This is a genomic window from Bradyrhizobium sp. IC3195 (genome assembly GCF_020193585.1).
Classification (GTDB): Bacteria; Pseudomonadota; Alphaproteobacteria; order Rhizobiales; family Xanthobacteraceae; genus Bradyrhizobium; species Bradyrhizobium yuanmingense.
Window position 1 is genome coordinate 171,608 of the sequence record NZ_JADYVG010000001.1, and the last position, 223,291, is coordinate 394,898.

The 223,291-nt window shown below is 64.5% G+C and carries 220 protein-coding genes, 2 tRNA genes and 2 pseudogenes (2 of these 224 cut by a window edge); 139 read left to right on the forward strand and 85 right to left on the reverse strand.

Annotated elements, in window-relative coordinates; genetic code table 11:
- Positions 1 to 1,370, forward strand: partial view of a glutathione-disulfide reductase gene (gene gor, locus I6F09_RS00670; RefSeq protein WP_225187266.1) — the 3' portion only. The gene continues 19 nt to the left of window position 1, outside the view; only the last 1,370 of its 1,389 coding nucleotides appear in the window; its start codon lies off the left edge, out of view; the stop codon is at positions 1,368 to 1,370.
- 2 nt (positions 1,371 to 1,372) lie between these two features.
- Here the strand turns inward: gor and I6F09_RS00675 are convergent, their stop codons facing one another.
- The 4 genes from I6F09_RS00675 to I6F09_RS00690 all read right to left on the reverse strand — a co-directional run bounded on the left by I6F09_RS00675 (position 1,373) and on the right by I6F09_RS00690 (position 5,164).
- Positions 1,373 to 2,512 (reverse strand): glucuronate isomerase, encoded by a 1,140-nt coding sequence (locus tag I6F09_RS00675; protein WP_225187267.1) that lies wholly within the window; start codon positions 2,510 to 2,512, stop codon positions 1,373 to 1,375.
- Between the two features lie 325 nt (positions 2,513 to 2,837).
- On the reverse strand, positions 2,838 to 3,023 hold the full coding sequence (locus tag I6F09_RS00680) for a hypothetical protein (protein ID WP_225187268.1): 186 nt from the start codon (positions 3,021 to 3,023) through the stop codon (positions 2,838 to 2,840).
- Between the two features lie 65 nt (positions 3,024 to 3,088).
- The gene (locus I6F09_RS00685) at positions 3,089 to 4,318 is read right to left on the reverse strand and encodes a carboxylate-amine ligase (protein ID WP_225187269.1); all 1,230 of its coding nucleotides are present in this window, start codon (positions 4,316 to 4,318) and stop codon (positions 3,089 to 3,091) included.
- 18 nt (positions 4,319 to 4,336) lie between these two features.
- Complete coding sequence (locus I6F09_RS00690) at positions 4,337 to 5,164, reverse strand: class II glutamine amidotransferase (RefSeq protein ID WP_036001537.1); 828 nt, start codon at positions 5,162 to 5,164, stop codon at positions 4,337 to 4,339.
- A gap of 358 nt (positions 5,165 to 5,522) precedes the next feature.
- Here I6F09_RS00690 and I6F09_RS00695 point away from each other — a divergent pair, with 358 nt between their 5' ends.
- The 5 genes from I6F09_RS00695 to I6F09_RS00715 all read left to right on the forward strand — a co-directional run bounded on the left by I6F09_RS00695 (position 5,523) and on the right by I6F09_RS00715 (position 8,081).
- Positions 5,523 to 5,990, forward strand: a complete 468-nt coding sequence (locus tag I6F09_RS00695) for a tellurite resistance TerB family protein (RefSeq protein WP_225187270.1) — start codon at positions 5,523 to 5,525, stop codon at positions 5,988 to 5,990.
- A gap of 2 nt (positions 5,991 to 5,992) precedes the next feature.
- A complete protein-coding gene (locus I6F09_RS00700) occupies positions 5,993 to 6,355 on the forward strand; it encodes a hypothetical protein (RefSeq protein WP_036001531.1) in 363 nt (120 codons plus the stop codon).
- The gene (locus I6F09_RS00705; RefSeq protein WP_225132829.1) at positions 6,352 to 6,999 is read left to right on the forward strand and encodes a TerC family protein; all 648 of its coding nucleotides are present in this window, start codon (positions 6,352 to 6,354) and stop codon (positions 6,997 to 6,999) included. Before I6F09_RS00700 ends, I6F09_RS00705 begins: the two co-directional genes overlap by 4 nt.
- Before the next feature lie 31 nt (positions 7,000 to 7,030).
- Complete coding sequence (locus I6F09_RS00710) at positions 7,031 to 7,615, forward strand: TIGR00645 family protein (RefSeq protein WP_036022249.1); 585 nt, start codon at positions 7,031 to 7,033, stop codon at positions 7,613 to 7,615.
- 202 nt (positions 7,616 to 7,817) lie between these two features.
- A complete protein-coding gene (locus I6F09_RS00715) occupies positions 7,818 to 8,081 on the forward strand; it encodes a hypothetical protein (protein WP_225187271.1) in 264 nt (87 codons plus the stop codon).
- 198 nt (positions 8,082 to 8,279) lie between these two features.
- Here I6F09_RS00715 and I6F09_RS00720 read toward each other — a convergent pair whose 3' ends face one another.
- Positions 8,280 to 9,176 carry an alpha/beta fold hydrolase gene (locus I6F09_RS00720; protein WP_225125862.1) on the reverse strand — a complete coding sequence of 299 codons (897 nt, stop codon included), beginning with the start codon at positions 9,174 to 9,176 and terminating at the stop codon, positions 8,280 to 8,282.
- A gap of 181 nt (positions 9,177 to 9,357) precedes the next feature.
- Here I6F09_RS00720 and I6F09_RS00725 point away from each other — a divergent pair, with 181 nt between their 5' ends.
- The 3 genes from I6F09_RS00725 to I6F09_RS00735 all read left to right on the forward strand — a co-directional run bounded on the left by I6F09_RS00725 (position 9,358) and on the right by I6F09_RS00735 (position 13,076).
- Positions 9,358 to 10,746, forward strand: a complete 1,389-nt coding sequence (locus I6F09_RS00725) for a 3-deoxy-7-phosphoheptulonate synthase class II (RefSeq protein WP_225187272.1) — start codon at positions 9,358 to 9,360, stop codon at positions 10,744 to 10,746.
- A gap of 4 nt (positions 10,747 to 10,750) precedes the next feature.
- Positions 10,751 to 11,104: a diacylglycerol kinase gene (locus I6F09_RS00730; protein WP_036001513.1), complete on the forward strand. Its 354-nt coding sequence runs from the start codon at positions 10,751 to 10,753 to the stop codon at positions 11,102 to 11,104.
- 214 nt (positions 11,105 to 11,318) lie between these two features.
- The gene (locus tag I6F09_RS00735; protein ID WP_225187273.1) at positions 11,319 to 13,076 is read left to right on the forward strand and encodes an NAD+ synthase; all 1,758 of its coding nucleotides are present in this window, start codon (positions 11,319 to 11,321) and stop codon (positions 13,074 to 13,076) included.
- A gap of 25 nt (positions 13,077 to 13,101) precedes the next feature.
- Here the strand turns inward: I6F09_RS00735 and I6F09_RS00740 are convergent, their stop codons facing one another.
- The 5 genes from I6F09_RS00740 to I6F09_RS00760 form a co-directional block, all read right to left on the reverse strand.
- Entirely contained in the window at positions 13,102 to 13,473 is a 372-nt protein-coding gene (locus tag I6F09_RS00740) for a cytochrome C oxidase subunit IV family protein (RefSeq protein ID WP_085972013.1), read from the reverse strand.
- Positions 13,474 to 13,503: 30 nt separating this feature from the next.
- Positions 13,504 to 14,226: a heme-copper oxidase subunit III family protein gene (locus I6F09_RS00745; protein WP_036001504.1), complete on the reverse strand. Its 723-nt coding sequence runs from the start codon at positions 14,224 to 14,226 to the stop codon at positions 13,504 to 13,506.
- 14 nt (positions 14,227 to 14,240) lie between these two features.
- Positions 14,241 to 14,945, reverse strand: a complete 705-nt coding sequence (locus I6F09_RS00750; protein WP_036022264.1) for a cytochrome c oxidase subunit 3 — start codon at positions 14,943 to 14,945, stop codon at positions 14,241 to 14,243.
- The gene (locus I6F09_RS00755) at positions 14,942 to 16,720 is read right to left on the reverse strand and encodes a cbb3-type cytochrome c oxidase subunit I (RefSeq protein WP_225187274.1); all 1,779 of its coding nucleotides are present in this window, start codon (positions 16,718 to 16,720) and stop codon (positions 14,942 to 14,944) included. Before I6F09_RS00755 ends, I6F09_RS00750 begins: the two co-directional genes overlap by 4 nt.
- 73 nt (positions 16,721 to 16,793) lie before the next feature.
- Positions 16,794 to 17,627, reverse strand: coding sequence for a cytochrome c oxidase subunit II (locus tag I6F09_RS00760; protein ID WP_036001495.1), 834 nt, complete (start codon positions 17,625 to 17,627; stop codon positions 16,794 to 16,796).
- Positions 17,628 to 18,153: 526 nt separating this feature from the next.
- Here I6F09_RS00760 and I6F09_RS00765 point away from each other — a divergent pair.
- Entirely contained in the window at positions 18,154 to 19,059 is a 906-nt protein-coding gene (locus I6F09_RS00765; RefSeq protein WP_036001493.1) for a DUF2189 domain-containing protein, read from the forward strand.
- Positions 19,060 to 19,111: 52 nt separating this feature from the next.
- Here I6F09_RS00765 and I6F09_RS00770 read toward each other — a convergent pair whose 3' ends face one another.
- Both I6F09_RS00770 and I6F09_RS00775 read right to left on the reverse strand, forming a co-directional pair.
- Positions 19,112 to 20,281: a DUF2865 domain-containing protein gene (locus I6F09_RS00770; protein ID WP_128262289.1), complete on the reverse strand. Its 1,170-nt coding sequence runs from the start codon at positions 20,279 to 20,281 to the stop codon at positions 19,112 to 19,114.
- Positions 20,282 to 20,421: 140 nt separating this feature from the next.
- Positions 20,422 to 20,715 (reverse strand): hypothetical protein, encoded by a 294-nt coding sequence (locus I6F09_RS00775; protein ID WP_225187275.1) that lies wholly within the window; start codon positions 20,713 to 20,715, stop codon positions 20,422 to 20,424.
- A 288-nt stretch (positions 20,716 to 21,003) separates the two neighbouring features.
- Here I6F09_RS00775 and cysS point away from each other — a divergent pair, with 288 nt between their 5' ends.
- The 4 genes from cysS to I6F09_RS00795 all read left to right on the forward strand — a co-directional run bounded on the left by cysS (position 21,004) and on the right by I6F09_RS00795 (position 25,107).
- Entirely contained in the window at positions 21,004 to 22,386 is a 1,383-nt protein-coding gene (gene cysS, locus I6F09_RS00780) for a cysteine--tRNA ligase (RefSeq protein WP_225187276.1), read from the forward strand.
- Positions 22,387 to 22,501: 115 nt separating this feature from the next.
- Positions 22,502 to 22,993, forward strand: coding sequence for a GNAT family N-acetyltransferase (locus tag I6F09_RS00785; RefSeq protein ID WP_036001471.1), 492 nt, complete (start codon positions 22,502 to 22,504; stop codon positions 22,991 to 22,993).
- A complete protein-coding gene (cimA, locus tag I6F09_RS00790; RefSeq protein WP_057028835.1) occupies positions 22,990 to 24,588 on the forward strand; it encodes a citramalate synthase in 1,599 nt (532 codons plus the stop codon). The genes I6F09_RS00785 and cimA overlap by 4 nt, the downstream gene beginning before the upstream one ends.
- Positions 24,589 to 24,729: 141 nt before the next feature.
- Positions 24,730 to 25,107, forward strand: coding sequence for a VOC family protein (locus I6F09_RS00795; protein ID WP_036001466.1), 378 nt, complete (start codon positions 24,730 to 24,732; stop codon positions 25,105 to 25,107).
- Positions 25,108 to 25,215: 108 nt separating this feature from the next.
- Here the strand turns inward: I6F09_RS00795 and I6F09_RS00800 are convergent, their stop codons facing one another.
- A complete protein-coding gene (locus tag I6F09_RS00800) occupies positions 25,216 to 25,821 on the reverse strand; it encodes a TIGR00730 family Rossman fold protein (protein ID WP_025035586.1) in 606 nt (201 codons plus the stop codon).
- 200 nt (positions 25,822 to 26,021) lie between these two features.
- Between I6F09_RS00800 and I6F09_RS00805 the strand changes: the two genes are divergently transcribed.
- From I6F09_RS00805 to I6F09_RS00820, 4 genes are all read left to right on the forward strand, one after another.
- Entirely contained in the window at positions 26,022 to 27,980 is a 1,959-nt protein-coding gene (locus I6F09_RS00805) for an ABC transporter ATP-binding protein/permease (protein WP_225187277.1), read from the forward strand.
- A gap of 88 nt (positions 27,981 to 28,068) precedes the next feature.
- Positions 28,069 to 28,791 carry a phosphatidylserine decarboxylase gene (locus tag I6F09_RS00810; protein ID WP_225112817.1) on the forward strand — a complete coding sequence of 241 codons (723 nt, stop codon included), beginning with the start codon at positions 28,069 to 28,071 and terminating at the stop codon, positions 28,789 to 28,791.
- An 86-nt stretch (positions 28,792 to 28,877) separates the two neighbouring features.
- Positions 28,878 to 29,759, forward strand: coding sequence for a phosphatidylcholine/phosphatidylserine synthase (locus I6F09_RS00815; RefSeq protein ID WP_036001453.1), 882 nt, complete (start codon positions 28,878 to 28,880; stop codon positions 29,757 to 29,759).
- Between the two features lie 124 nt (positions 29,760 to 29,883).
- Positions 29,884 to 30,603 carry an RraA family protein gene (locus tag I6F09_RS00820; RefSeq protein WP_225187278.1) on the forward strand — a complete coding sequence of 240 codons (720 nt, stop codon included), beginning with the start codon at positions 29,884 to 29,886 and terminating at the stop codon, positions 30,601 to 30,603.
- Positions 30,604 to 30,720: 117 nt separating this feature from the next.
- Here I6F09_RS00820 and I6F09_RS00825 read toward each other — a convergent pair whose 3' ends face one another.
- Positions 30,721 to 31,014, reverse strand: a complete 294-nt coding sequence (locus tag I6F09_RS00825) for a hypothetical protein (protein ID WP_036001448.1) — start codon at positions 31,012 to 31,014, stop codon at positions 30,721 to 30,723.
- A 301-nt stretch (positions 31,015 to 31,315) separates the two neighbouring features.
- Between I6F09_RS00825 and I6F09_RS00830 the strand changes: the two genes are divergently transcribed.
- The 7 genes from I6F09_RS00830 to I6F09_RS00860 all read left to right on the forward strand — a co-directional run bounded on the left by I6F09_RS00830 (position 31,316) and on the right by I6F09_RS00860 (position 39,892).
- Positions 31,316 to 32,089: a MotA/TolQ/ExbB proton channel family protein gene (locus I6F09_RS00830; protein WP_036001447.1), complete on the forward strand. Its 774-nt coding sequence runs from the start codon at positions 31,316 to 31,318 to the stop codon at positions 32,087 to 32,089.
- Between the two features lie 23 nt (positions 32,090 to 32,112).
- On the forward strand, positions 32,113 to 32,943 hold the full coding sequence (locus tag I6F09_RS00835) for a flagellar motor protein MotB (protein WP_036001445.1): 831 nt from the start codon (positions 32,113 to 32,115) through the stop codon (positions 32,941 to 32,943).
- Between the two features lie 173 nt (positions 32,944 to 33,116).
- The gene (locus I6F09_RS00840) at positions 33,117 to 35,015 is read left to right on the forward strand and encodes a potassium transporter Kup (RefSeq protein WP_036001442.1); all 1,899 of its coding nucleotides are present in this window, start codon (positions 33,117 to 33,119) and stop codon (positions 35,013 to 35,015) included.
- Positions 35,016 to 35,155: 140 nt separating this feature from the next.
- The gene (locus tag I6F09_RS00845; RefSeq protein WP_225187279.1) at positions 35,156 to 37,090 is read left to right on the forward strand and encodes a potassium transporter Kup; all 1,935 of its coding nucleotides are present in this window, start codon (positions 35,156 to 35,158) and stop codon (positions 37,088 to 37,090) included.
- A 173-nt stretch (positions 37,091 to 37,263) separates the two neighbouring features.
- On the forward strand, positions 37,264 to 37,590 hold the full coding sequence (locus tag I6F09_RS00850) for a rhodanese-like domain-containing protein (RefSeq protein WP_025035596.1): 327 nt from the start codon (positions 37,264 to 37,266) through the stop codon (positions 37,588 to 37,590).
- A 7-nt stretch (positions 37,591 to 37,597) separates the two neighbouring features.
- Positions 37,598 to 38,779, forward strand: coding sequence for an aminotransferase (locus tag I6F09_RS00855; protein WP_225187280.1), 1,182 nt, complete (start codon positions 37,598 to 37,600; stop codon positions 38,777 to 38,779).
- Positions 38,780 to 38,785: 6 nt separating this feature from the next.
- The gene (locus tag I6F09_RS00860; protein WP_225187281.1) at positions 38,786 to 39,892 is read left to right on the forward strand and encodes a polyamine ABC transporter substrate-binding protein; all 1,107 of its coding nucleotides are present in this window, start codon (positions 38,786 to 38,788) and stop codon (positions 39,890 to 39,892) included.
- A 99-nt stretch (positions 39,893 to 39,991) separates the two neighbouring features.
- On the opposite strand, the gene I6F09_RS00865 is transcribed toward I6F09_RS00860, so the two are convergent.
- The 6 genes from I6F09_RS00865 to I6F09_RS00890 form a co-directional block, all read right to left on the reverse strand.
- A complete protein-coding gene (locus tag I6F09_RS00865; protein ID WP_225187282.1) occupies positions 39,992 to 40,924 on the reverse strand; it encodes a lipid A biosynthesis lauroyl acyltransferase in 933 nt (310 codons plus the stop codon).
- Between the two features lie 8 nt (positions 40,925 to 40,932).
- Complete coding sequence (locus tag I6F09_RS00870) at positions 40,933 to 42,210, reverse strand: beta-ketoacyl-ACP synthase (RefSeq protein ID WP_036001392.1); 1,278 nt, start codon at positions 42,208 to 42,210, stop codon at positions 40,933 to 40,935.
- 21 nt (positions 42,211 to 42,231) lie between these two features.
- A complete protein-coding gene (locus I6F09_RS00875) occupies positions 42,232 to 43,437 on the reverse strand; it encodes a beta-ketoacyl-ACP synthase (protein ID WP_225187283.1) in 1,206 nt (401 codons plus the stop codon).
- On the reverse strand, positions 43,434 to 43,904 hold the full coding sequence (locus I6F09_RS00880) for a 3-hydroxyacyl-ACP dehydratase FabZ family protein (RefSeq protein ID WP_036001387.1): 471 nt from the start codon (positions 43,902 to 43,904) through the stop codon (positions 43,434 to 43,436). The genes I6F09_RS00875 and I6F09_RS00880 overlap by 4 nt, the downstream gene beginning before the upstream one ends.
- A 10-nt stretch (positions 43,905 to 43,914) precedes the next feature.
- Positions 43,915 to 44,202, reverse strand: coding sequence for an acyl carrier protein (locus tag I6F09_RS00885; protein ID WP_007592476.1), 288 nt, complete (start codon positions 44,200 to 44,202; stop codon positions 43,915 to 43,917).
- A 234-nt stretch (positions 44,203 to 44,436) separates the two neighbouring features.
- Positions 44,437 to 44,778 carry a hypothetical protein gene (locus I6F09_RS00890; RefSeq protein WP_036001385.1) on the reverse strand — a complete coding sequence of 114 codons (342 nt, stop codon included), beginning with the start codon at positions 44,776 to 44,778 and terminating at the stop codon, positions 44,437 to 44,439.
- A 325-nt stretch (positions 44,779 to 45,103) separates the two neighbouring features.
- Here I6F09_RS00890 and I6F09_RS00895 point away from each other — a divergent pair, with 325 nt between their 5' ends.
- Complete coding sequence (locus tag I6F09_RS00895; protein ID WP_057028844.1) at positions 45,104 to 45,733, forward strand: ParB-like protein; 630 nt, start codon at positions 45,104 to 45,106, stop codon at positions 45,731 to 45,733.
- A gap of 11 nt (positions 45,734 to 45,744) precedes the next feature.
- Here the strand turns inward: I6F09_RS00895 and I6F09_RS00900 are convergent, their stop codons facing one another.
- Positions 45,745 to 45,900 carry a hypothetical protein gene (locus tag I6F09_RS00900; protein WP_225187284.1) on the reverse strand — a complete coding sequence of 52 codons (156 nt, stop codon included), beginning with the start codon at positions 45,898 to 45,900 and terminating at the stop codon, positions 45,745 to 45,747.
- 262 nt (positions 45,901 to 46,162) lie between these two features.
- Here I6F09_RS00900 and I6F09_RS00905 point away from each other — a divergent pair, with 262 nt between their 5' ends.
- From I6F09_RS00905 to I6F09_RS00915, 3 genes are all read left to right on the forward strand, one after another.
- Positions 46,163 to 46,306, forward strand: coding sequence for a hypothetical protein (locus I6F09_RS00905; RefSeq protein ID WP_167361652.1), 144 nt, complete (start codon positions 46,163 to 46,165; stop codon positions 46,304 to 46,306).
- A gap of 234 nt (positions 46,307 to 46,540) precedes the next feature.
- On the forward strand, positions 46,541 to 46,708 hold the full coding sequence (locus I6F09_RS00910) for a hypothetical protein (RefSeq protein WP_167361653.1): 168 nt from the start codon (positions 46,541 to 46,543) through the stop codon (positions 46,706 to 46,708).
- Positions 46,705 to 49,257, forward strand: a complete 2,553-nt coding sequence (locus I6F09_RS00915; RefSeq protein ID WP_225187285.1) for a cation-translocating P-type ATPase — start codon at positions 46,705 to 46,707, stop codon at positions 49,255 to 49,257. Before I6F09_RS00910 ends, I6F09_RS00915 begins: the two co-directional genes overlap by 4 nt.
- Before the next feature lie 84 nt (positions 49,258 to 49,341).
- Here the strand turns inward: I6F09_RS00915 and I6F09_RS00920 are convergent, their stop codons facing one another.
- On the reverse strand, positions 49,342 to 49,923 hold the full coding sequence (locus tag I6F09_RS00920) for a peroxidase-related enzyme (RefSeq protein WP_036001422.1): 582 nt from the start codon (positions 49,921 to 49,923) through the stop codon (positions 49,342 to 49,344).
- A gap of 214 nt (positions 49,924 to 50,137) precedes the next feature.
- Positions 50,138 to 51,877 carry a DUF87 domain-containing protein gene (locus tag I6F09_RS00925; RefSeq protein ID WP_225146559.1) on the reverse strand — a complete coding sequence of 580 codons (1,740 nt, stop codon included), beginning with the start codon at positions 51,875 to 51,877 and terminating at the stop codon, positions 50,138 to 50,140.
- 369 nt (positions 51,878 to 52,246) lie between these two features.
- Here I6F09_RS00925 and I6F09_RS00930 point away from each other — a divergent pair, with 369 nt between their 5' ends.
- Positions 52,247 to 53,212, forward strand: coding sequence for a catechol 2,3-dioxygenase (locus I6F09_RS00930; RefSeq protein WP_225141443.1), 966 nt, complete (start codon positions 52,247 to 52,249; stop codon positions 53,210 to 53,212).
- A 116-nt stretch (positions 53,213 to 53,328) separates the two neighbouring features.
- On the opposite strand, the gene I6F09_RS00935 is transcribed toward I6F09_RS00930, so the two are convergent.
- Positions 53,329 to 56,853, reverse strand: coding sequence for a molybdopterin cofactor-binding domain-containing protein (locus I6F09_RS00935; RefSeq protein WP_225187286.1), 3,525 nt, complete (start codon positions 56,851 to 56,853; stop codon positions 53,329 to 53,331).
- Positions 56,853 to 57,335, reverse strand: coding sequence for a (2Fe-2S)-binding protein (locus tag I6F09_RS00940; RefSeq protein WP_225140159.1), 483 nt, complete (start codon positions 57,333 to 57,335; stop codon positions 56,853 to 56,855). Before I6F09_RS00940 ends, I6F09_RS00935 begins: the two co-directional genes overlap by 1 nt.
- A gap of 265 nt (positions 57,336 to 57,600) precedes the next feature.
- Here I6F09_RS00940 and I6F09_RS00945 point away from each other — a divergent pair, with 265 nt between their 5' ends.
- The 9 genes from I6F09_RS00945 to I6F09_RS00985 all read left to right on the forward strand — a co-directional run bounded on the left by I6F09_RS00945 (position 57,601) and on the right by I6F09_RS00985 (position 66,365).
- Positions 57,601 to 59,058, forward strand: coding sequence for a 6-hydroxynicotinate reductase (locus I6F09_RS00945; RefSeq protein ID WP_225171383.1), 1,458 nt, complete (start codon positions 57,601 to 57,603; stop codon positions 59,056 to 59,058).
- On the forward strand, positions 59,055 to 59,951 hold the full coding sequence (locus tag I6F09_RS00950) for a UPF0280 family protein (protein ID WP_225187287.1): 897 nt from the start codon (positions 59,055 to 59,057) through the stop codon (positions 59,949 to 59,951). Before I6F09_RS00945 ends, I6F09_RS00950 begins: the two co-directional genes overlap by 4 nt.
- Positions 59,952 to 59,966: 15 nt before the next feature.
- On the forward strand, positions 59,967 to 60,551 hold the full coding sequence (locus tag I6F09_RS00955) for an amino acid synthesis family protein (protein ID WP_025035619.1): 585 nt from the start codon (positions 59,967 to 59,969) through the stop codon (positions 60,549 to 60,551).
- A gap of 36 nt (positions 60,552 to 60,587) precedes the next feature.
- Complete coding sequence (locus tag I6F09_RS00960; protein WP_225124295.1) at positions 60,588 to 61,790, forward strand: ABC transporter substrate-binding protein; 1,203 nt, start codon at positions 60,588 to 60,590, stop codon at positions 61,788 to 61,790.
- A gap of 164 nt (positions 61,791 to 61,954) precedes the next feature.
- Positions 61,955 to 63,844, forward strand: a complete 1,890-nt coding sequence (locus I6F09_RS00965) for an ABC transporter permease (protein ID WP_057028848.1) — start codon at positions 61,955 to 61,957, stop codon at positions 63,842 to 63,844.
- On the forward strand, positions 63,841 to 64,632 hold the full coding sequence (locus I6F09_RS00970) for an ABC transporter ATP-binding protein (RefSeq protein ID WP_057028849.1): 792 nt from the start codon (positions 63,841 to 63,843) through the stop codon (positions 64,630 to 64,632). The genes I6F09_RS00965 and I6F09_RS00970 overlap by 4 nt, the downstream gene beginning before the upstream one ends.
- Positions 64,629 to 65,333 (forward strand): ABC transporter ATP-binding protein, encoded by a 705-nt coding sequence (locus I6F09_RS00975; protein WP_172786252.1) that lies wholly within the window; start codon positions 64,629 to 64,631, stop codon positions 65,331 to 65,333. Before I6F09_RS00970 ends, I6F09_RS00975 begins: the two co-directional genes overlap by 4 nt.
- 24 nt (positions 65,334 to 65,357) lie before the next feature.
- Entirely contained in the window at positions 65,358 to 65,813 is a 456-nt protein-coding gene (locus tag I6F09_RS00980; RefSeq protein ID WP_057028851.1) for a MarR family transcriptional regulator, read from the forward strand.
- 162 nt (positions 65,814 to 65,975) lie between these two features.
- Positions 65,976 to 66,365: a hypothetical protein gene (locus tag I6F09_RS00985; protein WP_225146564.1), complete on the forward strand. Its 390-nt coding sequence runs from the start codon at positions 65,976 to 65,978 to the stop codon at positions 66,363 to 66,365.
- A gap of 4 nt (positions 66,366 to 66,369) precedes the next feature.
- On the opposite strand, the gene I6F09_RS00990 is transcribed toward I6F09_RS00985, so the two are convergent.
- Both I6F09_RS00990 and I6F09_RS00995 read right to left on the reverse strand, forming a co-directional pair.
- Positions 66,370 to 67,071 (reverse strand): hypothetical protein, encoded by a 702-nt coding sequence (locus tag I6F09_RS00990; protein ID WP_109144116.1) that lies wholly within the window; start codon positions 67,069 to 67,071, stop codon positions 66,370 to 66,372.
- Between the two features lie 125 nt (positions 67,072 to 67,196).
- On the reverse strand, positions 67,197 to 68,393 hold the full coding sequence (locus tag I6F09_RS00995; protein WP_128262259.1) for an amidohydrolase family protein: 1,197 nt from the start codon (positions 68,391 to 68,393) through the stop codon (positions 67,197 to 67,199).
- A gap of 157 nt (positions 68,394 to 68,550) precedes the next feature.
- On the opposite strand from I6F09_RS00995, the gene I6F09_RS01000 reads away from it, so the two are divergent.
- From I6F09_RS01000 to I6F09_RS01035, 8 genes are all read left to right on the forward strand, one after another.
- Entirely contained in the window at positions 68,551 to 69,324 is a 774-nt protein-coding gene (locus I6F09_RS01000) for a ferredoxin--NADP reductase (RefSeq protein WP_225187288.1), read from the forward strand.
- Positions 69,325 to 69,514: 190 nt separating this feature from the next.
- On the forward strand, positions 69,515 to 69,838 hold the full coding sequence (locus tag I6F09_RS01005) for a hypothetical protein (RefSeq protein ID WP_225187289.1): 324 nt from the start codon (positions 69,515 to 69,517) through the stop codon (positions 69,836 to 69,838).
- A gap of 101 nt (positions 69,839 to 69,939) precedes the next feature.
- The gene (locus I6F09_RS01010) at positions 69,940 to 71,211 is read left to right on the forward strand and encodes a cytochrome P450 (protein ID WP_225187290.1); all 1,272 of its coding nucleotides are present in this window, start codon (positions 69,940 to 69,942) and stop codon (positions 71,209 to 71,211) included.
- A gap of 148 nt (positions 71,212 to 71,359) precedes the next feature.
- On the forward strand, positions 71,360 to 71,545 hold the full coding sequence (locus tag I6F09_RS01015; protein WP_036001413.1) for a hypothetical protein: 186 nt from the start codon (positions 71,360 to 71,362) through the stop codon (positions 71,543 to 71,545).
- 14 nt (positions 71,546 to 71,559) lie between these two features.
- Positions 71,560 to 71,760, forward strand: a complete 201-nt coding sequence (locus I6F09_RS01020) for a hypothetical protein (protein ID WP_036001325.1) — start codon at positions 71,560 to 71,562, stop codon at positions 71,758 to 71,760.
- 1 nt (position 71,761) lies between these two features.
- Positions 71,762 to 71,989 carry a hypothetical protein gene (locus I6F09_RS01025; protein WP_036034382.1) on the forward strand — a complete coding sequence of 76 codons (228 nt, stop codon included), beginning with the start codon at positions 71,762 to 71,764 and terminating at the stop codon, positions 71,987 to 71,989.
- Between the two features lie 15 nt (positions 71,990 to 72,004).
- Positions 72,005 to 72,268: a hypothetical protein gene (locus I6F09_RS01030; protein ID WP_036001319.1), complete on the forward strand. Its 264-nt coding sequence runs from the start codon at positions 72,005 to 72,007 to the stop codon at positions 72,266 to 72,268.
- Positions 72,269 to 72,292: 24 nt separating this feature from the next.
- Positions 72,293 to 72,535 carry a hypothetical protein gene (locus I6F09_RS01035; protein WP_036001316.1) on the forward strand — a complete coding sequence of 81 codons (243 nt, stop codon included), beginning with the start codon at positions 72,293 to 72,295 and terminating at the stop codon, positions 72,533 to 72,535.
- A gap of 35 nt (positions 72,536 to 72,570) precedes the next feature.
- Here the strand turns inward: I6F09_RS01035 and I6F09_RS01040 are convergent, their stop codons facing one another.
- On the reverse strand, positions 72,571 to 73,821 hold the full coding sequence (locus I6F09_RS01040; RefSeq protein WP_225187291.1) for a DUF763 domain-containing protein: 1,251 nt from the start codon (positions 73,819 to 73,821) through the stop codon (positions 72,571 to 72,573).
- Positions 73,822 to 73,947: 126 nt separating this feature from the next.
- Between I6F09_RS01040 and I6F09_RS01045 the strand changes: the two genes are divergently transcribed.
- From I6F09_RS01045 to I6F09_RS01070, 6 genes are all read left to right on the forward strand, one after another.
- Positions 73,948 to 75,090, forward strand: coding sequence for a mechanosensitive ion channel family protein (locus I6F09_RS01045; protein WP_036022360.1), 1,143 nt, complete (start codon positions 73,948 to 73,950; stop codon positions 75,088 to 75,090).
- 84 nt (positions 75,091 to 75,174) lie between these two features.
- Positions 75,175 to 75,885: a TetR family transcriptional regulator gene (locus tag I6F09_RS01050; RefSeq protein ID WP_036001304.1), complete on the forward strand. Its 711-nt coding sequence runs from the start codon at positions 75,175 to 75,177 to the stop codon at positions 75,883 to 75,885.
- Between the two features lie 31 nt (positions 75,886 to 75,916).
- Positions 75,917 to 76,801, forward strand: a complete 885-nt coding sequence (locus I6F09_RS01055; RefSeq protein ID WP_225187292.1) for an amidohydrolase family protein — start codon at positions 75,917 to 75,919, stop codon at positions 76,799 to 76,801.
- 75 nt (positions 76,802 to 76,876) lie between these two features.
- Positions 76,877 to 77,590 carry a PIG-L deacetylase family protein gene (locus I6F09_RS01060; protein WP_225187293.1) on the forward strand — a complete coding sequence of 238 codons (714 nt, stop codon included), beginning with the start codon at positions 76,877 to 76,879 and terminating at the stop codon, positions 77,588 to 77,590.
- Positions 77,587 to 78,465: a hypothetical protein gene (locus I6F09_RS01065; RefSeq protein ID WP_225187294.1), complete on the forward strand. Its 879-nt coding sequence runs from the start codon at positions 77,587 to 77,589 to the stop codon at positions 78,463 to 78,465. Before I6F09_RS01060 ends, I6F09_RS01065 begins: the two co-directional genes overlap by 4 nt.
- On the forward strand, positions 78,465 to 79,388 hold the full coding sequence (locus I6F09_RS01070; RefSeq protein WP_225187295.1) for an NAD(P)-dependent oxidoreductase: 924 nt from the start codon (positions 78,465 to 78,467) through the stop codon (positions 79,386 to 79,388). The genes I6F09_RS01065 and I6F09_RS01070 overlap by 1 nt, the downstream gene beginning before the upstream one ends.
- On the opposite strand, the gene I6F09_RS01075 is transcribed toward I6F09_RS01070, so the two are convergent.
- Together I6F09_RS01075 and I6F09_RS01080 are read right to left on the reverse strand one after the other, a co-directional pair.
- Positions 79,389 to 79,712, reverse strand: coding sequence for a hypothetical protein (locus tag I6F09_RS01075; RefSeq protein WP_128262247.1), 324 nt, complete (start codon positions 79,710 to 79,712; stop codon positions 79,389 to 79,391).
- A 196-nt stretch (positions 79,713 to 79,908) separates the two neighbouring features.
- On the reverse strand, positions 79,909 to 81,144 hold the full coding sequence (locus I6F09_RS01080) for an amidohydrolase family protein (RefSeq protein ID WP_225187296.1): 1,236 nt from the start codon (positions 81,142 to 81,144) through the stop codon (positions 79,909 to 79,911).
- Between the two features lie 152 nt (positions 81,145 to 81,296).
- Between I6F09_RS01080 and I6F09_RS01085 the strand changes: the two genes are divergently transcribed.
- Positions 81,297 to 81,713 carry a nuclear transport factor 2 family protein gene (locus I6F09_RS01085; RefSeq protein WP_225187297.1) on the forward strand — a complete coding sequence of 139 codons (417 nt, stop codon included), beginning with the start codon at positions 81,297 to 81,299 and terminating at the stop codon, positions 81,711 to 81,713.
- Here I6F09_RS01085 and I6F09_RS01090 read toward each other — a convergent pair.
- The gene (locus tag I6F09_RS01090; RefSeq protein ID WP_025035646.1) at positions 81,710 to 82,468 is read right to left on the reverse strand and encodes a GntR family transcriptional regulator; all 759 of its coding nucleotides are present in this window, start codon (positions 82,466 to 82,468) and stop codon (positions 81,710 to 81,712) included. The genes I6F09_RS01085 and I6F09_RS01090 overlap by 4 nt on opposite strands.
- Positions 82,469 to 82,661: 193 nt before the next feature.
- Here I6F09_RS01090 and I6F09_RS01095 point away from each other — a divergent pair, with 193 nt between their 5' ends.
- From I6F09_RS01095 to I6F09_RS01115, 5 genes are all read left to right on the forward strand, one after another.
- Positions 82,662 to 83,519, forward strand: coding sequence for an ABC transporter ATP-binding protein (locus I6F09_RS01095; RefSeq protein ID WP_036001404.1), 858 nt, complete (start codon positions 82,662 to 82,664; stop codon positions 83,517 to 83,519).
- Positions 83,519 to 84,295 (forward strand): ABC transporter permease, encoded by a 777-nt coding sequence (locus I6F09_RS01100; RefSeq protein ID WP_036001283.1) that lies wholly within the window; start codon positions 83,519 to 83,521, stop codon positions 84,293 to 84,295. The genes I6F09_RS01095 and I6F09_RS01100 overlap by 1 nt, the downstream gene beginning before the upstream one ends.
- Positions 84,296 to 84,334: 39 nt before the next feature.
- Positions 84,335 to 85,360 carry an ABC transporter substrate-binding protein gene (locus I6F09_RS01105; RefSeq protein ID WP_036034362.1) on the forward strand — a complete coding sequence of 342 codons (1,026 nt, stop codon included), beginning with the start codon at positions 84,335 to 84,337 and terminating at the stop codon, positions 85,358 to 85,360.
- Positions 85,361 to 85,376: 16 nt separating this feature from the next.
- Positions 85,377 to 86,810, forward strand: a complete 1,434-nt coding sequence (locus I6F09_RS01110) for an amidohydrolase family protein (RefSeq protein WP_225187298.1) — start codon at positions 85,377 to 85,379, stop codon at positions 86,808 to 86,810.
- A 136-nt stretch (positions 86,811 to 86,946) separates the two neighbouring features.
- Positions 86,947 to 87,855 (forward strand): amino acid ABC transporter substrate-binding protein, encoded by a 909-nt coding sequence (locus I6F09_RS01115; protein WP_225187299.1) that lies wholly within the window; start codon positions 86,947 to 86,949, stop codon positions 87,853 to 87,855.
- Between the two features lie 21 nt (positions 87,856 to 87,876).
- On the opposite strand, the gene I6F09_RS01120 is transcribed toward I6F09_RS01115, so the two are convergent.
- Both I6F09_RS01120 and I6F09_RS01125 read right to left on the reverse strand, forming a co-directional pair.
- Positions 87,877 to 89,088: an acyl-CoA dehydrogenase family protein gene (locus I6F09_RS01120; protein ID WP_225151046.1), complete on the reverse strand. Its 1,212-nt coding sequence runs from the start codon at positions 89,086 to 89,088 to the stop codon at positions 87,877 to 87,879.
- A gap of 31 nt (positions 89,089 to 89,119) precedes the next feature.
- Entirely contained in the window at positions 89,120 to 90,745 is a 1,626-nt protein-coding gene (locus I6F09_RS01125) for a long-chain fatty acid--CoA ligase (RefSeq protein WP_225187300.1), read from the reverse strand.
- Positions 90,746 to 90,922: 177 nt separating this feature from the next.
- On the opposite strand from I6F09_RS01125, the gene I6F09_RS01130 reads away from it, so the two are divergent.
- The 6 genes from I6F09_RS01130 to I6F09_RS01155 all read left to right on the forward strand — a co-directional run bounded on the left by I6F09_RS01130 (position 90,923) and on the right by I6F09_RS01155 (position 95,935).
- Positions 90,923 to 92,776: an NAD(P)/FAD-dependent oxidoreductase gene (locus I6F09_RS01130; protein ID WP_225187301.1), complete on the forward strand. Its 1,854-nt coding sequence runs from the start codon at positions 90,923 to 90,925 to the stop codon at positions 92,774 to 92,776.
- 40 nt (positions 92,777 to 92,816) lie between these two features.
- Entirely contained in the window at positions 92,817 to 93,635 is an 819-nt protein-coding gene (locus I6F09_RS01135) for a lytic murein transglycosylase (RefSeq protein WP_036001257.1), read from the forward strand.
- A 113-nt stretch (positions 93,636 to 93,748) separates the two neighbouring features.
- Positions 93,749 to 93,970, forward strand: coding sequence for a hypothetical protein (locus tag I6F09_RS01140; RefSeq protein ID WP_007592399.1), 222 nt, complete (start codon positions 93,749 to 93,751; stop codon positions 93,968 to 93,970).
- A gap of 12 nt (positions 93,971 to 93,982) precedes the next feature.
- On the forward strand, positions 93,983 to 94,405 hold the full coding sequence (locus I6F09_RS01145; RefSeq protein ID WP_036001255.1) for a hypothetical protein: 423 nt from the start codon (positions 93,983 to 93,985) through the stop codon (positions 94,403 to 94,405).
- 484 nt (positions 94,406 to 94,889) lie between these two features.
- Positions 94,890 to 95,336 (forward strand): MaoC family dehydratase, encoded by a 447-nt coding sequence (locus I6F09_RS01150; protein WP_036001252.1) that lies wholly within the window; start codon positions 94,890 to 94,892, stop codon positions 95,334 to 95,336.
- Positions 95,337 to 95,422: 86 nt separating this feature from the next.
- Complete coding sequence (locus I6F09_RS01155) at positions 95,423 to 95,935, forward strand: hypothetical protein (protein ID WP_036001249.1); 513 nt, start codon at positions 95,423 to 95,425, stop codon at positions 95,933 to 95,935.
- Between the two features lie 36 nt (positions 95,936 to 95,971).
- Here the strand turns inward: I6F09_RS01155 and I6F09_RS01160 are convergent, their stop codons facing one another.
- Together I6F09_RS01160 and I6F09_RS01165 are read right to left on the reverse strand one after the other, a co-directional pair.
- Positions 95,972 to 99,160, reverse strand: coding sequence for a multidrug efflux RND transporter permease subunit (locus tag I6F09_RS01160; protein WP_225187302.1), 3,189 nt, complete (start codon positions 99,158 to 99,160; stop codon positions 95,972 to 95,974).
- A gap of 182 nt (positions 99,161 to 99,342) precedes the next feature.
- Positions 99,343 to 100,587, reverse strand: coding sequence for an efflux RND transporter periplasmic adaptor subunit (locus tag I6F09_RS01165; RefSeq protein WP_225187303.1), 1,245 nt, complete (start codon positions 100,585 to 100,587; stop codon positions 99,343 to 99,345).
- A gap of 199 nt (positions 100,588 to 100,786) precedes the next feature.
- Here I6F09_RS01165 and I6F09_RS01170 point away from each other — a divergent pair, with 199 nt between their 5' ends.
- Positions 100,787 to 101,389, forward strand: coding sequence for a TetR/AcrR family transcriptional regulator (locus tag I6F09_RS01170; RefSeq protein WP_036001244.1), 603 nt, complete (start codon positions 100,787 to 100,789; stop codon positions 101,387 to 101,389).
- 64 nt (positions 101,390 to 101,453) lie between these two features.
- Here the strand turns inward: I6F09_RS01170 and I6F09_RS01175 are convergent, their stop codons facing one another.
- Positions 101,454 to 102,038: a DUF1349 domain-containing protein gene (locus tag I6F09_RS01175; RefSeq protein WP_225187304.1), complete on the reverse strand. Its 585-nt coding sequence runs from the start codon at positions 102,036 to 102,038 to the stop codon at positions 101,454 to 101,456.
- Positions 102,039 to 102,547: 509 nt separating this feature from the next.
- Between I6F09_RS01175 and I6F09_RS01180 the strand changes: the two genes are divergently transcribed.
- The 6 genes from I6F09_RS01180 (at position 102,548) to I6F09_RS01205 (ending at position 107,818) form a co-directional block, all read left to right on the forward strand.
- Positions 102,548 to 103,765: a multidrug effflux MFS transporter gene (locus tag I6F09_RS01180; protein WP_225187305.1), complete on the forward strand. Its 1,218-nt coding sequence runs from the start codon at positions 102,548 to 102,550 to the stop codon at positions 103,763 to 103,765.
- A gap of 15 nt (positions 103,766 to 103,780) precedes the next feature.
- Positions 103,781 to 105,178: a guanine deaminase gene (guaD, locus tag I6F09_RS01185; RefSeq protein ID WP_225187306.1), complete on the forward strand. Its 1,398-nt coding sequence runs from the start codon at positions 103,781 to 103,783 to the stop codon at positions 105,176 to 105,178.
- Between the two features lie 15 nt (positions 105,179 to 105,193).
- Positions 105,194 to 106,177, forward strand: a complete 984-nt coding sequence (locus tag I6F09_RS01190) for an antibiotic biosynthesis monooxygenase (protein ID WP_225187307.1) — start codon at positions 105,194 to 105,196, stop codon at positions 106,175 to 106,177.
- Positions 106,178 to 106,229: 52 nt separating this feature from the next.
- On the forward strand, positions 106,230 to 107,132 hold the full coding sequence (gene rnz, locus I6F09_RS01195; RefSeq protein WP_225187308.1) for a ribonuclease Z: 903 nt from the start codon (positions 106,230 to 106,232) through the stop codon (positions 107,130 to 107,132).
- A 160-nt stretch (positions 107,133 to 107,292) separates the two neighbouring features.
- Positions 107,293 to 107,366 (forward strand) — tRNA-Gln (locus I6F09_RS01200).
- Between the two features lie 212 nt (positions 107,367 to 107,578).
- Entirely contained in the window at positions 107,579 to 107,818 is a 240-nt protein-coding gene (locus tag I6F09_RS01205; protein ID WP_225112186.1) for a hypothetical protein, read from the forward strand.
- A 168-nt stretch (positions 107,819 to 107,986) separates the two neighbouring features.
- On the opposite strand, the gene I6F09_RS01210 is transcribed toward I6F09_RS01205, so the two are convergent.
- The 4 genes from I6F09_RS01210 to I6F09_RS01225 form a co-directional block, all read right to left on the reverse strand.
- The gene (locus tag I6F09_RS01210) at positions 107,987 to 108,502 is read right to left on the reverse strand and encodes a nuclear transport factor 2 family protein (RefSeq protein WP_225112187.1); all 516 of its coding nucleotides are present in this window, start codon (positions 108,500 to 108,502) and stop codon (positions 107,987 to 107,989) included.
- Positions 108,503 to 108,566: 64 nt separating this feature from the next.
- A complete protein-coding gene (locus tag I6F09_RS01215; RefSeq protein ID WP_225112188.1) occupies positions 108,567 to 109,307 on the reverse strand; it encodes an SDR family oxidoreductase in 741 nt (246 codons plus the stop codon).
- Between the two features lie 165 nt (positions 109,308 to 109,472).
- A complete protein-coding gene (locus I6F09_RS01220; protein WP_225112189.1) occupies positions 109,473 to 110,111 on the reverse strand; it encodes a hydrolase in 639 nt (212 codons plus the stop codon).
- A 131-nt stretch (positions 110,112 to 110,242) separates the two neighbouring features.
- Positions 110,243 to 111,112, reverse strand: coding sequence for a pirin family protein (locus I6F09_RS01225; RefSeq protein WP_225112190.1), 870 nt, complete (start codon positions 111,110 to 111,112; stop codon positions 110,243 to 110,245).
- A gap of 111 nt (positions 111,113 to 111,223) precedes the next feature.
- Between I6F09_RS01225 and I6F09_RS01230 the strand changes: the two genes are divergently transcribed.
- Entirely contained in the window at positions 111,224 to 112,165 is a 942-nt protein-coding gene (locus I6F09_RS01230; protein ID WP_225112276.1) for a LysR substrate-binding domain-containing protein, read from the forward strand.
- A 195-nt stretch (positions 112,166 to 112,360) separates the two neighbouring features.
- A complete protein-coding gene (locus I6F09_RS01235; protein ID WP_225187309.1) occupies positions 112,361 to 112,723 on the forward strand; it encodes a DUF1428 family protein in 363 nt (120 codons plus the stop codon).
- A gap of 9 nt (positions 112,724 to 112,732) precedes the next feature.
- On the opposite strand, the gene I6F09_RS01240 is transcribed toward I6F09_RS01235, so the two are convergent.
- The 3 genes from I6F09_RS01240 to I6F09_RS01250 are packed head-to-tail and all read right to left on the reverse strand — an operon-like array spanning position 112,733 to position 117,672.
- Positions 112,733 to 113,299 carry an invasion associated locus B family protein gene (locus I6F09_RS01240; RefSeq protein ID WP_225187310.1) on the reverse strand — a complete coding sequence of 189 codons (567 nt, stop codon included), beginning with the start codon at positions 113,297 to 113,299 and terminating at the stop codon, positions 112,733 to 112,735.
- A gap of 60 nt (positions 113,300 to 113,359) precedes the next feature.
- Complete coding sequence (locus I6F09_RS01245) at positions 113,360 to 116,503, reverse strand: multidrug efflux RND transporter permease subunit (RefSeq protein WP_225187311.1); 3,144 nt, start codon at positions 116,501 to 116,503, stop codon at positions 113,360 to 113,362.
- Positions 116,500 to 117,672: an efflux RND transporter periplasmic adaptor subunit gene (locus I6F09_RS01250; protein WP_225187312.1), complete on the reverse strand. Its 1,173-nt coding sequence runs from the start codon at positions 117,670 to 117,672 to the stop codon at positions 116,500 to 116,502. The genes I6F09_RS01245 and I6F09_RS01250 overlap by 4 nt, the downstream gene beginning before the upstream one ends.
- Before the next feature lie 374 nt (positions 117,673 to 118,046).
- On the opposite strand from I6F09_RS01250, the pseudogene I6F09_RS01255 reads away from it, so the two are divergent.
- The 5 genes and pseudogenes from I6F09_RS01255 to I6F09_RS01275 all read left to right on the forward strand — a co-directional run bounded on the left by I6F09_RS01255 (position 118,047) and on the right by I6F09_RS01275 (position 120,920).
- Positions 118,047 to 118,341, forward strand: a pseudogene (locus tag I6F09_RS01255) (hypothetical protein).
- A gap of 126 nt (positions 118,342 to 118,467) precedes the next feature.
- Positions 118,468 to 118,695: pseudogene (locus I6F09_RS01260) on the forward strand (PKHD-type hydroxylase); the annotation flags it as partial.
- On the forward strand, positions 118,692 to 119,624 hold the full coding sequence (gene exbB / locus I6F09_RS01265; protein ID WP_225112193.1) for a tonB-system energizer ExbB: 933 nt from the start codon (positions 118,692 to 118,694) through the stop codon (positions 119,622 to 119,624). The pseudogene I6F09_RS01260 and the gene exbB, both read left to right, overlap by 4 nt.
- Before the next feature lie 3 nt (positions 119,625 to 119,627).
- Entirely contained in the window at positions 119,628 to 120,083 is a 456-nt protein-coding gene (gene exbD / locus I6F09_RS01270; protein WP_036001202.1) for a TonB system transport protein ExbD, read from the forward strand.
- 12 nt (positions 120,084 to 120,095) lie between these two features.
- Entirely contained in the window at positions 120,096 to 120,920 is an 825-nt protein-coding gene (locus I6F09_RS01275; RefSeq protein ID WP_036001198.1) for a TonB family protein, read from the forward strand.
- Here the strand turns inward: I6F09_RS01275 and I6F09_RS01280 are convergent.
- The 7 genes from I6F09_RS01280 to I6F09_RS01310 form a co-directional block, all read right to left on the reverse strand.
- Positions 120,908 to 121,330 carry a hypothetical protein gene (locus tag I6F09_RS01280; protein WP_036001196.1) on the reverse strand — a complete coding sequence of 141 codons (423 nt, stop codon included), beginning with the start codon at positions 121,328 to 121,330 and terminating at the stop codon, positions 120,908 to 120,910. The two genes, I6F09_RS01275 and I6F09_RS01280, sit on opposite strands and share 13 nt — an antisense overlap.
- Before the next feature lie 63 nt (positions 121,331 to 121,393).
- Positions 121,394 to 122,074, reverse strand: coding sequence for a site-2 protease family protein (locus I6F09_RS01285; protein WP_036022448.1), 681 nt, complete (start codon positions 122,072 to 122,074; stop codon positions 121,394 to 121,396).
- A gap of 147 nt (positions 122,075 to 122,221) precedes the next feature.
- On the reverse strand, positions 122,222 to 122,614 hold the full coding sequence (locus tag I6F09_RS01290; protein WP_036001190.1) for a GFA family protein: 393 nt from the start codon (positions 122,612 to 122,614) through the stop codon (positions 122,222 to 122,224).
- Between the two features lie 7 nt (positions 122,615 to 122,621).
- Positions 122,622 to 123,368, reverse strand: coding sequence for an SDR family NAD(P)-dependent oxidoreductase (locus I6F09_RS01295; RefSeq protein ID WP_225187313.1), 747 nt, complete (start codon positions 123,366 to 123,368; stop codon positions 122,622 to 122,624).
- Between the two features lie 18 nt (positions 123,369 to 123,386).
- Positions 123,387 to 124,121, reverse strand: coding sequence for an SDR family oxidoreductase (locus I6F09_RS01300; protein ID WP_225187314.1), 735 nt, complete (start codon positions 124,119 to 124,121; stop codon positions 123,387 to 123,389).
- 136 nt (positions 124,122 to 124,257) lie between these two features.
- Positions 124,258 to 126,087: an IlvD/Edd family dehydratase gene (locus I6F09_RS01305; protein ID WP_036001184.1), complete on the reverse strand. Its 1,830-nt coding sequence runs from the start codon at positions 126,085 to 126,087 to the stop codon at positions 124,258 to 124,260.
- A gap of 123 nt (positions 126,088 to 126,210) precedes the next feature.
- On the reverse strand, positions 126,211 to 127,311 hold the full coding sequence (locus I6F09_RS01310; protein ID WP_036001181.1) for a LacI family DNA-binding transcriptional regulator: 1,101 nt from the start codon (positions 127,309 to 127,311) through the stop codon (positions 126,211 to 126,213).
- A 201-nt stretch (positions 127,312 to 127,512) separates the two neighbouring features.
- On the opposite strand from I6F09_RS01310, the gene ugpC reads away from it, so the two are divergent.
- The 14 genes from ugpC to I6F09_RS01380 all read left to right on the forward strand — a co-directional run bounded on the left by ugpC (position 127,513) and on the right by I6F09_RS01380 (position 140,678).
- Positions 127,513 to 128,580 carry a sn-glycerol-3-phosphate ABC transporter ATP-binding protein UgpC gene (ugpC, locus tag I6F09_RS01315; protein WP_036001178.1) on the forward strand — a complete coding sequence of 356 codons (1,068 nt, stop codon included), beginning with the start codon at positions 127,513 to 127,515 and terminating at the stop codon, positions 128,578 to 128,580.
- Positions 128,581 to 128,632: 52 nt separating this feature from the next.
- Positions 128,633 to 129,952 carry an ABC transporter substrate-binding protein gene (locus tag I6F09_RS01320; RefSeq protein ID WP_225187315.1) on the forward strand — a complete coding sequence of 440 codons (1,320 nt, stop codon included), beginning with the start codon at positions 128,633 to 128,635 and terminating at the stop codon, positions 129,950 to 129,952.
- A 65-nt stretch (positions 129,953 to 130,017) separates the two neighbouring features.
- Positions 130,018 to 130,971 carry a sugar ABC transporter permease gene (locus I6F09_RS01325; protein WP_156447097.1) on the forward strand — a complete coding sequence of 318 codons (954 nt, stop codon included), beginning with the start codon at positions 130,018 to 130,020 and terminating at the stop codon, positions 130,969 to 130,971.
- Positions 130,964 to 131,899: a carbohydrate ABC transporter permease gene (locus tag I6F09_RS01330; protein ID WP_225187316.1), complete on the forward strand. Its 936-nt coding sequence runs from the start codon at positions 130,964 to 130,966 to the stop codon at positions 131,897 to 131,899. Before I6F09_RS01325 ends, I6F09_RS01330 begins: the two co-directional genes overlap by 8 nt.
- Positions 131,900 to 131,986: 87 nt before the next feature.
- On the forward strand, positions 131,987 to 132,973 hold the full coding sequence (gene denD / locus I6F09_RS01335; RefSeq protein WP_036022474.1) for a D-erythronate dehydrogenase: 987 nt from the start codon (positions 131,987 to 131,989) through the stop codon (positions 132,971 to 132,973).
- A gap of 24 nt (positions 132,974 to 132,997) precedes the next feature.
- Positions 132,998 to 133,972, forward strand: coding sequence for a sugar kinase (locus I6F09_RS01340; RefSeq protein ID WP_225146777.1), 975 nt, complete (start codon positions 132,998 to 133,000; stop codon positions 133,970 to 133,972).
- A 25-nt stretch (positions 133,973 to 133,997) separates the two neighbouring features.
- On the forward strand, positions 133,998 to 134,648 hold the full coding sequence (eda, locus tag I6F09_RS01345) for a bifunctional 4-hydroxy-2-oxoglutarate aldolase/2-dehydro-3-deoxy-phosphogluconate aldolase (RefSeq protein ID WP_036022476.1): 651 nt from the start codon (positions 133,998 to 134,000) through the stop codon (positions 134,646 to 134,648).
- A gap of 60 nt (positions 134,649 to 134,708) precedes the next feature.
- Positions 134,709 to 135,878, forward strand: a complete 1,170-nt coding sequence (locus I6F09_RS01350; protein WP_027571779.1) for an acetyl-CoA acetyltransferase — start codon at positions 134,709 to 134,711, stop codon at positions 135,876 to 135,878.
- 122 nt (positions 135,879 to 136,000) lie between these two features.
- Positions 136,001 to 136,207 carry a hypothetical protein gene (locus I6F09_RS01355; RefSeq protein WP_036001140.1) on the forward strand — a complete coding sequence of 69 codons (207 nt, stop codon included), beginning with the start codon at positions 136,001 to 136,003 and terminating at the stop codon, positions 136,205 to 136,207.
- 124 nt (positions 136,208 to 136,331) lie between these two features.
- Complete coding sequence (locus I6F09_RS01360) at positions 136,332 to 137,531, forward strand: CoA transferase (RefSeq protein ID WP_225187317.1); 1,200 nt, start codon at positions 136,332 to 136,334, stop codon at positions 137,529 to 137,531.
- 157 nt (positions 137,532 to 137,688) lie between these two features.
- Positions 137,689 to 138,825, forward strand: a complete 1,137-nt coding sequence (locus tag I6F09_RS01365) for a thiolase family protein (protein WP_225125787.1) — start codon at positions 137,689 to 137,691, stop codon at positions 138,823 to 138,825.
- Complete coding sequence (locus I6F09_RS01370) at positions 138,822 to 139,181, forward strand: OB-fold domain-containing protein (protein ID WP_225125785.1); 360 nt, start codon at positions 138,822 to 138,824, stop codon at positions 139,179 to 139,181. The genes I6F09_RS01365 and I6F09_RS01370 overlap by 4 nt, the downstream gene beginning before the upstream one ends.
- Before the next feature lie 638 nt (positions 139,182 to 139,819).
- Positions 139,820 to 140,347 (forward strand): carboxymuconolactone decarboxylase family protein, encoded by a 528-nt coding sequence (locus tag I6F09_RS01375; RefSeq protein ID WP_036001128.1) that lies wholly within the window; start codon positions 139,820 to 139,822, stop codon positions 140,345 to 140,347.
- A 28-nt stretch (positions 140,348 to 140,375) separates the two neighbouring features.
- On the forward strand, positions 140,376 to 140,678 hold the full coding sequence (locus tag I6F09_RS01380) for a nucleoside triphosphate pyrophosphohydrolase family protein (protein WP_036022497.1): 303 nt from the start codon (positions 140,376 to 140,378) through the stop codon (positions 140,676 to 140,678).
- A gap of 131 nt (positions 140,679 to 140,809) precedes the next feature.
- Here the strand turns inward: I6F09_RS01380 and glsA are convergent, their stop codons facing one another.
- From glsA to I6F09_RS01400, 4 genes are all read right to left on the reverse strand, one after another.
- A complete protein-coding gene (gene glsA, locus I6F09_RS01385) occupies positions 140,810 to 142,657 on the reverse strand; it encodes a glutaminase A (protein WP_225187318.1) in 1,848 nt (615 codons plus the stop codon).
- A gap of 21 nt (positions 142,658 to 142,678) precedes the next feature.
- Positions 142,679 to 144,754, reverse strand: coding sequence for a TRAP transporter permease (locus tag I6F09_RS01390; RefSeq protein WP_109144076.1), 2,076 nt, complete (start codon positions 144,752 to 144,754; stop codon positions 142,679 to 142,681).
- Positions 144,755 to 144,990: 236 nt separating this feature from the next.
- Positions 144,991 to 146,157, reverse strand: coding sequence for a TAXI family TRAP transporter solute-binding subunit (locus I6F09_RS01395; RefSeq protein ID WP_036001123.1), 1,167 nt, complete (start codon positions 146,155 to 146,157; stop codon positions 144,991 to 144,993).
- A 167-nt stretch (positions 146,158 to 146,324) separates the two neighbouring features.
- Positions 146,325 to 146,546, reverse strand: a complete 222-nt coding sequence (locus tag I6F09_RS01400; protein ID WP_197947040.1) for a biotin/lipoyl-containing protein — start codon at positions 146,544 to 146,546, stop codon at positions 146,325 to 146,327.
- Between the two features lie 95 nt (positions 146,547 to 146,641).
- Here I6F09_RS01400 and I6F09_RS01405 point away from each other — a divergent pair, with 95 nt between their 5' ends.
- The 4 genes from I6F09_RS01405 (at position 146,642) to I6F09_RS01420 (ending at position 151,952) form a co-directional block, all read left to right on the forward strand.
- A complete protein-coding gene (locus tag I6F09_RS01405; protein WP_036034277.1) occupies positions 146,642 to 147,616 on the forward strand; it encodes a helix-turn-helix domain-containing protein in 975 nt (324 codons plus the stop codon).
- Positions 147,546 to 149,105: a carboxyl transferase domain-containing protein gene (locus I6F09_RS01410; protein ID WP_036001111.1), complete on the forward strand. Its 1,560-nt coding sequence runs from the start codon at positions 147,546 to 147,548 to the stop codon at positions 149,103 to 149,105. Before I6F09_RS01405 ends, I6F09_RS01410 begins: the two co-directional genes overlap by 71 nt.
- A gap of 276 nt (positions 149,106 to 149,381) precedes the next feature.
- Positions 149,382 to 151,079, forward strand: a complete 1,698-nt coding sequence (locus tag I6F09_RS01415) for a GMC oxidoreductase (protein WP_225185884.1) — start codon at positions 149,382 to 149,384, stop codon at positions 151,077 to 151,079.
- Between the two features lie 279 nt (positions 151,080 to 151,358).
- Entirely contained in the window at positions 151,359 to 151,952 is a 594-nt protein-coding gene (locus I6F09_RS01420; RefSeq protein WP_225187319.1) for a hypothetical protein, read from the forward strand.
- Positions 151,953 to 152,030: 78 nt separating this feature from the next.
- Here I6F09_RS01420 and I6F09_RS01425 read toward each other — a convergent pair whose 3' ends face one another.
- Positions 152,031 to 153,500 (reverse strand): FAD-binding oxidoreductase, encoded by a 1,470-nt coding sequence (locus I6F09_RS01425; RefSeq protein ID WP_225187320.1) that lies wholly within the window; start codon positions 153,498 to 153,500, stop codon positions 152,031 to 152,033.
- Between the two features lie 182 nt (positions 153,501 to 153,682).
- On the opposite strand from I6F09_RS01425, the gene I6F09_RS01430 reads away from it, so the two are divergent.
- Positions 153,683 to 153,850, forward strand: coding sequence for a DUF2934 domain-containing protein (locus tag I6F09_RS01430; protein WP_081494475.1), 168 nt, complete (start codon positions 153,683 to 153,685; stop codon positions 153,848 to 153,850).
- Positions 153,851 to 153,872: 22 nt separating this feature from the next.
- Here I6F09_RS01430 and I6F09_RS01435 read toward each other — a convergent pair whose 3' ends face one another.
- The 4 genes from I6F09_RS01435 to I6F09_RS01450 form a co-directional block, all read right to left on the reverse strand.
- Positions 153,873 to 154,616: a DUF72 domain-containing protein gene (locus tag I6F09_RS01435; RefSeq protein ID WP_225187321.1), complete on the reverse strand. Its 744-nt coding sequence runs from the start codon at positions 154,614 to 154,616 to the stop codon at positions 153,873 to 153,875.
- A 121-nt stretch (positions 154,617 to 154,737) separates the two neighbouring features.
- Positions 154,738 to 156,027: an MFS transporter gene (locus I6F09_RS01440; RefSeq protein WP_109144071.1), complete on the reverse strand. Its 1,290-nt coding sequence runs from the start codon at positions 156,025 to 156,027 to the stop codon at positions 154,738 to 154,740.
- Between the two features lie 110 nt (positions 156,028 to 156,137).
- A complete protein-coding gene (locus tag I6F09_RS01445) occupies positions 156,138 to 157,328 on the reverse strand; it encodes an acetyl-CoA C-acyltransferase (protein WP_225187322.1) in 1,191 nt (396 codons plus the stop codon).
- A gap of 303 nt (positions 157,329 to 157,631) precedes the next feature.
- Entirely contained in the window at positions 157,632 to 158,402 is a 771-nt protein-coding gene (locus tag I6F09_RS01450) for an enoyl-CoA hydratase (RefSeq protein ID WP_109144069.1), read from the reverse strand.
- Positions 158,403 to 158,557: 155 nt separating this feature from the next.
- Here I6F09_RS01450 and I6F09_RS01455 point away from each other — a divergent pair, with 155 nt between their 5' ends.
- Both I6F09_RS01455 and I6F09_RS01460 read left to right on the forward strand, forming a co-directional pair.
- Positions 158,558 to 159,091: a PaaI family thioesterase gene (locus I6F09_RS01455; protein WP_192893237.1), complete on the forward strand. Its 534-nt coding sequence runs from the start codon at positions 158,558 to 158,560 to the stop codon at positions 159,089 to 159,091.
- Positions 159,092 to 159,155: 64 nt separating this feature from the next.
- On the forward strand, positions 159,156 to 159,776 hold the full coding sequence (locus I6F09_RS01460; protein ID WP_036001077.1) for a TetR/AcrR family transcriptional regulator: 621 nt from the start codon (positions 159,156 to 159,158) through the stop codon (positions 159,774 to 159,776).
- Positions 159,777 to 159,925: 149 nt separating this feature from the next.
- Here I6F09_RS01460 and I6F09_RS01465 read toward each other — a convergent pair whose 3' ends face one another.
- Positions 159,926 to 160,834 (reverse strand): LysR family transcriptional regulator, encoded by a 909-nt coding sequence (locus I6F09_RS01465; RefSeq protein ID WP_036001074.1) that lies wholly within the window; start codon positions 160,832 to 160,834, stop codon positions 159,926 to 159,928.
- Positions 160,835 to 160,936: 102 nt separating this feature from the next.
- On the opposite strand from I6F09_RS01465, the gene I6F09_RS01470 reads away from it, so the two are divergent.
- The 8 genes from I6F09_RS01470 to I6F09_RS01505 all read left to right on the forward strand — a co-directional run bounded on the left by I6F09_RS01470 (position 160,937) and on the right by I6F09_RS01505 (position 170,124).
- Positions 160,937 to 162,433: a CoA-acylating methylmalonate-semialdehyde dehydrogenase gene (locus tag I6F09_RS01470; protein ID WP_036001072.1), complete on the forward strand. Its 1,497-nt coding sequence runs from the start codon at positions 160,937 to 160,939 to the stop codon at positions 162,431 to 162,433.
- Between the two features lie 120 nt (positions 162,434 to 162,553).
- Positions 162,554 to 163,699, forward strand: a complete 1,146-nt coding sequence (locus I6F09_RS01475; RefSeq protein WP_109144067.1) for an isobutyryl-CoA dehydrogenase — start codon at positions 162,554 to 162,556, stop codon at positions 163,697 to 163,699.
- Positions 163,696 to 164,760 (forward strand): enoyl-CoA hydratase/isomerase family protein, encoded by a 1,065-nt coding sequence (locus tag I6F09_RS01480; protein ID WP_225125775.1) that lies wholly within the window; start codon positions 163,696 to 163,698, stop codon positions 164,758 to 164,760. The genes I6F09_RS01475 and I6F09_RS01480 overlap by 4 nt, the downstream gene beginning before the upstream one ends.
- Entirely contained in the window at positions 164,756 to 165,676 is a 921-nt protein-coding gene (gene mmsB / locus I6F09_RS01485; RefSeq protein WP_345944086.1) for a 3-hydroxyisobutyrate dehydrogenase, read from the forward strand. Before I6F09_RS01480 ends, mmsB begins: the two co-directional genes overlap by 5 nt.
- Positions 165,676 to 167,394 carry an AMP-binding protein gene (locus I6F09_RS01490; protein ID WP_225187323.1) on the forward strand — a complete coding sequence of 573 codons (1,719 nt, stop codon included), beginning with the start codon at positions 165,676 to 165,678 and terminating at the stop codon, positions 167,392 to 167,394. The genes mmsB and I6F09_RS01490 overlap by 1 nt, the downstream gene beginning before the upstream one ends.
- The gene (locus I6F09_RS01495; RefSeq protein WP_225146605.1) at positions 167,395 to 167,874 is read left to right on the forward strand and encodes a MaoC family dehydratase; all 480 of its coding nucleotides are present in this window, start codon (positions 167,395 to 167,397) and stop codon (positions 167,872 to 167,874) included.
- A 118-nt stretch (positions 167,875 to 167,992) separates the two neighbouring features.
- Complete coding sequence (locus I6F09_RS01500) at positions 167,993 to 168,910, forward strand: SDR family NAD(P)-dependent oxidoreductase (RefSeq protein WP_225187324.1); 918 nt, start codon at positions 167,993 to 167,995, stop codon at positions 168,908 to 168,910.
- The gene (locus tag I6F09_RS01505; RefSeq protein WP_225187470.1) at positions 168,907 to 170,124 is read left to right on the forward strand and encodes a TIGR03862 family flavoprotein; all 1,218 of its coding nucleotides are present in this window, start codon (positions 168,907 to 168,909) and stop codon (positions 170,122 to 170,124) included. Before I6F09_RS01500 ends, I6F09_RS01505 begins: the two co-directional genes overlap by 4 nt.
- Before the next feature lie 115 nt (positions 170,125 to 170,239).
- Here the strand turns inward: I6F09_RS01505 and I6F09_RS01510 are convergent, their stop codons facing one another.
- The 3 genes from I6F09_RS01510 to I6F09_RS01520 are packed head-to-tail and all read right to left on the reverse strand — an operon-like array spanning position 170,240 to position 173,628.
- Positions 170,240 to 171,319: a D-TA family PLP-dependent enzyme gene (locus I6F09_RS01510; RefSeq protein WP_036001049.1), complete on the reverse strand. Its 1,080-nt coding sequence runs from the start codon at positions 171,317 to 171,319 to the stop codon at positions 170,240 to 170,242.
- Between the two features lie 3 nt (positions 171,320 to 171,322).
- A complete protein-coding gene (locus I6F09_RS01515) occupies positions 171,323 to 173,134 on the reverse strand; it encodes an ATP-binding cassette domain-containing protein (protein ID WP_225125770.1) in 1,812 nt (603 codons plus the stop codon).
- A 2-nt stretch (positions 173,135 to 173,136) separates the two neighbouring features.
- Entirely contained in the window at positions 173,137 to 173,628 is a 492-nt protein-coding gene (locus tag I6F09_RS01520; protein ID WP_225187325.1) for a YaiI/YqxD family protein, read from the reverse strand.
- 106 nt (positions 173,629 to 173,734) lie between these two features.
- Here I6F09_RS01520 and I6F09_RS01525 point away from each other — a divergent pair, with 106 nt between their 5' ends.
- Positions 173,735 to 174,535 carry a hypothetical protein gene (locus tag I6F09_RS01525; RefSeq protein WP_225112215.1) on the forward strand — a complete coding sequence of 267 codons (801 nt, stop codon included), beginning with the start codon at positions 173,735 to 173,737 and terminating at the stop codon, positions 174,533 to 174,535.
- 170 nt (positions 174,536 to 174,705) lie between these two features.
- Here the strand turns inward: I6F09_RS01525 and I6F09_RS01530 are convergent, their stop codons facing one another.
- The gene (locus tag I6F09_RS01530; protein ID WP_225112216.1) at positions 174,706 to 177,078 is read right to left on the reverse strand and encodes a xanthine dehydrogenase family protein molybdopterin-binding subunit; all 2,373 of its coding nucleotides are present in this window, start codon (positions 177,076 to 177,078) and stop codon (positions 174,706 to 174,708) included.
- Between the two features lie 210 nt (positions 177,079 to 177,288).
- On the opposite strand from I6F09_RS01530, the gene I6F09_RS01535 reads away from it, so the two are divergent.
- A complete protein-coding gene (locus I6F09_RS01535) occupies positions 177,289 to 178,362 on the forward strand; it encodes a Ppx/GppA phosphatase family protein (protein ID WP_036001035.1) in 1,074 nt (357 codons plus the stop codon).
- A 2-nt stretch (positions 178,363 to 178,364) separates the two neighbouring features.
- A complete protein-coding gene (locus I6F09_RS01540; protein WP_036022539.1) occupies positions 178,365 to 179,051 on the forward strand; it encodes an RlmE family RNA methyltransferase in 687 nt (228 codons plus the stop codon).
- Between the two features lie 105 nt (positions 179,052 to 179,156).
- Here I6F09_RS01540 and I6F09_RS01545 read toward each other — a convergent pair whose 3' ends face one another.
- Positions 179,157 to 180,647 carry an MDR family MFS transporter gene (locus I6F09_RS01545; RefSeq protein ID WP_225187326.1) on the reverse strand — a complete coding sequence of 497 codons (1,491 nt, stop codon included), beginning with the start codon at positions 180,645 to 180,647 and terminating at the stop codon, positions 179,157 to 179,159.
- A 452-nt stretch (positions 180,648 to 181,099) separates the two neighbouring features.
- Between I6F09_RS01545 and guaB the strand changes: the two genes are divergently transcribed.
- Entirely contained in the window at positions 181,100 to 182,593 is a 1,494-nt protein-coding gene (gene guaB, locus I6F09_RS01550) for an IMP dehydrogenase (RefSeq protein WP_109144053.1), read from the forward strand.
- A gap of 129 nt (positions 182,594 to 182,722) precedes the next feature.
- Here the strand turns inward: guaB and I6F09_RS01555 are convergent, their stop codons facing one another.
- Genes I6F09_RS01555 through I6F09_RS01565 form a run of 3 tightly spaced genes read right to left on the reverse strand, consistent with a single transcriptional unit; the run spans position 182,723 to position 185,004 of the window.
- Complete coding sequence (locus I6F09_RS01555) at positions 182,723 to 183,370, reverse strand: hypothetical protein (protein ID WP_225187327.1); 648 nt, start codon at positions 183,368 to 183,370, stop codon at positions 182,723 to 182,725.
- Between the two features lie 45 nt (positions 183,371 to 183,415).
- Positions 183,416 to 184,237: an alpha/beta hydrolase gene (locus I6F09_RS01560; protein WP_225187328.1), complete on the reverse strand. Its 822-nt coding sequence runs from the start codon at positions 184,235 to 184,237 to the stop codon at positions 183,416 to 183,418.
- The gene (locus tag I6F09_RS01565) at positions 184,234 to 185,004 is read right to left on the reverse strand and encodes an SDR family oxidoreductase (RefSeq protein WP_109144050.1); all 771 of its coding nucleotides are present in this window, start codon (positions 185,002 to 185,004) and stop codon (positions 184,234 to 184,236) included. Before I6F09_RS01565 ends, I6F09_RS01560 begins: the two co-directional genes overlap by 4 nt.
- A 195-nt stretch (positions 185,005 to 185,199) precedes the next feature.
- Between I6F09_RS01565 and I6F09_RS01570 the strand changes: the two genes are divergently transcribed.
- The 3 genes from I6F09_RS01570 to I6F09_RS01580 all read left to right on the forward strand — a co-directional run bounded on the left by I6F09_RS01570 (position 185,200) and on the right by I6F09_RS01580 (position 188,526).
- The gene (locus tag I6F09_RS01570; protein ID WP_109145835.1) at positions 185,200 to 186,765 is read left to right on the forward strand and encodes a winged helix-turn-helix domain-containing tetratricopeptide repeat protein; all 1,566 of its coding nucleotides are present in this window, start codon (positions 185,200 to 185,202) and stop codon (positions 186,763 to 186,765) included.
- 187 nt (positions 186,766 to 186,952) lie between these two features.
- Positions 186,953 to 187,975, forward strand: a complete 1,023-nt coding sequence (locus I6F09_RS01575; protein WP_225187329.1) for an NADP-dependent oxidoreductase — start codon at positions 186,953 to 186,955, stop codon at positions 187,973 to 187,975.
- 257 nt (positions 187,976 to 188,232) lie between these two features.
- Positions 188,233 to 188,526 carry a hypothetical protein gene (locus tag I6F09_RS01580; RefSeq protein WP_225187330.1) on the forward strand — a complete coding sequence of 98 codons (294 nt, stop codon included), beginning with the start codon at positions 188,233 to 188,235 and terminating at the stop codon, positions 188,524 to 188,526.
- 174 nt (positions 188,527 to 188,700) lie between these two features.
- Here the strand turns inward: I6F09_RS01580 and I6F09_RS01585 are convergent, their stop codons facing one another.
- Entirely contained in the window at positions 188,701 to 189,297 is a 597-nt protein-coding gene (locus tag I6F09_RS01585) for a phasin family protein (protein WP_036001015.1), read from the reverse strand.
- A 230-nt stretch (positions 189,298 to 189,527) separates the two neighbouring features.
- Between I6F09_RS01585 and I6F09_RS01590 the strand changes: the two genes are divergently transcribed.
- The gene (locus I6F09_RS01590; protein ID WP_036022562.1) at positions 189,528 to 190,469 is read left to right on the forward strand and encodes an alpha/beta hydrolase; all 942 of its coding nucleotides are present in this window, start codon (positions 189,528 to 189,530) and stop codon (positions 190,467 to 190,469) included.
- A gap of 18 nt (positions 190,470 to 190,487) precedes the next feature.
- On the opposite strand, the gene I6F09_RS01595 is transcribed toward I6F09_RS01590, so the two are convergent.
- From I6F09_RS01595 to I6F09_RS01605, 3 genes are all read right to left on the reverse strand, one after another.
- Positions 190,488 to 191,018, reverse strand: a complete 531-nt coding sequence (locus tag I6F09_RS01595) for a DUF992 domain-containing protein (protein ID WP_050995857.1) — start codon at positions 191,016 to 191,018, stop codon at positions 190,488 to 190,490.
- Positions 191,019 to 191,220: 202 nt separating this feature from the next.
- A complete protein-coding gene (locus tag I6F09_RS01600; RefSeq protein ID WP_225140211.1) occupies positions 191,221 to 192,063 on the reverse strand; it encodes a metallophosphoesterase in 843 nt (280 codons plus the stop codon).
- A gap of 69 nt (positions 192,064 to 192,132) precedes the next feature.
- A complete protein-coding gene (locus tag I6F09_RS01605) occupies positions 192,133 to 192,747 on the reverse strand; it encodes an acriflavin resistance protein (RefSeq protein WP_225187331.1) in 615 nt (204 codons plus the stop codon).
- 153 nt (positions 192,748 to 192,900) lie between these two features.
- Here I6F09_RS01605 and I6F09_RS01610 point away from each other — a divergent pair, with 153 nt between their 5' ends.
- Together I6F09_RS01610 and I6F09_RS01615 are read left to right on the forward strand one after the other, a co-directional pair.
- The gene (locus I6F09_RS01610) at positions 192,901 to 193,323 is read left to right on the forward strand and encodes an MAPEG family protein (protein WP_036000992.1); all 423 of its coding nucleotides are present in this window, start codon (positions 192,901 to 192,903) and stop codon (positions 193,321 to 193,323) included.
- A 28-nt stretch (positions 193,324 to 193,351) separates the two neighbouring features.
- Complete coding sequence (locus tag I6F09_RS01615) at positions 193,352 to 194,653, forward strand: RsmB/NOP family class I SAM-dependent RNA methyltransferase (protein WP_225187332.1); 1,302 nt, start codon at positions 193,352 to 193,354, stop codon at positions 194,651 to 194,653.
- 205 nt (positions 194,654 to 194,858) lie between these two features.
- On the opposite strand, the gene I6F09_RS01620 is transcribed toward I6F09_RS01615, so the two are convergent.
- Both I6F09_RS01620 and I6F09_RS01625 read right to left on the reverse strand, forming a co-directional pair.
- Positions 194,859 to 195,068 (reverse strand): cold-shock protein, encoded by a 210-nt coding sequence (locus tag I6F09_RS01620; RefSeq protein WP_008141931.1) that lies wholly within the window; start codon positions 195,066 to 195,068, stop codon positions 194,859 to 194,861.
- 263 nt (positions 195,069 to 195,331) lie between these two features.
- Positions 195,332 to 195,664: a DHCW motif cupin fold protein gene (locus I6F09_RS01625; RefSeq protein WP_036000985.1), complete on the reverse strand. Its 333-nt coding sequence runs from the start codon at positions 195,662 to 195,664 to the stop codon at positions 195,332 to 195,334.
- A gap of 259 nt (positions 195,665 to 195,923) precedes the next feature.
- Between I6F09_RS01625 and guaA the strand changes: the two genes are divergently transcribed.
- The 5 genes from guaA to I6F09_RS01650 all read left to right on the forward strand — a co-directional run bounded on the left by guaA (position 195,924) and on the right by I6F09_RS01650 (position 202,485).
- Complete coding sequence (gene guaA / locus I6F09_RS01630) at positions 195,924 to 197,522, forward strand: glutamine-hydrolyzing GMP synthase (RefSeq protein ID WP_109144046.1); 1,599 nt, start codon at positions 195,924 to 195,926, stop codon at positions 197,520 to 197,522.
- A gap of 213 nt (positions 197,523 to 197,735) precedes the next feature.
- The gene (locus I6F09_RS01635; RefSeq protein ID WP_225155898.1) at positions 197,736 to 198,173 is read left to right on the forward strand and encodes a nuclear transport factor 2 family protein; all 438 of its coding nucleotides are present in this window, start codon (positions 197,736 to 197,738) and stop codon (positions 198,171 to 198,173) included.
- 297 nt (positions 198,174 to 198,470) lie between these two features.
- A complete protein-coding gene (locus tag I6F09_RS01640; RefSeq protein ID WP_225112227.1) occupies positions 198,471 to 199,916 on the forward strand; it encodes a cytochrome ubiquinol oxidase subunit I in 1,446 nt (481 codons plus the stop codon).
- Positions 199,913 to 200,923, forward strand: coding sequence for a cytochrome d ubiquinol oxidase subunit II (cydB, locus tag I6F09_RS01645; RefSeq protein WP_225125741.1), 1,011 nt, complete (start codon positions 199,913 to 199,915; stop codon positions 200,921 to 200,923). Before I6F09_RS01640 ends, cydB begins: the two co-directional genes overlap by 4 nt.
- A 305-nt stretch (positions 200,924 to 201,228) precedes the next feature.
- Positions 201,229 to 202,485, forward strand: coding sequence for a serine hydrolase (locus I6F09_RS01650; protein ID WP_225187333.1), 1,257 nt, complete (start codon positions 201,229 to 201,231; stop codon positions 202,483 to 202,485).
- 161 nt (positions 202,486 to 202,646) lie between these two features.
- On the opposite strand, the gene I6F09_RS01655 is transcribed toward I6F09_RS01650, so the two are convergent.
- Positions 202,647 to 202,997 carry a cupin domain-containing protein gene (locus I6F09_RS01655; protein ID WP_036000964.1) on the reverse strand — a complete coding sequence of 117 codons (351 nt, stop codon included), beginning with the start codon at positions 202,995 to 202,997 and terminating at the stop codon, positions 202,647 to 202,649.
- A 173-nt stretch (positions 202,998 to 203,170) separates the two neighbouring features.
- Between I6F09_RS01655 and I6F09_RS01660 the strand changes: the two genes are divergently transcribed.
- Both I6F09_RS01660 and I6F09_RS01665 read left to right on the forward strand, forming a co-directional pair.
- Entirely contained in the window at positions 203,171 to 203,833 is a 663-nt protein-coding gene (locus I6F09_RS01660; RefSeq protein WP_036000961.1) for an SRPBCC family protein, read from the forward strand.
- The gene (locus I6F09_RS01665) at positions 203,833 to 204,195 is read left to right on the forward strand and encodes a metalloregulator ArsR/SmtB family transcription factor (protein ID WP_057028929.1); all 363 of its coding nucleotides are present in this window, start codon (positions 203,833 to 203,835) and stop codon (positions 204,193 to 204,195) included. The genes I6F09_RS01660 and I6F09_RS01665 overlap by 1 nt, the downstream gene beginning before the upstream one ends.
- Before the next feature lie 163 nt (positions 204,196 to 204,358).
- On the opposite strand, the gene I6F09_RS01670 is transcribed toward I6F09_RS01665, so the two are convergent.
- Positions 204,359 to 204,859 carry a peptide deformylase gene (locus I6F09_RS01670; RefSeq protein ID WP_036034193.1) on the reverse strand — a complete coding sequence of 167 codons (501 nt, stop codon included), beginning with the start codon at positions 204,857 to 204,859 and terminating at the stop codon, positions 204,359 to 204,361.
- A gap of 80 nt (positions 204,860 to 204,939) precedes the next feature.
- Between I6F09_RS01670 and I6F09_RS01675 the strand changes: the two genes are divergently transcribed.
- On the forward strand, positions 204,940 to 205,524 hold the full coding sequence (locus I6F09_RS01675) for a TetR/AcrR family transcriptional regulator (protein ID WP_036000944.1): 585 nt from the start codon (positions 204,940 to 204,942) through the stop codon (positions 205,522 to 205,524).
- A 77-nt stretch (positions 205,525 to 205,601) separates the two neighbouring features.
- Positions 205,602 to 206,177: a DUF308 domain-containing protein gene (locus I6F09_RS01680; RefSeq protein ID WP_074447870.1), complete on the forward strand. Its 576-nt coding sequence runs from the start codon at positions 205,602 to 205,604 to the stop codon at positions 206,175 to 206,177.
- A 13-nt stretch (positions 206,178 to 206,190) separates the two neighbouring features.
- Here the strand turns inward: I6F09_RS01680 and I6F09_RS01685 are convergent, their stop codons facing one another.
- A complete protein-coding gene (locus I6F09_RS01685; protein WP_225187334.1) occupies positions 206,191 to 206,646 on the reverse strand; it encodes a cupin domain-containing protein in 456 nt (151 codons plus the stop codon).
- 342 nt (positions 206,647 to 206,988) lie between these two features.
- Between I6F09_RS01685 and I6F09_RS01690 the strand changes: the two genes are divergently transcribed.
- A complete protein-coding gene (locus I6F09_RS01690) occupies positions 206,989 to 208,209 on the forward strand; it encodes an MFS transporter (RefSeq protein ID WP_225187335.1) in 1,221 nt (406 codons plus the stop codon).
- 21 nt (positions 208,210 to 208,230) lie between these two features.
- On the opposite strand, the gene I6F09_RS01695 is transcribed toward I6F09_RS01690, so the two are convergent.
- Both I6F09_RS01695 and I6F09_RS01700 read right to left on the reverse strand, forming a co-directional pair.
- Complete coding sequence (locus tag I6F09_RS01695) at positions 208,231 to 208,617, reverse strand: ester cyclase (protein ID WP_109144036.1); 387 nt, start codon at positions 208,615 to 208,617, stop codon at positions 208,231 to 208,233.
- 55 nt (positions 208,618 to 208,672) lie between these two features.
- On the reverse strand, positions 208,673 to 209,545 hold the full coding sequence (locus I6F09_RS01700) for a bifunctional helix-turn-helix transcriptional regulator/GNAT family N-acetyltransferase (protein ID WP_109144035.1): 873 nt from the start codon (positions 209,543 to 209,545) through the stop codon (positions 208,673 to 208,675).
- Positions 209,546 to 209,707: 162 nt separating this feature from the next.
- Here I6F09_RS01700 and I6F09_RS01705 point away from each other — a divergent pair, with 162 nt between their 5' ends.
- The 6 genes from I6F09_RS01705 to I6F09_RS01730 all read left to right on the forward strand — a co-directional run bounded on the left by I6F09_RS01705 (position 209,708) and on the right by I6F09_RS01730 (position 214,700).
- Positions 209,708 to 211,363 (forward strand): acetolactate synthase large subunit, encoded by a 1,656-nt coding sequence (locus tag I6F09_RS01705; RefSeq protein WP_225187336.1) that lies wholly within the window; start codon positions 209,708 to 209,710, stop codon positions 211,361 to 211,363.
- Between the two features lie 213 nt (positions 211,364 to 211,576).
- The gene (locus tag I6F09_RS01710) at positions 211,577 to 211,924 is read left to right on the forward strand and encodes a Lin0512 family protein (RefSeq protein ID WP_036000921.1); all 348 of its coding nucleotides are present in this window, start codon (positions 211,577 to 211,579) and stop codon (positions 211,922 to 211,924) included.
- A gap of 4 nt (positions 211,925 to 211,928) precedes the next feature.
- The gene (locus I6F09_RS01715) at positions 211,929 to 212,621 is read left to right on the forward strand and encodes a GNAT family N-acetyltransferase (protein WP_225187337.1); all 693 of its coding nucleotides are present in this window, start codon (positions 211,929 to 211,931) and stop codon (positions 212,619 to 212,621) included.
- Between the two features lie 71 nt (positions 212,622 to 212,692).
- A complete protein-coding gene (locus tag I6F09_RS01720) occupies positions 212,693 to 213,877 on the forward strand; it encodes a serine hydrolase domain-containing protein (protein ID WP_225187338.1) in 1,185 nt (394 codons plus the stop codon).
- 95 nt (positions 213,878 to 213,972) lie between these two features.
- On the forward strand, positions 213,973 to 214,182 hold the full coding sequence (locus I6F09_RS01725; protein WP_036022623.1) for a DUF2892 domain-containing protein: 210 nt from the start codon (positions 213,973 to 213,975) through the stop codon (positions 214,180 to 214,182).
- Positions 214,179 to 214,700 carry a sigma-70 family RNA polymerase sigma factor gene (locus I6F09_RS01730; RefSeq protein WP_225187339.1) on the forward strand — a complete coding sequence of 174 codons (522 nt, stop codon included), beginning with the start codon at positions 214,179 to 214,181 and terminating at the stop codon, positions 214,698 to 214,700. The genes I6F09_RS01725 and I6F09_RS01730 overlap by 4 nt, the downstream gene beginning before the upstream one ends.
- A gap of 74 nt (positions 214,701 to 214,774) precedes the next feature.
- Here the strand turns inward: I6F09_RS01730 and I6F09_RS01735 are convergent, their stop codons facing one another.
- From I6F09_RS01735 to I6F09_RS01745, 3 genes are all read right to left on the reverse strand, one after another.
- A complete protein-coding gene (locus tag I6F09_RS01735) occupies positions 214,775 to 216,115 on the reverse strand; it encodes an RtcB family protein (RefSeq protein ID WP_036022627.1) in 1,341 nt (446 codons plus the stop codon).
- A gap of 111 nt (positions 216,116 to 216,226) precedes the next feature.
- A complete protein-coding gene (locus I6F09_RS01740; protein ID WP_225187340.1) occupies positions 216,227 to 217,552 on the reverse strand; it encodes a TROVE domain-containing protein in 1,326 nt (441 codons plus the stop codon).
- 106 nt (positions 217,553 to 217,658) lie between these two features.
- Positions 217,659 to 217,814: transfer RNA gene (locus tag I6F09_RS01745), tRNA-Arg, on the reverse strand.
- Between the two features lie 941 nt (positions 217,815 to 218,755).
- On the opposite strand from I6F09_RS01745, the gene I6F09_RS01750 reads away from it, so the two are divergent.
- Positions 218,756 to 219,427, forward strand: coding sequence for a DUF429 domain-containing protein (locus tag I6F09_RS01750; RefSeq protein WP_225140231.1), 672 nt, complete (start codon positions 218,756 to 218,758; stop codon positions 219,425 to 219,427).
- A 6-nt stretch (positions 219,428 to 219,433) separates the two neighbouring features.
- On the opposite strand, the gene I6F09_RS01755 is transcribed toward I6F09_RS01750, so the two are convergent.
- Positions 219,434 to 219,646 (reverse strand): hypothetical protein, encoded by a 213-nt coding sequence (locus tag I6F09_RS01755; RefSeq protein WP_128262035.1) that lies wholly within the window; start codon positions 219,644 to 219,646, stop codon positions 219,434 to 219,436.
- Between the two features lie 166 nt (positions 219,647 to 219,812).
- On the opposite strand from I6F09_RS01755, the gene I6F09_RS01760 reads away from it, so the two are divergent.
- Positions 219,813 to 219,959 (forward strand): hypothetical protein, encoded by a 147-nt coding sequence (locus I6F09_RS01760; RefSeq protein ID WP_192893234.1) that lies wholly within the window; start codon positions 219,813 to 219,815, stop codon positions 219,957 to 219,959.
- An 86-nt stretch (positions 219,960 to 220,045) separates the two neighbouring features.
- On the forward strand, positions 220,046 to 220,777 hold the full coding sequence (locus I6F09_RS01765; RefSeq protein WP_036022638.1) for a glutathione S-transferase N-terminal domain-containing protein: 732 nt from the start codon (positions 220,046 to 220,048) through the stop codon (positions 220,775 to 220,777).
- Positions 220,778 to 220,790: 13 nt separating this feature from the next.
- Here I6F09_RS01765 and I6F09_RS01770 read toward each other — a convergent pair whose 3' ends face one another.
- Positions 220,791 to 221,162, reverse strand: a complete 372-nt coding sequence (locus I6F09_RS01770) for a tRNA-binding protein (RefSeq protein ID WP_225187341.1) — start codon at positions 221,160 to 221,162, stop codon at positions 220,791 to 220,793.
- 105 nt (positions 221,163 to 221,267) lie between these two features.
- Here I6F09_RS01770 and I6F09_RS01775 point away from each other — a divergent pair, with 105 nt between their 5' ends.
- The gene (locus I6F09_RS01775) at positions 221,268 to 221,627 is read left to right on the forward strand and encodes an ArsC family reductase (protein ID WP_225187342.1); all 360 of its coding nucleotides are present in this window, start codon (positions 221,268 to 221,270) and stop codon (positions 221,625 to 221,627) included.
- Between the two features lie 3 nt (positions 221,628 to 221,630).
- Here I6F09_RS01775 and I6F09_RS01780 read toward each other — a convergent pair whose 3' ends face one another.
- The gene (locus I6F09_RS01780) at positions 221,631 to 222,278 is read right to left on the reverse strand and encodes a hypothetical protein (protein WP_167361655.1); all 648 of its coding nucleotides are present in this window, start codon (positions 222,276 to 222,278) and stop codon (positions 221,631 to 221,633) included.
- A 340-nt stretch (positions 222,279 to 222,618) separates the two neighbouring features.
- Here I6F09_RS01780 and I6F09_RS01785 point away from each other — a divergent pair, with 340 nt between their 5' ends.
- Positions 222,619 to 223,291, forward strand: the 5' portion of a protein-coding gene (locus I6F09_RS01785; RefSeq protein ID WP_018317619.1) for an ABC transporter ATP-binding protein. Its footprint extends 83 nt past the window's final position; 673 of the gene's 756 nt are visible here — the first part of the coding sequence; it begins with the start codon at positions 222,619 to 222,621; its stop codon lies beyond the right edge, outside the window.

Here is a 223,291-nt window from a genome sequence, read left to right on the forward strand (position 1 = left end):
ACCTCTTCGTCATTGGTGGCGGCTCGGGCGGCGTCCGTGCCGCCCGCATCGCGGCCGGCTACGGCGCCCGCGTCATGATCGCGGAAGAGTACCGCATGGGCGGCACCTGCGTGATCCGCGGCTGTGTGCCGAAGAAGCTGTTCGTGATCGGCTCGCACGTCCGTCACGAGCTCGAGGACGCCGCCGGCTTCGGCTGGACCGTGCCGCCCGCCAGCTTCGACTGGCCGACGCTGATCGCCAACAAGGACAAGGAGATCGCGCGGCTGGAGGCGGCCTACACCGCCAACGTCGAGAAATCAGGCGCGCAGATCGTCAAGAGCCGCGCGGTGATCGAGGACAAGCACACCGTCCGCCTGCTCGAGAACGACAAGAAGGTCACGGCGAAGTACATCCTGATCGCCACCGGCGGCGCGCCCAACCATGGCGCGGCGATCCCCGGCATCGAGCACGTGATCTCCTCCAACGAGGCGTTTCATCTTGCGAGGCTGCCGAAGCGGATCGTGATCCAGGGCGGCGGCTATATCGCGCTGGAATTCGCCGGCATCTTCGCCGGCTTCGGCTCCGATGTGACGGTAATCTATCGCGGCGAAAACATTCTTCGCGGCTTCGACGAGGATGTCCGGACCCATGTCCGCGCCGAGATGGAGAAGCAGGGCATCACCATTCTCACCGGCTGCACCGTGACCAAGGTCGACCGCCACGGCGAGGACTTCACCACGCATCTGTCGAACGGCTCGAGCCTCGCCTCCGACCAGGTGATGTTCGCGATCGGCCGCCATCCGAACGTCGCCAATCTCGGCCTGGAGAATGCCGGCGTCGCCATCAATCCCGCCAACGGCGGCATCGCGGTCGACCATTTCTCCAAGAGCTCGGTCGACAGCATCTATGCCATCGGCGACGTCACCCACCGCTTCAACCTGACGCCGGTCGCGATCCGGGAGGGCCATGCCTTCGCCGACACGGTGTTCGGCAAGCGCGAGGTGCAGGTCGACCACGCCAATATCCCGACGGCCGTGTTCTCGCAGCCGGAGGTCGGCACTGTCGGCCTGACGGAAACCGAGGCGCGCGCGCAATTCAGCCACGTCGACATCTACAAGACGACGTTCCGGCCCATCAAGGCGACGATGTCCGGCCGCGACACCCGCGTGCTGATGAAGCTCGTGGTCGACGGCGCGACCGACCGCGTGCTCGGCTGTCACATCGTCGGCGATGCCGCCGCCGAGATCACGCAGGCCGTCGCGATCGCGGTGAAGATGAAGGCGACCAAGGCCGATTTCGACGCGACCATCGCGCTGCATCCGACCGCGGCCGAAGAGCTCGTCACCATGCGCACCCCGACCGCACGGCACGTGCGGCAGGCGGCGGAGTAGCCTCAGCCGTACAGATATCCGACCGGTTTGCCCTCGGTGCGCAGGGGACGCACGTCCTTTTGCGTGATGATCTGACCGGCGAGGCCGTCGATCTCGTCGCGCTGTGTCGCCGTCCAGCTGCGCAGCTCGTTCATGCCCTTGAGCAGGCCGAGGCGGAGGACCTGCGTGTTTTCGCCGACGCCGATCAGGTTGATGGAATCCTTGCCCGCCGTCACCACGTCGCCGGCAGAGAGTTCAAAGCTCTCGCCGGACTTCTTCTTGAACTCGGCCGTGCCGCGAATGACGCGATAGATCACGACCTCGCCCTTGGCAAAACAGGTCGCGTCCGCCGCGGCAGACGTGCTCTTCGGCAAGAGCGCGTGGCCACGCGGGTCGGTCGCGATGATGTGGCCGGTGACGAGATGCCCGCTCGGAATCTCGATGCCGATGTCGCGAATGTAAACCGGCATCGCCGATCTGACAGAACCATCGGTGAGCGGCTTGAACAGTGCGTCGAGCGCCAGGGGATCCTGAAGCCAGAAGCCGGCATCGGCCGGGCGGTCATGCAGCGGATGGCTCCAGGCCACGCGCGGCGTTTCGTCCTCATTGATCTGATCCGGACCGACAATGGTCGGGTTCGGAAAGGTGGTGGGATCGGTGATGAAGGCTTCGAGAAACTTGCCGGAATAGCCCATCGAGATCGGATCGGGCACCACCGTCTGCGGCGTCTTCAAATTCTCTTCGGTCGACAGGCCCGACCACGTGTAGAACAGCTGGCGATGCACGATCGCGCTTTGAAGCATCACCGCGCCCGGGCCGACATTGTACCAGCGGCCGTCATAGTCGAAGGTGAACGCGCCCGAGGTGACCAGCACGAGCTGAAAGCCGCCCGGCGGCAGATGCAAATGGAAGTCGGTGGGGCCGGTGTCGGGCCGATAGATCGGCAGATTGGTGGCGACCTCGTGCAGCAGGAAGGTTTCGTTGTTGGCGTGGAAGCCTTCGTTGGCGCGGTTGTAGAGCGCCTGCGGCCGGTAGGTCGGCTCGAAATTCGCATTCTTGTCGCGATCGATCGCCACGAAGTCCTGATCGTTGAGGCGCAGCCGGGCGCCGTTCGGATGGGTGAGACCGGTGAATTTGATGTTTCCGGCAGCATGCACGTTCATGGCATTCTCCGATCTGAGGCCATTCATCCCGGAAGCCGAGCGCCGTGACTGACCGCTCCTCATCGTGGCCGGGCAGGGACTTGGCCTGATGCTGTCTTGCGAATTTCAGGCCAGCCGGAGCGCAATGCGGCGCGCTGGTCCGCCGGCTGCACGCGACGCGCAAATAATCGAGATTGCACCTGAGGTTAGGCAATGGGTGGCGCCGAACTCGCCCGACCTGTCCTGGCAAGCCGTCAGTGGGCGCAGCGGCTTGTCTTGTCTAATTTGTCGGCATGCCCTGCAAAAGCGCATGCAGCCGGCCCCCGCGACGGGCGCCTGGCACGGTTCAGTCGAATGATCGCGGGAGCTCCGGCTCGGGCTTGCCGGACGGGCTGCCTGCCCATTTCGCCATGTCCATGGCGCGCGCGTCGAAGCCTTCGCACCAGAGGCAGCTCGGCTCCGTGTGGCCGTGGGCCGTCAGCATCGGGACAAGCGCATGGCCGCAGCCGGTGCAGGGTGTGGTGCGATTCATGCGCTTCTCCAACGATCTCCGTAACTCAGGAATGGCATTTTCGTCGCACAAGCTTGCGCGGGGCGCTATGACGGCGCAGAAGCGCTGCGTTGGATAAGCGCGCTCGTTCCCGACAGCGTAGATGTAGCGATCCATTGTGACACGGCTGCGATGTCGTCGCCGCTTTCGCGATAGGCGCGAAGCTGGAATTCCGCCGAGCTGCCGCGCGCGACGATGGTGCGGCAGTGTTCGATCTCGGCGGAGCAGTGCAGTGCGGCTGCGTCCTCCGCAATGTCGTCGATCACCCCGGTGAGCAGCTCCGAGATCGTCACCGGCCCGTCCTTGGAGGCGAAGATGCAGTCGGTGCCGTAGCGCTGGGCGCGCCATTTGTTCTCGACCGCGATCGCGCGCTCGACCGCAGTGACCTCCCGGGACAGCTGAGGGCGCAGATAGAGATGCCGCGTCAGGCAGCGGTAGAGCGAGGCGATGGCAACCGCGTCGTCGACGAAGGTGCAGGTGTCGGGCGCGCGAAGCTCCAGCGTCGGATGGTTCATGGAGGGGCGCATTGCCCACCAGATGTGGCTTTCGTCCGGGATCACGCCGGAGCGCTGCAACGCGCCGACATAAGCGTCGAAATCCTGCTTGCCTTCGAACAATTCGGGCAGGCCGGTGCGCGGCAGCTCGGAATAAGCCGCGAGGCGGTAGCCCTTCAATCCGGTCTTGTGCGAATTCCAGAAGGGCGAGGACGCCGACAGCGCGATGAACAACGGCAGGTGCGGCAGCATCGCCCGCATCACCGCCATGCGTTTCTCGGGATCCGGCAACTGCACATGCACGTGCATGCCGCACATCATGTTGCGGTGACCGATGCTGCGCAGATCCTCGATCATCTCCTCGTAGCGCGGTTTCGGGCTGGGCTGCGACATGCGCCAGACTGCGCTCGGGTGCGTGCCGCAGGCCATGATCACAAAGCCGTATTGCGCAGCGACGTTCGCGACCTCGCGTCGCAGGAAGCGCAGCTCCTCCCGCGCGTCGTTCACGTCGACATGAACGTTGGTTGCGACCTCGAGCTGCGATTGCAGCATCTCGCGCATGGCTTGGCCGCCGGTCGACCAGTTTGCCGATTCGAACAGCTCGTTGGGCGTGCGGATCGCGACCTCGAAGCTGCGGCGGTCAGCGAGGAAGTATTCCTCCTCGATGCCGAAGGAATATTCCGCCGGATTACCGCCGCCGCCGGCAGAACGGATGACGACATGCTGCTTGTCCTCGGAGGGGGCAAGACGCAGCAGCTTTGAAACGTCTGAAGCAAATGTCATTGGCCACCGGCGCGGTCATTACCTGCGGGCGATAATCCGTCTGATTGTGGCCGGTTCCGCACCCGATGTACTGGAAATTGCAAGGTCGAACGGAACAATTTTGACGGCTTCGGACGCTCGCGCGATCAGGGCGTGGTTCGGCGGGACTTCCGCCCAGTCCGATTCCTTATCGAACGGCTCGGAGACGACGATGACTTGCCCGCCGTCCTCGCGGAAGTAGAGCGTGTTCGCGGCATCGTTCACCGAGACCCGAAATGCGTAGAGGTCGCGGCCGTTGGCAATCGCGCTGGTAAAGCGCAGCCGTTCGCGAAGCCCGCCTTCATTGACGAATCCGAGGAGGGATTGCAGCACGGACTGTGTCGCGCCGAGCGGATCGTGCTCGAGACCGGCCCCCATCATGGCCAGGAACACGGCTTCCGAATCCGTCGTGCCCAGCCGCGACGGATAGTAGGCATCGGGAATCAGCGCCTCGACTTTGCGCCGCAGCCGATTCCAGCTCCCGACGAACCCGTTGTGCATGAACATCCAGTGCCCGCAGGCAAAGGGGTGACAATTCTGCCGCGTCACGGCCGTGCCGGTTGCGGCACGCACATGAGCGAAGAACAGATGCGAGTGCAGATGCCGGCAGAGGTAGCGCAGGTTTTCGTCCGACCACGCCGGGCGCGTCTCGCGATAAAGGCCCGGCTCGGGGTGCTCGCCATACCAGCCGAGACCAAAGCCGTCTCCGTTCGAGCCGGCCGTGGACTGAAGCGAGCGGATGCTCTGCGCAATCAGCGAATGCTCGGGTTCGGTGACATAAGGCTCGAACGAGGTGGTTTCGCCCCGGTATGCGATCCAGCGGCACATGCGGGTTCCTGCCAAGCGGTTTGATGCGTTGCGAGGTGCATCAACAATTGTCACGGACGCATAGTTCCAGCTGCGAAAAGGTTGCATGACCGATCCCGCAACGCCGAACGGATGCGGCGGCTGGTCGCAGCCGGTCCGCCTTGATTCCCACAGGCGTACCTATAATTCTGAAACGAACAAGAATCCGGGCCCCTCTGGCGAGGACGTCGGCGTTTGTCGGCAAACCTCGTGATGTCGGATGACCAGTCCCGCGCGAATGCGATGGATCGGCAGATTGTCGGGCCCCTGTTCCGTTTTCTCCGACCATTCGTCCCCATCGCAGCTCCGTGCGGCCTTTTCGCAAGTTAAGGGAGCTACGATGTCCGGAACCAAGTCCTCAGGTCCCATCGAGATCACGGAACCGTCCAGCCTGAATGAGCAGGCCGCGGCAGCGCTGGTGATCGTGGGCGCGCTGGTTGCGGTTGCCGACCGGCGGGTTTCGGCGGTCGAGCGCGACGAGGTGATCTGTTTCATCAGGGATCGCAAGCTGGCGCCGCATCTTTCGGAGGAACGGCTTCGTGCGATGTTCGACGAACTCGCCGAGCGGCTCGAGGAGCCGGATTTTGCCAATGTCGTGATCGACACGCTGCGGCCGGTTTCGAATCTGCCGCTCTCGTCCCACCTGATGGAGCTGTCGGAGCGCGTTGCTGCCGCAGATCAGGACGTTGATCCCCACGAAGTCCAGGCGATCAAGTTGCTGCGCTTGCTGACGCTGGTGCTGCCGCGCGCGAAGCCGGTTGGGGCGAGTGAGCCGGGCCCCAGGCTGCAGGCCGCCTCGAAGGGGTAAGCATGAGCACGATTTCGAACGAGCGCACCAGGCAAACCGAGGGGACCACCGACCAGATCGCCGGTGGAGACCCGCGCCTGGCCAAGCTCGTCGACCGCCTGCCGCCGCGCATGAGCGACACCCTGACCTATCTGCTCAAGCCGTCCAGCCGCTGGGTCAGGATTCCCTCGGGCACGCTGCTGGTCGTCGGCGGTGTGCTCTCCATCCTCCCGGTGCTCGGCGTCTGGATGCTGCCGCTCGGCCTTGCTCTGCTCGCCGAGGACGTGCCTGCGCTGCGCTCCTCCCGTTCAAAAGTCTTCGACTGGATCGAGCGGCGCAAGCCGCATTGGCTCGATCCGTCTGCCTCTAGGAATGATCAATCATGACTGAACTCATCACCGCCGAAGCGCTGTCCGCGCTGTTTCAAGTCATCCTGATCGATCTCGTGCTCGCCGGCGACAATGCCGTCGTCATCGGCCTTGCGGCTGCCGGCCTGCCGGCCGAGCAGCGCCGCCGCGCCATCATCGTCGGTATCGCCGCTGCCACCGCACTGCGTATCGCCTTCGCCGGCGTTGCGACCCAGCTTCTGCAAGTGATCGGCCTTCTGCTCGCCGGCGGCGTGTTGCTGCTCTGGGTCTGCTGGAAGATGTGGCGCGAGCTGCGCGAGCAGGCCGCGCATGCGAAAGAACTCGCATTCGATAGTGGCGGCGCAGGTGCTGCGCCGGTACAGCAGCCGGTACAGCGGAAGACTTTCGGCCAGGCGGCGGTGCAGATCGTCGCCGCCGACGTGTCGATGTCGCTCGACAACGTGCTCGCGGTCGCCGGCGCCGCGCGGGAGCATCCCTACATCCTGGCCTTCGGCCTGCTCTTGTCGGTTGGGATGATGGGCGTTGCCGCGGATCTGCTTGGCCGTTTGCTCCAGAAGCAGCGCTGGGTGGCCTATGTCGGCCTCGCCATCATCCTTTACGTCGCGTTTGAGATGATCTATCGCGGGACGCTGGAACTTGCACCGGTGATTGCGAGTCTCTGAGGCGACAATCTACCGCAGTCCGGAGTGATCAATGACGTCTGAACCCAAAGCACCTTCGGCGCGGGCCGCGCCGTTGCCGCCGGTCGGCCTGCTTCCGAAGCTGATCTTCGGCTCGCGCTGGCTGCAGCTGCCGCTCTATGTTGGCCTCATTGTCGCCCAGTCCGTCTATGTGCTGTTGTTCCTGAAGGAGCTCTGGCACCTCGTCTTGCATTCGTTCGACGCCAGCGAGCAGCAGATCATGCTGGTCGTGCTCGGGCTGATTGACGTCGTCATGATCTCGAACCTTCTGATCATGGTAATCGTGGGTGGATACGAGACCTTCGTTTCCCGGCTGAACCTCAGCGGCCATCCGGACGAGCCGGAATGGCTCGGTCACGTCAATGCCAGCGTGCTCAAGATCAAGCTCGCAATGGCGATCATCGGCATCTCCTCGATCTCGCTGCTCAGGACCTTCATCGAGGCCGGCAATCTCGGCACGACCCGCAGCAATTTCACCGAGAGCGGGGTAATGTGGCAGGTGCTGATTCATATGACCTTCATCGTCTCGGCGGTCGGCATCGCCTGGGTCGACCGCCTCAGCGAGAGCGGCCATCGCAAGGCGGCCGAGCACGGCTGATAAGCTGGCCGCCCAATACCTCCCGAGCGGCCAATCCTGGAGCCCGCCTGATCGTCCGGTTGGGCGGGCTCTCTTTCGAGATCGATAAAATTGTCTGCAATCGGTTCAGCGCCGGCAAACGCTGCCGACAAGAAGCCGGGCGCCTTAAACCAGGCCTTTGGAACCGATCTGCATCCTGCCCGCAAAGGGCAGGGCATCGGGCATGACAATTCTCAGGGAGATCGTCGCAGCGGTCGCGGGAGTCTACGCGCTCCTGCTGGTCTGTGACGCATTGTTCGGCGTCGGCGAGGCGCGCTTCGACGACGCATATTACCGCGCCAGCTTCTACGCACCGCGGCCGAAGGAGTTTCGGTTCGCGAGCGACACGCCGCCGGCGGTGCGCGTCAGCGACGCCTTCGCGCAGTTCGCACCTGGCGACGCCAAGCCGAACCGGCGCTACTCGTCGCTGATGACGGTCATCCGCTAGTGGATGATGAGGCGGGGGGGGCGGGTAGCTCCGCTATACCTCTCCCCAGCGGGGAGAGGTCGGATTGCTATGGCGCGCAATTGCGCGCCTGAGCAATCCGGGTGAGGGGCTGCGGTAATTCGGTGAGACTGTAACCCCTCACCCCGGCTCGCATCTTCGATGCGATCCGACCTCTCCCTTCGGGAGAGGTGAAGAGCCTCATTCCCCCTGAATCCATTCCGCGACGCCGCGCCACAGCGTGTCGCGGTGCTCGGGGCGGAAGAAGCCGAAATGGCCTATTCCCTTGGCGCCGACGTCGGACGGTTTGACCATCAGCACCTCCGGCTTGATCGCAGTGAATCCGCTCGCGAGCAGCTCGACCGCGGGCCGCGTCGCCCAGGGATCGTCGGAGAAACATAGCGAGCGCAGCTCGCCCTTGAACCTGGCGAAGTTCTCGAGTGCCGGCAGCTTTGAATCGAACAGATAGCGCGGGCTCGAGACCCATTCGGTCCATTGCAGGAAGACGCCCTTGGGCAAATCCTCGCCGATACCGGCCCAGCCCGGTGCGTAACCGAGTGCTTTGACCAGCGGCACACCGACAAAATTCATGAAGGCGTAGACCCGGTATTTTTCCGGCGAGGTCATCAACCGCCATGTCGCGGCCTGCGAGGCCACCAAGGCCGCGCGCGAGATATCGCTGTTATTCGCGATCAGCCCGAGCGCCTGGCCGCCGAAGGAATGGCCGATATAGGCGAGCGGCAGGGCATGATAGCGCTCGCGCATCCAGCTGACCGCGGCGGTGACGTCGAGCGCCGCCCAGTCCGACATCGAGGCCTTGAAGCCGACCAGCGATTTCGGCTGGTTGTAGCCGACCATCGCCGGCAGGCGGGAATCGCCGATGCCGCGATAATCGTAGGTCAGCACCGCGCAGCCGCGATGGGCGAGGTAGGAGGCAAAGCCCCGATAGATCTTTCGCGGCACGGCGGTCGCCGAATTGATCAGGACGGCATGGCGCTTGGCGCCGCGCGGCAGGAACAGGGTGCCGGTCAGGGCATAGCCGTCGGCTGCCGGGAAGCTGATCTCGTCGATGAAAACGTCATCCAGTGCCGCGCCCATGGCGGTCGGTGTCCTGTCGGATTCCTCAAGCCTGCGCAAGCAAATGCGAATTCGGCTTTGGCCGCAAGGGTTTGCGCTGCGAAATGGATTTACAACTGGCGGGGCGTGGCCGGCCTGTGTATAAGGCGGCCCTCGCAACCCCTAGATCAGGTTGTGGTTTTTGCTTCACGGAGAGATTGCGATGTCCGAGCGGTGGACGCCCGAGTCCTGGCGCAGCAAGCCGGTGCTACAGGTGCCCGAATATCCCGACGCCAAGGCTCTGGCCGACGTCGAGGCGCAGCTTGCGACCTTTCCGCCGCTGGTGTTCGCAGGCGAGGCGCGCAATCTGAAGAAGGCCTTGGGCCGCGTTGCGGCCGGCGAGGCCTTCCTGCTGCAGGGCGGCGACTGCGCCGAGAGCTTCGCCGAGCACGGCGCCAACAACATCCGCGACTTCTTCCGCGTGCTGCTGCAGATGGCGGTGGTGCTGACCTATGCCGGCGCGGTGCCGGTGGTGAAGGTCGGCCGCATCGCCGGCCAGTTCGCCAAACCGCGCTCGTCGGGGACGGAGAAGGTGAATGGCGTCGAGCTGCCGAGCTATCGCGGCGACATCGTCAACGACATCGCCTTCACCAGCGAAGCGCGCATTCCCGATCCGCAGCGCCAGCTGATGGCCTATCGCCAGTCCGCCGCGACGCTGAACCTGCTCCGCGCGTTCGCCACCGGCGGCTTCGCCAATCTCGGCAGCGTGCATCAATGGATGCTGGGTTTCCTCAAGGATAGCCCGCAGTCACGCCGCTACAAGGAGCTGGCCGACCGCATCTCGGACGCGCTCAACTTCATGCGCGCCTGCGGCCTCGACCTCGAGAGCCATCCGGAGCTGCGTGCCACCGATTTCTACACCAGCCATGAGGCGCTGCTGCTCGGCTACGAGCAGGCCATGACCCGCATCGATTCCACCACCGGCGACTGGTACGCGACCTCGGGCCACATGATCTGGATCGGCGACCGCACCCGCCAGCTCGATCACGGCCATGTCGAATATTTCCGCGGCATCAAGAATCCGATCGGGCTGAAGTGCGGCCCCTCGCTCAAGGTAGACGAGCTGCTGAAGCTGATCGACGTGCTCAATCCCGACAACGAGCCGGGCCGGCTGACGCTGATCGGCCGCTTCGGCTCCGACAAGATCGGCGAGCATCTGCCGAACATGGTCCGCGCCGTGAAGCGCGAGGGCCGGGTGGTGGTCTGGTCCTGCGATCCCATGCACGGCAACACCATCACCTCGACGTCCGGCTACAAGACTCGTCCGTTCGACCGCATCCTGTCCGAGGTCAAGTCGTTCTTCGCGGTCCACGCCGCCGAGGGCACCCATGCCGGCGGCGTGCATCTGGAGATGACCGGCCAGGACGTCACCGAATGTCTCGGCGGCGCCCGCGCGATCACGGACGAGGATCTCAACGACCGCTACCACACGGTCTGCGATCCCCGCCTCAACGCCGAGCAATCCATCGATATGGCGTTCCTGGTCGCGGAGCTGCTCAAGCAGGAGCGCGCCGGCAAGGCTCAGCCGATTCCGGCCGCAGCGGGGCTGTAAGACCTTGCTGCGGATCTGGAAGGCCACGATCAATTCCCGCAACGGGCTGGCCTTTGCGTTCCGGTCGGAGCAGGCGGTCCGCGAGGAGATTTTTGCGCTGCTGCTGTCGGTGCCGCTCGCCTGGTTCATCGGCGCCACGGCGATGCGCGCGGTCGAATTGGTGTGCTCTGTCGCTTTCGTGCTGACGGTCGAGTTGCTCAATACCGCGATCGAGAAGCTCGCCGACCGGCTGACCTTGGATCACGACAAGCAGATCGGCCGAGTCAAGGACATGGGCTCGGCCGCGGTTGGCGTTGCGCTCTTGATGACCGGCGCGTTCTGGATCATTGCCATCATCGAGCGATTGGGGTTCCTCTAGAGCGCGGAGACAATCCATTGCGCGTGGGTGTCCGAGGTCTCTTCACCTCTCCCCAACGGGGAGAGGTCGATTTGTGTCTCGCGATGCGGAGCATCGTCGAGCTCAAATCGGGTGAGGGGGCTCAGCTCCCACGAGACACCGTAACCCCTCACCCGAATTGCATCTCCGATGCAATTCGACCTCTCCCTTCGGGAGAGGTGAAAGCGAGCGCGCGATGACCGAACGTCTCGACACATTCGCGGTCACGCTCGCCCAGCTCAATCCGACCATGGGCGACGTGGAGGGCAATGCGGCCAAGGCGCGCGCGGCGCGGGCGCAGGCCAAGTCCGGCGGCGCCGATCTCGTGTTGTTTCCAGAACTGTTCATCGCCGGCTATCCGCCGGAAGACCTGGTGCAGAAGCCCGCCTTCCAGGCCGCCTGCCGCGCCGCGATCGAAAGCCTCGCGCGCGAGACCGCCGATGGCGGGCCTGCGATGCTGGTCGGCACGCCCTGGGTCGAGGAGGGCATGCTCTACAATGCCTGTGCGCTGCTCGACGGCGGGCGCATCGCGAGCCTGCGTTTCAAGTGCAACCTGCCGAATTACGGCGTGTTCGACGAGAAGCGGCTGTTTTCGCGCGGCCCTGCCGCCGGTCCCGTGACTGTGCGCGGCGTGCGCATCGGTGTGCCGATCTGCGAGGACATCTGGCTGGAAGAGTCCGAGGATTACGAGAACGTGGTCGAGACGCTGGCCGAGACCGGCGCCGAGATCATCCTGGTGCCGAACGGCTCGCCTTACGCCCGCGACAAGAACGACGTGCGCCTGTCGGTCGCGGTGGCGCGCGTCACGGAGAGCGGGCTGCCGCTGGTCTATCTCAACCAGGTCGGCGGCCAGGACGAGCTCGTGTTCGACGGCGCATCCTTCGCGCTCAATGGCGATCTCTCGCTCGCGGCGCAGCTGCCGGCCTTCGAAGAGGGCATCGTCACGCTGCGCTTCAGCAGAAACGGCGACGACTGGCGCTGCAGCGGGCCGATCGCCGAGCTGCCCGAGGGCGACAAGGCCGACTACGCCGCCTGCGTGCTGGGCTTACGCGATTACGTCACCAAGAACGGCTTTCCAGGCGTGCTGCTCGGCATCTCCGGCGGCATCGATTCGGCGCTCTGCGCGGCGATCGCGGTCGACGCGCTCGGCGTCGACCAGGTGCATGGCGTGATGCTGCCTTACCGCTACACCGCGCCGCATTCGATCGCGGATGCCGGCGAGCTCGCCGGCCATCTCGGCATCCGCTACGAGGTGCTGCCGATCGCCGAAGCCGTGACCGGGTTCGAGACGATCCTGTCCGGCATCTTCAAGAACCTGCCGCCCGATATCACCGAGGAGAACCTCCAGGCCCGCACCCGCGGCACGCTGCTGATGGCGATCTCCAACAAGACCGGGCTGATGGTGGTGACGACCGGCAACAAGTCGGAGATGTCGGTCGGCTACGCCACGCTTTATGGCGACATGAACGGCGGCTTCAACCCGATCAAGGACATCTACAAGACGCAGGTGTTCCGCCTGGCAAGCCTGCGCAATTCCTGGAAGCCGGAGGGCGCGCTCGGCCCTGCCGGCGAGGTGATCCCGCCCGACATCATCACGCGCCCGCCGACCGCGGAGCTGCGCGAGAACCAGACCGATCAGGACTCGTTGCCGCCTTACGACGTGCTCGATGCCATCCTGGAGCGCCTGGTCGAGCGCGAGGAGCCGCTCGACCAGATCATCGCCGCCGGCTTCGACCGCGAGACGGTGATCCGGATCGATCATCTGCTCAACGTCGCCGAATACAAGCGCCGCCAGGCCGCGCCTGGGGTGAAGGTGACACCGAAGAATTTCGGCCGCGACCGCCGTTATCCCATCACCAACCGTTTTCGCGACAAGGGCCAGCCGTTGCCGGCGACGGATGAGGCGCTGGTGTCACGTGGAAGCACGGCGTCAATCGACGCATTCGAGGGGTGAAGCCTAGCCTGAGCGACGGCAGGGGCTATGACGGGGTTGCGAAAAACAGCACCCTCAGGAAGCGCGTGTATTCGGATTCGAGCGCCATGATCGCCACAAATACGAATACCACGACCGGCGGCAGCAGGATGGCATAGGTCAAGGCCAGCCGCTCCCAGGCCATGTGCATGAAGACGGCGACGATCAGGCCGGCCTTCAACATCATGAACAGCAGGATCAGCGACCACCTCAGATAGCCATGCAGGCCAAAGTAGTCGACGAGGTAGGAGAACGTGCTGAGGACGAACAACCAGCCCCAGACCACGAGGTAGAGCTTGATCGGGTGCTGTTGCCCCTCAGCGTGAACGGCTTCCGTTCCGACTGCGCCGTGCGCCGGAGCGTGGAGCCGCTCTTCCATGTGTACCGCCGCGTTTGTCATGCGCCGACCTCACCAAAGATAGAAGAATGCAAAGATGAACACCCACACGAGATCGACGAAGTGCCAGTACAGGCCCGTGATCTCGACGATCTCGTAATTCCCCCTTCGGCTCGTGAAGAAGCCGCGCCTCTCGACGTCGAAGTCGCCACGAAAGACCTTTCGCGCGATGGCGATCAGGAAGATCACACCGAACGTCACATGGGTGCCGTGGAAGCCGGTGATCATGAAGAAGCTCGCACCAAACTGCGGGGCACCCCATGGATTGCCCCAGGGCCGGACGCCCTCCATGATCAGCTTGGTCCATTCGAAGGCCTGCATTCCGACGAAGGTCGCGCCGAAGGCTGCAGTGACCAGCATCAGGATTGCGGTTCTCACGCGATCGCGGCGGTAGCCGAAATTGACGGCCATCGCCATCGTACCGCTGCTGCTGATCAGCACGAAGGTCATGATGGCGATCAGGATCAGGGGCATGTGGTTGCCCCCGATATCGAGGGCGAAGACTTCGCTGGGATTGGGCCACGGCACGGTCGTCGACATGCGCGCCGTCATGTAGGAGAGCAGGAAGCAACTGAAGATGAAGGTGTCGCTGAGGAGAAAGATCCACATCATGGCCTTGCCCCAGGACACGTTCTTGAAGGCGCGCTGATCGGACGCCCAGTCGGCGGCGATGCCGCGCCAGCCTTCAAGCCGCGCAGGCGATTGGCCCGGATTTGTCAGCACGGTCTCAGCCATCTGGTCTCGCCTCCCTAGCTCAGCAATTGGCGGCAGATGTCGATGAAATCGTCAGTCCAGCCGGTGAGAAGACCGAGCAGGACAAGCCAGACCAACAGCAGGAAGTGCCAGTAGATGGCGCACAGCTCCACGCTCAAGCGCATGTCGGCGATCTCGGCGCCGCGCCACATCTTGGCCGAGGTTCGGCCCAAGGCCACCAGACCGCCCGTCAGGTGCAGCCCGTGCACTGCGGTCAACAGGTAGAAGAAGGAATTCGATGGATTGGACGCCACGAAATATCCCGCAGCCCCGAGCCGTTGCCAGGCCAGGAGCTGCCCGGCGAGGAAGATCACGGCAGATGCTCCGCCCGCGAGCAGACCGATCATGACGCCTTCGGTATCGTGTCGGCGCGCGGCCACGTACGACCATTGCAGCGCGACACTGCTCAGGACCAGGACGCCCGTGTTGACCCACAGCAGCCGCGGCACCGGCAGCGGCCGCCAGTCCACCACGCTCATGCGCATCGAGTAGGCGCTGATGAAGAGGATGAACAAGGCGCTCGCGACCGCGAGAAACACGCCAAGTCCGATCTTCGCTGCCGGCCAGGTTATGGCATCGCCGCCGGGGAAGTCACCGGCCGGGCCTTCCTCCAGCCAGGGCTTGGCCGTCAGGCGCTGTTGCGACAGCCACCATCCGGCGATCACCGCAAGCACAGCCAGGAACAGGATGATGGCGCTCACGAAGCAGCTCCCTGAACGAGCTGAGTCGCACGCGGCGGCTGGTTCTGCGGAATGAAGTCCTCCGCGGCACCGGGCACACTGTAATCATAGGCCCAGCGGTACACGACAGGGAGCTCCTTGCCCCAGTTGCCGTGCGCCGGGGGCGTCTCCGGCGTCTGCCACTCCAGCGTCGTCGCCCGCCACGGATTGCCGCCTGAGGCCTCACCTTTGAACAGGCTCCAGACAAGGTTGAACAGGAACACCATCTGGCTAAAGCCGACGATCAAGGCCACCACGGAGATGAAGGCGTTGAGTGAATGGGCCGAGGACGGGATGAACGTCGTATCCAGGAGTTCGAAATACCGGCGCGGGACCCCGAGCAGTCCAAGATAGTGCATGGGGAAGAAGATCAGGTAGGCGCCGAGGAAGGTGACCCAGAAGTGAAACTTGCCCATGGCCTCGTTCAGCATCCGCCCCGTGACCTTTGGGTACCAATGATAGATCGCGCCGAGCACGACCATGATCGGCGCCACGCCCATCACCATGTGGAAATGGGCGACCACGAACATGGTATCCGAGAGGGGCACGTCCACGACGACGTTGCCGAGGAAGAGGCCGGTGAGCCCGCCGTTCACGAAGGTGACGATGAAGCCGAGGGCGAACAGCATCGGCACCGTGAGATGAATGTCGCCGCGCCACAGGGTCAGCACCCAGTTGTAGACCTTGATCGCGGTGGGGATTGCGATGATGAGCGTCGTGGTGGCGAAGAAGTACCCGAATTGCGGGAACATGCCGCTCACATACATGTGGTGCGCCCATACGATGAAGCTGAGCGCGCCGATGGCTACGATCGCCCAGACCATCATGCGATAACCAAAGATGTTCTTGCGCGCATGCGTGCTGATCAGATCGGAGACGATGCCGAAGGCGGGCAGGGCAACGATGTAGACTTCGGGATGACCGAAGAACCAGAACAGGTGCTGGAAGAGCAACGGGCTGCCGCCGCCATGTTTCGATAGCGTGCCCATCTCGAGGAGGGCGGGCATGAAGAAGCTGGTTCCCAAGAGACGGTCGAATAGCAGCATGACCGAGGCAACGAACAATGCAGGGAACGCGAGGAGCGCCATAACGGTCGCCGTGAAAATGCCCCACACCGTCAGGGGCAGGCGCATCAAGGTCATGCCGCGCGTGCGCGCCTGCAACACAGTGACCACATAGTTCAGCCCGCCCATGGTGAAGCCGATGATGAACAGGATCAGGGACGCGAGCATGAGAAGGATGCCCCAATCCTGCCCGGGCGTTCCTGAAAAGATTGCTTGCGGCGGGTACAGCGTCCAACCGGCGCCGGTGGGGCCACCGGGCACGAAGAATGTCGAGGCAAGCACCAGGACTGCGAGCAGGTAAATCCAGTAGCTCAGCATGTTCACATAGGGGAAGACCATGTCCCTGGCGCCGACCATCAGCGGGATCAGGTAGTTGCCGAAGCCGCCCAGGAACAATGCAGTGAGCAGGTAAATCACCATGATCATGCCATGCATGGTGATGAACTGGAGGTACTGGTTGGCATCGATGAAAGAGAATGTGCCGGGGAATCCCAGTTGCAGCCGCATCAGCCACGACAGCACCAGGGCCACCAGCCCGATGGCCGTGGCCGTCAGCGAATACTGAATGGCGATCACCTTGGCGTCCTGCGAGAACACATATCGTGTCCACCAGCTCCGCGGATGATAGAGCTCGACGTCAGGTACTTCGGCAGGCGGGATGCCGGGGATTCCTTCATATGGAACATCGACCATAGAACCTCCTCGGTCGTTCCATCGGGGGGAGGCGCTGGCCTCTTGCGCCCGATCTATCTTCGGCGGCAGCTTGCTACTTGCTGCCGGATTGGTACGTCGTCTTCACGACGGCTTTTGCCGGCGATAATTCTGCGAACGTTTTTTGTTGCTCCAGCCAAGCGTGATATTCACGCTCTTCGTCGACGATGACCTTGGCCCGCATTTGATAGTGAGCAGTGCCACAAAGCTCCGCACAGAGGACATCGAAGGTTCCGGTTCGGATCGGCGTGATCCAGAAATAGGTCACCATGCCTGGAACCATGTCCATCTTGGCCCGGAATTCGGGCACGTAGAAATCGTGCAGGACATCAACCGAGCGGAGGAGAACCTTGACCGGCTTTCCGACTTGAAGGTGCAGGTCGCCGCTCTCGATCACGACATCGTCCTGCGCGTGCCGGTCGTCACGATTGAGCCCCATCGGATTGTCGGAAGCGATGTTGCGGACATCCGATGTGCCCAACTGCCCATCCTTGCCCGGAAGGCGGAAGCTCCACTGCCATTGCTGGCCCATGACCTCGATCTCGGTGGCATCCGCAGGCACCGTCACGAACTGGTGCCAGACCACGAGGCCAGGCGCCAGCATGGCCGCGACGCCGACGCCGGTCCCGACGCTCAGCCACCATTCGAGCCTTTTGTTTTCCGGATTGTAGTCAGCCCTTCTTCCCTCTCTATGGCGAAAGCGGAAGACGCAGTAAGCCATGAAGGCGATCACGGCGACGAAAACAAAGCCCGTGATCCAGAACGTGATGTTGATCGTGTGGTCGATATAGGCCCAGTTCGTGGCGATCGGCGTCCACCACCACGGGCTGTAGATGTGAAACAGCACCGAGCCGATCGCGACCAGAAGCAGTATCAGTGCGACAGCCATCCTGATCCATCCTTGCCATCGAAGGCTACGGATACGAATCCCGGGCGGAGCTCATGTCTGTCGCGATGGCTGGCCTTTCTTGGCATATGCCATCGCCGGCCTCTTGCTTCGCCCAGTCCACCGATCGCGAAATCAAGAGAACGCTCGCGACCTTCAACTCTAAGGGCGTCTGCGTCTAAAATGATCCCAGCCTAATCCGGCGTCAATAGAGCAATAGAGGTGCCCGAATTGGTGTGATTGCCGGTGCTGGCAAACCGACAAGCATCCGGTGCCCATTGTTCGGTTTGGGTGATGCAACGCACAAATCCGTGCTGGTGCGCAATTCACCCAACCGTGAGTGCAGTCGTGCTCCGCGCGCGCTAAGCTTGCCGGGCAGGTCGCGACGGGTTCCGTCCGGCCAGGCTCGGTTACTGAACCTGGGTTGCCGTACCAGACCCATCGCGTTTCCTGCTCGTCAGGCGGACACGCGTGGCTGAAGAGCGCGTGTTGTCGAAAACCGCGATTTTCAGCACGGGAGGGTCCGTACATGGCCACTCTGTACTCCCACGACATCAGGCGGCGCGCATTCGGCGAAGCGACCTCCTATCCCATTCGCAAGATAAGCTTGTCCGACCTGACCGAGGTCCTGCGCCTGGGTTGGGGTGATTTCCAGGCGATGCCGAGTCACGCGATCGTCGTGTGCCTGATTTATCCCGTTCTCGGTCTCGTCCTGTTCAGGATGGTGCTCGGCTATTCGGTGCTGCCGCTACTGTTTCCGCTGGCCGCCGGCTTTGCCTTGATCGGTCCTTTTGCCGCGATCGGTCTCTACGAACTCAGCCGTCGTCGCGAGCGCGGCGAAGAGGTCGAAGCATGGGATGCGATCAAGGTGCTGCGCGCACCGTCGTTCGGCGCCATGGTCGAACTCGGCGTGCTCCTGCTGGTCCTGTTCGGGGCCTGGATCGGTGCCGCGAACGCAATCTATGTCGCGATCTTCGGTCACGCTGCGGCCGCAAGCATACCCGACTTCGCAACGCGCGTGCTGACGACACCCGAAGGCTGGTCGCTCATCATCATCGGTTGCGGTGTCGGCTTCCTGTTTGCGGTTGTGGCATTGTGCGTCAGCGTCGTGTCATTTCCGTTGATGCTGGACCGTCATGCGACGGCGATCGACGCGATCCGCACGTCGCTCCGAGCGGTGGCGGCGAATCCGGTTGCGATGGCCGGATGGGGCCTCATCGTGGCGGCGCTGCTCGTGATCGGCTCGCTGCCGCTCTTCGTCGGTCTCGCCGTCGTTCTGCCGGTGCTCGGTCATGCCACCTGGCACCTCTATCGGCGGGTGGTCGAGCCCAATCCGAACCCACCGGACGCACCGCTTCCGCCCCGGAAGGGCAGGCGCTACGCAGCAGACTTTCCGGCCAATCTCTTCCCGTGGAGCCGCGAGGGCGAGCCGTAACAGCGGAACGGCCGCGCTGGGACGCCTGCGCGGAGCATGACAGAGCGACGGCCTACTTCTGCTGCTGCGGCAGGAAGGTGGGGCCGACCGAGCGGATCGGCTTGTTCTCCGACGCGGGGCTCGCGTCCGCGGGCGGCGTGGCGACCGGTGCGGCAGCAGTTGCTGGCGCAGGAGCCGCGCCTTTCTTGGCATTGGCAGGCTGCGGCGCGCCCTTGTTGAGCCGTTGCTGCTGCATCTTCCTGGCGCTTTCCTCGGTGACGATGATGTCGCCCTGCTGCTCGGCCGCGGCCTTGTCGTCGGCCGATTTCAGCGCATCCGCCCAGGTCTGTCCCGCCGCCTTGCAGGAGCAGGACGGGTTGAACTCGCTGCGGAATTTGAATGCGGTCGGCAGCGCCGTGTAGGGCTGGCCGCCGATCGAGACCGCAGCGTTCATATCCTCGCCGGGATTGCGATGGCTGTAGAGCACGGCTTCCGCCGCCGGGCACAGCGCCTTGCAGGTCTTCTCATCGTCAGGGAAGCGCGCCGGCACGGTGGCAAAGGAGATCGGGAAATAAGCGCCGTCGCAGGTGCGCACGCAGACGGTGCGGAAGGTGCCGGATTGCGGGCCGAGATCGGAGGGCGGCATGGCCTGCGGATTGTTCGGGTTGTTGCCGCCGAACAGATTGCTGAGGAAGTTGCCGCCGCCCTGCTGCTGCACGGCATTGGCATATTGCGGGCCGCAATTGTTCTGCGCCAGCGCCATCAGCACCGAGCGGCGCTGGTTGTCGCGCTCCGGGTTGGCGCCGGGGCCGCCGCGCAGCCGCTCGAGGCTGCCGGTAATCTGGTCCAGATTGGCGCGCATCTGCTGGATCTGGGTGTTGACCGGGCCGCACTGCGCCGACTGGCCGTTGAACAGCGAGAAGAAGCCGGAGGAATCGCAGCCCATGCGCTTGGCCTGCATGGTGACACGGTCGAGCTCGGCCTGCTGCTTGGCCTGGGAATCCTGGTAGCGGCGGATCTGCTCTTCGCGCGCGGCATCACCTCCGCCGCGATCGAGCGCGGCGAGCTGGGCTTCCAGCCGCACGCACATCGGGTTCGGTCCGAGCCCGTTCTGGCCGGGCTGGGGCGGCGGGCCGGCCTGCGCCAAAGCGCCATCGGCGAGCACGAGTGTGCCGAGGAGCACGGTGCAGGCAAGGAGGGAGCGGGCACGGAGGAGAGAGAGGAATTCAGGCATATCCGCCATTCTAGCGAGGTCACGGCCCAGCGTGATCATCCAAGTGAGGTGGGGGCCGAAGCGCGCCCTCCCAATAGCCGCTTCCCGCGGCATCGTCACGTCGTTTCAGGGGCCGAACTGGTCCTAAGGTCTGCCAGCTCCGAGGGAATTCAGCGCTGGCAGGTGATTGCGACATATTCGTCGCAATGGCCATGGGAGCAGTTTGTGCCGGTTTTGGGGACGGAGCCGGTAATTTCGTCGGGATCGACCCGGCGATAGCCTGATGCCTTTGCAAAATCTCGTGACTGGCAATAGGTGCGCGCGGCGGAGGCGCCGCATGTGTCGCCCTTGGTGTCGTTCTTGGCCAGGCACTGGTCGGCGATGATGAAGACGCGGGTCTCGGCGCGCGCGGAAGGTGCTGCAAGGAGCGAGGCGCCGAAAATGAGCGCGAGCAGGGATCGCATGAAAATACCGGAGCAAAAAATCAGGGAACTGCAGTTCCAGAATGGCCTCAAATGGTTAGGGGATCATGAAGCCTTAAGGCAGGCCGCGCCCCGTGCGGAGGCAAAAACGGCATTTTCGCGGCCCTTGACGCCGGGGCCCGTGGTGGCCCATATGTGCCCGCATGAACGGTCTCCTCGCCATTTGCGCCATTTGCCGCGAGATTACGAGCTAGCGATTCGCTGGCTGGAGCCGTCTTTTCTCAAACACATTGAGAGCCTTGGACGCCCGGCCGAGAGGGATGGGTTGTCATGGAATTGCGTCTTTACGATACGCTGAGCCGGGAAAAGCGCACCTTCGTGCCGCTCGATCCGAACAACGTCCGCATGTATGTCTGCGGACCGACGGTCTATGACTTCGCCCATATCGGCAATGCGCGGCCGGTGATCGTGTTCGACGTGCTGTTTCGGCTGCTGCGCCACATCTACGGCGAGGCGCACGTCAAATATGTCCGCAACATCACCGACGTCGACGACAAGATCAACGACCGCGCCGCGCGCGACTTTCCCGGCCTGCCGCTGAACGAGGCCATTCGCAAGATCACCGAGCAGACCGGCAAGCAGTTCCATGCCGACGTCGATGCGCTCGGCGCGCTTCGGCCGAGCGTCGAGCCGCGCGCCACCGAGCATATCGGCGAGATGCGCGAGATCATCGAGAAGCTGGTCGCCGGCGGCTTTGCCTATGTCGCCGAGGACCACGTGCTGTTCTCGCCGCAGGCGATGAACGCGGCCAATTCCGCGCTGCCGCGCTATGGCGCGCTGTCGAAGCGCTCGCTCGACGAGATGATCGCCGGCGCGCGGGTCGATGTTGCGCCCTACAAGCGCGATGCGACCGACTTCGTGCTGTGGAAGCCGTCGAAGCCGGGCGAGCCGTCCTGGCCGTCGCCATCCGGCATCAAGGCGGAGGGGCGTCCGGGCTGGCACATCGAGTGCTCAGCGATGGCCTGGAAGCATCTCGGCGAGCATTTCGACATCCATGGCGGCGGCATCGATCTCGTGTTTCCGCACCACGAGAACGAGGTCGCGCAGACCTGCTGCGCCTTCCATCGCGAGCGCATGGCGAATTATTGGATGCACAACGGCTTCTTGCAGGTCGAGAGCGAGAAGATGTCGAAGAGCCTCGGCAACTTCATCACGATCCACGAGCTGCTCAGGGATTGGCCGGGTGAGGTGCTGCGCCTCAACATGCTCAAGACGCATTACCGCTCGCCGATCGACTGGACCATGAAGTCGCTGGAGGAGAGCGCCAAGACGCTCGACGACTGGTATCGCGTCGCGGCCGATGTCGTGTCCGGCGAGCCGGCTCCGTCGGTGGTCGAACCGCTGCTCGACGACCTCAACACGCCGCAGGCGATCGCGGCGCTGCACGGCCTCCGCGGCAACGATATCGCAGGTCTTGCGGGCTCGTTGCGGCTGCTCGGATTCCTCTCCGAGAGCGCGGCGCAGTGGGAAGGGCGCAAGCAGCAGGCGAGCGGGATCGACGCCAAGGAGGTCGAGCGCCTGCTCGCGGAGCGAACAGCTGCGCGTAGCCGCAAGGACTTTGGCGAGTCCGACCGCATTCGCGATCTGCTCGCTGCGATGGGCGTCGCGATCAAGGACTCCAAGGAAGGCACCACCTGGGAGATCGCCCGATGAAGCGCCCCGAGACGCCGTTTCCGCGGCACTGGCTCTATTACATCGCGCTGAAAATCGCGCTGCTCGCCGGCGCGGTGGCGATCGTGCTCAAGCTTTATGGGATGTGGTAAGGACGATGGGACAGACTTTGCCAAAGCCCGCACTGAGGCCCTTCCTGCCGGCGGATGTGCCGATGCTCGCCGCGATCTTCGCCGCCAGCATCGAGGAGTTGACCGGCGACGATTATAGCGAGGCGCAGCAGGAAGCCTGGATGGCGGCGGCCGAGGACGAGGAGTTCGGCAAGCGGCTTGCGTCCGACCTGACGCTGATCGCGACGCTGGAAGGCTCGCCGGTTGGTTTTGCTTCGCTGCGCGGCAACGATCACATCCGCATGCTCTATGTGCATCCGGCCGTGGCCGGGCAGGGCATCGCGACCATGCTGGTCGACGCGCTGGAGAAGCTCGCCGGCGGCCGCGGCGCCAAGAGCCTCTCGGTCGACGCCAGCGATACCGCGGAGGGCTTCTTCGCCAAGCGCGGCTACACCGCCCAGCAGCGCAACAGCGTCACCATCAACGACGAGTGGCTCGCCAACACCACCATGAAGAAGACGCTCGGAGCGGGGCAATGAGCAAGCAGCGTCTCTATCTGTTCGACACCACGCTGCGCGATGGGGCGCAGACCAATGGCGTCGACTTCACGCTGGCCGACAAGCAGGTCATCGCGGCGATGCTCGATGATCTCGGCATCGACTATGTCGAGGGCGGCTATCCCGGCGCCAATCCGCTCGATACGGAGTTCTTTGGCTCCAAGCCCAAGCTCAATCATGCGCGCTTCACCGCCTTCGGCATGACGCGGCGGGCGGGCCGCTCGGTGTCCAACGATCCGGGCGTCGCGGGCCTTTTGGAAGCGAAGGCGGACGCGATCTGCTTCGTGGCGAAGGCGTCGGCCTATCAGGTCCGCGTCGCGCTGGAGACCACGAAGGAAGAAAACCTCGCCTCGATCCGCGACAGCGTCGCGGCGGCGAAGGCGGCCGGCCGCGAGGTGATGCTCGATTGCGAGCATTTCTTCGACGGCTACAAGGAAGACGCCGCCTTCGCGCTCGCCTGCGCCAAGGCCGCCTTCGATGCCGGTGCGCGTTGGGTGGTGCTGTGCGACACCAACGGCGGCACCATGCCCGATGAGGTCGAGGCCATCGTCAGAGACGTGACCAGGCACATCCCCGGCGATCACGTCGGCATCCACGCCCATAACGACACCGAGCAGGCGGTGGCCAATTCGCTCGCCGCGGTGCGTGCCGGCGCGCGGCAGATCCAGGGCACGCTGAACGGCCTCGGCGAGCGCTGCGGCAATGCCAATCTCTGCTCGCTGATCCCGACGCTGAAGCTGAAGACGGGGTTTGCCGACGCTTTCGAGATCGGCGTCACCACCGAGAAGCTGGCGACGCTCGTCAAGGTGTCGCGCACGCTCGACGACATGCTCAACCGCGTGCCGAACCGGCATGCTCCTTACGTCGGCGAGAGCGCCTTCGTCACCAAGACCGGCATCCATGCCTCCGCCGTGCTGAAGGATCCGCAGACCTACGAGCATGTGTTGCCGGAGCTGGTCGGCAATCACCGCAAGGTGCTGGTGTCCGACCAGGCCGGGCGCTCCAACGTCATCGCCGAGCTCGACCGCGCCGGTATCCCCTACGAGAAGAGCGATTCGAAGCTGACGCGTCTCGTCGAGGAATTGAAGGAGCGCGAGGCGGCCGGCTATGCCTATGAATCCGCCAACGCCTCGTTCGAGCTCCTGGCGCGCCGCACGCTCGGCAAGGTGCCGCATTATTTCGAGGTCGAGCAGTTCGACGTCAACGTCGAGCAGCGCTACAACGCGCTCGGCGAACGCGTCACGGTGGCGCTCGCGGTGGTCAAGGTCGACGTCGCCGGCGAGCATCTGATCTCGGCGGCCGAAGGCAACGGTCCCGTCAACGCGCTCGACGTCGCCCTGCGCAAGGACCTCGGCAAGTACCAGAAGTTCATCGAGGGCCTGACACTGATCGACTATCGCGTCCGTATCCTCAATGGCGGCACCGGCGCGGTCACGCGCGTGCTGATCGAGAGCGAGGACGAGAACGGCGATCGTTGGACCACCGTCGGCGTGTCCCCGAACATCATCGATGCCTCGTTCCAGGCGCTGATGGATTCGGTAATCTACAAGCTCGTGAAGTCGGACGCGCCGGCGTAACCCCCACGACGACTGTCATTCCCCGCGAAGGCGGGGAATCCAGTACGCTGCGGCCCATCGATTTATCTACTGCTGTCACGGAGTACTGGATCGCCCGGTCAAGCCGGGCGATGACACCGAGGATGGGGAAAGGGCACGGCCATGATCGACCACATCTCCGTCGGCGTCAGCGATCTCGATCGCGCCGCAAAGTTCTACGAGGCGACGCTCGCCGCACTCGGCCTCGCGCGCCTCGTCACGCGGCCGCGGACGATCGGGTTTGGCAAGGCCTATCCGGAGTTCTGGATCAATCTGCGCGAGGGCATGCCGCGTGTCGCGCCGGAGAGCGGCGTGCACATCTGCCTGCGAGCGAAAACCGCGGCCGAGGTCGATGCGTTTCACGCAGCTGCGCTGTCCGCTGGCGGCGCCTCTGACGGCGCACCGGGCCTCCGCCCGCACGATCGCGTGCGCTACTACGCCGCCTTCGTCACCGATCCCGACGGCAACCGGATCGAGGCGGTGACGTTTCCGCAGGAATAGGGTCGGTCTAAAGCGCGATGCGATTAGGATCGATCGTCATCGCGCTTTAGGTTGTTGTTTGAGCATGATCTTTTCGGAAAACCGCTTCACACTTTTCCGGATCATGCTTTAGAGCCGCCGGGCCACGTCGGGCGCGAGATCGCGCTGGTCGTCAGGGATCTGCGCCGCCGCGGCGCGCAGCCGTGGGATGATCTCCTCGACCTTGTCCGCCTTCAGGATATCGACGGTGAGGCCGGCACGGATGAACTGGGTCTGCCGCATGTGGGCCACCAGGGAGAACAGCGGCTCCCAGAAGCCGTCGACATTGGCCAGCAGCACCGGCTTGGCGTGCCGGCCGAGTTGCTGCCAGGTCAGCTGCTCCACCAGCTCCTCAAGCGTGCCGAGCCCGCCGGGCAGGGCCACGAACGCGTCGGAGCGCTCGAACATCAGCCGCTTGCGCTCGTGCATGTCGGGCGTGACGACCATCTCCTGCACGCGCGTCAGCGCATTCTCGCGCATCCGAAGGAAGTCGGGGATGATGCCGGTGACCATGCCGCCGTGATCCAGCACGGAGGTCGCAACCGCGCCCATCAGGCCGAGCGAGCCGCCGCCATAGACGAGGCGGATCTTGCTTTCCGCCAGCGCTTTGCCGAGCGCCTTCGCCGCTTCAATAAAGTTGGGATTTGTTCCAGGGCCGGAGCCGCAATAGACACAGACGGTTTTGATCGTGCTCATTGGTGCCATGATGCATTGCAGCGAAGTGGCGTCAAGCCCAAACGGTGATTCGATACGTCCGGGAATTTACCGGTAAATCGCGACAAACAATCGAAGATTCGCCATCTGGCGGGGTGCGCGGGCATCGGGAAGGCTCTATATGACGGGCGAAAATCGTTAATCGCAGTTGCGCCCGCACCCGGCGGGCTTCGGGTTTGTTGATGGACCAACCTCAATCGTTCGACGGCGCCGACGTTCCTGATCCTTCCGTGGCAGGACCGCAGGCCGGGGCCACGCTGATGGGCACGCTGGCACATCTGTGGCCCTACATCTGGCCCGGCGACCGTTCCGACCTGAAGATGAGGGTGGTCTGGTCGCTGGTGCTGCTGCTCGCCGCCAAGCTGATCACGCTCACCGTGCCGTTCAGCTTCAAATGGGCGACGGATGCGCTGACCGGCGCCAACACCGCGCCGGTAGCGGCCGACAATTGGCATCTCTGGGTGATCGCCTCGCCCTTGCTGCTGACCGCGAGCTACGGCGTGATGCGCATCCTGATGGCGGTGCTGACGCAATGGCGCGACGGCATCTTCGCCCGCGTCGCCATGCATGCGGTGCGCAAGCTCGCGACCCTCACCTTCATCCACATGCACGAGCTGTCGCTGCGCTTTCACCTGGAGCGCAAGACCGGCGGCCTCACGCGCGTGCTCGAGCGCAGCCGCGAGGGCATCGAGGTTATCGTGCGCATGGTGATCCTGCAGCTGATCCCGACCATCGTCGAGGTCTCGCTGCTGCTGGCGGTGCTGCTCTGGCAATTCGACTGGCGTTACGTCGTCGCGACCCTGATCACGGTCACGCTCTACATGTACTACACCTACGTCGCGACCGAGTGGCGGATCGGCATCCGCCGCAAGATGAACGATTCCGACACCGAGGCGAACACCAAGGCGATCGACTCGCTGCTCAACTACGAGACGGTGAAGTATTTCAGTGCCGAGGCACGCGAGGCGCAGCGCTACGACAGGTCGGTCGAGCGCTACGAGGAGGCGAGCGTCCGCACCTACACCTCGCTCGCGGTGCTCAACACAGGCCAGGCGGTGATCTTCACGCTGGGCCTGACCGCGACCATGCTGATGTGCGCGATCGGCGTGCGCAACGGCACCAACACGGTCGGCGATTTCGTGCTGGTCAACGCCATGATGATCCAGCTCTACCAGCCGCTGAACTTCATGGGCATGGTCTATCGCGAGATCAAGCAGGCGATCATCGACATCGAGAAGATGTTCGGCGTGCTCAGCCGCGAGGCCGAGATCAAGGACGCGCCTGGCGCGAAGCCGCTGGCCATCTCCGCCGGCACGGTGCGCTTCGAGGACGTGCGCTTTGCCTATGAGCCGGCGCGCCCCATCCTCAAGGGCATCAGCTTCGAAGTGCCGGCCGGAAAGACGGTTGCCATCGTCGGCCCCTCCGGCGCCGGCAAATCGACCATCTCGCGGCTCCTGTTTCGCCTCTATGATGTCTCCGGCGGCAGGATCCTGATCGACGGCCAGGACATCCGCGAGGTCACGCAGGCCAGCCTGCGCGCATCGATCGGCATGGTGCCGCAGGACACCGTGCTGTTCAACGACACCATCCGCTACAACATCCGCTACGGCCGCTGGGATGCGACCGATGCCGAGGTCGAGGAGGCCGCGCGGCTGGCGCAGATCGACCACTTCATCCGCATGGCGCCGAAGGGCTACGAGACCCAGGTCGGCGAGCGCGGCCTGAAGCTGTCGGGCGGCGAGAAGCAACGTGTGGCGATCGCGCGCACGGTGCTCAAGGCGCCGCCGATCCTGGTGCTCGACGAGGCGACCTCGGCGCTCGACACCCATACGGAGCACGAGATCCAGGGGGCGCTCGACCGCGTGGCGAAGAACCGCACCTCCCTGGTGATCGCGCATCGGCTTTCCACCATCGTCGGTGCCGACGAGATCATCGTGCTGGACCAGGGCCGCATCGCCGAGCGCGGCACTCACGCGAGCCTGCTCGCGCAGGGCGGGCTCTATGCCAGCATGTGGAACAGGCAGCGCGAGGCCGAGGAGGCCCGCGAGAAGCTGGCCAAGATGGCCGACACCAATGCCGCGCCCAACCGGGAGCCGCCGCCGGTCGATGATAGCCTGACGACGCCCGCGGCGGCGGAGTGACCTTGTCTCCGGTCCCAAGTCTGGCCTAAACAAAGTCTGGCCTAAACAAAAGTCTGACCTAAACAAGCCCGCGCGACGACCCCGTGGCATCAACCCCGACCGGCAAAAAGCAATGTCCATTCTCGATTCGATCCAGCGTCAGATCCCGCCGATCCACAAGGAGGGTTATCCCTTCATCGGCGCCTTTGCGCTGGCGAGCCTGCTCCTGTTCTGGCTGTGGTCGCCGCTGGGGTGGATCGGCACGATCCTGACCGTTTGGTGCGCGCTGTTCTTCCGCGATCCCGTCCGTGTGACGCCGGCGCGCGAGGGTCTCGTGGTGTCGCCGGCCGACGGGCGTGTCTCCATGATCACCATGGCGCTGCCGCCGGCCGAGCTCGGGCTCGGCGACCGGCCGCTGCCGCGCGTCTCGATCTTCATGAGCGTGTTCAATTGCCACGTGAACCGCGCGCCCGTGGCGGGCAGGGTGGATCGTATCGCCTACCGGCCCGGCCTCTTCATCAACGCCGAGCTCGACAAGGCGAGCGAGGACAACGAGCGCAACTCGCTGGTGATCACGACGCCGACGGCGCGGATCGGCGTGGTCCAGATCGCCGGCCTGGTCGCCAAGCGCATCGTCTGCTTCGTCAAGGAGGGGCAGGCGATCGGCGCCGGCGAGCGTTTCGGCCTGATCCGCTTCGGCTCGCGCCTCGATGTCTACCTGCCCGTGGGTACCAAGGCGCTGGTCTCGGAAGGGCAGACCGCGATCGCCGGAGAGACGATCCTGGCCGACCTTGCCGGCGACGACCCGGGCCGCGCGTTCCGCGCCAATTAACCAATAGTCGGTGCTCGCAGGCGTTCCGCCGCAATGGCGGAGGGCGGCGCGGCTTGCTATATCTCGCCTCGAGATAAGGACGAGCCATGACGCCTTACGATTTCAAGGATCCCGACGTCCGCCGCCGGCGGTTCCGACCGATCCCGGTGCGGATGCTGGTGCCCAACGTCATCACGCTGCTGGCGATCTGCGCCGGCCTGACCTCGATCCGCCTGTCGATCGAAGGACGGATGACGCTCGCGGTCTATGCCATCGTGTTCGCCGCCGCGCTCGACGGCATCGATGGCCGCATCGCGCGCATGATCAAGGGGCAGTCGAAGTTCGGCGCCGAGCTCGACAGTCTCGCCGACTTCGTCAATTTCGGCGTGGCGCCCGGCCTGATGCTGTATTTCTGGCAGCTGCATGAGCTCGGCAATGCCGGCTGGATCGCCGCCATGGTGTTCGCGATCTCCGGCGGCCTGCGGCTTGCGCGCTTCAATGCCACCATGGACGATCCGAACAAGCCGGCTTTCGCCGCCAATTTCTTCACCGGCGTGCCGGCGCCCGCCGGTGCGATCACAGTGCTGCTGCCGATCTATGTCGCGTTCCTCGACGTCGGGCGCACACCTGCGGCGGTGACCGCGGCCTACACGCTTCTGATCGCGTTTCTGATGGTGTCGCGCCTGCCCGTGTTCTCCGGCAAGACCAAGCGGATGCGCGTGCCGCCCGAGCTGGTGCTGCCGGCCTTCGTCGCCGTGATCGTCTTCATCGCGCTCCTGATCGCCTATCCCTGGCACGTGCTGTCGATCGGCACGGTGCTGTACCTTCTCGCGCTGCCGCTCGGCTACAAATCCTATCGCGACCAGGCGCGCGCGATGGAAGCCACCGCGCCGGCGGGAGGCGAGGTCCCGTCACCGCCCTCGGCGCCGACGCTGGCGAATTTGTCGGAGCCGCCGCAAGACGACGATCGGCCCGGACGACTGCACTAAAGCGCTCCTCGCGGATATCTGCCATGAAGCCCGCCTGAGTTGGGTCGAGGTCCGATCTCGGCTATATCGCCCTTGTGCCGGCGGCATCGCGCAATCAATCGCCGCCAACCTGGGAGAGAACGCCGTGACCAATTCCGCGACCGGGCCGCTGCCCGCTTCCGTCCTCGAAGCGCTGGGCCGTTACGATACGCCGACAATCTGCAACGCCATGGAGATCGTGGCGCCCGAGCGGCGGCTGATCGGCTACACCACCAAGCAGCTGGTCTGTCCGTTTCCCGACCTGCCGCCGATCGTCGGCTATGCCCGCACGGTGACGATCCGCTCGGTTCTGAAATCATCGCTTCCGGCCGAGGAGCAGTCCAAGCGCCGAATCGCATATTACGAATATGTCGGCACCGGCCATGGCCCGCGCATCACGGTGATCCAGGACATCGACGGCCCCGATGTCGGCTATGGCGCGTTCTGGGGCGAGGTACAGAGCAACGTGCACAAGGCGCTCGGCTGCCTCGGCGTCATCACCGACGGCTCGATCCGCGACATCCCGCAATGGGCGCCAGGGTTCCAGGCGCTGGCCGGCTCGATCGGCCCGTCGCACGCCTGGGTGCACGCGGAAAGCTTTGGCGGCGAGGTGCGCGTCGCCGGCATGACCGTGAAGTCGGACGACCTCATTCACGCCGACCGGCATGGCGCCATCGTGATCCCGCTCGACCTTGCCGCAAAGCTGCCGGAGGCGGCCGAACTGTGCGGCCGCCGCGAGACGCCGATCCTGGAGATCGCCCGCAGTCCCGACTTCTCGCTCGAGAAGCTCAAGGCCGCGCTGAAGCGCTCTGCGGAGATCCATTGACGGCTGCTGGAGCGTGATCCGGAAAAGTGTGTAGCGGTTTTCCGAAAAGATCATGCTCAAACAATAACCTAAAGCGCGATGACGATCGATCCTAATCGCATCGCGCTTTAGGGCAATCTACGGCCCGGACGACGGCCGAATGCCGCCTTGCTCGGTCAGAAGCAGGGCGACTTGATCCGGTTCTCCGAGCACGGCGGCGGCGCATCCGATCAGGGTGAAGCCGCCGGCAAGGTCCCAGAGGGTGATATCGTCTGCGCTGTTGGCGCTGCGCATCAACCGCGCCGCGAGCACGGCGAAGGCGGCCTCGATAAAGAGCAGCACGCTGAACGCCGGAAGCACGAGTTCCGGCTCGAGCAGGTGGAACGCCAGCGCCGCGGGCAGCGCCGTGAGTAGACCGAATAGCATCAACATCGCGCTGGCTCCGCGATTGGCCCTGTCGCAACGCTAGCAGACACCAGCTGATCCCCGTCCACGATGTGGCGGAGGGCCGCAGCCGACGTGACGTGGTGGGCGCCTGCTTATGGTTAGCGAAAGGTTGAAATTCCTATCGCTGGACGGCAACCGGGACAAATTGCGGCGGCAGGCGGCACATCGTCGAGACTTAACCTTTACGCGCCTTTAAGGGCGGCGCTCTAGGGTCTGCGATGCGGTTCGGGGTTGAGCCGCGCCAGCGGCCAGGACGGCCGTTGTTGCGTAGGCGTTGGAGTCGATCATGGATATCGCAACACTTGTCGGCCTCGTCGCAGGCGCCATTGTTGTGTCGTCGCTGATCCTGATGGGCGGTACGTTCGGGATGTTCTACGACATCCACGCCGTCATCGTCATCTTCGGTGGCTCGTTCGCAGCGACGATGATCCGCTTTCCTTTGTCCGCGATGATCCACGGCGTGCCGCTGGGCGCGAAGTTTGCTTTCACCCTGAGCCGCCTGTCGGCTCACGACCTTGTCGACGAGCTCGCCCGCATCGCGGAAATCGCCCGCAAGCAGGGCCCGGTCGGACTCGAAAAGGTCGAGACCGACGAGCCCTTCCTCGCCAAGGGCATTCGCTATGTTGCCGACGGCTACGACCTCGATTTCATTCGCGACAATCTGGAGCGCGACCGGGACAACTTCCTGATGCACCTCGACGAAGGCAGCAAGATCTACCGCGCCGTCGGCGACTGCGCCCCGGCGTTCGGCATGATCGGCACGCTGCTTGGCATGGTGCAGATGTTCTCCAACATGTCGGATCCCTCCAAGCTCGGCCCGTTCATGGCCACCGCGCTGCTGGCGACCCTGTACGGCGCCGTTGTCGCCAACCTGATCTGCTTGCCGATCGCGGACAAGCTGCACGGCAAGCTGCTGGACGAAGAGACCAACCGCACCTTGATCATCGACGGCATCCTGATGATCCGCGACTCCAAGAGCCCGACCCTGGTGCGCGAAATGCTGCTGGCCTATCTGCCGGAGAAGCATCGTCACACCGAAGGCGAGCCGGTGCCGGCTTGAGGCCGCCGCCTGGATTTTGAGAGATGGCCAAGAAGAAGCGCGGCAATGCTCACGGTGGCGGCCACGGCTGGTTCGTGACCTTCGCCGACCTGATGGCGCTGCTGCTGGCGTTTTTCGTGATGCTGGTCGCGTTCTCCACGCAAGACGCCAACAAGCTGAAGATCGTCGCGGGCTCGATGCGCGAGGCGTTCGGCGTGCAGACCGAGGCGCGCTACTCCGGCATCGTCGAATCCGACGGCCTGCCGACGCGCCCGCGGCTCAAGAACGTCGACCACATCCAGCCGGAAGATGCCTCCAACACGCCGACGCCAGATCAGGAAGACCGCGAAAAGACCTCCGGCGCGAAGATCAAGGTCGACCGCAATTTCGCGCTGGCCGCAGCCTCGCTGCGCCAGGCGTTGCAGGACATGCCGGAACTGACCGAGATGTCCAAGCACATCATGTTCGAGGAGACCAAGCAGGGCCTGAACCTCGAGATCGTCGACCAGGACGGCCGCTCGATGTTCGCCGACGGCTCCAAGGTGCCCTATGACCGCACCCGCCGCCTGGTCGAGAAGCTCGCGATCCCGCTCAAGGCGACGCCGCTCCGCGTCTCCATCGCCGGCCACACCGCGGCGGGGTTCGTGCCGACCCGCAGCGACTATGGCGCCTTCGATCTGTCGGCCGATCGCGCCAACGCCGTGCGCCAGATCCTCGAGCGCCAGGGCCTGCCGCCGTCGCACATCTTCGCCGTCTCCGGCAAGGCCGATACCCAGCCGCTGTTTCCGGACGATCCCTCGCTGGCAGCCAACCGGCGGGTGACCATCACCTTGATGCGCGAAGATCCGCCGCTGCCGCCGAATCTGAGGCCGTAACCCCCTTGCGCTACCATCTTACCTGAGGCATGTCGTCGCGCGGGCGATGAGCGTGGCTGTGGCGTCACAGCATCCGGCTCGGCGCCTGCTATGATGGTGCGCCGATTGACAGGTGCACCGGAAGCGTCAAAAGGCGCCGGATCAATTTCAGGAACGAAGCGTTCTCCACCTTCATGACGGCGAGCATCACACAGGCCGAGACCCAGGACGGCCGGCCCACCGCAAGTTTTTGGGCCCTTACGCTCGGGAGTGTCGGCGTCGTCTTTGGCGATATCGGCACTTCGCCGCTCTATGCATTCCACGAGGCGGTCAAGGCCGCCGCCCATGGCGAGCCCGTCTCGCGCGTCATCGTGCTCGGCGTGCTCTCGCTGATCCTGTGGGCGCTCCTGATCGTCGTCACCGCCAAATATGTCCTCTTGCTGCTGCGCGCCGACAATAACGGGGAGGGCGGCACGCTCTCGCTGATGGCGCTCGGCCAGCGCGCGCTCGGGCGGCGAAGCTGGGTCCTGCTCGCGCTCGGCGTGATCGGCGCTTCGATGTTCATCGGCGATTCCATGATCACGCCGGCGATCTCGGTGCTATCGGCGGTGCAGGGCCTCAAGCTCGCGACCCCCGCGCTCGAGCACTATGTCGTGCCGCTCACCGTGCTCATTCTGGTGCTGCTGTTCGCCGTGCAGAGCAAGGGAACCGCATTGGTCGCCTCGGCCTTCGGGCCGGTGATGGTGGTCTGGTTCACCGTCATCGCCGTGATGGGGGCTGTCCACATCGCCGACGATCCCACGGTGCTGGCGGCGATCAATCCGTACTATGCGGTGCAGTTCGTGCTGTCGCACGGTGTGATCGGCCTCGTGACGCTCGGCGCGGTGTTCCTGGCGGTGACGGGCGGAGAGGCGCTTTATGCCGATCTCGGCCATTTCGGCCGCAAGCCGATCCAGTCGGCCTGGATGTTTTTCGTGCTGCCGGCGCTTCTAGTCAACTATTTCGGGCAGGGTGCGCTGGTGCTGTCCGATCCCAGCGCGATCGAGCATTCGTTTTATCGCATGGTGCCCGAGAGCCTGGTCCTGCCGCTGGTCGGACTCGCGACGGCCGCAACCGTGATCGCGAGCCAGGCGGTGATCACCGGCGCCTATTCGCTGGTCCACCAGGCCGTGCAACTCGGGCTCCTGCCGCGTTTTGAGGTGCGTTACACCTCCGAATCCCATGCCGGCCAGATCTATCTGCCGCGCGTCAACCGCCTGCTGCTGATCGGCGTGATGCTGCTGGTGCTGCTGTTCCACACCCCCAGCAATCTGGCTTCCGCCTACGGTATTGCCGTCTCCACCACCATGGTCGCCGACGGCATCATGGGCTTCGTCGTGATCTGGAAGTTGTGGAACTGGCGCGCCGCGACGGCCGCAGCCGTGATCGTCCCCTTCGTCATCGTCGATTTGAGCTTCCTCAGCGCCAATTTGCTCAAGTTGCTCGAAGGCGCCTGGGTGCCGCTGCTGTTCGGCATCGTCATGGCAGGGACGATCTGGACCTGGCGCAAGGGCTCCGCAATCCTGATCCAGAAGACCCGCCGGATCGAGGTGCCATTGGACGATCTGATCCGCAGTTTGGAGAAGCGGCCACCGCACATCGTCAAGGGCACCGCGGTGTTCCTGACCAGCGATCCCGCGTTCGTGCCGACCGCGCTCCTGCACAATCTCAAGCACAACAAGGTGCTGCATGAGCACAACGTGATTCTGACCATCGAGACCGCGCAGACGCCTCGGGTCGATCTGTCGGAGCGGTTCAGGATGGAGAAGATCAGCGAAAAGTTCTCCAAGGTCCGCTTGCGCTTCGGTTTCATGGAGCAGCCGAACGTGCCGAAGGCGCTCGCCATCGCGCGCAAGCAGGGTTGGCAGTTCGACATCATGTCGACGTCGTTCTTCGTGTCGCGCAGGTCACTGAAGGCCTCGGCACAGTCGGGCATGCCGCTCTGGCAGGATCATGTGTTCATCGCGCTGAGCCGGTCGGCCAACGATGCCACCGACTACTTCCAGATCCCCACCGGCCGCGTGGTCGAAGTCGGAACTCAGGTCACCATCTAGAATGCAACTGGCGAAGCCATGCAGATTTGCATGGCTATGGCCCGGAATCGGGCTAGGCCATGCCGGTGGCGCAGGACTATAAGCCGCGCGCTCTTCCGCCGTTGTGCAGTGAAGCATTTTAGAGGCCATCGGGCTCTCCCATGACAAGCGACGTAGCAGTTCCCGCCCCGGAAACGGTGGCGGCAAATGGGCATGGCGATGCCCATACCACCGCCGGTTTCGGCGCGCTGACGCTCGGCAGCATCGGCGTCGTTTACGGCGACATCGGCACCAGCCCGCTCTACGCGTTCCGCGAGGCGGTGATGGCGGCCTCGGGCGCGGACGGGTTGCCGACGCCGGCAGCGGTCCTCGGCGTGCTCTCCCTGATCCTGTGGGCGCTCATCGTGGCGGTGACGCTCAAATACGTCGTGATCCTGCTCCGCGCCGACAACAACGGCGAGGGCGGCACGCTTGCACTGATGGCGCTGGCCCAGCGGGCGGTTGGCACCGGCCGCGGCGGGGCCACCATCGTCCTGCTCGGCATCATTTCCGGAGCTTTGTTCTACGGCGATGCCGTGATCACGCCGGCGCTCTCCGTGCTGTCGGCGATCGAGGGCATGAAGGACGTCACGCTAAGGTTCGAGCCCTACATCGTTCCGCTGACGGTTGTGATCCTGGTCGGCCTGTTCGCCGTGCAGTCCCGCGGCACGGCGCGCGTTGCCGCCTTGTTCGGCCCGATCATGTGCGTCTGGTTCACGGTTCTGGCGGTGGCGGCGATCCCTCAGATCGCCCAGCAGCCGCAGGTGCTGCTTGCGCTCAACCCGCTCTACGCCGTGAACTTCATGCTGCACCATAGCATCGTCGGCTTCGTGACGCTGGGCGCGGTGTTCCTGGCGGTGACCGGCGCCGAGGCGCTCTATGCCGATCTCGGCCATTTCGGCAAGCGGCCGATCCAGACCGCCTGGCTTACCATCGTGCTGCCCTCGCTGGCGCTGAACTATCTGGGGCAGGGCGCGCTGGTGCTCGGCGACCCCGGCGCGATCGTGAGCCCGTTCTTTCAGCTGTTCCCGCAAGGCTTCGTCCGAGGCTGCATGGTCGTGCTCGCCACCATGGCGACCGTCATCGCGAGCCAGGCCGTCATCACCGGCGCCTATTCGCTGACGCGTCAGGCGATCCAGCTCGGGCTGCTGCCGCGCTTTGAAATTCGCCATACGTCGGAAGCCCATTCCGGCCAGATCTTCATTCCGCGCATCAACCAGCTGCTGCTGGTCGCGGTGGTGCTGCTGGTGCTGCTGTTCCGCTCGTCGAGCGCGCTCGCATCCGCCTACGGCATCTCCGTCACCGGTACCATGGTGGTCACGGCGATGATGGGCTTCGTCGTGGTCTGGAAGGGCTGGCGCTGGTCAGCGCTTGCTGCCGGCGCGCTGATTGCGCCGTTCCTGTTCCTCGATCTGACCTTCCTGAGCGCGAACCTGTTGAAGGTGTTCGAGGGCGGCTGGGTGCCACTGGCGCTCGGCGCGCTCATGATCATCCTGATGTACACGTGGCGGCGCGGCAGCCGGCTGCTGTTTGAAAAGTCGCGCAAGCTCGAGTTTCCGCTCGCCGATCTCGTGGCGATGCTGGAGAAGCGGCCGCCGCAGCGGGTGCCTGGCACTGCGGTGTTCCTGACCTCGGACCCGCTCAGCGCGCCGACCGCGCTGATGCATAGTCTGAAACACTACAAGGTGCTGCACGAGAAGAACGTCATTCTCACCATTGAGACCGCGCAAACCCCGCGGATCGATCCGGCCGAACGGGTGAAGCTGGAGCAGATTTCACCGACCTTCTCCAAGGTGACGCTGAAGTTCGGCTTCATGGAATCGCCCAACGTGCCGAAGGCGCTCGCGATCGCCCGCAAGCTGGGCTGGCAGTTCGACATCATGTCGACCTCGTTCTTCCTGTCGCGCAGGGCGCTCAAGCCCGCCGCCCATTCCGGCATGCCGCGCTGGCAGGACCGGCTGTTCATCTCGCTCAGCCGCTCCGCCAACGACGCCACCGACTATTTCCAGATCCCGTCCGGCCGTGTGGTCGAGGTCGGCACGCAGGTGACGATCTAGGGCAGACGATCTAGGCCTTGGGATTCAAAGCGGACTTCAAGTCGCTGCGATTTAGCTTTAACTTGCGCCGCGCGGCTCAAGCCTTTGTGGCGCTTGATTTTCGTCTCCCGAGAGGCGAGGTTGCCGCCGGCCGGGATCGCCCCGGTACGCGGCCCGCGACGTTGGAGGATGATGTGGCAAATCAAGTGCAGGATCTGACCCCGGACGAGGTCGCCAAGGGTGTCGCGGAAGGGCGTTATCTGCTCGTCGACGTCCGTGAGCCAAACGAGGTCGAGGCCGAGGCTTACCCTTACGGCGTCGTGGTTCCGCTCTCGACCTTCGATCCGAAGGCGATCCCCGATCCCGCCGGCAAGGAGGTCGTGTTCGCCTGCCGCTCGGGCAAGCGCTCGGTGACGGCCTCGCTGGCGGCGCAGGCGGCAGGCCTGCCTTACGACAAGCATCTGGCCGGCGGCATGCTGGGCTGGAAGGCGGCCGGGCTTCCCAGCAAGGTCGGTGGCTAACCGCGCAATGACGACCAAGAGCTCTTCGCTGAACAAGGTCTTCGCCGACCTTCCCGTCACCATCTTCGAGGCGATGTCGCAGGCCGCGCGCGACAACAATGCGATTAATCTCGGCCAGGGCTTTCCCGACGATCCCGGCCCCGAGGACATCCGCCGCGCCGCGGCCGAGGCCTCGCTGAACGGCTACAACCAGTACCCCTCGATGATGGGCCTGCCGGAGCTGCGCCAGGCGATTGCGACCCATTACGGCCATTGGCACGGCCTCAAGCTCGATCCGATGAGCGAGGTGATGGTCACCTCCGGCGGGACCGAGGCGCTGACCTCGGCGATCCTCGCGGTGGTCCAGCCCGGCGACGAGGTGGTCTGTTTCCAGCCGGTGTACGATTCCTATCTGCCGATCATCCGCCAGGCCGGCGGCATTCCGCGCTTGGTGCGTCTCGAGCCGCCGCACTGGCGGCTGAATGAAGACATGCTGAAAAGCGTGTTCAATTCAAAGACCAAGGCGGTGCTGTTTAACAACCCCTTAAATCCCAGCGCGGTGGTCTATCCGCGCGAGGATCTCGAGCTCTTGGCGCGCTATTGCCAGGCGTTCGACGTCATCGCGATCTGCGACGAGGTCTGGGAGCACGTCACTTTCGACGAGCACAAGCATATCCCGCTGATCACCATTCCCGGCATGCGCGAGCGCACCATCAAGGTCGGCTCGGCCGGCAAGATCTTCTCCCTGACGGGCTGGAAGATCGGCTTCGTCTGCGCCGCGCCACCTCTTTTGAGAGTCGCCGCCAAGGTGCACCAGTTCCTGACCTTCACCACCGCGCCGAACCTGCAGGCCGCGGTCGCCTATGGGCTCGGCAAGTCCGACGACTACTTCCTGTCGATGCGCAAGGATTTGACGCGAAGCAGGGACCGCCTGACCAAGGGGCTGGAGGGCCTCGGCTTCCCCGTGCTGAAGTCGCAAGGCACCTACTTCCTTACCGTCGACCTGTCGCCGCTCGGGCTCAACGAGAGCGATACCGAGTTCTGCTGGCGGATCGTGAAAGACTACAAGGTCGCGGCGATCCCGGTCTCGGCGTTCTACGAGCAGGACCCCGTGACCTCGGTGGTGCGCTTCTGCTTTGCCAAGAAGGACCAAACGCTCGACACCGCGCTGGAGCGGCTGTCGGATGCGGTGCGTGGACGCAAGAGGTAGATCGAGATGACGAACGTCGGCCGCCTCAGGCTTGGTTTCGCGATCGCTGCGGCACTGACGTTGCTCTCCGCCCCCGCCGGGGCCGAGGAGCGGGTCGTCAACTTCTACAACTGGTCCAACTACATGGCGCCTGACGTCCTGGAGGCCTTCACCAAGGAGACCGGTATCAAGGTCGTCTACGACACCTTCGACGCCAACGAGACGCTGGAGACGCGCCTGATGGCCGGCAAGTCCGGCTATGACGTCGTGGTGCCCACCGCTTATTTCCTGCAGCGCCAGATCAAGGCCAATATCTTCCAGAAGCTCGACAAGTCGAAGCTCCCGAACCTCGCCAATGCCTGGCCGGTGGTGACGCAGCGCCTCGCCACCTACGACCCCGGCAATGTCTACGCCGCCAACTACATGTGGGGCACGACGGGCATCGGCTACAACATCGCCAAGGTGAAGCAGATCCTTGGGGCTGATGCGAAGATCGACAGCTGGGACATCGTCTTCAAGCCGGAGAACCTCGCCAAGTTCAAGGACTGCGGCGTCCACATGCTCGACTCCGCCGACGACATCTTCCCGGCGGCGCTGAGCTATATCGGGCTCGATCCGAACTCGACCAAGCAGGCGGACCTGGAAAAGGCCGCCGATGCCGTGGCGAAAGTCCGCCCCTCCGTACGCAAGTTTCACTCGTCCGAATATCTAAGCGCGCTCGCCACCGGCGAGATCTGCTTCGTGGTCGGCTGGTCCGGTGACATCATGCAGGCCCGCGCCCGCGCCGCGGAAGCCAAAAGCGGCGTCGAGATCGGCTACACCATTCCGAAGGAGGGCGCGCAGATGTTCTTCGACAATCTCGCGATCCCCGCGGATGCCAAGAATGTTAGGGAAGCCTACGAGCTGATCAACTATCTCTATCGCCCGGACGTTGCCGCCAAGAACTCGGACTTCCTGTCCTACGCCAGCGGCAACCTCGCCAGCCAGAAGCTGGTGGATCCAAAAATCCTGAACGACAAGAACATCTATCCGGACGAGGCGACGCTCGCAAAACTGTTCGTGATCACGGCGCGCGAGCCGGCCACGCAACGGATCATCAACCGGCTCTGGACGAAGGTGAAGACGGGGCGGTAGTAGCGCCTGTCATTGCGAGGAGCGAAGCGACGAAGCAATCCAGACTGCTTCCGTGGAACGATTCTGGATTGCTTCGCTGCGCTCGCAATGACGGAGTATTTACCGCCACCTTCTGTGCAGCCATAGCCACTGCTCGGGATGCTCGCGGACCCAGCTTTCCACGACGCTCGTGATCGCCTGCGTCGTGCCCTGGATGTCGATCTTGCCATCGGCCTCGCGCACCGGCTGGATCTCTTCGGTGAGCTCGCCGCGGAAGCGGCCGTCGGGCAGGCGGATGATGCGCACGCCGTGGATCGGGCACTCGACCTGGCGCAGGAGGCGCGCCAGCATCGGATTGGCGCGGGTCTTGCGGCCGAAGAACGTGACCTCGACGCCGGCCGTCAGATACTGGTCGATCAGCATGGCGACGTGCTTGCCGTCCTTCAGCGCTTGCGCGAGCCGCAGCGGCGCGTCGCGGCCGGCCGGGATCAGCGTGCCCATGTTGACCTGGCGCATCTCCTGGATGATGCGATCGGCCGAGGCGATGTTCGGGCGGCGATAGAGAATCGCGGTGTCCAGGCCATGCGCGACCGCGGCGAGCGCCGGCAATTCCCAGTTCGCAAGATGTGCGGCGAAGATCAGCGCCGGCTTGCCGTCGTCGCGGATCTGGTCGAACAGCTCGATGCTGCGCGGGGAAATCTCGATGCGACTCTTCTCGGGGACATCGCGGGCGTAGTCCCAGACCTGGTCGATATGGGCGAACTCGGCGCCGACGCGGCCGAGATTGTCCCAGACGCCCATCAGGATCCGTTCGATCTCCTCCGGTGACTTCTCGGGGAAGGCGGCGGTGAGGTTGGCGCGGCCGATGCGGTGCTCGCGCAGGCGCGGCCCGATCAGCTTGACGGCACGCGCGAAGAAGTCCGAGGTCTTGGCCGGATCGAAATAGCGCGTGGTGCGCAGCATCGCGACAGTCGCGGCGCCGATCAGGCTGCCGCCGAGCGATTTGGCAGCCTCCCGCGCGCGGGCCTTCGTGCTCGCAGGAAGCAGCGCCATGCGTCCGGTCAGGCCGGTTCGCGGGTCAGGATCAGCGAAGCGTTCTGGCCGCCGAAGCCGAACGAGTTCGACATCACCGCGGTCACGCGAGCATCGCGCGCCTTGTTGCCGACGACGTCGAACAGGATCGTGGGATCCGGATTGTCGTAGTTGATGGTCGGCGGAATGCGCTGATGCTCGAGCGTGAGCAGCGAGAAGATCGCCTCGACTGCGCCGGCGGCAGAGATGGTGTGGCCGACCATCGACTTGTTGGAGGTGACCGGAATCTTCTGCGCGAGCTCGCCGAAAACGGCCGACGTCGTGTTGAACTCCATCTTGTCGTTCTCGGGCGTCGCGGTGCCGTGCGCGTTGATGTGGTCGATCTGATCCGGCGTCATGCCGGCATCGGCCAGCGTCTTGTTCATGCAGCCGATGATCGGCTTGCCGTCGGGCGAGGAGCGGGTGCGGTGGAAGGAATCGGTGAGCTCGCCGCAGCCGGCGATCACGCCGAGAATTTTTGCGCCGCGCGCGGTGGCGGCTTCATAGCTCTCCAACACCAGCGCGCCGGCGCCTTCCGCCATGACAAAACCGTCGCGGTTCTTGGAGAAGGGACGGGAGGCCGCCTGCGGCGGATCGTTCTGGGTCGACAGCGCCGAGAGCAGCGAGAAGCGCACCAGCGCTTCCGGGTTCACGGTGCCGTCGGTCGCGACGCAGAGCGCTGCGTCCGTCTCGCCGCGGCGGATCGCCTCGACGCCGAGCTGGATCGAGGTGGCTCCGGACGCGCACGCCGTCGACAGCGAGATCGGCGAGCCCTTGGTGCCGAAGGTCTCGGCAAGATAGGCGGCAACCGAGCCGAACATGAAGCGATGATGATAGGCGCTAAACTTGCCGCCGCCGGAGATGCGGAGCAGATCGTCATAGGTGATGTCTTGCTGGCCGACGGCGCGACCGAGCTCGCGACGCTGCGGCCATTCAACCTCGACCGGCGCCACCGCGAGGAAAAGCGGACCCGGGAAATCGGCCTTGGCGCCGATGCCGGCTTGCTCCAGCGCTTCCTGCGTCACCAGCTCGGCCATCCGCTCGGACAGAGCGGTGGAAGAGAACGGATCGGCGCTGACGAAATCGACCGTTCCGGCCATCGTGGTCTTGAGACCGTCGATCGGAAAACGCGTGATCGTGCGGATACCGGATTCGCCGGCGACGAGCTTTGCCCAATTGTCGGATTTGCCGGCGCCGAGCGAGGTCATGATGCCCATGCCGGTGACGACGACAACGGGACGCCCGAGTTTGTCGCGTGGTGCAGTCATGTCGATCCCCGCTTGAGCTGATTAAACCGCCTCGACCAGCGCCATGCCTTCGCCGCGCCAGTGTCCGGCTCCCACCACCACGATCTGGGTGGGCGCGCCCTGCATTTCAATCTCGGTCCCCGTGGAATCATTCGGCGGGAACAGCGCTCCGCGCGAGATCGACAATGCAGCGAGGGCAATGCCGAGCGGAAATTGCGTTTCCATGGCGTGGCCGAACACCGTGCCGGTCGAGCGCACCGGAAAGTCGGCATGGTTCTTCAGGAAGTCGCGCTCGTCCGAGGTCGCAGGCTCCGCCCCAGTCGCCCCGGTGATGATCGCGCCCTTGCCCTCGCGCCTGGGCAGCTTGTCCCACAGCTTCTCGAGCGTCGCGGTCATGTCGCCGGGCTGCTTGCGTTTGGCGAGGTCGGCGACGACGCTCGACAGCTTTGCGAACGGCTTGGCGCCGCGCGCTTCCGCATGCGCCTTCGATTCCAGCACCAGGAAGGCGCCGGCCGAGCCGAGCGCGAAGCCGGGATGGTCCTTGCGCGCCCACACGGGCGCGAACTTGTCCTTCAGGTTGAAATCGCCGAATTCGTAGAGGACGAGCAAGTCCTTGCGCTCGCCGTTGTGCGATCCGCCGACCAGCGCGATGTCGCTCTCGCCCGAGGCGATGCGCGCGAGCGCGATGCGGGCGGCATCGGCGCCGGCGACCTCTTCGCCCATGAAGGTGCGCGAGGTGCCGCCGAGACCGTGCACGATGGCGATGTTGCCGGCAAGCAGGTTGGAGAGCTGGGCCAGGAACAGCGTCGGCCGGAGATCGCTCATCAGCCGTTCGTTGAGGAAGCCCGGCGCGTTGGCGCCCTTGGCCTCGGCGGTGAGAATGCCGCTGTCGACGTTGATGTCGCGCTCTCCGCCGCCGGCGGCGACGACCATGTCGATCTTCGACAGGATGTCCTTGTTGCCTTTGATGCCGGCAGAATCGAGCGCAAGACCGGCGGCATAGGTGCCGATGCGCTGCCAGGCTTCCATCTGGCGCTGGTCGCCCTTCTTCGGGATCTGGCTGTCGAAGGATACCGGCATCAAGGGATGCACGATGTAGGGCGCAAAGCCCTTCTCGTCGACATTGATGCGCTTCTCGGAAAGCGCGGCCCAGTTGGCGTCGAGGCCCTCGCCGAGCGAGGTGGCGAGCCCAATGCCGGTGATCCAGACCTCGGTCTGGCCCGGCTTCAAAGCGGGAGTGTCAGTCATGACGATACGGCCTGTTGCGGAAAGCCGACGCGCTCGGCGACCTTCGCCATGTATCCGCGCATATCCGCATTGGGGAAGGGAATCAGCGTGAAGGTCAGCGCCGAATTGGCGCGCAGCTTGCCGCCGACCCGGATCTTGGCCTCGGTCATGGCATAGCCGGAGCCTTCATGGGTGAGGCTCGCCTCGATGCTCATGAGGTCGCCGGGGAAGACCGAGCCGCGGACCTTGGCCTCCTTCACGGCGGCCAGGATCGGCATGCGTTCGAATCGGAACACGCCGAGTTGAAGCCAGCCCGAGGCCTGCGCCATCGATTCGATCAGGAGCACGCCGGGCATCAAGGGATAACCCGGGAAGTGCCCCTCGAAGATGGTGCTTTCCTGCGGGACCTGCGCTTCGACGACGATCGTCTTCTCGTCGACCTTGAGGTCGACGATGCGATCGATCATGTGGAAGTATTCGAGTTGCATGACTGCGCCCTTAGGCGCTCGCGCCCTTGGCCGCAACCAGTTCGTCGATGCGGGCGCACAGGTTCTTCAGCACGAAATATTGCTCGGTGGTCGCCTTGCCGTCGTTGACCTCCTGAGTCCACTTCTCCAGCGGCAGCTTGATGCCGAACTGCTTGTCGATCGCGAAGGCGATGTCGAGAAAATCGAGGCTGTCGATGCCGAGATCATCGATGGCATGGCTATCCGGCGTGATCGTGTCGCGCGGGATGTCGCAGGTTTCAGCGATGATCGTGGCGACCTGATCGAATGTGGATGACATCACTAAGCCTTTGATATATTGTAGGTATTTGTCAGATTGTCCAGAGTGGCACGGTGGCTGGGCATCGCGCCCCTGATGACGCCCTCAAACCCCCCTCTGGCCGGGTCGAAAGCCCGTATATCGGAGCGCCGCCTTGAGTTCAATGGAGCCGGGCAGGCCTCCGGGGGCAGCATCGGACGTGGCTGGGGATGCCGGCTGGGTCCGTCCGCCGCGAGGTCCGTGCCGGGCCGGTCCCTAAATATGCGGCGTTGTGATCTTGACGCAGTCGCGGCGGCCCATCAGCACGCAATCCTGGGTCCGGCGCAGGTCGGCGATGCTGACCGCGAGCCAGATCCCGATCGCCGTCAGCGCGATGGTGAAGGCGAGCGCTGCGATGTTGGCAAGCATGCGCTGCCGGTAATTGTCGGGCTCGGCACGCGGCTGCTCGTAGCGTGACAGGTCCAGCCGTTCGGGCGTGCCGCGGAGCGGTTGCACGGAGCCATTGCCGCGCTGGACCCTTGGAGAAGGCGGGGTGCGCGGCCTGAACTGGAGCACCCGGTGCTCCTCATCAGAGCTTATGGGCCGCTGATTGTTCATGGGGCGGGGATCACTCCGAAGCAGCGATCTAGATAGCATAGGTGAGGCACGCGTTGCAGAAAATCTTTGCAATGCCAGGATGCATTTGTGCGTTCGTACTATTTTGCGCATGGACCGGTGTGCCGCGATCCAGCAACGGGCCATCGTGTCCGTCGCGAGCGTTGCGCTGCAACGCGGGCATAGCGACAGCCATTGAGGACGTCTTTTTTACCGGCTGGTATCGACTTGTGATCTGCGCGTCTTCCGAACGGATTTTGCCACCGCGGGACCCGTGGCATAGTCGCGGGAACCCGAACCCGTTAGTTGCATGCCAGGGGCCTCGATCATGACCACGACCAACGCGCGCGAGCCGAGAGTGCATCCGGTTCCGATCCTGTCGCTCCGGCCGACGCAGATGACGGTCGGCATGCGCGAGGTCAAGGAGAAGCGCAGGCGCTGGCGCGAGCACGGCAAGAAGAAGCAGGCGGATCTGCTCGGCAAGCACATGATCCCCGTCGTTTACGGTCCCGACGCGCGCTACTACGTGATCGATCATCATCACCTCGGCCGCGCACTGCACGATGAAGGCGTCAAGGAAGTGCTGGTGACCGTCGTCGGCGATCTCAGGATGGTGGAGCGCGAGGCGTTCTGGGGCGTCATGGACAACAAGCGCTGGGTCTATCCTTACGACGCCAAGGGTGAGCGGCGCTCGTTCCGCGACCTGCCGAAATCGGTGGCCGACCTCAAGGACGATCCGTTCCGCAGTCTTGCCGGCGAATTGCGCCGCATGGGCGGCTTCGCCAAGGACACCACACCGTTCTCCGAATTCCTGTGGGCCGACTTCCTGCGCCGGCAGGTCTCGCGCAAGGCGGTGGAGGCCGATTTCGATAATGCGCTCGAGAAGGCGATGGCCGCGGCCAGAAGCAAGAATGCGATCTATCTGCCCGGCTGGTGCGGCCCGGCGGACGACGACTGAGGGTATTCACGTCAGTCGCGCTGGAAGATCCTGGCGCCGGGATAGGCGCGGCGGGCGTAAGTTACCACCAGCGCGCGGTCCTGGGTATCCAGGAAGGGCGTTCGGATCTGGCTCGATCCGACGATGCGGTGCCACAGGCCATTGAGCTTCTGGATCACGATCTTCATTTGCGTAGTCCTCGATGACTCCCATTTCACGAATGTTGCTCGTCACCGCAGTGCCTAGGATAGCGCTCGCGGGTATCAAATTCCCAATACGGCCGGCGCTGCAAAACACGTCTACCCTTGTTAGTTGGTTACGGATTGCGCCCAGATAAGCCGGATCTCATCACAGCCGCTTGAGCGAAATCAATTTCCGCGCCCACGAAACCGTCCTGAAACAGAGCCGTCCCATCTCTATGGGGTAGTCGAGCTCACACAGGAGGCGAACATGCGCCGTCTGGCTTTCGTAGTTGGCTTGCTCGCGGTCGCTTCGGCGGGAATCTCTGCATCCTTCGCCGCAGTCCACCACGCCAAGACGTTGACGTTCGCGGAGCGCTTTGCTCCGGCGCTCGAGTTGATGGCGAAGCGCTAGCCGCATACGCCTCGCAGCCGTGAGCGATGCAGCGGCGGTTCGCTGCTGGGCGGACATCACGTCGCAGTCGCCGACCGATGATGGCCGGGTCAGGTTTGACTTGTCGCAAACTTGCCTCGCCCTGAGCGGCTAAGGTCTGCCTGCATGGTTGCAGAGACAGCGTTGTGCCCCGATGGGAGGGCCCCGGGCTCCAAGTCATGCAGATCTTGTCATGCAGATCTTGGAGGCACGACCATGAGCGTCATCTTTCGCATCCTCTTTGTCCTCGCCGGCGCGATCACGGCGCTGTTCGTTGCGCGTGACGCGCTGAACTTCACCATCATCCAGACTTTCGTCGCCGTCCTGCTCGCCACCGCAATCGTCGGTGCCGGCAGCTTCTGGAGCCTGCGGCGGAAACCGTGAGCGAGGTGCAACGCGGAGGTGCGGCCGGTCTGAGTGAGACCGAGGCGCGGGCGAGGCTCGCGGCAGACGGCCCCAACGAACTGCCTCGGCCGGAAAGACGCAGTCCTCTGCGTATCGTGGTGGAAGTGCTGCGCGAGCCGATGCTGCTGCTGCTGCTCTGCGGCGGGCTGATCTACCTCGTGCTCGGCGATCTCAAGGAGGCGGTGATCCTGCTGGCGTTCGGGGCGATGTCCATCGTGATCACGGTGGTGCAGGAAACCCGGACCGAGCGCGTGCTGGAAGCCTTGCGCGACCTGACCAGCCCGCGGGCGCTGGTGGTGCGTGACGGTGCGCGCCGGCGAATTGCCGGCCGCGAGGTCGTGCAGGGCGACCTTCTCGTCCTCGGTGAAGGCGATCGCGTTCCCGCCGACGCCGCGCTCGTCGAAGCGCGGGACCTGCAGATCGACGAGTCCCTGCTGACCGGCGAGTCGGTGCCCGTCCGCAAGAAGACCGCCGACAAGATCAAAGTAGCCGCTCACCGGCCCGGCGGCGAGGATCAGCCATTCGTGTATTCCGGCTCGCTCGTCGTGCGCGGCGAGGGGTTGGCGCTGGTCGAGGCCACCGGGCCGCGCAGCGAGATCGGGAAGATCGGGCTGTCGCTTCGCGGCTTGCAGGCCGAGCCGCCGCGGCTTCAGCAACAGACCGCAAGGCTGGTGCGGCTCTGCTTCCTCGGCGGCACCATCATCAGCCTGGCCGCGATTGTGCTCTACGGCGTCTCGCGCGGCGACTGGCTGCAGGCGCTGCTGGCAGGCGTCGCCATCGGTATGTCGATGCTTCCGGAAGAATTCGGCGTCGTGCTCACGGTGTTCATGGCAATGGGTGCGTGGCGGATTTCGCAGGCCCGCGTCCTGACGCGGCGCGCCGCCGCCATCGAGGTCCTCGGCTCAGCAACAGTCCTGTGCACCGACAAGACCGGAACGCTGACGCAGAATCAGATGTCGGTCGCCGAGCTGCGCCTGCTGGACGGCGCGCGCCTGCGCGCGGAGGCGTCCGGACCGGATCAGGTCGGGCGCGAATTCGCAGAGCTGGCGCGCTGCGGGGCACTGGCAAGCTCTCCGGAGCCGTTCGATCCGATGGAGAAGGCGCTGCATTCGTTCGCGCGTGGTGTCCTGCGGGACGGCGACGCGATGGATGGCGAGCGGACGCTGGTGCGCACCTATGGTCTGCGCCCCGAGCTGCTCGCCATGACCCAGGTTTGGCGGACAGCCGGAGCGGCGGACCTCATCGCATGCGCCAAGGGCGCGCCGGAGGCGATTGCGCGCCTGTGCAGGCTGAACGAAGCCGATCGGGAGGCCGTGCAAGCTGCCGTCGGGGCAATGGCGAAGGACGGGCTTCGGGTGCTGGGGATGGCGGTTGCCGTTTGCGACGAGGCTTCCCCGCCGGCATCCCAGGAGGCTTTCGTATTCCGCTTCGTCGGCCTGGTCGGGCTTGCCGATCCGTTGCGGCCTCATGTTCCGGAGGCGGTTCGCGAATGCCGTTCGGCCGGCATCCGCGTCATCATGATCACGGGCGACTATCCGGCGACCGCCATGGCGATCGCCGCGCAAGCCGGGCTCGACGTCGATGAGGTCGCGACCGGGGAGCAGGTCAAGCTCGCTGACGACCGCGAGCTCGAGGCACTCGTCAGGAAGGTGAACGTCTTCGCGCGGGTTCTGCCGGAGCAGAAGCTGCGGATCGTGCAGGCGCTGAAGCGCAGCGGCGAGATCGTCGCGATGACGGGCGACGGCGTCAACGACGCGCCGTCGCTGAAGGCCGCCCATATCGGAATCGCGATGGGTGGCCGCGGCACCGACGTCGCTCGCGAGGCGTCCTCGATCGTCCTGCTCGACGACGACTTCAGCTCCATCGTCGCATCCATCCGCCTCGGTCGCCGGATCTACGACAATCTGCGCAAGGCCATGGCCTTTATCTTTGCCGTCCACGTGCCGATCGCGGGTCTTGCGCTGCTTCCCCTGGTGTTCGGGCTGCCGCTGGTGCTCGGCCCGGTGCACATCGCCTTTCTGGAGCTGATCATCGATCCCGTCTGCTCGCTGGTGTTCGAGGCCGAGCGGGAGGAGCGCGACGTCATGAAGCGTCCGCCGCGGCGTGCCGATGCGGAGCTGTTCTCGTGGCCCCTGATCGCCTGGAGCGTTCTGCAAGGCACGATGGCCTTCGCCTTGATCGCCGTGATCTTCGTCGCAGCGCTTCGTTCCGGCCTTCCGCCCGAGGAGGCTCGCACCCTCGCATTCATCGCGCTCGTCGTCTGCGTCCTCGCGCTGGTGCTGGTCAATCGATCCTTCAGCGCATCCTTCTTGTCTGCCTTCTTCCCTCCGAACGCGGCATTGCTCTGGATCTTCCTCTTGATTGCGCTCGTTCTCGCCACAGCCTTGTTCTGGCCGCCGGCCTCCGGCCTGTTTCGCTTCGGTCCCCTGCATCTTGACGATTTGATGATCACGCTCGGCGCGGGAGTGCTGGTGCTCACGGCGCTCGAACTGCTGAAGCCGATTTGGGCGCGGCGGCTTCGGTTCTAGCTCTCGCGAGGACTCCTGTGAAGCCAGGCGTCCGTCGGTTGCGGACAGGAGTTCCGACCATCGAGCCCGGTCCTCGCGCCTCGACTACGTCTTCGGCAGGCGGCCCATCAGATAGAACTCCTCGTTCGGCCGCATGCCCGTGAAATTCGCCAGCCGGTTCGACAGCGCGAAGAAGGCGGAGATCGCGGCGATGTCCCAGATGTCGTCGTCGCTGAAGCCGTGCGGCGCGAGCGCTACGAAATCATCCTCGGAAATCCGCTGCGCGTCTGCCGAGACCTTCATGGCGAAATCGAGCATCGCCTTCTGCCGCGGCGTGATATCGGCCTTGCGGTAGTTGATCGCGACCTGGTCGGCGATCACAGGGTTCTTGGCGCGGATGCGCAGGATCGCGCCATGGGCGATCACGCAATATTGGCACTGGTTGGCCGCCGACGTTGCCACCACGATCATCTCGCGCTCGGCCTTGGTGAGGCCGCCGTCCTTCTCCATCAGCGCGTCGTGATAGGCGAAGAAGGCGCGGAACTCGTCGGGGCGATAGGCCAGCGTCAGGAACACGTTCGGGACGAAGCCGCTCTTCTCCTGCACGGCAAGGAGGCGCTTACGGATGTCGTCGGGCAGGGTGTCGAGGGCGGGGGCGGGAAAGCGTTGCGCGGCGGTCTTTGTCATGGGCATGGATTCCGGCTTGGGGCGGGAACCATAGTCGATGCGGAAGGCGGGCTCAATCTGCCGGTCCGAAGTGGCCGCGACGAAGGTGTCAGGTGGGAACGACGTTCCATCCTCAGTCATTGCGAGCGCAGCGAAGCAATCCCGAGTCCCCCCGGCGGAAAGACTCTGGATTGCTTCGCTGCGCTCGCAATGACGATGTGGATGGAGCGAAGCCTTACCGCAGCGGCTTCTTCAGCAGCGAGAAGCGGTCCGGATCGAGGCCCATCGAGGGCTGCAGCATCGGGGCTTCGACGCTGGACATCGTCTTCGCGGGCGGTGCCGAGAACACGGGGTCGTTCGGCACGTCGCGCTGCGAGGTGGCGCCGCGCCAGCGTTCGAGCACGGCGCTGACGAAATGCATGTCGTGGCCGGAGGTGACGGAGGGCACGCTCGAGATGGTGGCCTCGCCGCGCGGCAATTGGTGCGGCGGCACCTCCTTGAAGCGCAAGCGGGTCGGCAGCGCCACGCCTTCGCCGAACGCCAGCACCTCGCGGGTGCCGAGCGACGGCACGAAGGAGAGCAGGTTCGCGGCGGCGTCCGACACGGCGGCGCGCAGCAGCGCCTGGTCGCGGTCGTTGGCGAGGCGCATCGTGAACAGCGTGTTGCACTGGGAGATGATGGTGGCGTCGAGCTCGGCGGGGCGCTGGGTGATGAGGCCAAGATAGACGCCGTATTTGCGGCCTTCCTTGGCGATGCGCGATACCGCCTTGCGGGTCGGGCCGAAGCCGATGTTGCGGTCGGCGGAGGCGTAGCGGTGCGCCTCTTCGCAGACGAACAGCAGCGGCGAGACGCCGTCGCTCCACAGCCCGAAGTCGAAGGCCATGCGGCAGAGCACGGAGACGACGGAATCGATCACCTCGGCCGGGAAGCCGGCGAGCTGCATCACCGTCATCGGCTTGCCGTTGGCGGGCAGGCGGAACAGATGGCTGATCACCTCGGCCATGGTGTCGCCGCCGACATTGGCGTTGTCGAACATGAAGGCGTAGCGCGGGTCGTTGCGCACGGCCTCGATGCGCGAGATCAGCTTGTGATAGATGATGCGCGAGGAGCGGTTCTCGAGCTTGCCCATCCGCTCGTCGATCAGCGACAACAGGTCGACCAGGCGATAGGGCACAGGCGTATCGACGGTATAGCCGATCTGCTTGGGATCGATGCGCTTGAGGCCGATGCGGTCGGCGTTCTGGTACTGGGTGTAGACGCCTTTGGCGAGCGGGATCACCTCGGCGAGGATGTCGAGCTCTTCCGGCACGCCGGCGCGGCCGCCGAACAGCACGTCGACGATTTCCTCGAAGTTGAACAGCCAGAACGGCAGCTTCAGGTTTCGCGGGTTGAGCACCAGCGCGCGGTCGCCGAAGCAGCGGCCATATTCGTTGTGCACGTCGAGCAGGAAGATGCGCAGGTTCGGCCGCGCCTTCAGGATCTCGTTGAGCAGCAGCGAGACGCCGGTCGATTTACCGACGCCGGTCGATCCCAGCACGGCAAAATGCTTGGACAGCATTTCCTCGACGTCGACATAGGCGATGACCGAGCGGTCCTGCTGCAGGAAGCCGACATTGATCTGGTCCGAGCCGGTCGGCGCGTAGATCGTGCGCAGCTCCTGGCTCGTGATCAGGTCGACGGCATCGCCGATGGTCGGATAGTTGGTGACGCCGCGCTGAAATTTGGCCTTGTCCGCGGCATTGAGGATCTCGCCGAGCAGGTCGACCGAGGCGATGGCAATGTAATTGTCCGAGCCCGACAGATTTTCGCAGGAGACCTCCGTGATCATCGCAACGATGACCGAGCTGGCGCAGCGAATGCTGACGAACCGGCCGACGGTGGCCCGCACCTCCGAGATCGGCATCCGGCTTTCCGCCAGAAGCCCAACCCGGGCGAGCGATCCGCGAACCGAAATCACGCGTCCAAAGGATGTCACGATGAATGAACCTGGCAAGAGCGAACGGATTTGCCCGGACTATGCGCGGCCGTCGCTGCACAAACGGTTAAACGCCGGACGCGCCGGCTCCGTTAAATCCGCGGTAATTCGGTCGGGAGCCTCGCCGCCAACGCCTGCTTATTGGCAAAATCGCCGGGAAAATGCTGCATTTTCCGGACCTTTCAGGTGAGATGGTCCTTAAGGAAGAGTTTACCATTCGGGCAGGCTGCCCGTCTCGTCCGGAGGCCGGCGGTCAGGCGCCGATCGCAGCAGAATACCGGCTGCTTTGTTGACTGGACCTAATGATTTGTACATTAGTACAAATGAGGTGCCGCGCCGAAAGCCCCGCGTCCGCTCCAGGAGGAAGCCATGCAGCCCGAACCGATCCTCGACCTTGCCCACCTCGGCCACATGGAGCTGCTGACGCCGAAGCCCGACGAGAGCCTGAAGTTCTTCGTCGATGTCATGGGCATGACCGTCAGCGGACAGAAGGGCGAGTCGGTCTATTTGCGCGGCTGGGACGATTACGAGCGCTATTCGCTCAAGCTCACGGCGTCGAAGACCTCGGGCATGGGCCACATGGCGCTCCGTGCGCGCAGCCAGCAGGCGCTGGAGCGGCGCGTCGCCGCGCTGAAGGGATCCGGCTTCGACATCGGCTGGATCGACGGCGACATGGGGCAGGGGCCGACCTTCCGCTGCCGCGACCCCGATGGCCACATCGTCGAGCTCTATTACGAGACCGAATGGTATCAGGCGCCGCCGGAGCTCAAGCCCGCACTAAAGAACCAGGCGCAGCGCTTTCCGGCGCGCGGCGCCAACGTCCGTCGGCTCGATCATCTCAATTGCCTCGCCGTCGACATCAAGGCCAACCGCGAGTTCTTCGAGAATTACCTCGGCTGCCGCCTCACCGAGCAGATCGTGCTCAACGACGGCCGTGAGGCGGCGATGTGGCTGACGATGTCGAACAAGAGCTACGACTTTGCCTATTCGCTCGATCATTCGGGCGTGCCGGGCCGCTTCCACCACGTCACCTACGCGCTCGACAGCCGCGAGGAGATTCTGCGCGCCGCGGACATTTTTCTAGAGAACGGCGTGCACATCGAGACCGGCCCGCACAAGCACGCGATCCAGCAGACCTTCTTCCTCTATGTCTACGAGCCCGGCGGCAACCGCGTCGAAGTCGCCAATGCCGGCGCGCGCCTCATTCTCGCGCCCGACTGGAAGCCGATCGTGTGGACCGAGGAGGAGCGCAAGAAGGGCCAGGCCTGGGGATTGAAGACGATCGAGTCCTTCCACACCCACGGCACGCCGCCGGTGGAGGTGAAGCACGACTAGCGTATTCACGCAGTGTCATTCCGGGGCGACGCGAAGCGGCGAGCCCGGAATCCATAACCCCGGCTGGTGGTTATGGATTCCGGGCTCCCTCGCTATGCTCGGGCCCCGGAATGACGTTAGTGGGTCGAACTTCGCACCCGCGAGATCGTCTCGCGCACGCCCGTCCAGGCCGGCTTGTCCGGCGCGAACTGCTTGCGCAAAAACGTCACGAGCTCCTCGACCTGTGCATCGCTCATGCTATTCCTGAACGCGGGCATGTAGCCGAGATCGCTGGAGACTGGGTCTGCAATGCCGTGCAGGATCACCTGCACGAGATTATCCGCCTTCGTGCTGTGAACGTTGCTGTTGAGCGCGAGCGAGGGCCGCGTGCCGAACAGCGGCAGGCCGCCGACCTCGTGGCACACGGCGCAGGCGCCTTGATAGAGGCGGGCGCCCGCGGAGGAGGCGACGGTCATTTGCGTTGCGCTCTCGAGCTTGGCGGCGAGCGCATCCGGCGCTGGTGTATCGGCCGTGTCGTTGAAGGAGTTCAGATAGACCGCCATCGCGCGGATGTCCTGGTCGGGCAGAGCCTTGAGGTCGCGGATAACAGGCGCCATCGGGCCGGCCGCGACACCGTGGTAACGCGAATGGCCGGTGCGCAAATAGGCGTAGAGCTCCTCCTCGCTCCACGGAATCGGCGCGTGCGAGAGCGAGGTCAGCGCCGGCGCTTCCCAGCCCTCGGCAAAGCCGCCGGCGAGATAAGCGTTGCGTTGCTCGGCGCCGAGCGCGTTGCGCGGCGAATGACAGCCGCTGCAATGGCCGAGACCTTCGACCAGATAGGCGCCGCGATTCCATTGATCGGACTTGGCGGGATCAGGCTTGAACTCCTTCGTGTCGTGGAACAGCGCATTCCAGCCCGCGAGCAACGAGCGGAGATTGTAAGGGAAGGCGAGTTCGTTCGGCGGTGCCGTCGCACGCACTGAAGGCTGCGCCATCAGATACGCATAGAGCGCCTGCATGTCCGCGTCGCTGGTCTTTGCAAAATGCGTGTAGGGAAAAGCGGGATAGAGCTGCCGTCCGTCGCGATGCAAGCCATCGCGCATGGCGCGCTCGAAGGCCGGATAGGACCAGGCACCGATCCCGGTCTCGACGTCGGGCGTGATGTTGGTCGAATAGATCGTGCCGAATGGCGTCTCCAATGCGCGGCCGCCGGCGTTGAGCGCGCCGCCAATGCTGGTATGGCACTCCGCGCAATTGCCAAGCGCTGCAAGCTGCTCGCCGCGGGCGATGGTCGCCGCGGAATAGACCGACGCGTCGGGCCGTGCGATCGGCGCAATTGCGCGACCTGGAAGGAGCGCCGCACCGATGCCGATGGCAGCGGTGCAGACGGCTGCGATCGCTGCAGCGATACCGGCGCGCCTGGCGAACGGATTCGCCCAGACCCGGGACGGCCGCGATGCCGCCGGTGCGGGCAGAGCCTGCGGCGTCACCGCCGCATCGCCACGCAGACCCTTGAGGATTCGCTCGGGCGTGAACGGCGGCTCGCGGAAGCGCACGCCGGTGGCATCGAAGATGGCGTTCGCGATCGCCGCTGCGCTCGGCACCGAAGCAGACTCGCCGACGCCGAGCGGCGGCTGGTCCTGCCGCGGCAGCATCAAGACGTCGATCTTGGGTACGTCGGGGAAGGGGATGATGGGATAGGCGCCCCATTCGCGCGCGGCCACCGTGCCGCGTTCGAACGACACCTCTTCCATCAGCGCGCGGCTGGTGGATTGGATGACGTTGCCCTGGATCTGGTGGCGCACGCCGTCCGGGTTAATCATCAACCCGGAATCCTGCCCCGCGACGACGCGCGTCACGCTTACGTCGCCGGTCGTCTTGTTCACCGCGACGTCGGCAACCCAGGCCGACCACGCCGCGCCGTAACCCGGAAACTTGCTGTGGACGTAGAGCGCATATGCAAAGCCGCGCCCGTGCACGACCTCGCCGTCCTTCTCCTCTCGGACCGGCCGCGGCGTCCAGCCCGCGCGCTCGGCCACCGCATTGACCAGATCGATCGCGCGCGGGTCTTTCAGATAGCGCAGGCGATATTCGATCGGATCGACGGCGGCTTCGGCCGCAGCCTCGTCGATATAGGATTCATGCGCAAAGGTGTTCGGCAATGCCGAGACGCCGCGGAACCAGGAGGCCCGCACGATCGGCGGCGTGTCGTGGGCGACGACGCGCATGTGCTCGTAATCATAGGGCGGGATCGCGGTGCGGTCGCCCATCTGGAGCACGGTGGGCTCGGGGGAGATGCGACCGGTCAGCAGCAGCGCCAGCGTCGGAGCGGCGTTCGAGGGGTAGCGCGTGGCGAGGTCGTAAGCAGCAATGCCGCCGTCAGCGTCGAGGCCGCCATTGACGTCGATGAGTTGTGCGGTGCCCTTGGGCTCCCAGGCGTGCTCCTGCTCGCGCGTCAATTGCACGCGGACGGGACGGCCGACGGCGCGCGACAGCAGGAGCGCATCGGCGGAGACGTCGTCGGCGCAGTTGCGACCGTAGCAGCCGGCGGCCTCCAGCCGGATCACCTCGATCTCGCTCTCGGGGCGCTCGATCAGCAGCGCCAGGTCGCCCCGCAGCACGTGCGGGTTCTGCGTGCCCGACCAGACGCGGATGTTGCCGTCCTGGAAGTCGGCGACGGCGCAGGAAGGGCCGATCGAGGCGTGCATCTGATACGGCCAGACGTAAGTGCGCTGCATCGGCTTGGCCGCGCCCGATATCGCCTTTTCGACCTCGCCCTTGTCGATCAGCGTGCGCGGCGTCGAGGGATTGGCGCGCAGGGCGGTCTCGACATCGCCAAGATCGGTCAGCGTCGGCGTCGGCTTCCAGCTCACCTTGAGCTGCTCTGCCGCGCGGATCGCATTCTCCTCGCGCTCGGCGACGACGCCGACGAAATCGCCGATCCGCACCACGGCGACAAGGCCGGGAATGTCGCGCACGGAGGATTCGTCGACCGCAATGAGGCTGGTGCCGACGAACGGTCCGGCATCGACGCCAGCATAGGGCGGCCGCACCACGCGGCCATGCACCATCCCGGGCACGCGGATGTCGTGCACGAAAGTCAGCTCGCCCGTGGCTTTAGCAGGTAGATCGACGCGCGGCACCGACTGGCCGACTATCGCGTAATCGCCGACAGGCTTGAGCTCGACGTCATCGGCGAGCTCGAGGCGGATCGCTTCGTCGCCGATGAGCTCGCCATAGCTGACGCTGCGATTGTCGTGGCCGCGAACGAGTCCGTCCTCGATCTTGAGCTCGGCTTCGGGCAAGTCCAGGCGTTCCGCCGCGCGCGCGATCAGAAAGTGCCGCGCTTGCGCCGCGGCCTTCCGCAGCGGCACGGCCGTGATCTGGATGGTCTCGCTCGCAATCGTCGCGCCCTGGTTCGGCACCAATGCCGTGTCGCCGAGCACGACGACGACGCGCGCAAAGGAGACGTCGAGCTCTTCGGCGACGATCTGGCCCAGCGCAGTGCGGATGCCGGTGCCGAGATCGACATGGCCGTTATAGGCCGTGACCGAACCGTCCGCGGTGATGCGGACGAAGGTTTCCGACGTGACCTCGTCCACGCTGCGCGCGACGACGAGCGAACCCGCACGCTCAGCTCCGTTCGTAACAAAGGACGCCATCAATCTGCGGCCTCGGTGAGCTGGCCCGATGCGCGCATCACTGCGCGAAGGATCTCGACATGCGTGCCGCAGCGGCAGAGATTGTAGCGCAGCGCCGCCAAGGCCTCCCGTTCGGTCGGCCGCGGGTTGATCGCGAGCAACGCCTTGGTGGTCATGATCATGCCGTTGAGACAATAGCCGCATTGTGCGGCCTGCTCGTCGATGAAGGCCTGCTGCACGACGTCGGGCTTGTCGCTTGTGCCGAGGCCTTCGAGCGTCACGATGTCGCGCCCGGCGCAGCCGCTCACCGGAATCACGCAGGAGCGTGCCGCCAGTCCGTCGATCAGGACAGTACAGGTGCCGCATTCCCCCAAGCCGCAGCCGTATTTCGGGCCGTTCAGCGCGAGATCATTGCGCAGCACGTAGAGCAGCGGCGTGTCGCGCGCTGCCGTGACCTCGTGGATCCTGCCGTTCACGGTGAGGCGGATCGGTGTCTGCGTCATCCTCGTTCCCAAGCCCAAGACGATATCCAAGATCATGCAATCGCGAAAATTCGGCGCTGCGACGATACCGTTTGTACACAAACGTGCAAGCCATGCATGCCGCACTGCAGCGCGGTTGCCTTCTTTGTGGACAGGGCGGATAGGCAAATGAGGTTTTATGCGGCAGTGGCATCTTTTGCGCTGCACCGCCGCTTGACAGCCCCGGGGCAGCGCGCGCAACATCGTTCGTATACGAATGATAACAGCGGTGTCCGCCGGCTCCGACATGGTGACAGAAACGACGAGCGCCGTCATCGACAAGATCCGCTGCGATGCTTGTCCGGTGATGTGCTACATCAAGCCCGGCGCGGCGGGGGCCTGCGATCGCTATGCCAATCACGACGGCAAGCTGGTCCGCGTCGATCCGCATGTCATCCTGGAGCGCACCGTCTCTCACGGCGGCAAGCTCGTCCCGTTCAGCCGCACCGAGGACTGGGACGGCAAGATCGTCCACGAGCCCTCGACTTTCGTGACGGCGATCGGGGCAGGCACGACCTATCCCGACTACAAGCCGGCGCCGTTCATCGTCTCTGCGGAGGTCGACGGCGTCGACATGGTGACGGTCGTCACCGAGGGCATCTTCTCCTATTGCGGCATCAAGGTGAAGATCGACACCGATCGCTATCTCGGCCCGGAGACCGCGACCGTGCGCGCGCAGGGCGAGGCGGTCGGCCATGTCACCACCAGCGAATACGGCTCGCAGATGCTCTCGCTAGGCGGCGTGCATCATCTCACCGGCGGCTCCAAGAAGGAGGGCCGCGTCACCTGCGACACGCTGATGGACCTCGCCAATTGCAAGGCGGTCGAGCTCACCATCGATGGCGGCGCCACCGTGGTGGTGCAGGCCGGGCAGCCGCCGATCGTCAACGGCGTGAAGGAAGAGCGCATGCGCGTCGGCTGCGGCTCGGCGACGATCGGCATGTTCGCCAAGCAATGGCACGGCAAGGTGGACGAAGTCGTCGTGGTCGATGACCACATCACCGGCGTGCTCAGCGAGCATCAAGCGGGCAAGCTGCTCGACATCGCCGACACCGGCATCAAGATGAAGGGCCGTCGCTCGACGCCCGGCCGCTATTTCCAGGTGGCCGATCCAGGCACGGGCTGGGGCGGCACCAACATCTCAGATCCCCTGTCGATCCTTGGCCCGTTCGATGCCAAGGAAGCAAAGCCCGGTCTGACCATGCTGATGGTCTCCACCACCGGAGAGCATTCGTCCTATTACGTGCTCGACCAGGCCTTGAAGCCGGTCGAGACCGAGATGCCTGACGACTTGAAGTTCTCGGTCGAGCGCATCCAGGAAAATTGCGAGCCCGCGTTGTGCACGGTGTTGTTCATGGCGGGCGCGGGCGGCTCCTTGCGCGCTGGCGTCACCGACAACCCGGTGCGGCTGACGCGCTCGGTGAAGGATGCGCTGACGCGCGTCACCAGCGGCGGCGCGCCGGTCTATGTCTGGCCCGGCGGCGGCATCACCTACATGGTCGACGTGACGCAGATGCCGTCAGGCGCGTTCGGCTATGTGCCGACACCGGCCCTGGTCGCGCCGATCGAATTCACCATGAAGCTGTCCGACTATGCCGCGCTCGGTGGCCACATGGATTATGTGAAGCCGCTCTCCGAGGTGCAGAGCGGCGACGATGTCCGCCAATTGCCCTGGCGGAACCCGATTCCGGGGCCTCGCACATGACCAGGCGCCCGCAAATCGCATTGCTGTCTGATGGCCGGCGGCTGCATTTGCAGGATGGACCGATCGATCTGATCGTGGAGGCGAGGGGACGTACGGATGCGGTGCGGGTCGCCTATGAGGCTGCGGCGCTGCGGTTCACTGGATTGCTCGACGAGCTTTGCGCGGAATTGCCAGGACTGCGTACGGCGGTCGAGGAGAAGACCTCGCTGAAGGGCGTTGTCGCCCGCCGCATGCACGCTGCCGTCGCGCCTTATACCGCCGATTGCTTCATCACGCCGATGGCGGCCGTTGCCGGCAGCGTCGCGGAGGAGATTCTGGCCGCGATGCTGCGCGCTGCACCGCTCGATCGGATTTACGTCAACAATGGGGGCGACATCGCGCTGCATCTCGGTGTGGGCGAGCATTTTTCGGTCGGCCTGATGGATCGTCCCGACCACGACGGCGTGATGCGGAGGATGCGGATCGATGCGAACGATCCGGTGCGGGGCGTCGCGACCAGCGGTCGGCACGGCCGCAGCTTTTCGCTCGGGATCGCCGATGCCGTGACTGTGCTGGCCGCAACCGCTTCGCAGGCCGATGCGGCCGCGACCGTGATCGCCAATGCCGTCGATCTGCCCGGGCATCCCGCAATCATCCGACAGCCTGCGAACGAGCTTCAGCCCGACAGCGATCTGGGCGCGCGCCTCGTGACGCGCGGTGTCGGCGAGCTGTCTCACGATGAGATCGCCGCCGCGCTTGAATCTGGCGCGGAATGTGCACGGCAATTGTTCGATCGCGGACTGATCGAAGGTGCCGTGCTGCGGCTTCGTGGTGATATGCTTGTCATCGGAACAAAGGATATAGAAGAGCAACGATCGCGCCCGCGTGTGCTGGAGAACGCGGTCCATGCCTGAACAGGGAAGCGAAACATGAGCGCGATCATCCGCAAGATCGTCACCGTCGTCGAAGAGACGCAGATGGAGATGGGACGCCAGGTGTCGCCGCCGACCCGGCGTGCCGCCGCGATCGCCGTGATCGAAAATCCTTTCGCCGGAAAATATGTCGAGGATCTTTCGCCGCTGATCGCGATCGGCGAGGAGCTGGGCGAGCTCTTATCGAAGCGCGCCGTGGCGGCGCTCGGCATCGATGGCGCCAAGGCGCACAGCTACGGCAAGGCCGCGGCCGTCGGCGAGAACGGCGAGCTGGAGCACGCCGCCGCCATCCTCCACCCCAAGATGGGCGCGCCGGTGCGTAAAGTTCTGGGCAAGGGCGCGGCGCTGATCCCGTCCTCGAAGAAGCGCAGCGGCCCCGGCACGACCCTGGACATTCCGCTGGGGCACAAGGACGCAGCCTTCGTCCGCAGCCATTTCGACGGGATGGAGGTACAGATCAACGATGCGCCGCGCGCCAACGAGATCATGGTCGCTGTCGCCGTCACCGACAGCGGCCGTCCGCTGCCGCGCGTCGGCGGGCTGACGGTCGCGGAGATCAAGGGCGAAGACGGTCTGAGATAGATAGAAGTCGTAGGCGAGTTCAAATTGGAGGTTGGGATGCGAGCAAGAAATACTATCGTCGGCGCGGCCTTCGCGCTTCTGGCAGGCGGCATGGCCCATTCGGCCCTGGCGCAGGATATCAAGATCGGCGAGATCAACAGCTATTCGCTGCTGCCGGCATTCACCGAGCCCTATCGCAAGGGCTGGCAGCTTGCGGTCGAGGAAGTCAACGCGGCCGGCGGCATCAACGGCAAGAAGCTCGTCGTCATCTCCAAGGACGACGGCGGCAAGCCGGCGGATGCGCAGACCGCGGCCAACGAGCTCGTCTCGAGCGAGGGCGTCGCGATGCTCGCCGGCACGTTCCTGTCGAACATCGGTCTTGCGGTCTCTGACTTCGCCAACCAGAAGAAGGTCTTCTTCCTCGCGGCCGAGCCGCTCACGGACGCCATCACCTGGTCCAAGGGCAACAAGTACACCTTCCGCCTGCGTCCCTCCAACTACATGCAGGCCGCGATGCTGGTGGAAGCCGCCAGCAAGCTGCCCGCCAAACGCTGGGCGACGATCGCGCCGAACTACGAATACGGCCAGTCGGCGGTCGCGGTGTTCAAGAAGCTGATGTCGGAGAAGCGGCCCGACATCCAGTGGGTCGACGAGCAATGGCCGCCGCAGGGCAAGATCGACGCCGGCCCGGTGGTGCAGGCGGTTGCCGCCGCCAACCCGGAAGCGATCCTCAACGTCACGTTCGGCGCCGATCTCGTCAAGCTCGTGCGCGAAGGCAACACCCGCGGTCTGTTCAAGGGGCGTGAGGTCGTCTCCTTCCTCACCGGTGAGCCCGAATATCTCGACCCGCTCAAGGACGAGACGCCGGAGGGCTGGATCGTCACCGGTTATCCCTGGTACTCGATCAAGACGCCCGAGCATGACGCGTTCCTGAAGGCGTACCAGGCCAAGTACAACGACTATCCGCGTCTCGGCTCGATCGTCGGCTACCAGACCATCAAGTCGGCCGCCGCGATCCTGACGAAGGCTGGCTCGACCGATCCGGAGAAGCTGATTGCCGCGGCGGAGGGGCTGTCGATGCCATCGCCGTTCGGCGAGATCACCTTCCGCAAGATCGACCACCAGTCGACGCTCGGGGCGTTCGTCGGCAAGACCGCGCTGAAGGACGGCAAGGGCGTGATGGTGGATTCGTCCTACAAGAAGGGCGCGGACTATCTGCCCAGCGACGCCGAAGTCGCGAAGCTGCGTCCGAAGGATTGAGTTCTTTCTCCCTCGCCCCGCTCTTCGCGGGGAGAGGGTTGGGGTGAGGGGCTCTCTCCACGCCCCGCGCTGGTGGAGAGAGCCCCTCACCCGAATTGCTCCGCAATTCGACCTCTCCCCGCAAGAGCGGGGAGAGGTGACTTCAAACCTAACCCGGACCGCAGATGGCCTTTTACGTCGTACAGTTTCTGACCGGTCTCGCCAGCGCAGCGTCGCTGTTTCTGGTGGCCTCGGGCCTGTCGATCATCTTCGGCGTGACCCGGATCGTGAATTTCGCGCATGGCGCCTTCTACATGATCGGCGCATACATCGCCTTCACGCTGACCGAGCGCCTGTCCGGCGCGTTCGGCTTCTGGGGCGGCATCGTGCTGGCCGCGTTCGCGGTGGCGCTGATCGGCGTCATCGTCGAGATGGTGCTGCTCCGGCGCATCTATCATGCGCCCGAGCTGTTCCAGCTGCTCGCGACCTTCGGCCTGACCTTGATGGTCGAGGATCTCGTCGTGCTGATCTGGGGGCCGGACGATCTCGTCGGCCGCCGCGCGCCGGGCTTCAGGGGCGCGATCGATTTCTTCGGCCAGAACATTCCGAGCTACGACCTGTTCCTGATCGTGCTCGGACCGGTCGTGCTCGGCATTCTCTGGCTGCTGTTCCAGCGCACGCGCTGGGGCGTCTTGGTGCGCGCGGCGACGCAGGATCGCGACATGGTGGCCGCGCTCGGCGTCAACCAAAAGTGGCTGTTCACGTCGGTGTTCGCCGTCGGCGTCTTCCTCGCAGCGCTCGGCGGCGCGCTCCAGATCCCGCGCGATGCCGTGCATCACGCCATGGACCTGCGGATCATCGTCGAGGTCTTCGTCGTGGTCGTGATCGGCGGCCTCGGCAGCATCGTCGGCGCCTTCGTCGCGGCGGTGCTGGTCTCCGAGCTGAATGCCTTCGGCATCCTGATCTTCCCGAAGATCTCGATCATCCTGGTCTTCCTGGTCATGGCGGTGGTGCTGATCGTTCGCCCCTGGGGCCTGTTCGGCAAGCCGGAGGCGGCCGCGCGCAAGACGCCGGGTCTCACCGTCAATCCCTGGCGGCCGCTGACCTCGAACGAGCGGCTGATGGCGCTTGCGGCGCTGATCGTCGCGGCCATGCTGCCGCTGTTCGCCGGCAACTATCTGCTGACCGTGGGCTCGGAGATCGCGATCTTCGTGATCTTCGCCGTCAGCCTGCACTTCCTGATGTCGGTCGGCGGCCTGGCATCGTTCGGTCACGCCGCCTATTTCGGCCTCGGCGCCTATGGCATCGCCTTCCTCGCCAAGATGGCGGGACTGCCGATGATCGTCTGCCTGCTGCTCGGGCCGCTGCTCGGCTGCATGGGCGCGGCCGTGTTCGGCTTCTTCGCGGTGCAGCTCTCCGGCGTCTATTTCGCAATGCTGACGCTTGCCTTCGCGCAGATCGTCTGGTCGATCGCGTTCCAGTGGGTGGACGTGACCGGCGGCGACAACGGCATTCTCGGCCTCTGGCCATCGAGCTGGGCGGCAAGTCCGTCGCGCTTCTACTGGCTTTCGCTCGGCGTCGCGGCGCTGGTGACCGTCGCGCTGCGGGCCATGGTGTTCTCGCCGTTCGGCTACGCGCTTCGTGCCACGCGCGACTCGGTTCTGCGCAGCGAAGCCATCGGCATCGATGCCAAGCGCATCCAGTGGACCGCCTTCGTGATCGCCGGCACGACCGCCGGCATCGGCGGCGCCTTGTTCGCCTACCTCAAGGGTAGCGTGTTCCCCGACAATCTCGGCATTTCGCTCTCGGTCGACGCGCTCGTCATGGTGCTGCTCGGCGGCGTCGAGACGGTCTCGGGCGCGGTGATCGGCGCCATCGTCTACAAGGCTTTGAACATCTGGCTGGTGAGCCAGACCGATCTGTCGAAGCTCGTGCTCGGCGGCTTCATCATGCTGATCGTCGTCGTCTTCCCCAAGGGCATCGTCGGCACGCTGGAGATGCTGGCGCAGCGCCGCAAGAAAGCATCGCCGCCGGGATCACCTTTGCTCGCCAAGCCGATCGAGTCTGCCGAATGAGCGTCGCACCTCCACTTCTCGCGGTCGAAGGCCTGACCAAATCCTATGGTGGCATCCATGCCGTGCGCGGCGTCTCGTTCTCGCTGCGGGCCGGCGAGATCCTGGCGCTGATCGGACCGAACGGCGCGGGAAAGAGCACCTGCTTCGACATGCTCAACGGCCAGAACATGCCTGATAGCGGCCACGTCCGCCTGCTCGGCGAGGAGATCACCGGCCGGAAGCCGCGTGAGGTCTGGCGGCTCGGCGTCGGCCGCACATTCCAGATCACCGCGACCTTCGCCACGATGACCGTGCGCGAGAACGTGCAGGTCGCGCTGATCTCGCACGGCAAGCAGCTGTTCAATCTGTTCGGCTCGGCGCCGAAGTTCGATCGCGACGAGGCCGGCCGCCTGCTCGAGCTGGTCGGCATGGGCGGCTATGCGGACCGGCCCTGCGGCGAGCTTGCCTATGGCGATCTCAAGCGGCTCGAGCTTGCAGTCGCGCTCGCCAACCAGCCCAAACTGCTGCTGATGGATGAGCCGACGGCCGGAATGGCACCGCGCGAGCGCGTCGAATTGATGCGGCTGACCGCGCGCATTGCCCGGGAAAAATCCATCGGCGTGCTCTTCACCGAGCACGACATGGACGTGGTGTTCGAGCATGCCGATCGCATCCTCGTGCTCAACCGCGGGACGTTGATCGCGGAGGGCTCGCCGGCGGAAGTGCGCGGCAATCCCCAGGTGCAGGCGGTCTATCTCGGCGAGGGCCTGGTCTACGATTCCCGCCACCGCGAGGGAGCCGCCACATGAAGCTCACGGTGCAGGACCTCAACAGCCATTATGGTCCGGCGCATATCCTCTTCGACATCGGCTTCGAGGTCGGCGAGGGCGAGGTGGTGGCACTGCTGGGACGCAACGGCGCCGGCAAGTCGACGACGTTCCGGTCGATCGTCGGCCTCGTCGCGCAGCGCTCCGGCCGCATCACGTTCGAGGGCAAGGACGTCTCGTCGAAGCCGACACACGAGATCGTGCGCGAGGGCCTTGGCTACGTGCCGGAGGAGCGGCGCATCTTCACGGACCTGACCGTCGAGGAAAACCTCGAAGTCGGCCGCCAGCCGAAGCGTCCGAATGCGCCGCACTGGACGCGCGAAAAGCTGTTCGCGCTGTTTCCTAACCTCGGCGAGATGAAGAACCGCCCGGGCGGACGAATGAGCGGCGGCGAGCAGCAGATGCTCACCATTGCGCGCACGCTGATGGGCAATCCCTCGCTGGTGCTGCTGGACGAGCCGTCGGAGGGCCTGTCGCCGAAGATCGTGGAGCAGATGGTTGATGCCATCCTGACCATGAAGAAGGAAGGCGTCAGCATCGTCGTCTCCGAGCAAAATCTGCATTTCGCGCGGCTGATTTCGGATCGCGCCTACATCATCGAGCGCGGCCGCATCTGCTTCGGCGGCACCATGGCCGAGCTCGACGCGCGCCCGGATATCCGCGACGCGCATCTGTCGTTGTGAGGCAAGGGGAAGGGCTGCGAACGGATGGCGAGAAGCGTTGCGGCAAAGAAAAGTGTCAAACCGGCGAAACCGCCTTACGTGCTCGACGAACAGGTCGGCTTCATCTTGCGCCAGGTCTGGCAGCGCCACAGCTCGATCTTCGCCCGCGACATCGGCACCAATCTGACGCCGACGCAATGGGCGGCGCTGTCGAAACTGGCCGAGACCGGGCCGTGCTCGCAGAACCAGCTCGGGCGCCTGACGGCGATGGACGTCGCGACCATCAAGGGCGTGATCGATCGTCTCACCGCGCGCGGCCTCACCGAGACGAGCCAGGATCCCGAGGACGGCCGCCGCCTGCTGGTGAGCCTGACCCGCGCCGGACAGCAGCTTGCCGAAAAGCTGGCGCCGAACGCGCTGGCGATCACCCGCGAGACGCTGGCGCCGCTCGAGGCGAAAGAGCGCGAGACGCTGATGCTGCTGCTGAACAAGCTCAGGTGAAGGTTTCGTAGGGCGGGCAAAGCGAAGCGTGCCCGCCATCCTTTCTCGAGTCGCAAAAATCGTAGGCACGGCACTTCGCGCCGTTTGACTACCCTACGGCAGTTGAACAAGGTGCCGGAACTGGCGACTAACCTTGATGAAGGGTTTATCGAGGTTTTGGTCATGAGAGTTGCGACGCGCTTTGCGGTTGTCTTGAGTTTTGCTGCCGTGCTCGTCGGCGAAAGCGCTCCCGCCTTGGCGGCGCAGCCTTACGAAGGCTTCTGGGCCTCGACCAAAAAGGACTGTCGCGACGACGACAGTCCCAACCGCATGAGCATCGAGGGCGGCAATCGCCTGTACTGGTATGAGACGCGGTGCCGCGCCAGCCAGATCACGGCCGACGGAAGGCTCGGCTGGAAAATGAAGCTGGCCTGCGAAGGCGAGGGCGAAAAATTTCGCTCCAATCCTCGCGTCTCTGTCGCTGCGGATGGCAGGCTGGTGATGGACAACGGTCCGGTTGGGCGGGCCAAGCGCCAGACCTATGTGCGCTGTGAGATTGCGAAGAAGCGCTGATCTCTTACGTCTTTCCCGGCCATTTGGCGCGGTAGCGGATTTCGCTGCCGTCACCAAGCCGCCGCCACGTTCCGAATTCCGGCGTATGCGGCGCCCGGGCCGTCAAATCGATCGGATAGATCCGGCTCGGCTGGCCCTGGATGGTGATGGCGAGCTGCCGGTGCGAGGTTCGAAACGCCAGCTCGACTTCGCCGGCGATAACCGCCTGGTCACCATCGCGATAGAACGCGGCCGGACTGACTTCGCCCGGCATGGTGTTGATGTCGGTTTGCAGTTCGATGGTGATGTCCTGCGCCGATGTCGGCACCGTTACTCCCGCCGGAAAGCGGACCTCGAACACGAGCAGGGGATTGGCGCCGTTGCGGTTGAGCCAGGGCGTTGCGGTCGCGTATGCGTACGCAATGTAGGCGCCGATGCCGGCGGTGCAGAGCAGGGCGACGATGCCGAGCGACTTCAAGCTGTTCCGCGCGACGCCGCCGACGCCTGCGTCCTGCCCTGCATTTTTGCCTGAACGCGTCACGAGCCAATTGGCGAGGACCGCGCCGGCGATTGCACCGGTGGGCGAGTAGACGAACAGTCCCAGCAGACCCGATGTGATCGGGTCCGCACGGTTGCCGACATCGAGCAGAGAAAACAGCACAAAGATCGCGATATAGCCCGCCACCGCGCCAGCGACGCCCACGGCTATCCGTGATGGGTCCTTCATGTCTGCCTCGATGGTCGAACAATGAACTGCCGCCGCCGAGGGCTGCCTGCGTTAGACGCAACAGGCTTGCGACTTGTTCAACGCCTTCGAGGGACAATGCGGAGCGGCGGGCCGCTCCGGCTGCATCACTTCGCCACCACCTCCGGCACCTTGCCGGCCGGCGGCGTGTTGCGGCTGCGCTGGGTGCGGACGATGCCGTCGATGATGGTCATCCCGATGCCGGGGAGGTCACCGAGCTGGACGCTCTCCAGGATGCTCTTGCCAGGCGAGTGCTGGGCCTTGTCCATGATGACGAAGTCGGCGGAGCGGCCGACCTCGATCAGGCCGCAATCGAGCTGACGCATCCGCGCGGTGTTGCCGGTGGCAAGGCAGAATGCGATCTCGGCCGGGAGGTCGCCGAGCGAGGACAGCATCGAGACCATGCGCAGAATGCCGAGCGGCTGCACGCCGGAGCCGGCGGGTGCGTCGGTGCCGAGGATGACGCGGTGCAGGTCGCCCATCTCGCGCGCGGTGCGCAGCGTGAACAGGGCCGAGCGCTCATTGCCGTTGTGCACGAGCTCGAGGCCGCGCTTGCAGCCCTCGCAGATGCAGCGGATCTGGTCGTCGGGCAGGGCGGTGTGGCCGCCGTTGATGTGACCGACCACGTCGGTGTCGGCCTCCAGCACCACGTCCTTGTCGATCAGGCCGGAGCCAGGAATCGACGGGCCGCCGGTGTGGATGGTGCTCTGGATGCCGTATTTGCGCGCCCAGCCGACCATCTTCCGCGCGGTCGGGCCGTCCTTGACGCCGCCGAGGCCGACCTCGCCGAGCAGCTTGACGCCGTTCGCCGCCATCTCCTTGAAGTCCTCTTCCACCATCTCGCATTCGATCACCGGCGCGCCGGCGTGAACCTTCACGCCACCGGGACGCAAGGTCCAGAATGCGCGCTGGGCGAACACGGCCATGGCCTTGAGGCCGACGACGTCGCGGGGGCGGCCGGGCATGTGCACCTCGCCGGCGGAGATCATGGTGGTGACGCCGCCGTGCAGATAGCTGTCGATCCAGTTGATCTGGTTCTGCCGCGGCGTCCAGTCGCCGGCGACAGGGTGGACGTGGCTGTCGATCAGGCCCGGCGCCACTGTGGTGCCGTTGGCGTCGACGATGGTGGTGGCGCCTTCGGTATTGACGTCCTTGAAGCGGCCGATCGCGCTGATCTTGCCGTTCTCGGCGACGATGGTGTCGCCGTCCAGGATCGGCTTTTCCAAAGCGCCGGACAGGATCAGGCCGATATTGCGGATCACCAGCTTCGAGGGTCCGGTGGCCTGGGGTGCGTCATGCGCCATGGAAGGGGCTCCTTATTCCTAACTGCAACGCTTCCGATCTTGGGCAGCCTTGACCGCGGGATCAAGCCGGATTATTCATTAGTATACGAATGATCGTGTACAAACGACGCATAGCTGCCGGCCTCGGAACCGCAATCGACGCGACAGGGAAGGTGAGATGAGCAATTTCAATCAAGAAAGCGTTTTGAGCGTCCACCACTGGACCGATACGCTCTTCTCCTTCAAGACCACCCGCAACCCGACCTTCCGCTTCCGTAACGGCGAATTCACCATGATCGGGCTCAGGGTGGGCGAGAAGCCGCTGCTGCGGGCCTACAGCGTCGCCAGCGCCAATTACGAGGACACGCTGGAGTTCTTCTCGATCAAGGTGCCGGACGGACCGCTGACTTCGCGCCTCCAACATCTGAAGGAAGGCGACGAGATCATCGTCAGCCGCAAGGCCACCGGCACGCTGGTGATCGACAACCTGGAAGAGGGCCGCAACCTCTACCTGATCGGCACGGGCACGGGGCTTGCGCCGTTCCTGAGCGTGATCAAGGATCCCGTGACCTATGATCGGTTCGAGAAGGTGGTGCTGCTGCACGGCTGTCGGCACGTCAAGGAGCTCGCCTATGGCGAGATGATCACCGAGCATTTGCCGAAGGACGAACTGCTCGGCGAGTACATCCAGAACCAGCTGATCTACTATCCGACCGTGACCCGCGATCCCTTCCGCAACCGCGGCCGCATCACCGACCTCATCACCTCGGGCAAGCTGTTCGCCGATATCGGCCTGCCGGTGCTGGACGCCGCCCATGACCGCGTCATGATCTGCGGCAGCCCGGCCCTGGTGGCGGACACCCGCGTCCTCTTGGGGGAGCGCGGCTTCGTCGAGGGCAATCACGGCGAGCCTGCCCAGTTCGTGGTCGAGAAGGCCTTCGCCGAGCGCTGAAGCGTTTTCGAGCGAAGTGGATACCGGTTCGCGTCGAGAAGACGCGCCAAAATAAGAATCTAGGGCCCCGTTGCGGGGCTCCAGATCCGGAATTTCTGCGCGAGAAGATCGCATTTTCGCCACCGCCGGGGCGTTGCGGCGCCGATTCGGCGCACGATACTATGTGGGACCGAATCAGCGGAGTTCCCACATGGTTGCGGACAGCGACAGCAACATCGCCTGGCACCGGGTTCAGTTGAAGAAGAACCGCGCCGAGCTGAAGGCGCTGGAGACCGCGCGCTTCACGATGGGCGAGATCGCCACCTCGAAGCGCAACGGCCAGACGCAGAAGACGATCGCGGAACTCAAGCGCAAGATCGCGCAGTCGGAGCGCGCGATCGCCGATCACGACAAGCGGACGCGCCGCCCACTCGCAACCGACCTGCAGAGCCTCAGCAACGGCAGCTGGAGCCATTGGGACGCCTACACCCAACAGCAGCGCAAGAGCAGCCAGCGCTCCTCCGGGCGCGGATAGCCGCGGCTCGCCACGCCCGCGGCCTACGAGCAGACGCGCCCTTGCGCCAGCCGCGCCGCGCACCATCTCGGTGATACGCCACCAATCGTTCCGGTGATCCCATGACAGTGCGCCTCGATTTCACCAGCGAGGCCTTCTTTCGCGATCCGCCCAAGGCGATCGCGAAATTGCGCATGTCCGCACCCGTGGTCGCGACGCGGTTTCCCATCGTCGGCAATGTCTGGATCACCACGACTCATGACGTCACCGCGCAGGTCCTGAAGGACGGCGCGACCTTCACCTTGCGCAAGGAGGATGGCGATATCGCGGGCTTGCGCTGGTGGATGCCGAGATTCGTCAGGACCATCGCCAACAACATGCTGACGATGGACGAGCCGGATCACACGCGGCTGCGCAGCATCGTCGACGAAGCGTTTCGCCGCCGCGCGATCGTTGCGATGGAGCCGCGCATCCGGGCCATCGCTGACGGTCTGGCCGACGAGCTGTTCGCGCAAGGATCCCCGGCCGATCTGGTCCAGCGCTATGCGCGCATCCTGCCGCTCGCGGTGATCTCGGAGCTGCTCGGTCTGCCGCTCGCAGATCGTCCAAAGTTCATCGCCTGGGCCAACGCGATGACCTCGCTGACGAATGTCGTCAGCTTCTTCCGCCTGCTGTTCGCGGTGCGCAAGATGCGCGCCTACCTCGAGCAGCAGTTGCAGATCGCGCGTGTCCAGGGCGGCGAGGGCCTGATTGCCGAGCTGATTCAGGTCGAGCGCGAAGGCGGCCAGATCACGCCGGATGAAATGGTCTCGATGGTGTTTCTGTTGCTCGGGGCGGGATCGGAAACCACCACCCATCTCATCAGCGGTTCCATCTACGAGCTGCTCAGGAATCCCGAGCTGCGCGACTGGCTGGAACAGGATTGGAGCCGCGTCGGGCTCGCGGTCGAGGAGTTTCTGCGCTTCGTCTCGCCCGTGCAATTCTCCAAGCCACGCTACGTGCGGCGCGATGTCGAGGTCGAGGGCGTGCGCCTGAAGAAGGGCGATCGCGTCATGGTGATGCTCGCCGCTGCGAACATGGATCCCGCGGTACATGATCGTCCCGAGACCCTCGATCTCGAACGCAAGCCGAACCGCCATATTTCGTTCGGTACGGGAATCCACTTCTGTCTCGGCCATCAGCTCGCGCGCATCGAGGCGGCCTGCGCGCTGGAGGCGCTGTTCGTGCGTTGGCCGAAATTGAGTCTGGCCGTCGATGCCGCTGAGATCCGCTGGCGCAGGCGGCCGGGCTTGCGCGCGATCGCGAAGCTTCCCGTCACGGCAGAGGGCCGCGGAACAGAGACGACTGCACGCGCCGGAACGAGGGACGATCGTTCCCTCACCGCGGCGAACTGACGTCGGCGGCGCCCTTTCGGAAAATCTTTGCCTGTTGTGATCGGCCAGGAACGGTGTGCCGTTCGTGCTGTTGTCATCCCGACATGGCGCGGAGGGGAGTTCCTTGGGGCGCATGTCGCAGATCGACGTCTTAACGGGAGACCAGATCATGGCCAGCAAGATGCCACCTGTTCCACCGGACAATCAGAGCCGCAAGGGAACCGGCGATCGCAAGCAGATGTCCGCCGATCAGATGCCGCACGGTCAGGAGCGTGTACAGAATCCAGATCAGCAGGGACAGCAGGGCAACATCAAGCAGAACACGACCAACCAAGGCTATCAGCAAGATCGCTGAGGAGGACGACATTCATGTCGACATCCACGAAGACACCGAACAGCATTCGACAGGGCGGACCCGGCGCCTCGCATGAGAACGCGAAGGCACCACTTCAGGTGAAGAAGCCGCCGGCGGACGATCCGCAGCGCAGCCACAGCCGGGTTTCCGGCGGCGGTGGCGAGCGCGATTCCCATCACACGCACGACGAGGCCGGAAAGGGCGGAGGCAGGTGACATGGCCAACAAGCAACCCAAGCTGTACGCGCCGACCGAGAAGGACCTGCATGACAATCCCCTGATCGGCGGATCCAAGGGCGCGAACAGGGCAGGCGTTTCGCCTGACGACCTCGAGGACGTCTTGGGCGAGAACACGATCGAAGGCGACGTCGAAAACGACGTGAACGCCGGTGGCGGTATCGACAAGGATGTCGCGCGGAGCGGTTCGCCCCGAAGAGGCCGGTAAGATTGGAGGCCCACAATGCAGGGCAAGAAGACTCACGAACAGCAAGTGCGCATCCTCGAGCGGAAGCCAGATGTTCCGGATGCGCGAGAACTCGAGCAGGCCGCCGGTCATAACCCGCAAGACACGCGAGTCCATCGTGCCAACCCCGAAGCTCGTCACAGTGAGTTTCCAGTGAGCCGCGGCGGTCTCAACCAGGAGAGCGATCACAACAAGCACAACGATCCCGGCCAGAGCGGCCACAAGCCGCCCAAACCGACGACGGCACAACAGAAGCACTAAATCATCGGAAGAGAGGAGAGACTGATGCCTGGTGGGCATGGCAGCAAGACGCACTTCAGATCGGGCATGCATGGCAAGGGCGACGGCACCGGCGCATTGACCGACGTGCCGAAGGAGATGATCGGCGACAACATGGTCCTGTCCAACCGAGACAAGAAACAGCATTCGGACATTCGCGGCATGGACGGCAAGTCCATCCAGACCGAACAATATCAGGACCACGCAGCAAACCGGCTCGATGAGAAGCCGGAGGCCGACGAGACCTGAGAGGGCGTTCCTTCCGCCGACTTGCGGACCGGTGTTCAGCCGGTCCGCTTTTTTGTGGGCGCAAGGTCACGCTCCCAGCCGAACACCGAACGGCCATCGAGCTCCGGTGAGGCCGCACGCTCGCCGGCGATGAAAGCATCGACTGAGGGGCCGCGCGCGGTCCTCTCCAACCGCCGTGCCTGGTCGTCGAGGCGTTTGATCGCCTGCATCTCCTCGTCGCGTCCGAGCTTCGCGTTTCGGATCGCGCCCTTCAGCACCCGGATGGTCTCGTCATAGACCTTGATCGGAACGGGGTAGGGATGCCGGTCCTTGCCGCCATGGGCGAGCGAGAAACGGGCGGGGTCGGTGAAGCGATAGGGCGCGCCGTGCACGACCTCGGCAACCATCGCGAGCGAGCGCACCGTGCGCGCGCCGACGCCCGGCGTCAGCAGCAGCTCCGGAAAATCGACCGGGCCGCGTTCGGCTGCGGCGGCGAGCGTGCCGTGCAGGCGGCGCGCGAACACGTCCTTCGGCCGCACATCATGATGCGCAGGCATGATCAGATGCGGCAGCATGCCTTGCGCCGGCGTGGATGGGGTTCCCGCGAGCCGCTCGAATTCGGAGACGATGCGATCCGGGCCGAGGTCGGAGAGCAGCTCGAGCTGTGCCGTCCGAGATAGATCGGCGCGATGATCGGTGAGATTGACGATCTCCCCCTGCTGCGGCCCGTCGATTGCGCTGTGCGGCGTATCGACAAAGCTCTTCAGTGCCTCGGAGTGCCAGTGATAGCGCCGCGCCTGCCGCTTGTCGCCGTTCATGCCCTGCTGCACCACCGTCCATTTGCCCTCAGTGGTGACGAAGAAGCCGTGCAGATAAAGGTCAAAGCCGTCCTGGACCGCGGCGCTGTCGACCTTGGCGACCAGCCGGCTGGCCCGGGTCAGCTTGACGCCGTCGAATCCGACGCGGTCGCCGAGCTGCAACAGCTCGTCCGGCGTCTTGCGCGAATGCTGACCGCGACCGCCACAGACGTAAATCCCGAGCTCGTCCTGGAGCGGTCCGAGCCCGCGCTTCAGCGCGCCGATCACGGAGGTGGTGATGCCGGAGGAGTGCCAGTCCATTCCCATCACGGCGCCAAACGACTGGAACCAGAATGGATGCGACAGGCGCTGTAGAAATGCGTCGCGGCCGTAATGATGCACGATCGCCTGGGTGACGATCGCCCCGAGCGAGGACATGCGACTTGCCAGCCAGGGCGGAACCCGCCCGGTGTGAAGAGGAAGATCGGCGCTGCCGGTTCGTCGAGTCATGGCGACAAGCCTAGCGCAGCTCAGCGACGGTTGCACCTGCGGGATGCTGCATTGCACGGGGCGGGGGAGCGAAGCCGGCCGGGATGCGTTGTGCGGGTTGCGTGAATGCAATGATGGGGACGATCCATGGATTGGCAGGCTCTGACGGCCGATATCGACGGGATGTTCGGCTGGATACCGTCATGGTTCATCGGCCTCACCCTGGTTGCCGGCGCGATCCTTCTTGCCCTGCTCGCCTACCGGGTCGCCACATGGCTGCTCAACCGCGCTTTCGGAACGCGGCTTCCGCTCTTGAGTGTGTTCATCGAGCGCACGGCAGGCCCCGCGCAAATGGCGCTTTGCCTTGCCGCCGTCGCAATGGTGCTCCCGCTGGCGCCGCTCGACGATACGATCCGCACCCCCCTGACGCGCCTGTTCGTCGTGGCCTTCATCGCGCTGATCGGCTGGATCTCGATCCGGATCGTCGACATGAGCGCGGCGCGCTACTTGCAGAACTTTCGCGATGTCACCGAGAATTTCGTCGCGCGCAAGCATGTCACGCAGGTGCGCGTGTTCAAGCGCGTCACCGACACCATCATCGTCATCATCACGGTCTCCGCCGCGCTGATGACGTTCGACTCCGTGAAGCAATACGGAGTCAGCCTGTTCGCCTCCGCAGGTGCTGCCGGCATCATCGTCGGCCTTGCCGCGCGCCCGCTGCTGAGCAATCTGATCGCCGGCCTGCAGATCGCGATCACCCAGCCGATCCGCATCGAGGATGCCGTGATCATCGAGAACGAATGGGGCTGGATCGAGGACATCGCCTCGACCTATGTCGTGATCCGGCTGTGGGATTGGCGCCGCATGGTGGTGCCGCTGTCCTACTTCATCGAAAAGCCATTCCAGAACTGGACGCGCGACACCGCATCCCTCATCGGCGTCGTCGCGCTGCATGTCGACTATCGCGCCGACGTCCCGCGCATCCGACGCTGGCTGGAGGAGGCGGTGAAGCAGTCGAAGCTGTGGGACGGGGAGGTGGTGAATCTCCAGGTGATCGATGCCGATTCGCGCACCATCGAGCTTCGGGCACTGGTCAGTGCCAGGAACGCACCGCAGTCGTGGGACCTGCGCTGCGAGATCAGGGAGAAGCTCATCGCCTTCATCCGCGACGAGATGCCGGAGGCGCTGCCGCGCGACCGCGCCATCCTGATCCCGTCGGGAGACGGAGAGGGCGATCTCGGACTGCGTCCCGCACCGCCGGAGAAGATGCGGGCGAGCGCCAGTCACTGAACGGCGCTTACGCGCCTGCGTCGTCCCGCCATTGCCACGTTCTTGTTGACGAGACCTGATCTTTTGTACGATAGTACAAATCTCATGGTACGCAAGCCCACCAGCAAGGAAGCGGCCCGCAAGCCGAATATGCGCGAGGCGATCCTCGCCGCCGCGGAGGAGCTGTTCGCCACCAACGGCTTCAATGCCGTATCGGTGCGCGACATTGCGCAAGCTGCCGGGGCAAATCCGGGCAGCGTGACCTATCATTTCAAGACCAAGGACGGTTTGCTGCTGGAAATCTACCGGCGTCATTGCGGGCCGATGAATCTGCGCCGTTCCGAGCTGCTCGCGGCCGCAAAGCGCGTGCGCGATCTCCAGGACCGGCTGGAGGCGATCGTTCGGGCCTATGTGGTGCCGGCCTTCACCTCGGGCAGCGATCTCGCCGGCGGCGGGGCGCGTTTCACGCGGCTGCGCGCGGTGATGTCGGCGGAAGGTAACGAGGTCGCGCGAAAGATCATCGCGCAGACCTTCGACGACACCAGCCACGCCTTCATCGACGCGGTCCACGAGAGCCTGCCGCACATTCCGCGCACGGACATCGTCTGGCGCAGCCATTTCCTGCTCGGCGCACTCTATTATTCACTGGTGACGCCGGAACGCGTGTCGCGCCTGTCGCGCGGCGAGGCCGACGGCAGCGATGCCGCTTGCGCCATCGAACAATTGGTGCAGGCCACCGTCGCGGCTTTCCAGGCGCCGGCGCTGGATGAGGCCGCGCCGGCGCGGCGGCGGCCGGTCGTCGCCGGCAAGGCGTGAAGCAAGAAATCTCGCTTCGGCGGTTCACCTCATGACGATGATGTACACGCCGACCATTCCACCGCCCGACCCGAACACGCGCACGCCGAAGTTCAGGCTGCCGAAGTTGTCGTGTGACGCGCATTGCCACATCTTCGGGCCCGGCGCGAAATATCCTTACGCGTCGGAGCGTTCCTACACGCCGCCGGATGCACCGCTGGAGGATTTTCGCATCCTGCATGCCAAGCTCGGCGTGGAGCGCGCCGTCATCGTCAATGCCAGCGTGCACGGCACCGACAACAGGGTGGCGCTCGATGCGATCGCTGAGAGCAATGGCGCCTACCGTGCCGTCGCCAACATCGACGATACCGTCACCGAGTGCGACCTGCGCGTGCTGCACGAGGGCGGTTTTCGCGGCTGCCGCTTCAATTTCGTCCGCCATCTCGGCGGCGTCCCCGACAAGCGCGTCTTCGACCGCATCGTCGCGATGGTCACGCCGCTCGGCTGGCACGTCGACCTGCATTTCGATGCGGTCGATTTGCCCGAATATGCCGACATGCTGACAAGCCTGCCGCTGAGCTACACCATCGACCATATGGGCCGGGTGAAGGCAGGGGACGGGCTCGACCAGCTGCCGTTCAAGATCCTGATCGAGCTGATGCAGCGCGATGACAAGTGCTGGGTGAAGATCTGCGGCTCGGAGCGGGTGTCCTCTATCGGTCCGCCGTTCACCGATGCGGTGCCGTTCGCGCGAAAGATCGTCGAGACCGCGCCGGATCGTGTCATCTGGGGCACGGACTGGCCGCATCCCAACGTCAAGGTGATGCCGAATGACGGCGATCTCGTCGATTTGATCCCGCTGTTCGCGCCGGAGCCGGAGCTGCAGACAAAGATTCTGGTCGACAATCCCGCGCGCCTGTTCGGGTTCGAGGCGTGACGACGTCATCGCGACCGGCACGCTGGGAGGACATGTGCTGTGGACGCATGCATACGAAACAAAAGGGAGTAGCCCATGAAAACAGGCCTCGTCGTCACCGCCCATCCCGGCGATTTCGTCTGGCGCGCCGGCGGCGCCATCGCGCTGCATGCGAAGAAGGGCTATCGGATGAAGATCGTGTGCCTGTCCTTTGGCGAGCGCGGCGAGAGTCAGTTCGCCTGGAAGGAGCAGGGCGCGACGCTGGAGTCGGTCAAGGCCGGCCGCAAGGACGAAGCGGAACGGGCAGCCAGGCTGCTGGGCGCCGAAATCGAGTTCTTCGATTGCGGTGACTATCCGCTGAAGCTCACCGAGGCGCATTTCGACCGTATGGTGGATATCTACCGCGAGCTCAATCCGAGCTTCGTCCTGACGCATGCGCTGGAAGACCCCTATAATTTCGACCATCCGAACGCGGCGCATTTCGCGCAGGAGACGCGTGTGGTCGCGCAGGCCATGGGCCACAAGCCCGGCGCGCCGTACAAATATTCGGCGCCGCCGGTGTTCCTGTTCGAGCCGCACCAGCCCGAGCAGTGTAACTACAAGCCCGACACCATTCTCAAGATCGACGAGGTCTGGAAGGAGAAACACGAGGCGTTCCAGATTCTCGCCGCGCAAAAACATCTCTGGGGCTATTACGAGCGCGTCGCGCTCAACCGCGGCATCCAGGGCAGCCGCAACACCGGTGTTCCCATGACCTATGGCGAGGCCTATCAGCGCCTATTCCCGACGGTTGCGGACGAGCTGGCATGAAGCCGGTCCGCACAATCAAGCTGAAAGCCGTACTCGGCAGTCACCACCATGTGCAGGCGGTGAAGAGCGGGGCGCTCCGTTCCGACCTGTTCGATCTCGATTTCATCGAATACACGCCGACCAACACGGCGTTCAAGCCGATGGTGCGCGAACGGGCCTTTGACGTCTGCGAGATGGCGATCGTCACCTATCTGATGGCGAAAGCGCACGGCAAGCCGCTGGTGCTGCTGCCGGCGACCATGCTCGGCCGCTTCCAGCATTCTTACGCTCTCTATAATCCTGCGCGTGGGACGCTCGGGCCGTCCGATCTCGAAGGCAAGCGCGTCGGTATCCGCTCCTTCACGACCACGACGGGCGCCTGGATCAGGGGCATCCTCGCCAACGACTACGGCGTCGATCTCGACAGGATTCGTTGGATCACCTTCGAGGATCCGCATGTCGCCGAATATGTCGACACCACGGAGCGCGCGCCGAAGGACAAGAAGATCCTGCAGATGCTGCGCGACGGCGAGCTCGATGCCGTCCTCGGCGAGACCTCCGATGATCCCAAGCTGAAGCCGCTGTTTCCCGATCCGGCCGCAGAAGCCTCCAGATGGTATTCGCGGCGCGGCGTGGTCCCGATCAACCATCTCGTGGTCGTGACCGAGAGCCTGGCGAAATCGCGCCCCGACGTGGTCGCCGGCGTCTATGATCTGCTCAAGCGCAACAAGGCGCAGACGGGAGCGACGGCAACGCCGGACCTCGTTCCGTACGGGATCGAGGCCAACAGAAAACCGCTCGAGCTGATCATCGACTACGCCTTCCAGCAGGCGCTGATCCCGCGCCGCTATACGGTCGATGAGCTCTTTGACGAGACGACACGAGGACTGAACTGATGGCAGGTGATCCCAGACGCTGGCAGATCGGGCTGGTCGGCTATGGCGAGGTCGGCAGGATTCTAGCCGAGGATTTGCGCCAGCAGGACATCAGAGTCTCAGCCTACGACATCAAGCTTGGCGGCGAGCAGGGCGCGTCGCTGCAAGAGCATGCGGCGAAATTCGGTGTCGCTCTTGCAACGTCCCACGCCGAGCTGACCGCGAAATCCGACTTCATCATCTCCGCCGTCACGGCGAGCCAGGCCGTGCCGGTCGCAAAGGCCTGTGTGGCAGCGATCAATCAGGGCACCTGGTTTCTCGATTTCAACTCGGCCTCTCCCGGCGCCAAGCAGCGCGCGGCAGGGCTGATCGACGGTGCCGCCGGGCGTTATGTCGAGGGCGCGGTGATGACCTCGGTGCCGCCTTATCGCATCAAGGTGCCTTTGCTGCTCGGCGGACCCGGCGCGAGGGAGCTCGAGCCGCTTCTGAATACGATCGGTTTCGCGGCCAAGGTTGCCAGTGACAAGCTCGGCGTGTCCTCGGCCGTCAAAATGTGCCGCAGCATCATGATCAAGGGCCTGGAGGCCATGGTCATCGAGAGCTTCACGACGGCGCGTGCCTATGGCGTCGAGGATGCGGTGCTGCCTTCGCTTGCGGAAACGTTCCCCGGGATCGACTGGGAGGAGCTGGGCGCCTATTGCTTCCAGCGCGTGATCGAGCACGGCCGCCGCCGGGCCGAGGAGGTGCGCGAGGTCGCCGAGACCGTGCGCGAGGCGGGGCTGACGCCGTGGTCGGCGCAAGGCACGGCCGAGCGGCAGGCCTGGATGGCCGATCTCGCCGATGAGGGGCTGTTCGGGTTGAGGGGCAGCAGCGAATTCGCCTGCAGTGCGGACTGGCGCACCGAGGCGGACCGGATCCTGGCGAAGATCAATCGGACGAAATAGTCAGCTCAGGACCGGGTCGCGGGATTCGAAGCTCCCGACCTGGTCACGCGCGCGTTCGATGAGGTCGATCAGATTGCGGGATTTACGGACGAGCTGCTCGGTGGCCGGCTGGGTGCGGAACTCCGCCAGCACGGCGCGAACGCACTTGCTGGCGGCATCGAGCGTCCAGAGCGTACGGTTCACGTCAGCCTGCGTCTGGATGGCCGAGATATCGAGGCCCGAGAGAACGTGGCCGATGCCGTCCAGCCGCTTCACCGCCGTATCGGTCGGCGTTCGGGCCTGGACGGAATCATCGATGCTGCTGAATGCGCTGAACAGACTCATACTTCCCCACTGAACGCAGATTGTCAGTGCACGTCCTAGTTATGGCGGCGCGGCCTGCCTCGCAATGCGTTGAGCTACGGTCCGGGATTCTACCGAACTCGGGTCGGCGCGGACCGGCGGTAAAATCGAACTGCCGTGGCCTCGCGGCCGATCAGGTTGTGCGCGCGATGCCCGAAATATCGGCCGTGAAACGCGCTCAGCTCTTGAACAGGGTCGGCCGGGGCCGTGCAAATGTCTGCCGGCCGCGCTTGAAGCCCATCAGGACGTCAGGCAGCTCGGCGATCGCGAGTCGGCTGTCCTTGGTATCGAGCACGATCAGATCGGCGGGATTGCCGACCTCGATGCCGTAGTCGGCGAGGTTCATCAACCGGGCCGGCAGCCCGGTCACGAGGTCCAGGCAGGTGTCGAAGTCGCTGACCGAGGCGTGCGCGACGTTGGCGTAGAAGTTCGCCATCCGCAGCAGCGAGGCATCGCCGAACGGCGTGAAGGGATTGAGCACGTTGTTGGTCGCGACCGAGCAGAGCACGCCGTCGCCGGCAAACTTGTGGGCCAGGGTCAGCCCGCGCGGCGCGTTGTGCGTGGCCTCGCGCCCCATCAGATAGAGATCGGTCGCGGGCAGGACGGTGACCGCAACGCCTGACCTTGCCAGTTGCGCAGTGGCCGCCTTCATCCGTTCGGGGGGCAGGGCCGACAGCTTCGTGGCATGGCCAATCGCGACGCGTCCGCTGTAGTTGCGCTGCTCGGTCTGGCGGCAGACCTCGTCGAGATGCCACCAGGAGGGATCGAGATCGAAATCGAGATGGAGATCGACGTCGATGTCGAATTCCTCAGCGAGATCGAAGATGCGCGCGAGATGGGCGTTCGGGTCGGTGTCCATGTAGGGACAGCCGCCAATGACCTCGCCGCCTTCGCGCAGCGCCTGGATCAGCAGCTCCTCGGCTCCGGGATCGTTGGTGAGGCCTTCCTGCGGGAAGACGCAGAGCTCGAGATCGATCGCCCAGGCGTAATCGCGCTTCAGCGCCTTGACCGCCTCGTAGCCGCGGAGGCCGATGCGGGGGTCGATCTCGACATGCGTCCGCATGCGCGTCGTGCCGTTGACGATGGCGCGTTCGAGCACTCTGGCGCCGCGCGCGTAGACGTCCTCGATTGTGAAATCCTTCTTCATCCCGGCGACGGCGCGGATCGCCTCCGAGACGCTGCCGTGATCGTGGCCGCAGCGGCCGAGCAGGCAGGCCTTGTCGAGATGGATGTGGGTGTCGACGAAGCCGGGCAGGGCGAGGAGGCCGCCGAGATCGACGTCGGCGGCCTCGCAGGCCAGCTTTGGCGCGATCGCGGCGATGCGGCCGTCCTTCACCCCGATATCGACCGGTGCGGCGGAAGAGCGCAACAATGCGTTGCGGAAGATCAGGTCGAAGGTGGCTTGGGCGGTCATGGCGTTGGATTCAGCCGTGGCAGCCTAGCGGAAGCCGTGGGGGCGGGCAGCTCCAGATTGTGTGCAATGCTGAGGCTGGATTGTCCAAAAATTGTGCATGCACTTTGAGGCACCCGGATTGTAAGATAGCGGCATCCGGAGAGAACCCCGCGATGTCTACTGCCGCGAAAGCCGAAAGCCCGATGACCGACGCCGAGATTGTCGAAGCCTATCTCACCGCTTCGATGATACCGGATCCCGACGCCGCTGCGGCCTATATGAAGCCGGGCACGGTGATCACGTTCACCGGCGGGCGCGCGTTCGACCATCCGCGCGGGCCGACCGGCTTCAACGCGAAACGCTATCGCTGGGTCAAGAAGAAGATGGACCGGTTCGACGTCTGCCCGGGCCCGGACGAGACCGTCGTCTACAGCGTCGGCACGCTCTATGGCGAATGGATGGACGGCACGCCGTTCGAGGGCAACCGCTATGTCGATCGCTTCGTCGTGAGGGACGGGCAGATCGTGAAGATGGATGTCTGGAACGACAGCGCCGAGCGCATCCTCGTCCAGCGCGGCATCGAGGCTTAGCCCCTCCGCGCGATTTTCGGCAGCTTGACGACGCGATTGCTCGTCACCTCGTCCGCATAGGGTGCGAGGATGTCGAGCAGATCGCGGCCACGCTGCGGAGTGGGAGCGACCAGCGCACGATTGGCCACCGAATCCAGGTGATGATGCATCAATTCCATCACCTTGGCCGCATCGCCCTTGGCAAGCGCCGCGATGATGGCGCGGTGCTCGTTGATGGCGCATTCGGTGGAATGCGGCCGGCTGTACAGCGACAGCGTCAGGCAGCAGCGATAGGCGACCTCGCTGACATAGCGCACCAGAATCGGGCTGTTCGTCATATGGGCGAGCAGAATGTGGAATTCGGTGGCGAGTCGGATCGACACCGCATCCGTGCCGCCGCGGGCGCGATCCTCGGCATCGACATGGGCGTTCAGCTCGGCGATCTGCGCCTTGGTCAGCTTGCCCGCGAGCTGGCGCACGACGAGGCGTTCGAGCTCGATGCGGATGTCGAAGGCATCGCGCGCCTCCTGCCAGCTCGGCGTCGCCACCACGGCGATCCGGTTGCGGCGGAGCTCGACCAGGCCTTCGGCGGCGAGTTGACCTAGCGCATGGCGGGCAATGGTGCGGCTGACGCCGAAACGTTCGCCGAGCGCATCTTCCGGCAGCTTGGCGCCGGGCTCCAGCGCCTGCTCGATGATGGCGCGCCGGAGCGCGCGGCAGATCACGCTGACCTTGTCCGACGATTCAGAAGTCTTGCTGCTGGCGCGCGCCGCCATCGGCGAATCCCATGGGAGTGACATCTCTCTTTAGCACAGGCTCGCGCCGATTGAGCGCTCCAATTGCATGCAGTTTGGCCTCCGGACTGCCTAAATCGAATCCGGCGGTTTGGCGCGGATTTCGGCTAGGCCTTTGATTTCGCGGGGCTCGATCGCTGGCATCCAGCTTGCATGCACTTTTTCCGTGATGCGCATGCAACCCAACGCCCAGTTCGACGGCCAGCCCGTTCCCGAAGGCTCTGCGACGATCGCCATCGAGCTGTCGGAGGCCTCGGTGACCTTCGGGCGCGGCGACCGCGCCGTGCCTGCTTTGTCGAAGACCACGCTCAAGATCGCCGACGGCGAGTTTGTCGCATTGGTCGGCCCGTCCGGATGCGGCAAATCGACCATATTGCGTCTCGTCAGCGGCCTGGTGCAGCCGACCAGCGGCGTCGTCATCGTCGGCGGCCGCGAGGTGGCGGCCCGGGCGATGCGGGTCGGCATGGCCTTCCAGAACCCGACCATGCTGCCGTGGATGACGATCGAGCGGAATATCATGCTGCCGCTGAAGATCGTCGAGCCGTTCCGCTCGAAGTTCCGCAAGCTGCGCAAGACCGAATTCCGCGACAAGGCCAATGCGCTGCTGGAGCAGGTCGGCCTCAAAGGGTTCGGCAACCGCTATCCCTGGCAGCTCTCCGGCGGCATGCTCCAGCGCGCCAATCTCTGCCGTGCGCTGATCCACGAGCCGCGCATGCTGCTGCTCGACGAGCCCTTTGGCGCCCTCGACCAGTTCACCCGCGAGGAGCTATGGGCGATCCTCCAGAATCTCTGGATGACGCACAAGCCGACCGTGCTGCTGGTCACGCACGATCTGCGCGAGGCGGGCTTCCTTGCCAGCCGCATCTGCGTGATGAGCGCGCGCCCCGGCCGCATCCTCGACGACAGCCGCGTCGAATTCGCGCGGCCGCGCACGGTCGCGATGACGTTCGAGCCGGATTTCGTCGCGCTGAACCAGAAGCTGCGCGCCTTCATCGAGGATGCGCGCAGCGCCGCTGAGCAGGGGGCAGGCTGATGTTCGGGATCGATGTCAGGCAGAAAGCGTGGTCGGCGGGGCTGATCGTGCTGTTCTTCGTCGCCTGGGAGCTGTTCTGCCTGATGACCGGCATGTCCGATCTGGTGCTGCCGCGGCCCTCGCAGGTCTTCGTGACGCTGGTCCAGCGCTTCCCGGTGCTGTGGCCGCACATCGTGCAGACGCTCGCCACCACCATGCTCGGCTTCGTGCTTGGCGTCGCGCTCGGCGTCGCCCTCGGCGCGATCATCGGCGTGTCGAAGACGGCCTACGACACCTGCTATCCGCTGCTGATCGGCTTCTCCTCGATCCCCAAGGTCGCGGTGGTGCCGATCTTCGTGCTGTGGTTCGGCTCCGGCACGGTGCCGGCGGTGCTGACCGCGCTGTCGATCTGCTTCTTCCCGATCGTGGTCAACATCGCGACCGGCCTTGCCACCACCGAGCCCGAGCTCGAGGACGTCTTGAAGGCGCTCGGCGCCAGCAAGCTCGATATCCTCTGGAATGTCGGTCTGCCGCGCACCATGCCGTTCTTCTTTGCTTCGCTGAAGGTCGCGATCTCCTACGCCTTCGTCGGCGCGGTGCTGTCGGAGACGGTCGCCTCCAACCGCGGCATCGGCAACGTCATGATGACCGCGTCCTCCAATTTCAACGTGCCGCTGGTGTTCGCGGGCTTGTTCGTGCTCGCCGGGCTCGGTGTCGCGCTCTACGTCGTGTTCTCGCTGATCGAAGGACAGGTCACCGGCTGGGCCACGCGCAAGAACGACGTGATCGCCACCTGATTTCTTGAACCGTCACGCAACGAAGCTGAGGAGGTCTCGATGTTGAGGAAGTTAACCGCCGCGCTGCTTGGATTGGCGCTGTCCGCAGGCGCCGCCACCGCGCAGGAGACCACGATCAAGTTCACGCTAGGCTGGAAAACCCAGGGCAGCGACGCTGCCTTCTTCTATGCCAAGGACAACGGCTTCTTCAAAGAGGAAGGCCTCAACGTCGTCATCGATCAGGGCGAGGGCTCCGGCGCCACCGTCACGCGCGTGATGTCGGGCGCCTATGACGCCGGCTTCGGCGACGTCAACGCCATCATCCAGAACGCCTCGACCAAGCCGCAGGAGGCGCCCGTCATGGTCTACATGATGTGGAACCAGCCGCCGTTCGCCATCGTCGCCAAGAAGAGTAGCGGCATCAACACCATCAAGGATTTCGAAGGCCGCACGCTGGGCGGTGCGCAGGGCACGCCGACGACGCGCCTGTTGCCGGTGTTCACGCGCAAGAATAGTCTCGACGGTGAGAAGATCAAGATCTCCAACATGGCGCCGAACCTGCAGGAGCCGATGCTGATCAAGGGCGACATCGATGCGGCCCTCGTCTTCAACATCACCAGCTATTTCAATCTGGTGCTCAACCGCCAGGATCCGGACAAGGACTTCAAATGGTTCTCCTTCGGTGAATATGGCCTCGATCTCTATTCCAACGGCGTGATGGTCTCCCGCAAGCTGATCGCCTCGAATCCGAAGGCCGTCGCGGGCCTGGTGCGCGCCATCAACAAGGGTGCGATCGCGATCGCCAAGGACCAGAATGCCGGCATGAAGGCGGCGCTGAACTACGACAATCTCATCAACGCCGAGGTGGAGAAGCGCCGGCTGCAATATTCCTTCGAGAAGCTGATCGTCTCGCCGGAGATGAAGGAGATCGGCATCGGCGACATTAAGGACGACCGGATGACGCGCGCGATCGGCATCGTGGTCGAGGGCTATCAGCTCGCCCGTGCGCCGACGCCGGCGGAGGTGTTCTCGCGCGAATTCCTGCCGCCGCGCGCGGAGCGGGAACTGGTGTACACTGCCAACTGAGATTGGAGGAACAGCCATGGCCACGGAGATCTCGGCAACCAGCCTGTTCCGTGGCCCTGACCGTGGCGTCAGCGCGAACGTCGTGCTGCGGCACGACGAGGGCGTCATCACCGAAATCTCGGAAGGAGCGGGGCCGGCGCCTCGCTCCTTCGTCATCCCCGCCTTCGTCAACGCCCATGATCATGCCCGTGCCACGGCGTCGTCCTTCGATGCGGTCGGCATGCCCCTGGAAAGCTGGATTTTGCGAACCGCGCTGGGCTCGCCGATCGATCCCTATCTGACGGCCGTCTCGGCATTGGCCCGTTCCGCCAAGGCAGGCTGCGCGGCGATGATGGTCCATTACACGCGTCCGAGCGGGACGATGCCGCTGCTGGACGAGGCCAAGGCCATCGCGAAAGCCGCATCCGACGTCGGGATTCGCATGGCGTTTGCAATGGCGGTGCGCGACCAGAACCCCATTGTCTACGGTGATGCCGAGCCGATGCTTTCAGGGCTTCCCGGGGACGATCGCAAGACGATCGAGGATCTCTTCGTTCGCGCGCCGCTGTCGCCGAAGGCCTATATCGAGCTGACCGACGCAATTGCCGCAGCCATCGCCGGACCGATGGTCGACGTACAGCTCGGGCCGGCCGGTGTGCAATGGTGCTCGAAGCCGCTGCTGGAGGCCGTCGCGGAGAACTCCGCGCGGACCGGTCGCCGCATTCACATGCATCTGTTGGAAACAGTTTATCAGCGCGCCTGGGCCGACCAGCACTTTCCGGACATGGTGCGCTGGCTTCGCGAGGTCGGCTTTCTCTCCGAGCGGCTGACGCTGGCGCATTGCATTCACGCCCGTCCGGATGAGCTGGAGATGATCGCCGCCTCCGGCGCGCGCATCGTCACCAATTTCAGCTCGAACATGCATTTGCGCTCGGGCCTCGCCCCGATCGCCGCTGCGCACAGATGCGGCTGCGCCATCACTGTGGGCGTCGACGGTCTGGCGCTGGACGAGGATGACGACATCCTGCGCGAGATGCGGCTGGTGCAGATGGTTCACGGCGGGCTCGGCTTCAAGGCGACATGGACGCCCGCCGAGATGTTTGCGCTCGCCATCCGCAACGGACGCCATGCGACCGGGGCGCCCGGGAATGGTGAGCTCTCGGCGGGCAATCCCGCCGACTACGTCGTGATCGATCTTGACCGGCTGGATCGAGACCAGATCATGTCGGTTGACCCGATGGCGCTGCTGTTCGCGCGCGGCAATGCGTCGCTGGTGAAGGAGGTGGTCGTCGCCGGCAGGACGATCGCGCGGGACGGGGTCTGCACGGGCGTCGACCTTCCGGCCATCGAGCGCGAATCGCGGGCGATGTACCGCGCCAATGTCGGCAAGCTCGACAGCTTCCGGCGGATGTGGCCGTCCCTGTCGGATCGGTTGAGCGGCTGGTTCGAGCAGCAGCTGACGTGCCAGTGACGCGCCGATGGGCGCCGCGACGGAATGCATATCAAACAGCGATAGCTGGTAGACGCAGCCTCGTCTGGCGCATGACCGACCTCTAGGCTATCAGCTCCTCGATAGTTCGACACCAATCCCCTTCGAGGAGCCCCTGATGCGCCTACCTACCATTCTCCTGGCCCTGACATGTCTTGCCGGCGCAGCTTCGGCCGAAGACCTCACGGGCACGCTCCAGAAGGTCAAGGAGACCAAGAAGATCACGCTGGGCTATCAGGAGGCCTCCGTCCCATTCAGCTATCTCGATGGCAACCAGAAGCCGGTCGGCTTTGCCATGGACATCTGCCTCCGTATCGTCGAAGCCGTGAAGAAGCAGCTCGGCATATCAGACATTTCGGTCGAGACTGTCGCGGTGACGTCCTCGAACCGGATTCCTTTGATGGTCAACGGCACGCTCGACCTGCATTGCTCGGCGACCACCAACAATGCCGACCGCCAGAAGCAGGTCGCCTTCACCAACACGCACTTCCTCAGCGCGACGCGGTTCGCGGCCAGGAAGGCGGCGAGCATCAAGACCATCGACGATCTCAAGGGCAAGGCGGTCACGGCGGTCGCGGGATCCGTGAACTTGACGCAGCTCGCCAAGGTCAACACCGAGCGCAATCTCGGCATCAACATCATGCCGGCCAAGGACCAGGCCGAGGCCTTCCTGCTGCTGGAGACCGACCGCGCCCAGGCCTATGCGCTCGACGACGTCCAGCTCGCGGTCGCGATCGCGCGGTCGAAGGAGCCGCAAGCTTACATGATCAGCGAGGAGGCGTTCTCCAAGCCCGAGCCCTACGGCATCATGCTGCGGCGAGAGGATGCGCCGTTCAAGGCGCTCGCCGATCGCGCCACCGCGGAGCTTTATGCCACCCCCGAGATCGAGGCGCTCTACAAGAAGTGGCTGCAATCGCCGACGCCGCCGAACGGCCTCAACTACAACGTCCCGATGTCATCAGCCTTGCGCAACGCCTTCAAGAAACCGAGCTCGAGCGCCGATCCTGACGTCTATGTGGTGAACTGAAGCGAAGGAAGAGCGCCTTTCTTAGGCGTTCGAGTATTTCTTCAGCTCGAGCCGCGCGATCTGGTTGCGATGGACCTCATCGGGTCCATCGGCAAGTCGCAGCAAGCGCGCGGTGGCGTAGGCCTGCGTCAGGCCGAAATCGTTCGAGGTGCCGCCGCCGCCATGGGCCTGAATGGCCCAGTCGATGATCTGACAGGCCATGTTGGGCACGGCGACCTTGATCATTGCGATCTCTGCCTTCGCCACCTTGTTGCCGACCGTGTCCATCGCATGGGCCGCGTTCAGCGTCAGTAGCCGCGCCTGCTCGATCATGATGCGCGCCTCCGCAATGCGCTCCTGCGTCACCGTCTGCTCCGAGACCGGCTTGCCGAAGGCGACCCGGCTCCGCACGCGGCGGCACATCTTCTCCAGCGTGCGTTCGGAAAGGCCGATCAGCCGCATGCAATGATGGATGCGGCCGGGCCCGAGACGGCCCTGCGCAATCTCGAAGCCGCGGCCCTCGCCGAGCAGCATGTTCTCCTTGGGCACGCGCACATTGGTGAACACCACTTCGGAGGCGCGGTCGGGCACGCCGTAGAAGCCGAACACGGGCAGGGGACGCTTGACCTCGATGCCCGGCGTGTCCATCGGCACCAGGATCATGGATTGCTGCTTGTGACGGTCGGGATTGTCGGGGTCGGTCTTGCCCATGAAGATGCAGATCTTGCAGCGCGGGTCGGTCGCGTTGGTGGTGTACCATTTGCGCCCGTTGATGACGTAATGGTGGCCGTCCCGTACGATCGAGCTCTCGATGTTGGTCGCATCGGATGATGCGACCGCCGGCTCGGTCATGGCGAAGCAGGAGCGGATTTCGCCCCCGAGCAGCGGCTTCAGCCAGCGCTCCTTGTCCTGCTCGCTGCCGTAACGCTCCAGCACCTCCATGTTGCCGGTGTCGGGCGCCGAGCAGTTGAAGACTTCAGGAGCAAGGTGCGAACGGCCCATCACCTCGCACAGTGGCGCGTATTCGAGATTGGAGAGGCCCGCGCCGTGATCGCTCTCGGGCAGAAACAGATTCCACAGCCCCTCCGCGCGCGCCAGCGGCTTAAGCTCCTCGACGACCGGATAGACCTTCCACGGCCCGAGCTCTTCAGCCTCGCGGTAGAAGCGCTCCTCGTTCGGATAGATGTGCCGGTCCATGAAGCTTTCGAGCCTGCGCTTGAGCTCGACGACTTTCGGCGACATCGGATAGAGCATTTCCTGGTCTCCTTGATCGACGGCGAGCGGGTCACGCGACCCGGTACTCTTTGAACCTATCGCGCAGAGCGGATTTCAGCACCTTGCCGGTGCCGGTCATCGGGAATTCGTCGAGGAATTCGACGGCGTCCGGCAGCCACCAGCTCGCGATCTTCGGACGCATATGCTCGAGCAGCGCCTTGCCGTCGACGGTCGCGCCCTTCTTGCGGACGACGAGGAGCAGGGGGCGCTCCTGCCATTTCTCGTGGCTGATCGCGACGACGGCCGCTTGCAGCACGTCGGGGTGGGACAGGGCGATGTCCTCGAGCTGGATCGAGGAGATCCACTCGCCGCCGGACTTGATCACGTCCTTGGAACGGTCGGTCAGCGTGACGTGGCCTTGTGGGTCGATCACGGCCATGTCGCCGGTGATCAGCCAGCCGTCGCGGTCGAGGCCTTCGTCCAGCTTCATGTAGCCGGAGGCGACCCAGGGGCCACGGGCGCGCAGATGGCCGACGGTCTTGCCGTCGCGCGGCAGCTCAATGCCGGCGTCGTCGACGATGCGCAAATGCGTGCCGAAGCAGGCGCGGCCGGAGACCTGGCGGCGGTCGAATTTCTCCTTCTCGCTGAGATGCTCCGAGCCCGGCCGCAGGCCCGGCATCGAGCAGCCCAGCGCCTCGGTCATGCCCCAGGCCTGGATGTAATCGACATTGTACTCGCGCTTGAGCTTCTCGACCATCGCGCGCGGCGGGGCCGAGCCCGACGACAAGGTCGCGCGCAAGGCCGAGAATTTGTTACCGGTCCGCCCGAGCCAATCGAGCAGGATCAGCCAGAAGCTCGGCACGCCCGCCGACAGCGTCACCTTCTCGCCTTCCAGCAATTCATAGAGCTTGTCCGGCTCGTAGTTGCGGCCGGGCAGCACGAGCTTCGATCCCGTATAGGGCGCTGTGAACGGCATGTTCCAGCCATTGCCGTGGAAGAGCGGCGCCATCGGCATCATCACCTCGCGCACACCTTCGACATGTCCCGGCAGGAAGTCGAAATTGCAGCAGGTCATGGTCTGCAGGATCGCGGCGCGGTGCGAGTAGATTACGCCCTTGGGATTGCCCGTCGTGCCCGACGTGTAGCAGATCGTGGAGGCAGACTTCTCGTCGAACTCCGGCCAGGCGAAGCCGGCATCGTTCTCGCGTTCCAGAAGCTCTTCGTAACAATGCACGTTCGCGAGATTCGTCTCCGGCATCCGCTCGCGCGAGGACATCACGACATAGGCCTCCACCGTCTTCAGCTGCGGCGCGATCGCCTCCACGATCGGCAGCGTGGCGCGGTCGGTGTAGAGCAGGCGGTCCTCGGCGTGGTTGATGATGTAGACGAGCTGCTCGGGAAACAGCCTGGGATTGACCGTGTGCAGCACGTAGCCCATGCCCGGCGCGGCGTAGAACATCTCGAAATGCCGGTGCGTATTCCAGGCCAGCGTTCCGACGCGATCGCCTTGCTTCATGCCGAGCCGCTTCAGCGCCAGCGCCATGCGCTTGATGCGCGGATGGGCGTCGGCGTAGGTGTAGCGATGAATGTCGCCCTCGATCTCGCGTGCAACGATCTCGGCTTCGCCATGATAATCGGCCGCATACTGGATCAGGCCGCTGATCAGCAGCGGCATGTCCATCATCAATCCCTGCATGGTCTCCCTCCGGATGGCCATGTCGTTGCATGGCGTAGGCTCGTGATTTGCGCTCGAGGTTAGCGGAAGGTCACGCAGCGTTCACGCAAAAAACAATCAGCGTGATTGCATGCAGCGCTTTTTCGGCGCTAACGTGCGGTGAGCTGCCGGCGAAGCAGCATGCGCGGGAGGAATCGAATGTCAGCGGAAAGACACAAGACCGATGCAAGCGGCGCTTCTACGGTCGATATTTCCGCCCTCCGTGCCCGCTATCGCGACGAGCGCGACCGCCGTCTGCGCGCCGAGGGCAAGGCCCAGTATGTCGAGGTTGCGGGCGAGTTCGGCCGTTATCTCGACGACCCCTGGGCCGATCCCGGATTTGCGCGCGCGGCCATCAGCGAAGCGACCGAAGTGCTCATCGTCGGCGGTGGCTTCGGCGGCCTGCTGTGTGGCGCGCGATTGCGCGAGGCCGGCATCGCGGATTTTCGTATCGTGGAAAAGGCCGCCGACTTCGGCGGCACCTGGTACTGGAATCGTTATCCCGGCGCCGCCTGCGATACCGAGAGCTATATCTACCTGCCGTTGCTGGAAGAGACCGGTTACATGCCCGTGCGCAAATATGCCCGGGCGCCGGAGATCTACGAGCACTCGCGCCGCATCGGCCGTCATTTCGACCTGTACGAGCGCGCGCTGTTTCAGACCGTCATCTCGCGGATGACCTGGCAGGAGCATGAGGCGCGGTGGCTGGTCGAGACCAACAGGGGCGACCAGATCCGCGCGCGCTTCGTCATCCTCGCCGGCGGACCGCTCAGCCGTCCGAAGCTGCCGGGCATTCCCGGCATCGAGACGTTCAGAGGTCACAGCTTTCATACCAGCCGCTGGGATTACGGCTACACCGGCGGCAACGCGGATGGTGGCCTTACCGGTCTTGCCGGCAAGCGCGTCGGCATCATCGGCACCGGCGCCACCGCCGTGCAATGCGTGCCGCATCTCGGCCGCTCCGCCAAGGAGCTCTATGTGTTCCAGCGCACGCCGTCCGCAATCGGCGTTCGCGACGATCGTCCGACGGACCCGACCTGGGCGCAGAGCCTCAAGCCAGGCTGGCAGCGCGAGCGCATGGACAATTTTACCGCCGTGATTTCAGGCGAGCCGTTCGAGCAGGACCTGGTGCAGGACGGCTGGACCGGCCTGCTCGGCGAAATCCTGCTGGCACCGCGCCGGCAAAAGCAGCCGGTGACCTCGATTGAGGAAGCGCTGAAGGTCATCGAGCAGGCCGACTACCGCAAGATGGAGGAGATCCGCGCGCGCGTCGACACCGTGGTCAAGGACGAGGCGACCGCGGCTGCGCTCAAGCCGTGGTACAAGGCGTTCTGCAAGCGGCCCTGCTTCCACGACGAATATCTGGACACCTTCAACCGTCCCAACGTGCATCTCGTCGATACCGGGGGGAAGGGCGTCGAACGCATCACCGAGAATGCCGTCGTCGCCGGCGGCAAGGCCTACGAGCTTGACTGCCTGATCTATGCCAGCGGCTTCGAGGTCGGCACCGATTACGCGCGCCGAATGGGCTTCGAGGTCTATGGCCGCGACGGCATGAGCCTGTCCGAGCGCTGGCAGGACGGCGTCAAGACGCTGCACGGCTTCTACAGCCGCGGCTTTCCGAACTGCTTCCTGATCGTCACCGTGCAGGCCGGCCAGAGCGCCAATTTTCCGCACATCATCGACGAGCAGTCGCAGCACATCGCCTATGTCATCAAGCAGGCGCGCGAGCGCAACGCACGCACCCTGGAGCCGACGCTTGCGGCCGAGAACGCCTGGGTCGAGGAGGTCGTCAAGGCCGCGCTCGGTCGGCAGACCTATCTCGCCGAATGCACGCCGGGCTACTACAATAACGAAGGCGTGTTCGATCCGATCGCGGCAAGAAACAGCCAATATTGGCGCGGGCCGGTGGCATTCCTGCGGCTGCTCGACAAATGGCGCAAAGAGGGCAACCTGGAAGGCCTCGAATTGTCCTATGATCGGGCCATGGAGTCGGCGCATTCCAGCGGGTAAGATTGCGCCGCCGAGCGGTACAGGACAGGAGAGGTCGGGCATGATCAGGGGCAGGGCTGTTGCGGGAGCGGTTCTTGGCGCAATGACGCTGCTCGGTTGCCTGGCATCCTCCGCCGAGGCCGCGCAATGCGGCAGCTCGCCGGCCGGCTTCGAGGCCTGGAAGCGCGAGTTCAGCGCGGAGGCGCAGGGCAAGGGCATCGGCCCCACCGCACTGTCGGCGCTGATGCAAACGAACTATGCCAGCGCCACGATCGCGGCCGACCGCGGCCAGCGCAGCTTCTCGCTGACGCTGGACCAGTTCTTGGCCAAGCGCGGCGCCACCACCATCGTCGCCAAGGGCCGGCAGCTCAAGCAGTCGCAGGCCGCCTTGTTCGCCTCGATCGAGCAGCGCTATGGCGTCCCGCCCGGGCCGCTGATCGCGATCTGGGGCATGGAGACCGGCTTCGGCAGCCAGCGCGGCAACCAGAACATGCTGTCGTCGATTGCGACCCTCGCCTATGACTGCCGCCGTCCCGAATTCTTCACCGACCAGCTCTATGCCGCCCTGAAGCTGATCGACCGCGGTACGCTGTCGGGATCGACCCGCGGCTCCATGCATGGCGAGGTCGGCCAGACCCAGTTCATGCCCAAGAGCATTCTGGCCTACGGCACCGGCAATCTCGAAGTTGCGGCCAATGCGCTGAACTCGACCGCGAATTTCCTCAAAGCCCATGGTTGGCGTGCGGGAGCCGGATACCAGCCGGGCGAGCCCAATTTCGCTGCCATCGAGGCTTGGAATGCCGCTGGTGTCTATCAAAAGGCGATCGCGCTGATGGGCCGGCAGATCGACGAGGGCGGGAGTGCTGCGGCCTCACGCTGAGCTCTTGCTCAGCGACGTGTGATGCGACGGCGAGAGAAAGTTGTTGCCTTCTGGAACCGACGGCACGAGGTTTGCTTTGATCAAGTTCAGGGCTGGGCATGAGGAGACTCAACATGGCTACCCAGATCGTGATGGACCAAACTGGCGATACGCGCCACGAGTTTGATCCTGGCAACGCCGAGGCGCTGGCGCGAGCCGAACGGCGCTTTCGTGAGCTGACCGGAGCGGGCTTCACCGCCGCGCTTCGAACCGGACCCGGCGAAGTGACCCGGATCCGATCGTTCGATCCGACCGCGCAGGAAACGCTGTTCTACCCCCGCCTGGTCGGCGGTTGATCTGAGCTGCTCATGATCGCGGCAGTTTGGCTCCGCGCGCCGGCGCGTGCGCGCCTGCATGCGCTGCGTGAACTCTATCGCCGCTTCTTCGGCGAGAACACGCCGGATGCGCGCGGCCGCCGGCTTCTGGCCGAATGGCTGTCACCGGCGCAGCGCGCTCAATTCGAGCAGTTTCGGTATTTCGACGTCGTCGGTTGCGACACCGGCCGGACCTATCGCATCCACTACGGCACAGCCGCCAACGTCCACGAGGTCGATAGTGAGGGGCGCGCGACGATGGGGTGGTGCTTCGTCCCGTCAGGCTTCCTGGTACCGGGCGATGTGATGTTGGCGCAGAAGATCGCGCTCGAGACGGACGAGAGAGGGGCGCTTGCGCTCGCCAACCGGTTTCCGCCGGCGACGCATTCCGAGCACTTCTACCGGCGACCTTTCTAGAGCATGATCCAGAGGAAAAGTGCGGAGCGGTTTTCCAAAAAGATCATGCTCAAACAACAACCTAAAGCGCGATGACGATTCATCCTAATCGCATCGCGCTTTAGCGTCAGAACGGTCAGGAATGCGTAGTGCGGTAAGCGTCGAACGCATGCGCCGCGAAGACGCCGATGCTGCACAGCGCGAGCAGGGCTGAGATCAGCTCGATCATAGCTCGTCCTCCCGCAGCGGCTGGGCAACGAGATTCTGGCAGCACGAATATTCGTAGATCAGGTCGAGGATGAACTGCATGGTGGCCGTCCCTGTATTTATTTTGACAACTACTTAAGCGGCCATCTGTTTCAGGCGTGTTTCGTCGCATCGGGAAAGGGGTTTCGTCAGGAACCTTGCGCTGGTTTGTGCGCTGCGGGCCCGCTATATCCCTCATGGCTCAGTCGATTTTGAGCCGTCTCTTCGGGAGCGGCACGTCATTTTGCGAGGCAAAATCATGGCGCAGGTCGAGTGGTTCGACGATCTCACCATCGGAATGCAGTTCAAATCCCCCGAAGTCGTGGTCACCGAGGCCGACATCAAGCGCTTTGCCGCCGAGTTCGATCCGCAGCCGATGCATCTCGACCACGAGGCGGCGAAGCAGACCCTGTTCAAGGGGCTTGCCGCCTCGGGATGGCACACCGCCGCGATCGCGATGAACCTTGCGATCCAGACCCGTCCGTTCGGCCCGCATCCGCTGATCGGCGCCGGGGTGGACGGCCTGCGCTGGACCATGCCGGTGCGGCCCAACGACCGCCTGCATCTGGTCGGCGAGGTCATGAGCCTGACGCCGTCGAAATCGAAGCCGCAAGGCATCGCGCTGGTGAAATGGACCATGTTCAACCAGAACGGCGAGGAGGTTTACACCTTCACTCCGATCGCGATCGTGCCGCGGCGGGGATAGGACGGCCGCCGGCCGTTCGCCTCGCCCTCTTGCGAGCCGCCGGGAGAGGTGGTCATCTCGGCGCGGGGAACGCGCTGGAGGCCGACATGAAACGATCTCTTCTTGCCGCCGGAATTCTCGCTTGCGTCTTGAGCGCAACCGCCTCGAGCTCGAGGCCCGCGCTTGCGCAACAATCCAAAGTCGGCGACTGGACCATCGAGAAGCGGGCGCAGGACACCCATTGCAATGCCAGCCGCGGCTACAAGGACAAGGATGACGAGAACCGCGACTACGTCATCGTGATCACCTATTCCGAGCAGGCGATCGTGATCGTGATGATCTATGACGGTTGGGAATGGGACAAGGCCGGTGAGATCCTCCGGGCCGATGTCGGCACCGACGATGCCGACATCATGAAGAAGGCCAAGTGGGAGGTCATGGACAAGACGACGGTGCGCGGCATCTTCGCATACGACCAGTCGATCATGGACCGCCTCGCGAAGGCCAAGCGCCTCACGCTGGACTTCGAGGACGACGACGATGACAGCATCGAGATGCAGATCCCGCGGGCCGGCGAGGCGCTGGCGGCGCTGAAATTCTGCGAGGAGAACCGGAAATGATGGTCCCGCCGGGGGCGTGCCGCGGCGGGACGCTGTTCACTCGGCAGGCCCCTGGACCGGCGCTGCGCTGATGTCGCTGCCGTGATGAACCAGCGGCTTCATGCCGGTGACGGTTCTAAGCAGCACATAGAACACCGGCGTCAGGAACAGGCCGAACACGGTGACGCCGATCATGCCCGAGAACACGGCAACGCCCATGGCGCGCCGCATCTCCGAGCCCGCGCCGGTCGAGAGCACCAGCGGCAGCACGCCCATGATGAACGCCATCGACGTCATCAGGATCGGGCGTAGCCGCAAGCGGCTGGCTTCGATCGCAGCCCGGATCGGCGTGCGCCCGGCGAATTCGAGCTCGCGCGCGAATTCGACGATCAGGATCGCGTTCTTGGCGGAGAGGCCGACCAGCACGATGAGGCCGATCTGGGTGAAGACGTTGTTGTCCCCCTTGGAGATCCAGACGCCGAACATCGCGGCGAGCAAGCCCATCGGCACGATCATGATGATCGATAGCGGCAGGGTCAGGCTCTCATAGAGCGCGGCCAGCACCAGGAACACCAGCAGGATCGCCAGCGGAAACACCCAGATGCCGGAATTGCCGGCGATGAACTCCTGATAGGTCAGGTCGGTCCATTCGAAGGCAAAGCCCGGCGGCAGCACCTCCGCCGCGATCCGCGTCGCCGCTTCCTGCGCCTGGCCCGATGAAAAGCCCGGCGCAGCCGCCGCGTTGATGTCGGACGACAGGAAGCCGTTGTAGCGGATCGCGCGCTCCGGCCCCGCGCTCTGGCGGATGTTGAGCAGCGCCGACAATGGCACCATGTCGCCGGACGACGAGCGCACCTTCAACTGTCTGATGTCGTCGGCGCGGGCGCGGAACGGTGCGTCGGCCTGGACTCGGACGGAATAGGTGCGGCCGAACTTGTTGAAGTCGTTGACGTAGTAGGAGCCGAGGTAGATTTGCAGCGTGTTGAACACCTCGGTCACGGGCACGCCCAGCTGCAGCGCCTTGGTGCGGTCGATGTCGGCGAACAGCTGCGGCACGTTGACCTGGAAGCTGGAGAACACGCCGGCGATCTCCGGCGCCTTCTGCATCGCCGCCATGAAGGCGTTGGTGGCCTCATTCAGGGCGTCATAGCCGAGACCGGCGCGGTCCTCGATCTGCAGCTTGAAGCCGCCGATGGTGCCGAGGCCGTTGACCGGCGGCGGCGGGAACATGGCGATGAAGGCTTCCTGGATGCCGGCATATTTCTTGTTCAGCTCGGCCGCGATCGCAGGGCCGCTGAGCGAGGGATCCTTGCGCTCGTCGAACGGCTTCAGCGTCGAGAACACGATGCCGGCATTGGATGAGTTGGTGAAGCCGGAGATCGACAGGCCCGGGAAGGCCACCGAGCTCTCGACACCGGGCTGGGTCAGCGCGATGTCGCTCATCCTGCGGATCACCTCTTCGCTGCGGTCGAGCGTGGCGCCATCGGGCAGGCGGGCAAAGCCGACGAGGTACTGTTTGTCTTGGCCCGGCACGAAGCCGCTCGGCACCTGCTGGAACAGAAATGCGGTGAGACCGACGAGGACCACATAAAGACCCATCATCGCGGACTTACGCGAGATCACCTTGCCGACGCTGCCGCTGTAGTTCTCCGAGGACCGCGTAAACGCCTTGTTGAAGCCGCGGAAGAACCAGCCGAGGCTCTTCTCCATGATCAGCGTCAGCCGGTCCTTCGGCTCGTTGTGGCCCTTGAGCAGCAGCGCCGACAATGCCGGAGACAGCGTCAACGAATTGATGGCCGAGATCACCGTCGAGATCGCGATCGTCAGCGCGAACTGCTTGTAGAACTGTCCCGTGAGGCCGGAGATGAAGGCGAGCGGCACGAACACCGCGATCAGCACCAGCGCGATCGCGATGATCGGGCCCGAGACCTCGCGCATGGCCTGATAGGTGGCATCGCGCGGCGACAGCCCGGACTCGATGTTGCGCTCGACGTTCTCGACCACGACGATGGCGTCGTCGACGACAATGCCGATGGCGAGCACGAGGCCGAACAGGGTGAGCGCGTTGATCGAGAAGCCGAACACGTGCATCACGGCGAAGGTGCCGACGATCGACACCGGCACGGCCAGCAGGGGGATGATCGAGGCCCGCCAGGTCTGGAGGAACAGGATCACCACCAGCACCACGAGAGCGATGGCTTCCAACAGCGTGTGGATAACGGCTTCGATCGAGGAGCGAACGAACTGAGTCGGGTCGTAGACGATCTGGTAGGACACGCCCTCCGGCATGTTCTTCTTGATCTCCGCCATGGTGGCGCGGACGTTGTCGGAGATCTGCAGCGCGTTGGAGCCCGGCGCCTGGGAGATCGGGATTGCCACCGCATGCTTGTTGTCGAGCAGCGAGCGCAGGCCGTATTCGGACGCGCCGAGCTCGATGCGCGCGACGTCGCGCAGACGAACGACCTCGCCGCGCGTGCCGGTCTTGACCACGATGTCGCCGAACTGCTCCTCGTTGGCGAGCCGGCCTTCGGCATTGACCGAGAGCTGGAGATCGATGCCTTTGACGTTCGGAGAGGAGCCGACCACGCCGGCGGCGGCCTCGACGTTCTGCGCCTGGATGGCGCGCACGATGTCGCTTGCGGTCAGGCCGTGCTCGGCCGCCTTCTGCGGATCGACCCAGACCCGCATCGAATAGTCGCCGGCGCCATAGAGCTGGACGTCGCCGACGCCGTCGATCCGCGCCAGCCGGTCCTTGACGTTGAGCACGGCATAGTTGCGCAAATACGTCATGTCGTAGCGGCCGTTCGGCGACAAAAGATGCACCACCATGGTGAGGTCGGGCGAGGACTTCTTGGTGATGATGCCGAGCTGGCGCACCACGGCCGGCAGGCGCGGCTCGGCCTGCTGCACGCGGTTCTGCACCAGCTGCGTCGCCTTGTCGGGATCGGTGCCGAGCCGGAACGTCACCGTCAGCGTCATCGCGCCGTCGGTGGTCGCCTGGCTCGACATGTAGAGCATGTTCTCGACGCCGTTGATCTGCTCCTCGATCGGGGTCGCCACTGTCTCCGCGATAACCTTGGGGTTGGCGCCGGGATAGGTCGCGCGCACCACGACGGAGGGCGGCACGACGTCCGGATATTCCGAGATCGGCATCGCGAACAGCGAGATCAGGCCGGCAAGGAAGATCAGGACCGACAGCACGCCGGCGAAAATCGGACGATCGATGAAGAACTTTGACAGATTCATGGCCTTGCCCCTGGGCAATATCCTGATGTTCTCCGAGACCTCCACTCGTCATTCCGGGGCGCGCGAAGCGCGAACCCGGAATCCAGAGGTGATGTGTTCGGAGTTTCGTACGCTCGAGATTCTCAGGTGCGCAATTGCGCACCGTAGTTCGCGCGATGCGCGCCCCGGGATGACGGGGTGCATTAACGCTCCACCACGTCCTGGTTGCTGTGGTTCGACGCCTGCTGCGGCCCCCGTGCACCCATCGCCGCCACCTCCGTCTTGAGGAGGGCTCCCGGACGCACGCGTTGCAGACCATTGACGATGATGCGGTCGCCGGACTTCAGGCCCGAGGTGACGATGCGAAGCCCATCGACCGCGCCGCCGAGCGTGACCGGCCGGTACACGGCGCGGCTGTCGTCGCCGACTGCCATCACGAACTTCTTGTCCTGGTCGGTGCCGATCGCGCGCTCGTCGATCATCACCAGCGCCTGTTGCTTCGGCTGGCCCATGCGCACGCGCGCGAACTGGCCGGGGATAAGACGCCCATCGTCGTTGCGGAACACCGCGCGGACACGGATGGTGCCGCTCTGGCCGTTGACCTGGTTGTCGATGAGCTGGATGTTGCCCTTCGCGGACAAGCCGCCCGAGGTCGTCATCTCGACCGGGATCTGGTCGAGCTTGCCGCGTTGGCCGGAAGCATCGGCGATCGAGTTCAGCGCGCGCAGCACCACCTCTTCGTCCGCATCGAACGAGGCGTAGATCGGATTGACCGAGACCAGCGAGGTCAGCACCGGCGAGGCGGTGCCGGCGGCGACGAGATTGCCGACGGTGACCTCGATCTTGCCGACGCGGCCATCCACGGGCGCGCGCACTTCGGTGTAGTCGAGATTGAGCTTTGCGGTCTGCAGCGTCGCCTCGGCCGCCTTGACGTTGGCGATCGCTTCGCGATTGGCGTTGTCGCGCTGGTCGTAGTCCCGCCGGGTGACCACGGCGTTGCCGACGAGCTGTGCGCCACGCTCGAGCTCGCTTTGGGTGAAGACGACGCGCGCTTTGGCGGCCTCGAGCTGGGCGGCAGCTTTGTCGACCTCGGCCGCATAGGGGGCGGGATCAATCTTGAACAGCACGTCGCCGGCCTTCACCAGCGCGCCCTCGGTGAAGTTCGCCGACATGATCGCACCCGCAACGCGGGGGCGGAGCTCGACACGGTTGATCGCCTCGAGCCGGCCGGAGAAATCGTCCCACAGCACGGTCTGCCGCGGCTCGATCATCGCGACGGTGACGGAAACGGCTTGTTCAGCTGCGGCCGCCGGTGCGGTCGCTTGCGCCGCATGAAAATAGCGGCCGGTCACGATCGAGCCGGCCGCGGCGAGGGCGCCCACGATGGCGACGCCGCCCAGAAGGCGGCGGAAATGGCCGGTGCGGGAGGTATTTTGGGAGGGATGCATTTGCGCGCTCCAGATATGTAGTGTTCACTACAGATGTGGAGCTGGATACCGCAGTGCAAGATACTTATGTACCAATCACTAAGAAAATTGTACGCCGATACCGCGACGATTGGAAGACACAAGAAAAAGAAAGCTAGAACAAATAGATAGGATCCGGCGTTAGGCTGAGACAGCACGCCGAATCCGAGGAGACAGGCACATGGGCATGGGACGCCCCCGCGAATTCGACGCCGAAACGGCGTTGGACCAGGCGATGGAAGTGTTTTGGCGCCATGGCTATGAGGGCGCGACCATTGCCCAGCTCACGGAGGCCATGGGCATCAATCCGCCCAGTCTCTACGCCTGCTTCGGCAACAAGGAAGGCCTGCTGAAGGCTGCGCTCGACCGCTACACCACGCTGCGCAACATCTGGATGGACGAGGTGGTCGCAGCGCCCACCGCTCGCCAGGTGGCGGAGCGGATGCTGATGGGCATCGCCGACAAGCAGACCGATCCCGCCAATCCGCCCGGCTGCCTGCTCGTGCAGGGCGGCATCGCCTGCGGCACCGGCTCAGAAAACGTCCCCTTCGAGCTCGCCGCCCGCCGCGCCCAGAACGAGGACCAGCTCCGCGACCGTTTCGTCCGGGCCAAGGCGGAGGGCGATCTCAAGGAGAGCGCCGATCCGGCCGCGCTCGCGCGCTATGTCTCGGCGGTGGCGGTCGGCATGGGCGTGATGGCGTCTTCAGGCGCCGATCGTGAAGCGCTGCGGCAGGTCGCTGATGTCGCCGTGCAGGCGGTGGAAGCGCAGTCGGCCAGGGGGTAGAGACGAGTGGCCTGCGCTGAACGACGATCTGCCCGCTCGGGAGCGCGATAGATCGCAAGGCCGCTTAGCTCAGGTCGTGAAGGTCCTTTCCAAGCGGCGGTGTCAGACGAAAGTTCGAGAACACGACTTCCAGTCCCGCCCGCTCGGGCGTGCAGGCCATCGGGCCCACAAGATAGGAGCTTGCTGCCGGAAACGGCGCTAGCCGCATGAGAGGCCAGGTCTTGCCATCGGCCGAGACTTGTAGACGAAGGACGCCGTCGGCGACGGTTGCGCGGACCCAGAAGTCTCCGGCATCATGCTCATAGGGTGCCGTTGCCCAGTCCGATCGCCCGTCGGTTAGCACGCTTGCAAGCATGGCGCGGCCGTCCGACAGTTCGATGCCGGCCTTGACCCAATGTCGCGCGTCGATGCGCACCATGATGCCCGCCTGATCGTAGAGCGCCTGGAAGTCGCCCTGTACACGTAAGCTGGCGGTGAATGCCTCGCCGGTTGGAAAGCCCAGGAAATGCCCGCTGTCACGATTAAAGCCGTAGTGGGTTTCGCGCCAGAAATCGGTGCCTTTGTCCGTCACGACCTGGAGGCGATCGTCCTCTGCCGTCCATCGTTTCGGTTCGTTCAACCACACGCCGTCACTTCTGAGGAGAGTCATTTCCAACCTCGATTGCCGATGCCTGCCGTGGCTCGATCCATCTGCCCGACAAGCATGGCCTCGTGCAAACTGCGATCGGGCGCGTGCATAGAGTTGAGCCTCGCGCCATCGACAGTGGTGCCGATGTCGAGGCCGGCTCACGTTTCATAGCAGCCATGGCTTCCGACCGGTTAACGGCGTCGGCGCGAGTTGCGGATTCACGATCGGCGATCATGCAACTTTGCGCCTGTTCTGCCCGACGTGTCAAACGGCCTTCGCCGGCAGGACCCGCACCATGCGGCGCGAAATTCTTCAATGATTCGTACTGTGCATGGGGTTGTTTTCGCATTTTTGTTTGAGCGTGCCCGGAGCCTGATCATCCAGCGCCGCAAACCGTATCGATACGGGAACCCCTAAGAGTTTTTACATACAGTTCTGGCACGTTCCGCGCGTCAATATCCGCAGCCTGCATCGTGTCTCATTGCGCGCACGAAAAGACGGAGCCGGCGGGAGTCGAGGGGCCGTAAGCCATGACTGCACTTGCTTCGGACGCCGGTCGCGCCAGGAGTGGGATCGTGCCGATCCTGTTGTGCGTCGTGCCGTTCAGCCAGGTCCCGCTCGATGCCTATACGCCGGGCCTGCCGCAGATGGTGGTGGATCTCGCAGCTGACGCGGCGTCGATGCAGAACACCGTCACCGCTTACATGCTCGGCATGTCTCTGGCGCTGGTGCCGGTCGGTATCGCCTCGGACACTCTCGGCCGCCGCAACGTGCTGCTCGCAGGCCTGTCGGTCCTGATCGCGATGAGCATCGCCTGTGCGATGGCCACCAGCGCCTCGCTGCTGCTCGGCTTGCGCTTCCTGCAAGGCATCGGCGGCTGCACTTGTCTCGTCGTCGCCTATGCGGTCGCAGCCGATTGTTTCCGCGGCCGCGAGCTCACCGCGATCTCCGGCTTGTTGGGTGCCGCCTGGGGCCTTGCGCCGGTGCTGGCGCCGGCAGCCGGTGGCTTCATCGTCGAGCTGACCTCGTGGCGCGGCGTCTTCGTCGTCATTGCCGTCGCCGCGGCGATCGTCGCCACGATCGTCGCATTTCTTCTGCCCGAAACATTGCCGGCAGAGCGGCGCGCGCCGTTCGATCCGCGCCGCACTGCCGGTATCTTGCGCGATGCGCTGGTCCGCCCGGGCTTCCTCGCCTTCGTGGTGGTCTTTGCCGCGGCGGCCAGCGCGCAGCTGGCGTTCGGCGTCGTTGCGCCGTTCTTCTACCAGACCGGTCTTGGCTATTCGGCGGCCATCTACGGCCTCGTCGCACTCGGGCTTGGCGGGGTCAATCTCGCCGGCGAGCTCGGCTGCGCGCATTTCGCACGCTTCATGCCGGCGCGCATGCTGGGCTTCGGCGCCTTCGCGCTGTTCCTCGCCGGCTCTGCGGTCCTGAGCGTAACGGGCATGACCCTAGGTCTGGATTTTACGTCGATCACGATCGGCGGCGCGCTGGTGCTCGGCGGCTGCGGCGTGCTGTGCCCGATGATGTACGGCATGGCGCTTGGCCTGTTCGAACGCGACCATGGCCTGGTTGGCGGCCTCATCAGCGCGCTCTGCTATCTCGCCGTGAGCGGTGCCATGGCGATCACGGCGGTGTTGCCCGAAGCGACGCAGGCGCCGATCGGATGGCTCTATCTCGGCCTCTGCGCCATTGCGGGGACGCTGCTCGCGATCTCGCTGCCGTCGGCGCGGCAAGCGACACATAGTTAAATAAGGAACCAAATCATGACCACGGTCGGAATTCGCGGCACGTTCTTCGATTTCGTCGACGATCCCTGGAAGCACGTCGGCAACGAGCCGGCCGCCGCGCGCTTTCACCAGGATGGTCTCATGGTCGTCACTGACGGCGTGATCAAGGCGTTCGGTCCTTATGACAAGATTGCCGCCGCCCATCCGGGCGTCGAGGTCACCCACATCAAGGACCGCATCATCGTTCCCGGCTTCATCGACGGCCACATCCATCTGCCGCAGACGCGCGTGTTAGGGGCCTATGGTGAGCAGCTCCTGCCGTGGCTGCAGAAATGGGTCTACCCGGAAGAGCTCAAATACCGGGATCGCGACTACGCGCGCGAGGGCGTGAAGCGTTTCCTCGATGCGCTGCTCGCCTCAGGCACCACCACCTGCCAGGCCTTCACGAGCTCCTCGCCTGTTTCGACCGAGGAGTTGTTCGAGGAAGCGAGCAGGCGCAACATGCGCGTCATCGCGGGCCTCACCGGGATCGATCGCAACGCGCCGGCCGATTTCATCGATACGCCGGAAAATTTCTATCGCGACAGCAAGCGGCTGATCGCGCAGTACCACAACAAGGGCCGCAATCTCTACGCCATCACGCCGCGCTTCGCCTTTGGTGCCTCGCCGGAATTGCTGAGAGCGTGTCAGCGTCTCAAGCACGAGCATCCGGACTGCTGGGTCAACACCCACATCTCCGAGAATCCGGCCGAATGCAGCGGCGTGCTGGTCGAGCATCCGGACTGCCAGGATTATCTCGGTGTCTACGAGAAGTTCGACCTGGTCGGTCCGAGATTCTCCGGCGGCCACGGCGTCTATCTCTCCAACAACGAGTTCCGCCGCATGTCGAAGAAGGGCGCGGCGGTGGTGTTCTGCCCGTGCTCGAATCTGTTCCTCGGCAGTGGCCTGTTCCGCCTCGGCCGCGCCACCGATCCCGAGCATCGCGTCAAGATGTCGTTCGGCACCGATGTCGGCGGCGGCAACCGCTTCTCGATGATCTCCGTGCTCGACGACGCCTACAAGGTCGGCATGTGCAACAACACGCTGCTCGACGGCAGCATCGATCCCGCGCGCAAGGACCTCGCGGAAGCCGAGCGCAACAAGCTCTCGCCCTATCGCGGTTTCTGGTCGATCACGCTCGGCGGCGCCGAAGGCCTCTACATCGACGACAAGCTCGGCAACTTCGAGCCGGGCAAGGAGGCCGATTTCGTCGCGCTCGATCCGAACGGCGGGCAGGTCGCGCAAGCGTGGCATCAATCGCTGATCGCCGACGGCGCCGGCCCGCGCACGATGGACGAGGCCGCGAGCATGCTGTTCGCCATCATGATGGTCGGCGACGATCGCTGCGTCGACGAGACCTGGGTGATGGGCAAGCGGCTCTACAAGAAAGGCTGAGGCGGACCGCTGCCAATGAGCGCATCTCCTGAAACAACCGGCCAGCCGGTCGCTCTCGTCATTCAGCGCCGCATCGCCGACGACGGCTTTGCTGCGTTCGCCCGGTGGAACGGTGAGGTCGGCGAGGTGCTCAAGGCCTGGCCAGGCTTCCTCAGCCTTGAAGTGGTGCCGCCGCGACCGCCGGCGCATGTGGACTGGGTGACGATCCTGCGTTTCGCGAGCCCCGCTGCGGCACGTGCCTGGCTGCAGAGCGAGGTGCGGGCGAGGCTGATCGCGGAGGTGCAGCGCTTCTTCGTCGGTTCGGAGGACGTCCATATCCTGCCCGACACCGGCGTCCCGCGCGACAGCGCGGTCTCGGCCGTCATCTCATTCAAAGTCCCTGATGGACTCGAGGACCCATTCCTGAAATGGCAGCAGCGCATCCAGGCGGCGGAGGCCGAGTTCAAGGGATTTCTGCGGCACAAGATCGAGCGGCCGATTCCGGGCCTGCACGACGAATGGATCATCATCCTGTCTTTCGACAGCGATGCCAATCTCAATGCCTGGCTCGACTCGCCGTTGCGGCAGACGCTGCTGAAGGAGGGCGCGCGCTTCAACGCCGGTATGAACGTGAAACGGGCGAGCTATGGCTTCAACTTCTGGTTCCCGGCCGGCAAGACGTCGGCGCCCGAGCAAGGGTCCGGTTTCATCTGGAAGAGCAACCTGATCGTTCTCCTGGTGCTTTATCCCGTGGTCTACCTCTGGGGCTATTTCATCAGCGCGCCCCTGATCGACAGAAACGGCGTGCCGGTCTGGCTGTCGCTGTTCATCGGCAATCTCGTCAGCACGCAGCTGCTCGGCTGGTGGCTGGTGCCCGCCGCCTTCAAGGCGCTCGACTGGTGGGTGACGCCGAAGGCGACGCTCGGTCGCCAGATCGCCGGCTACGTGCTGCTTGCCGTGCTCTATGCCGCCTCGATGGGCCTGTACGCGCTGCTGCTCGCGTGGCATTGGGGACGGTGAGACCGTCAACCGTATCGACGCGGAGAAGGGCGGTCGCTGGATATCGACGACCATGTTCGCCCTGACGTTTCTCGGAACATCGGCGAGCGTTCCCTCAGCGGAGCGCAACCATCCGGCGCTTCTCGTGGAAGCCGCAGGCAAGCGCGTCCTGGTCGATTGCGGCGAGGGCACGCAGCGTCAGCTGCTGCGCAGCGGCGCCGGCTTTCGGCGGCTCGACCGCATCCTGCTCACCCACGCCCATCTCGACCACGTGCTCGGCATCCCCGGACTGTTCTCGACGCTCGGCTTGCGGCAGACGTCCGAGAAGATGACCGTTCACGGCGGCGAGGGCACGCTCGACCTCGTCACCCGCATGCTCGCCGGCCTGTGGGGCGCGGGCAGGGCGCCGATCGCCGTCGCGTTCGCAGCGCTGACCGAAGGACAAGTCATCGACGCCGGTGAATTCACCATCGATTGTTTTCCGGTACGCCACCGCGACACCGACAGCTTCGGCTTCGTCTTCCAAAGCCCCGCGCGCCGTCATCTTCGGCCTGATCGCCTCGTCGCGATCGGTGTTCCCGACGGTCCCTTGCGCGGCGAGTTGGCCGCGGGCCGACCGATCGTGTTTGCAAACCGAACTATCGATCCGGAAGACGTCCTGGGTCCTCCGAGCGGCGGCAGCAAGCTCGTCGTGATCGGCGACACCGAGACCACTGAGGGATTGTCGCAATACGTGGCCGGCGCCGACATGCTGGTGATCGAGGCGACGTTCCTCGATCGCGACGCGCCGACCGCGCGGAATTACGGCCATCTCACCGCGGCAGAAGCGGCCTCTTTTGCGGCCACGAACAAGGTCGGACAGCTTGTGCTGACGCATATGTCAGGGCGCTACGAGGACGCGGAGATTCTCGCCGAGGCGGCAAAAATCTTCCCGAACACCCGGATCGCCGCAGACTTCGACCACATCGTCGTCTGATCAAACCTGCTCTGACCCCCGATCCATCCACCGCAGCGCTTGCCAGCCCAGATGCGAGCGGGTAGAAGGCTGCCACGCCTGAGCCGCGATTGGCGCGATGCGCTTCCCGGCCACAGTCGAACAAATCAGTTATGTCTTTGAATTTGTTCGACTATTCCGTTGGGGAATGGTGTAACGGTAGCACAACAGACTCTGACTCTGTTTGTCTTGGTTCGAATCCAGGTTCCCCAGCCACGCACTCCCACGTACGCTCATCTACGATCTACTACTCCCCGCACCCGGTCGATTCTGCTCACTTTGAGATGACCTCAGCGATCTGTCCGACGTAGCCGGGCACCGGATGGGGGACAGCCAAGAGCCAAGCGTAAGCCAATCCGAGCCCTCGCGGAGAGGTTCGCTCTACGCACGAATGGCAGCTTTGCCAAACCGGACTAGACATCTGCGCGATGGAGGAGTTGACCGCGAAATCGGTGCGTCCGGGCGTGAACATCATGATCGTGCTTCGTCGCCCGCTCGTGCTGCCTCACATGCTCGGCCTAGCTCGGCGGGAAGAATCGCTCGATCGACGCCGGGGCGCCCGCCGCCTGATAGACACCCCAGTTATGCGCGCCGTCGCGATAGCCCTCGTCGGAAAGATCAAACATTCGCAGCAAGAAACGCAGGCGTATCCGCCGTCGATCCTATAGCGAGTCTTGCCCACCGGCGCGCGGCTAGGGACGGCATCGAGATCCTCGGCCACCAACGGTTCCGGCCGGCTCATCGCGGGCTGAGGTCGAGCGCCGCGCCCTGGCCGAGCTTGGCGCGCCAGCTGAACGGGATCGCGATGATCGCTTCGCGTAGGCAGCTATAAGCTGTCAGACGAGGGCTTCCGATCCGTCTGGACTTGCTTTGATGAGATACTCGCCGCTTTCTCTGAAACTGCGAACTGTTGCAAAGGTATCTTCCATAAACTGCACGTAGGACAGCTTGCCGTTCTCGCCGCGCGCCAGAACCGCGAAGGGTGATGTCACTGTTTTACCCAGAATGTTTGACGTGTAAGTAAAGGAGCCAAAGATCGCGGCGCCGTTCTTATTTTCAAAGCTGTCCTGAATTTGGAAGTCGTCTATCGTCCAATAACGACTGACGTCGATAAAGGTCTGAACCAGTCCCTCGGTGCCTTTGTTTGTTCCGGCCCAAGGCATGATCTGCTTCAGTTCCGCGTGTTCATAGTTGAGCGATACATAGATGAAGTCATCAGTCGTAAATTGTTTGACGAAATCCAGATCGGTCGGATTCGACAAAATCGACCGCAGTACCGCCAAAGGCGATGCCGTCGAGGCGGGTTCGGCTGTAGACGACCTCTGGGCAAGAGCGGGCGCACGAGTGGACATGGTGGGTTCCTCCTTTAGGAAATTCTAGGAATCGAGGCGTCAGTGTTGCTTCAATTGACCTCCCTTACGCGATTGCGCCTGCATCAACGGTCAGGGTGGCGCCAGTGATCACGCTTGCCGAAGGGCTGGCCAGAAAGACCACAGCATTCGCGATTTCGCGCGGCTCAGCGAATCGCCCCAGCGATGTAAGACTCTTCTGGACAGCGGAAGTCGGCCCGTCCGCCGGATTGGCATCCGTGTCTACCGACCCGGGTTGGACAAGATTCACGGTGATGCCCCTAGGGCCAAGTTCACGCGACAAGCCGCGCGTAAAGGAGATCAAGGCAGCCTTGGACATCGCATAGGCGGTCACTCCGGGAAACGGGACGCGCTCGCCGAGATCCGATCCGATCGAGATGATGCGACCTCCTGCGGAAAGATGGGGAATGACAGCCTTGGCAAACAGAACTGGCGCTCGCACGTTGACGTCCATCAGAGTTTGGTATTTGGCCACGTCAAGATCAGCGATCAGTCCGTACTGACCGATCGCCGCATTGTTGACGAGGATGTCGAGTCCGCCGAGCCCCGAGACGGCTTCTTGCACGGAGCGTACGATGGCGCCCGGGTCCGCGCTGTCGGCCTGGATTGCGACCGAGCGCCGTCCTGTCGCCTCCACGGACTTGACCACCGCGTTGGCTTGTTCGACCGAACGCTGAAAGGTGAACGCCACGTGCGCGCCGTTCTCAGCCAGCGCCAAGGTAATTGCGGCTCCGATGCCCCGCGCCCCGCCAGTCACCAACGCACGCTTCCCGTCCAGATGGATCATCGTTGTCCTTTTCTTTCATCTTCGAATTTGAGCACGGCCTCATATCAGGCGCCCGATATGCTCCGCCTTGTATGGGCAGGGCGGCTCATCTGGTCCCGTCCAGGCGCGGCCCGTGTCTCTCTGCGACACGGGCCCTTGAGGGCGAAGCCCCTTGGTCGTAGCCTGCTATCGAACTGCTCCCGCAGCTTTCTCGGGGTTGAACCCGTCGAAGCTTTCGAAGACGCCCATGAATCCCGGGACGGTCGCTTCGCGCGCCCAGTCGCGCTGGAGCTCGCAATACATCTGCACCCGGCTGATCAGCTTGGCACCGGCCTGCTCGATGCGGCGCAGCGCCGCCTCATGCGCGGCCAGCGACGTCCCGCCGACCGCGTCGACCGGCACATAGACCTCATAGCCCTCCTGGATCGCGTCCAGCGCCGGGAACGTCAGGCAGGCTTCGGTCCAGAGCGCGGTCATGATCAGCTTGTGGCGGCCGATCGCCTTCACCGCCTGCTTGAACGCTGTGTCCTCCCAGCTGTTGATCGAGGTCCGGTCGTATGTCGGCAGGTGCCCGAGGACGGCCTGCAGTTCCTGAATGGGTGGCTTGTTGCGGCCGGTTGCAACATTGACCGTCGAATGGACGATCGGAAGCTTGTAATGCACGGCCGCCTTGGCGGTGCTCACGATGTTGAACACCAGCTCGTCGCGCGGAATCGAGCGGATCGAGGACACCTGAATCGGCTGATAGTCGATGATGATGAATGCCGCGTTCTGCGGCGTCAGAAGATGGTCGGTCTGCGGATTGCGGATCGGTTCACTGGCCATTGCTGGGCCTCTCTTATCGGTCGGGGTTCTGCGCTGGGAATGGGCCGGAGCCCGGGATCGCGCGGACGAGTGAGCGCACACCCTTCCGCAAGGAAAAGGGGCCGGACCCACACGTGAGTCCGGCCCCACAGTCACGCCGCGGCGGTGACGAAGCGCCCGCTGTTGAGGTCGTCGATGGCTTGGCGGATTTCCGCCTCGCTGTTCATGACGAATGGCCCGTAGCCCACGATCGGCTCGTCGATCGGATCGCCGGTGAGCACCAGCAGCTTCGCCACTCCGTTCGCGTGAATGGCGACATCGCTGCCCTTGCGGTCGAGCAGCAGCATTTCCGCCGCACCCGCGTCCAGACTGCGGCCGACCGTGACATGCCCGGTCAACACCACGATCATCGCGGTATGCCCCTCGGGCAGGTCGAGCGTGAGGTCCGCATCGGCCTTCAGGCTCAGGTCCCACACATTGATCGGCGTGAACGTGCGGGCCGGTCCTTTGATGCCGCGATACGCGCCGGCGATGACCCGCGCCTTCCCCGCACCATGCGGGAGCGAGACGTTGGGAATGTCCGCCTTCGCGATGCCCTGATACCCGCCCGGTGCCATCTTGTCCTTGGCCGGCAGGTTGACCCAGAGCTGCACCATGCGGAGCGGTCCACCCGCCTTGGCAAAGCCCGCCGAGTGATATTCCTCATGGAGAATGCCGCCGGCGGCGGTCATCCATTGCACATCGCCGGGCCCGATCACCCCGCCATTGCCGGCGGAATCACGGTGCTCGACCTCGCCTTCGTAAACGATGGTGACGGTTTCGAAGCCGCGATGGGGATGCTCGCTCACGCCTCGCCGATGCATGGTCGGCGCGAAGGTATACGGTCCCGCATAGTCGAGCAGGAGGAACGGGCTAATATGCGCGCCCAGTGTGTTGTACGAAAAGAGCGAGCGCACTGGAAAACCGTCGCCCACCCAATGCTGCCGGTCATTGCCGTACCGGCCGAGTACCGTCTTGGCCATGTTGCCCTCCTGACGCGGTCGAGCTGCGTCGCTTCACCAACAAAAGACTAAAAGCGCGACGATGAAGCTCAAAGATTGCCATACGGGACGCAGCGTCCTATGCTTAGGACGATGCAGGACTTCAATGACCTCTACTATTTCGCCTCCGTCGTCGAGCATGGGGGCTTCGCGCCGGCGGGCCGTGCCCTCGGGATTCAGAAATCGAAACTGAGCCGCCGTATCCTTCTGCTTGAGGAGCGCCTTGGCGTTCGCCTCCTCAATCGCTCGTCGCGTCGCTTCTCGGTGACCGACATCGGGCAGGACTTTTATGAGCGCTGCGTCGCGATGATCGTCGAAGCCGAGGCGGCCGAGCAGATTGTCGCCGCGGTGCAGGCGGAGCCGCGCGGCGTGGTGCGCATGAGTTGCCCGAGCGGCCTGCTCTCCTTCCAGTTCGGCGAACTGATCGCGCGCTTCATGATGCAGCAGCGCGGCGTGCAGGTGCGGCTGGAGAGCACGAACCGCCGCGTCGATGTGATCGCCGAAGGATTCGACCTCTCGATCCGTGTGCGATTTCCGCCGCTTGAGACCAGCGATCTCGTGATGCGCTGGCTCGATGAAAGCAGCCAGTGTCTCGTGGCTGCATCCTCACTCATCCACGGCACAATAAAATCGCCGGCGGATCTCCACGGCCTTCCCAGCCTCGACCAGGAGCGACCGGATCGGGTCCATGCCTGGGACCTGCACCATGCAGATGGCCTAGCGACCTTGGTGCCGCATACACCGCGCCTGATCACCGACGACATGTCAGTCCTCCGCGATGCGGCGATTGCCGGCGCAGGGGCTGTCCAACTCCCGACCATCTTTGTCGCCGACGACATCAAGGCGGGACGCCTCGTCCACGTCCTTCCTGACTGGAGGCCCCGTTCGGGCATCGTGCACGCCGTATTCCCGTCGCGCCGGGGACTTCTCCCCTCGGTTCGCGCGCTGATCGACTTTTTCGTCCGCGAATGCGCGATCCAACGCGCCCAGGCCGACAAGATCGTCCCGCCAATCGTCAGCGACAGGCTGGATTGAGCGCCGGGCGCCGGCAGTCATCCACGAAGGGCAGCCAGTTCCGGGCGTGTTCCCAGGGTTGATTGCAAGGCGTTCGGGGCATGCATCGCCATCTCACCACACGCGGCGGTTTGCCTCACCTGACATTTGCGTTTCCAAGTCGGATCGCCGCGCGCTGTATCGTCCTTGGGCTGGACAACCCAAGGAGATCCACAAATGCCCTATGTCGATGGTTTCGTTCTCGCCGTGCCGAAGGACAATATCGAGGCCTACAAGGCGCTGGCGACGCAAGCCTGCGCCATCTGGATGGAGCACGGCGCGCTCGACTACGTCGAATGCATCGGCGACGACGTTCCCTATGGCGAGCTCACCTCGTTTCCGCGCGCTGTGATCGCGAAGGAGGACGAGGTCGTGGTGTTCGCCTGGATCGTCTATCGGGACCGCGAGAGCCGCGATGCCATCAACAAGAAGGTGATGGCGGACCCGCGCATCAAGTTCGAGGGCATGCCGCTCGACGGCAAGCGCATGATCTATGGCGGCTTCACGACGCTGCTTCGGGCGAGCGACATCGTGACGTGAGGAAGCCCGCTACTTGATCTTGTCGTAGGCCGCCGCGAAATCGCCGAGCGGCATCGGGATCGCGATGGTCTCCTTGGCCATGTTCTGAAAAGAGACCTTCAGCTGCTTGCCCGACCGCAAGGCGGCGAGCAGGTCCGGCGCAACCGGGGTCGAGGCGTAGCAGCCGCGATTCTCGCAGGTCTGGATCTGGAGATCGAACGTGTTGCCTTCGTCGACCTGGAGCTTGGCCCCGACCGGAAGGTTGAGGCCGAGCGGCAATTGCAGAAGCGCGATCGGCGTGCGGGTGTCGGGCGCGATGCGGATGTTGATCAGGACGACGGTCTGGCCCGTCTTGGTCAGCACCGCGTTCTGCTCCATCGCGCATTCGAGCGGCGCGTCGCGGCTTGCGCTGGTGCAGCGGACGATCCAGCCGGGCTGTCCGGAAGCACCGTCAGCCTGCGCCTGTGTCGGGGCAGGCGCGGGCTGCGCGGCCGGGGCGGGCGCGGCGTTCTTCTTGGCGCCCTGTTGGGCGTGTGCTGCGCCCGCTGACAACAGGACAGCAGCGACAAGGGCGACAAGTCTGGATTGCACAGGCATGGGAAACCGCATTTGCGAACCGGGGTCTCGCTGTAGCGTCGCGGCAGGCGCGGCGCAAGCTTACTCGGCGGCTTCCTTGACGCTGCCGTGCTCGGGCGTCTCCTCGCCTTCGTCGTCCGAACGGCCCCAGGTCGAGAACCAGTTGTTGAGCTTGTCGAGGTAGAGATAGACGACCGGCGTGGTGAACAGCGTCAGCGCCTGGCTGACGATCAGGCCGCCGACCATGGCGTAGCCGAGCGGCTGGCGGATTTCGGCGCCGGTGCCGTGGCCGAGCATGAGGGGCACGCCGCCGAGCAGGGCCGCCATCGTCGTCATCATGATCGGGCGGAAGCGCAGCAGTGCGGCCTGGCGGATCGATTCCTCCGGCGTCTTGTGCTCGTCGCGCTCGGCGGCAATCGCGAAGTCCACCATCATGATGCCGTTCTTCTTCACGATGCCGATCAGGAGGATGATGCCGATCAGCGCGATCAGGCTGAAGTCGAATCCGGCCGCCATCAGGATCGCGAGCGCGCCGACGCCGGCCGAGGGTAGCGTCGACAGAATCGTGATCGGATGGATGTAGCTCTCGTAGAGAATGCCGAGGATCAGATAGACCACGACCAGCGCGGCGAGGATCAGGAGCGGCACGGTGCCGAGCGATTGCTGGAACGCCTGCGCGGTGCCCTGGAAGCTCGAATTCAGCGTGGGCGGCGTCCCGAGCTCCGCCATCGCCTTCTGCACGGCCTCGGTGGCCTGGCCGAGCGCGACGCCTTGCGCGAGATTGAAGCTGATCGTGATCGACGGGAACTGGCCTTGATGGCTGATCGAGAGCGGGCGGACCGGATCGGTGGTCCAGCTCGCGAAGGTCGACAGCGGCACCTGGTCGCCGGTCAGCGGCGATTTCACGTAGAGCTTGTTTAGCGTCTCGAGATCGCCCTGCATCTCCGGCAGGACTTCCAGGATCACCTTGTAGGTGTTGAGCTGCGTGAAATATTGCGTGACCTGCCGCTGTCCGAAGGAATCATACAGCGTATCGTCGATCAGCTGGGGCTGGATGCCGTAGCGGGCGGCGGTGTCGCGGTTGATCTTGAGCTGGACCGTCGTGCCCTGCGTCTGCTGGTCGGTCGCGACGTCGCGCAGCTCCGGCAGTGTCTGCATCTTGCCAAGGATCTTCGGCGCCCATTCGTTCAGCTCGTCCAGATTGGCGTCTTGCAGCGTGAATTCGAACTGAGTGCGCGTGGGTCGACCGCCGAGCCGCACGTCCTGGGCCGCCTGCATGTAGAGGCGGGCGCCCTGGACCTTGTCGAACTGCGGACGCAGACGCGCGATGATCTGCTGGGCCGAAGCGTCACGCTCATTGCGCGGCTTCAGCGTGATGAACAGGTTGCCGTTGTTGCCGGCACGGCCGCTGCCGCCGATCGACATGGCAACGCTGGCAACGTCGGGATCGGCCAGGATGATCTTGCCGAGTTGCTCCTGGCGTCTCACCATCTCCTTGAACGAGATGTCCTGCGAGGCTTCGGACGTGGCCGTGATCAGGCCGACGTCCTGCTGCGGGAAGAAGCCCTTGGGGATCAGCACGAACAGGTAGATCGACAGGCCGAGCGTGACGAAGAAGATCGCGAGCGTGGTGCGCCGCCAGGCGAGGGCGTGATCGAGCACATATTTGTAGCCGCGCAGCATTGCGTCGAAGGCGCGCTCGCTCCATTGATAGAAGCGGCCGTGCTGCACCTCACCATGGGCGCGCAGGAAGCGTGAGGCCATCATCGGCGTCAGCGTCAGCGATACGAACATCGAAACGAAGATCGTCATCGCCAGCACCACGGCGAATTCGCGGAACAGGCGCCCGATAATGCCGCCCATCAGGAGCAGCGGGATCAGCACCGCGACCAGCGAGATGCTGATGGAGACGATCGTGAAGCCGATTTCCTTGGAGCCCTTGAAGGCGGCCTCCATCGGCGAGTCGCCTTCCTCGATGTAGCGCGTGATGTTCTCGAGCATTACGATGGCGTCGTCGACCACGAAACCGACCGCGATGGTGAGCGCCATCAGCGACAGATTGTCGAGCGAATAGCCGACCGGCCACATCAGGGCGCACGCGCCCAGCAGCGCCAGCGGGACCGTGACGGTAGGAATGACCGTCGCCCAGAAGCTGCGCAGGAAGATGAAGATGACCATGACCACGAGCACAATGGTCAAGAGCAGCGTGAACTGGACGTCCTCGACCGCGGCACGGATGGTCGCCGTGCGGTCGCTGATGAGCTCGATCTTGATCGCGGGCGGGATCGCCGCCACGAGACGAGGGAGGGTCGCCTTGATCCTGTCGACGGTTTCGATGACGTTGGCGCCGGGCTGCTTGAAGATCACCAGGAACACGCCGCGCTTGCCGTTGGCCCACGCCGCCTGCTTGGCGTCTTCGGCAGCGGTGACCGCTTGGCCGATATCGCGGATTCGCAACGGAGCGCCGTTGCGATAGGCGATGATGACGTCGTTCCAGTCCTTCGCGTGAGTGAGCTGGTCGTTGGCGTAGATCGTATAGGCCCGCTTCTCGCCGTCGATATTGCCCTTGGGGCTGTCGACCGTGGTGATCGCGATCTGGCTGCGGATGTCCTCCATCGACAAGCCCTTGGCGACCAGCTTTGCGGGATCGACCTGAATGCGGATCGAGGGTTTCTGCTGGCCGCCGATGAAGACCTGGGCGACGCCCGAGAGCTGGCTGATCTGCTGGGCTAGCTGGGTGTCGACGGCATCGCTGACGCTGGTCAGCGGCAGCGTCTCCGACGTCGCCGACAGGAGCAGGATCGGCGCATCGGCGGGGTTGACCTTGCGGTAGGTCGGGGGCGACGGCAGGTTCCTCGGCAACTGGCCGCTGGCCGCGTTGATGGCACCCTGTACGTCGTTGGCGGCGCCGTCGATGTTGCGGTTGAGGTCGAATTGGATGGTGATCGACGCCGTGCCCAGATAGCTCGTCGAGGTCATCTGCGCGATGCCAGGAATCTGGGCGAATTGCCGCTCGAGCGGCTGCGCCACCGACGAAGCCATGGTCTCGGGGCTGCCGCCGGGCAAATTGGCGGTGACCTGAATGGTCGGAAAGTCCACCTGCGGCAGGGGCGCGACCGGGAGCAGGGGATAGGCGACCAGGCCGACGAAGAGAATGCCGGCCATCAGCAGCGAGGTGCCGATGGGATATCGGATGAAAGGCGCCGAAATCCCGCCCCCGATCATTGCTGTCGAACCTTGTTCTGGGTCGGATCCGAGCTTGCTACCGCCGTCGACACCAGGCTTCCGGGCTGCACCTTGAACTGTCCGCCGACGATCACCTGCTGACCGGGGCTCAATCCTTCCTCGATGACCGAATGACCGTCGATGCCATAGCTGACCTTGATCTTGTGCAGTTCGGCCTTGTTGTCCTGGTTGACCGTATAGGCATAGAGTCCGTTGGTGGAGCGCTGGACCGCGTCATCCGGAACGACCGTCGCATCCTTCAGCGTTCGCACTAGGAGCCGCGTCGAGACCGATTGGCCCGGCCACAGCGTTCTTTCCTTGTTGTCGAACACCGCCTTGAGCCGGATCGTGCCGCTGGTCGCGTCGACCTGGTTGTTGATCACCGCGAGCTTGCCCTCGGCCAGCGTTCTCTTGCCGTCGGTGGTGAAGGCGATCACCTTGAGCGCGCCGGCCTTCTGGCCCTCGCTGATATAGGGGAGCTGGTCTTCCGGCGCGGTGAAGATCACGGCGATCGGCTCGACCTGCGAGATCGTGACGATGGCGGTCTGCGACGAAGCGTTGACGATGTTGCCGACGTCGACCTGACGCAGGCCTGCCACGCCGGTGATCGGCGCCTTGATCTGGGTGTAGTCGAGCTGGGTCTGGGCGTTGGAGATCGCGGCATCGTCGGCGGCGATCTGGGCGGTGAGCTGAGCGACGGTGGAGCGCTGTGTGTCGACGCGCTGGGCGGTGGCAAATTCGCCGAGCTTCGTGGCGCGCTGGAGCTCGAGATTGGCGTTGGCGAGACTGGCCTCGTCCTGCGCCTTCTTGGCCTTGGCTTGGTCAAGCGTGGCCTGATAGGGGCGGGGATCGATCGAAACCAGGAGATCGCCCTGCTTGACGATCTGGCCTTCCCTAAATTCGAGCTTGTCGATCTGGCCATCCACACGGCTTCGGACCTGGACCGTGTTAAAGCCCTGAACCGTGCCGAGACCAGTGAGATAGACCGGAAAGTCGGTCTTCTGAACCGGCGCAACGCTGACCGGGACGGCGGAGGGGCGAGGCGGGCCTTTTTGTGCGGTCTGGGTTTTTCCCGCCTCGGACGTGCCGAATTTCTGCCAACCATAATAGCCCGCAGAAGCCACGGCCGCGATGATCAGAAGCCAAAGGATCGGCCGGGACTTGTTCATGTCGTCTCGTGTCGGCTCGTATGCCCTCGGCTATGAATATCGGGGCAATCGTACGGTTCCAGCATGATGTATAATACACGCCAACTTCCAGAGTAAACAGCACTATCGGGTGAGAATCCTAAACAATTGGAAAGCTTTGCACCGTGTAGGCAGCTCGTTGGCGCGGCGACGTGCAATGCCGCGTTTTCCCGCCGCGATCGGCCGGCGTGCAAGTCTTGCGCAGCACGCGGAGCAGTGTGCTCGGGACCGATCGGCCCCGCGCCGCGCTGCCTTTCGGATCTGCCGCAAGAACGGTTCTAAGTCGCCTCGTAGCCGTTTCGGTTACCATGGATTTCGGCATCGTCCATTTCGGCGCCGCAGCGACGGAGCAAAGCATGGACGAGCTGAACGGCAAGCTGATCGCGTGCCAGATGCTGATCGAGGGATTGATCGCGTGTCACCAACGAGCAGCGCGATCCCTTGTGCTTCCTCACCGACTTTCGCGACGAGATCAAAGCCGTTGTCAACGGCGCCAACATCGCCGGCATGGACAGCACCGATCGCGTGCGCGCCGTTGCGAAGACCGTCGACGAGTTGCTGTGGCTGATGAAACCCAGAGCGGCGATCGAGTGGCCAGCAATCGATTTGCGTTTAGGACGCATCCTTCGCTCAGAGAGCGGGGCAGTTTAGAATCGTTTTGATCTTGATCTATTCAAGGGTTCTCGCGAACGGCACGCATTGACCCGCAATTGTGTGGCCGATAGCAACAGGCGACATTCGTTCGATGCGTGTGAACGACAGGAATTGGAGGGCCTTGTGCTCTATCCTCCAGCACCTCTCGTCGCCCCCGTGACCAGGGGGACGCGGGTTGCGTCTTTCTTCTGGCTTCAGAGCATGATACGGGACGATCAAGCCCGGAGCATGATCTATGGCCTCGACACCGCGATACAGGCGCTGGTGGAACGGCTCGGGCGTGACGATCCCGAAACGGTCAAATTGACGGGTATCTATCACAATCTCATTCGCTACTGGGCCGAAGTATGAAGACCATCTCCTTTCAAGCAAGCCTTGCCGCAGCCTTGATGCTGGCGTCTGCCTGGCTCGCATCCCCCGTTTCCGCCCAGACGCAGAGCCCGCCGGCACCGGCCCCATCGACGGCTCAGCCGTCCGCTGCCGGGACCGTCCCCCCGGCAGCTGCGCCTGCGGCCTCGACGGCTCCCGCCGTCGTGGGCGCCGCCCCGGTGGCCGCCAATCCCGCGGGTGCGAAGCCCGAGGCTGCGGCCATGAAGGAATTGTCGCCCTGGGTGATGTTCATGTCGGCGGACGTCATCGTGAAGGCGGTGATGATCGGGCTCGCCTTCGCTTCGCTGATGACCTGGACCGTCTTCATCGCCAAGTCGATCGAGCTGTCGGTCGCCTCCGGCAAGCTGCGTGCGGCGTTGAAGAAGATTGCGGAGGCGCGCTCGCTTGCCGAAGCGCAGATGGCGCTCGGCACCAAGGAGGGCATCCTGCCGTCGTTCCTTGCGGCGGCGTTGCGCGAAGCGCGGATGTCGGCTGGCCTGTCCAGCGATGCCGGCATCAAGGAACGCGCCGCCTCGAGCTTTTCCGAGATCGTGCGCGCGGAGCAACGGCGCATCCGGATCGGCATGGGCGTGCTCGCGACCATCGGCTCGACCTCGCCCTTCGTCGGCCTGTTCGGCACGGTCTGGGGCATCATGAACAGCTTCATCGGCATCTCGAAGTCGCAGACCACGAACCTCGCCGTGGTCGCGCCCGGCATCGCCGAGGCGCTGCTCGCCACCGCGATCGGCCTCGTCGCCGCCATTCCCGCCGTCATCATCTACAACCACTTCTCGCGCGTGACGAAAGGCTATCTCGAGCTCGTCAGCCGCGCCTCGGGCGCGGCGGGGCGACTGCTGTCGCGTGATCTCGACCGCAGCCACGGCAGCGTGCATTCGCGCGCGGCGGAGTAGACCATGGCCGTTTCGCTCGCTGACAATGATGACGACGACGATTTCTCGGAAACGCATGACATCAACGTCACGCCGTTCATCGACGTCATCCTGGTGCTGCTGATCATCTTCATGGTCGCCGCGCCGCTGTCCACGGTCGACCTGCCGATCGATCTGCCGACGTCGAGTGCGACGCCGCAGAAGAAGCCGGACAAGCCGACCTATCTCAGCATCAAGCCCGATCTGACGCTCGCGATCGGGGAGAACGCCGTTCACCGGGCCGAGTTGATCGGAACCCTGGACGGCCTTTCCGAGATGAGCAAGGACAAGTACGTTTTCCTGCGCGCTGATCGCTCGGTGCCCTATGGCGAGTTGATGGGCGTGATGGAGCTCTTGCGCTCGGGCGGCTATACGCGGGTGAAGCTGGTCGCGCTGGAAGGCGCACCGGGGGCGCCTGTGGCAGGCGCCGCCCAGCCTTAAGAAGACGGAACGATGGCGGACGAACCGAGACCATCCCGGAAGCTCTGGATCCTGGCGGCGGCGGCCGCGCTCGCCCTGCATCTCGGCGGTGCTGCGCTCGCGCTGGCGCATTTGCACGGCGACGACGACGGCGATGGTCTCGGCGCGGCCGGAGCCGAGTTCGCCGTCGAGATGGCTTCGCCGGAGGCTCAGGAATCCGATTTGCCGACCGGACCAAACGACTCCGCGGCACAAGAGGAGCGCCCGGAGCTTCCGGAGCAGAAGGCCGAACTGAAGGAGACGGAACTTCCTCAAGATCGACCGCAAGAGGCCGAGGATCCCGATCGCATTGTCAGCGAAAAGGTTGCGAAGAAGGAGCAGGACGACGATCCGAAGGCGGCTGCCGTTGAAACGCCCGCCATGGAGGCTGCCCCAAAGCAGGTTGATATGGCCCGGCAAACGTTCGAGGACGCAACGCGCGAGGCCGAAAAGGCCCTGGCGCCGGTGGTTGGGCTCGGCAAGGACATCCTGAAGATCACGGTGGACTGGAACAAGAAAATCAGTGCGCGTATCAAGCAGCACCAGATCAATCCGGAAGGCAGAGAGAACGCCAATCAGAAGGTCACGGTGAGTTTCGCGCTCAACCGAAAGGGAAATGTGGTCTCGGTCGACGTGATCGCGTCGTCCGGCGACGCCGCCTACGATGCAGCTGCGATCTCGATGGTTCGCAAGGCGGATCCTTTCGAGCCGCCTCCGGTTCAACTGACCGAGGAGCGTTTCGAGCGCACCCTCGAGATCAGCTTCGCCCCTGAGAAATCGAAGAAGACCGCCAACAAGAAGTCGGCTCAACGCCAGTAGAGCCGGATCCCGACATAGACCACCACCAGGCAGGCGAAGATCAGCGCCACGGGCAGGGGCCGTTTCTGGGCTCCGCTGGCCGCGCCTGTCCCGAAGAAACCTGCGCTTTTCGGCTTCGGCGCCGGGCGCCGGAAAGCGGTAACATTATCCGCTGCCGGCTCGGCCTCGCGCGGACGGACGTCGGGCGGCTTTCCAGCGCCACCCATCTCGACGTAATAGGCCTTGTAGATCGCACCGATGGTGGCCTCGGTGGCTTCGCCTTCGCTCATCTGCGCCAGCAGGTTCCTGTAGCTGCTCAGGAACTCCTGGGCCTCCGGAGGCAGCGCGGACGCCCCGTTGAGCTTAGCCATCATCTTCCAGGTGGCAAAATCGGCGCGGGCGCGGGTGTCGGCGCGTCGCGCGATCAGCATATCGGCAGCTTTGACCAAGTCGGCCTCTGGCCCTTCGGCTCGTGTTCGGGTGTTCCGGTTCAACTACGCATTGCCGGTCAGGAAGAGAACAGCCTGAATCACATAACCGGTCAACGTCCGCAGTATTGCTGAAATAACATCAAGATTTAGACCTAACTGCGAGCCCGCCAGCGGCAGCAGGATCAAGAGCCCGATCAGGATCAACATACCGAACGGCTCGAGCCGGGCGAGCGGCAAGGCCAGGGGGCGCGGCAGCAGCCCGACCGCGACGCGGCCGCCGTCCAGCGGCGGGATCGGCATCATGTTGAAGACGGCCAGGATGGCGTTGATGATGAGGGCATTCTTGAGGTTGTCGGCAACCCATTTCGCCGCGCTCGCGGGCACCAGCGGCAGGGCATGGAAGGCGAGGGCGGTGGCGAGCGCCAGCAGGATGTTGGTGGCGGGTCCGGCCAGCGCTACCCAGACCATGTCGAGCCTGGGATTGTTCAGCTTGCGGAAGTTTACCGGCACCGGCTTGGCGTAGCCGAACAGGAACGGCGAATGCGCGAACAGCAGCATCGCCGGCAGGATGACGGTGCCGAACGGGTCGATATGCCTGATAGGATTGAAGCTGACGCGGCCGAGCTGCGCGGCCGTGTTGTCCCCGAGCCGGTCCGCGACGAAGGCATGCGCGGCCTCATGGAAGGTGATGGCGAGCACGAGGGGAAGCACCCACACCGACAGGTCGTACAAGGAAATGTTCACAGCTCATCCATTTCGGTTAGCTAGCGGCCTTGCAGCCGTCCTGACCAAACCGGCGCAGCAACGCTTCGGCTCAACATAGGGTGGCCGGTTCCGAATTGCCACGCTGCAGATGGATGCTTCGGCCGGCCGCCGTGCAGTCGCGCAAAGTCACGCCGGGATCGTCCCGGGATATTGCACCAAGCCGTCGTCGAGCTTCACCCAGGCGAGCTTTTCCGACACCCAGATGTGCTCGGTCGGCGCAAAGGCGTTACGATCATCGAAGGTGGCGAGCGCAACGCCCGCTAGCGTGCCGTTGCGGCGCCAGGCGAAAAGCCGCGTGCCGCAGCGCTTGCAGAACACGCGATCGATATTCTCCGAGGAGGCGTAGCGTGCAGTCTCGCCGTCGACGCTCAGCGCACGCTGGTCGAACTGCGCGCGGGCGAAATAGGGCGAACCCATCGCCTTCTGGCAGATGCGGCAATGGCAGATGCGGACGTTGAGCGGCTCGCCCTCCGCCTTGAAACGCACCGCGCCGCACAGGCAACCACCTTCCCGGATCATGATGTCCTCAATAGGTCGCCCGCCCACCGGAAATATCAAACACCGCGCCGGTCGAGAACGCGCAGTCCTCCGACGCAAGCCAGCTCACCATCGCGGCGAGCTCTTCCACCAGCACGAAGCGCCCCTTCGGGATCTTCGACAGCATGAAGTCGATATGCTGCTGCGTCATCTGGTCGAAGATCGCCGTCTTCGCCGCCGCCGGCGTCACCGCGTTGACGAGGATGTCGTGGCCGGCGAGCTCCTTGCCGAGCGACTTCGTCAGCGCGATCAGGCCGGCCTTGGACGCCGAATAATGCGCGGCGTTCGGGTTGCCTTCCTTGCCTGCGATCGAGGCGATGTTCACGATCCGCCCGTATTTCTGCTTGAGCATTTCGGGCACGATCGCCTTGGAGACGATGAAGGGGCCGTCGAGGTTGATGCGCAGCACCTTCCGCCATTCCTCCAGGTCCGTCTCCCACACCGGCTTGTTGACCCCGGCGATGCCGGCGTTGTTGACGAGAATGTCGATCTTGCCGAAGGCCTTGAGCGTCGCATCGCGTGCCTGCTCGACGGCCGCCGTGTCGGTGACGTCGACCTTGAAGACATTCGTTTCGCCGCCGATCTCCTTTGCCGTCTTCTCGGCCAGCGCGGCGTCAAAGTCCCAGATCGCGACCTTGGCGCCGGAGGCGACGAAGCGCTCGGTGATGGCGCGGCCAAAGCCCTGCGCGCCGCCGGTGACGATAGCGATGCGGCCGTTGAGATCGATCTTGTTCATGCCGGAGGCCTTCCTGCGTCAGAGCATGTAGCCGCCGTCGACGACGAGATCGACGCCGGTGGTGAAGGCGCTCTCGTCGCTGCCGAGATAGACCGCCATCGCGGCGATCTCCTCGGCGGTGCCGAGCCGGCCCATCTTCTGGCGCGAGATGAACATCTCCTTGCCCTGCGGGCCCTGGGCTGCCGCGCGGTCGAGCATCGAAGGCGTCTCGACGGTGCCGGGACAGATCGAATTGCAGCGGATGCCCTTGGTGATGAAGTCGAGCGCGACCGCGCGGGACAGCAGCGACACCGCCGCTTTGGACGAGCTGTAGACGTAGCGGTTCGCCGGCGGCCTCAAAGCCGCGCAGGACGAGATGTTGACGATGCTGCCGCCGCCGCCGCCGGCGATCATGTCGGGCAGGAAAGCCTTGATGGTCCGGTGCATCGACTTGACGTTGAGATCGAATGAGAAGTCAAAGTCCTCTTCCGAACATTCCAGGATGGTGCCGTGGTGCACGAAGCCGGCGGCGTTGAGCAGGATGTCGATCTTGCCGACGCGCTTGGCGAAGGCGTTGACGTCGGCGGTGTTGCGGACGTCGAGCTTTGCGACCTCGGCGATGCCTTCCTTCGTCAGGCTCGCGATGCCGGCCTCGTTGATGTCGGTGGCGATGACGGTTGCGCCTTCACGCGCGAACGCGATGGCGCAAGCGCGCCCAATGCCTGCCGCGGCAGCCGTGACGACGGCGCGCTTTCCCTTTAGGCGGTCTGCCATGTTGTTTCTCCTGCGAATTTTCCTTCGTCATTCCGGGGCGCGCCTCTTGGCGCGAACCCGGAATCCATCGCGCCACAGCGCCGGTGGATGAATGGATTCCGGGCTCGCGACTGCGTCGCGCCCCGGAATGACCGTGTCAGTGATTGTCCCGCGCCACACCGAACGTGCCAGCGACGTTCTGATACCTTGTGGCGAGCTCCATGCAGGCGCCGGTCGATTGCTGGCCGACGGTGTTGCGATAGATCTCCTGCCACGGCGTCTGGTTCGGCGGATGCTTGAAGCCGCCGCTGGCCTTGAGCTCGGCATGGCGCTTCTTCAGCTCCTCGTCCGAGATCAGGATGTTGGCGCTGCCCTTGTTGAGGTCGATGCGGACCTTGTCGCCGGTCTTGAGGACGGCAAGCCCGCCATTGGCGGCCGCTTCAGGCGAGGCGTTGAGGATCGAGGGCGAGCCAGAAGTGCCGGACTGGCGACCGTCGCCGATGCAGGGCAGGGACAGGATGCCGCGTTTGATCAGCGCCGCCGGCGGCTGCATGTTCACAACCTCGGCTCCACCGGGGTAGCCGATCGGGCCGGTGCCGCGGATGAACAGCACGCAGCGCTCGTCGATGTCGAGCGAGGGATCGTCGATCCGCTCGTGATAATCCTCCGGCCCCTCGAACACGATGGCGCGGCCCTCGAAGGCATTGAGGTCCTTCGGGTTGCTGAGGTAGCGGTCGCGGAATTCCTTGGAGATCACGCTTGTCTTCATGATCGCGGAATCGAACAGATTGCCCTTCAGCACCAGGAAGCCGGCGTCCTTCACCAGCGGCTTGTCGTAAGCCCAGATCACGTCGTTGTCGGGAGCGGGCGCGTTCTTGCAGTTCTCGCCGATGCCGCGGCCGTTGACCGTGACCGCGTCCTCATGGATGCGCTTGTGCTTCATCAACTCGCGCACCACGGCGGGCACGCCGCCGGCGCGGTGAAATTCCTCGCCGAGATAGAAGCCGGCCGGCTGCATGTTGACCAGGAGCGGCACGTCGTGGCCGAACTTCTGCCAGTCCTCGATCGACAGCTCGACGCCGATATGGCGGGCGAGGGCGTTGATGTGGATCGGCGCGTTGGTCGAGCCGCCGATCGCCGAATTGATCACGATGCAGTTCTCGAACGCCTTGCGGGTCAGGATGTCGGAAGGCTTCAAATCCTCCCAGACCATCTCGACGATGCGTTTTCCGGTCTCGTAAGCGATCTGGCCGCGCTCGCGATAGGGCGCCGGGATCGCCGCGCAGCCCGGCAGCGAGAAGCCGAGCGCTTCGGCAAGCCCGTTCATGGTCGAGGCCGTCCCCATGGTGTTGCAATGACCGACCGAGGGCGCCGAGGAGGCCACGATCTCCATGAACTCTTCATAGTCGATCTCGCCGGCCGCGAGCCGCTCGCGCGATTTCCAGACGATGGTGCCGGAGCCGGTGCGCTCGCCATTGTGCCAGCCGTTCAGCATCGGGCCGCCCGACAGCACGATCGCGGGCAGGTTCACCGTCGCGGCCGCCATCATGCAGGCCGGCGTGGTCTTGTCGCAGCCGGTGGTCAGCACCACGCCGTCGAGCGGATAGCCGTAGAGAATTTCGACGAGGCCGAGATAAGCGAGGTTACGGTCGAGCGCCGCGGTCGGTCGCTTGCCGGTCTCCTGAATGGGATGGGTCGGGAATTCCATCGCGATGCCGCCGGCCTCGCGGATGCCTTCGCGGACGCGGTGCGCGAGCTCGAGATGATGGCGGTTGCAGGGGGACAGATCGTTGCCGGTCTGCGCGATGCCGATGATCGGCTTGCCGGATTGCAGCTCGGCGCGGGTGAGGCCGTAATTCAGGTAACGCTCCATGTAGAGCGCGGTCATGCCCGGATTGTGCGGGTTGTTGAACCATTCCTGCGAGCGAAGATGGCGGCGGGTACCGTTGCTGCCGGCGGCATGCCCGTTGGTTGGTTTCTTTGTCATTGGTTTCTCCTGCAATGCAAACGCGACTACCGTCCGTCTCATGGTGTCGGCATGTGCGGTGCCCAACGGCGCGCGCGATGATCTGCCTTCCCGGTGGCGGGTCGTTTCCTCACGATTCCGATACTAGTCGTGGCTGCTTGGTAACGCTATCATTTTGTTCGCCGCGCCCGCGCCTGATACGGCTGGCCTGCTGTCCGAACGTCGCGCCGACGAGCTTTGCCGCTCGATCACCTTGAAGCCGAGATCGAGCACCGGCTGCTCCGGGCGGCGGCCCTCGATCGCGTCGATCAGCATGGCGGCGGCCGTCTTGCCCATCTCATAGCGGTTGGTGCGGACGCTGGTGAGGGTGGGGACGGCGGCGGCCATGAATTCGAGATCGTTGAAGCCGACGATCGCGATCTGCCCGGGGACTGCGATCTCCCGGCGCCGGCATTCGAACAGCACGCCGAGCGCGAGGTCGTCGTTGGCGCAAAACACCGCATCGATGTCCGGCTCGCGCGCCAGCAGATCGGTGAACAGGGCGCCGCCGAGCGTCACCGAGGTCGGCGTCGCCGTCGTGACCACCAGGCGCTGGTCGAACGATCCGGCGTCCTTCATGGCCGAGACATATCCGTCCAGCCGCCGCTGCACCCTGGGATCCATCCTCGCGCCGACGAAGCCGACCTTGCGGTGACCTTGCTCGAACAGATGCGCGATCGCCGCGCGGGCCGCATCATAGTGCGAAAAGCCGATCATCATGTCGACCGGGTCCGGGCCTATCTCCATGATCTGCACGATCGGACAGTCCGCGGCCTGAAGCATCGCGCGGGACTCCGCGGTCTGGTCGATGCCGGTGACGATCAGCCCGGCCGGCTTCTGTGCCAGAAACAGACGCAGCAACTTCTCTTCCTGGAGAATGCTGTAGCGCGTGTTGGACAACTGGATCGAGTAGCGGCTGCCTTCTGAGGCGTCATAGATGCCGCGCAGCACGTCCGAGAACACGTTGTTGGTGAGCGATGGGATCAGGACACCGATGACCTCGGTGCGTTGCGAGGCGAGGGCGCGCGCGGCAAGGTTGGGCACATAGCCGAGCTCCTTGGCGGCGCTCTCGACCCGCGTCCGCTTGGCGACCGACAGGGCCTCCGGATTGCGGAAAAAGCGCGACGCGGTAATCGGGCTGACGCCGGCGAGCTCGGCCACTTCGGCCAGCCGGATTTTGCCTGACTTAGTGCGTTTTCGACCCATTTGCTGCTCTTAACACAGTCAGTCCCGCAAACAAAGGAACGTTGACAGCGCTACCAGCAACGACTAACCAAAGACAAATTGCCAAAACCGCACAAACTACCGACAATGTTGCCCGCTAATATCGGGCCTGGTTCGGTAAAGTCCGAAAAACAAGACGGTCGCGGCGCGAGAGGCGCCGTGGACTTTCGAGGAGGGAGCTAGATGTCGTCTGTGCAAATCCGCGACGTGCGGAAATCGTTCGGCAATTTTGAAGTCCTGCACGGCGTGACGATTCCGATCGAGGACGGCCAGTTCGTCGTCCTGGTCGGCCCCTCCGGCTGCGGCAAGTCGACGCTTCTGCGCATGCTCGCCGGCCTCGAGAACATCACTTCCGGGACGATCTCGATCGGCGACCGCGTCGTCAACAATGTCCAGCCCAAGGAGCGGGACATTGCGATGGTCTTCCAGAACTACGCGCTCTATCCGCACATGACGGTCGCCGACAATATGGGCTTCTCGCTCAAGCTGCGGAATGCCAGCTCGGACGAGATCAACAAGCGCGTCAAGCGCGCCGCCGAGATCCTCGCGCTGTCGCCGCTGCTCGACCGCTATCCGCGACAGCTCTCCGGCGGTCAGCGCCAGCGCGTCGCCATGGGCCGCGCCATCGTGCGCGATCCGCAGGTGTTCCTGTTCGACGAGCCGTTGTCGAACCTGGACGCCAAGCTGCGCGTGGCCATGCGCACCGAGATCAAGGAGCTGCACCAGCGGCTGAAGACGACGACCGTCTACGTCACCCACGACCAGATCGAGGCCATGACCATGGCCGACAAGATCGTTGTCATGCATGACGGCATCGTCGAGCAGATGGGCACCCCGCTCGAGCTCTACGACAAGCCCGACAACCAGTTCGTCGCCGGCTTCATCGGCTCGCCTGCCATGAACTTCCTCAAAGGCCATGTGCGCGTCAACGGCGTTGCGAGCTTCGAAGGACCGAACGGCGTCAAGCTCCCGCTCAAGACCGCGCCCGCCAATTCCGACGGCCGTCCTGCGGTCTATGGCGTGCGGCCGGAGCACTTCACCATCGCCGATGACGGCGCCGAGGCCGAGATCATCGTCGTCGAGCCGACCGGCTCGGAGACGCAGGTGTTTGCCAAGCTCGGCGGCGAGCAGGTCGTCGCGGTCTTCCGCGAGCGTCACCAGTTCAATCCGGGCGACAAGGTGCGGCTGAAGCCCGAGCCATCGCTGGTCCATCTGTTCGACGATGCGACGGGCAAACGCATGAACGCCTAACGCATCAGACGACAAAGCATAAGACGACAAAAAGCATCACAGGGAGGACAACATGCAAGACTTTACCCGCCGGTCTCTGCTTCAAGGCGGCACCGCTTTGGCTGCGACCGGCATGCTGACGGGGCCGGCACTGTTCGACTTCGCCAAGGCCTGGGCGCAGAGCGCGCCCTGGAAGGCCGAGCCCGGCGCCAAGCTGACGGTGATGCGCTGGAAGCGCTTCGTGCCGGCGGAGGACGATGCGTTCAACGCGATGGTGGCGGCGTTCAAGGCCGCGACCGGCACCGAGATGAACACCTTCAGCGAGTCCTTCGAGGACGTGCAGCCGAAGGCCTCGGTTGCGGCCAACACCGGCTCCGGCCTCGATCTCGCCTGGGGTCTGCACACCCTGCCGCAGCTGTTCCCGACCAAAGTGCTGAAGATGAACGATGTCGCCGATTATCTCGGCAACAAGTACGGCGGCTGGACCGATGCGGCTGCCAAGACCTGCAAGCTCGGCAACGACTGGCTCGGCATTCCCGTCGCCACCAACGGCGGTTACATGACCTACCGCAAGTCGGCGCTCGACAAGGCTGGCTTCAAGGAATTCCCGAAGGACTTTCCCGGCTTCCTCGAGATGTGCAAGGCGCTCAAGGCCAACAATACGCCGGCCGGCTTCGCGCTCGGTCACGCCTCGGGCGACGGCAATTCCTGGCTGCACTGGGTGCTGTGGGGCCACGGTGCCTACACGGTCGACCAGAACGACAAGATCGTCATCAATTCGCCGGAGACGGCGAAGGCGCTGGAATATTGCAAGGCGCTGTACGACAACTTCATTCCGGGCACGGCGTCCTGGAACGATTCCTCCAACAACAAGGCGTATCTCGCCGGCGAGCTCTATTGCACGGCGAACGGCATCTCGATCTACGTCGCCGCCAAGACCGATCCCAGCAAGAAGGAGCTCACCGAGGACACCTATCACGCGCTCTGGCCGGTCGGTCCGGTCGGCAAGCCGACCGAGCTGCAGCTGGCGCTGCCGATCCTCGCCTTCAACTTCACCAAATATCCGAATGCGGCAAAGGCCTTCGTCGCCTTCATGCTGGAGAAGGAGAACTACGAGAAGTGGCTGGCCGGCGCGCAGGGCTATCTGACGCAGACCCTGAACGCCTATGAGTCGGCGCCGATCTGGACGGCCGATCCCAAGAACGCAGTGTTCTCGCAGGCCTCCAAGCGCACGCTACCGGCGTCCGGCATCGGCACCGTCGGCGAGAAGGCGGCAACCGCGATCGCCGACTTCATCGTCGTCGACATGTTCGCCAATTACTGCACCGGCGCCAAGGATGTGAAGGGCGCGATGGCGGAAGCCGAGCGCCAGCTGAAGCGCATCTATCGCTGAACAGTCACGGAGCGGGCGGCTCTTGGGTCGCCCGCTCGTCAACATTTCGATCAGGGATATCGGGCATGGCTGATGTCGCAATTCCCCGGGCCAAGCCTCAGATGACCGAGGCTGGCGCCTGGACCCAGCTCAAATACAATCGCAACTGGCTCGGCTTCTGGTTCATGGTGCCGGCCATGGTGTTCCTGATCTTCTTCCTGGCCTATCCGCTTGGGCTGGGCATCTGGCTGTCCTTCACGGACACGCGCATCGGCAGGGTCGGACAGTTCATCGCCTTCGAGAACTACGAGTGGCTGTGGGACGATTCCATCTTCTGGCTGTCGGTGTTCAATACGCTGCTCTACACCTTCGTCGCCAGCGCCTTCAAATTCGGCATCGGCCTCTACCTTGCGCTGCTGCTCAACGAGCACATGCCGTTCAAGGCGATGCTGCGCGCGATGGTGCTCATCCCCTTCATCGTTCCGACGGTGCTCTCCGCGCTCGCTTTCTGGTGGATCTTCGACTCGCAATTCTCGATCATCTCCTGGTCGCTGAAGCATCTCGGGATCATCAACCAAAACATCAACTTCCTCGGCGACACGACCTGGGCACGCATTTGCGTGATCTTCGCCAATATCTGGCGCGGCGTGCCGTTCGTCGCGATCACGCTGCTCGCAGGCCTCCAGACCGTCTCGCCGTCGCTCTATGAAGCCGCGACGCTCGACGGCGCCACGCGCTGGCAGAATTTCCGCTACATCACCTATCCGCTCTTGACGCCGATCATCGCCGTCGTGATGACCTTCTCGGTGCTGTTCACCTTCACCGACTTCCAGCTGATCTGGGCGATGACGCGTGGCGGCCCGGTCAACGCCACTCATCTGATGGCGACCCTGTCCTATCAGCGCGCGATCATCGCCGGGCAGCTCGGCGAGGGGGCCGCGATCTCCAGCGCGATGATTCCGTTCCTGCTCGCCGCGATCATGGTCTCGTGGTTCGGATTGCAGCGCCGCAAGTGGCAGCAGGGAGAAAACAATGACTGATCTCCCCACCTCGCGGATCGATCTCAAGGCCGTCCTGCATAGCTCGGCTCCGACAGTCGCGAAGGATGATCACAGCGAGGGCATGAGCTATCTGCAGTCGGTGCCGCGCAGGCTGGTGACGCTGTACCTGCCGCTCGCGATCATCGTCGTCGTCCTGCTGTTCCCATTCTACTGGATGGCGCTGACCTCGGTGAAACCCGACGAGCAGCTGCTCGACCTCGACAAGTACAATCCGTTCTGGACCTGGAATCCGACCTTCAAGCACTTCCACAAGCTGCTGTTCGAGAGCTACTATCCGTACTGGCTCTGGAACACGATGTATGTGGCGATCTGCGCCACGATACTCTCGATCATCGCCTCGGTGTTCGCCGCCTATGCCATCGTGCGCTTGCGTTACAAGGGTGCCAATCTCGTCGGCGGGCTGATCTTCCTCGCCTATCTGGTGCCGCCGTCGATCCTGTTCATTCCGCTCGCCACGGTCGTGTATCAGTACGGCCTGTTCGATTCGCCGCTGGCGCTGATCCTGACCTATCCGACCATCCTGATCCCGTTCTCGACCTGGCTGTTGATGGGCTATTTCAAGACCATCCCCTTCGAGCTCGAGGAATGCGCGCTGATCGACGGGGCGAGCCGCTGGCAGATCCTGATCAAGATCGTCGTGCCGCTGGCCATTCCCGGCCTGATCTCGGCCTTCATCTTCTGCTTCACGCTGTGCTGGAACGAGTTCATCTACGCCCTGACCTTCCTGCAATCGACCAGCAACAAGACGGTGCCGGTCGCGATCGTGAACGAGTTCGTGGACGGTGACATCTACCGCTGGGGCTCGCTGATGGCGGGCGCGCTGGCCGGCTCGCTGCCGCTCGTGATCCTTTACGCCTTCTTCGTGGAGCATTATGTGTCGGCGATGACCGGCGCCGTGAAGGAATGATCGCGGGGCTTGCCGAGGGCGCGCCAATGGTTTCAAGAGCGGCGCGCTCCGGCCAATAAGTCCGGCCAATAAGAAGGAGTTGAGCTCTTGCACATTCTGGTTCTCGGCGCCGCCGGCATGGTCGGCCGCAAGCTCTGTGAACGGCTGCTGCGCGACGGCCGGCTCGGCAAGAGCGATATCACCAAGCTGACCATGCATGACGTGGTCGAGCCGAAGAAGCCGGAGCAGGCCGGTTTTGCCGTCGAGACCGTCTCGGGCGATTTCGCCGTCCCGGGCGCGGCTGAGAAGCTGATCGCAGGTCGCCCCGACGTGATCTTCCATCTCGCCGCGATCGTCTCCGGCGAGGCCGAGCTCGACTTCGACAAGGGCTATCGCATCAATCTCGACGGCACGCGGATGCTGCTCGATGCGATCCGCCTTGCGGGCGGCGGCTACAAGCCGCGCGTGGTGTTCACGTCCTCGATCGCAGTGTTCGGCGCGCCGTTTCCCGATGCGATCGGCGACGAGTTCTTCCATACCCCGCTGCTCAGCTACGGCACGCAGAAGGCGATCGGCGAACTTCTGCTCGCCGATTATTCCCGCCGCGGCTTCCTTGACGGCATCGGCATCCGCCTGCCGACCATCTGCATCCGGCCGGGCCTGCCCAACAAGGCGGCATCGGGCTTCTTCTCCAACATTCTGCGCGAACCGCTCGCCGGCAAGGAAGCGATCCTCCCGGTCTCCGAGGACGTCCGCCACTGGCACGCGACGCCTCGCTCGGCCGTCGGCTTCCTGCTTCACGCCGGCACCATGGATCTCGCCACTGTCGGCCCGCGCCGCAACCTGACCATGCCGGGCCTGTCGGCCACGGTCGGCGAGCAGATCGCCGCCTTGAAGCGGGTTGCGGGCGAGAAGGTCGCCGCGCGCATCAAGCGCGAGCCCGATCCCTTCATCGTCGGCATCGTCGGCGGCTGGCCGCGCAATTTCGATGCCAGGCGGTCGCGCGAACTCGGCTTCACCACCGCCGAGAAGACGTTCGACGATATCATCCGCATTCACATCGAAGACGAGCTCGGCGGCAATTTCGTCGCCTGAGCTCGGACTGAGCGGGCCCTGATGATGGCGAGCGTTGCTTGCATCGGCGAATGCATGGTCGAGCTGCGGCAGGCCCAGGGCGGCGCGTCCGCCGGGCAGGGGCAGGGCGGTGGCCTGTACTCACGCGGCTTCGGCGGCGACACCCTCAACACGGCGGTGTATCTGGCGCGGCTGGACGTCAAGGTCGATTATCTCACCGCGCTCGGCGATGACGCCCTGAGCGACGAGATGGTCGCTGCCTGGAATGCGGAAGGCGTCGGCACGCGGCGTGTCGTGCGGCTCGCGGGCAAGCTGCCCGGCCTCTACATGATCCAGACGGATGCGGAGGGCGAGCGCCAGTTCTTCCATTGGCGCGACAGTGCGGCCGCGCGCCAGCTGATGAGCCTGCCGGAGACGGACGAACTGCTCAACTCGCTGATGAGCTACGACGTCGTCTATCTCTCTGCGATCACGCTCTCGATCTACGACGCGGCCGGGCGCGAGCGCCTGTTCGGCGCCATCAAGCGCGCGCGCCTGCTCGGCACTCGCTTCGTGTTCGACACCAATTTCCGCGCGCGCGGCTGGCCCGACCGCGATATCGCGCGGGAGGTGTTTGCGACCGCCTTCGCGGCCGCCGACATCGTGCTGACCTCGACCGAGGATCTGCTCGCGCTCCATCCCGGCGAAAGTCACGACCAGCTGATGGCGCGCATCCCAACCCCGGAACTGGTGTTCCGTCTGCCCGAGCCGGTGAGCCTGTTGCGCTACCCCGGCGGCGCCAGCGAGGTCCGCGCCGAGCCCATGACCAAGCCTGTGGTCGATACCACTGCCGCCGGCGACAGCTTCGCCGCGGCCTATATAGCGGCCCGGCTCGCCGGCGCCGAGCCGGTGGAGGCGGCCCTATCAGGACATCGGCTCGCCAGCCTCGTGATCTGCTATCCCGGCGCCATCATTCCGGGCTATGCCATGCCGCCGAAGAAGCGGCACCGGCCGGCGGCGTCCCGCCAGGCCAACAATTAGACAGCGACCAAATGAATCGAGACCCATGACCACGGCTGCCCAACAGAACCACCTCGTCGCGCTGTTCAAGGCTGCGACCGTCATTCCCGTCCTCACCATCGAGCGCATCCAGGATGCGGTGCCGCTGGCGCGCGCGCTGGTTGCCGGCGGGGTCCGCACGCTGGAGGTGACCTTGCGCACCCCCGTTGCGATCGAGGCGGCGCGCGCGATGATGACCGAGGTCCCCGAGGCGGTCGTCGGCATCGGGACCATTCTCAACCCGTCCGACTTCAGCCGCGTCGAGAAGCTCGGCGTCGCGTTCGGCATCAGCCCGGGCCTGACCCCCGATCTGCTCAAGGCCGCGACCGACAGCTCCTTGCCGTTCGCGCCAGGGATTGCCACGGCCTCGGAACTGATGATGGCGCTGTCCTACGGTTTCGACGTCGCAAAGTTCTTCCCGGCGGAGCAGGCCGGCGGCATCAAGGGCCTGCGCGCCCTCGGCGGGCCGTTCCCGAACGTGCGGTTCTGCCCGACCGGCGGGGTGGGCGAGGCCAATGCCGCGACCTGGCTGGCTGAACCCAATGTCGTTGCGGTTGGCGGGTCCTGGCTGTGCCCGACGGCGGAAATCCGGGCCGGGAACTGGGCCGGCATAACTGCCATCTGCGAGCGGACCCTCAAGGCGCTGAAAGCCGCGTGAAGTCTTGCCATCCCTGGGCTAAGACTTAGCTCAGGAAGAGGCCTCCAGGGAGAAATGACCATGACCGCCAGCATCGTCGGATGGGCGCATACGCCGTTCGGCAAGTTCGACACCGAAACCGTCGAAAGCCTCGTCACCCGCGTCGCCAATGAGGCGCTGGCGGATGCCGGCATCTCGGCCGGTGATGTCGACGAGATCGTGCTCGGCCATTTCAACGCCGGCTTCTCGCCGCAGGATTTCACGGCGTCGCTGGTACTGCAGGCCGATCCCAAGCTGCGCTTCAAGCCGGCGACCCGTGTCGAGAACGCCTGCGCCACGGGATCTGCCGCCGTGCATCAGGGCCTGCGCGCGATTGCCGCAGGGGCGGCCAAGATTGTGCTGGTCGTCGGCGTCGAGCAGATGACGCGCACGCCGAGCGCCGAGATCGGCAAGAACCTGCTCAAGGCTTCCTACCTCCCTGAGGACGGCGACACGGTCGGCGGTTTCGCCGGCGTGTTCGGCAAGATCGCCAGCTCCTACTTCCAGAAATACGGCGACCAGTCCGATGCGCTGGCGCTGATCGCGGCCAAGAACCACAAGAACGGCGTCGCCAATCCCTTCGCCCAGATGCGCAAGGACTTCGGCTTCGACTTCTGCCGCGCCGAGAGCGAGAAGAACCCCTATGTCGCCGGCCCGCTGAAGCGGACGGACTGCTCGCTGGTCTCCGACGGCGCCGCTGCGCTGGTGCTGGCCGATGCCGAGACGGCCAAGGGCATGACCAAGTCGATCGGCTTCCGCGCCACTGCGCACGCCCAGGACTTCCTGCCGATGAGTAAGCGCGACATCCTGCAGTTCGAGGGCTGCACGGTCGCCTGGCAGCGGGCGCTGGAGAAGGCCGGTGTCACGCTGTCCGATCTCTCCTTCGTCGAGACCCATGACTGCTTCACCGTCGCCGAGCTGATCGAGTACGAAGCGATGGGTCTGACGCCGAAGGGGCAGGGCGCCCGCGCCATCAAAGAAGGCTGGACGCTCAAGGACGGCAAGCTGCCGGTCAATCCGTCCGGCGGCCTCAAGGCCAAGGGCCATCCGATCGGCGCCACCGGCGTCTCCATGCATGTGATGACCGCGATGCAGCTCGCGGGCCAGGCGCCCGAGGGCATGCAGCTCAAGAACGCCAAGCTCGGCGGCATCTTCAACATGGGTGGCGCGGCCGTCGCCAACTACGTCTCCGTCCTGGAGCCGCTGAAGTAGTTTGATCCTGTAGGGTGGGCAAAGGCGCCATACGCCATGCCCGCCTTATTTCTTTGCGTTAGATCATGGTGGGGCTCGCGCGGCCCCCTTAATGCTCTGATTGATTTTGCGGGAAATGCATCATGAGCACTAACTACGAAGATTCACTGTCGATGGACGCACTCAACGATCGTATCGCGATCCTCGAAGACAATATCCGCCAGCTCATCGAGCAGGCCGCTGCCGCCTCCGGCGAGCAGAACGAGTCGCGCATCGCCGACCGGATCAATCAGCAGAATGACGAACTCGACCGGCTCCTGAAGATCCGGGAATCCCGTCAGAAGAAATAGCGGCCGACGTCGCCCCGCGGCGCATGCCGCCATACGCCGCCCGCCCTTGCGCGAGCGGCGGCACTGCCGTTAGCTGGACCGAAATCGCGTGGGCAGTTGGGCTCGGCGCAATCGGGAGCGAACGATGGGGCCGCTGAAAGGCATCAAGGTCGTCGACATGACCACCGTGCTGATGGGCCCTTATGCGACCCAAATGCTCGGCGATTACGGTGCCGACGTCGTCAAGGTGGAATCGCTGGACGGCGACGTCACCCGCCTGATCGGCCCGATGCGTCACGCCGGCATGGGGCCGGTATTTCTCAACACCAACCGCAGCAAGCGCTCGATCTGTCTCGATCTGAAGAAGGCTGCGGGGCGCGAAGCCGTGCTGCGGCTTTTGAAGGACGCCGACGTCCTGGTCTACAACGTCCGCCCGCAGGCGATGGCGCGGCTTCAGCTCGGCTACGACGTCGTCTCCGCCATCAACCCGCGCCTGGTCTATGCCGGCGTGTTCGGCTTCGGCCAGGACGGGCCCTATGCCGCAAAACCCGCTTACGACGACCTGATCCAGGGCGCCACGGCGCTGCCGGCGCTGATGGCGCAGACCGGCGACGGCGTGCCGCGCTACGTGCCGAACGCGCTCGTCGACCGTATCGTCGGCCTCACCGCGGTCGGCGCGATCTGCGCCAGCCTCGTGCACCGCGACCGCACCGGCCGCGGCCAGCGTCTGGACATTCCGATGTTCGAGACCATGGCCGGCTTCGTCATGGGCGACCACATGGGCGGGCTCACGTTCGAGCCGCCGCTCGACAAGGGCGGCTATGCCCGCCATCTCTCGCGCGACCGCAGGCCCTACAAGACCTCGGACGGCTATCTCAGCGTCATCGTCTACAACGACAAGCAGTGGGAGAACTTCTTCAAGGCCACGGGGCGCGACGACCTGCGCGCCGATCCCACATTTGCAACCTTCGCCGGCCGGGCCGCCAATATCAATGTGGTGTATGCCGAGCTCGCCCGCATCTTCGAGACGCGGACCACGGCGGAATGGATCGACCTGCTGACGAAAGCCGACGTGCCTGTGATGCCGATGCACGATCTCGCCTCGATCCTGCACGATGAGCATCTGGAGGCGACCGGCTTTTTCCCGGTGGTGACCCATCCGACCGAAGGTCCGATCCGCAGCATGAAAGTGACGGCGACCTGGTCCGAGACCGAAGCCGAGCCGGTACGCCTGGCGCCGCGGCTCAACGAGCACGGCGCCGAGATTTTGCGCGAGATCGGCTATTCCGCTGACGAGATCGCAGCCATGGTGCGCGACGGCGTCACGCGTGACGCACTGGAGTAGGGGGAGTGGAGATGACCACGCTTCTCTCATCCGTCATTCCGGGGCGCGCCCACTTGGGCGCGAGCCCGGAATCCATTCATCCTCCGCACATGCCGTTCGATGGATTCCGGGCTCGCGACTTCGTCGCGCCCCGGAATGACGGTGGAGAAATGGCACCATGAGCTTCATCACCGGCGTCGGCCTCACGTCGTTCGGCAAGCACGAGGGCTCGTCCTCGCTCGACCTGATGAGCGAGGCCGCGCAAGCCGCGCTCGACGATGCCGGCCTCAAGCGCACCGACATCGACGGCATCCTCTGCGGCTATTCCACGGTCTCCCCGCACATCATGCTCGCCACCGTCTTCGCCGAGCATTTTGGTATCCGCCCGTCTTACGCCCATGCCGTCCAGGTCGGCGGCGCCACGGGTCTTGCGATGACGATGCTTGCACATCATCTCGTCGCGTCAGGTGTCTGCCGGAACGTTCTGGTGGTCGCTGGCGAGAACCGGCTCACCGGGCAGAGCCGCGATGCCTCGATCCAGGCGCTGGCGCAGGTCGGCCATCCCGACTACGAGGTGCCGTTAGGACCGACCATTCCCGCTTATTACGGCCTCGTGGCCAACCGATACATGCACGAATACGGCGTGACCGAAGAGGATCTCGCCGAATTCGCGGTGCTGATGCGTGCCCACGCCTGCACCCATCCCGGCGCGCAATTCCACGATCCCATCAATGTCGCCGACGTCATGGCCTCCAAGCCAGTGGCGCTGCCGCTCAAGCTGCTCGATTGCTGCCCGGTCTCCGACGGCGGCGCGGCGTTCGTTGTCAGCCGCGAGCGAACCGGGGAAGCGGGCGTGCGTATCCGCGGCTGCGCCCAGGCCCACACGCATCAGCATGTCACGGCAGCGCCCGCCCTCAGCGAGCTTGGCGCCGAGATCTCCATCGCGCGTGCAAAGGCGGCCACGGGTCTCGCGATCTCCGACGTGCGCTACGCCGCGATCTACGACAGCTTTACGATCACGCTCGCGATGCTGCTGGAAGACCTCGGTCTCGCCGGCCGCGGCGAGGCGGCCGCGCGCGTGCGCGCCGGCCATTTCAGCCGTGACGGCGCGATGCCGCTGAATACCCATGGCGGCCTGCTCAGTTACGGCCATTGCGGCGTCGGCGGCGCCATGGCGCATCTCGTCGAGGCGCATTTGCAGATGACGGGGCGGGCGGCTAGCCGCCAGGTCCGCGACGCCTCGATTGTACTGCTGCACGGCGATGGCGGCGTGCTGTCGTCTCACGTCAGCATGTTCCTGGAGCGGGTGCGATGAGTGAGCGTCTGGCGGACTGGACCAAGGGTGAAGAGGCCATCACCTACCAGGCCTGCACCGCATGCGGGCATGTACAGTATTTTCATCGGGCCTTCTGCGCAGCTTGTGGCGAATCGGACCCGCGCGAGCAGCGCGCCAGCGGCAAGGGCAGGGTGTATGCGACCTCGTTGGTCTGCCGCGCGGCAACGCCCGAGACGCGCGCGCACGTGCCCTACAACATCCTGCTGGTCGATTGCGCCGAGGGTTTTCGCATGATGGCCCACGGCGAGAATGACCTCGCCATCGGCGATTCGGTCATTGCGAGCTTCAAGCCCTTTGCCGGCAAGCTGGTGCCGTTCTTTGCCAAAACCAAATAGGGAAACGCGAATGTAGCCCGGATGGAGCGCAGCGAAATCCGGGATTCGCACCTCGCGGACAGACTTCCCGGATTGCGCTGCGCTTCATCCGGGCTACACGCCAACCGAGGGATCCGTCATTCGGGGGCGGTCATGCGACCGAGCCTGGAACGGGAATTCTGGGCTTGGCTTGTGCGAGAGCCACCCCGGAATGACGAAAACGCTGAGCGCCTGATCCGGAAAAGTGTGAAGCGGTTTTCCGAAAAGATCATGCGCAATCGAAATACTCTAACGCCCGTAGAACAAGATGCTGGCGATGACGAGCATCGCCGTCACCGCCAGCATATGCGCGAGCGCTCCCGAGGCTGCCCCCTTGGTGGCTTCCTTCATGCCGTTTTCTCCCTAGACTTGGGCGTGACTCATCGTTGCGCGGTGAGCGCTTACGACGGCCAATTGTTTTTACTCGGAACACCCCTTGCGAGTATCCGCCGCGATTTGTCCCCCGCGGCGAATATCGACTGTGTCAGGGTCGATCAGCAATGCGGCGGCAATTTGACTCGATGATGTTGCTCGTGCGTCCCCACGCGAATAGAGTCTTCGGGAACCTTCGCCAATGGCGACAAAAAGCATCAAAAGATCAGGGAAACTTTAGGAAAATCATGGCCCGCATTCAGTACAGCGACCCGTCCAAGGCATCCGACCGCACCCGCGAAATCCTCGACAAGAACCGCCATGCCAACATCTTCCGGATGATGGCGCATTCGCCGAGTTACTTTGAGCAATATTGCCGCCTCGGGGGCGCAATCAGGCACAAGGGCGAGCTCGACCCCATCGTGCGCGAGCTTGCGATCACCCGTACCGGCATTCTGTGCGAGGCACCCTATGAGATCGTCGCGCACAAGCGCATCGGCAAGAATGTCGGCGTCACCGACGAGCAGAACGAGGCGCTCGAGAACTGGCAGGCCGCATCCTGCTTCAATGAGGTGCAGCGCGCCGCGCTCGCCTTCACCGACGAGATCGTGAAGCTGACGAAGCCGACGGATGCGACCTTCAAGGCGATCGCATCGAAGCTGACACCGGCCGCGCTGGTCGAGCTCCAGCTCTCGGTCGGCTTCTACATCATGACGTCGAAGTTCCTGGAAACATTCGAGATCGATCTTCAGCCCGTCACCGAAGTGGTCGGCTGATCCAAAGCTCGGCTTGCGAGGGATGCTCATGACAATCGATGAATATGCGGCCTGGGCCGCAACTATTGCCAAAGTCGACGAGCATCCGTCGAACGAGCGGTTGTCTTATCTCGGGCTGGGCCTTGCCGCTGAGGCGGGCGAGGTCGCCGAGCACATCAAGAAGCTCCTGCGCGACGACTGGCTCGACAAGGCCGGTCTCGTCGAAGAGCTTGGCGATGTCGTCTACTACTGGGCCTGCCTGTGCGCCGCCACCGGCCAGCAGCCGTCCGCGCTGCTCAACGCCAGTGCCGCCAAGATCAGGCGACGCATCAGCGAAGCGGCGAGCCGGTAGAGCAAGTGAAAGCTGGGAGCTCCGGCGTCATGGCCGGGCTTGTCCCGGCCATCCACGACTTGCCGCGCAGCACGAAGAACGTTGATGCCCGGGACAAGCCCGGGCATGACGATCTGTTGCGCATGAACCGCTCACGTCGAGGTCAGAATATCCACCTTGGCGTTGGCGACGATCAGGCGGTCGGCCAGAAGCTGGGCCAGGTTACGCATGATGCATTCGCTGGCGCGGGGGTGCTGCTTGCGGAAGCGCTCGAAATCCTTCAGCGGCACCTCGCATGCCGTCGCTGCCATGTCGGCGAACACGTCGGCGGAGCGGGTTTGTTCCAGCAGCGCCATCTCGCCGAACGCCATGCCGGCGGTGAGCGTAGCCAGCCTGACGCCATCGGGCAAGGTGACGTGCACAGCGCCGCTGCGCAGGAAGTACAGGGCATCGGCGGGGTCGCCGGCCGTGAGGATTTTGGCGCCGGATTGATAGGTCCTGATGGTGCAGAGCGAGGCGAGATCCGTCAGCTCTTCCTCGCTCAGCCCGGTCAACAGCGGCTGTTCGGCTAGCTCGGTGGTCTCGTGAAAATCGATCGAGCCGCCGTAGCGATAGACGATCTGGTCTTCGGCCCATTCGATCGCAGTGTCGAGCAGATAGAAATCGCGCACGTTCTTCAGCTCAGCGGTCCATTCGCGTAACGTATTCCATTCCTTGGAGGCGCGCCGGACGCCCGACAAAACCACCGTGACATTCAGCGCGGCCAATTCCTCGAACGCTTCGGCCACAAGTCGTGCGCCGGCCCGCGTAGTCGAGGTCACGCGGTGGAGATCGAAGATCACGAATTGCGGCCGCGGTCGTCCCGCGATCCGGCGCGAGACGTAATCCACCGCCGACAGCGACAGCGTGCCGACCAGTTCGATGATGCGCACCTCCTGCTCGTGGGCCGCCAGGATCTCGCGCTCCTGCGGGCGGCGCACGCGGCGCGACGGGCTCTTGCCGATGTCGTAGTCGGCGATGACGGCGTTGCGTGCGTCGTCGCTGCGGTTGAGCATGTGCAGGTCGTAATGCGAGGACAGCGCCTCGCAGACCTTGATGCCGCGCACGCTGTTGCCGTGCTTGTCGAGCTTTGGCGAATAGCTGCCGAGGCCGAGGCGGGCAGGGAGCGCGGCCAGGATGCCGCCGCCGACGCCGCTCTTGGCGGGGATGCCGATGCGGTAGATCCACTCGCCGGCATAGTCGTACATGCCCGACGACGTCATCACCGACAGCGTGCGCGAGATCGCGTAGGCGCTCAGCACCTGCTCGCCGGTGACCGGATTGATGCCGCGATTGGCGAGCGTTGCCGCCATCACCGCGATATCGCGCGCGGTCACCAGCACGGCGCATTGCCGGAAATAGACGTCGAGCACGCCGGCGACGTTGTCCGAGATCACCGCGTTGGTCTTGAGCAGATAGCCGATGGCGCGGTTGCGGTCGCCGGTCTGGCTCTCGGAAGAATAGACGGCGTCGTCGACGGAAAGGTCGCGGCCTGCAAAACGGCTGAGCGCAAGGCGGATCTGCTCGAAAGCCTCCGCGCCCTTGCTGTCGTAGATCAACCCGGTGCAGGCGATCGCGCCGGCATTGACCATCGGGTTGAACGGATGGTTCTCGGAATTGAGCCGGATCGAGTTGAAGGGATCGCCGGAGGGTTCGACGCCGATCGCGCCTTCGACCTTGCCGGCGCCGAGCAGGTCCAGCGCCAGCGCGAACACGAAGGGTTTCGACATCGACTGGATGGTGAAGGGCACCCTGGAGTCGCCGACTTCATAGACATGGCCGTCAAGCGTCGCCAGGCTGATGCCGAAATAGGCAGGGTCCGCCTTGCCGAGCTCGGGAATGTAATCGGCGACATGGCCCGACGTTTCGGCGGAGAATTCGCTGAGGCATTTGCCCAGAAACCGCAGCAGGGGCGGCTTCGAACGGGTCCAGGCGGTGGCGAGAGGCGAGAGCGGTTTCATCGCCTCCCTTGTGCAACGCAATCAGAGCACGCGCAACCCGTCCGGCATCACAGGCGGGCGCCGGACCAAGAGAAGCGCGATCAGGATCGTCGGCAGCAGGATGCCAAGGCCGAGCAGCGTCACTTGCATCTGCGACAGCGGCATGATGCCGCCGCCGGGGGTCGCCACCACGAAGCCGCCGATCACCAGCAGCACACGGATGGGCCATTCCAGGCTGCCTGTGCCGCGCAAGTCCCCGACGAAAGGCTGGTAGCCCTGGATGCCGCCGCAGATGAACAGCGTACCGAAGGCGGCGAGGCCCATCAGGCCGAGCCCGGCGAGGTATGGGCTCGAACCCTGCAGCACCAGCGCCGGATTGAGCACGAAGAAGAATGGCAGGAAATAGATGATGCTGCCGACCCACATCGATTCCCAGCCGGTCTTCATGGCCGGCGATCCGGCGATGCCGGCAGCTGCGAAGGAAGCGATCGCGACCGGCGGGGTGATCGACGACAGCATGCCCCAATAGAAGATGAACATGTGCACCGCCATGCGGTTGAGCCCGAGCTTCTCCAGCGCAGGCGCGACCAGGATGGCGAGGAAGATGTAGCAGGCCGTCGTCGTCAGCCCAAGGCCGAGAATGAGGCTGGTGAGGGCGCACATGCCGAGCAGCAGGAAGGCATTGTCGCCGGCGATGTGCAGGAGGTCGTTGGCAAGGCTCGACACCACGCCCGTCATCGAGAACGCGCCGATCAGCAGGCCGCAGCCGGCGAGGATGCCGACCAGCTCGACGAAGGTGCGGCCGTTGACCTCCAGGAACTTGCCGATCGTCGCAAATGTCCAGCGCGTGTCCTTCGAGAAGAACTGGTTGAGCACGAGAAGCAGCGCGGTGGCGTAGAACGGCGCGTGGCTCTCGCGCTTGAAGTAGAGCAGCATCACGATCAGAAGCGCGATGACGAAGACGTAGTACCAGCCGTCCTTGATCGTATCCATGATCCGCGGCAGCTCGGCGCGGGGAATACCTTTCAGCTTGTGGCGCGCCGCGTAAGCGTCGACCTGCATGAAGAGGCCGACGTAGTAGAGCACGGCCGGAATGATTGCGGCGAGGGCGACATCGGCGTAGCTGACGTTGAGGAACTGGGCGATCACGAAAGCGGTCGCACCCATCACTGGCGGCGCCAGCACGGCGCCGGTCGAGGCGCAGGCCTCGATCGCGGCGGCATAGGAGGCGCGAAAGCCGCTCTTCTTCATCACCGGGATGGTCATGGTGCCGGCGGTGAGCACGTTGGAGATGATCGAACCCGACATCATGCCGAGCAGGCCGCTGGCAAAGATACAGACTTTTGCCGCGCCGCCGCGAAAGGTGCCACACAACGCGAAGGCCAGGTTGATGAAGAACTTTCCGGCGCCCGTCATCATCAGCGCGGTGCCGAACACCAAAAAGCCGATCACGGTGTCGGCGAACGCCTGGATGGGGATGCCGAGCAGGCTCTCGCCCGAGAGCACGTGATAGGCGGTCGCCTGCTCGAGCGTCGATTGCGTGCCACGGAACGGTCCGAGCCAGCGGGCTTCGGCGAACAGGGGATAGACAGTGAAGGGCAGAACGCTGAGGAGCAGGCTCCAGCCGCCGGTGCGGCGCAACGCTTCCATCAGCATCACCCACATCACGAGACCTGCGGCGATCACCGTGTTGGGCGCGCCGCCGAATTCCCAGCCGGCCTCCGCCGCCTTGCGCACGTTAACCATCAGCATGAGCGCCGCCGCGAAGGTCACGACGAACAGGACGAGGTCATACCAGGGAACGCGGTCGAGCGGCGCGCGTCCGGTGCCCGGAAAGATCAGGAACGTGAATGGCAGCATCAACGCGATCAGGAGATAGAAATATTCCGTGTTGAGCTGGGTGTATCCGACGAAGAAGCGCAGCGAGAATTGCTGGTTGATGCAGAGCAGGATCGTCGCGGCGGTCGCAACGATCAGCGTCCAGCGCCACGCGCCGCGCAACGTGCGAACGCGCGTGACTTCCGCTTCCTGCATGTTGCCGGCGGCGCCATGGGGATCATCGAACACGACGCGCTTGGGCTCGTCTTGCGGGACGGTGGAAGTGGAAGAGGACATCATCGATCCCGCGCGTGGGCTGGTGAACGCAATCAGGCAAACGGCAGTTGTTTGAACCGCTCTGGCCGCGCGCTCAACCTCTCCCGCGTGCGGGAGAGGTCGGCGCGAAGCGCCGGGTGAGGGCTTTCTCCTCTGGGGGAATCCCACCGCGGAGGCACCCTCTCCCCAACCCTCTCCCGCAAGCGGGAGAGGGGGCGCACTTCTCGCGAGGCAACGATCACGCCTAACAACACCTCGCACTATTCCTCGAACCCGTTCGGCATGCCCGCTTTCGCTAGCGCCGCGGCACGCGCCTTCGTCCAGCCTTCGAGGAACGCCTTGTCGTCCGACGGCGGATTGGACTTGCCGTAATCGGCCCAGGCGGCCGCCAGCACCTCCTGCCGCTTGATCAGCTGGTTGTTGTGTGCCTCCTGAGCGTCGCTCCATTGGCCGGCCTCTTTCAACGCCTTCACCGCGCCGGGATGCACCGGCACCACCCAGTTCTTGGTCTGGCGGTTGGCCGCGAGTCCGCCGGCGCCGGGCGCGGAGTCCTTATAAGCGTCGTAGTTGACGATCATCGCCTTGGTGATCGCATAGACCTGGTCGGCCGGTTGCGAGGCGTAGGCGACGAAGATCGGGTAGGGATAATTGCCGAGCTCGATCGGCTTCTCCGGCGAGATGCCGGCACCGCAGGTCGCCAGCTGCGGGAAGAAGAACGAGCCGACCTTCTGCATCCGCGCCCAACCCTCCTTGTCCTTGGCAGGCAGCGGCGGCCAGATCAACCCGCGCGGCGAAGCCTCGGCCTCCTTGGCGGGACCGGTGATGGTGGTGCCGAAGGCGGCATCGACGTCGTTATTGATCAGCCCTTTCCACATCGCGCCGTAGCTGGCGAATTCGACAGCCTTGACGTCCTTTTGCGTCAGCCCGGCGAAGGCGAGCACCGCGAGCGAGTTCTGGTTCAGCGCGGGTGAGCCGACCACGAAGCCGACGCGCTTGCCCTTGAGGTCCTTCAGCTCCTTCACGCCGGTGTCGGCGGCCACCGCAAGCGAGGCGCAATTGCAGTCGACGGTCGAGAGCAGGGTCTGCAGCGGCTGCGGACCCCATTCCTTCGAGCCGAACTCGAACACGCCTTCCTGCGCGAAGTAGGTGCCCGACCCCATCGCCGCGGAAACCGCGCGCTTGGCGCGCAGCGGCGCGAGGCGCGCGACGTCGTTGCCTGCGGGGAGCACGCGCACGTCGGTGCCGTACTTGTCCTTCATCATCTTGCCGACGCCGACCGCGATGTTGAATCCGGCGGTGCCGGTGTCATAAGCGGTGAAAGTCAATGTCGCCGGCAGCTTGATGTCTTCGGCGAACGAATAGCGTGTAGACGCAAAAGAAATGCCCGCCACCAGAGCAGGCGCGAGCACGAGCAGCCCACGAAGCATGTTTCCCTCCAATGATCTTCGCTTTGCCGCGAAGATTTTCATTCTTTGTTTGAAACAACGTTTTGTTTGAAACCGATCATGTCACCGCGATCAAGCGATGGCAACGCCATACAGCGCGCGTGGGAATGCGACTGACACATTGTCGCGGAAAAGACCGGATAAGACGCTCAGTTCGCGACGATCGCTATCGCCTGTCCCTCCGCAACGACGTCATCGACCTTTACCAGAAGCGATGTGATGGTGCCGTTTGCGGGCGAGGGCACTGGGATCTCCATCTTCATCGCTTCGACCACCACAACGTCATCGCCATCCGCGACGGTTCCTCCAACTTGCACGGGAGTTGCGCAGATGCGTCCCGCGACCTCCGTGACGATCTTAATTTCTGGCATGCCATCGCCTTTTTGTTGTCGTCGCAAAATGCCTGAGGTAGCGTCGTCTGCAAGTGGAATTTAATTCCGCACAGCGGAACACAACGGTAGGGATCATGGGACGACGTTCGGAGCGGTTGAGCAGGCAAGGTGCGCTCGCTGGCGAAGCCGGTGAGGGTGATGTGATCCAGGTGGTGTCGCGCGCGTTCGACGTATTGCGATGCTTCGAGGGCCACGAGGCGCGACTCGGCAATCTCGAGATTTCAAATCGCTGCGGTCTGCCGCGCTCGACGGTATCGCGGCTCACGCATACGCTGACCCGCATGGGCCAGCTCGTGTATCTCCCGCGCGACCAGAAGTATCGCATCGGCCCGAGCGCGGTGGCGATGAGTGCTTCGATGATGAAGGGCGCGCAGCTGCGCAGCATGATTCGCCAGCGGCTGCAGGAAGTCGCCGAGCAGCTGCCGGGCACGGTCGGCTTCGTCGTCCCCGACCGCTTCCATCTCGTCTATCTCCAGTTCGCGCGTTCGGCGACGGCGCTCGGCTTGCACGAGGGCACCGGCAGCCGCATCTCGATGGCCTCGACCGCCGCGGGCGCGGCCTACACCGCGGCGCTCGCGCCGGAAGTCGGTGATGCCTTCGTCGCGGACATGGAGCGGGAAGCCCCCGAAGCTGCGAAGATTCTCAAGCCCCGCATCGAGGCCAACCGGCAGATGTTGCGCGAGCGCGGCTATGTCGTCGCCTGCGGCCTCTGGAGCCCGCACATCAACGGCCTCGCGGTGCCGATCTGGTCGCCGCAGTACCAGACCTTCGTGGTCATCACGATCGGTCTTCTGTCGGCGATGTATGACGAGCAGCGTCTGCACGACGAAGTCGCACCACTGATGCTCCAGCTTGGCCGCTCGCTCGGCAGCCTGATGGAAGGCGCGGAAGGCGACGCCTTCAACAACCGCATCTCGCGCAAGCCGGTCGCCATGGCCGTGCACAACAATAACAAGCCGATCCATTCGGAGGGAGTGAATGAACTGGAAGCCGGAACTCGACGAGCTCGCCCGGCGCGAAGCCTTCGCGCGGGAGATGGGCGGCGTTGACAAGGTCAAGCGACAGCATGACCAGGGCCGGCTGACTGTTCGGGAGCGTATCGACAAGCTGATCGACAAAGGCAGCTTTCACGAGATCGGTGCCGTCTCCGGCATCGGCGAGTACGATTCCAGCGGCGATCTGAAGAAGCTCACGCCGGCTAATTGCGTGTTCGGCCGCGCGCGCGTCGACGGCCGCACATTGGTCGTGGTCGGCGACGATTTCACCGTGCGCGGCGGCTCGGCGGATGCGTCGATCTCGGCCAAGCCGCTGATGGCGGAGGAGATGGCGCACGATTTCCGGCTGCCCATCGTCCGCATCATCGAAGGCTCCGGCGGCGGCGGCTCGGTCAAGACCATCGAGACCAAGGGCGCGGCCAATCTGCCCGGCGGCATCGGCGGCACGCGCTGGTATCGCTTCACGACGGAGAATCTGTCGCGCGTGCCGGTGGTCGCGCTCGGCCTCGGCTCGGTGGCGGGCCTGGGCGCCGCGCGTCTTGCCGCCAGCCACTATTCCATCATGACGCGGAAGTCCGCGATGTTCGTCGCGGGTCCGCCGGTGGTGAAGGCGCTGGGGCAGGACCTTACCAAGGAGGAGCTCGGCGGCGCCGACATCCAGACCCGCGCCGGCGCGGTGGATCATGCGGTCGACACCGAGGAGGAGGCGTTCGCCTGCGCGCGGCGCTTCCTCTCCTACCTGCCGTCATCGGTCTACGAGCTGCCGCCGACCTTGCCCTGCACGGACAGTCCTGAACGCAGCGACGAAGCGCTGATGAACGCGGTGCCGCGCAACCGCAAGCAGGTCTACAAGATGCGGCCCATCATCGAGTCCGTCGTCGACAAGGGCTCGTTCTTCGAGGTCGCAAAAAACTTCGGCAAGCCGATCATCGTCGGCCTCGCGCGGCTCGAGGGCAGGGCGGTGCTGCTGCTCGCCAGCGATAGCTTCCACTATGGCGGATCCTGGACCGCGGATGCCTGCCAGAAAGTGGTGCGCTGGGTCGACTTCGCCGAGACCTTCCACCTGCCGGTCGTCTATCTCATGGACTGCCCCGGCTTCATGATCGGCCTTGATGCGGAGAAGGCCGCCACCATCCGCCACGGCGTGCGCGCCATGGCGGCGGTGAACCAGACCACGGTGCCCTGGTGCACCGTGATCCTGCGCAATGCGTTCGGCGTCGCCGGTGTCGTGCACCAGCCGGCCGACCGCTTCTCGATCCGCTATGCCTGGCCCTCGGCCTATTGGGGCTCGCTGCCGCTCGAAGGCGGTATCGAAGCCGCTTACCGCGCCGACATCGACGCGGCGGAAGACAAGGCGGCGAAGCTGAAGGAGATCGAGGAGCGGCTCAACAAGCTCCGCTCGCCGTTCCGCTCGGCCGAAAAATTCTGGGTCGAGGAGATCATCGATCCCAGGAAGACGCGATCGCTCCTGTGCGAGTTTGCCCGGCTCGCGGAGCCGCTGCGAAAGCCGGGGCCGCCGGAGAATATGACGATCAGGCCTTAGCATCCTTGTGCCAAGTCATGACGCTCGTGCCCCGGACGCAGCGCGCCGCTGCCCTGGCGATGCGAAGCATCGTCCAGTTCAGCGGTGCGCTGCAGAGCCGGGGCCCATGCCACAGCGAATCTGGAGCCTCCTGGGTCCCGGCTCAGCGCCGCAACGCTTGAAGCGTTGCAGTGCGTCCGGGACACGAGGTGCGGCATCGACACAATCCAAGACACTTCCACGGCAAAACAATAACGCGCTAAGCTCCGCCAACAAGAACAAGAGGAAGCGCCAATCGTGTACGACTTCATCATCGTGGGCGGCGGCTCGGCGGGGTCCGTGCTGGCCCACCGACTCTCCGCCAGGAGCGCCAATAGGGTCCTGCTCTGCGAAGCCGGTCAGGACACGCCACCCGGCAACGAGCCAGCCGAGATCAGGGACAGCTATCCCGGCACCGCCTATTTCGATCCGCGCTTTCACTGGACCGAGCTCAAGGTGACGACCCAGGTCGTCAGCCACAACAATCCCGAGGAATCGCGGCCGCCCTTGCGCAAATACGAGCAGGCACGCGTGCTGGGCGGCGGCTCGTCGATCAACGGGCAGATGGCCAACCGCGGCGCCCCAACCGACTACGACGAATGGGAGGCGCGCGGCGCCGAGGGGTGGTCGTGGGCCGACGTGCTGCCGTTCTTCAAGAAGGTGGAGCGCGACCTCGATTTCGACGGACCGTATCACGGCAAGGACGGAAGGATCCCTGTCCGCCGCATCCCGCGCGAGCACTGGACGCGGCATTCGGAGGCGTTCGCGCAGGCCTTCCAGCAGGCCGGTCATCAATTCGTGGCCGACCAGAACGGCGAATTCGTCGACGGCTTCTTCCCGGTGACGCATTCCAACCAGGCCGAGCAGCGCGTCTCGGCCGCGATGGGTTATCTCGATCGCGACACCCGCGCGCGTGCGAACCTTGCGATTTCGACAAACACGCAGGTGCGAGAGCTGCTGTTCGAAGGCACGCGCTGTGTCGGCGTGAAGGCGATGGTCGACGGCCGCGAGCAGGAATTCCGTGGACGCGAGATCATCCTCTCCAGCGGCGCCATTCATTCGCCGGCGCATCTGCTCCGCGCCGGCATCGGCCCCGTCGGTCACCTCAAGGACCTGGGCATTCCCGTGCTGGCGGCCTTGCCGGGAGTCGGCCAACGCCTGATGGATCATCCCTCGATCTCGCTGTCGTCCTTTGTCCGCCGCGGCGCGCGCATGAACGAGCACACCAGGCGCCACATGCAGCTCGGCCTGCGCTACTCCTCCGGGCTGCCTGATGTGCCCAAGGGCGACATGTTCGTCGTCGTCATCAGCAAATCGGCCTGGCACGCCGTCGGCGCGCAGATCGGCTCGCTCCTGACCTTCGTCAACAAGACCTATTCCGAGACCGGGCAGGTCAAGCTCGCCTCGCGCGATCCTTCGGCAGAGCCGATCGTCGAGTTCAACCTGCTGTCCGACCGCCGCGATCTCGATCGCCTGATGAGCGGTTTCCGCAAGATGGCAGCGATCCAGATGAGCGAGGTGGTCAGGAAGGTGACGGACAAGCCGTTTCCGGCCGCCTATACCGATCGCGTCCGCAAGATCGGCGTGGTCAACACCAGGAACAAGATTCTCACCACGATCGCCGCGACCCTGATGGACGGGCCGGCGGCGCTGCGTCACTACATGATCGACAATTTCGTCGTCGAAGGCTTCACCTTCGATCAGGTGATGAACGACGACGAGGCGCTGGAAGCCTTCGTGCGCAAGGCGACGATCGGCGTCTGGCACGCCTCGTGCTCGTGCCGCATGGGCCGCACTGAGGATCCGATGGCGGTGGTCGACAATCAGGGCCGCGTCAAGGGCGTGCAGGGCCTGCGCGTCGTCGATGCCTCGATCTTCCCGGTGGTGCCATGCGCCAACACCAACTTTCCGGTGTTGATGTCAGCGGAGAAGATCGCGGCCGCAATGATGCAATGAGCGGCAGCGAGTTCTGGCGATCCTGGCAGTGCGGGGAGGAGGAGCGCTGATGGATACTTGCCTCGCGCGGTCCGACTTGGTTGCATGCCGCCAGCTTGACGCGCTGATCGAGCATTCGAGCGCTGCGAGTTAATCATCTCAGGCGCTACGTGTAGGCTATGAGATCGTGCAGTCGTGGCGCGCGATCGCAGCCAGTTTCAGCCGCGCTTTAGGCCCATTTCAGCCAAACTGTTATTGGTCTCTTTGCCCGGGGCAGGGTCTCTCATTTGGAGTCCTGCAATGTTCAAGCGAGTATTTTCTGCGTGCGTCTTCGTTGCCCTGGGTTCTGTCGCTTCGGAAGCGCGCCCTTATCGCATTCATCAAGCTCCTGAATGCAACGTCACCATGCCCTGCGACTTTTCGTATTCGCAGACGCGACGCGAGCGGGTTGCCAAGCCCTCACTGGCTTCCAGATCTTCGCTGATTTCCAGGTCCACACTGCAAGCGTACCGCTCGACACAACTGACGGTGACTGATGCTGGGAGCACGACCACGCCGGCGGCCGTCTCCGGTGCCCACGGCGCTCGCATTGTCGGTGGCCGTCCGGCCGGTTGCCCTTCGTCGTTCTGCGGCTGCGGCGCGGCTCTGCGCGTGTTCGGCCGTATCGTGCCGGAATTGAATCTTGCGTCCAATTGGCTCCGCTTTCCCAGGACATCACCCGCACCGGGAATGGTTGCTGCGCGACGAGGACACGTTTTCGTCCTTGAACAGCACCTCGGAGGCGACGTCTGGATGGCCTATGACGCCAACTCGGGTGGGCGCGCGACGCGAATCCACGCGCGTTCGCTGCGAGGGTATACGATTGTCAACCCGCGCGGCGGCTCGGTGGCTTGAGGGCAGCGGATAGCGCTCCAAAAACGGCGGACGGGTCGCAACATCTTTGCGACCCGCCAACGCCGAACGCCGAGCCGATCACAGCCGGAGCACCTTGCCGGGATTCATGATGTTGTGCGGATCGAGCGCGCGTTTGATGGTGCGCATGATGTCGAGCTCGGTCTTGGAGCGGTAGTGGCTGAGCTCGTCGAGCTTGTCGATGCCGATGCCGTGCTCCGCCGAGATCGAGCCGCCCATGGAGGTGACGAGATCGTTCACGGCGCGCGTGATGGCGGGCGCGTATTGGTTCAGCGTCTGCTGGTCCATGCCCTTCGGTCCCATGAACGAGAAATGCAGATTGCCGTCGCCGATATGGCCGAGCGGATAGGGCCGGATGGTCGGGAGAATGTCGAGCACGGCCTTGAGGCCCTTGTCGATGAACTCCGGAATCCCTGAAATCGCCACCGACACGTCGAAACTGATCCCCGGTCCCTCGGCGCGTGAGGCCTCCGCCATTGCTTCGCGGATGCGCCACATGTTGCGCGATTGACCGAATGTGTGCGCGATCGCCGCATCCAGCACGCGGCCGGCCTCGAGTTGATCGGCGAGAAACTGCTCCATCTTGCCGGACATGCCCTCGGTTCCGTCCTGCCGCGGGCGCGCCGACGACCATTCCAGCAGCAGGTACCAGGGCGTATCCGCCTTCAGCGGATCCTGCGTCCCGGGAATGTGGCGCAGGGAAAGGTCGATGGCCGCCCGGCTGAGCAGCTCGCAGGAGCCGACATTGTCCTCGGATGCCGCGTGCGCCTCGGACAGGATTTCCAGCGCCGCGCGGGGATCGCGGATCGCCAGCCACGCCGTGCAGACGTCCTTCGGTGCCGGCCACAGCTTGAGCACGGCCTTGGTGATGATGCCCAGCGTCCCCTCGGCGCCCATGAACAGGTGCTTGAGGTCGTAGCCGGTGTTGTCCTTCTTGAGCGCGCGCAATCCGTCCCAGACCTCGCCATTCGGCAGCACGACCTCGAGCCCCAGCACGAGATTGCGGGCATTGCCGTAGCGCAGCACCTGCACGCCGCCGGCGTTGGTGGAGAGATTGCCGCCGATCATGCAGGAGCCCTGGGCACCGAGGCTCAGCGGCAGGAAGCGGTCGTGCTCGCTTGCGGTCTCCTGAAGCGTCTGTAACACGCAGCCGGCCTCGACCGTCATCGAATAGCCGACGGGATCGACATCCAGCACGCGGTTCATCCGGCCGAGCGACAGCACGATGCCGGTGTGCGCAGGCCAGGGCGTCGCCCCGCCCATCAGGCCGGTGTTGCCGCCCTGCGGCACGATCGCGACGCCGTGCTCGTGGCAGAGCCGGACCACTTTCGAGACCTCCTCGGTGCTGCGAGGGCGAACGACGGCGCCGGCGTTGCCGACCAGCAATCCCCGCCAATCCGTCACAAACGGCTGCTTGCCATGCTCGTCCTCGATCAGGCCTTTGTCGCCGACGATCGCGCGCAACGCATCGCGCAATGGTTCGGTCACGGGAGCGGTCGGGATGGTGGGCAGGGACGTCGGGAGCGGCATTTGTTTCCTCTGGCACATCTTTGTGTGTACTGAGCGCGCGAAGCGCCGCAGCCATTGTCCACGTTTAGGCTGCCGAGTCTAACGGCAATGCGCCACGCGTGTGGGGAGTTTGGGTCGGCCTGACCGCTTGGAACGGTCCGCAGCAGCACGACGTTTGCCTCTCGGCACAACAGGAGAGCCGCATGGCGAAGGTTGACGAGGAGCTCATCCGGGTGAGAGCCCACCAGCTTTGGGAACTCGCAGGCAAGCCGGAGGGCCGCCAGGACGAGTTCTGGCGAGAAGCCGAGCGCGAATTATCAAACGACGCCGGCGCAAATGCCGAAGAATCCTCAAAGACTTTCACGGAGTAATCCGCGAGCGAACGGTCTGGCGCTATCGGGCTTCAACCAGCTGGCGGGCATTGGCCATGGCTGCGCCCGAAGCGGTGTTGTCGAAAATGCACCAGACCGAGGCCGCCGCGCATCCGGCCAGCCGCACCTTGAGCGCCGCCAAGGCAGCCGCGTCATAGCTGGAATAATAGACCCTCGGTGAACCGTGAAGCCGAAAATAGGCCAGCCCGGTCCAGCCGCCGGGCGCAGCGCCATTGGCGGCACGCGGTGGATCCGCGGCCACCCGCGCGACGCCTCGTTGCGCCAGCCAGTCGTCGGCCGGCCTGGTGAACCAGCTCGCGTGCCGTGGCTCGCAAACCACCGGCACCTGCCCCCCTTTCTGCAGCGCTATTACGAGCTTCCCGGCGCCGCGCCTTGCGAAGATTGTCGACGAAGGCAATTGCAGCAGCAGCACGCCGAGCTTTTGCCCAAGGCCGGAAATCTCCTCGCACAACCGATCGACGTCCGCGCGATCGAACCTCAGCTCCGGCGCATGGCTGATCGATTGCGGGACCTTGACCGCAAAACGGAAGCCGGCCGGCACCGCAGCGCTCCATCGCTCATATGTCGTGCGCCGATGCGGACGATAGAACGACGTGTTGATCTCGGTGCAGTTCAGCACTGAGGCGTAGCGCTCAAGGTGGGAGCCCTCGGCCTTGAACGCATCCGCATGCTGGGACGGCACGTTCCATCCCGCCGTGCCAATCCGAAGGGCATGCTTGCGCGTCCGTCCAGGCCTGTCTGTCATCGCCACAGCATAGGAGGCATCTTTGCGGCGTGGTCATGTCGGAACGATTTGGCCCGCCTTCACGACACTGCGGGGCTCTGTTTCTTCTGTCAAACCGGAAGGCAGAAGACGTGGTTCCTTCTCACGCCATCGCCACTTGCGGCTTCGGCTGCCGCGACAGCGCCAGCACGATCAGGGCCGCGAACACGCAGAGCGCGCCGGCGATGAAGAAGGCGGGCAGGTAGCTCTGGTAGACTGTGCGCGAGAACCCCGCGCCGAACGCCGCGGCGCCGGCGCCGAGCTGATGGCCGGCGAATATCCAGCCGAACACCAGATTGGCGCGCTCGGGCCCGAACTTTTGCGCGGTGAGCCGCACCGTCGGCGGCACCGTCGCGATCCAGTCGAGACCATAGAACATCGCGAAGACCGAGAGGCCGTAGAAGGAGAAATCGCTGAACGGCAGGAAGATCAGCGAGAGCCCGCGCAGGCCGTAGTACCAGAACAGGAGCCAGCGATTGTCGTAGCGGTCGGACAGCCAGCCCGACATGATCGTGCCGAAGAAGTCGAAGATGCCCATCGCCGCCAGCAGGCTCGCCGCCTGCACCTGCGGGATGCCGAAATCGAGGCACATCGGGATCAGGTGCACCTGCACCAGCCCGTTGGTGGAGGCGCCGCAGATGAAGAAGGTCGCGAACAGGATCCAGAACGTCATCGACGTCGAGGCGTCGCGTAGCGTGCCGAGTGCAACGCCCGTGATCGAGCCGTGGCTGACGGGCGGCGCGGGCAAGGGTGCGGTGCCTTCGTCGCCGAACGGCCGCAGGCCGACGTCGCTGGGGCGGTCACGCATCGCGAGCAGCACGGCCAGCGCGGAAACACCGAGCATGATGCAGACGAGACCGAGCGCGAGGCGCCAGCCATAGCGCTCGGTGAGGCTTGCCAGCAGCGGCAGGAACACGAGCTGGCCGGTGGCAACGCTCGCCGTCATGATGCCGATGACGAGGCCGCGTCGTGCCGCGAACCAGCGCGTGGCGATGGTCGCGCCGAGCACCAAGGCCGTCATGCCGGTGCCGATCCCGATCACCACGCCCCAGAGGGCAATGAGCTGCCAGACCTCCGTCATGCCGAGCGAGAGCACGAGCGCCGAGACCACGATCAGCTGGGCGGCCAGCGTGACGTTGCGCAGGCCATAGCGGTTGAGCAGGGCGGCCGCGAACGGCGCCATCAGTCCGAACAGGATGAAGCGGATCGACAGCGCGGACGAGATCTCCGCCGTGCTCCAGCCGAACTCCTTCTGCAGGGGAACGATGAACACGCCGGGCGCGCCGACCGTGCCGGCGCTGATCAGCGCGGTGAGGAAAGTCACGCCGACCATCACCCAACCGTAATGAATGTTACGGCGGGACAGTGCTGCCGCGAGCCAGTTCGAGATCATTGGGCCTCAACATTGATGGGCAGGCCGAGACAGACCTGCGTCAGTCTAGAGAATGACACGGGATGTATCTGTCGCAAATGACAGAGTTCCCTCGTTTCCGGACGTCCGCGTCAGCGGCGTTCCACCGCGATGGCCGTGGCTTCACCGCCGCCGATGCAGAGTGCGGCGATGCCGCGCTTGAGGTTGTTGGCCTCCAGCGCATGCAGCAGCGTCACGATCAGCCGCGCGCCGGTGGCGCCGATGGGGTGGCCCAGCGCGCAGGCGCCGCCGTTGACGTTGAGCTTCTCGCGGGGAATGCCGAGGTCGCGCTGCGCCGCCATCGCCACCACGGCGAAGGCCTCGTTGATCTCGAACAGGTCGACGTCGCCCGCGCTCCAGCCGACCTTGTCCAGCAGCTTGCGGATCGCCGGGATCGGTGCCGTGGTGAACCATTGCGGCTCCTGGCTGTGGGTGGCATGGCCCTTGATCTCGGCGAGAACAGGCAGGCCGCTCCGGTCAGCAAGTGCGCGCTTCGTCAGCACCAGCGCGGCGGCGCCGTCGGCATTGGCGGAGGAGGCGGCCGGCGTGATGGTGCCGTTGGCGCGGAATGCCGGCTTCAATCCGGGGATCTTGGCGGGGTCGACCTTGAGCGGATGCTCGTCATTGGCGATCACGCGCGGGCCGGCCTTTTCGGTCAGCGTGATCGGCGCGATCTCGGCCTTGAACGCGCCGCCCTCGACGGCCTTGCGGGCGCGGCTGAGCGTCTCCATCGCATAGGCGTCCTGGTCCTTGCGGGTGAATTGATAGGCTTCCGCGGTAGCTTCGCCGAAATCGCCCATGGAACGGCCGGTCTCGTAGGCGTCCTCCAGGCCGTCCATCATCATGTGGTCGATGATGCGGTCGTGGCCGACGCGATAGCCGCCGCGCGCCTTGGCGAGCAGGTAGGGCGCGTTGCTCATGCTCTCCATGCCGCCGGAGACGACGATCTCGGCCGATCCGGCGCGGATGATGTCGTGCGCCAGCATGGTCGCCTTCATGCCGGAACCGCAGACCTTGTTGACGGTGGTGGCGCCTGTCGCATCGGGCAGACCGGCGCTCCGCGCTGCCTGCCGCGCCGGCGCCTGACCTTGGCCTGCCGGCAGCACGCAGCCCATGAAGACCTCGTCGACCTTCTCGGGCGCGAGCTTGGCGCGCTCCAGCGCCGCACCGATCACATGTGAGCCGAGCTTGTGGGCCGGGAGCGGCGACAACTCGCCCATGAAGCGGCCGAGCGGGGTGCGTGCGGCGGAGACGATGACGACGGGCTCGGCGGCTTCGGCCATGACGAGAACTCCCTGGCGATGACGTGTAAGATGATGGACATCATATGATGCGTCGCAAAAAATGCAACCGCGACAGGGATGAGAAAATGTCGTGGGCCGGATGAGATTTGGTCGTGCGATTGGGGGCTGCTTACCCACAGTACGCTGTCATTGCCCGCGAAGGCGGGCAATCCAGTATTCCAGAGGCCACGCGGCTAGAACCGGGAAGGCGCGGCGTACTGGAGGCCCCGCCCCCGTGCGCAACTGCGCACTAGGCGGGGCATGACACCGTCTTTTCTTGGCTGCGATGTTGCTTCCTCGCGTCTACCGCTTCCGGTTGACAAACGCGCCCATCAGCCGCGTCGGCTCGTCCGTCAGGAATGACTCGCCGAACACTTTCACGCTCAAATTCACCGACTCGGTCAGCGGCAGTTCCTCCCATTGCCGCAGCAGCGCCTTTTGCGAGCGCAGCGCCTCGGGGCCGCATTCGAGCAAGGCCTTCACCAGATGCTCGACCTCGGCATCGAGCTCGCCGGGCGCAGCGACCTTGTCGACCAGGCCCCATGCCAGCGCCGTGGCTGCATCGATGTTCTCCGCCGTCATCACCAGCCAGCGCGCGCGGGCCCAACCGATCAGGCGCGGCAACAGCGCGGCATGGATCACCGAGGGGATGCCGACACGCACCTCGGGCATGCCGAAATGGGCATCATGCGCGGCGACGCGGAAGTCGCAGGCCGCCGCCACTTCGAGCCCGCCGCCGAGGCACCAGCCCGGCATGCGTGCGATGATCGGGGCAGGGAAGGCGCGCACCGCCTCGCAGAGATCGCGCAGGCGGCTGATGAAGGCCTCGGCGGATGTCTGGTCGAGCCCGGCCATCTCCTTGATGTCGGCTCCGCCGATCAGGCTCTTCTCGCTCTGTCCGCGCAGCACCACGACGCGGATGCTGCGGTCGGATGCGAGCTGCTGCAGGCCTTCGCGCACGGCGTCGGTCACGGGCGAGCCGAGGATGTTGAGCGGGCCGGCGTTGCAGATCGCGACATGAACGACGCCGCGCGCATCGCGCGTCACGCCGCAATGATTGTTGAGCATTTCCATCGTGGGATCTCGAAAGGTTTCGTGGACATGCGCGGGGCGCGCCAGTCGGGATCACTTCCGGGCCGAAACGTACGTCTTGTCAAGCGGCGGGGAGGGCGGGTTGCCAGCGTGAAGTCCGTGGCATAGTATGACGAATATCATCTAAAGAGGCTGCCATGACCGGTGACGATCAACCCGACCTGTTTTCGCCCGCGCAGAGGCGGGAACGCGTAGTGGACTGGCAGGTGCCTGCGCCGGTGGCGCGGGCGGCGATGGGCCTGTCGGGCATGGATGCCATGCTGGGCATCCGTGACGGCCGCCTGCCGCCGCCGCCCTTCGCCAAGCTGATAGGTTTCACCATGGCCGTGGTCGAGCCGGGCCGTATCGTCATGGAACTGCAGCCGCGCGAGGATCTCGAAAACACCATCGGTCTTCTCCACGGCGCGACCGCCGCGGCGCTGCTCGATACCGCGATGGGATGTGCCATCTCGACCCGGCTCGAGGCCGGACAAAGCTCGGTGACCCTCGATCTGAAGCTGACGTTTCTCCGCCCCCTGTCGGTTCGCTCGGGGCTGATCTCGGCCGAGGGCAAGATCATCAAGCTGGGGCGGCAGACCAGCTATACCGAGGGTTTCGTTCGCGACGGGAAGGGAGCCCTCGCGGTGCACGCAACTGCAACGTTCTCCATGATCGGAAGCAACTTGACATGAATTAATGCACCCATCGCGGCATTTGCGTGTTATGAGATGATCTCCGACATTCAATGAGATCCGCATGCGCTATTCCCGGGAACACAAGCAGGAAACCCACGATCGCATCGTGAAGAAGGCCTCGGTGCGGCTGCGGGAGAAGGGCGCCCACGGTATCGGCGTCGCCGACCTCATGAAGGAGGCGGGCCTGACCCACGGCGGCTTTTACGCGCATTTCGATTCCCGCGAGGCGCTGGTGATCGAGGCTTTTGCCTACGCGATGGACCGTTCGATGGAACACTGGCGCAAGCTCACCGGCGAGGTCGCTCCGGAAAAGCGGCTGGCGCTGATCGCGGAAAGCTATTTGTCCACGCTGCATCGCGACAATCCCGGTCACGGCTGCTCGATTCCCGCGCTGGGAGCCGAGATCGCCCGCGAGAGTCCGAAGACACGCAAGGCCTTTGCCGGCAAGCTGGATGAGATGATCGAGGCCCTGACCGACACCATCCCGAACATGCCCCGCAAGGCGGCACGCAAGCAGGCGATCGCGACGCTCGCGACGATGGCCGGAACCATGCTGCTGGCGCGCATCGCCGGCTCGAGCGAATTGTCCGACGAGATGCTGAAGGCCGGCCGGGACCACGCGCTTGAGGGAGCGAAGCGTGAGTCGAAGGTGGCGGCCGCGAAGAAGGCGAAACAGAACTAGGCGAAATGCCGTGTAGGGTGGGTTAGCCATGCGATTGCGCGAAGCGCATTCGCTTGGCGTAACCCACCACTGTGTTCGTCCGCGGAGACGGAAGAGGTGGGTTACGCCTTCGGCTAACCTACCCTACGAGACCCCTACGAGACCGCCGTTCACCGCCCAGCAAACAACGCCCGCTCGCGCTCGACAATCTCCGAGATGTAATCCGCCACGGCCCTGATCCGCGCCAGGTCCTTACTGTCGGCGTGCATCAGCATCCAGAACGTCCGCGTGATCGAGATCTCTTCGGGCAGCACGGCGACAAGCTGCGGATAGTCGCTCGCCATGAAATGCGGCAGCACCGCGATGCCGAAGCCGGAGAGGGTGGCGTTGAGCTGCGCGATCAGATTGGCGCTGCGGAAGCGCGCCGAGATCCGCGGCGACACCTGCGGCAGATAGTCGAGCTCAGGCGTGAACAAGAGTTCCTCGATGTAGCCGACGAAGCGGTGCTGCGTCAGATCCTGCCGCGAGGCGATTTTCGGGAAGCGGTCGAGATAGGCGGGGGCCGCGTAGAGCCCGAGGCGGTAGTCGAGCAGCTTGCGCCCGACGATGCGACCTTCCTTCGGCATGGTCAGGCTGATGGCGATGTCGGCCTCGCGCTTGGAGAGGCTGAACAGCCGCGCGGTTGCTACAAGTTGCAAGTCGAGATCGGGATAGCGGTCCGCGAACGGCGTCAGCCGCGGCGCCAGGAAGGCGGTGCCGAACCCATCAGGCGCGCCGATCCGCACCGTCCCGGTCAGCCGCGCCACGGAGCCGCCGACCTGCTCCTGATTGGCAACAATGGTCGATTCCATGGCTTCGGCGCTGTCGGCGACGCGCTGGCCGGCCTCGGTGAGGAGGTAGCCGGTCTTGCGCCGGTCGAACAGCTTGGCCGAGAGGTGCTTCTCCAGCCGGTCGACGCGGCGGATCACGGTGGCATGGTCGACCCCCAGCTGTTTTGCCGCAGCCGACACCGAGCCGCCCCGCACGATGGCCAGCACGAAGCGAAAGTCGTCCCAATCGATAGCGCCTTGATCCAGCATTTTCGCACATCTATGGTGCATTATCTCAGACTTGAATCCTATAAAATGCAGGTCAATAGGATTTGTCAAAGCGACCACGCTCGGCCTGAAGGAGACCATTCCATGCGTTCAATCGGACATTTCATCGGTGGCAAGGAGGTCAAGGGCACCTCTGGCCGCACCGCCGACGTTTTCGAGCCGATGACCGGTGACGTTCAGGCCAAGGTGGCGCTGGCGTCCAAGGCCGAGGTCCGCGCCGCCGTCGAGAACGCGCGCGCCGCACAGCCCGAATGGGCCGCGACCAACCCGCAGCGCCGCGCCCGCGTCATGATGAAATTTGTTGAGCTGGTCCAGCGCGATTACGACAAGCTCGCCGAGCTGCTCGCGCGCGAGCACGGCAAGACCGTCCCCGACGCCAAGGGCGACATCCAGCGCGGCCTAGAAGTCGCGGAATTCGCTTGCGGCATTCCGCATCTGATGAAGGGCGAGTACACCGAAGGCGCTGGCCCCGGCATCGACATCTATTCGATGCGTCAGCCGCTCGGCGTCGTCGCAGGCATTACGCCGTTCAATTTCCCGGCGATGATCCCGATGTGGAAGTTTGCGCCGGCGATCGCCTGCGGCAACGCTTTCATCCTCAAGCCCTCGGAGCGCGACCCCGGCGTGCCGATGCTGCTCGCTGAACTCATGATGGAAGCGGGCCTGCCGGCCGGCATCCTCAACGTCGTCAACGGCGACAAGGAGGCGGTCGACGCCATCCTCGACGATCCCGACATCAAGGCCATCGGCTTCGTCGGCTCGACGCCGATTGCGCAATACATCTACGAGCGCGCCGCGCAGACGGGCAAGCGCTGCCAGTGCTTCGGCGGCGCCAAGAACCACGCCATCGTTATGCCCGACGCCGACATGGATCAGGCCGTGGACGCGCTGATCGGCGCCGGCTACGGCTCGGCCGGCGAGCGCTGCATGGCCGTTTCCGTCGCGGTCCCCGTCGGCAAGTCCACCGCCGACCGCCTTATGGAAAAGCTGATCCCGCGCGTCGAGTCGCTCAAGATCGGCACCTCGATCGATCCGTCGGCCGACTACGGTCCGCTCGTGACCCGCGAGGCGGTCGAGAAGGTCAAGAGCTACATCGACATCGGCGTCAAGGAAGGCGCGACGCTCGCCGTCGACGGCCGCGGCTTCAAGATGCAGGGCTACGAGAACGGCTTCTATCTCGGCGGCTCGCTGTTCGACAACGTCACCAAGGACATGCGGATCTACAAGGAAGAGATCTTTGGCCCGGTGCTCTCGGTGGTGCGCGCGCACGACTACAAGGAGGCGCTGGCGCTGCCTTCCGACCACGATTACGGCAACGGCGTTGCCATCTTCACCCGCGACGGCGATGCCGCGCGCGACTTCGCGGCCAGGGTCAACGTCGGCATGGTCGGCATCAACGTGCCGATCCCGGTGCCGATCGCTTATTACACCTTCGGCGGCTGGAAGAAATCGGGCTTCGGCGATCTCAACCAGCACGGACCGGATTCGATCCGCTTCTACACCAAGACCAAGACGGTGACCTCGCGCTGGCCGTCCGGCGTCAAGGAAGGCGCGGAGTTCTCGATCCCGCTGATGAAGTAAGGCTGTAGCCCAGCCTGTCATTGCGAGGAGCGTAGCGACGAAGCAATCCAGTATCTTTCCGCGGAGACGGTCTGGATTGCTTCGCTTCGCTCGCAATGACGAAAGAAAGAGCAGCCCGGCATGCAGTTCGCTCTGAATGAGGATCAGATCGCGGTTCGCGACATGGCATTGGCGTTTGCGGCCGAGAAGATCGCGCCGCACGCGCTGCGTTGGGACGAGGAGAAGTATTTTCCAGTCGAGGTGATGCGCGAAGCCGCCAAGCTCGGCATGGGCGGCATCTATATCCGCGACGATGTTGGCGGCTCCGCCATGACGCGGTTCGACGCAGCGCTGATCTTCGAGGCGCTGGCGACGGGCTGCCCGACCACCTCGGCCTTCATCTCCATCCACAACATGGCGAGCTGGATGATCGATGCCTTCGGCAGCGACACCCAGCGCCACCAATGGCTGCCGAAGCTCTGCACCATGGAGCTGATCGCAAGCTACTGCCTGACCGAGCCGGGTGCCGGCTCGGACGCCGCGGCGCTGCGCACGCGCGCCGTGCGCGACGGCGACCACTACGTCCTAAACGGCCAGAAGCAATTCATCTCCGGCGCTGGCGGAACGGATATTCTGGTCGCGATGGTACGTACCGGTGGCGACGGTCCCGGCGGCATCTCGACGCTCGTGATCGACGGCAAGGCGCCGGGTGTCTCCTTCGGCGCCAATGAACGCAAGATGGGCTGGAACGCGCAGCCGACCCGCGCGGTGATATTCGAGAACGCCCGCGTGCCTGTGGCCAATCGCCTGAGCGAGGAGGGCACAGGCTTCAAGATCGCGATGGCCGGCCTCGACGGCGGCCGTCTCAACATTACGGCGTGCTCGCTCGGCGGCGCGCAAGCAGCACTCGACAAGGCGCGCGCCTACATGAAGGAGCGCAAGGCGTTCGGGAAGCGGCTCGACGAATTCCAGGCGCTGCAATTCCGTCTCGCCGACATGGCGATCGAGTTGGAGGCCGCGCGCACCTTCCTGTGGCGCGCCGCCGCGGCGCTCGATCGCAAAGACCCCGACGCCACCATGCTCTGCGCCATGGCTAAACGCTTCGGCACCGATGTCGGGTTCGAGGTTGCCAACCATGCGCTGCAACTCCACGGCGGCTACGGCTACCTCAGCGAATACGGCATCGAGAAGATCGTGCGCGACTTACGCGTGCACCAGATCCTCGAAGGCACCAATGAAATCATGCGGCTCATCGTGGCGCGCAAACTGATCGAGGGCGCGCGATGAGCGGAGCGGAAGAGGGCGATCTGGTCGCGCGCGTCGAAGGCGCGGCCGGCATCATCAGGCTCAATCGTCCCAAGGCGATCAACGCCGTGACGCTGGAGATGTTTCGCGACATCGACAAGGCGCTCGACCGCTTCGAGGCTGATCCTGCCGTTGCCGTGATCCTGCTGGAAGGCGCCGGCGAGCGCGGCCTCTGCGCCGGTGGCGACATCCGCACGCTCTGGGAAAGTTCCAAGGTCAATGGCGACCTCGGCAAGATCCTGTGGCGCGAGGAGTACATCCTCAATGCCCGGATCAAGAAATTTCCAAAACCCTATGTCGCCTTCATGGACGGCATCGTGATGGGCGGCGGTGTCGGTCTGTCCGCCCATGCCAGCCACCGTATCGTCACCGATCGGACCAAGCTCGCGATGCCCGAAGTCGGCCTCGGCTTCTTCCCCGATGTCGGCGGCACCTATCTGCTGTCGCATTCGCCGGGCGAGATCGGCACCTATTTCGGGCTGACCGGCCAGACCATGAACGGGCCGGACGCGATCCACGCGAAGTTTGCCGATTGGGTGGTGCCGGCCGTGAGATTGCCGGAGCTGCGCGAGGCGCTGACCAAGCTGCGGTCCGGTGCGACCGCAGCCGATGTCAGCAAGCTCATCGACGGCTTCGCCTCCGGCGAGACTGCGGGGCCGGTCGCCGCCAGGGAGCCGGTCATCGATGCGTTGTTCGGCTTCGACCGCATGGAGGACATTGTCGCTGCGCTGAAGCGCGATGGTTCCGAGTTCGCGCTGGCCACGCTGAAGACGCTGAACGAAAAATCGCCGCGCGGCATGGTGGTCACGCTGAAGCTACTGCGCCTTGCGCGCGGATCGAGCCTGGAAGAGTGCCTGGTTCGCGAATACCGCGCCGCGCTGGAGGTGTTTCGGAGCGATGATTTTCGCGAGGGCGTGCGCGCCGCCGTGATCGACAAGGACCGCAACCCGACCTGGTCGCCGCCGCGGATCGAGGATGTGACGCCGGAGGTGCTTGCGCCCTATTTCGCCGAGATCGGCGCGGACGAATTGAAGTTCAATTAACAACGCTGTAGCGGAGGAAACGACAATGGCGACGATCGCATTCATCGGTCTCGGCAACATGGGCGGCCCGATGGCGGCCAACCTCGTCAAGGCCGGCCACAAGGTGGTGGCGTTCGATCTCGTCGAAGCCTCGCGCAATCAGGCCAAGACCGATGGCGCCAGCATCGCCGACAGCGCTCCGGCCGCGGTGAAGGGCGCCGATGTCGTCGTCACCATGCTGCCCGCAGGCAAGCATGTGCTCGGCGTCTGGAACGAGGTCGTGCCCGCCATGACCAAGGGTGCGCTCATCATCGACAGCTCCACCATCGACGTCGAAAGCGCGCGAGCCGCGCATGCGCTCGCCGCCAAGCACGGCGTGCTCTCGGTCGATGCGCCGGTCTCCGGCGGCACGGGCGGTGCCAAGGGTGCGACGCTCACCTTCATGTGCGGCGGCGAGGAGAAGGCATTTGCCGCGGCCAAGCCCGTGCTCGAGAACATGGGCAAGAAGATCGTGCATTGCGGCGGCGCCGGTGCCGGCCAGGCCGCAAAGATCTGCAACAACATGATCCTCGGCATTTCCATGATCGCGGTGAGCGAGGCCTTTGCGCTCGGTGAAAAGCTCGGGCTCTCGCATCAGGCGCTGTTCGATGTGGCCTCGACCTCGTCCGGCCAGTGCTGGTCGCTGACGACCTATTGCCCGGTGCCGGGCCCGGTGCCGACCTCGCCGGCCAACAACGATTACAAGCCGGGCTTTGCCTCCGCGCTGATGGTGAAGGACCTCACCCTGGCGCAGGATGCCGCCAAGGCTGCCGGCGCGGCGACGCCGCTCGGCAAGCATGCGCAGGAGATCTATCAGTCTTTCGACGCAGCCGGCCAGGGCGGGGTGGATTTTTCCGGAATTATCAAGCACGTTAGGAGTTTAGCCGGGAAAGCTTGATGACCACATTCCAGGAAGCACGCGCGTTCCTTCTGCAACACCGCACGGATTACGAGGCTGCGGTCAAAGGTTTCCGCTGGCCTGATCCGGTTCCTTTCAACTGGGCGCTCGACTGGTTCGACGCCGAGCTCGCGGCCAATGCGGACAGCAAGGATCGGCCCGCGCTCTGGATCGTCGATGCCGCTCAGGACAAGCAGACGAAGCTGTCCTTCGCGGCGCTGTCGCGCCGCTCCAACCAGGTCGCCAACTTCCTCCGCGCGCAGGGCCTGAGGCGCGGCGACCATCTCCTGCTGCTGCTCGGCAACGTGGTTCCGCTGTGGGAGACGATGCTTGCCGCGATGAAGCTCGGCGTGGTCGTCATTCCCGCCACGACGCTGCTGACGGCCGACGAGCTGCGCGACCGGCTCGATCGCGGCAAGGCGAGGGCGGTGGTGGCCGCGCAGGACCAGGTGGCGAAATTCACGAGCCTAGGCGCCGAGAATGTCGTTCGCATCGTCGTCGGCGCGGGCTCCGACGGTTGGCTGGCATATGACGAAGCAGCAAAAGCTTCCGAAAGCTTCGCGCCTGATGCTCCGACCAATGCCGACGATCCGATGCTGCTATATTTTACCTCGGGTACGACAGCAAAACCGAAATTGGTGCGACACAGTCAGCGCAGCTATCCGGTCGGCCATCTCTCGACGATGTACTGGATCGGGCTGAAGCCCGGCGACGTCCATCTCAACATCTCCTCGCCCGGCTGGGCCAAGCATGCCTGGAGCTGCTTCTTCGCGCCGTGGAATGCGGGCGCGACCGTGTTCGTGGTCAACCAGCCGCGCTTTGATGCCAAGGCGCTGCTTGCCACCATCGGCCGCTGCGGCGTCACCACGCTGTGCGCGCCGCCGACGGTGTGGCGGCTGTTCATCCAGGAGAACCTCGCCTCGTTCAAGGTGGCGCTTCGCGAGGTCTGCGGCGCCGGCGAGCCGCTCAATCCTGAAGTGATCGATCAGGTGCAGGCGGCCTGGGGCCTCACCATACGCGACGGCTACGGCCAGACCGAAACGACTGCGCTAGCCGGCAATTCGCCGGGCCAGCCGATCAAGATCGGCTCGATGGGCCGTCCGTTGCCGGGCTATCGCGTGCAGATCAGCGATGCCGACGGTCATCCCGCAAAGGAGGGCGAGGTGACGCTGGTGCTCGGCGCCGACCGTCCCGCCGGCCTGATGCAGGGCTATCAGGGCGACGACGGCAAATTGTCCGGCGCCGCAGGCGCGCTCTATCGCAGCGGCGACGTCGTTTTCGCGGATGAGGACGGCTACTTGACCTTCGTCGGCCGCTCTGACGACGTCTTCAAATCCTCCGATTATCGCATCAGCCCGTTCGAACTGGAGAGCGTCCTGCTCGAGCACGAGCTGGTCGCGGAAGCTGCGGTGGTGCCGAGCCCGGATCCAATCCGGCTCGCGATCCCCAAGGCGTTCGTGCTGCTGACCGCGGGTGCAGAACGCTCGCCGGAAACCGCGCTATCGATCTTCAAGCACCTGCACGCGCGTCTGGCCCCGTTCAAGCGCATCCGCCGCCTCGAAATCGTCACCGAGCTGCCGAAGACGATCTCTGGAAAGATCCGCCGCGTCCAGCTACGACGGCTCGAACGCGACGACGATCGCAGCGATCCCTTGCGCGGCCGGGAATTCCGTGAGGAGGATTTTCCGGAGCTGGCGAAGACACGGAGTGAGACCTAAGTGAACGAAGTCTGGAAGAAGCCGCCTGTTACGCTCGAGGCCTATCAGGCCATGATCGGCAAGGAGATCGGCGTATCGTCGTGGCACCTGATCGATCAGCCCCGCATCGACAGCTATGCCGACGTGATCGAGGATCACCAGTTCATCCACATCGATCCGGAACGCGCGAAGAAGGAAACCGCGTTCGGCACCACCATTGCGCACGGTTTTCTCACGATGTCGCTGCTGTCGATCATGTCCTACGAGGTGATGCCCGTGATTGCGGGCACCACGATGGGCGTGAATTACGGCTTCGACAGGCTGCGCTTCATCTCGCCGGTGCGCTCGGGCAAGCGCGTCCGTGGCCGCTTCGTGCTGGCGGAAGCCAAGCTCCGCAAGCCAGGCGAGCTCCAGTCCCGCACCAACGTCACGGTCGAGATCGAGGGCGAGGATAAACCGGCGCTCGTCGCCGACTGGCTCGGCCTGATCTATTTCGAGTAGGCCCGTGCCGTCCTTGCCGGGCTTGACCCGGCAACCCATCGCTGCTCAAAAGCCTGTCGATTTTGATGGATGGCCGGGTCAAACCCGGCCATGACGGCTAACATCTGGGAAACCCACTATGCCAATCAGGTTCGACGGACGCGTCGCCATCGTCACCGGCGCGGGCAATGGTCTCGGACGCGCGCATGCGCTGGGGCTGGCGAGCCGCGGCGCCAAGGTCGTGGTCAACGATTTCGGTGGCGCGCGCGACGGCACCGGAGGCTCGCTGTCGCCGGCCGAGGCCGTGGTCGAGGAGATCCGCAAGGCCGGCGGCATCGCGATGGCCGACGGCGCCGACGTCTCCAATTTCGAGCAGGTCACCGCCATGGTCGAGCGCGCTACCAAGGAGTGGGGCAGCGTCGATCTCTTGTGCGCCAATGCCGGCATCCTGCGCGACAAGTCGTTCGGCAAGATGGAGGTGACCGATTTCCAGAAGGTACTCGACGTGCATCTCGTCGGCACCTTCTATTGCTGCAAGGCAGCCTGGGCCGGCATGCGTGACCGCAATTACGGCCGCATCGTGCTGACGACGTCGTCCTCGGGCCTCTACGGCAATTTCGGCCAGGCCAATTACGGCGCCGCGAAATCCGGCATGGTCGGCTTGATGAACGTGCTCGCCGAGGAGGGCCGCAAGAACGACATTCGCGTCAACATCATCTCGCCGACGGCTGCGACCCGCATGACGGAAGAGCTGCTGCCGCCGCAGGCGCTGCAGCTGATGAAGGCGAACGCGATCACCCCCGCGGTCGAGTACATGCTGAGCGAGGATGCGCCGACCCGCACCATCATGGGCGCCGGTGCCGGCTCGTTTGCGGTGATCAAGATTTTGGAGAGCGAAGGCATCAACCTGCCGGAGAGCGAGTGGACGCCGGATGCGATCGCCGCGCATTTCGCCGAGATCAGCGACATGTCGAAGGCCAGGGCGCTGCAGGGCGCGTTCGAGCAGACGCAGAAATACGTCGCCCAGGCCGCGGCGCGGGCGGGGATCAAGCTCTGACCGACGTCGCCGTCATCGGCGCAGGTCCCGCCGGGCTGATGGCGGCGGAGGTGCTGGCGTCAGGCGGCGCCCGCGTCACTGTCTACGACGCGATGCCGTCGGCGGGACGCAAATTCCTGATGGCCGGCCGCGGCGGACTCAACCTCACTCACAGCGAACCGCTGCCCCAATTCATGGCGCGCTACCGCGAGGCCGCACCGAAGCTGCAGGCGGCGGTCGAGGCATTTTCGCCCGATGCGCTGCGAGCCTGGAGCGAGGCGCTGGGCGAGCCGACCTTCGTCGGCAGCAGCGGACGCGTGTTTCCGAAAACGTTCAAGGCCTCGCCCTTGCTGCGCGCCTGGCTGCGGCGGCTCGATGCCGCCGGTGTCCGCTTTGCTTTTCGCCATCGCTGGATCGGCTGGGACGGCGAGGGCCGGTTGATCTTTCAGACGCCGAAAGGCGTCTCCGCCATCGAAGCGAACGCCACGCTGCTCGCGCTCGGCGGCGCAAGCTGGCCGCGGCTCGGCTCGGACGCCGGCTGGGTCGATATCCTCGCTGCAAAGGGCATTGCCGTCTCGAAGCTGCGGCCGGCCAATTCCGGCTTCACGGTCGCTTGGTCCAAAGTCTTCCGCGACCGTTTCGAAGGCCAGCCGCTCAAGGGCGTGGCGCTGACGCTTCGCGCGCACACGGTTCGCGGAGAGGCGATGATCACCCGCAGCGGCATCGAAGGCGGTGCGATCTACGCGCTCTCGGCGGAACTACGCGAGGCTGTGCTGAATCTCGGACAGGCGACGCTGATGATCGGGTTGCGGCCCGATCTCGACGCCGCTGCGCTGACCACGCGGCTGTCAGGCGTGCGTGGCAAGCAATCGCTGGCGAACTTCCTGCGCAAGGCCGCGCAATTGTCGCCGGTCGGCATCGGATTGATGCAGGAGGCAGCCTTCGCCTCCGGCCGGCCGCTGGCCGCGTTCTCGCCGGCGGAGCTCGCAGGGCTGATCAATGCCATTCCAGTTCAGCTCACCGGAGTGGCGCCGATCGATCGCGCGATCTCGACCGCGGGTGGAATTATGTTCGACGAGCTCGACGAGCAATTCATGCTGCGCAAATTGCAAGGTGTGTTCGCCGCCGGCGAGATGCTGGATTGGGAGGCGCCGACCGGCGGCTATCTCTTGCAGGCGTCCTTCGCGACTGGGGCTGCCGCGGGCAGGGGCGCGCTGGAGTGGCTCAAACGCTAACCCCCGTCAATGCGAGCGCAGCGAAGCAATCCAGAATCCCTCCTCCGCGGAAGTCTGGATTGCTTCGTCGCAAGAGCTCCTCGCAATGACGGCCGTGGCAACGGCGCGCGTACACCTACCGCAGCTTCCCACGCGCGGCCACCGGCAGCGTGCCGATGATCTCCTCGCCGCGCACCATCACCACCTCGTCCATCATGTTGACGACGACGCAGACGTGGTTCGGCACGATGCGCACGACATCGCCGACATTGGGCCGGGTATTGCTGCGGGAGAGATCGAGGAAGCCGTGTTCCTCGGCGAATTTGGCGATTCTGGCTTCGGGATGCTCCAGGATCAGGCCGTGGCCGTCGAGCCCGCCGGTATCCGTGGTCAGCGTCTTCGAGCCGGCGTCCAAGATGCCGCGCTCGGGCGCAGCGCGGCTCACCACCGTCGAATAGATATGCAGCGCGCAATCATCCCAGGTCGCTGAGCCTGCGGCGACCTGCATGCGATCGTTGTAGATGTAGGTGCCGAAGCGATGCTCGGTGCCGCCCTTGAGCTTGCCGATATTGACGAGGTTCGGCGTGCCGCCGGTCGAGACGATCTTGGCGTCGAGCCCGTGCGCGCGCACGCCGGCCAGCGCCTCGTCGTAGAATCTTTGCGCGTCCGTCCACCCGGTCTCAGTGGGGTAGAGCATGAAGCCGGCGAATTCGAGCCCCTTGGACGAAGCGATCTCGCGCGCCAGCGCAATCGCCTCCGCCGGCGTTTCGACGCCTGCGCGCTTGCGCCCGGTATCGCATTCGACCACGACCGAGAGCGGGCGGCCTGACGCCGCAGCCGCCTTAGGCAGGCCGGCGACGACGGTCGAATTGTCGGCCGCCACCGTCATGTTGGCCTTCGCCTGCAGCGCGCCGAGCCGCGCCATCTTCTCATCGCCCAGCAGATTGTAGCTGATCAGGATGTCGTCGATGCCGGCATTGGCCATGATCTCGGCTTCGCCCAGTTTCTGGCAGGTGATGCCCTTGGCGCCGGCCGCGACCTGCATCTTGGCAATGGTCGGGTTCTTGTGCGTCTTGATGTGGGGGCGATTGGCGATTCCGGCGTCGTCGCAGGCCTTCTGGATCCGCGCGATGTTGCGCTCGACCCGGTCCATGTCGATGACGGCACAGGGTGTGCCGTATTCGCGGGCGATCTTGGCTGCAAGAGTTGTTGTCATGAGTTATGCCTGTTCAATCTCTTCGCGGAGCATTTCGAGTTCGAGCCAACGCTCTTCGGCGGCGGACAGTTCTTCGTGCGCCTTGGCGATGGCAGCCGAGGTGTCGTCGAATTTTTTGCGATCTTTCGCATAGAGACCGGGATCGTCGAGCACGCGCTGCAATTTTGCAATATCGGAGTGCAGCGTTTCTATCTTCTTCGGCAGCGTTTCCAGCGCGTGCTTCTCGTTGAAGCTGAGCTTGCGCTTGGGCGCGGACGAGGGGGCCGCGGCGCGCTCCTCTTTCTTCTCCACGGGAGCTTGCGCCTTCGCTGTCTCGCGCTTGAGGTCCGCACCGCGTTGGCTCAGCATGTCGCTGTAGCCGCCGGCATATTCGATCCACTTGCCGTTCCCCTCGGGCGCGATCACGGAGGTGACGACGCGGTCGAGGAAGTCGCGGTCGTGGCTGATGAGGATCACGGTGCCCTCGTAGTCGCCAAGCATCTCCTCGAGCACGTCGAGCGTTTCGAGGTCGAGATCGTTGGTCGGCTCGTCCAGCACCAGGAGGTTCGACGGCTTTGCCAGCGCCCGCGCCAGCATCAGCCGGCCGCGCTCCCCGCCCGAGAGTACCTCCAGCGGTGTGCCGCGTTGCTCCTGCGCGAACAGGAAGTCCTTCATGTAGCCGACGACGTGCTTCGGCTTGCCGCCGACCATGATTTGATCGCCGCGGCCGCCTGTGAGCGCTTCCGCCAGTGTCGATTTCGGATCGAGGCTTTCGCGATGCTGGTCGAGCGTCGCCATCTCCAGATTGGCGCCGAGACGTATCGTCCCGGAATCCGGCTGCATGCCGCCGGTGAGCAGGTTGACCAGCGTGGTCTTGCCGGCGCCGTTCGGCCCGATGATGCCGAGCCGGTCGCCGCGCTGGATGCGGGTGGAGAAATTCTCGACGATCTTGCGCTCGCCGTAGGATTTCGTGATGCCCTTGGCCTCGATCACCAGCTTGCCGGACTGCTCGGCTTCGCTGGCTGCGAGGTTGGCGCTGCCGGCGGTGCCGCGATAGTTGCGGCGCTGGGCGCGCAGCGCATGCAGATTGGCGAGCCGCTTGACGTTGCGCTTGCGGCGGCCGGAGACGCCGTGGCGCAGCCAGTGCTCCTCGTCGACGATCTTGCGGTCGAGCTTGTGCTGGTCGCGCTCCTCCTCGGCCAGCACCTCGTCGCGCCAGCTCTCGAACGAGGCAAAGCCGCGATCGATCTGCTTGATCCGGCCGCGATCGAGCCAAGCGGTGGAGCGCGAGAGATTGGTCAGGAAGCGACGGTCGTGGCTGATGATGACGAGCGCGCTGCGCCTGGAGTCGAGCTCCTGCTCCAGCCATTCGATGGTGGCGAGATCGAGATGGTTGGTCGGCTCGTCCAGCAGCAGGATGTCGGGCGAGGGCGCCAGCACGAAGGCCAGCGCCGCGCGGCGCGCCTCGCCACCGGAGAGGTTGTGCGGGTTCTCCTCGCCGGTGAGGCCGAGCTGCTCCAGGAGATAGCGCGCCTGGTGCTGGTCGTCCCCCGGCGCGAGCCCGGACTCGACATAGGCGAGCGTGCTCTTGTGCGCGCCGAAATCCGGCTCCTGCGGCAGGTAGCGCACCGTTGCGCCGGGCTGCACGAAGCGTGTGCCGGCGTCAGGCTCGACCAGGCCGGCCGCGATCTTCAGCAGGGTCGATTTGCCGGAGCCGTTGCGGCCGATCAGGCAGACCCGTTCGGATGGCGCGACGTTGAGCTCGACGCCCGACAGCAGCGGCGTGCCGCCGAAGGTCAGCCTGATGTCTTTGAGTTGGATCAGCGGCGGGGCCATGGCTAACTTTGGCTCGTTGCGGCCTGATCTGCGCGGCGGCGCTGGATCCGGCGCAGTGTCTGGTCGAGCGCCGAGAGGAAGCTGGAGCGGTCTCGCGGCGAGAACGAGCGCGGGCCGCCGGTGACTTCGCCGGCCGATCGCAGGTCCGTCATCAGATTGCGCACCGCCAGCGTCATCCCGATCGATTCTTCGGTGAACGGCTTGCCGTTCGGCGCGATCACGTCGGCGCCCGCCTTCACACAGCGGCTCGCCAGCGGAATGTCCGAGGTCACAACCACGTCGCCGGGCCTGGCGCGCTCGGCGATCCAGTCGTCCGCGGCGTCCATGCCGCTGCCCGCGGCGATGCGCTCGATCAGAGGGTCCTGCGGCACGCGGATGAAATTGCCGGCGACCACGATCACGGGCACGCCGTGCCGGAGCGCCACGCGATAGATTTCGTCCTTCACCGGACAGGCGTCGGCGTCGACATAGATGCGGGTCGGGGTCTCGGTCATTCCGCCGCGTGGTACCGCATTCGGGCCGCAAAGGCGAGGGGATTGACCCCAGTTCCTCAGGCCCTACGATCGCTCCCGAAACAACAAGAACAGGGAAAGGCCAGTCATGCCGAACCGGCTCGAAACCTACCGCGTCGAGGCCTACAACACCGCCAGGCAGTCCGAGAACAAGATGCACGACGACAATGTGGCCCGCCGCTTCGGCTTTTCCGGCGGGCTGGTCCCCGGCGTCGACGTCTTCGCCTACATGATGCACGTGCCGATCGCGCGCTGGGGACGGGACTTCCTGTCGCGCGGGCTGGTCGAGGCCCGCTTCATAAAGCCGGTCTATGACGGCGAGACCGCCGATGTCGATGCCACCGAGCACAACGGCCTGCTGACCATCGAGGTGTTCAGTCGCACCGAGCTGTGTGCCACGGGAACGGCGTCGCTGCCGGCGGCGGTGCCGGCATTGTCGTTGAGCGACTATGTCGAAGTCCCCGCCGCCGCCGAGCGCAAGCCTGTCAGTCCTGCGACATTCGAGCTGGGCAAATGGCTGGGCACGACGCCGCGCCGGTGGGCCGGGCAGGATGCGGCCGACTATCTCACTGACGTCAGGGAGGCCGATCCGATTTTTGCCCGCGAGAGCCTCGGCCATCCCGGCCTGATCCAGCGCGTCATGAACCGCGTCCTGGTGGACAACACCATCCTGGGTCCCTGGATCCACGTGGGCAGCCGCATGCAGCTGCTGTCCGCCGCGCGCGCCGGCGACGAGATCACGGCGCGGGCCAAGGTCACTGCGAATTACGAGAAGAAGGGCCACCGCTTCGTCGAGTTCGACGCGCTGGTCGTCGCCAACGGCACGACGCCGCTCGCGCATTGCCAGCACACCGCGATCTACCAGCCGCGCGAGCAGGCGGCGGCGTAGCGGACAGTTGGGAAAGCCCACGCCCGTCAATCAAGGACGTCGTCATTCCCCGCGAAGGCGGGGAATCCAGTACGCCGCAGCTTCTCGGTCAATCGCTGCCGTCTCGGAGTACTGGATCGCCCGGTCAAGCCGGGCGATGACAGTAGAGTTTGTGGCGACGACAGTGCCCCTTACGCCGCCTTGGCCTTCGCCTCCTGGATCGCGCGCCACACCCGCTCGGGGGTCAGCGGCATGTCGATGTGCTTGATGCCGTACTCCGACAGCGCGTCGAGCACCGCGTTCACCACCGTCGACAGGCTGCCGGCGCAGCCGGCTTCGCCGCAGCCCTTGCTGCCGAGCGGGTTGGTGGTGGCGGGCACCGGGTGGTCGCCGACCGTCATGTTGGGGACGTCCTCCGCGCGGGGCAGGGCGTAGTCCATCAGCGAGCCCGTGATCGGCTGGCCATTGTCGTCGTAGCGAATGTGCTCCATCAGGGCCTGGCCGATGCCCTGGACCACGCCGCCATGGAGCTGGCCCGCGACCAGCATCGGGTTGATCACCGTGCCGAAATCGTTGACCGCGCTGTAGCGCACGATCTGCACCACACCGGTGTCCGGGTCGATCTCGACCTCGGCGACGTGGCAGCCGTTCGGGAACGCCGAGGCGACCGGTTCGCTGGTGTGGTCGACATCGAGGCTGTCAGGCACGCCCTCCGGCACCTTGCCGTCATGCAGACGCTTGGCGAGCTCCATGATGTCGATGCTGCGATCGGTGCCGGCGATCGTAAAGCTGCCGTCGGCAAACTCGATATCGGCTTCGGATGCTTCCAGCATATGTGCAGCGGCGCGTTTGCCCTTCTCGATGACGAGCTTTGCGGCCCCCACGATGGCCTGGCCCGTCGCGGTGATCGAGCGCGATCCGCCGGTGCCGTTGCCGGTGTGGACGATATCGCTGTCGCCCTGCACGAGCTTGACGCTCTCGAAGGGGACGCCGAGCTGATCGCACAGCACCTGCGCGAACGGGGTGGCGTGGCCCTGGCCGTAGTCGAGCGTGCCGGTGATGAGCTGCACGGTGCCGTCAGGATCGAACACGATCTTGCCGAGCTCGGGGCTCGGCGGCGCCGTGACCTCGAGATAGGAGCCGACCGCAATGCCGCGCAGCTTGCCCGCCTTCTTGCTCTCCTTCTTGCGCTTGGCGAAGTTCTCGTGGTCGGAGATCTCGAGCGCCTTGTTGAACACGGCCTGGAAGTCGCCGCTGTCGTAGGTGACGCCGGAGGACGCCGCGAACGGGATCTGGTTCGGCTTGATGAAGTTGCGCTTGCGCAAGGTCAGCCGGTTGATGCCCATCTCGTCGGCGGCGCGGTCGATCAGCCGCTCCATGTAATAGTTCGCCTCGGGCCGGCCGGCACCGCGATAGGCCCCCATCAGCGTGGTGTTGGTCAGCACCACCTTGATGTCGACCGCCATCAGCGGCGTGCGATAGACGCTGGAGAAGTTCTTGCCGGTGTTGAGCGAAAGCGGCCCCGGCGCGACGCCGGTGATGTAGGCGCCGAGATTGCCGTAGCCGGACAGCTTTGCCGCGAGGAACTGCCCCTCGGCATCGAGCGCGAGCTCGGCGTGGATCTTCTGGGCGCGGCCGTGGCTGTCGGAGAGGAAGCTGGTGGAGCGCTCGTCCAGCCACTTCACCGGGCGTCCCAGTGCCTTCGCCGCATACAGAATGCACATGTACTCGGGATAGTTGATGTTCTTCATGCCGAAGGAGCCGCCGACATTGGCGGTGAGAATGCGCACCTTCTCGTTCGGCACCTTCAGGTTCTTGGCGAGGTTGGCGCGGTTGCCGGCAACGCCCTGCGTCGGCACCTGAAGCGTGTAGCGCTCGGTCTTCTTGTCGTAGGAGGCAAGCCCCACGCGCGGCTCCATCGAGACCACGGCAACGCGGGTGTTCTCGATGTCGAGCTTGGTCACATGAGCGGCGCTGGCGAAGGCGGCGTTCACCTTGTCCATGTCGCCATAGTGGTAGTCGAGCGCGACGTTACCAGGAATGTGGTCATAGAGCTGCGGCGCGCCGGGCTTGGCGGCTTGCTCCGGGTCCGTCACCGCCGGCAGCGGCTCGATGTCGAGCTCGACCGCCTCGGCCGCGTCGCGCGCCTGAGCCAGCGTCTCGGCCACCACGAAGGCGACGGGATCGCCGACGAAGCGGACCTTGTCGGTCGCCAGGGGCTGGCGGTTGGTCTGGAGCAGGGGCGAGCCGTCGCGGCTCTTCAGCGGCAGGCCGCAGGTGAAGGGGCCATAGCCGGCGGCATCAAGATCCTTCCCGGACCACGCCCCCAGCACGCCCGGCATGGCCTTGGCGGCATCGAGGCCGATGCTGCGGATGAATCCATGGGCATGGGTCGAGCGGACGACTACGGCATAGGCCTGGTTCGGCAGGTTGAAATCGTCGGTGTAGCGGCCCTTGCCGCGCACCAGCGTGTCATCCTCCTTGCGGCGGACCGGTTGCCCGACGCCATACTTTTGCAGTGCAATAGCGTTCTCGAGCGTCGACGATTTGGTGTGTTCTTGCATGGGATTTGACCTGAAAAGCCGGCATTTGCGCATTTTCGCGGCAGCGGAGCACCGGACTCCCTCAAATAACCCACCACCCCCGTTCACGACAACGCACGATTGGACATGGTCCCATGTGATGCGTTGTTGCGCAGGCCTGCCGCGCTGCTAATGTTTCAGGCGAATAATCAATTCCAGACCGGCCCGACCGGCCGCGGAAAGACAGTTTGTATGAATGACCACACGCGGCTCCGCGACGGCCATGCGCCGCATAGCGAGCTGGAGGGGTCGATGGCGGCGGTGGCGTTGGCCACCAATCCGGCCGTCGGCGCGCAGGCGCCGGGAACCGGCGTCTATGCGGCGCTGGACCTCGGCACCAACAATTGCAGGCTGCTGATCGCCTGTCCGACTCAGGACGGCTTTCGTGTGGTCGATTCCTTCTCGCGCATCATCCGGCTCGGGGAGGGCGTCTCGGCGACGGGGTGCATTAGCGACGCCGCGATCGAGCGCGCCATCGCCGCGCTCAGCATCTGCCGCGACAAGATCAATCTGCGGAAGGCGCGTCGGCTGCGGCTGATCGCGACCGAAGCCTGCCGCGCGGCTTCGAACGCGGAAGGTTTCCGCAGCCGCGTTGCGGCCGAGACCGGCATCGAGCTCGAGGTGATCGACCGCGAGACCGAGGCCGCGCTCGCCGTGCTGGGTTGCTCGCCGCTGGTCGACCCCAGGGGGCGGGGCGCGATCCTGTTCGACATCGGCGGCGGCTCCACCGAGCTGGTGCGGATCGAGCGCGACGCCACCAATCCGGAGCCGCGCATAAAAGCCTGGATGTCGATTCCCTATGGTGTGGTCACGCTCGCTGAGCAGTTCGGCGGACGCGACGTCACGCCAGAGATCTATGCCGCCATGGAGCAGGAGGTCGCAAGCCACGTCGCGCCATTCGCCGAGGAGCACGGCCGCGATCTCGCCGACATGCACCTGCTCGGCACGTCGGGCACGGTGACGACGCTGGCCGGCATCCATCTCAACCTCGCGCGCTATGACCGCCGCCGCATCGACAGCATCTGGATGAACGATGCCGACATCACCGCGACCATCAACAAGCTGCTCGGCATGAGCTACGAGGAGCGTGCCGCCAACAGCTGCATCAGCGTCGAGCGCGCCGATCTCGTCCTGGCGGGCTGCGCCATCCTCGACGCTATCCGCCGCGCCTTTCCGCTGCCGCGCCTGCGCGTCGCCGACCGCGGCTTGCGCGAGGGCATGCTGGTCGAGATGATGCGCGAGGACGGCGCGCTCAGGAGCTGGTGAGTATGGCCAAGGACACTACCGGCCGCTTGCACGTTCAGGTCAAGACCGGCGGCAAGCGCAAATTGTCGTCGAAGCTGTGGCTGGAGCGGCAGCTCAACGATCCCTACGTCGCCAAAGCCAAGGCGGCGGGCTATCGCTCCCGCGCCGCGTTCAAGCTGCTGGAGATCGACGACAAGTTCCGGCTTCTGAAGCCTGGCATGGCCGTGGTCGATCTCGGCGCGGCGCCCGGCGGCTGGAGCCAGATCGCCGCCAAGCGCGTCGGATCATTGGAAGGCAAGGGCAAGGTCGTCGCCATCGATCTGTTGGAGATGCCCGAGATTCCGGGCGTGGATTTCGCGCAGCTCGACTTCATGGACAACGACGCGCCGGAGAAGCTCACCGCGATGCTGGGCGGCAAGGCCGACGTCGTGATGTCCGACATGGCCGCCAACACCACCGGCCACCGCAAGACCGACCAGCTCCGCATCGTCGGCCTGGTCGAGACGGCGGCGGCCTTTGCCTGCGACGTGCTCAAACCCGGCGGCACGTTCCTGGCGAAAACGTTCCAGAGCGGCGCCGACGCTGAGCTGCTGGCCCAGCTCAAGCGCGACTTCGCCACCGTGCGTCACGTCAAGCCGGCGGCGAGCCGGCAGGATTCGTCCGAACGCTATGTGCTGGCGACGGGATTTCGAGGCGGCGGAGCGGCGTAGCTACGTACTCCGTCATTGCGAGGAGCTCTTGCGACGAAGCAATCCAGAGTGCTTCTGCGGAGAGATTCTGGATTGCTTCGCTTCGCTCGCAATGACGGGAGGAGACTACCCCAGCCGCTGATCCCGCATGTCCTGCGTATCCTCGGACGCCGCCTTGACCGCAGCCTTCTCTGCGCCCTTGCCGGCGCCCTTGCGGCTCGCGATCTCCACCGCCTTGCGCCCCGAAATCTCGTGGCCTGCGTCCGCGGGCATCTGCCAGAAGAACCAGCTCGAGGCCGCCGAGGTCAGCGCCACCACGACGAAGGCGGGCGCGAACACCGTGGCGTTGAGCTCGCTGACGTGGCTGAACCACATCGTCGTCTCGACACAGGCCGCGCCGACGGCGACGCCGGCCGAGATCGCGAGCTGCTGGTTGACGCTGACGAGGGTTGTGGCGCGGCTCATTTGCGCGGTCTCGACGTCGGCATAGGCGACCGTGTTGATCGCGGTGAACTGCAGCGAGCGGAAGAAGCCGCCGACCACCAGGATCACCATGATGATGAGCAGCGGCGTCGTCACCGTGAACAGCGCGCAGACGCCGAGGAAGAACGCGCTGACGATCGCGTTCACCGTCATCAAATTGCGGAAGCCGAAGGTGCGGATGATGCGCGCCGCCAGCGTCTTCATGCCCATCGCCCCGAGCGAGGAGGCAAAGGTGACGAGGCCGGAATGGAACGGCGACAGGCCGAAGCCGATCTGCATCAGGAGCGGCAGCAGGAACGGTAGTGCGCCGATGCCGAGCCGGAACAGGAAGCCGCCGAACACGGCGGCGCGCAGCGTCGGCAGCTTCAGGAGCGAGAAGTCCAGCACCGGCGATCCGGTCCGCCGCGCATGGATGACGTAGAGCGTCATCGAGATCGCACCGCCCACGATCAACGCGGCGACGGTGCTCCACGGCAACAGGTTGAGGCCGGCGACGGAAAGGCCGAAGGCGATGCCTGCGAGCCCCAGCCCAGAGAGCACCATGCCGTAGAGATCGAACGGCTCGCGTTCCTCGCTCTTGATCGGGTCGATGTACTTCAGCGCCATGAAGATCCCGAGCAGCCCGATCGGGATGTTGATCAGGAAGATCCAGTGCCAGGACGCATAGGTCGTGATGAAGCCGCCGAGCGGCGGGCCGATCACGGGACCGATCAGGGCAGGGACCGTCACCCAAGCCATGGCGTTGACCAGCGCGCTCTTATCGACCGAACGCAGCAGCACGAGGCGCCCGACCGGCGTCATCATGGCGCCGCCCATGCCTTGCAGGATGCGCGCGAACACGAAGTCGGTGACCGAGGTCGAGAGCGCGCAGCCGACCGAGCCGACCATGAACACGCCGACGGCGATCGCGAACACCATCCGCGCGCCGAACCGGTCGGCGGTCCAGCCGCTCGCCGGAATGAACACCGCGAGCGACAGCAGATAGGAGGTGATCGCGAGCTTCAGCGTCAGCGGGCTGGTGCCGATGTCGGCCGCGATCGCCGGCAGCGAGGTGGCGATCACGGTCGAATCCATGTTCTCCATAAAGAGAGCCGTGGCCACGATCAGCGGAATGACGCGTTGCTTGTCGACCATGAGGGCAATGAAATCGGAAGGAGGAGTGGAGTTGCGGCTTATCACCGCCGTCCGCCGCCGACCATTGCGGATCCATGCATGGCACCTAAATCCCGCGTAACAACGGTGTGACCGTCTTTCGTCATTCCGGGGCGCGCCCACTTGGCGCGAACCCGGAATCCATCGGACCGCAGCATCCGCTACGCGATGGATTTCGGGCTCGCGACTTCGTCGCGCCCCGGAATGACCGGTGGAGGGACGGTGTACCGAGCCTTTCACCGTGAATCCGGCCAAAAACCCCTGTGCATGGCTGGCCAGCCGCCCGAATTGCTTTGATTCGTCACGCGGCCGTGCTATCGACCCGCGTCAACCCCACCGATGGGCTCCGATTCTCAAGGCGTTGCCGCAAGGGACGCCGAGGGCGGCGCTCATCCATTACCATTTGCGGCAGGGCCGCAGGAAGGAGTTGGCAGATGGCCACGGTGCAACTTCAGGGCATCCGCGAAGCCTTTACGTTCGACGACGTGCTGTTGAAGCCGGGCCTGTCCGACGTCATGCCGGGCGAGGTCGACATTCGCTCTCGCGTCACCCGCGCCATTCCGCTCAACATCCCGATCATGGCCTCGGCCATGGACACCGTCACCGAGGCCCGCATGGCGATCGCCATGGCGCAGGCCGGCGGCCTTGGCGTCATCCACCGCAATTTCGATCCCGAAGGGCAGGCCGCCCAGGTGCGGCAGGTCAAGCGCTACGAGTCCGGCATGGTGGTGAACCCGCTCACCATCAGCCCCGACGCCACGCTCGACGACGCGCTCAAGCTGATGAGCGATCACGGCATCTCCGGCATTCCCGTCGTCACCGGCGCCGGCAAGAACACGCCCGGCAAGCTGGTCGGCATCCTCACCAACCGCGACGTGCGCTTTGCCACCGACCGCCGGCAAAAAGTCTCCGAGCTGATGACCCGTGAAGGGCTCGTCACGGTCCGTGAGAATGTCAACCAGGATGAGGCGCGGCGGATGCTGCACCAGCACCGCATCGAGAAGCTGCTGGTGGTCGACGATCAATATCGCTGCGTCGGGCTCATCACCGTGAAGGACATGGAGAAGGCGGTTGCTCATCCGCTCGCCTGCAAGGACGGGCAGGGGCGTCTTCGCGTCGCTGCCGCCACCACGGTCGGCGATACCGGATTCGAGCGCACCGAGCGGCTGATCGATGCCGGCGTCGACCTTGTCGTCGTCGACACCGCGCACGGCCATTCCCGTCACGTGCTGCAGGCGGTGAACCGCATCAAGCGCCTGTCCAATTCGGTGCAGGTGGTCGCCGGCAACGTTGCCACCACGGAAGGCGCGCAGGCGCTGATCGATGCGGGCGCGGATTGCATCAAGGTCGGCATCGGCCCGGGCTCGATCTGCACCACGCGCATCGTCGCCGGCGTCGGCGTGCCCCAGCTCACCGCGATCATGGATGCGGTCGAAGCGGCGAAGAAGGCCGACATCCCCGTCATCGCCGATGGCGGCATCAAATTTTCCGGCGACCTTGCGAAAGCGCTCGCGGCCGGCGCCGACATCGCCATGGTCGGTTCGCTGCTCGCCGGCACCGACGAGACGCCCGGCGAAGTGTTTTTGTGGCAGGGCCGTTCCTACAAGGCCTATCGCGGCATGGGCTCGGTCGGCGCGATGGCGCGGGGATCGGCCGACCGCTACTTCCAGCAGGACATCAAGGACACGCTCAAGCTCGTGCCTGAGGGCATCGAGGGCCAGGTGCCCTACAAGGGCCCGGTCGGCAACGTCATGCATCAGCTCGCCGGCGGCTTGCGCGCCGCGATGGGCTATGTCGGCGCGCGCGACATGAAGGAGCTGCACGACAAGGCCCAGTTCGTCCGCATCACCGGCGCTGGCCTGCGCGAAAGCCACGTCCACGACGTCACCATCACGCGCGAGAGCCCGAACTATCCGGGCGGGGGTTAGGCGCTTCGCTCGCGCGCGCGTTTAACGCGCGATAAGATACAGCCGTGCTTGGTTCGACCGGAGCGGCCCGCGACCGGATTTCGGATAACCTTGTCGTCGCGGTCGCTCAGGTCGGGTTGAGATGCAATCCTACTCGGCGAATGGCGCTGCATCCACCAGATCAACCACCGAAGGCGCCCTGTATCCTTCGACAAAGCGCTCGCCGAAATCTCGGATGAAATTGTCGTAGCTTGTTTCCGGCCTGGTGCTTGCGATATGGCAGAAGCAGCGGCGGAATTGCCGCTTGATCTGCATTCGCGGGAATTCGGCGATGATCCGCGACACTTCGGCGGCGGGAATGACGTCGTATTGCAGCCCGATGACGTCGAAGCAGATGCCGGCTGTGGCGAGTGCAACCTCGCTCTCTTTGTAGAGAGCGATCGACGGGGTCGAGTTCAGCGCGACGCTGTCCCAGATCAGCTGGGCGCGGCGCCGGTCGAAGCCGCGCTCGGCGGCAAAGTGCCGCGCCTGGTCCGCGCCTTCGACCTCGAAGCGGCGCGGTCCGGCGAAGCTTTCATTCAGCGTGATGTCGTGCAGCAGGGTGCCGACCGCGAGCACCTCCTCATCGTGCACGACGTTCTGCAATTGTCCGAGCCTGGCCGCGAACAGCCACGAGCGGACGACGTGGTTGAACAGATAAGGCGCGCAGTGCTGCCGCGCATGTTCGATTGCGGCATCGACTATGGGAGCGTCGGGAACGACGACGCCCGCGAGGCTGCGGTGGGCAGGTTTGTCCATGCTGCTGTCTTTCTCGTTGATCTGCAATTCAGGTGAACGAGATCGCTAGCTCCGGATGAATTTCAGCAGCTCGGCGTTGATCTGATCCTGATGGGTGGCCGTCAGGCCGTGCGGAGCCCCCGGGTAGTAGACGTCCTTGGCGCCCTTGATGAGCTTCGCCGATTTGCGCGCGGAGTCCTTGACCGGCACGATCTGGTCGTCTTCGCCGTGCAGGACCAGGGTCGGCACGTCGAACTTCTTCAGGTCCTCGGTGAAATCAGTTTCCGAGAAAGCTTTGACGCTCTCATAGGCATTCTTGGCGCCTGCCTGCATGCTCCACAGCCAGAACTGGTCGAGCGTGCCCGGCGAGACTTTTGCACCAGGTCGGTTTGCGCCGTAGAAGGCAATCGCCAGATCCTTGTAGTATTGCGACCGGTCGCCGGCGACGCCTGCACGAATGGCGTCGAACACCTCGATCGGAAGTCCCTCCGGGTTGGCTTCGGTCTTCAGCATGATCGGCGGCACCGCCGCGATCAGTACCGCCTTGGCGACGCGACCGGTACCATGGCGGCCGATATAGCGCGCGACCTCGCCACCGCCGGTGGAATGGCCGATCAGCGTGGCGTCCCGTAAATCAAGCGCTTCGATCACCGCGGCGAGATCGTCGGCATAGCCGTTCATGTCGTTGTGCTCCGAGGCCTGGCTGGAGCGACCATGCCCGCGCCGGTCGTGCGCGACGACGCGAAAGCCGTGCTGGGCAAGGAACAGCATCTGGCCGTCCCAGGCGTCTGCATTCAGCGGCCAGCCGTGCGAGAAGGTCACGACAGGGCCTTGGCCCCAGTCCTTGTAATAGATCTCGGTGCCGTCCCTAGTGGTGATCGTGCTCATCGTTTTGCGTCCTTTGGGGTGAGGAGAGAGTTGTGGAGCCAGTCGGCGAGCCGGGTCCGCCCGAGCTGCGGCTCGTCGCCCGGCGTCAGCGACTGATCGTTCAGGGTCAGGCCGAAATAGTCGGCGTGGATATCGGGGATCACTCGGCGCGTGTCGCCCCTGGCGGCCAGAACCTGCTGCGCGAAGTCATCGAGGCCGCGCCTTTCGGGACCAGCGATCTCGACTATGCGGTTGCGGGGCGGACCGAGCGCCAATTCGGTCAGTGTGGCCGCGACGTCGTCGGCAGCGACGGGCTGGAGATGCGCAGGCGACAGCCGGATCACGTCGCCCTCGGCGCCGCCTGCGATGATCGCGTCGATGAATTCGAAGAACTGGGTCGCGCGCAGGATGGTGTATGGAAGGCTTGATGCTTGGATGAGCTCCTCTTGCACAAGCTTTGCGCGGAAATAGCCGCTCGTCTGCAGTCGGTCGGTGCCCACCACCGACAGCGCGAGATGATGCTTCACCTCGGCGGCGGTTTCGGCCGCCAGCAGGTTGCGGCCCGAGGTCCGGAAGAAATCCATCGCGGTCTTGTCGTCGAAGGCCGGCGAGTTCGCGACGTCGATTACGACTTGTGCACCGTCGACTGCCTCGGCGAGGCCCTCGCGGGTCAATGTGTTGACGCCGGAGGAGGGCGAGGCCGCGACCACCTCGTGGCCTTTGGCCTGAAGCCTGCGCACCACATTGCTTCCGATCAGGCCGCTGCCGCCGATCACCACGATCTTCATTGTGCCCTCGCGTCTCGTTCGCTCTAGAGGCGGCAAGGATGCGCCGGAATCCGGCCCAAGACCTTGGTATGGACGTGCAGCGCCCTTGGTTTTTGCTTGAAATCTACTTGCAGTTTCGTCCAAACAGGGCGCAGCAGCATCGGCTGGGTGCGCCGAGAGCGGGATGCCGCTCGGGTTTCAATCAGGGTCTTTGTGGTGCGGTTCACCTTCGAAGCCTATGTCCTCGATGAGGACCGGCGGGAGTTGCGGCGGGACTCCGAGGCGGTCAGCCTCACGCCGCAGGCTTTCGATCTGCTGCTGTATCTGGTGCGCAACCGCGGCCACGTCGTCAGCAAGAATGATCTGTTCGACACGGTCTGGGGCGGGCGGATCGTCTCGGAATCGACGCTGGCCAGCCACATCAACGCTGTGCGCAGGGCGCTAGAAGACAGTGGAGAGGGACAGCGGCTGATTCGAACCGTTCCGCGCAAGGGGTTCCGCTTCGTCGGCGAGGTGCACGTAGCGGCCGATCAGCGCATCGCGATCGTGCCGTCGGCGGAGAAGCCGGTTGCCGCGCTCGACCTGCCCGACCGGCCCTCGATCGCAGTGCTGCCGTTTCTGAACCTGAGCGGGGACCCCGCTCAGGACTACTTCGCCGACGGCGTCGTCGAAGACATCATCTTCGGTCTGTCGCGAATCCGCTGGCTGTTCGTGATCGCCCGCAATTCCAGCTTCACCTACAAGGGCCGCGCGGTCGATGTGAAGCAAATTGGCCGCGAACTGGGCGTGCGCTACGTCCTGGAAGGCAGCGTGCGCCGCTCCGCTGGCCGCGTGCGCATCACCGGACAATTGATCGACGCCTCTACCGGCGCTCATCTGTGGGCTGAACGGTTCGAGAGCGCGATGGACGACATCTTCGAACTGCAGGACCAGATCACGGCCAGCGTCGTCGGCGCGATTGCGCCGCAGCTCGAACTCGCCGAAATCGAACGCGCCAAGCGCAAACCGACCGAAAGCCTCGATGCCTACGACTATTATCTCCGCGGGCTGGCGCAATTCCACACCGCGACCCGCGACGGAATCGATGCGGCGTTGCCACTGTTCTACGGGGCGATCGATCGCGATCCGGACTTTGCTGCGGCTTATGGCATGGCGGCGTGGTGCTTTTACTGGCGCAAGATGAATCGCTGGCTCGCAGACCGCGCCGCCGATGGCGCCGAGGCGGCGCGGTTGTGCCAGCGCGCGGTGACGCTGAACAAGAACGACGCAGTTGCATTGTGCCGTGGCGGCCACGCATGGCCCCATTTCGGCGGCGATCTGGACACCTGCGTCGCCCATGTAGACCGCGCGCTGGTGCTCAATCCGAATTCGTCGACGATCTGGTATCTCGGCGGGTATCAACGAATCTCGATGGGCGAACACGACGGCGCGATCGACTATTTCAGTCGCGCCATGCGGCTCAGCCCGCTCGACCCCGAGATATTTCAGATGCAGACCGGGATCGCGATGGGACATCTGTATTGCCGCCGCTTCGACGAGGCGGTGGCGTCACTGCAGCGGGCGTCGCGGCAGATGCCGAACGTCCTGCGGGTGGCCGCCTTCATGGCGGCGAGCCATGCGCTGGCCGGGCGGATGGACGACGCCCGAGAAGCGATGGCCCACGTTCGCAGGCTGGATCCGACTTTACGGGTTGGCGTTTTGGAAGATTGGCTGCTCGTCCGCCGCCCGCAGGATTTCGCGCTCGCCTCGGAGGGCATGCGGATGGCCGGGCTACCCGAATGAAGGACGCTGTCTCGGCACAAAATGCTGGAAACGGCGACAACGGATCTGAACAGGCTTGATCGGCGATAGGCCTTGAATCGACGCTGACGCGCCCTCGGCTCCGAGGGGCCAACCGCTCACCGCTTTTGTGTTGACGCGCCTCGCTGCCTCCGCTTCCGTCCGTATCGAAAGACAAAAGGAGGAAGCCATGGCCCAAGCCAAACGCATCGTTCTCGCCGCGCGTCCCGTCGGCGAACCCAAGCCGTCTGATTTTCGCCTGGAGGAATTCGCCGTTCCGACGCCAGGGCAGGGCGAAGTCCTGCTGCGCACGATCTGGCTGTCGCTCGATCCCTATATGCGCGGGCGCATGAGCGAAGGGCCGTCCTACGCAGCTCCGGTGCCGGTCGGCGGCGTGATGGAAGGCGAGGCGGTCAGCGAGGTCGCGGCCTCCAACAATCCCGATTTCGCGGTCGGTGATATCGTGCGCATCCGCCCGGGCTGGCAGACTCATGCGATCTCGAACGGCAAGGGCCTGATTAAGGTGGACCCCAAGCTCGGGCCGATCTCGACCTCGATCGGCGTGCTCGGCATGCCCGGCATGACCGCCTATACCGGCCTGCTCGACATCGGCAAGCCGCAACCGGGCGAGACTGTCGTCGTTGCCGGTGCGTCCGGCGCGGTCGGTTCGGCGGTGGGGCAGATCGCGAAGATCAAGGGCGCACGCGCGGTCGGCATCGCCGGCGGCAAGGACAAGTGCGACTACGTCGTGAAGGAGCTCGGTTTCGATGCCTGCATCGATCACCGCGATCCCGATCTCGCCGCCAAGCTGAAGGAAGCCTGCCCAAAGGGCATCGACGTCTATTTCGAGAATGTCGGCGGTGCGGTGTTCGAGGCGGTGTTCCCGCTGCTCAACCCGTTTGCGCGCGTGCCGGTGTGCGGCCTGATCGCCCATTACAACGACACCGAGGCCAAGCCGCCGAAATGGGCCGCCAGCCTGATGCGCGCCACGCTGACCAAGCGGCTGACCTTCCGCGGCTTCATCGTCTCAGACTTTGCCGCCCGCCACGGCGACTTCCTGCGCGACATGTCCGCTTGGGTTCGCGACGGCAAGGTCAAGTACAAGGAGTTCGTCACCGAGGGCCTGGAAAGCGCCCCCGGCGCCTTCATGGGCCTGCTGAAGGGCGCCAATTTCGGCAAACAGTTGGTCCGGGTCGGGCCGGACAAGGCCTAGGCATGATCCGGAAAAGTGCGAAGCGGTTTTCCGGAAAGATCATGCCCAAACAACAACCTAAAGCGCGAGCGCATTGATCGCGCTTTAGGCGACAGGGAATGGGACTCACGTGGCCCCGCGGCCACACGCCGCGTGGGGATAGTTAAGAAAGAGTCACCAAATGGTCACACCTGCCCGCAAAAGCCGCGGGTGTGACCGCCTGTTCATTGACGGCCGGACGAAGGCATTGAATCATCGCGCATATTTTAGGTGCTGCGATGTTAGAGATTGGTATTTTCTGCGTCATCCTCCTGGCCGTCGGCTATTGGGCGACCATGTTCATCATGGGCCGTCGCGACGACGTCATCCATGGCAAGTTCGTTCACGCCGAGGACGAGGACGAATTCGCCCCGGCCGCAATGCCTGCGCCTCCGCCATTCCCGAAGCGTCCCGTGAAAGCTGCGCAGCGCCCCGCTGCTCAGCCAGCCGGCACCGAGGCCAAGCCGGTGAACAGCGCTGCGCTGCAATCGCTGCTCGCCGCGATCCAGCAGGATCTCAAAAGCGTGGCTTGAGTCTTTCGCGAGGCCGCAACACAAGAGCGGCTGAGGTTCAGCCGCACATGTGCGCCATGGCTGTGACAGTGCGCTACAGCATGATTCGGAAAAGTGGGTGGCGGTTTTCCGAAAAGCTCATGCTCAAACAGTAACCCAAAGCGCGATGACGATTCATCTTAATCGCGTCGCGCTTTAGGCGGCGTGCCGCATGCGTTCGATACTCTGAGTAATATGGTTTCCTGCATCGTCAGCCACCTTCAAAGACATGTCCGCCATCCGGCGGCTGGTATCGAGGGCGCTTCTGATCGAATCGCGCATCAGATCGGTCTGCACAGCCGCCAAATCCTGCGGAGTTCGGCAGCGCCAGAGTTCATTCATACGGTCCATGGTCCTCTCGATCTGCTGTCGAACGAAATCGAAGTACTCGCGTGAGACGCCGTTCATTCCTTTGACGACCGCGGTTGTAGAGTACATGATTGCTTCAGCGTTGCGGACCGATCGTTCTGTTGCCTGCTCCGTTTCATTGCCCGTCACACCGAACGTGCGACCAAGCTGATCAGCAGACCGGCCCAACATTACAGTGGCCATGTCGACGCCGAAGCGCCAACTGTTTTGCAACATCTCGGCATTCTGTTGCAGCAGGTGACTGCTGGCTTGGGCCACCTCCTCGCTGGCCTCAGCGGTAGCTAAGCCGATCCGTCTGGTTTGCTCAGCGGTCCTTTCGGCGGCGCGGCGCATTGTGTCCTCAGGGCTTTGCGTAGACTTTTCCTCCTGGCGTGGATTAGCCATCTGTTGCTCCTTGGTTATTGTTGGTGACGTCGGATCCTCTCCGTCACAGGTGCGATCCTTAGCGGCCAACGTGGGCATTTCTGGACCGTTCCGGGGCACGTGATTTTTAATCAATCCTCCGCGATCGCGCGCAGGAACGAGCGCTTCAACTTCCAATTACTCCATGGATTGGTTCACTTGCTTGGCACCGCGGGTCTCATGTTCATACCCTCGATCAACAAGGGTCAGTAATGACCACCGCTGAAACCGTGTTGCTCATCGCTGCCTTGTTATTGGCGCTTCTCGTCGTCGGTAACATCGGCTTCTCCAAACTGGCCGAGTGGAGGAATCCACCAATCGGCAAGTTCCTCGAATGCGACGGCGTAGTGCTCCACTATGTCGATCGAGGGGATCCGGCCGCTCCTTGCGTCGTGCTGCTCCATGGCAACGGATCCATGATCCAGGACTTCACGATCAGCGGTCTGGTCGATCTTCTTGCCCGCACCAATCGCGTGGTGTGCTTCGATCGCCCAGGCTTTGGCTATAGTCAGCGGCCGCGGCTCCGAATATGGACCGCGGCAGCTCAAGCCGCTCTGCTGGCGAAGGCGCTCAATCAACTTGGAATCCGCAATCCGGTTGTGCTCGGCCATTCTTGGGGCGCCTTGGTCGCTATCGCTCTCGCCGTGCGAAAGGATTATCCGACCCAGGGTCTTGTGCTTGCGTCAGGGTACTATTTCCCGACCGGCCGATTGGACGTGTGGCTGATGTCAGGTCCAGCCATACCGGTCCTGGGCGACCTGGTCAGTTACACTGTCGCGCCGATCGTTTCGTGGGCCGTCCTGCCAGGAGCTCTTCGCAAGATCTTTGCGCCCCGTTCTGTCCCGCAGACGTTCAGGAATGAATTTCCAGCGTCTTTGGTGCTCAGACCCACACAGTTGAGGGCGGCTGCGGAGGAAAGTGCACTCCTCATTCCAACTGCAACACAATTCCAAGCTTATTATCCAGCCATCGGCGAGCGAGTGCAGATATTCCACGGAACAGAGGACCAAGTGATCGAATTCAGACAAGCGCAGGATTTACATCAAGCACTGCCTCGGTCCGATCTTCACCTTGTTCCAAATGCCGGGCATATGGTCACGTACGCAGACCCCGCCGCCATCGTGGAGGTCGTCAACTCAATGACGAACTCCTGAGATCGGCAGCGACGGCCGTCACTGGGCCTTGCCGCGTGCAGGCGCAGCAACCGGCCGCAATTCCATTCTTGATATGCCTGCTGCGACGTTCACACCTGTCTGCGCCTGGACGGACACCGGCTGCAAGGCAATCGTACGATCCGAGCCGCCCACCAGGAGGTTGGCACCAACTCCGGCGCCGACAGTGCCGCCGGCGGTCGCGCCCGCATAAGTTCCGGCCAAGGCTGCCCGGCGAACTGTCGTTGGCGCAAACACGGTCCAAACGAGCTGACCGCCGGACGTGGCTCCTATGTCGAGACCAAGCGTGCTGACGGTGCCTTCGTAAGCCTCGCGCGCCCTGCCTCGTGCCGATGCATAGATGCAGCTCAGCTGCCGTTGTCCCGCAACAATCATGCCGACTCCGGGCGATATGTTGCACGTGAGTGTGCCGACTCTCGAGCGCCCAGCCTCCTGCGCCGTTGCCGGAACCATCGTGAGGACGAGTGCCAAGGCCGCGCAAGCCGTGGCCAAATTGGTCAGCCTCGCTTCATTCAGCGTTGTCCTGGTCATGGGGCCTCCATCGACGTAGTCTGATCGTCCTTCAATGCGCGCGGAGCCAGCGATGTTCCTGTTGGTCGCAAGCCGAAGCTCCAGAACCACGAGACAGGCCTCGCTTACGGGGTCGGGATGTGGAGCACGCGTGTCCGGCTCTGCGCTAGGTGTTGAGTGACAGGCGGACATCAAGCGCGCCTACTGCACGCAGCCGATTTTATCAGTGCCCGTCGCCCATCTGGATCAGCAGCTCCTCGATATCGACATCGACCTGGCCGGCCGCCCTGATGTGGCGGACCTCGAGACTGTCGGGCTGGAAGCGGTATTCGACCAGGCCGACTTCCTTGATCGCGATCCGGTCCTGGCGCTGATCGTTGATGACGAAGCCCGCTGACGGCGCCCAGACGTGGCGGGTGTGGCGGAAGGTGAAGTCGCGGCGCTGGTGCACGTGCCCGCTGGCGATGAGACGCAGGTCGACCTTGCCGAACATCTCGATCAGCCGCGCCCGCGCCGGCTGCGGCACGTAGCGGATCGACGTCTCCGGCGTCTCGGCGTCGTCGGGCAGGTTGAGGAACAGCGGCTTGTGCAGGAACAGTGCGACCGGCCTGCCGTTCACGCGCGAGATTTCCTGAGACAGCCAGTCGAGCTGCTCGGCCTCGAAGGCGAGGCCCGAATTCATCACCAGCGAATTGAGGCCGATGAAGCGCCAGCCCGCGGCGTCAAACGCCCAATGATCTTCGCCGATGATGTCGCAGAACTGCTGGCGGTGCGTCTCGCTGACCGGCGGCTTCGGCGCCGGCCCGATCGCGGTCGGATTGTCCCCGATATCGTGATTGCCGGGGAGATAGCGGCAGGTGACGGGCAGCGCGTCGTGCAGGCTCTTCGCGAATTCGACGTCGTCGCGGCTGGTCGGCCCGTCGAACGAGACATCGCCGGTGTTGACGACGAGATCGGGCCTACCGGCGTCGATATGCTCGCTGATCGCCGCGAAGTTGGCGATCAGGCCGGGAAAGCGCCGGCCAAGATGGGTGTCGGAAATCTGCGTGAGACGAAATTCGGACATGCGATCATCCTACCCGTCGCCGCGCGTCGGAACGATGACGGCGCGGGTATGGATCGCAGCGAACAAAGTTTAAAGCACGCGGTAGCGGATGCTGTAGCCGTCCTGCGGGGCGACGGCTCCGGCGAGCGGGGAAGCGATGCGGTCGGCGAGGTGCCAGGGGCCGAACTGGCCGGAGCGATGCGGCTCGGCCGGCAGGCGGAGGCGGAACTCGAAGACGCCCTTGCCTGAGAGGTTCACGACCAGAACGCGATCGGCCGTGCGGTGGTTGAGCACCACTGCGCCGCGCAGCACGGCCCGGCCGTCCGAGAGGTCGCGCACGCCGTCCACCAGCGCCAATGTCTGGTTGCGGTCGGTGTGCAGCTCGATCTGGCTGTCGCCCACCGCCGCCAGCATCTCCCGGGGCATGCGGATCTCGAACTCGACGGCGGGCTTGGAGGGGTTGAGACCGAGATAGGCGAGCGCCGCGTGACGCATGTCGTAGGCGGCAAAGGCGAACAGCGCGAGCGCGGCCAAGGTCGCCAGGCCATGCCGGGCGACGTCCCGCCAGGTCCGATAGCTCAGGCGGAAGTAGACCGTCATGGCCAGCGCGACCGCGAGCGCTGCCGCGATCCCCGACAGTGCCGACATCAGGAGGCCGAGCTGGCCCGCGGCGGCTTCGCTGAACAAGCTGGACAAGGAATTCATGGCTGTCTCGCCTCGGGGCCCAAGGGGCCGAAATCGCTTCAACAATCTGGGGTTGGTCGGGGAAGCGGGAATGCCGGTTCAAGTCGTTCATTGTCAGCGCCAAAAGTCGCGGCTAATGACGTCGGCGGCATTTCGCCTCCCGGGAAAGTTCCGATGTCCGTTCAAATGGTCCTGCTGCCGGTCTTCGTGCAGGTCGCTCTCACCTTCGCGCTGCTGATCGGCATGGTCCTGGCGCGCCGCAAGACCTTGGTCTCCGGCGAGACCAAGATCCGTGACATTGCGCTCGGCGAGCCGAACTGGCCGAAGGGCGCCACACAAATCGCCAATTGCTACCGCAACCAGTTCGAGCTGCCGGTGCTGTTCTATGTCCTGATTGCGCTGGCATTGCCCTTGCGCCGCGCCGATCTCTTCATCGTGCTGATGTCCTGGGTGTTCGTGGTGACGCGCTTTGCCCATGCCGGCGTGTTCGTTTCCTCCAACGATCTCGGCCGCCGCTCCACGGTCTGGCTCGCCGGCGTGCTGGTGCTGCTCGCGATGTGGATTTACTTCGCGCTGAAGCTTTTGCTGCTGATCTAGGCGCTGCGCACCACTTGAAAGAACGCGAATGACCCCTGCTGCCCGGCTGTCCGCAGCCATCGAACTGATCGACACCATCGAAAGGGACCGCGTGCCCGCGGCGAAGGCGCTGAAGGAGTGGGGCACCGCGCACCGCTTCGCCGGTTCCGGCGACCGCGCGGCCATCGCCGGCCTCGTCTGGGATGTGCTGCGCCGCTACGTCTCGAGCGCCTGGCTGATGGATTCCGATACCGCGCGGGCCCGGCTGATCGGCATGCTCCGCCTCGAGCGCAACATGGACACGGCGACCATGGGCGCCTTGTTCGACGGCAGCCGCTTTGCGCCGGCGCCGCTGACCGAGGCCGAGCAGGCGGCGCTCGCCTCGCGCTCCCTCCAGGACGCACCTGCCGCCGTCGCCGGCGACTACCCGGAATGGCTCGACCCGCACCTTGCAAAAGTGTTCGGCGAGGATCGCGCCGCGGAGGCGGCCGCGATGGCGAGCCGGGCGCCGCTGGACCTGCGCGTCAACACGCTAAAATCCAACCGCGACAAGGCGCTGAAGGCGCTTTCTCATCTTCATGCAAAACCGACGCCCTGGTCCGCAACCGGCCTGCGCATCGAGCTTTCGGCCGATGCGCGCAACCCCGGCATCCAGGCGGAAGAGGATTTCATCAAGGGCGCGATTGAAGTGCAGGATGAGGGATCGCAGCTTGCGGCCCAGTTTACAGCGGCAAAACCCGGCGAGCAGGTGATCGATCTCTGCGCCGGCGCCGGCGGCAAGACGCTGGCGCTGGCCGCCCTGATGCAGGGCAAGGGCCGGCTGATCGCGACCGACCGCGACAAGCGCCAGCTCGCGCCGATCCATGAGCGGCTGTCGCGCGCCGGCGTCCACAACGCCGACATCCGCACGCCCAAGGGCGAGGCCGATTCGCTTGCCGACATCCGCAGCACCGCCGACCTCGTCGTGATCGACGCGCCCTGCACCGGAACCGGCACCTGGCGCCGCAACCCCGATGCCAAATGGCGCATGCGCCCCGGCGCGCTGGAGATCCGCCTGCGCGACCAGGCCGAGGTGCTGGAGCGCGCGGTTCCGCTGGTCAAGCCGGGCGGCCGCATCGCCTACATCACCTGCTCGGTGCTGGCGGAGGAGAACGGCGAGCAGGTGAGGGCGTTCGTCGGCCGACATGGCGAGTTCTCGGTCGTCCCGCCCGAGCAGACTGCAAGCGTGCTCTGGGACAAGGCGGAAGCCTTTGGCGAGGCTGCGCTGCAGTCAGCCGAGGGCTGGCTGATGACGCCGCGCCGGACCGGGACGGATGGGTTTTTCGTGTCGGTGCTGAAAAAGACCGGCTGATCGACGTTGTCATTCCGGGGCGCGCGTAGCGCGAGCCCGGAATCCATCGTGCGGCGGTCTCCGCGGGTCCATGGGTTCCGGGTTCGCCCTGCGGGCGCCCCGGAATGACATCAAAAACAAAAGCCCCGCAGACCGATCCCGGTCGCGGGGCTTTCGAGTTCCAACGTTCTGCCGGTACGTCCGCGGTCAGAACGGTGCGAGGGCGTTAGCCGACGCGGAGATTATCTGCCGACGACTTGCCGCTGCGGCGGTCGGCGACGATGTCGAACGAGACCTTCTGACCCTCGTTGAGGGAGGAGAGGCCAGCGCGCTCGACGGCGCTGATGTGAACGAACACGTCCTTCTGGCCGTCATCCGGCTGGATGAAACCATAACCCTTTTGGGTGTTGAACCACTTCACGGTGCCCATAGCCATGGGAATTTCCTTGTTTAGTTAGAGAGGTACGCACGCAGACCGGTACGCAGCATTGCGCCCATAGTCCCTGATGAGTCGATGTTTGGAGAATTCATCTGAAGCGTGCGCGCCCGTCAGCAACGAAGCGAAGCGGCCCAGTCGTTCGGCCAAGTATCGATGATCACAATATAGCGAGAATTTGGGGCCACTTCAAGGCACCACCCGCGACCCGAAACGTCGCGCGACTTTGCTATTTTGCGGTGCAAATTAACCGTCGGCGCGCCTCAGTCGACGATGAAGAGCGTGGCGCCCGTCGTCGTCGAGGACCGGTGCGCGGCGTCGCCGAAGTCCGATACCTGGTAGCTCATCCCCGCCGTGAGCTTGAATTTGCGCCCGTCGCGCAGCTCGCTATCGAGCTCGCCCTTCAGCACGTAGAGCACGTGGCCGCGGTCGCACCAGTGATCGGCGAGATAGCCCGGCGAGTACTCCACCATCCGCACGCGGAGTTCGCCGATGTTGAGCGTGCGCCATGTAGCCTCGCCGCTCTCGCCGGGATGCGTGGTCGGCTCAACCTTGCTCCAGTCGGTGACGGTGAAGGGGGAGGTGGGGAGTTTCATGGGGGCGATCCTGTCTCGGAGCCGGCGCCGCTCTTGTTAGCGAACGCTGTTGCCTCCGTCATTGCGGGCGCGAGGCTTGATCGTCGCCCCGATGTGGCCGCTTTTTCTTGGAGCGCTCGTTAGCGTTGCGACGACGTTTGCGTTGACCAAATTAGGTAAATATTACTTACCTAAGCGCCTCGTGTCCATGCCCAAAGAAGCATGTGGGCGCTCCACCACCGCGGTTGCGGCCCGCGCGCCGCCAGCGTATTGGCTGGCCATGACAGCAGCACAGAACGACCGCTCCGCGTCGACGCCCTCGGTGGCCTCGGCGCACGACAAGATTCTCATCGTCGACTTCGGCAGCCAGGTGACGCAGCTGATCGCGCGTCGCGTGCGCGAGGACGGCGTCTATTGCGAGATCGTCCCGTTCAACAAGGCGGAAGCCGCCTTCGAGGAGATGAAGCCGAAAGCGGTGATCCTCTCCGGCGGCCCCGAGTCGGTGCATGAAGCCGGCTCACCCCGCGCCCCGCAACTCATCTTCGATTCCGGCGTGCCGGTGATGGGCATCTGCTACGGCCAGATGACCATGGCGGCCCAGTTAGGGGGCGAGGTCGAGGGCGGCCATCACCGCGAATTCGGCCGCGCCGATGTCGAGGTGAAGGCCGAGAGCCAGCTGTTCGCCGATGTCTGGTCGTCAGGCAGCAAGAACCAGGTCTGGATGAGCCATGGCGACCGCATCACCAGGATGCCGCCGGGCTTCTCCGTCGCCGGCACCTCGCCGAATGCGCCCTTCGCAATCATCCAGGACGAGAAGCGCAAATATTACGGCTTGATGTTCCACCCCGAAGTGGTGCACACGCCCGACGGCGCAAAGCTCATCCGCAATTTCGTGCGCAAGATCGCCGGCCTCACCGGCGACTGGACCATGCGCGCCTTCCGCGAGGAGGAGATCGCAAAGATCCGCCAGCAGGTCGGCAAGGGCAGGGTGATCTGCGGCCTGTCTGGCGGCGTCGATTCGGCCGTGGCGGCCGTCCTGATCCACGAGGCCATTGGCGACCAGCTGACGTGTGTGTTCGTCGATCACGGCTTGATGCGCCTCAACGAGGCCGAGCAGGTCGTCGACCTCTTCCGCCACCATTACAACATCCCGCTCGTGCACGTGGACGCCTCCAAGCAATTCCTCGGCGAGTTAGAGGGCGTCACCGACCCCGAAGCCAAGCGCAAGACCATCGGCCGCCTCTTCATCGAGGTGTTCGAGGCTGAGGCCAAGAAGATCGGCGGCGCCGACTTCCTCGCCCAAGGCACGCTCTACCCCGACGTGATCGAGAGCGTCTCCTTCACCGGCGGCCCCTCGGTGACCATCAAGTCGCACCACAATGTCGGCGGCCTGCCCGAGCGCATGAACATGAAGCTCGTCGAGCCCCTGCGCGAGCTGTTCAAGGACGAGGTGCGCAAGCTCGGGCGCGAGCTCGGCCTCCCCGAAATCTTCGTCGGCCGCCACCCGTTCCCGGGTCCGGGCCTTGCCATCCGCTGCCCCGGCGAGATCACCAGGGATAAGCTCGACATCCTGCGCAAGGCGGACGCTGTCTACATCGACCAGATCAGGAAGCACGGCCTCTACGACGAGATCTGGCAGGCTTTTGCGGTGCTGCTCCCGGTAAAGACCGTCGGCGTCATGGGCGACGGCCGCACTTACGATTACGTCGTTGGCCTGCGCGCGGTGACCTCGACCGACGGAATGACCGCGGACTTCTACCAGTTCGACATGAAGTTCTTAGGGGAGACCGCGACGCGCATCATCAACGAGGTGAAGGGCGTGAACCGCGTGGTGTATGATGTGACCAGCAAGCCGCCGGGGACGATCGAGTGGGAGTGATCTGGTTGGTTGGCACGGCCCGGAACCAGAAAGGTGAAACCCTGGAACGCCCGCAGAGATGCGGGCTTCTTCGTTTTCAAGCTGGTGCTTGCGAGCGCCGGCAAGACTCGCGTCGCTGGCACAGGGTCCATCTTTGCCAAGATCGATAGGTAGCGCACCGTCAGCTTGCGGCGGATCTGGCAACATTTTCTCGAAGTCGAAGGAGGAGTTGCGATGACCATCTCGACAAGCGAAGTGGAACAGTTCTTTGAACGATATGCCCAAGCCTTCAGAGATGGCTTGGACGGTACTCTTGATGAGGAGTTTTTTCGTTCGCTTTTTTCCACCCAATATATCGCTGCAGGACCAAAGGGTGTCATGGCAGGGGACAACGATCACGCTTTTGTCGAGCGGATTTCAAAAGGATACGAGCGCTACCGTCAGATCGGAAACAAGGCGGTCACCGTCTCCGAGATCGAGATGCATTCGATCGATGAAACACATTGCCTTGTCCACGTGGGCTGGAGCAGCGAATTCGAGAAAGATGGCAGGCGTATCGACGTGCCTTTTACCAATGCCTATCTGCTTGAGCAGAATGATGGGCTGCTGAAGGTTTTCGGCTGGATTACGGGTGATGAAGTTCAACTGCTCAAGGACAATGGCCTCTTGTGAGGCTTGCCCAACGGCAGCGCGCCAGAACTTGCATTGATCAAAGAAGCTCGGCGCCGGCTCTTCGAAGCCGGCAGAACGGCCTCTGCGCGTCGAACTCAACCGCAACTCGTCCGTTCAGGCCGTGCGCGGGGTAGGACATTCCGGCATATTGAGATGGTAATGTGCCGAGGATAGCCTTCAAGGACAGCGCCCGCAGAGAATGCTTAAAACCCTCGACATCGGATGTTCGAGGCAGCTGGAACAAGCGTAGGTTGAAAGCGTTAGCTGCGGGCCGCACTTGATGTCGGGGGCGGAGCTATGTCCGACTTATTACCCAGCGCGTTGGATCTCGCGCGCTTCCAGTTTGCCTTCACGGTGGTCTGGCACTTCCTATTTCCGGCCTTCACCATCGGACTGGCGAGCTATCTTGCCGTGCTCGAAGGGCTGTGGCTGTGGACGGGCCGCGGCGCCTATCTCGATACCTACCGCTATTGGCTGAAGATTTTCGCCGTCGCTTTCGCCATGGGCGTGGTGTCGGGCTTGGTCATGTCATACCAGTTCGGCACGAATTGGTCGGTGTTTGCCGACAAGACATCCCCGGTGCTCGGGCCGCTCCTCGGCTACGAGGTGCTGACGGCATTCTTTCTCGAGGCCGGCTTCCTTGGAGTCATGCTCTTCGGCCTGGGACGCGTTGGCCCGCGCCTGCATTTCGTCGCGACCTGTTTCGTCGCGGGCGGCACCTTGCTCTCGGCCTTCTGGATTCTAGCCGCAAATTCCTGGATGCAGACGCCGGCAGGACACGCGATGGGAGCGGACGGCCAATTCATCCCCGAGAGCTGGCTCGCGATCATCTTCAATCCGTCGTTCCCTTATCGCTTCGCCCACACGGTGACGGCGGCTTACCTGACGACCGCGATGATCGTGGGAGCCGTGGGCGCCTGGCACCTGCTGCGGAACAGGATGAACGAACGCGCACGCATCATGTTTTCAATGGCGATGTGGATGGCCGCGATCGTGGCCCCGCTACAGCTTCTGATCGGCGATCTGCATGGGGTGAATTCGTATCACCACCAGCCCACCAAGGTCGCCGCCATGGAGGGTCACTTCGAGACCGAGCGCCGCGCGCCTTCCATCCTGTTCGGAATGCCGGACGCCGAAGCCGGGGTGACGCGCGGCCAAATTGCCATTCCTGGCTTTGCGAGCCTCTATCTCACGCATAGCCTTGATGGAGAGGTCAAGGGGCTCAAGGCTTTCCCGAAAGACACCTGGCCGACCAACATTCCGCTCGTCTTCTGGGCGTTCCGCATCATGGTCGGCCTGGGGATTCTGATGATCGTGCTCGGCATGGCCTCGCTCGTTCTGCGTTGGCGCGACGCTCTGTACGACACGCCATGGCTGCACCGCTTTGCCGTGGCCATGGGGCCGTCGGGGCTGATCGCTGTGACGGCCGGATGGACGGTGACGGAGGCGGGACGCCAGCCATTCACGGTTTATGGACTGCTGAGGACCGCCGATAGCGTGGCGCCGATCGCAGCGCCGGCGGTGGCCGCGTCTCTGGCGGCATTCGTTGTCGTGTACTTTGTCGTTTTCGGCGCGGGGATTGCTTATCTGTTTCACCTCTTCCGCCAGACCCCTGAAGCCGGCGAGCACGGACCGCCACAAGGCCAGCCGGTCCGCACGGCCGGCATCACGCCGGCGCCAGCCTTGATAGCAGGGTCAGACACGCACAGAGCAGAGCCGCGGCAAGCGGGGATCCGGCCATGAGCATCGACCTCACATTGATTTGGGCGCTGCTGATCGCCACGGCCGTGCTGCTCTACGTCGTGATGGACGGCTTCGACCTCGGCGTCGGCATCCTGTTTCCGGCCGAGGTGGCGAGGCCCGATCGCGATGTCATGGTCAACTCGGTGGCACCGGTCTGGGACGGCAACGAAACCTGGCTCGTCCTCGGTGGCGGCGGATTGTTCGCCGTGTTTCCACTGGCCTACGCGACGATTTTTCCTGCGCTGTACATGCCGCTCATTCTGATGCTGCTGGCGCTGGTGTTCCGCGGAGTAGCCTTTGAAATGCGGTTTCGAGCGCGGACGTCGGCTGGTGAAATATGGTGGGACCGCGCCTTCTCGTGGGGCAGCTTTGCGGCCGCATTGCTCCAGGGCGTTTGCCTTGGTGCCATCGTGCAGGGCATCCGCGTGGAGGGGCGTGCTTACGCCGGCGGGTGGTGGGACTGGCTGACACCTTTCTCGGTTTTGACCGGTATTGCTCTTGTCGTCGGCTACGGCCTGCTCGGCGCATGCTGGCTGATCTGGAAGACCGACGGCGCGCTTCAGGCACGCTGCCGCAACTACGCACGCGTTCTCGGATTTGCGACACTCGGCTTCATCGGCCTCATATCACTGATGATGGTCATCCAAAGCCCTGCGTTCCGGGAGCGATGGCTGACGCTGCCGAACATGCTTTACGCAGCGCCTGTGCCAGGTCTCTTGGCCCTGCTGGCATGGCGCTTTCACCGCGCGCTCGCAAAGGGCGAGGATGGGATGCCGTTCCTGTGCGCGCTGGGCTTTTTCCTGCTGTCCTATGCCGGGCTGGGCATTAGCATGTGGCCGATGATCGTGCCGCCCTCGATTACGATCTGGCAGGCAGCCACGCATCCCAGCAGCCAGTTATTCCTGCTCGTTGGCGCGGCGGTGCTGGTACCGGTGATCCTTGTCTATACCGGCTACGTCTATTGGATCTTCCGCGGCAAGGTGCGGCACGGCGAGGGGTATCACTGATGCTGCGCGCATCGCGGACTTGGAGGCAGCTGCTATGGTTCGTGACGCTGTGGGCTGCAGGTGTCACCACGCTCTTCGTGATCGCATTGCCGATCCGGTGGTTGCTCAAGGCGGGATGAGGAATCCGGAGCGGGCAGGATCGGCAGGCTGCCACTCCTCTCGGCATAGTGCGGCGCTGCGAGCCCCTCGCGTGCCATGCTTGGCCACGTCATCCCGACTGTGCGTAGCTCCCCGGCACAAACGTCGGATGCCCGACCTCTGCTCCCGTGATACGACATCCGCATCGTCTCCAAGGAGCCCGCTTAATGTCCGTCGCGACTGCCGCCAGCCAGCAGCCTGCTGCCGCTGAAACCGACCCCGAAACCCTCGGCTATATGCGCGGCTTCCCGCCATCCCCCGACCGCCTCATCACCTTCCAGGACGGCTCTTTCCGCAGCTTCCCCGAGCTTCGCTGGGCCTGGAGCAACATCCGCCAGCTGGTGCCGACCGTGAACGTCTGGCGCGGGGCGGGGCCGGCATCGGTGCTGCCGCGCGCGGAGCATGACATCGGCGCGGTCGCCTCGACCACGATGGACGGGCGTCCCATGACCTTCGAGAAGATGCTGGAGGAGACCTACACCGACGGCATCGCGGTGCTGCATCGGGGCAGGCTGATCTATGAGCGCTATTTCGGCGCGTTGAAGCCGCACAAGCCGCATATCGCGATGTCCGTGACGAAGTCGTTCACCGGCGTGCTCGCGGGGATTCTGGTCGCCGAGGGCAGGATCGACCCGCAGGCGCCCGTCGTCGACTATGTTCCGGAGCTGAAGCCAAGCGCGTTCGGCGATGCGCGTGTGCACGAGGTCATGGATATGACCACGGGGCTCGCCTACACCGAAATCTACACCGACAAGAACTCGGACGTGTGGGGCCTCAGGCGCGCCAACGGCATGGCGCCGATTCCGCCGGGCTATGACGGCCCGACCACCATCTTCGATTTCCTCATCGCGCAGAAGAAGCAGGGCGAGCACGGCACGGCCTTTGCCTACAAGACCGTCAACACCGACGTGCTGGCGTGGATCTGCCGGCGTGCCAGCGGGCTGACGCTGTCCGATCTCTTGTCGGAGCGGATCTGGCAGCCGATGGGCGCGGAGGAGGATGCGCATTATCACGTCGATCGCATCGGCACCGAGAGCGGCGGCGGCGGCCTCTCCACCACGTTGCGCGATCTCGCCCGCTTCGGCGAGACCATGCGCAACCACGGCCGCTTCAAGGGCCGCCAGATCGTGCCGTCGCAGGTGGTCGAGGACATCGCGCGCGGCGGCGATCCCGAAAAATTCAAGCCGGCCGGCTACACCACACTGCCGGGCGCCTCCTACCGCAATCAATGGTGGATCACGCACAATGAGCACGGCGCCTACATGGCGCGCGGCGTCTACGGCCAGGGCATCTACATCGATCCCAAGGCCGAGATGGTGATCGCACGCTACGCCTCGCATCCGATGGCGGGTAACGCCGCCAACGATCCCGTGACGCTGCCGGCCTATATGGCGCTGGCGAAGGCGCTAGTGACGGGCGGGTAAGGTGGATTAGCCTGCGGTTGCGCGAAGCGCAGCCCGCCGGCGTAATCCACCATCTATCGTCGCGCCGTGTTGGCAGATGGCGGATTACGCCTTCGGCTAATCCGCCCTACGAGCTGGCGAAGGCGCTGATGCCCGGCGGGTAGGGCGTCGCAGCTCGTGCCTCACTCATGCGCCTCCTGCCAATGCGGATAAGTGACATAGGCGGTGACGGCGCCTTGCTCGTGCGAGCGGATCGTGACCGTCTCGCCCTTCGGCATATGGACGATCTCGCCGGGCCCCGCGGTCACGGTGCTGCCGTCGCTCGTGACCGACAGCTTCCCTTCGAGGACGATCATGACATCGTCGACCTTCATCGTCTCCTTGAGATTTTGGTTCGGCGCGTAGCGGCCGAAGCCGATCGTGATAGGTCCGCCCTGGCGCTGGTCGACCATGTTGGCGACGAAAATATCGCCATCCTGTCCCGGTGAGCGCTCGAGCGAGGCGTCGGCGATGGCGAATTTGCGAACTTTCATGAGGTCATTCCGTCTTGTGGGGCTGGGGGAGGGCACCGATAGACGCCGTGGCCGTTGTTTGGTTCCGCCTCGCGGGCGGTTTGACGCAGCGGAACGCCGCGCAATATAAGTATTGACTTATATTAGTCGCGATCGATATTTGTTCGGCGGATGAACCACAGGGAGAACCGAAAATGCAGATCGACGTCGCCAGGGTCTTGGGGCTTGTGACGCGCTCGGTGAGGAGCTTGGAGAGAGACGGCAAGCCGGCGAGCGCGGTGACGCTAACGCGGCTCTACGACACCAGCGTCGACGATCTCTGGGACGCCGTGACCAGCAGGGAGCGGATCCCGCGCTGGTTTGCGCCGGTCGAGGGCGACCTCCGGCTCGGCGGACGCTACCAGGTCAAGGGCAATGCCGGCGGCACCATCACGTCCTGCACGCCGCCCACCCATTTCGCCGCGACCTGGGAATTCGGCGGCGCCACGAGCTGGATCGACGTCAGCCTGAAAGCCGAGCGGAGCCAGGCGCGCCTGACGCTTGAGCACACCGCGATCATCGAGGATCATTGGAATCAGTTCGGTCCGGGTGCGGTCGGTATCGGTTGGGACCTCGCGCTTGCGGGACTTGAGCGATATCTTGCGACCGGGGCATCGGTCGATCATGAAACGGCGGAGGCGTGGATGGTCTCGCCCGAGGGCAAGGACTTCATGACGACGAGCGGCGAATATTGGCGTGCGGCGCATGTCGCAAGCGGGGTCGATCCTGACGAGGCGAAGCAGCGCTCGGACCGCACCATCGCATTCTATCGCGGCGAGATGCCGCCCGACATCGTTCATCCCGGCACCGGAAGCTGATGCACGCCTTCGAGGTCCTCGCCGATCCCGTGCGCCGCCGCATCCTCGAGCTGCTCGGCCTCAAGGAGATGGCGTCCGGCGAGGTCGTCGAAGTCATCGGGGCCGAGTTCGGCATCACCCAGGCGGCCGTCTCGCAGCACCTCAAGGTGCTGCGCGAGAGCGGCTTTGCGAGCGTCCGGGCGGAGGCGCAAAGGCGCCTCTATTCGGTCGACGCCGCCGGGCTGCAAGCGGTCGATGCCTGGGTCGGCCAGTTCAGGATTTTCTGGGAGCCGAAGCTGGACGCGCTCGCCACCGAGATCGCGCGCGGGAAGCGCGAGCGTCGCAAGGCGCCGATCATCAAGCGGACAGGGAAGAGGGCGTAATCGGGCTCCGTAGCCTGGATGGAGCGCAGCGTAATCCGGGGTGTCCCACACAGGCAGTAGCGTAGGGTGGATTAGCAGGCCGCCGCGAAGCGCAGCGGGCGGCGTAATTCACCATCTCTCTCATTTTGTCGTACTCAGGTGGATTACGCTGCGCTAATCCACCCTACGAATTCCGCGACATCTTCTCGAACTTCTTCACCAGCCGCTCCCGCTTCAGCCGCGACAGCCGCTGAATCCAGAACATGCCGTCGAGCTGGTCGATCTCGTGCTGATGGCAGACAGCTCGCAGGGCTTCGGACTCCTCGGTGTGCATGTTGCCGTCGAGATCCCGATAGCTGATCCGCACCCGCGCGTGTCGCTGCACCTCGTCGTTGATCCCCGGCATCGAGACGCTGCCTTCGCGGTGCATGATCATCTCCGGCGAGACCCATGTGATCTCCGGATTGACGTAGGTCTGCGGGCCGTCCTTCGCGTCGAGCTCCAGCACCACGACGCGCAAGGGTACGCCGATATGCGGCGCGGTGATGCCGATGCCGGGCGCGGCGCGCATTGTGTCGAGCAGATCCTGCGCGAGCTCGCGCAAGGAATCGTCGAACGCGGTGACGGGGCGGGCCGGCAGCGCGAGCCGGCGGTCGGGATAGCGCACGATCGGGCGGATGGTCATGCAGGGCTCCTACCACTCACTCACGGATCATTGAAGCATCCTCGCTTGACCGCCTACCTACTGGAAGGTAGCTAAGCGCCATGAGCACCGCTTCCTCGACCGCCGACGACATTCTTGGCTGCGCCCGCACGCTGATCATCGCTGGCGGCTACAACGGCTTCAGTTACGCCGACATCGCCGATGTCGTCGGCATCCGCAAGCCGAGCATCCACCACCACTTTGCCAGCAAGGTCGATCTGGTCCGCACCCTGGTGTCGCGCTATCGCGAGGAGGCCCAGGCAGGGCTGTCGGCGCTCGAGCGCAATGTCGCCGACCCCGCCGAGCAGCTCAAAAGCTACATCGCCTATTGGGAGGCGTGCATCAAGGATGCGACGGCTCCCTTCTGCGTCTGCGCGCTCCTTGCCAGTGAGCTTCCGATTCTGCCCGAGGAAGTGGCGCTCGAAGTCCGCGCGCATTTCCGCTCCGTGTCGTCGTGGCTGGCTTCGGTGATGGAGCGCGGCAAGCGGCAAGGCCGGCTCCATCTCTCCGGCACCGCGCGGGCCGAGGCGGAGGGATTCATGGCAACCGTTCACGGCGCGATGCTGTCGGCGCGGGCCTATGGCGATCCAAAAATCTTCGGGACAATCACCCGGCCGCTGCTGGAGCGGCTTTCCACCAGGCACTGACGAGATCGGCACAGGCCGGGCAGGGCGGTGCTTCGGCGTCGTACGTAAACTACCAACTAGTAGGTAAGGAGCAGAAAATGAGAACCAGCGAGATGGCTTTGGGCGCCGACCAGGCGCAATGGCTGAAGCAGTACTACTTCATGCGTGCCGCGTTTTCCGTCGCTTGGGTCATTGCGGCCCTCGCGATCGCGCCGTCATCGGCAGTGATCGCAGCGACGTTGCTCGTTGCCTATCCGGCCTGGGACGCTGCCGCCAATTATCTCGACGCGCTCTGGAGCGGTGGCTTGAACCAGAACCGCACGCAGGGCCTGAACGTGCTGGTCAGCCTCGCCACCACCATTGCGGTCATCCTGGCCTTGCAGGTCAGCATGAACTGGGTGCTCGGAATCTTCGGAGCCTGGGCGATCCTGTCCGGACTGCTCCAGCTCGGCACGGCCGTGCGGCGCTGGAAGCGTCTCGGCGCGCAATGGGCCATGGTGCTCAGCGGTGGCCAGTCGGCCCTGGCGGGCGGCTTCTTCATCTTCCAGGCCGCGACGCCTGCGGTGCCGTCGATTGCGAATGTCGCGGGCTATGCCGCCGTCGGCGCGATCTACTTCCTGGTCTCGGCGGTCTGGCTCACGGTCGGCGACTGGCGCCGTAGTGCGGCCCTGTGAGCCGCAATGTCACTTACGGATAGGGTGTGCCGTCCTTGTGCAGGAAGCGGCCGTCCGATGCCGGGCTCATCATGTCGATGTCGGAGCAGGTGATGAGGTCGGCTGGCGAGCGTGAGCCGATCTCGAGATAGACCGCCGTCACGCTCGACCTGTTGATCATGTGATGGCCGTTGCCGCTGGCCTTGGGGAAGGCGGCGCAATCGCCGGCGTGCAGCACGGTTTCGCCGCCATCCTCGATCAGCGTCACTTCGCCTTCGAGAATGTAGACGAACTCGTCCTCGTGCGAATGCCAGTGCCGCTGGCTCGACCAGGTGCCCGGCGGCAGCCGCATCAGGTTGACGCCGAAATCCGACAAGCCTCCGGCATCGCCGAGCCGCTTGCGAATGCGCTCGGCGCAAGGCGCGCTGAAAGGCGCCGGATAGCCGGAGCCCTTGCGAGCCGGCACGGTGGCGACGTCGATCTTTGGCATGTGGGACTCCCTGCAATCCACCAACAGACCGGCGGCGCGAAGCATCATCACGATGAACATCGCGGACCAGATCAATATGTGTGGGATGCTGTCATTCTGCGGCTGTTTTGCCCGACGTGTCAAACCGATCTGTGATGATGTCGCGCGAGGACAGGGAGCCGCTGAGCTGTCGTTCCTGGTAGGTAAGTCATTGATCCCGCTAGCGCCGGCTACTGTGCATGGGGTTGTTTTTCGAGTTTTGCTGACCGCTCACGAAAGCGTGCGGCAAAAATGACGTCGGCCTGTCGGCGGGCTCAGTTCCCATTCGTCTTCCACGCGAGATAGACCTGACGGGAGACTGAAATGACTTCGTCCAACTATCGCTGGGTGATCGTCGCCGCCGGCGGCGTGCTTGGCTGCGTCGCGATCGGCGGCATGTTTTCGCTGCCGGTGTTCCTGCAGCCGATCACCAAGGACACCGGCTGGTCGGTGACCGGCATCTCCAGCGCGATGACGATCGGCTTTCTGGCGATGGCCTTCACCAGCATGGCTTGGGGCACGCTGTCCGACCGGTTCGGGCCGCTGCCGGTGGTGGTGACGGGATCGGTCGTGCTGACGCTCAGCCTGTTTGCGGCGAGCCACGCCACCTCGCTTCTCGTGTTCCAGATCGTGTTCGGCCTGCTGGTCGGCGCCGCTTGCGCTGCGATCTTCGCGCCCATGATGGCGACCGTCACGGGCTGGTTCGACTCCAATCGCGGCCTCGCCGTGTCGCTGGTCTCGGCCGGCATGGGCATGGCGCCGATGACGATGTCGCCGCTGGCGGCCTGGCTCGTCTCCGGCCACGACTGGCGCACCTCGATGCAGATCATCGCGCTCGTGGTCGGCGCCATCATGATCCCGGTCTCGTTCCTGGTGCGCCGTCCGCCGGCGCTCGCGCAAGGTCCGGCCGCGCCCGCCGGCGAAACCGCCGGACAAAACGAGATGTCGATGGGCGAGGCGTTGCGCTCGCCGCAATTCCTGATCCTCCTCGCCACCAACTTCTTCTGCTGCGCGACGCATTCCGGCCCGATCATCCACACCGTCAGCTATGCCGTGAGCTGCGGCATCCCGCTGGTCGCAGCGGTGACGATCTACAGCATCGAGGGATTTGCCGGCCTCGGCGGGCGCATCGCCTTCGGCCTGATGGGCGACCGCTTCGGCGCCAAGCGCGTGCTGGTCTCGGGCCTGTTGCTGCAGGCCTTCGGCGCGCTCGCTTATGTCTTCGCGCAACAGCTGACGACGTTCTATGCGGTCGGCGCGATCTTCGGCTTCATCTATGCCGGCACTATGCCACTCTATGCCGTTCTGATCCGCGAGAACTTCCCGCTCAAGATGATGGGCACGGTGATCGGCGGCACGGCGATGGCAGGCAGCCTCGGCATGGCGACCGGCCCGCTCGCCGGCGGCCTGATCTACGATGCCTTCTCCAGCTATGCCTGGCTCTACATCGCCTCCTGGGCGATGGGCTTAGGGGCCTTCCTGATGGCCATGACGTTCCGCCCCTTCGCAAAGCCGCAAGGCGAGGTGGCGCCCGCGGCGGCGTGAATTCGAGATCGAGGCGTGGCGTCAGAGCTGCGCCTCGATCGCGGCCTTGTCGATCACCGACCAGACCTGCCGGATCTTGCCGTCGAGAAATTCGTAGAAGACGTTTTCGCAGAAGGACACGCGCCGCCCGTTGACCGCAAGACCAACGAATGTCCCGACCGGTGTGCAGTCAAACTTCAATCGGGCGGCGATGCGGGGAGGATCGGAGATCAGCATCTCGATATGGAACTGCAGATCGGGGATCTCCCGAACATCCCGTTCCAGCATCGCGCGATAGCCCGCAAGCCCAAGGGGCCGCGCGTTGTGGGTGGCCTCCTCATGCACGAATTGTCCGAGTGCCGGCCAATCCCGCCGATTCAGGCAAGCGATGTAGGCGCGGTAGATGTCGGCGAGGTCGTCTCTCATCATTATCGAAGCTCCCACGGCCTCGACCAACGCGCGAGGACCGCGAACCGGTCCAGCGTCAGAGGCGCTTTTCGAAGAAGAGGTCCGGATAGGGATCGTCGTTGAACCGCGGGATCTCGCGCCAGCCCGTGCTGCGATAGAGCTGACCGGCTTCGGGCAGTGCGCTGTTGGTGTCGAGCCGCAGCAGCGCGATGCCGAGCTCGCGCGCGGCGCTCTCGGCCGCATCCATCAGGCGGCGGCCGAGCCGCAGCCCGCGCGCGGCGGGCGCGACCCACAGCCGCTTGATCTCGGCGTAGCCGTGATCGGTGCCCTTCAAGCCGACGCAGCCGATCGGCAGCGTGTCCGACATCGCAACGAGGAATGTGCCGCGCGGCCGGCGCATGTCCTTGGCGTCGGGGTCGCGTGACAGCGAGACGTCAAAGCCCTGGCTGAAGCGGCGGCCGAGCTCGGCATAGTACTCGCCGAGGCAGTAGCGCGCTTGCTCGCAGCGCGGATCCGTCTCCTCCAGCGCGACGCGCTCGCGCGTCAGCGCGGAGGCGATCAGGTCCATCGCCGCCAGCAACGCCTCGCGTTGCGAATGTTGCGCGAGGAGGCCTTCGGCCTGCGCGTTGGACAGCGCCTCGTAGGCTGCGAACTCGCGCCGGCCCGCCCGTGTGAGCGTTGCCATGCGCCGCCGCGCATCGTCCTCGCGTGCGGCGGTCTCGATCAGCCCCTCGTCCTCGAGGCTGCGGAGCAGCCGGCTCATCAGCCCGGAATCGAGACCGAGATAGTCGCGGATCTCCGCCACGTCCGATCGCCCGTGCCCGATCGCATTGAGCACGCGCGCCGCCCCGAGCGGCCGGCCGCGCCCGAGAAACGACGTATCGAGCGCTCCGACGGCAGAGGTGACGGCGCGGTTGAAGCGGCGAACGCGGGAGACGGGATCGAGCATGATATCTGACTTTAGTCAGATATCTCGGCTTGTCAATCGAGCGAGAGCTGATCGAGTTGCAGTTGCGCGCCTCTTTGTGAGTTGTTCCCGTGTCGCGAGCCGTTACCATGCGGCCGCTCGGGGAGTCTGAATTCACAACGAGCGGAGGCGGCATTGGGCGGGATGGAACGCAAAGCGAAGGGATCGGACCTGTTTGTCGCGGCGTTGGAGAATGAGGGTGTTGACCGCATCTTCGGCATCCCCGGCGAAGAGAATCTCGATCTGGTTGAATCGCTGCGTGCTTCGAGGATCGAGCTGATCCTGACCCGCCACGAGCAGGCCGCCGCCTTCATGGCCGCCACCCACGGGCGGCTGACCGGCAAGCCCGGCGTTTGTCTGTCGACGCTCGGCCCGGGTGCTCTCAACCTGTCGACGGGCGCCGCCTACGCGCATCTCGGTGGCATGCCGATGATCCTGATCACCGGCCAGAAGCCGATCATGAGCAGCCGGCAGGCCCGCTTTCAGATCGTGGACGTGGTGGCGACCATGAAGCCGCTCACGAAACTGTCGCGGCAGATCGTCAGCGCCTCCAGCATCCCGACCGTGGTGCGCGACGCCTTTCGCGTCGCGATGGAGGAGCGGCCCGGGCCGGTGCATCTCGAACTGCCCGAGGACGTTGCCGGGGACGAGGTGCCTGCGGTCCCCGTGATCCCGGTCCATCCGATCGAAATCCCGGTCGCCCATCGCGCCGCGCTCGACCGCGCCGCCGAGATGATCATGGCCGCCAAGCGCCCGCTGGTGATGATGGGCGCTGCGACCAGCCGGCCGCGGTCGACACACGGCATCGCAAGCTTCGTGCGGCGGACCGGCATTCCGTTCTTCACGACTCAGATGGGCAAGGGCACCGTGCCCGGCGGCACCAATCTCTACATGGGCACTGCCGCCTTATCCGAGCGTGACTATGTGCATGATGCCATTGACGCCGCCGACCTGATCGTTGCGATCGGTCACGACCCGATCGAGAAACCGCCCTTCATCATGGGGCCCTCGGGCCCGAAGGTCATTCACGTCAGCTACACGCCGGCGAGCGTCGAGCAGGTCTATTTCCCCGATGCCGAGGTCGTAGGGGACGTCGGCCCGAGCCTGGAGCTGCTGGCGGATCGACTCGAAGGCAAGCTGCCGCAGGCCGCGGCGCTGCTGCCGCTGCGCGAAGAGATACTGAAGCACATCGCCGACCGCGCCACCGAAGCGCGCTGGCCGCCGACGCCGCAGCGCATCGTGCACGACATCCGCCAGGTGATTCCGGAGAACGGCATCGTCGCCCTCGACAACGGCATGTACAAGATCTGGTTTGCGCGCAACTACCGCACCCGCGTCGCCAACACGCTGCTGCTCGACAATGCGCTGGCGACCATGGGCGCCGGCCTGCCGTCGGGGATGATGGCCGCGATGCTCTATCCCGACCGCCGCGTGCTTGCGGTTGCCGGCGACGGCGGCTTCATGATGAACAGCCAGGAGATGGAGACGGCGGTCCGCCTCAAGCTCAACCTGGTCGTGCTGGTGCTGGAGGACAAGGCCTACGGCATGATCCGCTGGAAGCAGGCCGTCGACCGCTTTGCCGATTACGGCATGACGTTTGGCAATCCGGATTTTGCACTATACGCCAAGGCTTATGGCGCCAAGGGTCATCGCATCGAAAGCATCGACAGCTTCGGCACGACGCTCGATGCCGCCTTCAGGGAGGGCGGCGTGCATCTGGTCGTGGTCCCGATCGATTATTCGGAGAACGTGCGGGTGCTGGTCGACGAGTTGCGGGCGCACGAGAAGGCGAAGGCGTGAATTTTGTGCGACGCTCTCACCGTTCGTCATTGCGAGGAGCCCTTGCGACGAAGCAATCCAGACTGTCACCGCGGAAAGATTCTGGATTGCTTCGCTGCGCTCGCAATGACGGAGCCTGTGGCGCACGTCTCGGTTCAACATGACAACCACACTTGTGTTGGGCGTGCCGATCGTCGAAACTCTCCACTACCCAACCAGCCACAGGAATAAAGCATGCCTCGCGTTCGTTGTGTCACCGAGATGGGCATGGGCGTCGACGTCCACGGCAGGGACGCCACCAAGGCGGCCAAGCGCGCGGTCTCCGATGCCATCAGGCATTCCAGCCTCGGCTTCTTCCGGATGATCGGCAAGACCGCGAACGACATGTTCGTGGACGTCACGATCGGCGTGCCGAATCCAGAAGCCGTCGACAAGGAAGCCGTCGCCAAGGAGCTGCCTTACGGCACCGTGACCGTCACCGCGGTCAAGGGCGGGCTGGAGATCCCCTCGGCCACGGAAGTGGCCAACGATCCCATCCTGATCGCCAATGCCGCCGTCATCGTCAGCTTCGACAAGGATTAGGCCGATGTCCGCGAGCGATGAGGCGCTGCTGGATCGCCCGATCTGGAGCGCGTTGACGACGAGCCAGAAGCATCTGGCCGAGGGCGGCCCGCGGGCTCTGCGCTATCCCGTGGACATGACGCCGTTTGCCGATATGGCGGACATGTCCGCGGCAAGTTTTGCGGCGCTCGGCGATCTCATGTCGGGTTCGCAAGTCGCAGTGCTGTTCACGCCCGAGCCCGTCGAAATTCCCGCCGGCTTCAAGGTGCTGCTCGCGGAGCCCGGCGAGCAGTTGATCGGCTCGCCCGCCGACACTTCGCTGCGCGATGCCGAGATCGTCCGCCTCGGCGCGACTGACGTTCCCGCCATGATGGCGCTGACCGAGCTGACCAAGCCCGGGCCGTTTGCGGCGCGGACGCACGAGCTCGGCACATTCCTCGGCATCCGTGCACGCGGCGAGCTGGTCGCCATGGCCGGCGAGCGGATGAAGCCGGGCAATTTCACCGAGATGACGGCGATCTGCGTGCATCCCGATCATCGCGGTCGCGGTTACGCACAGGCGTTGCTCGCCGCCATCGCGCGCCAGATCGAGGCGCGCGGCGAAATTCCGTTCCTGCACGTGTTCGCGAGCAATACGTCTGCCATCGCGCTGTACCAGCGGCAGGGCATGCGGATTCGGCGCCGGCTGCAGGTCACCGTGCTGATGAAGCAGGGATGAGCTGCACCGTGGGCTTCATATCCTGAGAAATCGCGCTATATCGATTCCAACCACAAATCGGGGGGGAGCACATGGACGCCAGAACGACTGATTTTTCCGCCGTACGGACGGCGATGCAGCGCTACGTCGATCAGGAGATCATTCCCGGCGTATCCTGGGCCGTGCTGCGCGGCCGCGAGGTGGTCGATCAGCAATGCGTGGGCTTTGCCGACCGAGAGGCCAACACTGCGCTGCGGCCCGATCATATCTTCCGGGCGTTCTCCAACACCAAGATCTTCGTCACCTGCGCGATCATGCTGCTGGTCGAGCAAGGCCGCATCGGCCTCGATGACGCAGTCGAAAAATTCCTGCCGCAGCTCGGCAATCGCAAGGTGCTGAAGCAGAACGCTTCGAGCCTTGCCGATGTCGAGCCGGCGAAGAGCCCGATCACGATCCGCCAGCTCCTGACCCACACCTCCGGCCTCAGCTACGGCATCTTCGATCCCGGCACGGTGCTGTTCAAGGGTTACAACGAGGCGCGCGTGCTCAATCCGCTAACGCCGCTCAGCGACATGATCGACAGGCTCGCCGACCTGCCGCTGTCCTATCACCCTGGCACGGCCTGGGAATATTCCGTGGCGACCGACGTGCTCGGCCGTGTGGTCGAGGTCGTCTCGGGCCAGCCGCTCGACGCCTTCCTGAAGGCGCGCATCTTCGATTCCCTCGGCATGACCGACACCGGCTTTTATGTCCCCGAGACACAGCAGGGCAGGCTGGTCGCGCTCTACAACGGCGCCGACGTGCTCGACCCCATGAAGCCCGGCCTCACGCGGGCCGACCATCTGCCTTACCCGCAAGCCTATCGGCGGCCGCTGCCGCGGCTCTCGGGCGGCGGCGGTCTGGTTTCGACCTTGCCGGACATGCTCGCGCTGCTGTGTGCGCTGCTGCCCGGGTCCGATGCGTTGCTGAAGCCGGAAACGCTGCGGCAGATGATGACGAACCAGCTGCCCGCAGGCCAGACCATCCGCTTTGCCAATCTCGGCCCGATTCCCGGCAAGGGCTTTGGCCTCGGCGGCGCCGTCACCTTCGGGCCGACACCGTTCGATCCGCCGAACTCGACCGGTGAATTCCAATGGGGCGGCCTGGCCGGGACCCATTGGTGGATCTGTCCGGAAGCCAATACGGCGGGCGTGCTGATGGCCCAGCGCTATATGGGCTTCTGGAATCCGTTCTTCTTCGAGTTCAAGCGCCTGGCCTATCAGGCGGTCGGAGCCTGATCGCAAAAAAATCTTCCGTCAGCGCGAATCCTTCTTGGCCGTCGCGTCCTCTTGTTGGTCGAGGCAATCGGTCTCGGCCCATATCGGAGGATGTGATGGGATTCTATAGGAAGAACATCGGCGGACTGCATCAGGTGGTGCGGGTCGTCCTGGGGATTGCGGTGGCGGCTGCGGCGTTCGTTTATCTTGCCGGCGCGACAGCATGGCTGGTCGCGCTCGGTGGCGCCGGCTTCGCGCTGACCGGTCTCGTCGGTTATTGTCCGATGTGCGCGATAGCGGGCATCGGCAAGGGAGGGGTGTCGTGAGCGCGGCGGCGATCTCGCCAAACCTGTTCGAGGCCGCGCGGCTCGGCGATGCCGAGGCGATTGCGCGTCTGCTCGAGACGACGCAGCCAGATATTCGTCGCTATGCGCGGGCAACCTGCCGCAGCTCGGCGGACGCCGAGGATGCGACGCAGGAGGCCCTCTGGATCCTGTTCCGCCACGTCGGCACGATCCGTTCGCTGCTGGCATTGTCGGCCTGGTTGTTCAGCGTGGTCCGGCGCGAATGCCTGCGGCTTGCACGCCGAACCGGCCTCGTGCCGACTGTTGATGGTGCCGAGGCGGAGGCCGCACTGCTGTTGCGCCCTGAGGCCGATCTGCGGCTCGACGTCGCCGCGGCGTTCGAGGCGCTGCCGCTGCACTATCGTGATGTCGCGCTGATGCGCGACGTCAAGGAGATGACGATCGACGAGATTGCCGCCGCGCTCGGCGCGAGCAGGCAGACCGTGAAGGCGCGGCTGCATCGCGCCCGCGCGTTGATGCGCGAATATCTGACGAGATGAGAGGCGACCGGATTCAAAGAAAGAAAATGGAGTGACGTGGGCGGGAGACGTCGCCTCCCGCCCACGGTTTCGCTTTAGTCCTTCCACGGATCGAACTCGCCTTCGCCGGCCATGGCGACGGCGAATGGCCGCAGCGTGTGCAGCACGCGCACGGTGCCGGCGTGCTGGGCCAGCACGTCCGGCAGGCGGCGATAGGCCATCGGGCTCTCGTCGAGGTCGGCACCGATCAAGGTGACGCCGCGCTCGTTCAGCCAACGGTCCATCTCCTCGCGCGAGAAGCGCCGCTTCGCCTCACGTCGTCCGAACAGGCGACCGGCGCCGTGCACGGTCGAGTAGAGCGAGGCCTTGGCTTCCGGGCTGTCGACGCCTTCGAGGATGACGGCGTCGTCGCCCATCGAGCCTCCGACGAACCCCTTCTGGCCGGGAAACGCCGGCGTCGCGCCCTTGCGCACCACCCACAGATCCTTGCCGTCGTGGGTCTCACGCCAGGCATAATTGTGGTGGTTGTGCACGCTCTCGGTCACGCTGCCGCCGATGATCTGGCGGACGCGCTCGACGACCCATTCGCGGCCCGCATAGGCATAGCGCCCGGCGAGCTGCATCGCCGCGATGTAGCGGCGGCCGAGCTCGCTGTCCTCGTCGACTACGGCGGGCGGGACGTTCATGCCGTCCTTGCCGCCGGCGGCCTTGAGGTAGCGCGTCGCGGAGGTGTGCCCGAGACCGCGGCTGCCGAAGTGGACGCCGATCCAGACGAAGCCTTCCTCGTCGCGCATGAGGTCGACATAGTGGTTGCCCGATCCGACCGTGCCGAGCTGCTTCACCGCCTTCTGACGGTAGTCCTCCATGTCGCTTTCGCGCCAGGCCTCGCCGTCGTCGAACAGGTCGTGCTCGGCCCGTTCCGCGTTGGCACGTCCGACGCCGAACGAGATTACCTTGGCGACGTCGCGGATGATCGTGGGAGCGATCCCCGCGATGTCGTCGAAGCGCGTGTCGAGCCGAGCCGCCATGTTGCCGCAGCCAATGTCGAAGCCGACGCCGGAGATGCTGATCTGCTTCTCATAGGCGATGACCCCGCCGACCGGCTGCGCATAGCCGAGATGGCCGTCGGCGCAGATCACGCCGGAGACGACATTGCCGATGGCCATGCAATTGCGCATCTGCGCGATCGTCGCCTCCTCATGCGGGCCGAACACCTTCAGCGGCGCATTCTGGAAGCGGGCGTCCTGCGTCCGGAACGCGGCAATCGAGCTCGCGGTCGCATTGGCCTCGCGGGCAAGATGCTCCTTGCGCGCTGCGTCCTTGTACAGGCACCAGGCCGGCTGGCCGCGGCCTTCGCCGACGCGCGAGTCGGGATCGACACCGGCGGCGAGGCAGAGCTCGCGGGCGCGTTCCATGTAGGGATCGGGTCGTCGCATGGTCGTAGATCCTTGTCATTCCGCGCGCACCATAACGGGGGCGGGCGGATCATTTCAGAGATTTCGCTGGCCCCGGGCGCATCTCAAGTCCGGGGCCATTGTTGTTGCGCGTCAGGTCAACGCCGTCTCGGACGCCGCGATCCACGCGACCACGGCCTCGGAGAAGCCGTTGACGCGGGTCCAGGCGCCGTGACCGACGCCGTGCTGATACGAGGCCACGTTGACCATGGTGCCGCGCGCCCTCGGCTCGGGCACCTGGTCGTGGCTCTGCTCGTCGGTGAAGACGATGAGGCGATCGCCCTTGCGGTCGATCTCCGTCACCGCCTTGCCGAGATAGGTTCCGCCATGCGGCTGCGAGTTGATGATCGCATCCCGCAGCGCGAAACCGCGGCGGGGAGGGACCTTCACGACCTCGTTGGAGAAGGTGAAGATCTCGACCTCGTCGCAGATCTCGCGGGCGAGAATGGCAAGGCCACACGCCGCCTCCGCGCGCGTCATTTCCGACTGCGCGGAGAGGGTCGCGAACATCGAGCCGGACACGTCGATCAGGAGCCGGGTGCGGCCCGGAAGCCGCACATGGTCCTTGATCGACTTGAGCATCGCAGCCTCGAGCTCGGGCTCGAAGTCCGGCGCATAGCGCGCCGCCGTGATGAAGCGATAGGGCAGGATACGATCCGTCCGCATCGCCTCGATCGCGCCTGCGATGGTCTCGCGCGGGACCTGCGCGTTCTGCATCAGGCGCAGATTGCGCAGTAGCGCCAGGCCGCCGAGCTTTCGCTCGGCGATCAGCCGCTCGAAGGTCTCGCGCTTGTTCTTGCCGGCCGAGAGCGAAACCTCCCAGGTGTCGGGGGAGGCGAGCTCGCCATCGACGAGCTGCTTCCACACCTTCGCCTGATCGGCGTCTTTCGGCTTGGCGTGCACCAGGAACAGAACGTCCCTGATCCGCACCGCGCCGTCGCGGTCCCACTTGGCGAGCTGATAGGCGTCGAACTTGGTCAGCGCGCGGGCAAGACCCTTCTTCACCTGTGCCGAGACCGGCTGGCGCTTGCGCTGCTGCATCGGCCCCAGCGCATCCGCCCAGTAGATCGCGAGCAGCTCCGTCATCTCGTCGGGACGCTGGATCACCTGGGCGAGCGTGTCGGCAACGAGGGTGCGGTGCTTCTCGTTCCGCGCCATCTCGCGGATGACGAGGAGCGGTGCGTGCCGCAGCTTCATCACCTCGCGCGCCTCGATCGCAAGCTGCGCGACGCGCGCGGGCGCGACCTTGGGCACGAGGGCCTTGATGCGGTCGGCGATGGCGACGCCATCCTCGTAGAACTGGTCCTCCCACAGGAGGCAGTTCATCAGCGCGCGCTTCAGCTCCATCTCGGGCGTGAAGCGAATTGCGCGTGCGCCCTCCCGCGTGAAGGCGCGAACGATCTTGTTGAGCCTGACCATGATGGCCTCCTCTTGGGTTGATGGGGATGGAAACGGTGCCGGGGAACAGGCGAGGCTGTACTGCCCTTGCGGGCAAGTCACATGCTCTACCGCTGAGCTACGGACTTTCGTCCGGAAGGAGTCGAACCTTCGACATTGCGATCCGAAGTAACAGCGCTCTTCACCACCGGCGGTGGCTAGGGGACACGATCCGGGAACGGGCGATTGCTGTACCCGACGAGCCGAAGCTCGCCGGAAAGCGCTCTATCCTCTGAGCTACCGGTGCATGGGACACCGGGCGGGATTCGAACCCGCGACCTCTCGCGTTGCAGGCGAAGTAACAGAAATCTTCACCACGGATCGTGATGGGTTGGCGGGGAACGATCGATGCTGTTGCTGCCCTTGCGGGCGATCCGCCTTTCGGCGCGCAGGGTTCGAACCTGCTCGGCGCTTTCACGCCTTTACCACGAAGTAACAGACATCTTCACCACCGCCAGGCCGGTGCTTTCGCATCGGCCATTGATGGGTAGGCTGGGGAACGGGCGATATCGGCTTTCAGTGACAACAACACAGTCTCTGTCCCCAACGGACAGATCCTGCGCCGGGCCGCGTGCAAGCCTTTTCCGAGGCCGCATCCCGGTGCGTGTGTCAAAGGCGGGAGGCATACCCGCTGTGCCGTGTGGAGAAGTATCCGACATCTTCACCACCAGCGTCGGTTGAGCCGCGATCCCTCACGGCAAACCGAGTTACAAAAATTCGATCGCGGCGCTGTCGACGCGCCGCACATTGCGAACCCACTGGGTTCGCTCTGCCATCGGTGTCCGGCTCATCGCCTCGTTCCCTCCGGCAGGCCCCGCGCATTTGGGCACGCGCCTCTCCAGCGCGAGCCCCGAGATCCGGGTCTCTCGTTCCGGCCATTGCCGGGATGTTCGGTGGGGCCGCGCGGCGGGCAACAAAAAACCCTCCGGAGCGGCAGGCTCGGGAGGGTCCGTGAGAAGCGGACTGTCGATCTCGCGGTCAGGCAAGATCGCTCCCATGAGCCGGGCATGCGCAATCGAACAGCTTTGGGCTATTCGGTATGCGGATAATTCTTTCGTAGCGGTACGACATCGCTCGGTTCATGGTGTCTGTCGCAAACGGAAGTGCTTGCGAGGGCGCGGGACATACGCCCGCAACTTGCGGATGTCAAGCGAGACGCGCGAGGAAACTGAAATTGACGGACGCATGACTTGCAAAAACTATCTGGGGCTCGACGGATTTCGCTTCGGCTGGGTCGCAGCGTGGATTGACGAGCGCGGCGATCAAGGCTTCGATTATTCGCCGAGCCTGATGCGTCTGCTCGCAATCCCGCACGCCCGCGCGATGATCGACATGCCGATCGGACTGAACGCGAGCGGCTACCGCGCCTGCGATTTGCGCGCACGCGAACTGATCGGCCCAGCCGTGTTTCTCGGCGCGCGCCGCGACCTCTGGGCGTTCCACGACATGGCGGCGGCCAATCGCCATTACTGGAAGCACGAAGGCGAGGGCAGGGGCGTGTCGGCGCAGCTCTGGAATATCAGGGACAAGATGAGGGAGGTCGACAAAGCCATGACGCCGGCGCGGCAGGCGACGATCGGCGAAGCGCATCCGGAATTGATCTTCTGGAATCTGGCAGGACGCGTGCGGCTCGAACCGAAGTCCTCGCCGCGGGGCCGCGAGCAGCGTATCGCGCTTTTGAGAGGCCGCGGCTTCACTGAGGTCAAGAGATGGCTCACGCTTCGCCACGGCACCGGGATCGGTCGCGACGATCTCATCGACGCCTGTGCCTGCGCTGTCGCAGCGCGCGACAGCACGCAATCCGTTGGTGACGGCAGGATCGATCCGCGCGGACTACGGATGGAGATCAACTTCTGAAGGCGATCAGCCCTGCCGCTCGCCTTTACCTTCCAGCCGGCAGCGACTATTGCGGCTTGGAGTCGAGCGGACGTCTTCGTCGTCCAGTCTTGTTGCTCTCGCTTCGTACTCCTCGGCCATCGCCCGCAACCGCTGCGCCGCTTTGCTGTGCGTGAGATCGTTCGCGACGCGGCGACAGCGTTCGGCGTGGTCGAGCAGGGCGCGTTTCTCGATGTTCATTAAGCGACAACGCGCGAGGGGGCCATTGGTCCCTTTGAGAGCCGCCGGAACAGAGCGATGCCGTCGCAGCGAGATCGGGAAAAAATAGCAATATTTTGTCGTCGCCTGGAACGTGGCGCCTGAGCCGACGTTCTACGCCAGAGGCTGTCGAGGGATATACAATACAATGTACGACGTGTGCCAATTGGCGACCGCGATGCTCGCGGTTGCCTTTACGGCCCTGCTGCTGATCACGGGTCAACGGTTCATCGAGTCTCGGCTGCAGTATGAAGCAATGCCCCCGTTCGTGGCGATGGCGACACTGCCGCCCTAGCACAGCCGGAAGTGACTTGCGCGGTGCGGTACCTTGCCTAGATTGAGCACGCCTCAGTCCATGCACCCAGAGTCCCGATGTCCGATATGTCCTCCATTCCTGTCCCCAACTGGGACCGTCTGTCAGTCTTTCCGATCACCAGGCGCTGGCCACCCAAGCATCCGGAATTACTTCAGCTCTATTCGCTGCCGACGCCGAACGGCGTCAAGGTTTCGATCATGCTGGAGGAGATCGAGCTTCCTTACGAAGCGCATCTGGTCGACTTCGGCAAGGACGACCAGAAGACGCCCGAATTCCTCTCGCTCAATCCCAACGGTAAGATTCCGGCGATCCTCGATCCCAACGGTCCCCGCGACAGGAAACCATTGGCGCTGTTCGAGTCCGGGGCGATCCTGCAATATCTCGCGGAGAAGACCGGCAAGCTGCTGCCGCAGGATGCCGCGCGGCGTTATCAGACGCTGCAGTGGCTGCACTTCCAGATGGGCAGCGTCGGGCCGATGTTCGGTCAGGTCGGCTTCTTCCACAAATTCGCCGGCAAGGATTACGAGGACAAGCGGCCTCGTGACCGCTACGTCGCCGAAGCCAAGCGCCTGCTCGGCGTGATGGATACGCATCTGGCCGGCCGGCAATGGTTCATGGATGACGACTACACCATTGCCGACATCTCCATGCTCGGCTGGGTGCGCAATCTCATCGGCTTTTATGGCGCCGGCGATCTCGTCGAATTCGCCCAGTTCAAGGCGGTCGGCGCCTGGCTCGAACGCGGCCTCGCGCGTCCCGCGGTGCAGCGCGGATTGAACATTCCGGCAAGGCCCTGACAAGACCCTGAGGCTAGAACAGCCGTCCGCCGTTCGGCACCGGCTTGCTCGGCTGCACCAGCACCACCTTGCCGTCGGCATCGGGGAAGCCGAGCGTCAGCACCTCGGAGACGACCGGGCCGATCTGGCGCGGCGGGAAATTGACGACGGCCGCGACCTGTTGGCCCACGAGACTTTCGAGCGGGTGGTTTTCGGTGATCTGGGCCGAGCTCTTGCGCACGCCGATGGCGGGGCCGAAATCGATCCACAGCCGCCAGGCCGGCTTGCGCGCTTCCGGAAACGGTTTGGCGTCGACGATGGTGCCGACACGGACGTCGACCGCGAGGAATATGTCGAAGTCGATGGTCGGTGCGGCCGCCGCTGCGGGATCGTGGGTGACGTGCATGGGATGTCCGTTCGGTGGGGTGACGCGTCTCGCGACATTGTCGCGCGACGCGGAGTTTCGTACAACGCCACGCACATCATTGCTACGCCATGCGCGAGGACCGTCTTGCCCACCATCATCTACGGCATCAAGAACTGCGACACCATGAAGAAGGCCCGCGCCTGGCTCGATGGCCATGGCGTGGCTTACGCGTTTCACGACTACAAGGCGGCGGGTGTCGAGAGGGACAGGCTGAAGCAGTGGAGCGACAAGGTCGGTTGGGAGACCCTGCTCAATCGCGCCGGGACGACCTTCAAGAAGCTGCCCGACTCCGACAAGGAAGGCCTCACCGAGAAGAAGGCGCTGGCCTTGATGCTAGCGCAACCATCGATGATCAAGCGGCCGGTGCTCGAAATCGGCGGCAAGCTGTTGGTCGGCTTCAAGCCGGATATCTATGCCAAGGAGGTCGGCGGCAAGGCGCGCTGACGGCTAGTTCAGCTCAATGATCTCGTTGGAGATGGCGCGGCCCGGCTGGTCCGAGAACTCGACCGGATCGGCGGGTGCGATGCGGCCGGGGGCGCGATGAAACAGCTCGCGATCGATCACGGCCCGCAGCTTCGGGCGCGGGAGCGCGTCATTTCCGCGCATCAGATTCTTGATCTCGAAGCCGCCGTCCTCGCAGAAGGTCTTTACTGACGCGATGACGTGGCTGACCCTGCCGTCGGTCAGGAACGGCAGCAGCAGCCGCTCATACGCGACGATTCGGCCATAGGCGTCGTCGACGTCGGCAACGCTGTAGATCGGAAGGCCGCGCGCGACGCATTCATGATAGATCGGCATCACGTATGGTGCGAGCCGCGGCCCGACGTAATCATCGAGCGAAACGCCCTTGCCGGTATGCCCATAGGCGCGCGAGATGCGCGTGCCTTCGCTCTGGATGACCAGACGCGGCGTCGGCGTCGAAAGCTCCACCGTATAATAGATGAGATCCGACAGCTCCTCCTCGAGCCGCGCGGGCTGATACTCCCAGATCGCGGGAGCGATCTGCTGGCGCGCATAAAGTCGCAGCCACGTGTTGAGGAGATCACGCTGGCGGATCGACTTGACGACGGAGGGAGCGGCGCTTGCAAAATCCAAGACAATATTCTCCGCGCGTGAAAACCCTGGGATGATCGGGCTTGCGGGAAAATTTTCGATGAAGGCTGGCGCGCGAGACGAAAGACCGTTAACGACGGCTTGATGGCCGGTGCCTTGCGAACCGGAAAGGCCGGGCAGGCACGACATCGACCTCTGCGACTAAGGGAGCATTTGTACCCCGGCCGGAGGCCTGACCTGCTCAGCTTTCCGCCTTGCCTAACCCCCGTCACCTCCGGCATATTCCGCGCCCGGAGGCGGCGCCCCGGTGGGCTGCAAGTCCTCCGGACAGCCGAAGCAACAAGGACAGCCACGCGCCGCGCGCGGGCAGGGGGAAAACTGTTTGGCCGATGAGTTCATTCTCGAAACGGAAGGCTTGACCAAGGAGTTCGCGGGCTTCTTCGCCGTCCGCGACGTTGCGCTCAAGGTTCGCCGTGGGAGCATTCATGCGTTGATCGGCCCGAACGGGGCCGGCAAGACGACCTGCTTCAATCTTCTGACCAAGTTCCTCAAGCCGTCGGCCGGGAAAATCCTGTACAAAGGGCAGGACATCACCGCGATGGCGCCGGCGGATGTGGCCCGCATGGGGCTGGTCCGTTCGTTCCAGATTTCGGCGGTGTTTCCCCATCTCACCGCGCTCGAGAACGTCCGTGTCGCGCTGCAGCGCCAGCATGGCTCTTCGTTCGATTTCTGGCGCTCCAAGTCGGTGCTCAACCGCTTCAACGACCGCGCGCGCGAGCTGTTGAACGATGTCGGCCTCAACGAGTTTGCCAACACGCCGGCGGTCGAGATGCCCTATGGGCGCAAGCGTGCACTTGAGATTGCGACCACGCTGGCGCTCGACCCGGAGATGATGCTGCTCGACGAGCCGATGGCCGGCATGGGCCACGAGGACATCGACAAGATCGCGGCGCTGATCAAGCGCATCTCCGCGAAATACACCATCCTGATGGTCGAGCATAACTTAAGCGTCGTGGCCAACCTCTCCGATATCATCACCGTGCTGACGCGCGGGC

Coding starts and splice junctions, on each gene's coding strand:
- I6F09_RS01590 (WP_036022562.1), top strand. CDS start 189,528: ATGACCACCGCTGAAACCGTGTTGCTCATCGCTGCCTTGTTATTGGCG.
- I6F09_RS01045 (WP_036022360.1), top strand. CDS start 73,948: ATGGATTGGCAGGCTCTGACGGCCGATATCGACGGGATGTTCGGCTGG.
- I6F09_RS01060 (WP_225187293.1), top strand. CDS start 76,877: ATGAAAACAGGCCTCGTCGTCACCGCCCATCCCGGCGATTTCGTCTGG.
- I6F09_RS00695 (WP_225187270.1), top strand. CDS start 5,523: ATGTCCGGAACCAAGTCCTCAGGTCCCATCGAGATCACGGAACCGTCC.
- I6F09_RS00775 (WP_225187275.1), bottom strand. CDS start 20,715: ATGCGATCCCTGCTCGCGCTCATTTTCGGCGCCTCGCTCCTTGCAGCA.
- I6F09_RS00990 (WP_109144116.1), bottom strand. CDS start 67,071: ATGAAGGACCCATCACGGATAGCCGTGGGCGTCGCTGGCGCGGTGGCG.
- I6F09_RS01490 (WP_225187323.1), top strand. CDS start 165,676: ATGACCACATTCCAGGAAGCACGCGCGTTCCTTCTGCAACACCGCACG.
- I6F09_RS01520 (WP_225187325.1), bottom strand. CDS start 173,628: ATGACCGAGACCCCGACCCGCATCTATGTCGACGCCGACGCCTGTCCG.
- I6F09_RS01230 (WP_225112276.1), top strand. CDS start 111,224: ATGCAGGACTTCAATGACCTCTACTATTTCGCCTCCGTCGTCGAGCAT.
- I6F09_RS01275 (WP_036001198.1), top strand. CDS start 120,096: ATGGCGGACGAACCGAGACCATCCCGGAAGCTCTGGATCCTGGCGGCG.
- I6F09_RS01700 (WP_109144035.1), bottom strand. CDS start 209,545: ATGCTCGATCCCGTCTCCCGCGTTCGCCGCTTCAACCGCGCCGTCACC.
- I6F09_RS00960 (WP_225124295.1), top strand. CDS start 60,588: ATGCGAGCAAGAAATACTATCGTCGGCGCGGCCTTCGCGCTTCTGGCA.
- I6F09_RS01115 (WP_225187299.1), top strand. CDS start 86,947: ATGCGCCTACCTACCATTCTCCTGGCCCTGACATGTCTTGCCGGCGCA.
- I6F09_RS01035 (WP_036001316.1), top strand. CDS start 72,293: ATGCCTGGTGGGCATGGCAGCAAGACGCACTTCAGATCGGGCATGCAT.
- I6F09_RS01535 (WP_036001035.1), top strand. CDS start 177,289: ATGAATGACCACACGCGGCTCCGCGACGGCCATGCGCCGCATAGCGAG.
- I6F09_RS01140 (WP_007592399.1), top strand. CDS start 93,749: ATGGCTACCCAGATCGTGATGGACCAAACTGGCGATACGCGCCACGAG.
- I6F09_RS00920 (WP_036001422.1), bottom strand. CDS start 49,923: ATGACAAAGACCGCCGCGCAACGCTTTCCCGCCCCCGCCCTCGACACC.
- I6F09_RS01210 (WP_225112187.1), bottom strand. CDS start 108,502: ATGTCCACTCGTGCGCCCGCTCTTGCCCAGAGGTCGTCTACAGCCGAA.
- I6F09_RS00770 (WP_128262289.1), bottom strand. CDS start 20,281: ATGGCGGATATGCCTGAATTCCTCTCTCTCCTCCGTGCCCGCTCCCTC.
- I6F09_RS00945 (WP_225171383.1), top strand. CDS start 57,601: ATGGTGACAGAAACGACGAGCGCCGTCATCGACAAGATCCGCTGCGAT.
- I6F09_RS01205 (WP_225112186.1), top strand. CDS start 107,579: ATGGAGGAGTTGACCGCGAAATCGGTGCGTCCGGGCGTGAACATCATG.
- I6F09_RS01250 (WP_225187312.1), bottom strand. CDS start 117,672: ATGAACAAGTCCCGGCCGATCCTTTGGCTTCTGATCATCGCGGCCGTG.
- guaA (WP_109144046.1), top strand. CDS start 195,924: ATGACAGCAGCACAGAACGACCGCTCCGCGTCGACGCCCTCGGTGGCC.
- I6F09_RS00950 (WP_225187287.1), top strand. CDS start 59,055: ATGACCAGGCGCCCGCAAATCGCATTGCTGTCTGATGGCCGGCGGCTG.
- I6F09_RS01585 (WP_036001015.1), bottom strand. CDS start 189,297: ATGGCTAATCCACGCCAGGAGGAAAAGTCTACGCAAAGCCCTGAGGAC.
- I6F09_RS01305 (WP_036001184.1), bottom strand. CDS start 126,087: ATGACAAAGAAACCAACCAACGGGCATGCCGCCGGCAGCAACGGTACC.
- I6F09_RS01750 (WP_225140231.1), top strand. CDS start 218,756: ATGACTTGCAAAAACTATCTGGGGCTCGACGGATTTCGCTTCGGCTGG.
- I6F09_RS01715 (WP_225187337.1), top strand. CDS start 211,929: ATGTCCGCGAGCGATGAGGCGCTGCTGGATCGCCCGATCTGGAGCGCG.
- I6F09_RS00995 (WP_128262259.1), bottom strand. CDS start 68,393: ATGGCGCATGACGCACCCCAGGCCACCGGACCCTCGAAGCTGGTGATC.
- I6F09_RS01295 (WP_225187313.1), bottom strand. CDS start 123,368: ATGAACAAGATCGATCTCAACGGCCGCATCGCTATCGTCACCGGCGGC.
- I6F09_RS00675 (WP_225187267.1), bottom strand. CDS start 2,512: ATGAACGTGCATGCTGCCGGAAACATCAAATTCACCGGTCTCACCCAT.
- I6F09_RS01310 (WP_036001181.1), bottom strand. CDS start 127,311: ATGGGTCGAAAACGCACTAAGTCAGGCAAAATCCGGCTGGCCGAAGTG.
- I6F09_RS00720 (WP_225125862.1), bottom strand. CDS start 9,176: ATGGGCGCGGCACTGGATGACGTTTTCATCGACGAGATCAGCTTCCCG.
- I6F09_RS01610 (WP_036000992.1), top strand. CDS start 192,901: ATGTCCGTTCAAATGGTCCTGCTGCCGGTCTTCGTGCAGGTCGCTCTC.
- I6F09_RS00710 (WP_036022249.1), top strand. CDS start 7,031: ATGACGTCTGAACCCAAAGCACCTTCGGCGCGGGCCGCGCCGTTGCCG.
- I6F09_RS00740 (WP_085972013.1), bottom strand. CDS start 13,473: ATGGAAGAGCGGCTCCACGCTCCGGCGCACGGCGCAGTCGGAACGGAA.
- I6F09_RS01350 (WP_027571779.1), top strand. CDS start 134,709: ATGACCGCCAGCATCGTCGGATGGGCGCATACGCCGTTCGGCAAGTTC.
- I6F09_RS01740 (WP_225187340.1), bottom strand. CDS start 217,552: ATGGTCAGGCTCAACAAGATCGTTCGCGCCTTCACGCGGGAGGGCGCA.
- I6F09_RS01405 (WP_036034277.1), top strand. CDS start 146,642: ATGGGACGACGTTCGGAGCGGTTGAGCAGGCAAGGTGCGCTCGCTGGC.
- I6F09_RS01635 (WP_225155898.1), top strand. CDS start 197,736: ATGACCATCTCGACAAGCGAAGTGGAACAGTTCTTTGAACGATATGCC.
- I6F09_RS00700 (WP_036001531.1), top strand. CDS start 5,993: ATGAGCACGATTTCGAACGAGCGCACCAGGCAAACCGAGGGGACCACC.
- glsA (WP_225187318.1), bottom strand. CDS start 142,657: ATGAAACCGCTCTCGCCTCTCGCCACCGCCTGGACCCGTTCGAAGCCG.
- I6F09_RS01025 (WP_036034382.1), top strand. CDS start 71,762: ATGGCCAACAAGCAACCCAAGCTGTACGCGCCGACCGAGAAGGACCTG.
- I6F09_RS00755 (WP_225187274.1), bottom strand. CDS start 16,720: ATGGTCGATGTTCCATATGAAGGAATCCCCGGCATCCCGCCTGCCGAA.
- ugpC (WP_036001178.1), top strand. CDS start 127,513: ATGTCGTCTGTGCAAATCCGCGACGTGCGGAAATCGTTCGGCAATTTT.
- I6F09_RS01530 (WP_225112216.1), bottom strand. CDS start 177,078: ATGCAAGAACACACCAAATCGTCGACGCTCGAGAACGCTATTGCACTG.
- I6F09_RS00815 (WP_036001453.1), top strand. CDS start 28,878: ATGACGCCTTACGATTTCAAGGATCCCGACGTCCGCCGCCGGCGGTTC.
- I6F09_RS00980 (WP_057028851.1), top strand. CDS start 65,358: ATGGCGAGAAGCGTTGCGGCAAAGAAAAGTGTCAAACCGGCGAAACCG.
- I6F09_RS01000 (WP_225187288.1), top strand. CDS start 68,551: ATGAGCAATTTCAATCAAGAAAGCGTTTTGAGCGTCCACCACTGGACC.
- I6F09_RS01050 (WP_036001304.1), top strand. CDS start 75,175: ATGGTACGCAAGCCCACCAGCAAGGAAGCGGCCCGCAAGCCGAATATG.
- I6F09_RS01760 (WP_192893234.1), top strand. CDS start 219,813: ATGTACGACGTGTGCCAATTGGCGACCGCGATGCTCGCGGTTGCCTTT.
- I6F09_RS01110 (WP_225187298.1), top strand. CDS start 85,377: ATGGCCACGGAGATCTCGGCAACCAGCCTGTTCCGTGGCCCTGACCGT.
- I6F09_RS00905 (WP_167361652.1), top strand. CDS start 46,163: ATGCGCCGTCTGGCTTTCGTAGTTGGCTTGCTCGCGGTCGCTTCGGCG.
- I6F09_RS00885 (WP_007592476.1), bottom strand. CDS start 44,202: ATGTCATCCACATTCGATCAGGTCGCCACGATCATCGCTGAAACCTGC.
- exbB (WP_225112193.1), top strand. CDS start 118,692: ATGAAGACCATCTCCTTTCAAGCAAGCCTTGCCGCAGCCTTGATGCTG.
- I6F09_RS01670 (WP_036034193.1), bottom strand. CDS start 204,859: ATGACCATCCGCCCGATCGTGCGCTATCCCGACCGCCGGCTCGCGCTG.
- I6F09_RS01605 (WP_225187331.1), bottom strand. CDS start 192,747: ATGAATTCCTTGTCCAGCTTGTTCAGCGAAGCCGCCGCGGGCCAGCTC.
- I6F09_RS01330 (WP_225187316.1), top strand. CDS start 130,964: ATGACTGATCTCCCCACCTCGCGGATCGATCTCAAGGCCGTCCTGCAT.
- I6F09_RS00855 (WP_225187280.1), top strand. CDS start 37,598: ATGACGACCAAGAGCTCTTCGCTGAACAAGGTCTTCGCCGACCTTCCC.
- I6F09_RS00870 (WP_036001392.1), bottom strand. CDS start 42,210: ATGACTGCACCACGCGACAAACTCGGGCGTCCCGTTGTCGTCGTCACC.
- I6F09_RS01290 (WP_036001190.1), bottom strand. CDS start 122,614: ATGATCCGGGAAGGTGGTTGCCTGTGCGGCGCGGTGCGTTTCAAGGCG.
- I6F09_RS01010 (WP_225187290.1), top strand. CDS start 69,940: ATGACAGTGCGCCTCGATTTCACCAGCGAGGCCTTCTTTCGCGATCCG.
- I6F09_RS00865 (WP_225187282.1), bottom strand. CDS start 40,924: ATGGCGCTGCTTCCTGCGAGCACGAAGGCCCGCGCGCGGGAGGCTGCC.
- I6F09_RS01325 (WP_156447097.1), top strand. CDS start 130,018: ATGGCTGATGTCGCAATTCCCCGGGCCAAGCCTCAGATGACCGAGGCT.
- I6F09_RS00880 (WP_036001387.1), bottom strand. CDS start 43,904: ATGCAACTCGAATACTTCCACATGATCGATCGCATCGTCGACCTCAAG.
- I6F09_RS01055 (WP_225187292.1), top strand. CDS start 75,917: ATGACGATGATGTACACGCCGACCATTCCACCGCCCGACCCGAACACG.
- I6F09_RS01190 (WP_225187307.1), top strand. CDS start 105,194: ATGAGCGCATCTCCTGAAACAACCGGCCAGCCGGTCGCTCTCGTCATT.
- I6F09_RS01245 (WP_225187311.1), bottom strand. CDS start 116,503: ATGATCGGGGGCGGGATTTCGGCGCCTTTCATCCGATATCCCATCGGC.
- I6F09_RS01710 (WP_036000921.1), top strand. CDS start 211,577: ATGCCTCGCGTTCGTTGTGTCACCGAGATGGGCATGGGCGTCGACGTC.
- I6F09_RS01560 (WP_225187328.1), bottom strand. CDS start 184,237: ATGAGCACGATCACCACTAGGGACGGCACCGAGATCTATTACAAGGAC.
- I6F09_RS00805 (WP_225187277.1), top strand. CDS start 26,022: ATGGACCAACCTCAATCGTTCGACGGCGCCGACGTTCCTGATCCTTCC.
- I6F09_RS00930 (WP_225141443.1), top strand. CDS start 52,247: ATGCAGCCCGAACCGATCCTCGACCTTGCCCACCTCGGCCACATGGAG.
- I6F09_RS01555 (WP_225187327.1), bottom strand. CDS start 183,370: ATGGACAAACCTGCCCACCGCAGCCTCGCGGGCGTCGTCGTTCCCGAC.
- I6F09_RS01420 (WP_225187319.1), top strand. CDS start 151,359: ATGTTCAAGCGAGTATTTTCTGCGTGCGTCTTCGTTGCCCTGGGTTCT.
- I6F09_RS01765 (WP_036022638.1), top strand. CDS start 220,046: ATGTCCTCCATTCCTGTCCCCAACTGGGACCGTCTGTCAGTCTTTCCG.
- I6F09_RS01235 (WP_225187309.1), top strand. CDS start 112,361: ATGCCCTATGTCGATGGTTTCGTTCTCGCCGTGCCGAAGGACAATATC.
- I6F09_RS01640 (WP_225112227.1), top strand. CDS start 198,471: ATGTCCGACTTATTACCCAGCGCGTTGGATCTCGCGCGCTTCCAGTTT.
- I6F09_RS01430 (WP_081494475.1), top strand. CDS start 153,683: ATGGCGAAGGTTGACGAGGAGCTCATCCGGGTGAGAGCCCACCAGCTT.
- I6F09_RS01240 (WP_225187310.1), bottom strand. CDS start 113,299: ATGCCTGTGCAATCCAGACTTGTCGCCCTTGTCGCTGCTGTCCTGTTG.
- I6F09_RS00760 (WP_036001495.1), bottom strand. CDS start 17,627: ATGGCTGTCGCACTGATACTGCTTCTGGTCGCGATCGGCTCGGTGCTG.
- I6F09_RS01005 (WP_225187289.1), top strand. CDS start 69,515: ATGGTTGCGGACAGCGACAGCAACATCGCCTGGCACCGGGTTCAGTTG.
- I6F09_RS01460 (WP_036001077.1), top strand. CDS start 159,156: ATGCGCTATTCCCGGGAACACAAGCAGGAAACCCACGATCGCATCGTG.
- I6F09_RS01390 (WP_109144076.1), bottom strand. CDS start 144,754: ATGATGTCCTCTTCCACTTCCACCGTCCCGCAAGACGAGCCCAAGCGC.
- I6F09_RS01435 (WP_225187321.1), bottom strand. CDS start 154,616: ATGACAGACAGGCCTGGACGGACGCGCAAGCATGCCCTTCGGATTGGC.
- I6F09_RS01410 (WP_036001111.1), top strand. CDS start 147,546: ATGAACTGGAAGCCGGAACTCGACGAGCTCGCCCGGCGCGAAGCCTTC.
- I6F09_RS01340 (WP_225146777.1), top strand. CDS start 132,998: ATGGCGAGCGTTGCTTGCATCGGCGAATGCATGGTCGAGCTGCGGCAG.
- I6F09_RS01105 (WP_036034362.1), top strand. CDS start 84,335: ATGTTGAGGAAGTTAACCGCCGCGCTGCTTGGATTGGCGCTGTCCGCA.
- I6F09_RS00785 (WP_036001471.1), top strand. CDS start 22,502: ATGGGACAGACTTTGCCAAAGCCCGCACTGAGGCCCTTCCTGCCGGCG.
- I6F09_RS01660 (WP_036000961.1), top strand. CDS start 203,171: ATGCAGATCGACGTCGCCAGGGTCTTGGGGCTTGTGACGCGCTCGGTG.
- I6F09_RS00910 (WP_167361653.1), top strand. CDS start 46,541: ATGAGCGTCATCTTTCGCATCCTCTTTGTCCTCGCCGGCGCGATCACG.
- I6F09_RS01065 (WP_225187294.1), top strand. CDS start 77,587: ATGAAGCCGGTCCGCACAATCAAGCTGAAAGCCGTACTCGGCAGTCAC.
- I6F09_RS01690 (WP_225187335.1), top strand. CDS start 206,989: ATGACTTCGTCCAACTATCGCTGGGTGATCGTCGCCGCCGGCGGCGTG.
- I6F09_RS00705 (WP_225132829.1), top strand. CDS start 6,352: ATGACTGAACTCATCACCGCCGAAGCGCTGTCCGCGCTGTTTCAAGTC.
- I6F09_RS01175 (WP_225187304.1), bottom strand. CDS start 102,038: ATGACTCTCCTCAGAAGTGACGGCGTGTGGTTGAACGAACCGAAACGA.
- I6F09_RS01440 (WP_109144071.1), bottom strand. CDS start 156,027: ATGATCTCGAACTGGCTCGCGGCAGCACTGTCCCGCCGTAACATTCAT.
- I6F09_RS01400 (WP_197947040.1), bottom strand. CDS start 146,546: ATGCCAGAAATTAAGATCGTCACGGAGGTCGCGGGACGCATCTGCGCA.
- I6F09_RS01465 (WP_036001074.1), bottom strand. CDS start 160,834: ATGCTGGATCAAGGCGCTATCGATTGGGACGACTTTCGCTTCGTGCTG.
- I6F09_RS00800 (WP_025035586.1), bottom strand. CDS start 25,821: ATGAGCACGATCAAAACCGTCTGTGTCTATTGCGGCTCCGGCCCTGGA.
- eda (WP_036022476.1), top strand. CDS start 133,998: ATGACCACGGCTGCCCAACAGAACCACCTCGTCGCGCTGTTCAAGGCT.
- I6F09_RS01120 (WP_225151046.1), bottom strand. CDS start 89,088: ATGCTCTATCCGATGTCGCCGAAAGTCGTCGAGCTCAAGCGCAGGCTC.
- I6F09_RS00735 (WP_225187273.1), top strand. CDS start 11,319: ATGACCGAACGTCTCGACACATTCGCGGTCACGCTCGCCCAGCTCAAT.
- I6F09_RS00725 (WP_225187272.1), top strand. CDS start 9,358: ATGTCCGAGCGGTGGACGCCCGAGTCCTGGCGCAGCAAGCCGGTGCTA.
- cimA (WP_057028835.1), top strand. CDS start 22,990: ATGAGCAAGCAGCGTCTCTATCTGTTCGACACCACGCTGCGCGATGGG.
- I6F09_RS01320 (WP_225187315.1), top strand. CDS start 128,633: ATGCAAGACTTTACCCGCCGGTCTCTGCTTCAAGGCGGCACCGCTTTG.
- I6F09_RS01500 (WP_225187324.1), top strand. CDS start 167,993: ATGCCAATCAGGTTCGACGGACGCGTCGCCATCGTCACCGGCGCGGGC.
- I6F09_RS01650 (WP_225187333.1), top strand. CDS start 201,229: ATGTCCGTCGCGACTGCCGCCAGCCAGCAGCCTGCTGCCGCTGAAACC.
- I6F09_RS00975 (WP_172786252.1), top strand. CDS start 64,629: ATGAAGCTCACGGTGCAGGACCTCAACAGCCATTATGGTCCGGCGCAT.
- rnz (WP_225187308.1), top strand. CDS start 106,230: ATGTTCGCCCTGACGTTTCTCGGAACATCGGCGAGCGTTCCCTCAGCG.
- I6F09_RS00795 (WP_036001466.1), top strand. CDS start 24,730: ATGATCGACCACATCTCCGTCGGCGTCAGCGATCTCGATCGCGCCGCA.
- guaD (WP_225187306.1), top strand. CDS start 103,781: ATGACCACGGTCGGAATTCGCGGCACGTTCTTCGATTTCGTCGACGAT.
- I6F09_RS01380 (WP_036022497.1), top strand. CDS start 140,376: ATGACAATCGATGAATATGCGGCCTGGGCCGCAACTATTGCCAAAGTC.
- I6F09_RS01470 (WP_036001072.1), top strand. CDS start 160,937: ATGCGTTCAATCGGACATTTCATCGGTGGCAAGGAGGTCAAGGGCACC.
- I6F09_RS01720 (WP_225187338.1), top strand. CDS start 212,693: ATGGACGCCAGAACGACTGATTTTTCCGCCGTACGGACGGCGATGCAG.
- I6F09_RS00890 (WP_036001385.1), bottom strand. CDS start 44,778: ATGAACAATCAGCGGCCCATAAGCTCTGATGAGGAGCACCGGGTGCTC.
- I6F09_RS01155 (WP_036001249.1), top strand. CDS start 95,423: ATGAAACGATCTCTTCTTGCCGCCGGAATTCTCGCTTGCGTCTTGAGC.
- I6F09_RS01220 (WP_225112189.1), bottom strand. CDS start 110,111: ATGGCCAGTGAACCGATCCGCAATCCGCAGACCGACCATCTTCTGACG.
- I6F09_RS01475 (WP_109144067.1), top strand. CDS start 162,554: ATGCAGTTCGCTCTGAATGAGGATCAGATCGCGGTTCGCGACATGGCA.
- I6F09_RS01450 (WP_109144069.1), bottom strand. CDS start 158,402: ATGGAAATGCTCAACAATCATTGCGGCGTGACGCGCGATGCGCGCGGC.
- I6F09_RS01135 (WP_036001257.1), top strand. CDS start 92,817: ATGATCAGGGGCAGGGCTGTTGCGGGAGCGGTTCTTGGCGCAATGACG.
- I6F09_RS01180 (WP_225187305.1), top strand. CDS start 102,548: ATGACTGCACTTGCTTCGGACGCCGGTCGCGCCAGGAGTGGGATCGTG.
- I6F09_RS01075 (WP_128262247.1), bottom strand. CDS start 79,712: ATGAGTCTGTTCAGCGCATTCAGCAGCATCGATGATTCCGTCCAGGCC.
- I6F09_RS01525 (WP_225112215.1), top strand. CDS start 173,735: ATGCCGAACCGGCTCGAAACCTACCGCGTCGAGGCCTACAACACCGCC.
- I6F09_RS01030 (WP_036001319.1), top strand. CDS start 72,005: ATGCAGGGCAAGAAGACTCACGAACAGCAAGTGCGCATCCTCGAGCGG.
- I6F09_RS00840 (WP_036001442.1), top strand. CDS start 33,117: ATGACGGCGAGCATCACACAGGCCGAGACCCAGGACGGCCGGCCCACC.
- I6F09_RS01095 (WP_036001404.1), top strand. CDS start 82,662: ATGCAACCCAACGCCCAGTTCGACGGCCAGCCCGTTCCCGAAGGCTCT.
- I6F09_RS01225 (WP_225112190.1), bottom strand. CDS start 111,112: ATGGCCAAGACGGTACTCGGCCGGTACGGCAATGACCGGCAGCATTGG.
- I6F09_RS01755 (WP_128262035.1), bottom strand. CDS start 219,646: ATGAACATCGAGAAACGCGCCCTGCTCGACCACGCCGAACGCTGTCGC.
- I6F09_RS00680 (WP_225187268.1), bottom strand. CDS start 3,023: ATGAATCGCACCACACCCTGCACCGGCTGCGGCCATGCGCTTGTCCCG.
- I6F09_RS01365 (WP_225125787.1), top strand. CDS start 137,689: ATGAGCTTCATCACCGGCGTCGGCCTCACGTCGTTCGGCAAGCACGAG.
- I6F09_RS01375 (WP_036001128.1), top strand. CDS start 139,820: ATGGCCCGCATTCAGTACAGCGACCCGTCCAAGGCATCCGACCGCACC.
- I6F09_RS01300 (WP_225187314.1), bottom strand. CDS start 124,121: ATGGCAGACCGCCTAAAGGGAAAGCGCGCCGTCGTCACGGCTGCCGCG.
- I6F09_RS01455 (WP_192893237.1), top strand. CDS start 158,558: ATGACCGGTGACGATCAACCCGACCTGTTTTCGCCCGCGCAGAGGCGG.
- I6F09_RS01675 (WP_036000944.1), top strand. CDS start 204,940: ATGAGCACCGCTTCCTCGACCGCCGACGACATTCTTGGCTGCGCCCGC.
- exbD (WP_036001202.1), top strand. CDS start 119,628: ATGGCCGTTTCGCTCGCTGACAATGATGACGACGACGATTTCTCGGAA.
- I6F09_RS00685 (WP_225187269.1), bottom strand. CDS start 4,318: ATGACATTTGCTTCAGACGTTTCAAAGCTGCTGCGTCTTGCCCCCTCC.
- I6F09_RS01565 (WP_109144050.1), bottom strand. CDS start 185,004: ATGAAGATCGTGGTGATCGGCGGCAGCGGCCTGATCGGAAGCAATGTG.
- I6F09_RS01620 (WP_008141931.1), bottom strand. CDS start 195,068: ATGGCTATGGGCACCGTGAAGTGGTTCAACACCCAAAAGGGTTATGGT.
- I6F09_RS01655 (WP_036000964.1), bottom strand. CDS start 202,997: ATGAAAGTTCGCAAATTCGCCATCGCCGACGCCTCGCTCGAGCGCTCA.
- I6F09_RS01130 (WP_225187301.1), top strand. CDS start 90,923: ATGTCAGCGGAAAGACACAAGACCGATGCAAGCGGCGCTTCTACGGTC.
- I6F09_RS00985 (WP_225146564.1), top strand. CDS start 65,976: ATGAGAGTTGCGACGCGCTTTGCGGTTGTCTTGAGTTTTGCTGCCGTG.
- I6F09_RS01735 (WP_036022627.1), bottom strand. CDS start 216,115: ATGCGACGACCCGATCCCTACATGGAACGCGCCCGCGAGCTCTGCCTC.
- I6F09_RS00900 (WP_225187284.1), bottom strand. CDS start 45,900: ATGAAGATCGTGATCCAGAAGCTCAATGGCCTGTGGCACCGCATCGTC.
- I6F09_RS01580 (WP_225187330.1), top strand. CDS start 188,233: ATGTTAGAGATTGGTATTTTCTGCGTCATCCTCCTGGCCGTCGGCTAT.
- I6F09_RS00690 (WP_036001537.1), bottom strand. CDS start 5,164: ATGTGCCGCTGGATCGCATACCGGGGCGAAACCACCTCGTTCGAGCCT.
- I6F09_RS01445 (WP_225187322.1), bottom strand. CDS start 157,328: ATGGCCGAAGCCGCCGAGCCCGTCGTCATCGTCTCCGCCGCACGCACC.
- I6F09_RS01370 (WP_225125785.1), top strand. CDS start 138,822: ATGAGTGAGCGTCTGGCGGACTGGACCAAGGGTGAAGAGGCCATCACC.
- I6F09_RS01545 (WP_225187326.1), bottom strand. CDS start 180,647: ATGGTCGACAAGCAACGCGTCATTCCGCTGATCGTGGCCACGGCTCTC.
- I6F09_RS01020 (WP_036001325.1), top strand. CDS start 71,560: ATGTCGACATCCACGAAGACACCGAACAGCATTCGACAGGGCGGACCC.
- I6F09_RS01215 (WP_225112188.1), bottom strand. CDS start 109,307: ATGATCCATCTGGACGGGAAGCGTGCGTTGGTGACTGGCGGGGCGCGG.
- I6F09_RS01615 (WP_225187332.1), top strand. CDS start 193,352: ATGACCCCTGCTGCCCGGCTGTCCGCAGCCATCGAACTGATCGACACC.
- I6F09_RS01160 (WP_225187302.1), bottom strand. CDS start 99,160: ATGAATCTGTCAAAGTTCTTCATCGATCGTCCGATTTTCGCCGGCGTG.
- I6F09_RS01145 (WP_036001255.1), top strand. CDS start 93,983: ATGATCGCGGCAGTTTGGCTCCGCGCGCCGGCGCGTGCGCGCCTGCAT.
- I6F09_RS01695 (WP_109144036.1), bottom strand. CDS start 208,617: ATGATGAGAGACGACCTCGCCGACATCTACCGCGCCTACATCGCTTGC.
- I6F09_RS00955 (WP_025035619.1), top strand. CDS start 59,967: ATGAGCGCGATCATCCGCAAGATCGTCACCGTCGTCGAAGAGACGCAG.
- I6F09_RS00965 (WP_057028848.1), top strand. CDS start 61,955: ATGGCCTTTTACGTCGTACAGTTTCTGACCGGTCTCGCCAGCGCAGCG.
- I6F09_RS01125 (WP_225187300.1), bottom strand. CDS start 90,745: ATGCAGGGATTGATGATGGACATGCCGCTGCTGATCAGCGGCCTGATC.
- I6F09_RS01595 (WP_050995857.1), bottom strand. CDS start 191,018: ATGACCAGGACAACGCTGAATGAAGCGAGGCTGACCAATTTGGCCACG.
- I6F09_RS01680 (WP_074447870.1), top strand. CDS start 205,602: ATGAGAACCAGCGAGATGGCTTTGGGCGCCGACCAGGCGCAATGGCTG.
- I6F09_RS01705 (WP_225187336.1), top strand. CDS start 209,708: ATGGAACGCAAAGCGAAGGGATCGGACCTGTTTGTCGCGGCGTTGGAG.
- I6F09_RS01070 (WP_225187295.1), top strand. CDS start 78,465: ATGGCAGGTGATCCCAGACGCTGGCAGATCGGGCTGGTCGGCTATGGC.
- I6F09_RS01100 (WP_036001283.1), top strand. CDS start 83,519: ATGTTCGGGATCGATGTCAGGCAGAAAGCGTGGTCGGCGGGGCTGATC.
- cydB (WP_225125741.1), top strand. CDS start 199,913: ATGAGCATCGACCTCACATTGATTTGGGCGCTGCTGATCGCCACGGCC.
- I6F09_RS01685 (WP_225187334.1), bottom strand. CDS start 206,646: ATGCCAAAGATCGACGTCGCCACCGTGCCGGCTCGCAAGGGCTCCGGC.
- I6F09_RS01480 (WP_225125775.1), top strand. CDS start 163,696: ATGAGCGGAGCGGAAGAGGGCGATCTGGTCGCGCGCGTCGAAGGCGCG.
- I6F09_RS00830 (WP_036001447.1), top strand. CDS start 31,316: ATGGATATCGCAACACTTGTCGGCCTCGTCGCAGGCGCCATTGTTGTG.
- I6F09_RS01040 (WP_225187291.1), bottom strand. CDS start 73,821: ATGACTCGACGAACCGGCAGCGCCGATCTTCCTCTTCACACCGGGCGG.
- I6F09_RS01085 (WP_225187297.1), top strand. CDS start 81,297: ATGTCTACTGCCGCGAAAGCCGAAAGCCCGATGACCGACGCCGAGATT.
- I6F09_RS01425 (WP_225187320.1), bottom strand. CDS start 153,500: ATGCCGCTCCCGACGTCCCTGCCCACCATCCCGACCGCTCCCGTGACC.
- I6F09_RS00940 (WP_225140159.1), bottom strand. CDS start 57,335: ATGACGCAGACACCGATCCGCCTCACCGTGAACGGCAGGATCCACGAG.
- I6F09_RS01510 (WP_036001049.1), bottom strand. CDS start 171,319: ATGACAACAACTCTTGCAGCCAAGATCGCCCGCGAATACGGCACACCC.
- I6F09_RS01725 (WP_036022623.1), top strand. CDS start 213,973: ATGGGATTCTATAGGAAGAACATCGGCGGACTGCATCAGGTGGTGCGG.
- I6F09_RS00860 (WP_225187281.1), top strand. CDS start 38,786: ATGACGAACGTCGGCCGCCTCAGGCTTGGTTTCGCGATCGCTGCGGCA.
- I6F09_RS01515 (WP_225125770.1), bottom strand. CDS start 173,134: ATGGCCCCGCCGCTGATCCAACTCAAAGACATCAGGCTGACCTTCGGC.
- I6F09_RS00745 (WP_036001504.1), bottom strand. CDS start 14,226: ATGGCTGAGACCGTGCTGACAAATCCGGGCCAATCGCCTGCGCGGCTT.
- I6F09_RS01625 (WP_036000985.1), bottom strand. CDS start 195,664: ATGAAACTCCCCACCTCCCCCTTCACCGTCACCGACTGGAGCAAGGTT.
- I6F09_RS00825 (WP_036001448.1), bottom strand. CDS start 31,014: ATGTTGATGCTATTCGGTCTACTCACGGCGCTGCCCGCGGCGCTGGCG.
- I6F09_RS00845 (WP_225187279.1), top strand. CDS start 35,156: ATGACAAGCGACGTAGCAGTTCCCGCCCCGGAAACGGTGGCGGCAAAT.
- I6F09_RS01170 (WP_036001244.1), top strand. CDS start 100,787: ATGGGCATGGGACGCCCCCGCGAATTCGACGCCGAAACGGCGTTGGAC.
- I6F09_RS01150 (WP_036001252.1), top strand. CDS start 94,890: ATGGCGCAGGTCGAGTGGTTCGACGATCTCACCATCGGAATGCAGTTC.
- I6F09_RS01090 (WP_025035646.1), bottom strand. CDS start 82,468: ATGGCGGCGCGCGCCAGCAGCAAGACTTCTGAATCGTCGGACAAGGTC.
- I6F09_RS00765 (WP_036001493.1), top strand. CDS start 18,154: ATGGCCACTCTGTACTCCCACGACATCAGGCGGCGCGCATTCGGCGAA.
- I6F09_RS01540 (WP_036022539.1), top strand. CDS start 178,365: ATGGCCAAGGACACTACCGGCCGCTTGCACGTTCAGGTCAAGACCGGC.
- I6F09_RS01015 (WP_036001413.1), top strand. CDS start 71,360: ATGGCCAGCAAGATGCCACCTGTTCCACCGGACAATCAGAGCCGCAAG.
- I6F09_RS00875 (WP_225187283.1), bottom strand. CDS start 43,437: ATGACTGACACTCCCGCTTTGAAGCCGGGCCAGACCGAGGTCTGGATC.
- I6F09_RS01165 (WP_225187303.1), bottom strand. CDS start 100,587: ATGCATCCCTCCCAAAATACCTCCCGCACCGGCCATTTCCGCCGCCTT.
- guaB (WP_109144053.1), top strand. CDS start 181,100: ATGGCCACGGTGCAACTTCAGGGCATCCGCGAAGCCTTTACGTTCGAC.
- I6F09_RS01395 (WP_036001123.1), bottom strand. CDS start 146,157: ATGCTTCGTGGGCTGCTCGTGCTCGCGCCTGCTCTGGTGGCGGGCATT.
- I6F09_RS00970 (WP_057028849.1), top strand. CDS start 63,841: ATGAGCGTCGCACCTCCACTTCTCGCGGTCGAAGGCCTGACCAAATCC.
- I6F09_RS01665 (WP_057028929.1), top strand. CDS start 203,833: ATGCACGCCTTCGAGGTCCTCGCCGATCCCGTGCGCCGCCGCATCCTC.
- I6F09_RS00935 (WP_225187286.1), bottom strand. CDS start 56,853: ATGGCGTCCTTTGTTACGAACGGAGCTGAGCGTGCGGGTTCGCTCGTC.
- I6F09_RS01280 (WP_036001196.1), bottom strand. CDS start 121,330: ATGCTGATCGCGCGACGCGCCGACACCCGCGCCCGCGCCGATTTTGCC.
- I6F09_RS01360 (WP_225187317.1), top strand. CDS start 136,332: ATGGGGCCGCTGAAAGGCATCAAGGTCGTCGACATGACCACCGTGCTG.
- I6F09_RS01770 (WP_225187341.1), bottom strand. CDS start 221,162: ATGCACGTCACCCACGATCCCGCAGCGGCGGCCGCACCGACCATCGAC.
- I6F09_RS01600 (WP_225140211.1), bottom strand. CDS start 192,063: ATGTCCGAATTTCGTCTCACGCAGATTTCCGACACCCATCTTGGCCGG.
- cysS (WP_225187276.1), top strand. CDS start 21,004: ATGGAATTGCGTCTTTACGATACGCTGAGCCGGGAAAAGCGCACCTTC.
- I6F09_RS00835 (WP_036001445.1), top strand. CDS start 32,113: ATGGCCAAGAAGAAGCGCGGCAATGCTCACGGTGGCGGCCACGGCTGG.
- I6F09_RS01080 (WP_225187296.1), bottom strand. CDS start 81,144: ATGACCGCCCAAGCCACCTTCGACCTGATCTTCCGCAACGCATTGTTG.
- I6F09_RS01575 (WP_225187329.1), top strand. CDS start 186,953: ATGGCCCAAGCCAAACGCATCGTTCTCGCCGCGCGTCCCGTCGGCGAA.
- I6F09_RS00895 (WP_057028844.1), top strand. CDS start 45,104: ATGACCACGACCAACGCGCGCGAGCCGAGAGTGCATCCGGTTCCGATC.
- I6F09_RS01355 (WP_036001140.1), top strand. CDS start 136,001: ATGAGCACTAACTACGAAGATTCACTGTCGATGGACGCACTCAACGAT.
- I6F09_RS00715 (WP_225187271.1), top strand. CDS start 7,818: ATGACAATTCTCAGGGAGATCGTCGCAGCGGTCGCGGGAGTCTACGCG.